Source organism: Streptomyces griseoluteus, from assembly GCF_004784465.1.
Lineage (GTDB): Bacteria > Actinomycetota > Actinomycetes > Streptomycetales > Streptomycetaceae > Streptomyces > Streptomyces griseoluteus.
On record NZ_SRRU01000006.1, the window covers coordinates 57672 to 288357 of the forward strand.

200 protein-coding genes, 4 pseudogenes and 1 riboswitch (2 of these 205 only partly in view) are annotated in these 230686 nt (G+C 70.8%); of the genes and pseudogenes, 145 read left to right on the plus strand and 59 right to left on the minus strand.

Annotation, left to right across the window (positions count from 1 at the left end):
• The 3 genes from E5082_RS17440 to E5082_RS17450 form a co-directional block, all read left to right on the plus strand.
• Window positions 1–1174, plus strand: partial view of an IucA/IucC family protein gene (locus E5082_RS17440; RefSeq protein ID WP_135792182.1) — the 3' portion only. 752 nt of this gene lie to the left of the window's left edge; 1174 of the gene's 1926 nt are visible here — the last part of the coding sequence; the start codon falls outside the window, past its left edge; the stop codon is at window positions 1172–1174.
• Window positions 1175–1196: 22 nt separating this feature from the next.
• A complete protein-coding gene (locus E5082_RS17445) occupies window positions 1197–1973 on the plus strand; it encodes a GNAT family N-acetyltransferase (RefSeq protein ID WP_135792183.1) in 777 nt (258 codons plus the stop codon).
• A gap of 161 nt (window positions 1974–2134) precedes the next feature.
• Window positions 2135–4111, plus strand: coding sequence for an ATP-dependent DNA helicase (locus E5082_RS17450; protein ID WP_135792184.1), 1977 nt, complete (start codon window positions 2135–2137; stop codon window positions 4109–4111).
• 135 nt (window positions 4112–4246) lie between these two features.
• Here E5082_RS17450 and lexA read toward each other — a convergent pair whose 3' ends face one another.
• Window positions 4247–5023 (minus strand): transcriptional repressor LexA, encoded by a 777-nt coding sequence (lexA, locus tag E5082_RS17455; RefSeq protein WP_130337366.1) that lies wholly within the window; start codon window positions 5021–5023, stop codon window positions 4247–4249.
• Window positions 5024–5604: 581 nt separating this feature from the next.
• Here lexA and nrdR point away from each other — a divergent pair.
• Together nrdR and E5082_RS17465 are read left to right on the plus strand one after the other, a co-directional pair.
• Window positions 5605–6165 (plus strand): transcriptional regulator NrdR, encoded by a 561-nt coding sequence (nrdR, locus tag E5082_RS17460; RefSeq protein WP_130337364.1) that lies wholly within the window; start codon window positions 5605–5607, stop codon window positions 6163–6165.
• Window positions 6166–6289: 124 nt separating this feature from the next.
• Window positions 6290–9190, plus strand: a complete 2901-nt coding sequence (locus E5082_RS17465; RefSeq protein ID WP_135792185.1) for a vitamin B12-dependent ribonucleotide reductase — start codon at window positions 6290–6292, stop codon at window positions 9188–9190.
• Between the two features lie 127 nt (window positions 9191–9317).
• Here E5082_RS17465 and E5082_RS17470 read toward each other — a convergent pair whose 3' ends face one another.
• Complete coding sequence (locus E5082_RS17470) at window positions 9318–9851, minus strand: TerD family protein (protein ID WP_135792186.1); 534 nt, start codon at window positions 9849–9851, stop codon at window positions 9318–9320.
• 150 nt (window positions 9852–10001) lie between these two features.
• Here E5082_RS17470 and E5082_RS17475 point away from each other — a divergent pair, with 150 nt between their 5' ends.
• The 5 genes from E5082_RS17475 to E5082_RS17495 all read left to right on the plus strand — a co-directional run bounded on the left by E5082_RS17475 (window position 10002) and on the right by E5082_RS17495 (window position 13760).
• Window positions 10002–10607 (plus strand): YdbC family protein, encoded by a 606-nt coding sequence (locus E5082_RS17475; RefSeq protein ID WP_086691818.1) that lies wholly within the window; start codon window positions 10002–10004, stop codon window positions 10605–10607.
• A gap of 81 nt (window positions 10608–10688) precedes the next feature.
• On the plus strand, window positions 10689–11348 hold the full coding sequence (locus E5082_RS17480) for a histidine phosphatase family protein (RefSeq protein WP_135792187.1): 660 nt from the start codon (window positions 10689–10691) through the stop codon (window positions 11346–11348).
• Window positions 11349–11360: 12 nt separating this feature from the next.
• A complete protein-coding gene (locus E5082_RS17485; protein ID WP_135792188.1) occupies window positions 11361–12272 on the plus strand; it encodes an ADP-ribosylglycohydrolase family protein in 912 nt (303 codons plus the stop codon).
• An 84-nt stretch (window positions 12273–12356) separates the two neighbouring features.
• Window positions 12357–13058 (plus strand): ribonuclease HII, encoded by a 702-nt coding sequence (locus E5082_RS17490; RefSeq protein ID WP_135792189.1) that lies wholly within the window; start codon window positions 12357–12359, stop codon window positions 13056–13058.
• 69 nt (window positions 13059–13127) lie between these two features.
• Window positions 13128–13760, plus strand: coding sequence for a hypothetical protein (locus E5082_RS17495; protein WP_135792190.1), 633 nt, complete (start codon window positions 13128–13130; stop codon window positions 13758–13760).
• 144 nt (window positions 13761–13904) lie between these two features.
• Here E5082_RS17495 and E5082_RS17500 read toward each other — a convergent pair whose 3' ends face one another.
• Window positions 13905–14525, minus strand: a complete 621-nt coding sequence (locus tag E5082_RS17500; protein WP_086694594.1) for a hypothetical protein — start codon at window positions 14523–14525, stop codon at window positions 13905–13907.
• A gap of 262 nt (window positions 14526–14787) precedes the next feature.
• Window positions 14788–15492, minus strand: a complete 705-nt coding sequence (locus E5082_RS17505) for a ScbR family autoregulator-binding transcription factor (protein WP_135792191.1) — start codon at window positions 15490–15492, stop codon at window positions 14788–14790.
• A 121-nt stretch (window positions 15493–15613) separates the two neighbouring features.
• Between E5082_RS17505 and E5082_RS17510 the strand changes: the two genes are divergently transcribed.
• The 10 genes from E5082_RS17510 (at window position 15614) to E5082_RS17555 (ending at window position 29622) form a co-directional block, all read left to right on the plus strand.
• Window positions 15614–16669 carry a ScbA/BarX family gamma-butyrolactone biosynthesis protein gene (locus E5082_RS17510; protein ID WP_229918871.1) on the plus strand — a complete coding sequence of 352 codons (1056 nt, stop codon included), beginning with the start codon at window positions 15614–15616 and terminating at the stop codon, window positions 16667–16669.
• On the plus strand, window positions 16666–17643 hold the full coding sequence (locus tag E5082_RS17515) for an NAD-dependent epimerase/dehydratase family protein (RefSeq protein ID WP_135792192.1): 978 nt from the start codon (window positions 16666–16668) through the stop codon (window positions 17641–17643). Before E5082_RS17510 ends, E5082_RS17515 begins: the two co-directional genes overlap by 4 nt.
• Before the next feature lie 106 nt (window positions 17644–17749).
• On the plus strand, window positions 17750–19024 hold the full coding sequence (locus tag E5082_RS17520) for an MFS transporter (protein ID WP_135792193.1): 1275 nt from the start codon (window positions 17750–17752) through the stop codon (window positions 19022–19024).
• Between the two features lie 42 nt (window positions 19025–19066).
• On the plus strand, window positions 19067–21229 hold the full coding sequence (locus E5082_RS17525; protein ID WP_135792194.1) for a RecQ family ATP-dependent DNA helicase: 2163 nt from the start codon (window positions 19067–19069) through the stop codon (window positions 21227–21229).
• A 129-nt stretch (window positions 21230–21358) separates the two neighbouring features.
• On the plus strand, window positions 21359–22834 hold the full coding sequence (locus E5082_RS17530) for a DUF4192 domain-containing protein (protein ID WP_135792195.1): 1476 nt from the start codon (window positions 21359–21361) through the stop codon (window positions 22832–22834).
• Between the two features lie 106 nt (window positions 22835–22940).
• The gene (locus E5082_RS17535; RefSeq protein ID WP_135792196.1) at window positions 22941–23699 is read left to right on the plus strand and encodes an NUDIX hydrolase; all 759 of its coding nucleotides are present in this window, start codon (window positions 22941–22943) and stop codon (window positions 23697–23699) included.
• A 161-nt stretch (window positions 23700–23860) separates the two neighbouring features.
• Window positions 23861–25636 (plus strand): ABC transporter ATP-binding protein, encoded by a 1776-nt coding sequence (locus tag E5082_RS17540; protein WP_135792197.1) that lies wholly within the window; start codon window positions 23861–23863, stop codon window positions 25634–25636.
• A gap of 162 nt (window positions 25637–25798) precedes the next feature.
• Window positions 25799–26686, plus strand: coding sequence for a FadR/GntR family transcriptional regulator (locus E5082_RS17545; protein ID WP_135792198.1), 888 nt, complete (start codon window positions 25799–25801; stop codon window positions 26684–26686).
• 432 nt (window positions 26687–27118) lie between these two features.
• Entirely contained in the window at window positions 27119–28639 is a 1521-nt protein-coding gene (locus tag E5082_RS17550) for an RNA polymerase sigma factor (protein WP_135792199.1), read from the plus strand.
• A 122-nt stretch (window positions 28640–28761) separates the two neighbouring features.
• The gene (locus E5082_RS17555; protein ID WP_135792200.1) at window positions 28762–29622 is read left to right on the plus strand and encodes a serine protease; all 861 of its coding nucleotides are present in this window, start codon (window positions 28762–28764) and stop codon (window positions 29620–29622) included.
• A 111-nt stretch (window positions 29623–29733) separates the two neighbouring features.
• On the opposite strand, the gene E5082_RS17560 is transcribed toward E5082_RS17555, so the two are convergent.
• Window positions 29734–29964, minus strand: a complete 231-nt coding sequence (locus E5082_RS17560; RefSeq protein WP_086691807.1) for a DUF7455 domain-containing protein — start codon at window positions 29962–29964, stop codon at window positions 29734–29736.
• Window positions 29965–30403: 439 nt separating this feature from the next.
• Between E5082_RS17560 and E5082_RS17565 the strand changes: the two genes are divergently transcribed.
• The 6 genes from E5082_RS17565 to E5082_RS17590 all read left to right on the plus strand — a co-directional run bounded on the left by E5082_RS17565 (window position 30404) and on the right by E5082_RS17590 (window position 37455).
• The gene (locus E5082_RS17565; protein WP_135792201.1) at window positions 30404–32527 is read left to right on the plus strand and encodes a DNA gyrase/topoisomerase IV subunit B; all 2124 of its coding nucleotides are present in this window, start codon (window positions 30404–30406) and stop codon (window positions 32525–32527) included.
• A gap of 329 nt (window positions 32528–32856) precedes the next feature.
• Window positions 32857–33405 (plus strand): DUF1453 domain-containing protein, encoded by a 549-nt coding sequence (locus E5082_RS17570; RefSeq protein WP_190045296.1) that lies wholly within the window; start codon window positions 32857–32859, stop codon window positions 33403–33405.
• Entirely contained in the window at window positions 33402–34553 is a 1152-nt protein-coding gene (locus E5082_RS17575) for a sensor histidine kinase (protein WP_167514087.1), read from the plus strand. The genes E5082_RS17570 and E5082_RS17575 overlap by 4 nt, the downstream gene beginning before the upstream one ends.
• Entirely contained in the window at window positions 34550–35239 is a 690-nt protein-coding gene (locus E5082_RS17580) for a response regulator transcription factor (RefSeq protein ID WP_135792202.1), read from the plus strand. The genes E5082_RS17575 and E5082_RS17580 overlap by 4 nt, the downstream gene beginning before the upstream one ends.
• Before the next feature lie 69 nt (window positions 35240–35308).
• A complete protein-coding gene (locus E5082_RS17585; RefSeq protein ID WP_190045295.1) occupies window positions 35309–35866 on the plus strand; it encodes a DUF485 domain-containing protein in 558 nt (185 codons plus the stop codon).
• On the plus strand, window positions 35863–37455 hold the full coding sequence (locus E5082_RS17590; RefSeq protein WP_135792203.1) for a solute symporter family protein: 1593 nt from the start codon (window positions 35863–35865) through the stop codon (window positions 37453–37455). Before E5082_RS17585 ends, E5082_RS17590 begins: the two co-directional genes overlap by 4 nt.
• A gap of 30 nt (window positions 37456–37485) precedes the next feature.
• Here the strand turns inward: E5082_RS17590 and E5082_RS17595 are convergent, their stop codons facing one another.
• The gene (locus tag E5082_RS17595) at window positions 37486–38178 is read right to left on the minus strand and encodes a response regulator (protein WP_135792204.1); all 693 of its coding nucleotides are present in this window, start codon (window positions 38176–38178) and stop codon (window positions 37486–37488) included.
• Window positions 38179–38355: 177 nt separating this feature from the next.
• Here E5082_RS17595 and E5082_RS17600 point away from each other — a divergent pair, with 177 nt between their 5' ends.
• From E5082_RS17600 to E5082_RS17610, 3 genes are read left to right on the plus strand one after another with little or no spacing between them, the layout of a single operon-like run.
• Window positions 38356–39171, plus strand: a complete 816-nt coding sequence (locus tag E5082_RS17600) for an ABC transporter ATP-binding protein (RefSeq protein WP_135792205.1) — start codon at window positions 38356–38358, stop codon at window positions 39169–39171.
• A complete protein-coding gene (locus E5082_RS17605; protein WP_135792206.1) occupies window positions 39161–40030 on the plus strand; it encodes an ABC transporter permease in 870 nt (289 codons plus the stop codon). Before E5082_RS17600 ends, E5082_RS17605 begins: the two co-directional genes overlap by 11 nt.
• Before the next feature lie 59 nt (window positions 40031–40089).
• Window positions 40090–41139, plus strand: a complete 1050-nt coding sequence (locus E5082_RS17610; protein WP_135792207.1) for an ABC transporter substrate-binding protein — start codon at window positions 40090–40092, stop codon at window positions 41137–41139.
• 4 nt (window positions 41140–41143) lie between these two features.
• Here the strand turns inward: E5082_RS17610 and E5082_RS17615 are convergent, their stop codons facing one another.
• A complete protein-coding gene (locus E5082_RS17615) occupies window positions 41144–42808 on the minus strand; it encodes a sensor histidine kinase (RefSeq protein WP_135792208.1) in 1665 nt (554 codons plus the stop codon).
• A gap of 49 nt (window positions 42809–42857) precedes the next feature.
• Window positions 42858–43799: a sucrase ferredoxin gene (locus E5082_RS17620; protein ID WP_135792209.1), complete on the minus strand. Its 942-nt coding sequence runs from the start codon at window positions 43797–43799 to the stop codon at window positions 42858–42860.
• Window positions 43800–44266: 467 nt separating this feature from the next.
• Between E5082_RS17620 and E5082_RS17630 the strand changes: the two genes are divergently transcribed.
• Window positions 44267–45334: a CobW family GTP-binding protein gene (locus E5082_RS17630; RefSeq protein WP_135792210.1), complete on the plus strand. Its 1068-nt coding sequence runs from the start codon at window positions 44267–44269 to the stop codon at window positions 45332–45334.
• A 55-nt stretch (window positions 45335–45389) separates the two neighbouring features.
• On the opposite strand, the gene E5082_RS17635 is transcribed toward E5082_RS17630, so the two are convergent.
• A complete protein-coding gene (locus E5082_RS17635; RefSeq protein ID WP_135792211.1) occupies window positions 45390–47843 on the minus strand; it encodes a DNA gyrase/topoisomerase IV subunit A in 2454 nt (817 codons plus the stop codon).
• A 311-nt stretch (window positions 47844–48154) separates the two neighbouring features.
• Here E5082_RS17635 and E5082_RS17640 point away from each other — a divergent pair, with 311 nt between their 5' ends.
• From E5082_RS17640 to E5082_RS17655, 4 genes are all read left to right on the plus strand, one after another.
• A complete protein-coding gene (locus E5082_RS17640; protein WP_135792212.1) occupies window positions 48155–49549 on the plus strand; it encodes a M16 family metallopeptidase in 1395 nt (464 codons plus the stop codon).
• Window positions 49546–50934, plus strand: a complete 1389-nt coding sequence (locus tag E5082_RS17645) for a M16 family metallopeptidase (RefSeq protein ID WP_135792213.1) — start codon at window positions 49546–49548, stop codon at window positions 50932–50934. Before E5082_RS17640 ends, E5082_RS17645 begins: the two co-directional genes overlap by 4 nt.
• A 223-nt stretch (window positions 50935–51157) precedes the next feature.
• Window positions 51158–51310: riboswitch (cyclic di-AMP (ydaO/yuaA leader) on the plus strand.
• Between the two features lie 12 nt (window positions 51311–51322).
• Window positions 51323–52066, plus strand: a complete 744-nt coding sequence (locus E5082_RS17650; protein WP_135792214.1) for a M23 family metallopeptidase — start codon at window positions 51323–51325, stop codon at window positions 52064–52066.
• 186 nt (window positions 52067–52252) lie between these two features.
• Window positions 52253–52936 (plus strand): GntR family transcriptional regulator, encoded by a 684-nt coding sequence (locus E5082_RS17655; protein WP_135792215.1) that lies wholly within the window; start codon window positions 52253–52255, stop codon window positions 52934–52936.
• A gap of 174 nt (window positions 52937–53110) precedes the next feature.
• On the opposite strand, the gene E5082_RS17660 is transcribed toward E5082_RS17655, so the two are convergent.
• Window positions 53111–53392 carry an HPr family phosphocarrier protein gene (locus tag E5082_RS17660; RefSeq protein ID WP_030803123.1) on the minus strand — a complete coding sequence of 94 codons (282 nt, stop codon included), beginning with the start codon at window positions 53390–53392 and terminating at the stop codon, window positions 53111–53113.
• A 187-nt stretch (window positions 53393–53579) separates the two neighbouring features.
• On the opposite strand from E5082_RS17660, the gene E5082_RS17670 reads away from it, so the two are divergent.
• Genes E5082_RS17670 through E5082_RS17690 form a run of 5 tightly spaced genes read left to right on the plus strand, consistent with a single transcriptional unit; the run spans window position 53580 to window position 59264 of the window.
• Window positions 53580–56381, plus strand: coding sequence for a bifunctional acetate--CoA ligase family protein/GNAT family N-acetyltransferase (locus E5082_RS17670; protein WP_190045294.1), 2802 nt, complete (start codon window positions 53580–53582; stop codon window positions 56379–56381).
• An 11-nt stretch (window positions 56382–56392) separates the two neighbouring features.
• A complete protein-coding gene (locus tag E5082_RS17675) occupies window positions 56393–56785 on the plus strand; it encodes a hypothetical protein (protein ID WP_135792216.1) in 393 nt (130 codons plus the stop codon).
• 1 nt (window position 56786) lies between these two features.
• Complete coding sequence (locus E5082_RS17680; protein WP_086693215.1) at window positions 56787–57383, plus strand: DUF5998 family protein; 597 nt, start codon at window positions 56787–56789, stop codon at window positions 57381–57383.
• Entirely contained in the window at window positions 57383–58573 is a 1191-nt protein-coding gene (locus E5082_RS17685; RefSeq protein ID WP_135792217.1) for an alkaline phosphatase family protein, read from the plus strand. The genes E5082_RS17680 and E5082_RS17685 overlap by 1 nt, the downstream gene beginning before the upstream one ends.
• A 40-nt stretch (window positions 58574–58613) precedes the next feature.
• Window positions 58614–59264: a thymidine kinase gene (locus tag E5082_RS17690; RefSeq protein ID WP_086693211.1), complete on the plus strand. Its 651-nt coding sequence runs from the start codon at window positions 58614–58616 to the stop codon at window positions 59262–59264.
• Between the two features lies 1 nt (window position 59265).
• Here the strand turns inward: E5082_RS17690 and E5082_RS17695 are convergent, their stop codons facing one another.
• A complete protein-coding gene (locus E5082_RS17695) occupies window positions 59266–60066 on the minus strand; it encodes a VOC family protein (protein ID WP_135792218.1) in 801 nt (266 codons plus the stop codon).
• Window positions 60067–60351: 285 nt separating this feature from the next.
• Here E5082_RS17695 and E5082_RS17705 point away from each other — a divergent pair, with 285 nt between their 5' ends.
• The gene (locus tag E5082_RS17705) at window positions 60352–61194 is read left to right on the plus strand and encodes a sulfurtransferase (protein WP_135792220.1); all 843 of its coding nucleotides are present in this window, start codon (window positions 60352–60354) and stop codon (window positions 61192–61194) included.
• Between the two features lie 57 nt (window positions 61195–61251).
• Here E5082_RS17705 and sepH read toward each other — a convergent pair whose 3' ends face one another.
• Complete coding sequence (sepH, locus tag E5082_RS17710) at window positions 61252–62292, minus strand: septation protein SepH (protein ID WP_135792221.1); 1041 nt, start codon at window positions 62290–62292, stop codon at window positions 61252–61254.
• A 481-nt stretch (window positions 62293–62773) separates the two neighbouring features.
• Here sepH and E5082_RS17715 point away from each other — a divergent pair, with 481 nt between their 5' ends.
• Complete coding sequence (locus E5082_RS17715) at window positions 62774–63541, plus strand: hypothetical protein (protein WP_135792222.1); 768 nt, start codon at window positions 62774–62776, stop codon at window positions 63539–63541.
• On the opposite strand, the gene E5082_RS17720 is transcribed toward E5082_RS17715, so the two are convergent.
• Both E5082_RS17720 and E5082_RS17725 read right to left on the minus strand, forming a co-directional pair.
• The gene (locus E5082_RS17720) at window positions 63468–64784 is read right to left on the minus strand and encodes a D-arabinono-1,4-lactone oxidase (RefSeq protein WP_135792223.1); all 1317 of its coding nucleotides are present in this window, start codon (window positions 64782–64784) and stop codon (window positions 63468–63470) included. The two genes, E5082_RS17715 and E5082_RS17720, sit on opposite strands and share 74 nt — an antisense overlap.
• The gene (locus E5082_RS17725; RefSeq protein WP_135792224.1) at window positions 64744–65982 is read right to left on the minus strand and encodes an MFS transporter; all 1239 of its coding nucleotides are present in this window, start codon (window positions 65980–65982) and stop codon (window positions 64744–64746) included. The genes E5082_RS17720 and E5082_RS17725 overlap by 41 nt, the downstream gene beginning before the upstream one ends.
• 175 nt (window positions 65983–66157) lie before the next feature.
• Here E5082_RS17725 and E5082_RS17730 point away from each other — a divergent pair, with 175 nt between their 5' ends.
• Together E5082_RS17730 and E5082_RS17735 are read left to right on the plus strand one after the other, a co-directional pair.
• A complete protein-coding gene (locus tag E5082_RS17730; protein ID WP_135792225.1) occupies window positions 66158–67285 on the plus strand; it encodes a ferrochelatase in 1128 nt (375 codons plus the stop codon).
• A gap of 8 nt (window positions 67286–67293) precedes the next feature.
• On the plus strand, window positions 67294–68109 hold the full coding sequence (locus E5082_RS17735) for an inositol monophosphatase family protein (RefSeq protein ID WP_135792226.1): 816 nt from the start codon (window positions 67294–67296) through the stop codon (window positions 68107–68109).
• A gap of 15 nt (window positions 68110–68124) precedes the next feature.
• Here the strand turns inward: E5082_RS17735 and E5082_RS32410 are convergent, their stop codons facing one another.
• Window positions 68125–68298, minus strand: a complete 174-nt coding sequence (locus tag E5082_RS32410; protein WP_167514088.1) for a hypothetical protein — start codon at window positions 68296–68298, stop codon at window positions 68125–68127.
• Between the two features lie 411 nt (window positions 68299–68709).
• On the opposite strand from E5082_RS32410, the gene E5082_RS17740 reads away from it, so the two are divergent.
• The 4 genes from E5082_RS17740 (at window position 68710) to E5082_RS17755 (ending at window position 72272) form a co-directional block, all read left to right on the plus strand.
• Entirely contained in the window at window positions 68710–69363 is a 654-nt protein-coding gene (locus tag E5082_RS17740; RefSeq protein WP_007387794.1) for a response regulator transcription factor, read from the plus strand.
• Window positions 69364–69369: 6 nt separating this feature from the next.
• On the plus strand, window positions 69370–70650 hold the full coding sequence (locus E5082_RS17745; RefSeq protein WP_135792227.1) for a sensor histidine kinase: 1281 nt from the start codon (window positions 69370–69372) through the stop codon (window positions 70648–70650).
• 406 nt (window positions 70651–71056) lie between these two features.
• Entirely contained in the window at window positions 71057–71353 is a 297-nt protein-coding gene (locus tag E5082_RS17750) for a DUF4193 domain-containing protein (RefSeq protein ID WP_005481602.1), read from the plus strand.
• A gap of 13 nt (window positions 71354–71366) precedes the next feature.
• Window positions 71367–72272, plus strand: a complete 906-nt coding sequence (locus tag E5082_RS17755) for a hypothetical protein (RefSeq protein WP_135792228.1) — start codon at window positions 71367–71369, stop codon at window positions 72270–72272.
• Window positions 72273–72285: 13 nt separating this feature from the next.
• Here E5082_RS17755 and E5082_RS17760 read toward each other — a convergent pair whose 3' ends face one another.
• Window positions 72286–72750 carry a DUF3093 domain-containing protein gene (locus E5082_RS17760; protein ID WP_135792229.1) on the minus strand — a complete coding sequence of 155 codons (465 nt, stop codon included), beginning with the start codon at window positions 72748–72750 and terminating at the stop codon, window positions 72286–72288.
• Window positions 72751–72840: 90 nt separating this feature from the next.
• Here E5082_RS17760 and E5082_RS17765 point away from each other — a divergent pair, with 90 nt between their 5' ends.
• From E5082_RS17765 to E5082_RS17795, 7 genes and pseudogenes are all read left to right on the plus strand, one after another.
• On the plus strand, window positions 72841–73419 hold the full coding sequence (locus tag E5082_RS17765; protein WP_135792230.1) for a PaaI family thioesterase: 579 nt from the start codon (window positions 72841–72843) through the stop codon (window positions 73417–73419).
• Window positions 73416–73963: pseudogene (gene dut / locus E5082_RS17770) on the plus strand (dUTP diphosphatase). The gene E5082_RS17765 and the pseudogene dut overlap by 4 nt, the downstream one beginning before the upstream one ends.
• 1 nt (window position 73964) lies before the next feature.
• Entirely contained in the window at window positions 73965–74717 is a 753-nt protein-coding gene (locus tag E5082_RS17775) for a DUF3710 domain-containing protein (protein ID WP_135792231.1), read from the plus strand.
• Window positions 74718–74916: 199 nt separating this feature from the next.
• On the plus strand, window positions 74917–77472 hold the full coding sequence (locus E5082_RS17780; RefSeq protein WP_135792232.1) for a sensor histidine kinase: 2556 nt from the start codon (window positions 74917–74919) through the stop codon (window positions 77470–77472).
• Entirely contained in the window at window positions 77469–78155 is a 687-nt protein-coding gene (locus E5082_RS17785) for a response regulator (protein WP_135792233.1), read from the plus strand. The genes E5082_RS17780 and E5082_RS17785 overlap by 4 nt, the downstream gene beginning before the upstream one ends.
• 65 nt (window positions 78156–78220) lie before the next feature.
• The gene (locus E5082_RS17790; protein WP_130337226.1) at window positions 78221–78619 is read left to right on the plus strand and encodes an OB-fold nucleic acid binding domain-containing protein; all 399 of its coding nucleotides are present in this window, start codon (window positions 78221–78223) and stop codon (window positions 78617–78619) included.
• Window positions 78620–78622: 3 nt separating this feature from the next.
• A complete protein-coding gene (locus tag E5082_RS17795; protein ID WP_135792234.1) occupies window positions 78623–79435 on the plus strand; it encodes a DUF3159 domain-containing protein in 813 nt (270 codons plus the stop codon).
• Between the two features lie 58 nt (window positions 79436–79493).
• On the opposite strand, the gene E5082_RS17800 is transcribed toward E5082_RS17795, so the two are convergent.
• From E5082_RS17800 to E5082_RS33445, 3 genes are all read right to left on the minus strand, one after another.
• Window positions 79494–80165, minus strand: a complete 672-nt coding sequence (locus tag E5082_RS17800; protein ID WP_086694605.1) for a potassium channel family protein — start codon at window positions 80163–80165, stop codon at window positions 79494–79496.
• Window positions 80165–80836 carry a potassium channel family protein gene (locus E5082_RS17805; RefSeq protein WP_030803045.1) on the minus strand — a complete coding sequence of 224 codons (672 nt, stop codon included), beginning with the start codon at window positions 80834–80836 and terminating at the stop codon, window positions 80165–80167. Before E5082_RS17805 ends, E5082_RS17800 begins: the two co-directional genes overlap by 1 nt.
• A 112-nt stretch (window positions 80837–80948) precedes the next feature.
• Complete coding sequence (locus tag E5082_RS33445) at window positions 80949–81083, minus strand: hypothetical protein (RefSeq protein WP_268255627.1); 135 nt, start codon at window positions 81081–81083, stop codon at window positions 80949–80951.
• Between the two features lie 160 nt (window positions 81084–81243).
• Here E5082_RS33445 and E5082_RS17810 point away from each other — a divergent pair, with 160 nt between their 5' ends.
• From E5082_RS17810 to E5082_RS17855, 11 genes are all read left to right on the plus strand, one after another.
• The gene (locus E5082_RS17810) at window positions 81244–83292 is read left to right on the plus strand and encodes an APC family permease (RefSeq protein ID WP_135792235.1); all 2049 of its coding nucleotides are present in this window, start codon (window positions 81244–81246) and stop codon (window positions 83290–83292) included.
• 101 nt (window positions 83293–83393) lie between these two features.
• Entirely contained in the window at window positions 83394–84722 is a 1329-nt protein-coding gene (locus E5082_RS17815; protein WP_135792236.1) for a class I SAM-dependent RNA methyltransferase, read from the plus strand.
• A 192-nt stretch (window positions 84723–84914) separates the two neighbouring features.
• Window positions 84915–85985, plus strand: a complete 1071-nt coding sequence (locus E5082_RS17820) for a DNA topoisomerase IB (RefSeq protein WP_135792237.1) — start codon at window positions 84915–84917, stop codon at window positions 85983–85985.
• Between the two features lie 257 nt (window positions 85986–86242).
• Entirely contained in the window at window positions 86243–86788 is a 546-nt protein-coding gene (locus E5082_RS17825) for a hypothetical protein (protein WP_373310057.1), read from the plus strand.
• Between the two features lie 75 nt (window positions 86789–86863).
• Window positions 86864–87034: a hypothetical protein gene (locus tag E5082_RS32415; protein WP_167514090.1), complete on the plus strand. Its 171-nt coding sequence runs from the start codon at window positions 86864–86866 to the stop codon at window positions 87032–87034.
• A 51-nt stretch (window positions 87035–87085) separates the two neighbouring features.
• The gene (locus E5082_RS17830) at window positions 87086–87403 is read left to right on the plus strand and encodes a DUF2795 domain-containing protein (protein ID WP_135792238.1); all 318 of its coding nucleotides are present in this window, start codon (window positions 87086–87088) and stop codon (window positions 87401–87403) included.
• Between the two features lie 158 nt (window positions 87404–87561).
• Window positions 87562–88632 carry an NADH:flavin oxidoreductase/NADH oxidase gene (locus E5082_RS17835; RefSeq protein ID WP_135792239.1) on the plus strand — a complete coding sequence of 357 codons (1071 nt, stop codon included), beginning with the start codon at window positions 87562–87564 and terminating at the stop codon, window positions 88630–88632.
• Between the two features lie 389 nt (window positions 88633–89021).
• On the plus strand, window positions 89022–89600 hold the full coding sequence (locus E5082_RS17840; RefSeq protein ID WP_229918870.1) for a fasciclin domain-containing protein: 579 nt from the start codon (window positions 89022–89024) through the stop codon (window positions 89598–89600).
• Between the two features lie 155 nt (window positions 89601–89755).
• Window positions 89756–90184 carry a hypothetical protein gene (locus E5082_RS17845; protein WP_135792240.1) on the plus strand — a complete coding sequence of 143 codons (429 nt, stop codon included), beginning with the start codon at window positions 89756–89758 and terminating at the stop codon, window positions 90182–90184.
• Window positions 90185–90204: 20 nt separating this feature from the next.
• Complete coding sequence (locus E5082_RS17850) at window positions 90205–92565, plus strand: hypothetical protein (RefSeq protein ID WP_135792241.1); 2361 nt, start codon at window positions 90205–90207, stop codon at window positions 92563–92565.
• 77 nt (window positions 92566–92642) lie between these two features.
• Window positions 92643–93287, plus strand: coding sequence for a hypothetical protein (locus tag E5082_RS17855; protein ID WP_229918869.1), 645 nt, complete (start codon window positions 92643–92645; stop codon window positions 93285–93287).
• A 17-nt stretch (window positions 93288–93304) separates the two neighbouring features.
• Here E5082_RS17855 and uvrB read toward each other — a convergent pair whose 3' ends face one another.
• A complete protein-coding gene (gene uvrB, locus E5082_RS17860; RefSeq protein ID WP_135792242.1) occupies window positions 93305–95227 on the minus strand; it encodes an excinuclease ABC subunit UvrB in 1923 nt (640 codons plus the stop codon).
• Window positions 95228–95484: 257 nt separating this feature from the next.
• Here uvrB and E5082_RS17865 point away from each other — a divergent pair, with 257 nt between their 5' ends.
• Together E5082_RS17865 and E5082_RS17870 are read left to right on the plus strand one after the other, a co-directional pair.
• On the plus strand, window positions 95485–95769 hold the full coding sequence (locus E5082_RS17865) for an MGMT family protein (RefSeq protein WP_135792504.1): 285 nt from the start codon (window positions 95485–95487) through the stop codon (window positions 95767–95769).
• Window positions 95770–95818: 49 nt separating this feature from the next.
• Window positions 95819–96853: a tetratricopeptide repeat protein gene (locus E5082_RS17870; RefSeq protein ID WP_135792243.1), complete on the plus strand. Its 1035-nt coding sequence runs from the start codon at window positions 95819–95821 to the stop codon at window positions 96851–96853.
• A 55-nt stretch (window positions 96854–96908) separates the two neighbouring features.
• On the opposite strand, the gene E5082_RS17875 is transcribed toward E5082_RS17870, so the two are convergent.
• The gene (locus E5082_RS17875) at window positions 96909–97466 is read right to left on the minus strand and encodes a PadR family transcriptional regulator (protein ID WP_135792244.1); all 558 of its coding nucleotides are present in this window, start codon (window positions 97464–97466) and stop codon (window positions 96909–96911) included.
• 55 nt (window positions 97467–97521) lie between these two features.
• Here E5082_RS17875 and E5082_RS17880 point away from each other — a divergent pair, with 55 nt between their 5' ends.
• Complete coding sequence (locus tag E5082_RS17880) at window positions 97522–97914, plus strand: nuclear transport factor 2 family protein (protein WP_135792245.1); 393 nt, start codon at window positions 97522–97524, stop codon at window positions 97912–97914.
• A 9-nt stretch (window positions 97915–97923) separates the two neighbouring features.
• Here E5082_RS17880 and E5082_RS17885 read toward each other — a convergent pair whose 3' ends face one another.
• Both E5082_RS17885 and E5082_RS17890 read right to left on the minus strand, forming a co-directional pair.
• Window positions 97924–98619: a type 1 glutamine amidotransferase domain-containing protein gene (locus tag E5082_RS17885; protein ID WP_135792246.1), complete on the minus strand. Its 696-nt coding sequence runs from the start codon at window positions 98617–98619 to the stop codon at window positions 97924–97926.
• Window positions 98620–98728: 109 nt separating this feature from the next.
• Entirely contained in the window at window positions 98729–99682 is a 954-nt protein-coding gene (locus E5082_RS17890) for a GlxA family transcriptional regulator (protein WP_135792505.1), read from the minus strand.
• 87 nt (window positions 99683–99769) lie between these two features.
• Here E5082_RS17890 and E5082_RS17895 point away from each other — a divergent pair, with 87 nt between their 5' ends.
• Window positions 99770–100705 (plus strand): NADP-dependent oxidoreductase, encoded by a 936-nt coding sequence (locus E5082_RS17895; protein WP_167514098.1) that lies wholly within the window; start codon window positions 99770–99772, stop codon window positions 100703–100705.
• 93 nt (window positions 100706–100798) lie between these two features.
• Here the strand turns inward: E5082_RS17895 and E5082_RS33710 are convergent.
• Window positions 100799–101179: pseudogene (locus tag E5082_RS33710) on the minus strand (DUF397 domain-containing protein); the annotation flags it as partial.
• Here E5082_RS33710 and E5082_RS17905 point away from each other — a divergent pair.
• Window positions 101178–102632 (plus strand): eCIS core domain-containing protein, encoded by a 1455-nt coding sequence (locus E5082_RS17905; protein WP_135792248.1) that lies wholly within the window; start codon window positions 101178–101180, stop codon window positions 102630–102632. The pseudogene E5082_RS33710 and the gene E5082_RS17905 overlap by 2 nt on opposite strands.
• 36 nt (window positions 102633–102668) lie before the next feature.
• Here E5082_RS17905 and E5082_RS17910 read toward each other — a convergent pair whose 3' ends face one another.
• Together E5082_RS17910 and E5082_RS17915 are read right to left on the minus strand one after the other, a co-directional pair.
• Complete coding sequence (locus tag E5082_RS17910) at window positions 102669–103904, minus strand: cytochrome P450 family protein (RefSeq protein ID WP_135792249.1); 1236 nt, start codon at window positions 103902–103904, stop codon at window positions 102669–102671.
• Between the two features lie 68 nt (window positions 103905–103972).
• Complete coding sequence (locus E5082_RS17915) at window positions 103973–104674, minus strand: SDR family NAD(P)-dependent oxidoreductase (protein WP_135792250.1); 702 nt, start codon at window positions 104672–104674, stop codon at window positions 103973–103975.
• A 102-nt stretch (window positions 104675–104776) separates the two neighbouring features.
• Between E5082_RS17915 and E5082_RS17920 the strand changes: the two genes are divergently transcribed.
• Complete coding sequence (locus E5082_RS17920; RefSeq protein WP_135792251.1) at window positions 104777–105616, plus strand: helix-turn-helix transcriptional regulator; 840 nt, start codon at window positions 104777–104779, stop codon at window positions 105614–105616.
• A 29-nt stretch (window positions 105617–105645) separates the two neighbouring features.
• Here the strand turns inward: E5082_RS17920 and E5082_RS17925 are convergent, their stop codons facing one another.
• The 5 genes from E5082_RS17925 to E5082_RS17945 form a co-directional block, all read right to left on the minus strand.
• Entirely contained in the window at window positions 105646–106122 is a 477-nt protein-coding gene (locus E5082_RS17925) for a nucleotide triphosphate diphosphatase NUDT15 (protein ID WP_279638110.1), read from the minus strand.
• A 32-nt stretch (window positions 106123–106154) separates the two neighbouring features.
• Window positions 106155–107081, minus strand: coding sequence for a DUF4232 domain-containing protein (locus E5082_RS17930; protein ID WP_229918868.1), 927 nt, complete (start codon window positions 107079–107081; stop codon window positions 106155–106157).
• Window positions 107082–107175: 94 nt separating this feature from the next.
• A complete protein-coding gene (gene meaB, locus E5082_RS17935; RefSeq protein WP_135792254.1) occupies window positions 107176–108171 on the minus strand; it encodes a methylmalonyl Co-A mutase-associated GTPase MeaB in 996 nt (331 codons plus the stop codon).
• Between the two features lie 7 nt (window positions 108172–108178).
• Window positions 108179–110353, minus strand: coding sequence for a methylmalonyl-CoA mutase (gene scpA / locus E5082_RS17940; protein ID WP_135792255.1), 2175 nt, complete (start codon window positions 110351–110353; stop codon window positions 108179–108181).
• Window positions 110353–112158, minus strand: a complete 1806-nt coding sequence (locus E5082_RS17945) for a methylmalonyl-CoA mutase family protein (RefSeq protein ID WP_135792256.1) — start codon at window positions 112156–112158, stop codon at window positions 110353–110355. The genes scpA and E5082_RS17945 overlap by 1 nt, the downstream gene beginning before the upstream one ends.
• 239 nt (window positions 112159–112397) lie before the next feature.
• Between E5082_RS17945 and E5082_RS17950 the strand changes: the two genes are divergently transcribed.
• From E5082_RS17950 to E5082_RS17990, 9 genes are all read left to right on the plus strand, one after another.
• Window positions 112398–112781: a cell division protein SepF gene (locus E5082_RS17950; protein WP_130337162.1), complete on the plus strand. Its 384-nt coding sequence runs from the start codon at window positions 112398–112400 to the stop codon at window positions 112779–112781.
• 148 nt (window positions 112782–112929) lie between these two features.
• Complete coding sequence (locus E5082_RS17955) at window positions 112930–114096, plus strand: AAA family ATPase (protein ID WP_135792257.1); 1167 nt, start codon at window positions 112930–112932, stop codon at window positions 114094–114096.
• Complete coding sequence (locus E5082_RS17960; RefSeq protein WP_135792258.1) at window positions 114093–114443, plus strand: nucleotide pyrophosphohydrolase; 351 nt, start codon at window positions 114093–114095, stop codon at window positions 114441–114443. Before E5082_RS17955 ends, E5082_RS17960 begins: the two co-directional genes overlap by 4 nt.
• Before the next feature lie 75 nt (window positions 114444–114518).
• Entirely contained in the window at window positions 114519–114959 is a 441-nt protein-coding gene (locus E5082_RS17965; protein WP_135792259.1) for a hypothetical protein, read from the plus strand.
• 55 nt (window positions 114960–115014) lie between these two features.
• Window positions 115015–117030 (plus strand): NACHT domain-containing protein, encoded by a 2016-nt coding sequence (locus E5082_RS17970; RefSeq protein ID WP_135792260.1) that lies wholly within the window; start codon window positions 115015–115017, stop codon window positions 117028–117030.
• A 174-nt stretch (window positions 117031–117204) separates the two neighbouring features.
• Window positions 117205–117675, plus strand: coding sequence for a DUF6099 family protein (locus E5082_RS17975; protein ID WP_167514091.1), 471 nt, complete (start codon window positions 117205–117207; stop codon window positions 117673–117675).
• A gap of 108 nt (window positions 117676–117783) precedes the next feature.
• Window positions 117784–118707: an LLM class F420-dependent oxidoreductase gene (locus tag E5082_RS17980; protein WP_135792261.1), complete on the plus strand. Its 924-nt coding sequence runs from the start codon at window positions 117784–117786 to the stop codon at window positions 118705–118707.
• Between the two features lie 94 nt (window positions 118708–118801).
• Entirely contained in the window at window positions 118802–120277 is a 1476-nt protein-coding gene (locus E5082_RS17985; RefSeq protein ID WP_135792262.1) for a 3' terminal RNA ribose 2'-O-methyltransferase Hen1, read from the plus strand.
• Entirely contained in the window at window positions 120274–122817 is a 2544-nt protein-coding gene (locus E5082_RS17990) for a polynucleotide kinase-phosphatase (protein WP_135792263.1), read from the plus strand. The genes E5082_RS17985 and E5082_RS17990 overlap by 4 nt, the downstream gene beginning before the upstream one ends.
• Before the next feature lie 14 nt (window positions 122818–122831).
• On the opposite strand, the gene E5082_RS17995 is transcribed toward E5082_RS17990, so the two are convergent.
• Window positions 122832–123722 carry an NAD(+)/NADH kinase gene (locus tag E5082_RS17995; protein ID WP_135792264.1) on the minus strand — a complete coding sequence of 297 codons (891 nt, stop codon included), beginning with the start codon at window positions 123720–123722 and terminating at the stop codon, window positions 122832–122834.
• Window positions 123719–124192: pseudogene (locus E5082_RS32665) on the minus strand (SPFH domain-containing protein); the annotation flags it as partial. The gene E5082_RS17995 and the pseudogene E5082_RS32665, both read right to left, overlap by 4 nt.
• A gap of 68 nt (window positions 124193–124260) precedes the next feature.
• Here E5082_RS32665 and E5082_RS18005 point away from each other — a divergent pair.
• From E5082_RS18005 to E5082_RS18015, 3 genes are all read left to right on the plus strand, one after another.
• Window positions 124261–125484: an arginine deiminase gene (locus E5082_RS18005; RefSeq protein WP_135792265.1), complete on the plus strand. Its 1224-nt coding sequence runs from the start codon at window positions 124261–124263 to the stop codon at window positions 125482–125484.
• A gap of 126 nt (window positions 125485–125610) precedes the next feature.
• Window positions 125611–126639, plus strand: a complete 1029-nt coding sequence (gene argF / locus E5082_RS18010) for an ornithine carbamoyltransferase (RefSeq protein ID WP_135792266.1) — start codon at window positions 125611–125613, stop codon at window positions 126637–126639.
• A 112-nt stretch (window positions 126640–126751) separates the two neighbouring features.
• A complete protein-coding gene (locus E5082_RS18015; RefSeq protein WP_135792267.1) occupies window positions 126752–128197 on the plus strand; it encodes an amino acid permease in 1446 nt (481 codons plus the stop codon).
• Here the strand turns inward: E5082_RS18015 and E5082_RS18020 are convergent.
• Both E5082_RS18020 and E5082_RS18025 read right to left on the minus strand, forming a co-directional pair.
• Window positions 128160–128609 (minus strand): ATP-binding protein, encoded by a 450-nt coding sequence (locus E5082_RS18020; RefSeq protein WP_135792268.1) that lies wholly within the window; start codon window positions 128607–128609, stop codon window positions 128160–128162. The two genes, E5082_RS18015 and E5082_RS18020, sit on opposite strands and share 38 nt — an antisense overlap.
• A 299-nt stretch (window positions 128610–128908) precedes the next feature.
• A complete protein-coding gene (locus tag E5082_RS18025) occupies window positions 128909–129721 on the minus strand; it encodes a PaaX family transcriptional regulator (protein ID WP_135792269.1) in 813 nt (270 codons plus the stop codon).
• On the opposite strand from E5082_RS18025, the gene E5082_RS33715 reads away from it, so the two are divergent.
• Both E5082_RS33715 and E5082_RS33720 read left to right on the plus strand, forming a co-directional pair.
• Window positions 129698–129940: a DUF6299 family protein gene (locus tag E5082_RS33715; protein ID WP_373310056.1), complete on the plus strand. Its 243-nt coding sequence runs from the start codon at window positions 129698–129700 to the stop codon at window positions 129938–129940. The genes E5082_RS18025 and E5082_RS33715 overlap by 24 nt on opposite strands.
• Before the next feature lie 67 nt (window positions 129941–130007).
• Entirely contained in the window at window positions 130008–130067 is a 60-nt protein-coding gene (locus E5082_RS33720; protein ID WP_425276873.1) for a hypothetical protein, read from the plus strand.
• 28 nt (window positions 130068–130095) lie between these two features.
• On the opposite strand, the gene E5082_RS18030 is transcribed toward E5082_RS33720, so the two are convergent.
• The 4 genes and pseudogenes from E5082_RS18030 to E5082_RS18040 form a co-directional block, all read right to left on the minus strand.
• Window positions 130096–130878, minus strand: a complete 783-nt coding sequence (locus tag E5082_RS18030; RefSeq protein WP_135792270.1) for a hypothetical protein — start codon at window positions 130876–130878, stop codon at window positions 130096–130098.
• Window positions 130879–130992: 114 nt separating this feature from the next.
• Window positions 130993–131964 carry an LLM class F420-dependent oxidoreductase gene (locus tag E5082_RS18035; protein WP_135792271.1) on the minus strand — a complete coding sequence of 324 codons (972 nt, stop codon included), beginning with the start codon at window positions 131962–131964 and terminating at the stop codon, window positions 130993–130995.
• A gap of 93 nt (window positions 131965–132057) precedes the next feature.
• Window positions 132058–132195 (minus strand): annotated as a pseudogene (locus E5082_RS33725) (hypothetical protein); the annotation flags it as partial.
• 31 nt (window positions 132196–132226) lie between these two features.
• Window positions 132227–134281, minus strand: coding sequence for a phosphocholine-specific phospholipase C (locus tag E5082_RS18040; RefSeq protein WP_135792272.1), 2055 nt, complete (start codon window positions 134279–134281; stop codon window positions 132227–132229).
• Between the two features lie 372 nt (window positions 134282–134653).
• Here E5082_RS18040 and E5082_RS18045 point away from each other — a divergent pair, with 372 nt between their 5' ends.
• Together E5082_RS18045 and E5082_RS18050 are read left to right on the plus strand one after the other, a co-directional pair.
• Window positions 134654–135514, plus strand: coding sequence for an NAD-dependent epimerase/dehydratase family protein (locus E5082_RS18045; protein ID WP_135792273.1), 861 nt, complete (start codon window positions 134654–134656; stop codon window positions 135512–135514).
• Between the two features lie 169 nt (window positions 135515–135683).
• Window positions 135684–136586, plus strand: coding sequence for a LysR family transcriptional regulator (locus E5082_RS18050; protein WP_135792274.1), 903 nt, complete (start codon window positions 135684–135686; stop codon window positions 136584–136586).
• 111 nt (window positions 136587–136697) lie between these two features.
• Here the strand turns inward: E5082_RS18050 and E5082_RS18055 are convergent, their stop codons facing one another.
• Together E5082_RS18055 and E5082_RS18060 are read right to left on the minus strand one after the other, a co-directional pair.
• Complete coding sequence (locus E5082_RS18055) at window positions 136698–137123, minus strand: SRPBCC family protein (protein WP_135792275.1); 426 nt, start codon at window positions 137121–137123, stop codon at window positions 136698–136700.
• A gap of 124 nt (window positions 137124–137247) precedes the next feature.
• The gene (locus E5082_RS18060; RefSeq protein ID WP_229918867.1) at window positions 137248–138015 is read right to left on the minus strand and encodes an SDR family oxidoreductase; all 768 of its coding nucleotides are present in this window, start codon (window positions 138013–138015) and stop codon (window positions 137248–137250) included.
• Window positions 138016–138477: 462 nt separating this feature from the next.
• On the opposite strand from E5082_RS18060, the gene E5082_RS18065 reads away from it, so the two are divergent.
• Complete coding sequence (locus E5082_RS18065) at window positions 138478–139173, plus strand: type 1 glutamine amidotransferase domain-containing protein (protein ID WP_135792277.1); 696 nt, start codon at window positions 138478–138480, stop codon at window positions 139171–139173.
• Window positions 139174–139289: 116 nt separating this feature from the next.
• Window positions 139290–140204 carry a DMT family transporter gene (locus tag E5082_RS18070; protein WP_135792278.1) on the plus strand — a complete coding sequence of 305 codons (915 nt, stop codon included), beginning with the start codon at window positions 139290–139292 and terminating at the stop codon, window positions 140202–140204.
• On the opposite strand, the gene E5082_RS18075 is transcribed toward E5082_RS18070, so the two are convergent.
• On the minus strand, window positions 140140–142578 hold the full coding sequence (locus E5082_RS18075; protein ID WP_135792279.1) for an FUSC family protein: 2439 nt from the start codon (window positions 142576–142578) through the stop codon (window positions 140140–140142). The two genes, E5082_RS18070 and E5082_RS18075, sit on opposite strands and share 65 nt — an antisense overlap.
• A 579-nt stretch (window positions 142579–143157) precedes the next feature.
• On the opposite strand from E5082_RS18075, the gene E5082_RS18080 reads away from it, so the two are divergent.
• Entirely contained in the window at window positions 143158–144228 is a 1071-nt protein-coding gene (locus E5082_RS18080; protein WP_229918866.1) for an NAD(P)-dependent alcohol dehydrogenase, read from the plus strand.
• Window positions 144229–144654: 426 nt separating this feature from the next.
• On the opposite strand, the gene E5082_RS18085 is transcribed toward E5082_RS18080, so the two are convergent.
• From E5082_RS18085 to E5082_RS18095, 3 genes are all read right to left on the minus strand, one after another.
• Complete coding sequence (locus E5082_RS18085) at window positions 144655–145332, minus strand: nucleotidyl transferase AbiEii/AbiGii toxin family protein (RefSeq protein WP_135792280.1); 678 nt, start codon at window positions 145330–145332, stop codon at window positions 144655–144657.
• Window positions 145329–145721 (minus strand): hypothetical protein, encoded by a 393-nt coding sequence (locus E5082_RS18090; RefSeq protein ID WP_135792281.1) that lies wholly within the window; start codon window positions 145719–145721, stop codon window positions 145329–145331. The genes E5082_RS18085 and E5082_RS18090 overlap by 4 nt, the downstream gene beginning before the upstream one ends.
• Window positions 145722–146103: 382 nt before the next feature.
• The gene (locus tag E5082_RS18095) at window positions 146104–146796 is read right to left on the minus strand and encodes a hypothetical protein (RefSeq protein ID WP_135792282.1); all 693 of its coding nucleotides are present in this window, start codon (window positions 146794–146796) and stop codon (window positions 146104–146106) included.
• 485 nt (window positions 146797–147281) lie between these two features.
• Here E5082_RS18095 and E5082_RS18100 point away from each other — a divergent pair, with 485 nt between their 5' ends.
• The 23 genes from E5082_RS18100 (at window position 147282) to E5082_RS18210 (ending at window position 169984) form a co-directional block, all read left to right on the plus strand.
• Window positions 147282–148766 (plus strand): FAD-dependent monooxygenase, encoded by a 1485-nt coding sequence (locus tag E5082_RS18100; protein ID WP_135792283.1) that lies wholly within the window; start codon window positions 147282–147284, stop codon window positions 148764–148766.
• Between the two features lie 83 nt (window positions 148767–148849).
• Complete coding sequence (locus E5082_RS18105) at window positions 148850–149179, plus strand: TcmI family type II polyketide cyclase (protein WP_135792284.1); 330 nt, start codon at window positions 148850–148852, stop codon at window positions 149177–149179.
• Between the two features lie 34 nt (window positions 149180–149213).
• Complete coding sequence (locus E5082_RS18110) at window positions 149214–150482, plus strand: beta-ketoacyl-[acyl-carrier-protein] synthase family protein (RefSeq protein ID WP_135792285.1); 1269 nt, start codon at window positions 149214–149216, stop codon at window positions 150480–150482.
• The gene (locus E5082_RS18115) at window positions 150479–151699 is read left to right on the plus strand and encodes a ketosynthase chain-length factor (RefSeq protein ID WP_135792286.1); all 1221 of its coding nucleotides are present in this window, start codon (window positions 150479–150481) and stop codon (window positions 151697–151699) included. The genes E5082_RS18110 and E5082_RS18115 overlap by 4 nt, the downstream gene beginning before the upstream one ends.
• 59 nt (window positions 151700–151758) lie before the next feature.
• Complete coding sequence (locus E5082_RS18120; protein ID WP_135792287.1) at window positions 151759–152028, plus strand: acyl carrier protein; 270 nt, start codon at window positions 151759–151761, stop codon at window positions 152026–152028.
• Between the two features lie 38 nt (window positions 152029–152066).
• Window positions 152067–152852, plus strand: a complete 786-nt coding sequence (gene fabG / locus E5082_RS18125; protein ID WP_135792288.1) for a 3-oxoacyl-ACP reductase FabG — start codon at window positions 152067–152069, stop codon at window positions 152850–152852.
• 46 nt (window positions 152853–152898) lie between these two features.
• Entirely contained in the window at window positions 152899–153855 is a 957-nt protein-coding gene (locus tag E5082_RS18130; protein ID WP_135792289.1) for an aromatase/cyclase, read from the plus strand.
• A gap of 2 nt (window positions 153856–153857) precedes the next feature.
• On the plus strand, window positions 153858–156092 hold the full coding sequence (locus E5082_RS18135; RefSeq protein ID WP_135792290.1) for an SDR family oxidoreductase: 2235 nt from the start codon (window positions 153858–153860) through the stop codon (window positions 156090–156092).
• Window positions 156093–156246: 154 nt separating this feature from the next.
• Window positions 156247–156828 (plus strand): NADPH-dependent FMN reductase, encoded by a 582-nt coding sequence (locus tag E5082_RS18140; RefSeq protein ID WP_135792291.1) that lies wholly within the window; start codon window positions 156247–156249, stop codon window positions 156826–156828.
• A gap of 2 nt (window positions 156829–156830) precedes the next feature.
• A complete protein-coding gene (locus E5082_RS18145) occupies window positions 156831–158405 on the plus strand; it encodes an acyl-CoA carboxylase subunit beta (RefSeq protein ID WP_135792292.1) in 1575 nt (524 codons plus the stop codon).
• Window positions 158402–158608 carry an acyl-CoA carboxylase subunit epsilon gene (locus E5082_RS18150; protein WP_135792293.1) on the plus strand — a complete coding sequence of 69 codons (207 nt, stop codon included), beginning with the start codon at window positions 158402–158404 and terminating at the stop codon, window positions 158606–158608. The genes E5082_RS18145 and E5082_RS18150 overlap by 4 nt, the downstream gene beginning before the upstream one ends.
• Before the next feature lie 67 nt (window positions 158609–158675).
• Entirely contained in the window at window positions 158676–159743 is a 1068-nt protein-coding gene (locus E5082_RS18155) for a glucose-1-phosphate thymidylyltransferase (RefSeq protein ID WP_135792294.1), read from the plus strand.
• Window positions 159740–160720: a dTDP-glucose 4,6-dehydratase gene (gene rfbB, locus E5082_RS18160; RefSeq protein WP_135792295.1), complete on the plus strand. Its 981-nt coding sequence runs from the start codon at window positions 159740–159742 to the stop codon at window positions 160718–160720. The genes E5082_RS18155 and rfbB overlap by 4 nt, the downstream gene beginning before the upstream one ends.
• Before the next feature lie 85 nt (window positions 160721–160805).
• Complete coding sequence (gene rfbH, locus E5082_RS18165; protein WP_135792296.1) at window positions 160806–162110, plus strand: lipopolysaccharide biosynthesis protein RfbH; 1305 nt, start codon at window positions 160806–160808, stop codon at window positions 162108–162110.
• Complete coding sequence (locus tag E5082_RS18170) at window positions 162107–162868, plus strand: NAD-dependent epimerase/dehydratase family protein (protein WP_167514093.1); 762 nt, start codon at window positions 162107–162109, stop codon at window positions 162866–162868. Before rfbH ends, E5082_RS18170 begins: the two co-directional genes overlap by 4 nt.
• A 36-nt stretch (window positions 162869–162904) precedes the next feature.
• Window positions 162905–164314: an NDP-hexose 2,3-dehydratase family protein gene (locus tag E5082_RS18175; protein ID WP_135792297.1), complete on the plus strand. Its 1410-nt coding sequence runs from the start codon at window positions 162905–162907 to the stop codon at window positions 164312–164314.
• On the plus strand, window positions 164311–165276 hold the full coding sequence (locus E5082_RS18180) for a Gfo/Idh/MocA family protein (protein ID WP_135792298.1): 966 nt from the start codon (window positions 164311–164313) through the stop codon (window positions 165274–165276). Before E5082_RS18175 ends, E5082_RS18180 begins: the two co-directional genes overlap by 4 nt.
• Window positions 165277–165335: 59 nt before the next feature.
• Window positions 165336–165791 carry a hypothetical protein gene (locus E5082_RS18185; RefSeq protein ID WP_135792299.1) on the plus strand — a complete coding sequence of 152 codons (456 nt, stop codon included), beginning with the start codon at window positions 165336–165338 and terminating at the stop codon, window positions 165789–165791.
• Window positions 165792–165920: 129 nt separating this feature from the next.
• Window positions 165921–166682, plus strand: a complete 762-nt coding sequence (locus E5082_RS18190; RefSeq protein WP_135792300.1) for an SDR family oxidoreductase — start codon at window positions 165921–165923, stop codon at window positions 166680–166682.
• 43 nt (window positions 166683–166725) lie between these two features.
• A complete protein-coding gene (locus E5082_RS18195) occupies window positions 166726–167046 on the plus strand; it encodes a VOC family protein (RefSeq protein WP_135792301.1) in 321 nt (106 codons plus the stop codon).
• 43 nt (window positions 167047–167089) lie between these two features.
• The gene (locus E5082_RS18200; protein WP_167514094.1) at window positions 167090–168211 is read left to right on the plus strand and encodes a nucleotide disphospho-sugar-binding domain-containing protein; all 1122 of its coding nucleotides are present in this window, start codon (window positions 167090–167092) and stop codon (window positions 168209–168211) included.
• A gap of 99 nt (window positions 168212–168310) precedes the next feature.
• Entirely contained in the window at window positions 168311–168727 is a 417-nt protein-coding gene (locus tag E5082_RS18205; protein WP_135792302.1) for a cobalamin B12-binding domain-containing protein, read from the plus strand.
• A gap of 96 nt (window positions 168728–168823) precedes the next feature.
• Window positions 168824–169984: a nucleotide disphospho-sugar-binding domain-containing protein gene (locus E5082_RS18210; RefSeq protein WP_229918865.1), complete on the plus strand. Its 1161-nt coding sequence runs from the start codon at window positions 168824–168826 to the stop codon at window positions 169982–169984.
• A 58-nt stretch (window positions 169985–170042) separates the two neighbouring features.
• Here E5082_RS18210 and E5082_RS18215 read toward each other — a convergent pair whose 3' ends face one another.
• Complete coding sequence (locus E5082_RS18215; protein WP_135792304.1) at window positions 170043–170621, minus strand: TetR/AcrR family transcriptional regulator; 579 nt, start codon at window positions 170619–170621, stop codon at window positions 170043–170045.
• A gap of 189 nt (window positions 170622–170810) precedes the next feature.
• Here E5082_RS18215 and E5082_RS18220 point away from each other — a divergent pair, with 189 nt between their 5' ends.
• The 10 genes from E5082_RS18220 to E5082_RS18265 all read left to right on the plus strand — a co-directional run bounded on the left by E5082_RS18220 (window position 170811) and on the right by E5082_RS18265 (window position 180880).
• Window positions 170811–172364, plus strand: a complete 1554-nt coding sequence (locus tag E5082_RS18220; protein WP_135792305.1) for an MDR family MFS transporter — start codon at window positions 170811–170813, stop codon at window positions 172362–172364.
• Window positions 172365–172428: 64 nt separating this feature from the next.
• Complete coding sequence (locus E5082_RS18225; protein WP_135792306.1) at window positions 172429–173004, plus strand: dTDP-4-dehydrorhamnose 3,5-epimerase family protein; 576 nt, start codon at window positions 172429–172431, stop codon at window positions 173002–173004.
• Between the two features lie 110 nt (window positions 173005–173114).
• Complete coding sequence (locus tag E5082_RS18230; protein WP_308437533.1) at window positions 173115–174317, plus strand: nucleotide disphospho-sugar-binding domain-containing protein; 1203 nt, start codon at window positions 173115–173117, stop codon at window positions 174315–174317.
• Between the two features lie 84 nt (window positions 174318–174401).
• Window positions 174402–175388: a sugar phosphate nucleotidyltransferase gene (locus E5082_RS18235; protein WP_135792307.1), complete on the plus strand. Its 987-nt coding sequence runs from the start codon at window positions 174402–174404 to the stop codon at window positions 175386–175388.
• A complete protein-coding gene (locus E5082_RS18240; RefSeq protein ID WP_135792308.1) occupies window positions 175385–176362 on the plus strand; it encodes an NAD-dependent epimerase/dehydratase family protein in 978 nt (325 codons plus the stop codon). The genes E5082_RS18235 and E5082_RS18240 overlap by 4 nt, the downstream gene beginning before the upstream one ends.
• A gap of 88 nt (window positions 176363–176450) precedes the next feature.
• Window positions 176451–177704 (plus strand): activator-dependent family glycosyltransferase, encoded by a 1254-nt coding sequence (locus E5082_RS18245; RefSeq protein WP_135792309.1) that lies wholly within the window; start codon window positions 176451–176453, stop codon window positions 177702–177704.
• A 41-nt stretch (window positions 177705–177745) separates the two neighbouring features.
• Window positions 177746–178348 carry an NADPH-dependent FMN reductase gene (locus E5082_RS18250; RefSeq protein ID WP_229918864.1) on the plus strand — a complete coding sequence of 201 codons (603 nt, stop codon included), beginning with the start codon at window positions 177746–177748 and terminating at the stop codon, window positions 178346–178348.
• On the plus strand, window positions 178345–179538 hold the full coding sequence (locus E5082_RS18255; RefSeq protein WP_135792310.1) for an acyl-CoA dehydrogenase family protein: 1194 nt from the start codon (window positions 178345–178347) through the stop codon (window positions 179536–179538). Before E5082_RS18250 ends, E5082_RS18255 begins: the two co-directional genes overlap by 4 nt.
• 47 nt (window positions 179539–179585) lie before the next feature.
• Complete coding sequence (locus E5082_RS18260; protein WP_244321607.1) at window positions 179586–180374, plus strand: 4'-phosphopantetheinyl transferase family protein; 789 nt, start codon at window positions 179586–179588, stop codon at window positions 180372–180374.
• An 86-nt stretch (window positions 180375–180460) separates the two neighbouring features.
• On the plus strand, window positions 180461–180880 hold the full coding sequence (locus tag E5082_RS18265; protein ID WP_135792311.1) for a DUF6069 family protein: 420 nt from the start codon (window positions 180461–180463) through the stop codon (window positions 180878–180880).
• A 224-nt stretch (window positions 180881–181104) separates the two neighbouring features.
• Here the strand turns inward: E5082_RS18265 and E5082_RS18270 are convergent, their stop codons facing one another.
• On the minus strand, window positions 181105–181890 hold the full coding sequence (locus tag E5082_RS18270; RefSeq protein WP_373310058.1) for a response regulator transcription factor: 786 nt from the start codon (window positions 181888–181890) through the stop codon (window positions 181105–181107).
• Window positions 181891–184148: 2258 nt separating this feature from the next.
• Between E5082_RS18270 and E5082_RS18275 the strand changes: the two genes are divergently transcribed.
• Window positions 184149–185636: a vanadium-dependent haloperoxidase gene (locus tag E5082_RS18275; protein ID WP_135792313.1), complete on the plus strand. Its 1488-nt coding sequence runs from the start codon at window positions 184149–184151 to the stop codon at window positions 185634–185636.
• A 461-nt stretch (window positions 185637–186097) separates the two neighbouring features.
• Window positions 186098–186655 (plus strand): DoxX family membrane protein, encoded by a 558-nt coding sequence (locus tag E5082_RS18280; RefSeq protein ID WP_135792314.1) that lies wholly within the window; start codon window positions 186098–186100, stop codon window positions 186653–186655.
• A gap of 673 nt (window positions 186656–187328) precedes the next feature.
• On the opposite strand, the gene E5082_RS18295 is transcribed toward E5082_RS18280, so the two are convergent.
• Both E5082_RS18295 and E5082_RS18300 read right to left on the minus strand, forming a co-directional pair.
• Entirely contained in the window at window positions 187329–188858 is a 1530-nt protein-coding gene (locus E5082_RS18295; protein WP_135792315.1) for a helix-turn-helix domain-containing protein, read from the minus strand.
• Window positions 188859–188942: 84 nt separating this feature from the next.
• Window positions 188943–189140 (minus strand): DUF4236 domain-containing protein, encoded by a 198-nt coding sequence (locus E5082_RS18300; RefSeq protein ID WP_135792316.1) that lies wholly within the window; start codon window positions 189138–189140, stop codon window positions 188943–188945.
• 197 nt (window positions 189141–189337) lie between these two features.
• Between E5082_RS18300 and E5082_RS18305 the strand changes: the two genes are divergently transcribed.
• From E5082_RS18305 to E5082_RS18315, 3 genes are read left to right on the plus strand one after another with little or no spacing between them, the layout of a single operon-like run.
• Window positions 189338–189784 carry a hypothetical protein gene (locus E5082_RS18305; protein ID WP_135792513.1) on the plus strand — a complete coding sequence of 149 codons (447 nt, stop codon included), beginning with the start codon at window positions 189338–189340 and terminating at the stop codon, window positions 189782–189784.
• Complete coding sequence (locus tag E5082_RS32990; protein WP_229918862.1) at window positions 189781–190290, plus strand: hypothetical protein; 510 nt, start codon at window positions 189781–189783, stop codon at window positions 190288–190290. Before E5082_RS18305 ends, E5082_RS32990 begins: the two co-directional genes overlap by 4 nt.
• Complete coding sequence (locus E5082_RS18315; protein ID WP_135792317.1) at window positions 190287–190883, plus strand: DUF4291 domain-containing protein; 597 nt, start codon at window positions 190287–190289, stop codon at window positions 190881–190883. Before E5082_RS32990 ends, E5082_RS18315 begins: the two co-directional genes overlap by 4 nt.
• A gap of 109 nt (window positions 190884–190992) precedes the next feature.
• Here E5082_RS18315 and E5082_RS18320 read toward each other — a convergent pair whose 3' ends face one another.
• A complete protein-coding gene (locus E5082_RS18320; protein ID WP_244321609.1) occupies window positions 190993–191475 on the minus strand; it encodes a hypothetical protein in 483 nt (160 codons plus the stop codon).
• A 161-nt stretch (window positions 191476–191636) separates the two neighbouring features.
• On the minus strand, window positions 191637–192038 hold the full coding sequence (locus E5082_RS18325) for a hypothetical protein (protein ID WP_190045292.1): 402 nt from the start codon (window positions 192036–192038) through the stop codon (window positions 191637–191639).
• 61 nt (window positions 192039–192099) lie between these two features.
• Between E5082_RS18325 and E5082_RS18330 the strand changes: the two genes are divergently transcribed.
• Window positions 192100–192723 (plus strand): TetR/AcrR family transcriptional regulator, encoded by a 624-nt coding sequence (locus E5082_RS18330; RefSeq protein ID WP_135792318.1) that lies wholly within the window; start codon window positions 192100–192102, stop codon window positions 192721–192723.
• A gap of 394 nt (window positions 192724–193117) precedes the next feature.
• On the opposite strand, the gene E5082_RS18335 is transcribed toward E5082_RS18330, so the two are convergent.
• Window positions 193118–194086, minus strand: a complete 969-nt coding sequence (locus tag E5082_RS18335) for an SDR family NAD(P)-dependent oxidoreductase (RefSeq protein WP_135792319.1) — start codon at window positions 194084–194086, stop codon at window positions 193118–193120.
• A 62-nt stretch (window positions 194087–194148) separates the two neighbouring features.
• Between E5082_RS18335 and E5082_RS18340 the strand changes: the two genes are divergently transcribed.
• From E5082_RS18340 to E5082_RS18360, 4 genes are all read left to right on the plus strand, one after another.
• A complete protein-coding gene (locus tag E5082_RS18340; RefSeq protein ID WP_135792320.1) occupies window positions 194149–194721 on the plus strand; it encodes a TetR/AcrR family transcriptional regulator in 573 nt (190 codons plus the stop codon).
• A 586-nt stretch (window positions 194722–195307) separates the two neighbouring features.
• Window positions 195308–198025: an aconitate hydratase AcnA gene (gene acnA, locus E5082_RS18350; RefSeq protein WP_135792321.1), complete on the plus strand. Its 2718-nt coding sequence runs from the start codon at window positions 195308–195310 to the stop codon at window positions 198023–198025.
• Window positions 198026–198375: 350 nt separating this feature from the next.
• A complete protein-coding gene (locus E5082_RS18355; RefSeq protein ID WP_135792322.1) occupies window positions 198376–201642 on the plus strand; it encodes a GH92 family glycosyl hydrolase in 3267 nt (1088 codons plus the stop codon).
• 90 nt (window positions 201643–201732) lie between these two features.
• On the plus strand, window positions 201733–202158 hold the full coding sequence (locus E5082_RS18360) for a DUF6003 family protein (protein WP_135792323.1): 426 nt from the start codon (window positions 201733–201735) through the stop codon (window positions 202156–202158).
• 6 nt (window positions 202159–202164) lie between these two features.
• Here E5082_RS18360 and E5082_RS18365 read toward each other — a convergent pair whose 3' ends face one another.
• The 4 genes from E5082_RS18365 to E5082_RS18380 form a co-directional block, all read right to left on the minus strand.
• Window positions 202165–202929: a phosphatase PAP2 family protein gene (locus E5082_RS18365; protein ID WP_135792324.1), complete on the minus strand. Its 765-nt coding sequence runs from the start codon at window positions 202927–202929 to the stop codon at window positions 202165–202167.
• Complete coding sequence (locus tag E5082_RS18370; protein ID WP_135792325.1) at window positions 202929–203882, minus strand: YihY/virulence factor BrkB family protein; 954 nt, start codon at window positions 203880–203882, stop codon at window positions 202929–202931. Before E5082_RS18370 ends, E5082_RS18365 begins: the two co-directional genes overlap by 1 nt.
• Window position 203883: 1 nt before the next feature.
• Window positions 203884–205599, minus strand: a complete 1716-nt coding sequence (locus E5082_RS18375; RefSeq protein ID WP_135792326.1) for a bifunctional phosphatase PAP2/diacylglycerol kinase family protein — start codon at window positions 205597–205599, stop codon at window positions 203884–203886.
• Between the two features lie 156 nt (window positions 205600–205755).
• A complete protein-coding gene (locus E5082_RS18380) occupies window positions 205756–209559 on the minus strand; it encodes a GH92 family glycosyl hydrolase (protein WP_229918861.1) in 3804 nt (1267 codons plus the stop codon).
• A 341-nt stretch (window positions 209560–209900) separates the two neighbouring features.
• Between E5082_RS18380 and ngcE the strand changes: the two genes are divergently transcribed.
• From ngcE to E5082_RS18425, 9 genes are all read left to right on the plus strand, one after another.
• Window positions 209901–211346, plus strand: coding sequence for an N-acetylglucosamine/diacetylchitobiose ABC transporter substrate-binding protein (gene ngcE, locus E5082_RS18385; protein WP_135792327.1), 1446 nt, complete (start codon window positions 209901–209903; stop codon window positions 211344–211346).
• Between the two features lie 61 nt (window positions 211347–211407).
• Window positions 211408–212334 carry a carbohydrate ABC transporter permease gene (locus E5082_RS18390; protein WP_135792328.1) on the plus strand — a complete coding sequence of 309 codons (927 nt, stop codon included), beginning with the start codon at window positions 211408–211410 and terminating at the stop codon, window positions 212332–212334.
• Window positions 212335–212339: 5 nt separating this feature from the next.
• Window positions 212340–213254 (plus strand): carbohydrate ABC transporter permease, encoded by a 915-nt coding sequence (locus E5082_RS18395; RefSeq protein ID WP_135792329.1) that lies wholly within the window; start codon window positions 212340–212342, stop codon window positions 213252–213254.
• A gap of 348 nt (window positions 213255–213602) precedes the next feature.
• A complete protein-coding gene (locus tag E5082_RS18400; RefSeq protein WP_030802751.1) occupies window positions 213603–214814 on the plus strand; it encodes an ROK family transcriptional regulator in 1212 nt (403 codons plus the stop codon).
• A 133-nt stretch (window positions 214815–214947) separates the two neighbouring features.
• Window positions 214948–216051 (plus strand): substrate-binding domain-containing protein, encoded by a 1104-nt coding sequence (locus E5082_RS18405; RefSeq protein WP_135792517.1) that lies wholly within the window; start codon window positions 214948–214950, stop codon window positions 216049–216051.
• A 178-nt stretch (window positions 216052–216229) separates the two neighbouring features.
• Complete coding sequence (locus E5082_RS18410) at window positions 216230–217021, plus strand: ATP-binding cassette domain-containing protein (protein WP_161149124.1); 792 nt, start codon at window positions 216230–216232, stop codon at window positions 217019–217021.
• Window positions 217018–218310, plus strand: coding sequence for a sugar ABC transporter permease (locus E5082_RS18415; RefSeq protein WP_086693256.1), 1293 nt, complete (start codon window positions 217018–217020; stop codon window positions 218308–218310). The genes E5082_RS18410 and E5082_RS18415 overlap by 4 nt, the downstream gene beginning before the upstream one ends.
• Window positions 218311–218521: 211 nt before the next feature.
• The gene (dxs, locus tag E5082_RS18420) at window positions 218522–220450 is read left to right on the plus strand and encodes a 1-deoxy-D-xylulose-5-phosphate synthase (protein ID WP_135792330.1); all 1929 of its coding nucleotides are present in this window, start codon (window positions 218522–218524) and stop codon (window positions 220448–220450) included.
• Between the two features lie 251 nt (window positions 220451–220701).
• Window positions 220702–222201, plus strand: coding sequence for an amino acid permease (locus E5082_RS18425; RefSeq protein ID WP_229918860.1), 1500 nt, complete (start codon window positions 220702–220704; stop codon window positions 222199–222201).
• Window positions 222202–222232: 31 nt separating this feature from the next.
• On the opposite strand, the gene E5082_RS18430 is transcribed toward E5082_RS18425, so the two are convergent.
• A complete protein-coding gene (locus E5082_RS18430) occupies window positions 222233–222625 on the minus strand; it encodes an NYN domain-containing protein (protein WP_135792332.1) in 393 nt (130 codons plus the stop codon).
• A gap of 72 nt (window positions 222626–222697) precedes the next feature.
• Here E5082_RS18430 and E5082_RS18435 point away from each other — a divergent pair, with 72 nt between their 5' ends.
• Window positions 222698–223717, plus strand: a complete 1020-nt coding sequence (locus E5082_RS18435; protein WP_135792333.1) for a PLL family lectin — start codon at window positions 222698–222700, stop codon at window positions 223715–223717.
• Window positions 223718–223745: 28 nt separating this feature from the next.
• Here the strand turns inward: E5082_RS18435 and E5082_RS18440 are convergent, their stop codons facing one another.
• Window positions 223746–224831 carry an LCP family protein gene (locus tag E5082_RS18440; RefSeq protein ID WP_135792334.1) on the minus strand — a complete coding sequence of 362 codons (1086 nt, stop codon included), beginning with the start codon at window positions 224829–224831 and terminating at the stop codon, window positions 223746–223748.
• Window positions 224832–225204: 373 nt separating this feature from the next.
• Here E5082_RS18440 and E5082_RS18445 point away from each other — a divergent pair, with 373 nt between their 5' ends.
• On the plus strand, window positions 225205–229041 hold the full coding sequence (locus tag E5082_RS18445) for a bifunctional glycosyltransferase/CDP-glycerol:glycerophosphate glycerophosphotransferase (RefSeq protein ID WP_135792335.1): 3837 nt from the start codon (window positions 225205–225207) through the stop codon (window positions 229039–229041).
• A gap of 64 nt (window positions 229042–229105) precedes the next feature.
• On the opposite strand, the gene E5082_RS18450 is transcribed toward E5082_RS18445, so the two are convergent.
• Entirely contained in the window at window positions 229106–229936 is an 831-nt protein-coding gene (locus tag E5082_RS18450; protein WP_229918859.1) for an endonuclease/exonuclease/phosphatase family protein, read from the minus strand.
• A 163-nt stretch (window positions 229937–230099) separates the two neighbouring features.
• On the opposite strand from E5082_RS18450, the gene E5082_RS18455 reads away from it, so the two are divergent.
• Window positions 230100–230686: the 5' end (the start) of a hypothetical protein gene (locus E5082_RS18455; protein ID WP_135792337.1), read on the plus strand. 796 nt of this gene lie beyond the right edge of the window; the window shows 587 of its 1383 coding nt (coding positions 1–587); it begins with the start codon at window positions 230100–230102; its stop codon lies off the right edge, out of view.

Below are 230686 nucleotides of genomic sequence, written 5' to 3' on the forward strand. Positions count from 1 at the left end.
CCGCCCCGTCCCCGCCGGCCAGCTACTCCGCCGGCTCGCCGGAACCGACCTGCCCCTGCCCGACGGCTACAGCGCCCTCCCCCTGCACCCCTGGCAGGCCCGCGACGTACGGCACCGCCCGCCGGTCGCCGCCCTGCTGAACTCCGGCCTCCTCCGCGACCTCGGCCCCTTCGGTTCGCTCTGGCACCCCACCTCCTCCGTACGGACCGTCCACCGCTCGGGCTCCCCGGCGATGCTCAAGCTGTCGCTCGGCCTGCGCATCACCAACTCCCGCCGGGAGAACCTCCGCAAGGAACTCCACCGGGGCGTCGAGGTGCACCGTCTGCTGCGTGCCGGGCTGGCGAAGCAGTGGCAGGCCGCCCACCCCGGTTTCGACATCGTCCGCGACCCCGCCTGGCTCGCCGTGGACACACCGGACGGACTGCCCGTGCCCGGCCTCGACGTGATGATCAGGCACAATCCCTTCGCTCCCACCGACGACATCGGCTGCGTCGCCGGACTCGTCTCCCCACGCCCGGACTTCGAGCCGAGTCCGACGACAGGTCCCCGGGGGCTCCGCTCCCGCCTGGCCCGGCTCGTCGCGCGGCTCGCCGCCCGCACCGGCCGTCCGGTGGGCGCGGTCGCCGCCGAGTGGTTCCTGCGCTACCTCGAACAGGTCGTCCGGCCCGTGCTCTGGCTCGACGGCGAGGCGGGGATCGCGCTGGAGGCGCACCAGCAGAACACCCTGCTCCGCCTCGACCAGGACGGCTGGCCGGCCGGCGGCCGCTACCGCGACAACCAGGGCTACTACTTCCGCGAGTCCCGCCGGGGTGAACTCGACGCCCGGCTGCCGGGCATCGGAGAGCGCAGCGACACCTTCGTCTCCGACGGGGTCACCGACGAACGCTTCGCCTACTACCTCGCCGTCAACAACGTGTTCGGCCTGATCGGTGCCTTCGGCTCCCAGCGCCTGGCCGACGAACACCTCCTCCTCGCCGCGTTCCGCCGCTTCCTCACCGCCGCCGCCTCCGGCCCCACCGCCCTGCGCAGCTCCCTGCCGGGCAACCTGCTCGACTCGCCCGTACTGCGCTGCAAGGCCAACCTGCTGACCCGGCTGCACGGCCTGGACGAACTCGTCGGACCCGTCGACACCCAGTCCGTCTACGTCACCATCGCCAACCCCCTTCATTCCTGATCCTCTTCATCCACCCGCCCCCATGAGAGGAGCGCATGTGTCCCTCACCGACACCGGCGCCGCCGAAGCCCTGCCCGTCCCGGTCGCCCCCGACTGCCCGGGCAGCGCCGACACCGGGGCGAGCGCGCTCCTATGGGACAGTGAAGAGACACTGGACCTGCGCCTGCCCGCCGAATTCACCGCGCTGCGCTCCACGTTGCCCGGCCAGGCGACCTCACCCCGCGACGGGGACCTGCTGGACGGCATCCACACCTGGGGTCCAATCCCCACTCCCGTGGGCACCTTTGAGCTGGCCCCCCTCCGCCTCGACCGCGATCTCCCCCTCATCCACGGGTGGATGAATGACCCGGCAGTCGCGGAGTTCTGGGAGCTGGCCGGACCCCAGGGCCGGACCGAGCGCCACCTCCGCGCGCAACTCGACGGCGACGGACGCAGCGTGCCCTGCCTGGGCACGCTCGACGGCACCGCCATGAGCTACTGGGAGATCTACCGGGCCGACCTCGACCCGCTGGCCCGCTTCTACCGGGCGCGCCCGCACGACACGGGTATCCACCTGCTCATCGGGGACGCCGCGCACCGGGGGCGAGGGCTCGGCTCCGCCCTGCTCACGGCCGTGGCCGAGCTGGTTATGGAACGCCGCCGCGCCTGCACACGCGTCGTCGCGGAACCTGACATTCGCAACACCCCCTCGGTGACCGCTTTCCGCAAGGCCGGGTTCCGGTGCCGGGCGGAGGTCGATCTGCCCGGCAAGCGGGCCGCCCTCATGATCCGGGACCGGGTCCGGCAGGAACCCTCGTAGCACCACGTGATCGGGTGCTCACCTGTTGTACGTGCGGCGGTTCCGACGAGTTCCCGCTTTCCCGGAAAAAAGTTCAGGAGTTCGAAGGTGTTCTCATCCCGCTCCGCCCGCCCCGGCGCGCGGGCACGATTGTCAGTGCGGGGCCGTAGGGTGGTCGGGCTATGACGAAGCCCTCACTCCCCGAACTCCTCCACGCCGCCGTCTCCGCCGTCGGCGGCACGGAGCGCCCCGGCCAGGTGACCATGGCCGAAGCGGTCGCCGAGGCGATCGACGACACCTCCCACCTGCTGGTCCAGGCGGGTACCGGCACCGGTAAGTCGCTCGGTTATCTCGTGCCCGCGCTCGCGCACGGGGAGCGGGTCGTCGTCGCCACCGCCACGCTCGCGCTCCAGCGCCAGCTCGTGGAGCGCGACCTGCCACGCACGGTCGACGCCTTGCATTCACTGCTACGGCGCCGGCCGGAGTTCGCCATGCTCAAGGGCCGCTCCAACTATCTGTGTCTGCACCGGCTGCACGAGGGCATGCCGCAGGACGAGGAGGACGGGCTCTTCGACCAGTTCGAGGCGGCCGCCCCCACCAGCAAGCTGGGCCAGGACCTGCTCCGCCTGCGTGACTGGTCCGACGAGACGGAGAACGGCGACCGGGACGACCTCACGCCGGGCGTCTCCGACCGGGCCTGGGCCCAGGTGTCGGTGTCGTCACGCGAGTGCCTCGGCGCCTCGAAGTGCGCGTACGGGGCCGAGTGCTTCGCGGAGATGGCCCGTGAGCGCGCCAAGCTCGCGGACGTCGTGGTGACCAACCACGCGCTGCTGGCGATCGACGCCATCGAGGGCGCCCCGGTGCTGCCGCAGCACGAGGTGCTGATCGTGGACGAGGCGCACGAACTCGTCTCCCGGGTGACCGGCGCCGCCACCGGCGAGCTCACCCCCGGCCAGGTCAACCGGGCGGTCCGCCGCTCGGCCAAGCTCGTCAACGAGAAGGCCGCCGACCAGCTCCAGACCGCCGCCGAGGGCTTCGAGCGGCTGATGGAGCTGGCCCTGCCGGGCCGCCTGGAGGAGATCCCGGAGGACCTCGGCTACGCCCTGGCCGCCCTGCGCGACGCGGCCCGCACGGTGATCACCGCGCTCGGCTCGACGCGCGACAAGTCCGTCCAGGACGAGGACGCCGTCCGCAAGCAGGCGGTGGCCTCCGTCGAGACGGTGTACGCCGTCGCCGAGCGGGTGCTGAACGGCTCGGAGTGGGACGTCGTCTGGTACGAGCGCCACGACCGCTTCGGCGCCTCCCTGCGGGTCGCCCCGATGTCGGTCTCCGGACTCCTCCGCGAGAAGCTCTTCACCGACCGCAGCGTCGTCCTCACCTCGGCGACCCTGAAGCTCGGTGGCGACTTCAACGGTGTCGGCGCCTCACTGGGCCTGGCTCCGGAGGGCACCGAGGGCGACGACCTGCCGCAGTGGAAGGGCATCGACGTCGGCTCGCCCTTCGACTACCGCAAGCAGGGCATCCTCTACATCGCCAGGCACCTGGCCCGCCCCGCCCGGGACGGCGACCGCGGTGACATGCTGGACGAGCTGACCGAGCTGATCCAGGCCGCCGGCGGCCGCACGCTCGGCCTGTTCTCCTCCATGCGGGCCGCCCAGCTCGCGGCGGAGGAACTGCGGGTGCGCATCCCCGAGTTCCCCATCCTCCTCCAGGGCGAGGAGACGCTCGGCGAGCTGATCAAGAACTTCGCGGCCGACCCCCGTACCTGCCTCTTCGGCACGCTGTCGCTGTGGCAGGGCGTGGATGTGCCGGGGCCCAGTTGTCAGCTCGTGGTCATGGACAAGATCCCGTTCCCCCGTCCCGACGATCCGCTGATGAGCGCCCGCCAGAAGGCGGTGGAGGACGCGGGGGGCAACGGGTTCATGGCGGTCGCGGCCACCCACGCCGCGCTGCTCATGGCCCAGGGCGCCGGCCGGCTCGTCCGGGCGTCCGGGGACCGTGGTGTGGTCGCGGTCCTGGACCAGCGGCTGGCGACCGCTCGCTACGGGTCGTACCTGAAGGCGTCTCTGCCCGACTTCTGGACCACGACCGACCGCAATCAGGTACGCAAGTCGCTCGCGGCGATCGACGCGATGGCCAAGCAGGCCGAGGAGGAGTGAGCCTGAGGCGGGGGCGCCCCGGTGTACGGGCCCGCTCCCGTCGTTGACGGCAATGGCAGGGCCCCGGAACCGGCGCAGGGGTTCCGGGGCCCGGTACAGGGGGACGAGCCGGGGGGGGCTTGTCCGGTGCGGGCGTCACACGCGGCGGAGCACCGCGACGACCTTGCCGAGGATGGTGGCGTCGTCGCCGGGGATGGGCTCATAGGCCGCGTTGTGCGGGAGGAGCCAGACATGGCCGTCCTCGCGCTTGAAGCGCTTGACCGTGGCCTCGCCGTCGAGCATGGCGGCCACGATGTCGCCGTTCTCCGCGACGGGCTGGCGGCGGACCGTGACCCAGTCGCCGTCGCAGATAGCGGCCTCGATCATGGAGTCACCGACGACCTTGAGGACGAACAGCTCACCGTCGCCGACGAGCTGCCGGGGGAGGGGGAAGACGTCCTCGACGGACTCCTCGGCGAGGATCGGGCCACCGGCCGCGATACGGCCGACCAACGGGACGTACGACGCGGCGGGCTTGCCGGCGGTGTCCGTGGGCTGCACGCTGACCGCCTGGTCGGAGCCGCGCACCTCGTACGCGCGGGGCCGGTGCGGGTCGCGGCGCAGGAAGCCCTTGCGCTCCAGAGCCATGAGCTGGTGCGCGACCGAGGAGGTGCTGGAGAGGCCGACGGCCTGGCCGATCTCCCGCATGGACGGCGGGTAGCCACGACGCTGCACGGAGTCGCGGATGACCTCGATCACCCGGCGCTGTCGGTCGGTGAGCCCCGAGCTGTCCGCGCGGATGCCTGGAGGTCGGCCCGGCAGGGAGCGCTTGTGGCCCTCGGGCGCGGCTTCGTTCATCGCGTGCACCGACTCCACCCGGCCCTGGGAGCGGTCCTGGGCGGTGATGGCGGCACTGTCTGCGGTCGTGGTCACGTCGGCCCCTCTCGATGGTCTCCCTGCTGCACAACGGTAGTGGCTTTCGAAAGGTTGCGCCAAACACACGTTCGAGTGAAAAAGTGCGATTCGCCTGACGCGATCAAGTGTCCGGGTGTATGGCTTGCGCGACGTCCGGCGGGCAAAAGTGCTCATTGTGTACTCTTCACCGCCGGGGCGAATGGCCTCGCGGTCGTCGCCAGTGTGCCATTCGAACGGTGACCGACCGGTGGCCGGGTCCATCCGCGGTGTGATCCCCGCCGTAATTCCCCGAGCGCTTCGCGCGGTGTTCACGGTATCCCCGTGGGTGCGCGCGGCTGTGTGGAACGCTCTTGCGTGTCGCCCCGGCGCCTCCTCGGACCGCTCCCGGCAGCTCTGTCCACAGCGACACGCGCATCCGCCGCGAAATCTGGGCCATCCCTACATCTAGTGGTGAGACGGCTACAGGCCCCCACAAGTTGTGGTTGATCTTCGACCCCGGGTCTTCCGGGCCTCTTCGATCGCCTATGCTTGGGGCTGCTTCGTGAGGCCCCTGAGGTCCGGCGAGGCCATCGAGTCTGCTGTGAGGAGGGTTGGAGATCATGCACTGCCCCTTCTGCAGGCACCCCGACAGCCGGGTGGTCGACAGTCGTACGACCGACGACGGTACGTCGATCCGCAGGCGCCGCCAGTGCCCCGACTGCTCCCGTCGTTTCACGACCGTGGAGACGTGTTCGCTCATGGTGGTGAAGCGGTCCGGCGTCACCGAGCCGTTCAGCCGCACCAAGGTGATCAACGGTGTGCGCAAAGCGTGCCAGGGACGTCCCGTCACCGAGGACGCGCTCGCCCAGCTCGGCCAGCGGGTCGAGGAGGCGGTGCGGGCCACCGGGAGTGCCGAGCTGACCACCCACGACGTGGGGCTGGCCATACTCGGCCCGCTGCAGGAGCTCGACCTCGTCGCCTATCTGCGGTTCGCCTCGGTCTACCGGGCGTTCAACTCGCTGGAGGACTTCGAGGCCGCCATCGCCGAACTGCGCGAAGCGACGCCGGACCCCGCCGCGGACGACGGACACGTCGAGGACGCGGCCTCGGGGAGCCAGGAAGACCAGAGCGGGACGGGACGGACCACCCAGGTCCCCGTGCCCGCACGCGCCGCCGACTGACCGGCCGGCGCACCGAAGACCTGTCGCGGGTCGTAGCTGAGGGTGCCCGCGACACCAGACAGACCACGTGCCCTGGGAACATCGGGGCATTTCAGGGCGTTTTCGCCCGTACATGGGAGGCGGCATGACAGAGACGGCGAGCGGTCCGGCACGAGGTTCCCGCACCAAGGGCACCAAGGCCGGCAAGGGGCTGCGCGTCGAGCGCATCCACACCACCCCCGGCGTGCACCCGTACGACGAGGTGGCGTGGGAGCCCCGTGACGTCGTCATGACCAACTGGCGCGACGGCTCGATCAACTTCGAGCAGCGTGGCGTCGAGTTCCCCGACTTCTGGTCGGTGAACGCGGTCAACATCGTCACCAGCAAGTACTTCCGGGGTGCCGTGGGCACCCCGCAGCGCGAGACCGGGCTCAAGCAGCTCATCGACCGCATCGTGAAGACGTACCGCAAGGCCGGCGAGGACCACTCCTACTTCGCCTCGCCCGCCGATGCCGAGATCTTCGAGCACGAGCTGGCCTACGCCCTGCTGCACCAGATCTTCAGCTTCAACAGCCCGGTCTGGTTCAACGTCGGCACGCCGCAGCCCCAGCAGGTCTCCGCCTGCTTCATCCTGTCCGTCGACGACTCCATGGAGTCGATCCTCGACTGGTACAAGGAAGAGGGCATGATCTTCAAGGGCGGTTCGGGCGCCGGTCTGAACCTGTCCCGCATCCGCTCCTCCAAGGAGCTGCTCTCCTCGGGCGGCAACGCCTCCGGTCCCGTCTCCTTCATGCGGGGCGCCGACGCCTCCGCCGGAACCATCAAGTCCGGTGGCGCCACCCGCCGCGCGGCCAAGATGGTCGTCCTCGACGTCGATCACCCCGACATCGAGGACTTCATCCAGACGAAGGTCAGCGAGGAGGAGAAGATCCGCGTCCTGCGCGACGCGGGCTTCGACATGGACCTGGGCGGCGACGACATCACGTCCGTCCAGTACCAGAACGCCAACAACTCGGTCCGCGTGAACGACGAGTTCATGCGCGCGGTCGAGAACGGCACCGACTTCGGCCTGCGGGCCCGTATGACCGGTGAGGTCATCGAGGAGGTCGACGCCAAGGCGCTCTTCCGCAAGATCGCCGAGGCGGCCTGGGCCTGTGCCGACCCGGGCATCCAGTACGACGACATGATCAACAACTGGCACACCTGCCCCGAGTCCGGCCGGATCACCGCGTCGAACCCGTGCAGCGAGTACATGCACCTGGACAACACGTCCTGCAACCTGGCCTCGCTGAACCTGATGAAGTTCCTGAAGGACGACGGCAAGGGCAACCAGTCCTTCGAGACCGAGCGCTTCCAGAAGGTCGTCGAGCTGGTCATCACCGCGATGGACATCTCGATCTGCTTCGCGGACTTCCCGACCCAGAAGATCGGCGAGAACACCCGCGCCTTCCGCCAGCTCGGCATCGGCTACGCCAACCTCGGCGCCCTGCTGATGGCGACCGGCCACGCGTACGACTCCGACGGCGGCCGCGCCCTCGCCGGTGCCATCACCTCCCTGATGACCGGCACCGCCTACCGCCGCTCCGCCGAACTGGCCGCGGTCGTCGGCCCGTACGACGGCTACGCCCGCAACGCCGACGCCCACAAGCGCGTCATGAAGCAGCACGCCGACGCCAACGCCGTGGCCGTCCACATGGACGACCTGGACAACCCCGTGTGGGCCGCCGCCACCGAGGCGTGGCAGGACGTGGTGCGCCTGGGCGAGAAGAACGGTTTCCGTAACTCGCAGGCGTCCGTGCTCGCCCCGACCGGCACCATCGGTCTGGCGATGTCCTGCGACACCACCGGTGTCGAGCCGGACCTCGCGCTGGTGAAGTTCAAGAAGCTCGTCGGCGGCGGCTCGATGCAGATCGTCAACGGCACCGTGCCGCAGGCCCTGCGCCGCCTGGGCTACCAGGAGGAGCAGATCGAGGCGATCGTCGCCCACATCGCCGAGAACGGCAATGTGATCGACGCCCCCGGTCTCAAGCCCGAGCACTACGAGGTGTTCGACTGCGCCATGGGCGAGCGGGCCATCTCCCCGATGGGCCACGTCCGCATGATGGCCGCGATCCAGCCCTGGATCTCCGGCGCCATCTCCAAGACGGTCAACATGCCGGAGACGGCGACCGTCGAGGAGGTCGAGGAGATCTACTTCGAGGCGTGGAAGCTGGGCGTCAAGGCGCTCGCCATCTACCGCGACAACTGCAAGGTCGGCCAGCCGCTCTCCGCCAAGAAGAAGGAGCAGGAGAAGGCCGAGGTCACCGAGAAGGCCGAGGCGACCATCCGCGAGGCCGTGGAGAAGGTCGTTGAGTACCGCCCCGTCCGCAAGCGTCTGCCCAAGGGCCGTCCCGGCATCACCACGTCCTTCACGGTCGGCGGCGCCGAGGGCTACATGACCGCCAACTCCTACCCGGACGACGGTCTCGGCGAGGTCTTCCTGAAGATGTCCAAGCAGGGCTCGACGCTCGCGGGCATGATGGACGCCTTCTCCATCGCCGTGTCGGTGGGCCTCCAGTACGGCGTGCCGCTGGAGACCTACGTCTCGAAGTTCACCAACATGCGCTTCGAGCCGGCCGGTATGACGGACGACCCGGACGTGCGGATGGCGCAGTCGATCGTCGACTACATCTTCCGTCGCCTGGCGCTGGACTTCCTCCCCTTCGAGACCCGCTCCGCGCTCGGCATCCACTCCGCCGAGGAGCGTCAGCGTCACCTGGAGACCGGTTCGTACGAGCCGTCCCTCGAGGAGGACGAGGTCGACGTCGAGGGTCTGGCCCAGTCCGCCCCGCGTCACACCGAGCTGACGGCCGTGGCCACTCCGAAGGCCGAGTCGGAGGCCGCCAAGCCGGCCCCCAGGCAGGCGCACACCAGCGCCGAGCTGGTCGAGATGCAGCTCGGCATCCAGGCCGACGCTCCGCTCTGCTTCTCCTGCGGCACCAAGATGCAGCGCGCCGGCTCCTGCTACATCTGCGAGGGCTGCGGCTCGACCAGCGGTTGCAGCTGATCAACGGCTGAGCCCGTGACACGGGCCCGGTGAAGGGGCGTCGGCCAGTGGGCCGGCGCCCCTTTCGCCGTCAGGGGTGCACGGGACGGCCGAGGGCGCGTACACGCCGGCCGGGGCGTCGAAATGCTCAAGTACGACGTTTGGAGCCCATCACCCGAGTAAACGTGGCCGGGTCCTCGTCGAAGCCGTGGACGCCCGGGTGGAAGGTCCATTCGCCCGAGGTGTCGCGGGTGAACTCGGCGACCACGGCAGCCGTGGCGTCCCGGGCAGCGGTGAAGTCGGCTTCGAAGAGGGTTGTGTAGCCCTCCGCGACGCGGACCGCGGGGTTGAGGACCGAGGCGAACGTGCTGCGGTTCGGACTCTGCTGGATGACGACTCCGACCACCACGCGCGCGTAGCGGGCGTCCAGGCGGCCGAGTTCGAGCTTCATGACCTCGTCCCAGCCGAACCCCTTGCCGTCGGGGCTGTCCCGGTTGAGGAAGATCGTGCCGTCCGGGGAGCGGCTGTCGAAGTGCACCAGATAGGCCGGTTCCCCGTACGCGTCCGCCGCCGTGAACGTCGCGGCGACGATGTCCAGGTCGGAGGGCGGACGCCCCGCCGGACTGGGGTCCCACTTGAGCGCGACCTCGACCTCGCGGATTCCCTTGCTGACCCCGGTCACCAGGCTTCCCCTTCCCCCTGAAGCGCCATCATCCCCAACTCCCTTGTCGCTGGGACTTCTTCCCATCGTGTCACGCATATGACACCGGTGCGCGGGCGAACTCCGCCAGAGCGTGACCGACGCCACGCCCGGTGGCCTTACGATGGCGCGGTGCTGGTCAAGTGGATTCGCTGCACCGTAGTGGACCGTCGCGGGTTCGAGCGCGGGCAGCGGAAATGGGCGGGGCTTCTGGGGGAGCCGGGGTTTCGGGGACAGGGCGGAGGCTGGAGCCGGCACCGGCCGGGAGTGGCGCACATCTTCGCCTTCTGGGAGAGCCGCGCCTTCTACGACTCCTTCATGGCCCGCTCGCACGACCGGCTGGCCGCGTCCCAGTCCGGCACGTTCAAGGACTCCCAGGCCAAGCTGTTCGAGTACCGCTTCGACGTGAAGACCGGCTTCGAGCCCCGGTTCACCGACGCCGACCTGGTCCGGGTCGCCCTGTGCCGGGTCCACGAGGAACGGGTCGAGCACTTCACGCTGATGCAGGAGAAGGTCTGGAACCCCGCGATGGCCGGCTCTCCCGGCATGATCCGGGGCATGTTCGGCGAGGCGGCCGAACACGACTTCCTGGTGCTGTCGATGTGGCGCGCGGCGGCCGAACACGGAAAGTACCGCACCGAACGCGTGGAGCGGCTGGCCCTGCGCGCCCAGACCGAGGCCGACATCGCCTCCCTCACCGGCGACATCGTGGAGCTGGAGCCCTCCTGGACGGTCTGAGCCGGGTGAGCGGTGTGACCTACACCGTATGAAGGCCGTACGAGTGCACGGCTCCGCCCCGCTCCCCGTAGGGTTTCCGACATGGCACGACCACGGCGCATCGTCCTTGTCCGGCACGGGGAGTCAGTGGGCAACGTCGATGACTCCGTGTACGAGCGCGAGCCCGACCACGCCCTCGCGCTCACCGACCGCGGCCGGGAGCAGGCGGAGGAGACCGGCAGGCACCTGCGGGAGATCTTCGGCGACGAGCGCGTGAGCGTCTACGTCTCCCCGTACCGTCGCACCCACGAGACGCTGGACGCCTTCCGGCTCGACCCGGACCTCATACGGGTGCGCGAGGAGCCCCGGCTGCGCGAGCAGGACTGGGGCAACTGGCAGGAACGCGACGACGTGAAGCTGCAGAAGGCGTACCGGGACGCGTACGGCCACTTCTTCTTCCGCTTCCCGCAGGGCGAGTCCGGCGCCGACGTCTACGACCGGGTCGGCGGCTTCCTGGAGAGCCTGTTCCGCAGCTTCGAGGAGCCCGACCACCCGCCGAACGTCCTCCTGGTGACGCACGGCCTGGCGATGCGGCTGTTCTGCATGCGGTGGTTCCACTGGACGGTGGCCGACTTCGAGTCACTGTCGAATCCGGGGAACGCCGAGGTGCGCATGCTCGTTCTCGGGGAGGACGGCAAGTACGCCCTGGACAAGCCCTTCGAGCGCTGGCGGGACCCGGTCCCGCACTGGATCGGCGGATAGGCTGGCGGGAAGATGATCCCTGAATCCTCCTCCCTCCCCTCCGGGCGCCTGGAGCGCGCCCTGGCCAGTCTGCGTGGCCTCTCGGTGGGCGACGCGCTCGGCTCCCAGTTCTTCGTCCCGGCCAACCACCCGCTGCTCAAGCGGCGCGAGCTGCCCGCCGGGCCCTGGCAGTGGACCGACGACACGGAGATGGCCTGCTCCGTCGTCTCGGTCCTGGCCGCGCACCAGATGGTCCACCAGGACGAACTGGCCCGGTCCTTCGCCGATCACCACGACTTCGACCGGGGCTACGGCCCCGCCGTGAACCGCCTCCTCCGGCTCGTCCGCGAAGGCGCCGACTGGCGTGAACTCGCCGCCCAGCTCTTCGACGGCCGGGGCTCCTGGGGCAACGGCGCCGCGATGCGCATCGCGCCCCTGGGCGCCTGGTACGCCGACGACCCCGAGCAGGCGACCCACCAGGCAGAGGTCTCCGCCTACATCACCCACCAGCACCGCGAGGCGGTGGCCGGCGCCATGGCCGTGGCCGCCGCCGCATCGCTGGCGGCCGCTGCGGGCGGCCCGCCGGCTCCCGAGGCCCTGCTGGACGGCGTGATCGCCCTGGTGCCCCGGAGCGCCGTGGGCGCCGGTCTGCGCCGCGCGCGGGACATGCTCGACTACGGGGACGCGGCCACCGTGGCGGCCGTCCTCGGCTGCGGGCGCCGGACCAGCGCGCACGACACCGTCCCCTTCGCCCTGTGGTCGGCCGCGCGGGCCCTCGGCGACTTCGAGCACGCCTTCTGGACGACCGCACAGGTCGGCGGGGACGTGGACACGACGTGCGCGATCGTCGGCGGCGTCCTGGCCGCTGGAGCGGCGGGAGCGCCGCCCGCTGAGTGGCTGGAACGGACCGAGGCGCTGCCGGAGTGGGTGCCGGGCCGCGCGTGACGCGCGGGTCGCCGCTCGGATGTTCCCGGCTAGGTGGGGCCGGGGTGTCGGGGCGGCGGCGGGGCGGCGTAGTCTGAGTCCGCCATGCCGTACGAACCACCCACTCATACCGTCGAGCGCTCCCTTCGCGCCACGACCGGGGCGAAGGTCATCGCCGGCGTCGACGAAGTGGGGCGGGGTGCCTGGGCCGGACCCGTCACCGTCTGCGCGGCGGTCACCGGACTGCGCCGCCCGCCCGAAGGGCTCACCGACTCCAAGCTCCTGACGGTCAAGCGCCGTACGGAGCTGGACGGGATACTGCGGTCCTGGGTGACGGCCTTCGCCCTCGGTCACGCCTCTGCGGAGGAGATCGACGACCTGGGCATGACCGCCGCCCTGCGGCTGGCCGCCGTCCGCGCCCTGGAAGCCCTGCCGGTCCGGCCCGAGGCCGTCATCCTCGACGGCAAGCACGACTACCTCGGTGCCCCCTGGCGGGTGCGCACGGTGATCAAGGGCGACCAGTCCTGTGTGGCCGTCGCGGCGGCCTCGGTGATCGCCAAGGTGTACCGCGACAAAATGATGGCCGAACTCGGTGCCGGCCATGCAGACTTCGGATTCGCGGACAACGCCGGGTATCCGTCGCCGGTGCACAAGGCCGCACTGGAGGAGCGGGGCCCCACCCCGTACCACCGCCTGTCGTGGGCGTATCTTGATGCGCTGCCCCGGTGGCGGCACCTCAAGAAGGTCCGCAGCCTCGTGGACGGCGGCGTCCCGGTGATCGAGGGCCAGCTCGGCTTCGATTTCTGACGCTTCCGCCCGCCGCCGATGTGCCACCCGGCCATCGGCGTCGTACCAACGTTTGATAAAAATCAGCTCATGCCTCTCCTTCCCGAGGAGCCTCAGATTCACGAGAGTGCCCAGGGTCCCGTCGCGACTCCGGCCAGCAGCCGCGTCGCACCGACCCCTCGTCCCGTACCCGGCCCCCGCCCCGCGGCTCCGGCCCGCCCCGGCCGGCCCGGCCCCCCGCGGCCCGCGCCGCCGGCGCAGCGCGCGCCGCGTGACGTGTCCCCGGCCAAGCCGGGCCCGTCGGGTCCGGCCGTTCCCGCCGCTCCCGCGGCCGGTCCCCAGATCCAGCTGATCCCGGCCTCGGCCGAGGGCGCGCTCGACGCCGCCGAGGAGGCGCTGGACCTGCTGCTCGACTCCGGCCGCGCCCCCGGCGAGGTGCTGGTGCTCACCACCGGTGCCCGGCACCCGTGGGCCGAGCACGAACTGTCCTTCGGCGAGGCGTCCTACTGGGCGCAGCACGACGCCGGTGACGACGTCTTCTACGCCGACGGCGCCATGGCCGCCCGTGCCGCCTCCCGGCCCGTGGTCATCGTCGCCGTCAACGGAGACGACGCCGCCGCTGCCGCCACCGCCCTGCCGGTCGCCCACACGCGGGCCGGAGCCCTGCTGATCGTCTGCGGCGACCCGCAGCAGATCAACGCGGTGCTGGGCGCCGGGGTCTGACCCCACCGCACGACCGACGGCGCCGCACGCGCCGGACAGCCGCTCCGCCGTGACAAGGCAGCGGGCGGCTGCTCGGCCCGCGCGGCGCCGCAGTGGTTTCCCGGCGCACGGTGCCGAAGTGCCCGGCGCCGGGCAGGAGTTCGCTCAGCGGGCCGCGGCCCGGCGCATGACCTCGGAGACGGGGCCGCCGGTGCGCGGCATCAGGGGCGGCGACTCGGACAGGGCGAAGGACTCCGGGGCGGAGTGCGCGTGGGGATGGCGTCCGCCGCGCCCCTCGCCGAGCACCTGCCAGCCGTCGTGCGTCAGCGTGATGTACGCGCCGCAGCGCAGCCCGTGCAGCGTGCAGGCGTCACGCAGCCCCCACATCCAGGCGCCGTCCTCCTCCGTCCAGCGCGCGTCGCCCTCGCGGCAGTACAGCAGCACGGCGGTGCGCACCGGGGTCCGGCGGCGCAGATCGTGCGGGATGACCCGGCGCAACTGGTCCAGCAGCGCGTTGCGGAACATCCAGCCGTCCGCCGGGGCGGAGCGCCGGGTGAACGAGGCGCTGGCCAGCAGCCGTTCGTCCGGATCGAGGACGGCCACGATCGCGGTGGACGGCCGCGGGCGATGGCGGACGTGCAGGCCGCTGACGACCTCGCGCGGGTTGCGCAGCAGGGGGATTCCGGCGGCGGCCCACTCCGCGGGTTCGAGCAGGCGGCTGACGGAAGCGGCGGACGCGGACGTCGACAACGAGGCCGCCGAGGACGAGGCGAATCCGAAGGTCACGTTCCTCCCTTCGGCTACGCGCCCACACTGCGGGCGAGGTCGGAATTCGGGGGAGCGCGCACCGCAGTGAAGCCCAGCCGGAACACGGGCGAGCCGTGCGGGGAGCGGACTTCAATTCTTCCTGTCGAACTTGATTGCGGCAACGAGCAATTGAGGCCGCCGACACTTATCTGATGGTCCGGGGCTTATATCCCTACCCACAGAGACCACGGACGACGCCTGTGACGGCACGAGGGCCGCTGACGGGCCGCCGGAGGGAGTTTCAGGCGCTGATGCGAGCAGAGGGTTCGCCCTCGTCCTCCTCGCCTTCCTCCGCCTCCGCGGGCCGCTGGGCCAGCAGGCGCTCGGCGCGGTCCGGAGCGAGGTCCAGGGTGGGCATGAGCTGGGGGAGAGTGATGCTGGGCAGCAGGTGTCTCAGCAGGACCGTCACCCGCTCGTCGAGGTCGGCGCGCTCGCACAGGATCTGCGACATCCACTGGATGCCGGTGAAGGAGCCGGCGAGCAATTCGGCGGTCTCCGCCGGGTCCACGTGCGGCAGCAGCTCGCCGCGCTCCCGCGCCTCCGCGAGCAACTGGGTCAGCCGGTTCGCCCAGGACTGGAACGGCGTGCCGTGGAACGGGTTGCTGCGCTCCGGCCCCTCTCCCCACTGGTCCATCGCCAGGCCCACGCTGGCCCGCGTCAACGGGTCGTGCCGTAGCTGGTGCGCGAACAGCAGCCCCTGGTCGATGAGTTCCTGCATCTTGGTGCGCTGCGGCGGCAACGGGCCCACTTCGAGCTGGGCCGCGATCACCCCGAGGGCCAGCTCCTCCTTGGAGGCGAAGTGGAAGTACAGGCCACCCTTCGTGACCCCGGCGCGCGCGAGGATCTCGGTGATCGTGGCGGCGCTGTAACCGCGTTCGTCGAAGACGGCGGCCGCTGCCAGCAGAATCGTCTTGCGGGTCTGGATCGCGCGTGCTTGGCGTGCCATGGGCTGTCGCCCCTGTTTCTATGTCAGAGCTTGGTCAGGTTCGCACACGAAGAGAACCGGACTGTCAGTATTTTGTCGAGGGGGAACGAGCCTTGATCACACCGGACTCAAAGGGCAATCCATGTCTGAAGGCATCAGCTTCATAGCCGACCGCGCCGTCATCGGTACCTCATCGGCCGTACGGACGGTCATGACGCAGGCACCGGACCCCGCCGCATCGCCCGAAGACCAGACCGACCCGCTGGTTCTTGTACCCGACTCCGGCGACACCGGTCAACCTCCCGTGCACGGCGGCCGGGCCACCGGAGAACTCGTGCACCGGCCGGACGCCGACGACGCCTTCCCCCAGCAATGGACCCGGCTGGCCGAACACCGCTATCTGGTCGTCGCCGACTGGCCCGCCGCCCACCGCTTCTTCGCTCCGCTCCCCGGCGGGGTCCAGGACCCGCTGCTGGTCGCGGAGACCATGCGGCAGACCGCGATGATGCTGGCCCACGCCGAGTACGGCGTCCCGGCCGCCCACCACTTCGTGATGTGGGACATGGAGTACGCCCTCGCCACGGCCGGCTTCGGCCTTTCGGACGCCTCGGGCCGCGTCGACGTCGTCGTGCAGTGCTCCGAGGTCCAGATGCGGGCCAGGAGCCTGGCCGGGATGAGGGTGCGGCTCACCTTCCAGCGTGGCGGGCGGCTCCTGGCCACGAGTACCGGCAGCCTGAGCTGCACGTCGGAGCGGGCCTACCGCAGGCTGCGCGGCGACAGGCTGGACGCCGCCGGCGATCCCGTGCCGCTGCTGGACGGCGTACCGCCCGAGCGGGTCGGACGGCGTGACCCCAGGGACGTGGTGCTCGCGCCCTCTGAGGAGGGGGCCGGGTGGCGGCTGCGGCTCGACACCGCGCATCCCACGCTCTTCGCGCGGGCCAACGACCACGTCCCCGGCATGGTGCTCCTGGAGGCCGCCCGGCAGGCCGCCGTCGCGCTGTCTCCCGAGGGGCGCTTCCTGCCCGCCTCGCTGGCGATCGCCTTCCACCGGTACGCCGAACTCGACGAGCCGTGTCTTGTCCGCGCCCGGCGCGAAACCTCCCCGGAGGGTGATGTCATCGTCCATGTCGAGGGCCTTCAGGGCGACGAGGCCGTCTTCACGGCCACCCTCGGCGACACCCCCGAGGTGGCCCGATGACCCGGCGCCTGCTCATCACCGGATCGAGCGGTTTCATCGGAGGACACGTACTGAGGGCCGCGGGCGCCGCCGAGGACGTACGGCTCCGGCTGCTCGTCCGCACTCCGCCGACCACACCCGACCCGGACGCCGAGTACGTGTACGGCGACCTCACCGACACCGCCTCGCTGCACGGCGTCTGCGCGGACGTGGACGGCGTCGTGCACTGTGCGGGGCTGATCGGCGGCGACGCGGAGCTGCTCCGCCAGGCCAACGACCTCGGCACCCGCGCCCTGGCGGACGAGGTGCGCCGGGCCGGAGTCACGCGGTTCGTGTACCTCAGCACGGCCGCCGTACACGGACGCGGGCCCTTCCGCGATGCCCGGCCCGGCGAAGTGCCCGTCGCTCCCGCCTCGGACACCAGTCGCACCCGCGCGGCCGCCGAGGAACACGTGCTCGGGGCGGGCGGAACGGTTCTGCGCCCCCACCTCGTTCATGGCCGGGGCGACCGCTGGGTGATCCCCGGCATCCTGGCCCTGCTGCGCACCCTGGGCGGCCTCCCGGACGGCTGGGCCGGGCTCCAGTCGATGATCGACGTCGAGACCCTGGGCCGGATCGCCGTCGCGGCGGCCACGACGGGCCCGGCGGACGGAGAGGGACGCGTCCACTACGTCACCCATCCCGATCCCGTGGCGGGGGAACTGCTGCTGTCCACCGTGGCGGAGACCTTCGGGATCTTCACCGAGGGCGCCCCGCGCATCTCGGCCGAGACCGCCCGGCAGCGGGTGCTCGGCCACCCCGCCGCCCGCCACCACCTCGGCATGCTCGCCGTCGACCACTGGTTCACCGACGAGTCGCTGTGGCGCGAGTTCGGCGTCGAACCGGGCGCCGGATTCGCCGGGCGCTTCCCGGAGTACGCCGACTGGTATCGCGCCCAGGCCGGGTTGCCGCCATTGGAAGCCGTGCGTCGCCCGGCGTTTGAAAGGACGCGGTGACTTAAGGCGGCGTTTCCCAGATCCCGGCCACGCGTGCGCAGCCGCGATCTGGGTCGCGCCCGGCGCGGCTCGGCCCACGAGCGAGCGCCGCTGGTAGGACCGGATCATGACGCGAGGAACCGGCCGCCCCCTGCTCGCCACCAGCCTGCGCTCCCTCAAGGTGCGCAACTTCCGGCTCTTCGCGGCGGGCCAGATCGCCTCCGCCACCGGCACCTGGATGATGGCCGTCGCCCAGGACTGGCTCGTACTGGAGCTGACCGGCGACTCCGGCGGGGCACTCGCCACCGTCACCGCCCTCCAGTTCACCCCGGTCCTCCTGCTGACCCTCTACGGCGGCCGGCTCGCCGACCGGTACGACAAACGCGCCCTCCTGACCGGCGCCAACATCGCGTCCGGCGTCTTCGCCCTCGCCCTCGGCCTGCTCGTGACCGCCGACGCCGCCCGGCTCTGGCACATCTACGTCGCGGCCGCCGCGCTCGGCGTGGCCAACGCCGTGGAGGTCCCGGCCCGGCTGTCCTTCATCACCGAACTCGTCGGCCCCGAACTGCTCCCCAACGCCTCCGCGCTGAGCGGCGCCTACTTCAACATCGCGCGCGTGCTGGGCCCTTCGCTGGCCGGGCTGCTCATCCAGTGGTCGGGCACGGGGACCGTGATGCTGCTCAACGCCGTCAGCTACACGGCCGCGGTCGCCGGGCTGCGCGCCATGCGCCCGGCGGAGCTGCACCGCGCGCCCCGCACCGACACGCCCGCGCGCGTCATCGAGGGCCTGGCCCATCTGCGGACCCGGCCCGACCTGCTCACGACACTCGCCCTGGTCGCGGCGGTCGCCCTCTTCGGCCTCAACCTGCCCCTGACACTGCCGCTCATGGCCCGCGTGGTGTTCCACACCGAGGCCGCGTCCTTCGGCCTCCTCACCGCCGCGCTCGCCGGCGGCTCCCTGCTGGCCGCGCTGGTCGGCACCCTGCGCCGGACCCGCCCCTCGGCGCGGCTGGTGGCCGCCTGGGGATGCGGGTTCGGGGCACTGGAGCTGATCACGGGGTGGGCGCCGAACCTGTCCGTCGCACTGGCGCTGCTGGTGCCGACCGGATTCGCCTCGCTCTACTTCGTCCAGGCGGCGAACCACCGCATCCAACTGGGCGGCGACCCGGCTCACCGGGGCCGGGTGATGGCCCTCTACACCGTGATCCTGCAGGGCAGCACCCCGCTCGGCGCCCTCTTCGTCGGCACCGCCACCCACACCCTCGGCGCCCGCTCGGGACTGTGGGCGGGCGGACTGTTCGCACTGCTCGCCGCCCTCATTGCCCTGGCCGGGGCACGCGCGGACGCGCCGGTCCCTGCGTCAGAGGAGGAGCGGGTCCGGCCGACGGGGAGCCGTCCGTAAGGCGAGTGGCCGGATGTCAGTGGGGTGCGGTTGCATGGGGGCATGAACGACCTGGAGCAGTTGCGTACCGAAGCCGACGCCGTCCTCGCCGAGCTGGTCGGCGCGCCGGAGGGTTCGGCGCGGCTGCGGGAGGACCAGTGGGAGGCGGTCAAGGCCCTGGTGGTGGACCGGCGCCGGGCCCTGGTCGTGCAGCGCACCGGCTGGGGCAAATCGGCCGTGTACTTCGTGGCCACCGCGCTGCTCCGCCGTCGCGGCTCGGGTCCCACGGTGATCGTCTCGCCGCTGCTGGCGCTGATGCGCAACCAGGTCGAGTCGGCCGCGCGGGCAGGCATCCAGGCCCGCACCATCAACTCGGCCAACCCCGAGGAGTGGGATGCCATCCACGAGGAGGTGGAGCGCGGCGAGGTCGACGTGCTGCTGGTGAGCCCGGAACGGCTCAACTCCGTCGACTTCCGCGACCGCATGCTGCCCAAGCTGGCGGCCACCACCGGCCTGCTGGTCGTGGACGAGGCGCACTGCATCTCCGACTGGGGCCACGACTTCCGCCCCGACTACCGCAGGCTTCGCACCATGCTCCAGGAACTGGCGCCCGGCGTGCCCGTGCTCGCCACGACCGCCACGGCCAACGCGCGCGTCACGGCGGACGTGGCCGAGCAACTGGGCACCGGCGCGGGCGAGGCGCTGGTGCTGCGGGGGCGGCTGGACCGGGAGAGCCTGCGGGTCGGCGTGGTGCGGCTGCCCGACGCGGCGCACCGGCTGGCGTGGCTGGCGGAGCACCTGAACGAGCTGCCGGGCTCCGGGATCATCTACACGCTGACCGTCTCGGCCGCCGAGGAGGTCACCGCCTACCTCCGCGCACGCGGCTTCGCCGTCGCCTCCTACACCGGCCGGACGGAGAACGCCGACCGCCAGCAGGCCGAGGCCGACCTGCTGGACAACCGTGTCAAAGCCCTGGTGGCGACCTCCGCGCTGGGCATGGGCTTCGACAAGCCCGACCTGGGCTTCGTCGTCCACCTCGGCTCGCCGTCCTCCCCGATCTCCTACTACCAGCAGGTGGGCCGCGCGGGCCGAGGCGTCGAACACGCCGATGTGCTGCTGCTGCCGGGCAAGGAGGACGAGGCGATCTGGCGGTACTTCGCCGAGGTCGCCTTCCCGCCCGAGTCCCAGGTCCGCCAGACCCTGGCCGCCCTCGCCGACGCGGGCCGCCCGCTGTCCGTGCCCGCGCTGGAATCGCTGGTGGACCTGCGGCGCACCCGGCTGGAACTCATGCTCAAGGTGCTGGACGTGGACGGCGCCGTGCACCGGGTGAAGGGCGGCTGGACGGCCACCGGCGCCGAATGGGTCTACGACGCCGAACGCTACGCCTGGGTCGCCCGCCAGCGCGCCGCCGAACAGCAGGCCATGCGGGACTACGTCGGCACGGACGAGTGCCGGATGGCCTTCCTGCGCCGCCAGCTCGACGACGTGGAGATCACTCCGTGCGGGCGCTGCGACAACTGCGCGGGTGCCTGGATCGACACGGCCGTCTCCGCCGAGGCGCTGACAGCCGCCGCCGGTGAACTGGACCGGCCCGGCGTGGAGATCGAGCCGCGCCGCATGTGGCCCACGGGGATGCCCGCGCTGGGCATCGACCTCAAGGGCCGCATCCCGGCGAAGGAGCAGTGCGCCACCGGGCGTGCCCTGGGCCGGCTCTCGGACATCGGCTGGGGCAACCGGCTCCGGCCGCTGCTGGCCGAGCAGACGCCTGACGGGCCGGTCCCGCAGGACGTGCTGAAGGCCGTGGTGGAGGTCCTCGCGGACTGGGCGCGCTCGGCCGGTGGGTGGGCGTCGAACACGCCGGACGCCATGGCCCGTCCGGTCGGTGTCGTCGCCATGCCCTCGGTGAGCCGACCGCAGCTTGTCGCCTCGCTCGCGGAGCGGGTGGCCGAGATCGGGCGGCTGCCGTATCTGGGTGCGCTCGCGTACAGCGGGGAGGCCGGGGCGCATCAGGCACATCGCAGCAACTCGGCTCAGCGGCTGCAGGCGCTGGCGTCGGCCTTCACGGTGCCGGGCGAACTGGCGGAGGCTCTGGCCGGTGCTCCGGGGCCGGTGCTGCTCGTGGACGACCGGACCGAGTCCGGGTGGAGTCTGGCGGTCGCGGCGCGGTTGTTGCGGCGGGCGGGGGCGGGGGAAGTTCTGCCGTTGGTGCTGGCTGCGGCGGGGTGAGGTCGGCTGTCGGGGGCAGGGCCCGTGGGGCGGGCGGGTGTTGCTTGTCGTGTCCCTGCTTCGACTTATCCACAGGACCCGTTATCCACAGGCCCAGCGGGATTTCCAGATTCGCGGGATCGTCGGCGCATGACGAATCACGGCGAAACGACCGAACCCTTCGAAAACGGTGACATCGCGGCGGGAGTGTCCTTCGACGGGCAGATCACGCCCGACACCCCGATCGCCCTGCGCACCCCGGCCGAGCTGGCCGACGCGCTGCCGTATCTGCTGGGGTACCGCCCGGAGGACAGCATGGTGCTGGTCAGCCTGCTCGACCGGGGCAACTTCGGCGGGCGTGCCCGCCTCGGCATTCCGGCCGGCGTCGAGGACTGGCAGGCGGCGGCGCGGCAGATCGCCAGAGGGCTGGTGATCGGCGCCCGGCGGCGGGGTTCCCGGCCCGACCGAATCGTGGCCTACGTCTGCCAGGAGCCACGGCCGGGGGAGACGGGGCGGGACGTGATGCTCCGGCTCGCTCCGCTCGCCCAGTTGCTCCGCACCGAGTGCGGCAGTCTCGACGTACCGGTGATCGAGGCGCTGTGCGTCTCGGACGCCCGCTTCTGGTCCTACGTCTGCCCGGTGGAGAGCTGCTGCCCGCCCGACGGCACGCCGATGGGCATGCCGGGCACCACGGCCATGGCGGCCGCGGCCACCTACGCCGGCATCCACGTACGGGGCTCGCTGCGGGAGCTGCGCGCGAGGATGCAGCCCTGGGAGACCTCGGCCGCGCTGGAGCAGGAGGTCGCGCTGGACGCCGCCGGCATGTCGCTGGTGCCCCGCATCCTGGACGACGCCAGCCGCGCCGAGGTGGCCGAGGAGACGCTGGACCTGGCCGGACGGATCATCCGCCGGTTCGCCGAGGCCGCGCCGGTGTCGGGCGTCCACCCGGCGGACGTCCGCGACGACGCGCTCCTCGGCCACGACGAGGCGGCCACCCTCATCCTCGGTCTGCAGGACCGCACGACCCGCGACCGGGCGGCTGCGTGGATGGAGGGTGACGATGGCGCGCCCGCCCTGCGGCTCTGGCGGGCACTGGCCCGCCGCTGCGTCGGCCCGTACCGCGAACACGCGGCGGCTCCACTGACCCTGGCCGGCTGGGTCGCCTGGTCGACCGGCGACGACATCGAGGCCCGAGAGGCCCTGGCCATGGCCCTCGGTGCCGACCCGCACTACCTCTTCGCCCAGCTCCTGCACCGGGCGTGCAACGAGGGCCTGGACCCGGAGTCGATCCGCAGGTGCCTCCGGCAGGAACGGGACGGGCGGACACCGGGGGAGGGATCACCCTCAACGGCGCCCAACATTCCGGAGCAGAAATCCGGCTCCCAGCTCCCTCCGGACGCCTCCCTCGCCGTGCAGGACACGACGGAGGCGGACCCGGCCACGCCACCGCGCCGAAAGCGCCGCCCCCGCTCCACCGGCCCGGGCGACACCGCCCCTGGCAAGACCGCTCCCCGTAACTCCGGCCCCTGTACTCAGCGCCCGCAAGCCCAGACCAGGCGCCCGACCCGCTCACGGTCCACCCCCTCCGGAGTCGGCAAGACCTGTCACGACGGGGAGGACGGCTGAGCAGGCGCCCCGGACTGCCTGATCACTCCGTCCGGGTCCCAGCGGATTCACCGATCCTCCCAGCGAACAGAGTGTTTATCGTCAGGAAGACGACTATGATCGCGGCATGCCCTACGACCCCTCAGCGTTCCCGCCCTTCGCCGTCACCGTGGACCTGGTCGTGCTGACCGTGCGCCGCCACGCCCTGTGTGCGCTGGCGGTACGCCGGGGCGAGTCGCCCTTCCAGGGGCGGTGGGCGCTCCCCGGCGGCTTCGTACGGGACGACGAGGACCTCGCCCAGGCGGCGGCGCGCGAGCTGGCAGAGGAGACGGGACTCCGGGCGCACGACCCGGCGACTCCGGCGCAGGACCACGGTGCCCACTTGGAGCAGCTCGCCACCTACGGCGACCCGAAGCGCGATCCGCGTATGCGCGTGGTGAGCGTCGCCCACCTCGCTCTCGCGCCCGACCTGCCCGCCCCGCGTGCGGGCGGCGACGCGAGCAACGCGCGCTGGGCACCGGTGGAGGAACTGCTCCAGCAGGGAGGCTACGGCCGTGACGGCGAACCGACGGCGCCCCTGGCCTTCGATCACGCCCTGATCCTCTCCGACGGAGTGGAGCGCGCCCGCTCCAAGATCGAGTACTCGTCGTTGGCCACCGCGTTCTGCCCGCCGGAGTTCACGGTCGGTGAGCTGCGACGGGTCTACGAGGCCGTCTGGGGCGTGGCGCTCGACCCCCGCAACTTCCATCGCAAGGTCACCGGCACGCCCGGCTTCCTCGTCCCCACGGGCGGCACCACCACACGCCAGGGTGGCCGGCCCGCACAGCTCTTCCGGGCGGGCGGCGCCACTCTGCTCAACCCCCCGATGCTCCGCCCGGAGGTCTGAGGCCGGACGCCTGACCATCACGGGCGTGGCAGTTGGGAAGCGGTCGCGCGCGGGACGCTCATCGGGCAAGTGAGCCATGCAGGTTGACCCTCCGCCGAACAACTGCCGGACAGAAGAGGCGATACCTGGAAAACAGGACATAGCGCGCTATCTTCCGTCAGGTGATCCAGGCTGTCGGACTGACCAGTGATTCCCTCAAAGACCAGCCGCCCGCCGTCGAGGACGTCTCCTTCGAAGCGCGCTCCGGCCAGGTGACCGCCCTGCTCGGAGCGGGGGGCGCGGGCAAGACGACGGTGCTCAGACTGATGCTCGAACTCCAGCGAGGGCGCGGCATCGCCTACTTCAGAGGGCGCCCATTGCACTGCATCGCCCACCCCTCACACGAAGTCGGCGTACTCCTCGGCGATGTACCGGGACACCCCTCCCGCACGGTCCGTAACCACCTGCGCATGCTCTGCGCTGCGGCCGGCGTCCCGGCCAGGCGGGCCGACGACGTGCTGGAGGAGGTCGGCCTCGTCAGCCTCCGCGAGGAACGGCTCGGCACGCTGTCCCTCGGGATGGACCGTCGACTCGGCCTGGCCTGCGCCCTGCTGCCCGACCCGCACACCCTTGTGCTGGACGAACCGGCCGCCGGACTCTCCGCACCGGAGTCACGTTGGCTGCACTCCACCCTGCGGGAGTATGCCGGCCACGGTGGCGCCGTACTTCTCACGACCGCCGACCCCAAGGAGGCCGCCCGGCACGCCGATCACATCGTCACCCTCGATGCGGGCCGGGTCGCCGCCGACCTGGAGGCGGTGGAGTTCGCCCGTACCCGGCTCCGGCCGCGGGTAGCCGTCCGCAGTCCCCACGCCTCACGCCTGGCCCACCTGCTCACCACGGAGGCCCGCACCGAACAGCGTTCCGTGGAGGTCGTCCGCGAGGAGGGCAACCGCCTCTCCGTGTACGGCAGCACGACGGCGGACGTCGGCGAGACCGCCTTCCGGAACGGCATCCTCATCCACCAACTCGCCGATGAGGTCGGTGACATGCGGATGGACCCGGTTGAGGTGGAACAGCCGGCGCCGGCCGAAGACGCTGCAGTGCCGGAGGGGGACGCGGAGCCGGAGCAAGCCGAGACCGCAGATGCCTCCGAGCCCCTGCCGCTCCCCGTCGCCGTCCGCTCCGTACGCAGCCCCCTCCGTCCCCTGCGCTACGAACTACGGCGCGCCACCGGAATCAGCACCGGATACGTCGTCTGTGGTGTCGCCCTCGTCGTGTCCGCGATCACCGCCGTGGTGCTGGCCCGTATCGGGCACACCCCGCAGGCACGCCTGTTCGCCGCCTGGCCGCGCGAACTGCCGCTGCCGCCGGTCGCACTCGCGGCGGGGCTGCTCGGTGCGCTCGCCTTCGGGGACGAGTTCCGGCATCCCGCGCTGGCGGCGGACCGGGGCACCGTTCCCCGACGGCTGGGGCTCCTCACCGCGAAGCTCTTCGTCTCCGGAATCACCGCGGGGACGCTTGCCTTTCTCGCCCTGGGCTGTGACGCCGAGCTTCTCTATCTCGTCTACGGCCGGGAATTGGTCCAGGTCCCCGGAGACTGGCTGCCGCTGTGTGCGAGTTGGCTGGCGCTCATGGTCGGCTGCGCGTGGGCCGGTGTGCTGGCGGCCGGGGTGTTCCGGTCCACGGCGGCGGGACTGGCGGCCGTACTCGCGGTGCCGGTGGCCGTCGTCCCGCTCGTGCACCGATTCTTCGAAGGCTCATATGTGCGAGTCGCGGCCGGGATTCACGTGCGGATGCGGGAGGTGCTTCTTCTCCAGTGGCCCTTCGGAGGGGAACGCTGTCTGCTGGGACTTGCGCGAGTGATCGCCCAACCCGTGGGTGGCGCAATGACGTTGTCGCTCGCCGCACTGCTGTGCGCGTACTTGATCACGACGCTGCGCGCCAGGGCGAGATGAGGCCCGGGGGTGCGGTTTCCGAGCCGCTGTGCACACAACTCCCCACAGAAAGCCCGTTTATTTCCGATAAGGCGTCAATTGCGACGGGGTGAGCGATCACCCTTTCGTGTGCTTTTCACCAAAGCCCTCAAGGCAGTTGGAGGCAACGCCGACAAAAGATGCGTGAGTACCCTTGCGCACACCATGATGACCGCCGCCCGCTCCGCCGACTCCGGCCTCGCCGGACCGGGCGAACTCGACCGCTACCCCTACGCCGAGGCCCCGATGGCCGACCGCGTGGCGGCGCCCGCCTGGGAGGGCGCCGATTCCGACCTGGGCCGCGTGGGCCGGCGCGCTGCGGGCAGTCGCGGGCGCGGACTGCACGGCCAGCTCGTCCAGCAGCTCGGTCAGATGATCGTCTCCGGCGACCTGGGTGCCGACCGCCCGCTGGTGCCGGAGGAGATCGGCCAGCGTTTCGAGGTCTCCCGCACCGTGGTGCGCGAGTCCCTCAGGGTCCTGGAGGCCAAGGGCCTCGTCAGCGCCCGGCCGAACGTGGGTACCCGCGTGCGTCCGGTGAGCGACTGGAACCTGCTCGACCCGGACATCATCGAATGGCGCGCCTTCGGCCCGCAGCGCGACGACCAGCGCCGTGAGCTGAACGAACTGCGCTGGACGATCGAGCCGCTCGCCGCCCGCCTCGCCGCCGGGCACGGCCGCGAGGACGTGCAGCAGCGCCTCGTCGACCTGGTGGAGATCATGAGCCACGCCCTCGCCCAGGGTGACGCGCTGACCTTCTCGCGGGCCGACGTCGAATTCCACGCGTTGCTCATCCAGGTCGCGGGCAACCGGATGCTGGACCACCTGTCCGGGATCGTCTCCGCCGCCCTCCAGGTCTCCGGCGGCCCCGCCACCGGCTGTGAGCGGCCGACCGAGGCGTCCGTCGCCCAGCACGCGCGGATCGTGGAGGGGCTCGGGAGCGGCGACGGCGCCGTGGCCGAGGGCGCGATGCGCCAGCTCCTCACCGTCCACCCCGAGGTGGAGCGCGTGGTCCCCGCCCCGCGCGAGCACTGACGGGAATGCGGACGGCGTGCCCGCCCGTGGCGCGCCCCAGTGATCGAGATGGCGGTACCGCGACCGGGTCCCGCCGTCGCCGGACTCGGCCGGACTCCCAGGAATCCGGCCGAGTCCGGCGGTACGACAGGCCACCCGGACCGGCGAAGTGATCAAGACGGAAATCGGCAGCGGACCGCTTCCTTCACATGTGATCGCATTTGGCTGTCGGGAGGGTGTGACTCGGGCCACGCGGATTGGGCGTAACGCTCCCGGAAACAGCGCGATGACCTAAGAGGTGAACAGCCGCGAAGGGAATACGGACGCCGTGCCAGGCGCTGTGTCTCTTCCCGGCCCCGCCCGCGCCGTCGGCCCATCCCCAGGCCGGTGGTCGGCTCCTGTCCATGACGGACGGTGCCGGAAGCCGCTTTCCAACGTTCCGAGAGGTTGTTCGTGTCGGCCAGCACATCCCGTACGCTCCCGCCGGAGATCGCCGAGTCCGTCTCTGTCATGGCGCTCATTGAGCGGGGAAAGGCTGAGGGGCAGATCGCCGGCGACGATGTGCGTCGGGCCTTCGAAGCTGACCAGATTCCGGCCACTCAGTGGAAGAACGTACTGCGCAGCCTCAACCAGATCCTTGAGGAAGAGGGTGTGACGCTGATGGTCAGTGCCGCAGAGCCCAAGCGCACCCGCAAGAGCGTCGCAGCGAAGACCCCGGCCAAGCGCACCGCCACCAAGACGGTCGCGGCGAAGACGGTGACCACCCGCAAGGCCACGGCCGCTCCGGCCGCCGCCACGGGTGAGGACGCCGACGACGCCGCCTCCGTCACGAAGGCCGCTGCCAAGAAGACCACCGCCAAGAAGACGGTCGCGAAGAAGACCACCGCCAAGAAGACGGCGGCCAAGAAGACCAGCGCCAAGAAGGACGACGCCGAGCTTCTCGAGGACGAGGTCGTCGAGGAGACCAAGACCGCCGACGAGCCCGAGGGCACCGAGGCCGCCGGCTTCGTGCTGTCCGACGAGGACGAGGACGACGCGCCCGCGCAGCAGGTCGCCGCGGCCGGCGCCACCGCCGACCCGGTCAAGGACTACCTGAAGCAGATCGGCAAGGTCCCCCTGCTCAACGCCGAGCAGGAAGTCGAGCTGGCCAAGCGCATCGAGGCGGGTCTGTTCGCCGAGGACAAGCTCGCCAACTCCGACAAGCTCGCGCCGAAGCTCAAGCGCGAGCTGGAGATCATCGCCGAGGACGGCCGCCGCGCCAAGAACCACCTCCTGGAGGCCAACCTCCGTCTGGTGGTCTCCCTGGCCAAGCGCTACACCGGCCGCGGCATGCTCTTCCTGGACCTCATTCAGGAGGGCAACCTCGGTCTGATCCGCGCGGTCGAGAAGTTCGACTACACCAAGGGCTACAAGTTCTCCACGTACGCCACCTGGTGGATTCGTCAGGCGATCACCCGCGCGATGGCCGACCAGGCCCGCACCATCCGTATCCCGGTGCACATGGTCGAGGTCATCAACAAGCTCGCGCGCGTGCAGCGTCAGATGCTCCAGGACCTGGGCCGCGAGCCCACCCCGGAGGAGCTGGCCAAGGAACTCGACATGACCCCCGAGAAGGTCATCGAGGTCCAGAAGTACGGCCGCGAGCCCATCTCCCTGCACACCCCGCTGGGCGAGGACGGCGACAGCGAGTTCGGTGACCTCATCGAGGACTCCGAGGCCGTCGTCCCCGCCGACGCCGTCAGCTTCACGCTCCTCCAGGAGCAGCTCCACTCGGTGCTCGACACCCTGTCGGAGCGCGAGGCCGGCGTCGTGTCGATGCGCTTCGGTCTCACCGACGGTCAGCCGAAGACCCTGGACGAGATCGGCAAGGTCTACGGCGTGACGCGTGAGCGCATCCGCCAGATCGAGTCGAAGACCATGTCGAAGCTGCGCCACCCGTCGCGTTCGCAGGTGCTGCGCGACTACCTCGACTAGGTCGAGTCCGCACGGACACCGAAGGCCCGGCTCCCCTCGTGGGGGCCGGGCCTTCGTGCTGCGGGCCGTCGTGCGCCGGATGACTCTGGGTGTTCCAGAAGCACCCTGAGTGAGGAGTCCGCATGCGCCGTACCGTTGTCCGGGCACTGATCCGGCCGCTCTCCCTGGCGGCCACGCTGACCTCGATACCCCTGATCGGCGCGGCTCCGGCCGCGGCCGACAGCATCGTGGTCGGCGGGTTTCCGATCGATGTCTCCCAGGCCCCGTGGACGGTGGCGCTCTCCAGCCGTGACCGGTTCGGGGGTAGCCGAGCGGGCCAGTTCTGCGGCGGGGTGGCGATCGAGCCGACTACCGTCCTCACCGCCGCCCACTGCGTCGCCGACGACATCGTGGGCACGCCCCCGAACCGGGTGCGCGACTTCAAGGTCATCGCGGGCCGCACCGACCTCCTCGCCACCGACGGCCAGGAGACGGCCGTACGGGACATCAAGGTGAACCCGGCGTACGACCCCGCCACCAATGCCGGCGACTACGCCGTCCTCACCCTCGCCGAGCCCGTGCCGCAGAGCGCCGTCGTGCCCATGGCGGCGGCCGGTGACCCGGCGTACGCGGCCGGCACCGAAGCCATGGTCTCGGGCTGGGGTGACACCAGCGGCGACGGTGCCTACACGAACCGGCTGCGCGCCGCGCGGGTGCATGTGCTGGCCGACGACCTGTGCACCCGTGCCTATCCGGGCGGCCGGAACGGCACCTACCGCGCCGCCTCCATGCTCTGCGCGGGAGAGACCGCCGGAGGGCCGGACGCCTGCCAGGGCGACAGCGGCGGCCCGCTGGTCGCCGGGGGACGGCTGATCGGGCTGGTGAGCTGGGGGAGCGGGTGCGGGCAAGCGGGCAGACCGGGTGTCTACACACGGGCGTCCCAGGCCGTGCGCACGCTGGAGCCGGCCGAGAGCGATGCCGAGAAGGCCCCCGAGCGCTCCTGAGAGCGCCTGGGATGCCCTTCCGGGTACCAGAACGGGCGGCCGCTCCCCTGGGGAAGCAGCCGCCCGTCAACCGGCCTGTGCCGGGGCTGGCTCGTCGGGTGGGTGCGAGATTCAGCGCTCTTCAGTGGCAGAGGTGCCGGGAACGGACGTGAGCCGCTCCGTCTCGTCCTGTATCTCAGCGGCGATCTTCTTGAGTTCCGGCTCGAACTTGCGCCCGTGGTGGGCGCAAAAGAGCAGTTCTCCGCCGCTCAGCAGGACGACGCGCAGGTATGCCTGGGCGCCGCAGCGGTCGCAGCGATCGGCGGCCGTCAGCGGGCTCGCGGGGGTCAGAACAGTAGTCACGTCGCCTCTTCTCTAGCTCGACGAGCTGTCGTACCAGGGTCAACATCCAACCAGGCCGATTTCGTTCCCGCTCGGGGCTTTCCGTCGAAAATTTCTTTCGGGACGGCTGGGTGTTGCCGGTTGGCGGCGAATGTGCCGTAGTGCGTGGTCTGGTGCGTACGGGTTCGCGCGGTCTTGGGGGTCGGTCCTCCCGGCTGGGTTGCCGGTTGTTGATGAGGACGTGCCCGGAGCCTAAATGGTTCATGCCTCGAAGGGAACGTGATGTGTGCTTCACTCCATCGAGGGATCGAACGTCCGTACGACCCTCGGCTAGTCTGAGTTCCCCGCCGAGGGTGGCGTTACACCGGCTCTACCAGGCATCGGTACCCTCTGAGCGGCGACCGAAGCCGGCCCCGTACCCACCAGGGGCCCATCTGAAATTCAGCGAGGAGCGAACCGCGTGACCGCCGATACGTCCGTGCCGTCCACAGCGCTGCTGGCAGGAGCAGACCGGGACGGCTCCAACTACACCGCGCGGCACCTCCTCGTCCTCGAGGGCCTGGAAGCCGTGCGCAAGCGTCCGGGCATGTACATCGGCTCGACCGACAGTCGCGGCCTGATGCACTGCCTCTGGGAGATCATCGACAACTCCGTGGACGAGGCCCTCGGCGGTTACTGCGACCACATCGAGGTGATCCTCCACGACGACGGCTCCGTCGAGGTCCGGGACAACGGTCGCGGCATCCCCGTGGACGTCGAGCCCAAGACCGGTCTGTCCGGCGTCGAGGTCGTCATGACCAAGCTGCACGCCGGCGGCAAGTTCGGCGGCGGCTCCTATGCGGCCTCCGGCGGTCTGCACGGCGTCGGCGCCTCCGTGGTGAACGCGCTCTCCGCCCGCCTCGACGTCGAGGTGGACCGGGGTGGCAGCACCCACGCCATCAGCTTCCGCCGCGGTGTTCCGGGCGCCTTCGCCCGAGGGGGCGCGGAGGCCAAGTTCGAGGCCGGGACCGGCCTCACCAAGACCAAGAAGATCCCGAAGAACCGCACCGGCACCCGCGTGCGCTACTGGGCCGACCGGCAGATCTTCCTCAAGGACGCCAAGCTCTCCCTGGACAACCTGCACCAGCGCGCCCGCCAGACCGCCTTCCTGGTGCCGGGCCTCACCATCGTCGTGCGCGACGAGATGGGCCTCGGTGAGGGCGGCAGCAAGGGCGAGGAATCCTTCCGCTTCGACGGCGGCATCAGCGAGTTCTGCGAGTACCTGGCCACCGACAAGCCGGTCTGCGACACGCTCCGCTTCTCGGGCCAGGGCACCTTCAAGGAGACCGTCCCGGTCCTCGACGACCACGGCCAGATGACGCCCACCGAGGTCACCCGCGAACTGGGTGTCGACGTGGCGCTGCGCTGGGGCACGGGCTACGACACCAACCTGAAGTCCTTCGTCAACATCATCGCCACCCCCAAGGGCGGCACGCACGTGGCCGGCTTCGAGCAGGCGGTCACCAGGACGATGAACGAGGTGCTGCGCGCCAAGAAGATGCTGCGCGTCGCAGAGGACGACGTGGTCAAGGACGACGCCCTGGAGGGTCTGACGGCGGTCGTCACCGCGCGGCTGGCCGAGCCGCAGTTCGAGGGCCAGACCAAGGAGGTGCTCGGCACCTCGGCGGCCCGCCGCATCGTCTCCACCGTGATCGCCCGGGAACTCAAGGCCTTCCTCACCTCCACCAAGCGGGACGATGCCGCGCAGGCCCGCACGGTCATGGAGAAGGTGGTCGCCGCCGCCCGCACCCGGGTGGCGGCCCGCCAGCACAAGGACGCCCAGCGCCGCAAGACCGCCCTGGAGTCCTCGTCCCTGCCCGCCAAGCTCGCCGACTGCCGCAGCGACGACGTCGACCGCAGCGAGCTGTTCATCGTCGAGGGCGACTCCGCGCTCGGTACGGCCAAGCTGGCGCGCAACTCCGAGTTCCAGGCGCTGCTGCCCATCCGGGGCAAGATCCTCAACGTGCAGCGCTCGTCCGTGACCGACATGCTCAAGAACGCCGAGTGCGGCGCGATCATCCAGGTCATAGGAGCGGGCTCGGGCCGCACCTTCGACATCGACGCCGCCCGCTACGGCAAGATCATCATGATGACGGACGCCGATGTGGACGGCTCCCACATCCGCTGCCTGCTGCTCACGCTCTTCCAGCGCTACATGCGGCCCATGGTCGAGGCGGGCCGGGTCTTCGCCGCCGTGCCCCCACTGCACCGCATCGAGCTGGTCCAGCCGAAGAAGGGGCAGGACAAGTACGTCTACACGTACTCCGACCGCGAGCTGCGGGACACGCTCCTGGAGTTCCAGCGCAAGGGCGTCCGGTACAAGGACTCCATCCAGCGCTACAAGGGCCTCGGTGAGATGGACGCCGACCAGCTGGCCGAGACCACGATGGATCCGCGCCACCGCACCCTGCGCCGCATCAACCTCGCGGACCTGGACGCCGCCGAGCAGGTCTTCGATCTGCTGATGGGCAACGACGTGGCGCCGCGCAAGGAGTTCATCTCCAGCTCGGCGGCGACGCTGGACCGGTCGCGGATCGACGCGTAGCCGTGTGCACTCGGCCTCGACCGAGTGCGGGCGGGACGACGGGAGTACTGGCTTTGGCCGGTGCTCCCGTTTTCGTTGCCGTGCCGTGCCGTGCCGGGCTTGTGGCGCTTTGTACTCCGGGTCAGGTGGGTCCGGGAGGTTCGGGGTGGCCGGGAGGTGCGGCTCAGGGTTCGCCCTGAGATCGCTCCACCCGTGGGTGGAGAAGCCCGCCCTGTGGAGATCCACCCGTGATCCACCCCCGCTCCGATCCCGTGGCCTGCGGATTTCCGTAGTTTCGAGGTGTCGGGAGCGACCGCCTCCGACGCCCCCTCTCGTACACGGAGGCTCGGATGTCCGGGTTCGTCGACGCGTTGGTGATCGTGACCGTCGCCGTGCTGGTGATCGCCAGGCAGTTCCGCAGCCATGCCATCGACGCCGAGCGGCGCTGGTGGCTGGCGCCCGCGATTCTCGCGGTCATGGCGCTGCGAGGGCCCGGCATAGTGGACTCCCACCACCGCGTCGAGTCGCTCGGACTGCTCGTCGCGGAAGTGGCCGTCGGGGTCGCCACCGGAGCCGGCTGGGCCTGGACCACCCGGATCTGGAGAGCGCCGGACGGGGTCGTGTGGAGTCGCAGCACCAAGGCCGCCGCCGCCGTGTGGGCCGGCGGGACAGCCCTGCGCGGCGGTCTCTTCGGCCTCGGATACGCCCTCGGGGTCCGGCAGGACAGCGCCGCCCTGATGCTGGGCCTCGCCGCGACCCTGCTGGTCCGCGGTGGCCTCACCGCCCGGCGGGCGTCGCTGCTGACCTCCTCGCCCACCCCGGCACCGACGTACGGTGACGGAACGCCGTCGGCATCGGCGGCCCCGGTGGCACGGCCGACGTGGAAGGAGCGGGTGTGAGCGAGAACGCCTGGACCCGCTGGCCCTCACGCGAGGCGCTCAGCAAGGAGGGCGTGAGCCGCCCCCGGCGTCTGCTGGCCCAGGCCATCAGGGTGGTGCTGCTCGGGCTGCTGCTGTGGGCGGCCCTCAGGCAGGACGACATCCCTCCGTGGGGGGAGGCCGCCGCCGTGGCAGGCGTGCTGCTGGCTTCCGGTGCGGCGTGGGGCTACTTCCGCGCCACCTACGCACACCGGCTGCTGCCCTCCCTGGCGCTCGTCGCCGTGCTCCTGGCCCTGGCGGTCGCCGCCCAGGTGACAGGTTTCGGGGGCCCCGCCCTGGTGCTCTGGTGCGGCTGCGGCATCCTCGCGCTGGAGCGGTTGCCCCTCGCGGCGGCGGTACCGGTGACCTCGGTCGCCCTGGCCTCCTTCGCGGTCTTCAACAAGGACGTGTGGCTCACCACCGCGTCCACCGTGGCCGGGCTGGCGCTGGCCGGCTACGTCGCGCGGCTGGACTCGGAGGCACGGGGCAACGCCCAGCGGCTGCTCGCCCAGGAGCGGGCCGCGCGGGAGGCGGAGGCGGAGTCCGCCGCGCTGAGCGAGCGGGCGCGGATAGCGCGGGAGATCCACGACGTGCTGGCCCACAGCCTCTCGGCGCAGATGGTGCACCTGGAGGCGGCCCGGCTGCTGCTGGAGCGCGACGCGAGCCGTGAGCAGGTGCTGGAGCGGGTGGTGGCCGCGCGGGGCATGGCCCGTGACGGGCTGGCCGAGACCCGTCAGGCGCTGTCGGCGCTCAGGGGTGAACTGAGCCCGCTGGAGGAGTTCCTGACGGACCTCGTCAGCGTGACGGACGGGGGCGAGGTCACCGTCACGGGTGAGCGCAGGCCGCTGCCGGCCGAGGCATCGCAGGCGGTGCGCCGGGTGGCGCAGGAGGCGATGACGAACGTCCGCAAGCACGCCCAGGGCGCGAAGGTGCGGGTCCGGCTCGACTACAGCGAGCATCAAGTGACCCTCGATGTGCGGGACAAGGGCGGGCGTCCGGGCGAACTGGCCGCCTCCGGCGGCGGGTACGGTCTGCTGGGCATGCGGGAGCGCGCCGAACTGCTGGGCGGCTCGCTGGACGCGGGGCCGGACGAGGAGGGGTTCGTGGTGACGTTGAAGGTGCCGCTGTGACGGCGCCGGAGGGGGAGCGGAAGCCCGCGCGGGTGGTGGTCGCCGACGACCAGACCGTGGTGCGGGAAGGCATCGTGATGCTGCTGGGACTGTTGCCCGGCCTCGAGGTGGTCGGCGCGGCCGGGGACGGCGAGGAGGCGGTGCGCCTGGTAGGCGAACTGGCCCCGGACGTGGTGCTGATGGACCTGCGGATGCCCCGGTGCGACGGGGTGGAGGCCACCCGGCGCATCCGGAGCGAGTACCCGGGCACCCAGGTGGTGGTGCTGACCACGTTCGCGGACGACGAGTCGCTGTTCGCCGCACTGCGCGCTGGGGCGCGGGGGTATCTGACCAAGGACGCGGGCGGGGAGGAGATCGTGCGCGCGGTCCAGAGCGTGCTGTCGGGGGAGGCCGGGCTGGCGCCGGGCATCCAGCTCCGGCTGCTGGAGAAGCTGTCGCAGGCCGAGGTGCGGACGACAGCGGCAGCGCCCGAGCCGCCCGACGGGCTGACCGCCCGCGAGAGCGAAGTGCTGGTGCTGATCGGCGAGGGGCTCAGCAACCAGGAGATCGCCCGGAAGCTGCACGTCTCCACGGCGACCGTGAAGACGCACATCAACAACCTCTTCGCCAAGACGGGCCTCAAGGACCGTGCGCAGGCGGTGCGTTACGCGTATGCGAAGGGCATGGTGCGGCCGAGGGCGGAGTGACTCACCTGATGGGGTGAAGTGATACGGGAAGATGTGTCGCGGATCTTCCCGATCTGTCCATCCTTGGGCATGCAGTCAAGCAATGGTCGACACTTCGGTACCGGGAACGGTCCCGGAAGTTCGGCCGACAACCAGGAAGAGCAGAGCGTGACTTCCCGCGACGTGCGGCAAGAGGACCCCTGGCACGACACGCTGACCGCCGGCTGGGGCTGGCCGAACGGGGCGGGGATGCCCGCACCGGCGGCCGTACCGCGGCCGCGCGGTGAGGCCGAGCGGGAGATCGTGGAGGCTCGTGCACGCGACGTGTATCTCGCGGTGCAGCAGAGCGAGGCGTTCCAGGAGGTGCGCAGCCGGTACCGGAGGTTCGTGGTGCCGGGAGCCGCCGCCTTCCTCGTCTGGTACGTGGGGTACGTGGTCACCGCGACGGCAGCGCCCGGTCTGATGGCGCGGCCCGTCATAGGGGCGGTGAACGTGGGGATGCTCGCCGGGCTGGGGCAGTTCGCCAGCACCTTCCTGCTCACCTGGGCCTACGCACGGCACGCGCGGCTGCGGCGCGACCGGCCCGCGCTGGAACTGCGCTGGGACACCCAGGAGCTGACCCGTGGCGTCCAGGGAGGCACCTCGTGACCAGCCACCACCAGATGCTGGCGCTGGTCCTGTTCAGCGCGTTCGTGGCCGTGACCCTGGGCATCACCACCTGGGTCAGCCGACGCAGACATGGGTCGGCGGAGGAGTTCTACGCCGGTGGGCGGCTCTTCACCCCGCTGGAGAACGGGTTCGCCATCTCCGGCGACTATCTCTCGGCGGCCTCCTTCCTCGGCGTGACAGGGCTCATCGCGCTGTACGGCTACGACGGGCTGCTGTACGGCGTCGGGTTCCTCGTGGCCTGGCTGGTCGTGTTGTTCGTCGCGGCCGAACTGGTGCGGAACTGCGGCCGGTTCACTCTGGCCGACGTGGTCGCCGCGCGGATGGCCGAGCGGCCGGTGCGGATCGCCACCGGCTCCGCCTCGGTCACCGTCTCCGTCATGTACCTGGTCGCCCAGATGGTGGGCGCCGGAAGCCTGGTGGCGCTGCTGCTCGGCGGCTCCGGCGGGGCCGCGCAGGCGTGGACGGTCATCGGGGTAGGCGCGCTCATGGTGATCTATGTGTCACTGGGCGGGATGCGGGCGACCACCTGGATTCAGATCGTGAAGGCCGTCCTGATGCTGACCGGGACGATCGTGATGACCGTGCTGGTCCTGGTGCGGTTCCACGGGGACATCAACCAGTTGCTGCTGACGGCGGCCGAGCGCAGCGGGCACGGGGCGTCGTTCCTGGCGCCGGGGCTCAAGTACGGCGGTGACTGGACCGCGAGGATGGACTTCATCAGCCTCGGCCTGGCGCTGGTGCTGGGCACCGCGGGCCTGCCGCACATCCTGTCCCGCTTCTACACGGTGCCGACCGCTCGGGCCGCCCGGCGTTCCACGGTGTGGTCGATCGGGCTCATCGGCAGCTTCTACCTGATGACGATCGTCCTCGGCTTCGGGGCGACCGCCGTGGTGGGCGCCGACGCGCTGCGCCGGTCCAACGCGGCCGGGAACACCGCGATCCCGCTGCTGGCGCTCGACCTGGGCGGCGGTGCCTCCTCCACCGGGGGCACCGTGCTGTTCGCGGTCGTGGCCGCCGTCGCCTTCGCAACCATCCTCGCGGTGGTCGCTGGGATCACCCTGGCCTCCTCGGCGTCGGTCGCCCACGACCTGTACGCGTCGCTGCGGCGCAGGCCCACCACCCCGCGCGGCGAGGTGGCCGTGGCGCGGATCGCGGCGGCCGCCATCGGTGTCGTGGCGATCGCGCTGGGGCTGCTGGCGCGGAACCTCAACGTGGCGTTCCTGGTCGGCCTGGCCTTCGCGGTGGCCGCCTCGGCGAATCTGCCGACGCTGCTGTACTCGCTGTTCTGGCGGAACTTCACCACGCGCGGCGCGGTCTGGGCCGTGTACGGAGGGTTGATCCCGGCGGTGATCCTGGTGCTGCTGTCGCCCGTGGTGTCGGGGAGCCCCGGCTCGCTTTTCCCCGGCGTCGACTTCCAGTACTTCCCCCTCCAGAATCCGGGCATCGTCTCCATCCCGCTCGGCTTCCTCGCGGGCTGGCTGGGCACGGTCACCTCGGACGAGATGCCGGACGAGGCCAAGTTCGCGGAGACCGAGGTGCGTTCGCTGACCGGAGCCGGAGCCGTGTAAGGGCACCGGGCCTTGGGTGACGTCACCGCGTCACGGCGTCACCCAGGCGTACCGGTGCTCGGGCCGCCCGGTGTCCCCGTATCTGAGGGACAGCCGTAGGCGGCCCGCCTGCTCCAGGTGACGGAGATAGCGCTGGGCGGTGGAGCGGCTCAGCCCCGTGCGGGAGGCCACCTCGTGCGCCGACAGCGGCTGCTCCGCGCCGTGCAGGACACCGCAGATCAGGTCCGAGGTCGGCTCCGTGTGACCGCTCGGGAGCCCCGGGGCCGAGGGAGCCGGGGCCGTGCGCAGGGCGCCGAAGATGCGGTCGACCTGTTCCTGGCCGGTCACCCCGCGTCCGCCCACCCGGTCGACGGTGCGGCGCAGGGCGGCGTAGGAGTCGAGGCGGCCGCGCAGTGCGTTGAAGGTGAAGGGCTTGACCAGGTAGTGCAGGGCGCCGAGGCGCATCGCCTGCTGCACGGTCGTCACATCGCTGGCCGCCGTGATCATGATGACGTCGGTGCCGTGGCCGTGCTGGCGCATCAGGTGGACGAGTTCGAGGCCGGTGCGGTCCGGCAGATAGTGGTCGAGCAGCACCAGGTCGACGCCACCGCGTTCGACGGCGGCCAGCGCCTGGGCGGCACTGTGGGCGCGGGCGGCCACCCGGAAGCCGGGAACCTTGCCCACATACCTGGCGTTGATCTCGGCGACACGGAAATCGTCGTCCACGACCAGCACGTCAATCATCGGGCCTCTCCTTTAAGGCCGGCGAGCTTCAGGACCTGTCTTCCGGCCTCAAGCCCGTGTTTCAGCTCCGCAGTTGTAGCGTGAGCAAAACGAGCACAACAGGTTCTTGCGAGCAAAAGAAGGGGTTGCGCGCACAAGACTGCTGTCGGAACGGAGCCGCCCCTACCGTCCCGGTGCATGAGCGCAGACACCAGCCCCGCCATCGAGCTGAGGGGCGCGAGCAAGATCTTCAGAACCCCTTCCGGTGATCCGCACACCGCGGTGCGCGGCCTGGACCTCACCGTGGAGCGCGGCGAGTTCGTCGCCGTCGTCGGCCCGACCGGCTGTGGGAAGTCCACCACGCTGACGCTGGTCAGCGGGCTGGAGGAGCCCTCCGAGGGCGAGGTGCTGGTGGCCGGGCAGCCGGTCGGCGGCGTCGGCGACCGGGTCGGCTTCGTCTTCCAGCAGGACGCCACCTTCCCCTGGCGCACGGTGCTGTCCAACGTGATGGCCGGCCCCCGTTTCCGCGGCGTGCCCAAGGCGGAGGCGAAGCAGAAGGCCCGCGAGTGGCTGGCCCGGGTGGGGCTCGCCGCGTTCGAGGACCGGTACCCGCACCAGCTCTCCGGCGGCCAGCGCAAACGCGTCGCCCTCGCCGCGACCTTCGTCAACGACCCCGAGATCCTGCTGATGGACGAGCCGTTCTCCGCGCTCGACGTGCAGACGCGCGCCCTGATGTCGGACGAGCTGCTGGAACTGTGGGAGGGCACCGGCGCCTCCGTCGTCTTCGTCACCCACGACCTGGAGGAGTCGATCGCGCTGGCCGACAAGGTCGTCGTGATGACCGCCGGGCCCGCGACGGTCAAGCAGGTCTTCACCATCGACCTGCCCCGGCCGCGCAAGGTCGAGTCGATCCGGCTGGAGCCCAAGTTCATCGAGATCTACCGCGAGATCTGGGAGTCCCTCGGTGAAGAGGTCCGCATCACCCGTGAGCGAGGTGCCGCCGATGTCGCCTGAGACCGTGACCCCGCCGCTCGCCGACCCCGTCAAGCCGCAGGCCCCGGCCCCGTCACGTTCGCGGGCGCAGGCCGCCCGCAGGCGCCGGGTGATCGTGGTGGTGGCCCGCGTACTGCTGCTGGTCGGCGTGCTCGGCCTGTGGGAGGCGCTGTCCCGCGCCCAGGTCATCGACCCGTTCAACTTCTCGATGCCGTCGGAGATCTGGGACCAGATCACCTCCTGGGTGCTGCACGGCACGGCGCTCGGCTCCCTGGGCGAACAGATCTGGTACACGCTGTACGAAGCGCTGCTGGGCTGGGTCATCGGCGTCGTGGCCGGTGTCGTCCTCGGTATCGCGCTCGGCCGGGTCGCCTTCCTCGCCGACCTGTTCGGCCCCTACATCAAGGTGCTGAACTCCATCCCGAGGATCGTGCTCGCCCCGATCTTCCTGATCTGGTTCGGCCTCGGCCCGGCCTCCAAGGTCGCCTCGGCCGTGGTCCTCGTGTTCTTCCCGGTGTTCTTCAACGCCTTCCAGGGCGCACGGGAGGTCAACCGCGACCTGGTCGCCAACGCCCGCATCCTGGGCGCCACCGACCGGCAGGTCACGCTCCAGGTGGTCATCCCCTCGGCCACCTCCTGGATCTTCACCAGCCTGCACGTCAGCTTCGGCTTCGCGCTCATCGGCGCCATCGTGGGCGAGTACATCGGTGCCACCCGGGGCATCGGCCTGCTCGTCGCCCAGTCGCAGGGCACCCTCAACTCCGCCGGCGTCTACGCCGCGATGGTGATCCTCGCGGTCGTGGCGCTCCTCGCCGAGGGGCTGCTGACCTTCGCCGAGCGCCGCGTCTTCCGCTGGAAGTCCTCCAGCTCCGGGCACTGAACCGCCGTTCCGCGCGCCGAACTCCCCGTACCCGCACAGTCCCAAGGACGTGACTCGTCATGCGTAAGCGCACCAGAATCGCCTCGCTCACCACCGCCTGTCTGTTCTCCCTCGCCTCCCTCACCGCCTGCGCCAACGAGGTGGCCAGCCACGGCGGTTCCGGGGGCGGCGGCAAGGGCACCAAGGTCAAGATCATGGTCGGCGGCCTCGACAAGGTCATCTACATGCCCGCCATGCTGACCCAGCGGCTCGGCTACTTCGACGCCGAGGGTCTGAACGTGGAGCTGCTGACGGAGCCCGCCGGGGCCCAGGCGGAGACCGCGCTCGTCTCCGGCCAGGTCCAGGGCGCCGTCGGCTTCTACGACCACACCCTCGACCTCCAGGTGAAGGGCAAGTCGGTCGAGTCCGTCGTGCAGTTCTCGCACGCGCCGGGCGAGGTGGAGGTGGTGTCCGCGAAGAAGACCGGTGACATCCACTCGCCGGGTGACTTCAAGGGCCGCAAGCTCGGTGTCACCGGGCTCGGTTCGTCGACCGACTTCCTCACCAAGTACCTGGCGGTGAAGCACGGCGTCCAGGTGAACGAGTTCAGTCCGGTCGCGGTGGGAGCGGGGCCGACGTTCATCGCGGCTCTGCAGAAGGGCTCCATCGACGCGGGCATGACCACCGACCCGACCGTCGCCACGATCCTGGCCAAGAAGGCCGGGCGCGTGCTCATCGACATGCGCACCCCTGAGGGCTCGCAGGAGGCGCTCGGCGGGCCGTACCCCTCGTCGAGCCTGTACATGAACACGGACTGGGTCAACGATCACAAGGACACCGTCCAGAAGCTCGTCAACGCGTTCGTGAAGACGCTCAACTGGATGTCCACCCACAGTGCCGAGCAGATCGCGGCCAAGATGCCGTCCGACTACTCCCAGGGCGACGAGAAGCTCTACGCGGCCGCCATCAAGAGCACCCTGCCGATGTTCACCAAGGACGGCATCATGCCGGCGCGGGGACCGCAGACCGTCGAGAAGGTGCTCAAGGCGTTCAGTCCCAACATCAAGAACGCCGACGTCGACCTCGACAAGACGTACACCACCGAGTTCGCGGAGAAGGCCGCCAAGTAGCCGCTCAAAGGGCGCGGGGTGCCTGGTGCCCCCGCGCCTCCTCCGTGCCCGGGGGCACCGGGTCGCCCAGCGCGTCCGGCAGCACCACCGTGAACTCCGCGCCGCCGCCCGTCGCCGCGCCCACCGAGGCCGAGCCGCCCTGGCGTTCGGCCAGACGCCGTACCAGCGACAGGCCGATGCCGCGCTTGCCGTGCGCGGGCGGCTCCTTGGTGGACCAGCCCTCCGTGAACACCGACTCCCGCTGCGCCTCGGGCACGCCCGGACCGGTGTCCCGTACCCGGAGCACCACGGTGCGGCCCTCGGTGCGCAACTCGGCCTCCACGCGGGCGTGCGCAGTGCCCGCGACCGCGTCGAGCGCGTTGTCCACCAGGTTGCCCAGCACCGTGACCAGACCGCGCGGGTCGATGAGCCGGTCCGGCAGCCAAGTCTCCTCCGACAGCCTGAGCGCCACCCCGCGTTCGGCGGCGACGGTCGCCTTGCCCACCAGCAGCGCGGCCAGCAGCGGGTCCTCGATCCGTTCCGTGACCTGCTCGGCCGTCGCCCGGTGCTCACCGACCAGCTCGCCGATGAACTCCGCCGCGTCGTCGTACATCTCCAGCTCCAGCAGCCCGAGCAGGGTGTGCATGCGGTTGGCGTGCTCGTGGTCCTGGGCGCGCAGGGCGTCGATCAGACCGTGCGTGGAGTCGAGTTCGCGGCCGAGGCGCTCCAGTTCCGTGCGGTCGCGCAGGGTGGCCACCGCGCCGCCGTCCTCGGTGGGCATCCGGTTGGCGACCAGGACGCGCCGGCCGCGCACGGTGAGCAGATCGGTGCCGGTCACCCGGCCGGCCAGCACGTCCGTCGTGCGTCCCGCGCCGAGCGCCTCGTCCGGCGAGCGTCCGACCGCCTCGTCGCCGATGCCGAGCAACCGCCCTGCCTCGTCGTTGAGCAGCCGTATCCGGCCGCTGCGGTCGAGTGCGACCACGCCCTCCCGGATGCCGTGCAGCATCGCCTCGCGTTCCGCGAGCAGCGCCGAGATGTCGGAGAAAGCCAGGTCACGGGTCTGCCGGTGCACCCGGCGGGAGATCAGCCAGGCGGCGAGCGCGCCCACCGCCAGCGCGCCCCCGGCGTACGCCAGCAGGCCGGGGATGGCGCCGAGCAGCCCGGCGCGCACGCTGTCGTACGCGATGCCCACCGAGACCGCGCCGACGATCCGGTGCCCGGTGTCGTACAGCGGTACCTTGCCGCGCGCGGAGCGGCCCAGGGTGCCCCGGTCGATCTCCATCACCTGGCGTCCGGCCAGGGCGCGGCTGGGGTCGGTGGAGACGCGGCGGCCGATCTCCCTGGTGGTCGGGTGGGACCAACGCGTCCCCCGCGCGTCCATCACCACGATGTACTCGGCGTGCGTGGCCCGTCTGATCCGCTCGGCCTCCCGCTGCACCGGCCCGTCGGGGCTGGGCCTGGTGTGCAGGACACCCTCGGCGATCGCCGGGTCCTGTGCGGTGGTCTGCGCGATGACCAGCGCCCGGCGCATCGCCTCCTGGTCCAGCTGTCCGCTGAGCGGCGCCAGGAAGAGCCCGGTCGCCAGGACCGCGACCCCGGCCGCGATCGTCACCTGGGTGAGCAGCACCTGGGCGAACGCCCGCCGGGGCAGACCGAGGCGGGGACGGCGGGCCGGGGGAGTGGGAGACATGCGGAGACGGTACGCGGGATCGCGCACGCCTCCCAGGGCGGGCGCGTTGTCAGCCCGCCAGGGCCGCCGTACGCAGCGCCTCGATACCGACGACGTCCATCCGCGCGGGGGCGCCCAGGACGTCCACCCCGCAGCTCTCCGGGCGCGGCGGCAGCGCGGCGGTCCGGGCCACGGTCACCCGCCAGCCCCGGCCGTCCGTGTGGCCGACGGTGACTTCCCAGCGGGGCGCATCGCCCTCGGTGCGGACGACGTGCAGCGCGTCCGCCGTGTACTCGGCCGTCGCCGCCCGTACGGCCAGTTCGGCGGCCTGGCCGGGTCGGTCCCAGGCGGAGCGGCCGCGGCAGTCCTCCAGCAGCACCTGCCCGTCCTGGGCGCGGTGCAGGGCCTCCTTGACCGTGTGCGCCTCGGCACGGGCGTAGGCGTAGCCGTACGGCAGCACGAGCACGGTGGGGGCGAAGCGATGACCACCCAGATGAGTGACCTCCCAGACGCCGGGCACGTCGGAGGCGGTCAGTTCGGCGGCCAGCGGACGGCCCAGCAGGGCGCAGCACCGGTCGCGCTTGCCGTTGGTGCACACCAGCGCGAGCGGGTCACCGGTCTGTGGGCGCCCGCCGAGCACCGACGCGAAGGAGCGGGGGTCGCCCGCGCCCAGGGCGGCGAAGTCCAGGCCGAGGAGGTGGCGCGGGTCGCGGGTGGTGGTGCCGTACAGCCACACGTTTCCCGGGACTGTGTGGGCCACATAGACCTGCCGCACGGGCGGTGTACCGGGGTCGGCGTGCCGGCCGGGGCGTCTGATCAGCGCCACCCGTACGCCGGTGTCCTTGGCGGCGGCCTCCAGGGCGCGGCCCAGCGCGGGGTCCAGATGGCTCGCGGTCAGCGCTTTCGCGCCCCAGGGGCCCGGCTGTTCCAGCAGCAGCCACGTCGTCGCCGTGGCCGCCGTACCGGAAACGGGCTCGTCGAGGTTCCGGGAGACGGTCGCACACCTACTCACACAGGTGAGCCTAACCTGACTTGCAGGTGAATACGACTCACTGTCGGGCAAGGGTCGCGGGGGGTCGCGGGCCGGCGTACTGGCCGCCCGGGCGCGTGCGCAGCGGGCGTCCGCCGTACTCCTCCGGGGCGTGCGCGATCACGGTGCCCGCGGTGCCCTGGTCGGGCACTTCGAGCAGCAGCCGGTGGACCAGCGGCCGGCCGCACCGTGCAGCGGGTCCTCCGGGGCGCCCGGCCCGGCCGAGACCGCCGCGTACGCGTGCGCGCGGGCCGAGGCGGCGACCCCGCTGCCCGCCACGTCGGACCCGAGGCGCCCGTGCCCGCCAGTGTCTGAGGCCCCCTCGCTGAGGCCATCCGTCGTGCCGCCGCAGGCCGCCGCACCCTTCGTATCCTGGTCGGACAGTCCGTCCTCCGGGCGCCCCACGCCGGTGCGGCGCCCGGCGAGAAGCGTGGGAAGGGTGCCACCCGTTGGCGAACAGCCGTAGTGCGCAGATTCCGGTCGTCGTGCTCGCCGGGTTCCTGGGGTCCGGGAAGACGACGTTGCTCAACCACCTGCTGCACCGCAGTGGAGGCAGCCGGATCGGGGCCGTCGTCAATGACTTCGGGTCGATCGAGATCGACGCGATGGCCGTCGCCGGGGCGCTCGGGGACTCCACCGTGTCGCTCGGCAACGGCTGCCTGTGCTGCGCGGTCGACGCGAGCGAGCTGGACACCTACCTGGCCCGGCTCGCCGCCCCCGCCGCCGGGATCGACGTGATCGTCATCGAGGCCAGCGGGCTCGCCGAGCCGCAGGAGCTGGTGCGGATGGTGCTGGCCAGCGAGCAGCCGGAGATCATGTACGGCGGGCTCGTCGAGGTGGTGGACGCCGCCGAGTTCGACGACACCCGCGCCCGGCACCCCGAGGTCGACCGGCACCTCGCCCTCGCCGACCTCGTCGTGGTCAACAAGCTCGACCGGGCACCCGACGCCGACCGCGTCCTCGGCCTGGTCCGCGAACTCACCGAGGGCGCCGTACTCCCCGCCACCTACGGCCGGATCGACCCGGAGTTCCTCTTCGACTGCCGCCCCAGCGAGGAGCGCGTAGGCCAGCTCTCCTTCGACGACCTGCACAGCCACGACGGCCACGAGCAAGACGGCGAACCCGACGCCCACCCCGCCCACCTGCACTCCGCCTACGACACCCTGTCCTTCACCTCGGACACCCCCATGGACCCCCGCGCCCTGATGCGCTTCCTGGACAGCCGCCCGGAGGGCCTGTACCGGATCAAGGGATACGTCGACTTCGGCGCCCACGACCCCGCCAACCGCTACGCCGTACACGCCGTCGGCCGCTTCCTGCGGTTCCTGCCCGAGCCCTGGCCGCCCGGCGCGGACCGCCTCACCCAGGTCGTCCTGATCGGCGCCGGCATCGACGCCGACGCCCTCGGCAAGGAGCTGGACGCCTCCCGAGGCGCCGCCGACGAGACCGACGAGCAGGCCATGTGGGGCGTGCTCCGCTACGTGCCGGGCTCCGAGGACGAGCCCGGCACACCGTGAAGCCGGCACACCGCGGCGCCCGGCACCGCAGCGCCGGGCTCACCCCGAGCCCCGGCTAGACCACCGGCCCGGCCACCACCGACACGGTCTTCGCCAGCGACGTCCCCGACCCGTCGCGGCGCGGGTCCGGCTCCGGCAGCTCCACCGGCAGCCCGTTCTTCTGCGCCGCCCGCGCCGGGGCGGGACCCGCCCAGGCCAGCGCGAGGCAGTCCTCGCCCTTGAGGAAGCGCTGGCAGCGCACACCGCCGGTCGCCCGGCCCTTGCGCGGGAACTGGTCGAACGGGGTCAGCTTGGCCGTCGTCTGCACCGAGTCGTCCAGCGTGCCCCGCGAGCCCGCCACCGTGAACACCACCGCGTCGACGGCCGGGTCGACCGCCGTGAACGAGATCACCTTCGCGCCCTCGGTGAGCTTGATGCCCGCCACACCGCCCGCCGGACGGCCCTGCTGGCGCACCTGGGCCGCCTGATAGCGCAGAAGTTGCGCGTCGTCGGAGATGAACACCAGGTCCTCCTCGCCGGTGCGCAGCTCCACCGCGCCGACGATCCGGTCGCCCTCCCGGAGGGTGATGACCTCCAACTCGTCCTTGTTGGACGGATAGTCGGGCAACACCCGCTTCACGACGCCCTGTTCGGTGCCGATCGCGAGGCCCGGCGAGGTCTCGTCCAGCGTGGTCAGGCAGACCACGGTCTCGTCGCCCTCCAGGGGCACGAACTCGGCCAGCGGCGCCCCTCCGGAGAGGTTCGGCGCGCTCGCGGTGTCCGGCAACTGGGGCAGGTCGACCACGTTGATCCGCAGCAGGCGCCCGCTCGACGTCACCGCCCCGATCTCACCCCGCGCGGTCGCCGGCACCGAGGAGACGATCACATCGTGCTTGGCCCGGCCGCCCTCCTGCGGAACCGGATCGGCGCCGGTCGTACGGGCCAGCAGCGCGGTCGAGGACAGCAGTACCCGGCACGGGTCGTCGGCCACCTGGAGCGGCACCGTGGCCACCTGGGAGGCCGCCGACTCCAGCAGGACCGTACGCCGGTCGGAGCCGAACTTCTTGGCCACGGCAGCCAGTTCCCCCGAGACCAGCTTGCGCAGCTCCGCGTCCGACTCCAGGATGCGGGTCAGCTCCTCGATCTCCTGGTTGAGCCGGTCCTTCTCCGCCTCCAGCTCGATCCGGTCGTACTTGGTGAGGCGGCGCAGCGGCGTGTCGAGGATGTACTGGGTCTGGATGTCGCTCAGGCCGTAGCGCTCCATCAGGCGCTCCTTGGCCTGCGCGGAGTTCTCGCTGGACCGGATGACCCGGATGACCTCGTCGATGTCGACGAGCGCGGTCAGCAGGCCCTCGACCAGGTGCAGCCGGTCGCGGCGCTTGGTGCGGCGGAACTCGCTGCGCCGGCGCACGACCTCGAAGCGGTGGTCGAGATAGACCTCCAGCAGCTCCTTGAGGCCCAGCGTGAGCGGCTGGCCGTCCACCAGCGCCACATTGTTGATGCCGAAGGACTCCTCCATGGGGGTCAGCTTGTAGAGCTGCTCCAGGATCGCCTCCGGCACGAAGCCGTTCTTGATCTCGATGACCAGGCGCAGGCCGTGCTCGCGGTCGGTGAGATCCTTGACGTCCGCGATGCCCTGGACCTTCTTCGCGTTGACCAGGTCCTTGATCTTCGCGATGACCTTCTCCGGGCCGACCGCGAAGGGCAGCTCGGTGACGACCAGGCCCTTGCGGCGGGCGGTCACCGCCTCGATGGCGACCGTCGCCCGCATCTTGAAGGAACCGCGGCCGTTCGCGTACGCGTCCCGGATGCCGTCCAGGCCGACGATCCGGCCGCCGGTGGGCAGGTCGGGGCCGGGGACGTGGCGCATCAGGGCGTCCAGGTCCGCGTTCGGGTGCTTGATCAGGTGGCGGGCGGCCGCGATGACCTCGCGCAGGTTGTGCGGCGGCATGTTCGTCGCCATGCCGACCGCGATGCCGGAGGAGCCGTTGACCAGCAGGTTCGGGAAGGCGGCGGGGAGAGCGACCGGCTCCTGCTCCTGGCCGTCGTAGTTCGGCGCGAAGTCGACCGTGTCCTCGTCGATCGACTCCGTCATCAGGCTCGCCGCGGCGGCCATCCGGCACTCGGTGTACCGCATGGCGGCCGGCGGGTCGTCGTTGCCCAGGGAGCCGAAGTTGCCGTGTCCGTCGACCAGCGGGACGCGCATCGAGAAGGGCTGCGCCATGCGCACCAGCGCGTCGTAGATCGACGCGTCGCCGTGCGGGTGCAGCTTGCCCATGACCTCGCCGACCACGCGCGCGCACTTCACGTAGGCGCGCTCGGGGCGCAGGCCCATCTCGTTCATCTGGTAGACGATGCGGCGGTGCACCGGCTTCAGACCGTCACGGGCGTCCGGCAGAGCACGGGAGTAGATGACCGAGTACGCGTATTCCAGGTAGGAGCCGCGCATCTCGTCCACGACGTCGATGTCGAGGATCTTCTCCTCGTACGAGTCGTCGGGCGGCGGGGTCTTGGTGCTGCGGCGGGCCATCGCTGCCGGCTCCTTGCTGAAGGCGTGGGACGGATCGGACGCGGACCATTGTGGACCGGGGCACTGACAACGCGGGCCGCGACCCGGTCCGCACGGGTCCGCCCCCGGTGCTCGGCGGCCCGGCGCTCCACCGCCGTACGCCGGCCGGGAGCGCGCTCGCCATGAGCACGCCTGACGCAGGCTAGTCGATCCGCTGTGGGCGTACGTCGGGCGGGAACTCCGCCGGGCCCCCGCACGCTTTGCATACAGTGGCAGGAACGGCAGGAAAACCGCGGTTTTACTCGACCGCGACCGCTTGCGAAGGGACGTACATGCCCATGGGTCACACGACCACAGCCCAGGCAGGCTCCGGGGGCCTGACAGCGACCGAGCACCGCCTGGCCAACGGTCTGCGCGTGGTGCTCTCCGAGGACCACCTGACCCCGGTCGCGGCGGTCTGCCTCTGGTACGACGTCGGCTCCCGCCACGAGGTCGCGGGCCGCACGGGCCTGGCGCACCTCTTCGAGCACCTGATGTTCCAGGGTTCCGGCCAGGTCAAGGGCAACGGCCACTTCGAGCTGGTCCAGGGCGCCGGCGGCTCGCTCAACGGCACGACGAGCTTCGAACGCACCAACTACTTCGAGACGATGCCCGCCCACCAGCTCGAACTCGCCCTGTGGCTGGAGGCCGACCGGATGGGCTCCTTGCTGGCCGCGCTGGACGACGAGTCGATGGAGAACCAGCGCGACGTCGTCAAGAACGAGCGCCGTCAGCGGTACGACAACGTCCCCTACGGCACCGCCTTCGAGAAGCTGACCGCCATGGTCTACCCCGAGGGCCACCCCTACCACCACACGCCGATCGGCTCCATGGCCGACCTGGACGCGGCCACGCTGGAGGACGCCCGCGCGTTCTTCCGCACCTATTACGCGCCCAACAACGCGGTGATCTCCGTGGTCGGCGACATCGACCCCGAGCAGACGCTGGCCTGGATCGAGAAGTACTTCGGCTCCATCCCCGGCCACGACGGCAAGCCCGCCCCGCGTGACGGCTCGCTGCCCGAGGTCATCGGGGACGAGCTGCGCGAGGTCGTCGTCGAGGAGGTCCCGGCGCGCGCCCTGATGGCCGCCTACCGGCTCCCGGAGGACGGCACGCGCGCGTCCGACGCGGCCGACCTCGCCCTCACCGTCCTCGGTGGCGGCGAGTCCTCGCGCCTCTACAACCGGCTGGTGCGCCGCGACCGTACGGCCGTGGCCGCCGGGTTCGGGCTGCTCCGGCTGGCCGGCGCGCCCTCGCTGGGCTGGCTGGACGTGAAGACCTCCGGCGACGTCGAGGTCCCGGTCATCGAGGCCGCGATCGACGAGGAGCTGGCCCGCTTCGCCGAGGAGGGCCCGACCCCGGAGGAGATGGAGCGCGCCCAGGCCCAGTTGGAGCGCGAGTGGCTGGACCGGCTCGGCACCGTCGCGGGCCGCGCCGACGAACTGTGCCGGTACACCGTCCTGTTCGGCGACCCTCAGCTTGCCCTGACGGCCGTGCAGCGTGTCCTCGAGGTGACCCCGGAGGAGGTCCGCGAGGTCGCCAAGGCCCGCCTGCGCCCGGACAACCGCGCCGTGCTCGTCTACGAGCCGAAGTCCCCGGAGGCGGTCGAGGACATCGACCTGCCCGACGACCCGGAGCGCGAGGCCACCGTAGAGGCCCGCAACGACGACGAGGAGACGGCCAAGTGACCGAGCTCGCCCCCATGGAGTTCCACCCCCAGCCGCAGGCCGGCGAGGCCAAGCCGTGGGCGTTCCCGGCCCCCGAGCGCTCCACGCTGGACAACGGCCTGACCGTGCTGCGCTGCCACCGCCCCGGCCAGCAGGTCGTCGCCGTGGAGGTGCTCCTCGACGCCCCCCTGGACGCCGAGCCGGCCGGCCTCGACGGTGTCGCCACGATCATGGCCCGCGCCTTCTCCGAGGGCACCGACAAGGACTCCGCCGAGGAGTTCGCCGCCGAGCTGGAGCGGGCCGGCGCCACGCTGGACGCGCATGCCGACCACCCCGGCGTCCGGCTCAGCCTGGAGGTGCCCGCCTCCCGCCTGGAGAAGGGCCTCACCCTGCTCGCGGACGCCCTGCGTGCTCCCGCCTTCGCGGAGAGCGAGGTCGAGCGCCTGGTCCGCAACCGCCTGGACGAGATCCCGCACGAGCTGGCCAGCCCGGCCCGCCGCGCGGCGAAGGAACTGTCCAAGGAGCTGTTCCCGGCCGCCGTGCGCATGTCCCGGCCGCGCCAGGGCACCGAGGAGACCGTCGAGAAGATCGACGCGGACGCCGTCCGCGCCTTCTACGACCGCCACGTCCGCCCTGCCACCGCCACCGCGGTGGTCGTCGGCGACCTCGACGGCATCGACCTCGACGCGCTGCTCGGCGACACCCTGGGCGCCTGGTCCGGCACGCCCGGCCAGGCCCGGCCGGTGCCGCCGGTGACCGGCGACGACACCGGCCGCGTGGTCATCGTGGACCGGCCCGGCGCCGTGCAGACGCAGCTCCTCATCGGCCGCATCGGCTCCGACCGGCACGACCGCGTGTGGCCCGCCCAGGTGCTCGGCACCTACTGCCTCGGCGGCACCCTGACCTCCCGCCTGGACCGGGTCCTGCGCGAGGAGAAGGGCTACACCTACGGGGTGCGCGCCTTCGGCCAGGTACTGCGCTCCGCCCCGGACGGCACCGGCGCCTCGCTGCTCGCCATCAGCGGCTCCGTGGACACCCCGAACACCGGCCCGGCGCTCGCGGACCTGTGGACGGTGCTGCACACGCTGGCCGCCGAGGGCCTGACCGACGCCGAGCGGGACGTGGCCGTGCAGAACCTCGTCGGCGTGGCCCCGCTGAAGTACGAGACGGCCGCCGCCGTCGCCGGCACCCTCGCGGACCAGGTCGAGCAGCACCTCCCCGACGACTTCCAGGCGGAGCTGTACCGCACGCTCGCGGCCACCGGCACCGTGGAGGCCACGGCCGCCGTGGTGAACGCCTTCCCGGCCGACCGGCTGGTCACGGTCCTGGTCGGCGACGCCGCCCAGATCAAGGAGCCCGTCGAGGCGCTCGGCATCGGCGAGGTCAAGGTGGTCTCGGCAGAGTAGCCGCACCCGAGTGGGTCCTGACGGCGCACAAGTCGTCAGGGCCCACACCTGTGTTCGGGAGCGCCTTCGAACAACGGTCACCAAATGTCCGGATTGGGGCGGAGGTTACCCCTCTGGCGTGTGGGATGCACTACAAAAGCCCGGACGCGTTTGAAGATCCGCTCCCGTCCCCTTTAGCTTCTTCCGGGCTGTTCGTCAGGCAGTGCGCCGCACCCGCGGCACCGGACAGCCATCGCCGAGTCCCCCGCAGGGGGAGCCGGGGACCCACGCAGTCCCTGGGGTGAATCGGGCGCCCGCGCGCGAGCGAGGGCGGCCGTAGGAGACCTTCCTGCTCCGAACCCGTCAGCTAACCCGGTAGGCGAGAGGGAAGGAAAGGAACAGCCTGCTCATGGCGTTCATGTGCGCCACCGGGAAGCACCGCAAGCCCGGCCGGGTCAAGCGCACCACCGCAACGGCGGCCGGTGTGGCGGCTCTCACCACCGGTGTCGTCGGCACCCTCGCGGCCTCCCCGGCGCTCGCCGCGGACAACTCCGTCGAGAACACCGGCCTCACCCCCGTCATCGCCGTCAGCGACACCCTCGCCGACGAGATCGCCGCGCAGGCCACCGCCCAGAAGGCGACCGCCGAGCGCAAGGCCGCCGAGGAGGCCGCCGAGCGCGCCGCCGCCGAGCGGGCCCGCGAGGCCAAGGAGCGCGCCGCCCGCAAGGCCGAGCGCGAGCGCCTCAACTCCTTCGTCATGCCGATCACCGGCTCCTACGTCTCCACCGCCTACCAGTCCTCCAGCTCCCTGTGGTCCTCCGGTTCGCACACCGGTATCGACTTCCACGCCGCCAGCGGCACCGCGGTCCACGCGGCCGGCGCCGGCACCGTGGTCTCCACCGGCTGGGGCGGCGCGTACGGCAACGAGATCGTGATCAGGATGGCCGACGGGATGTACACCCAGTACGGCCACCTGTCGTCCATCGACGTCAGCGTGGGCCAGCGCGTCGTACCGGGCCAGCAGATCGCCCTGTCCGGCGCCACCGGCAACGTCACCGGGCCGCATCTGCACTTCGAGGCCCGTACCGGCCCCGACTACGGGTCCGACGTCGACCCCGTCGCCTACCTCCGCAAGCACGGCGTGAACGTCTGACCCTCCGCTTCCGTGAAAGCCCCGGCCCACCCGGCCGGGGCTTTTCGCTGCGCGCTTTCCTCCGGGCGCTGTCCAAAAAATAGCCATGGATTCCGGTAGGCCATCGGAAATCCTCGCGCATTGCCATAGAGTCACGGGACAAGCGCTGTCGTCGGCGTTTCACGGGCATTAAGGCGGAGGTGGGTCATGCGTATTCCGGCGCACTCGGTGTGCACGGCGATCCGGGACGACATCGTCGCCGGAATCCACGAGCGCGGCGGCCGGCTCACCGAGGAGGTCCTCGCCCGCCGCTACGGCGTCTCCCGCGTCCCCGTCCGCGAGGCGCTGCGCACGCTGGAGGCGGAGGGCTTCGTGGTGACCCGGCGCCACGCGGGCGCCTGCGTGGCCGAGCCCACCGAGCAGGAGGCCGCCGACCTGCTGGAGATGCGCCTGCTGCTGGAGCCGCTCGGCGCCGCGCGGGCCGCCCAGCGGCGCACCGAGGCCCATCTGAAGGTGCTCCGTGGCCTGGTCAGACTGGGTCAGGAGCGGGCCAGGCTCGGCAACAGCGACGACCTGCGCGCGCTGGACGGCTGGTTCCACGAGACGCTCGCCCAGGCATGCGGCAGCCACGCGCTGACCTCGGCGCTCACTCAGCTCCGGCACAAGATCGCATGGATGTACAGCGTGGATGGTCCGGTCAGCCCGCCGGAGACCTGGGCCGAGCACGGCGCGATCGTGGACGCGGTGGCGCGCGGCGACAGCGACCGCGCGCGGGCGGTCACGGCGCTGCACACCGAGCGCGCGGCCCTCGCCCACCGGCTGCGCACCCCCGCCGGCGACCGCGCCCGGCACACGCAACATCCTGTAAACACAGCGGGACTCCGGAATTAACACGGGCGCTGTATACAAAGAGGGATATTCGCGTGCCGGGCATTTGTGCTGCCCATTTCCGGCGTGCCGTCAATTGCTGACGGCGCGCTATTGGGCGCACCTGAATTCGGCGTACGGAAACACAGAAGCCGCGCCACCCCCGAAGGGGCGACGCGGCTTCCGCCGGGAATGGGGTCAGACCGTCTCGGGCAGTTCGTCCAGGCCCTCGGCAACCAGCTTGGCCAGCCGGTCCAGCGCGGCGTCCGCGCCGTCGGCGTCGGAGGCGAGGACGATCTCCTCGCCACCCTGGGCGCCCAGGCCCAGGACGGCCAGCATCGAGCCCGCGTTGACCGGGGTGCCGCCGGACTTGGCGATCGTGACCGGGACGCCTGTGGCCGTGGCGGCTCGGACGAAGATGGAAGCGGGGCGGGCGTGGAGGCCCTCGGCCCAGCCGACGTTGACGCGGCGCTCAGCCATGTGATGCTGCCCTTCAGTCTCTCAGGTTGTCTAGACCAGTTTCCCATACGGGGAACCGTGCGCGGAGCGGCACTTCACCGCTCCGGAACCTCTCCGTACCGGCCGTCGGACCGCGGCCTCGGCCCGACTTCCGTGTCCCACACACTGCCTCGCGCCGTACGCCCGCGCGAGCCGTACGCTGGGGCCCATGCAGACCCCGGCGGACCGGCAGGACCGGCACGAGTACCCCGCCCACTGGGAGGCGGACGTGGTGCTGCGCGACGGCGGTACCGCGCGCATCCGGCCCATCACCGCGGACGACGCCGACCGTCTCGTCAGCTTCTACGAGCAGGTGTCCGACGAGTCGAAGTACTACCGCTTCTTCGCGCCGTACCCGCGGCTCTCCGCCAAGGACGTGCACCGCTTCACGCACCACGACTTCGTGGACCGGGTGGGGCTCGCCGCCACCGTCGGCGGCGAGTTCATCGCCACCGTACGCTACGACCGGATCGGCGCCGACGGCATGGCCGCCTCCGCCCCGGCCGACGAGGCCGAGGTCGCCTTCCTGGTGCAGGACGCCCATCAGGGCCGGGGTGTCGCCTCCGCGCTGCTGGAGCACATCGCGGCCGTCGCGCGCGAGCGCGGCATCCGGCGCTTCGCCGCCGAGGTGCTGCCGGCCAACACCAAGATGATCAAGGTGTTCACCGACGCCGGATACACCCAGAAGCGCAGCTTCGAGGACGGCGTGGTCCGGCTGGAGTTCGGGCTCGAACCCACCGACCGCTCGATGGCCGTGCAGCTCGCGCGGGAGCAGCGCGCCGAGGCCCACTCGGTGCGCAGGCTGCTCGCGCCCGGCTCCGTGGCCGTCATCGGAGTCGGCCGCGCGTCCGGCGGAGTCGGGCGCAGCGTGCTCGGCAACATCCGGGACGCGGGGTACGCGGGCCCGCTGTACGCCGTCAACAACGCCTTCCCGGACGGCTGTCACGAGGTCGACGGGGTGCCCGCGTACCGCTCGGTCCGGGAGATCGAGGGCCCGGTGGACGTGGCCGTGGTCGCCGTACCGGCCGACGTGGTGCCCGCGGTGGTCACCGAGTGCGGTGAACACGGGGTGCAGGGGCTCGTCGTGCTGTCCGCCGGGTACGCCGAGAGCGGACCCGAGGGGCGGGAGCGGCAGCGGGCGCTGGTCCGGCAGGCGCGGGCCTACGGCATGCGGATCATCGGCCCCAACGCCTTCGGCGTCATCAACACCGTCGAGGAGGTACGGCTCAACGCCTCCCTCGCCCCCGAGATGCCCCGGCCGGGCCGGATCGGGATGTTCGCCCAGTCCGGCGCCATCGGCATAGCCCTCCTCTCCCGGCTGCACCGCCGCGGGGGAGGGGTCACCGGGGTCACGGGCGTCTCCACCTTCGTCTCCTCGGGCAACCGCGCCGACGTCTCCGGCAACGACCTCCTCCAGTACTGGTTCGACGACCCCGACACCGATGTCGTCCTCATGTACCTGGAGTCCATCGGCAACCCCCGCAAGTTCACCCGGCTCGCCCGGCGCACCGCCGCAGCCAAGCCGCTCGTCGTGGTGCAGGGCGCGGGCTCCGCCCCGCCGGGGCACGCCGTACGGGCCACCCGGCTCCCGCACGCCACCGTGTCCGCGCTGCTGCGGCAGGCCGGGGTCATCCGGGTCGACACCATCACCGAACTGGTCGACGCCGGACTGCTGCTGGCCCGCCAGCCGCTGCCCGCCGGGCCGCGCGTCACCATTCTCGGCAACTCCGAGTCCCTCGGCGTCCTCACCTACGACCGCTGTCTCGCGGAGGGGCTGCGGCCGTCCCGCCCCCTGGACCTGACCACCGGCGCCACCGCCGCCGACTTCCACCGGACGCTGGCCCACGCCCTCGCGCACGACACCTGCGACGCCGTCGTGGTCACCGCCATCCCCGCCATCGGGGAGGGCTCGCCGGACGACGCCGAGCTGGCGGAGGCGCTGCGCTCGGCGGCCGCCGCGGTGCCGGGCAAGCCGGTGCTGGTCGTGCACGTCGAGCTGGGCGGGCTGGCCGAGGCGCTGTCCGCCGCCGCCAGCACCGCCCCGAAGACGGGCGCGCCCGTGCTGCCGCCCGTACCGCTGCCGGACGGCGCCGCCGGGGAGGACGGCCCCCGGCTGATCCCGGCCTACCCCGCCGCCGAACGGGCGGTGCGCGCGCTGGCCGAGGCCGTCCGGTACGGACAGTGGCGCCGGGAGGCCGCCGATCCCGGCAAGGTGCCGGAGTACGAGGACATCGACGAGCGCAAGGCCGCCGAGATCATCGCCGGGCTGCTGGAACGCGGCGAGGGCTTCGCCGTCGGCCCGGAGGACACCCGCGAGCTGCTCGCCACCTACGGCATCCACGTCCGGCCCGCGCTGCCCGCGCCCACCCCGGACGCCGCCGCGTCCGCCGCCCGCTGTCTCGGCTACCCGGTCGTCCTCAAGGCCACCGCGCCCCACCTGCGGCACCGCGCCGACCTTGGCGGGGTCCGGCTCGACCTTGCGGACGAGGAGCAACTGCGGCGCGCGTACGGCGAGTTGACCGAGCTGTTCGGGCCGCCGGAGCAACTGCGGCCGGTGGTGCAGGCCATGGCACCCCGAGGTGTGGACACCGTCGTACGGGCGGTCATCGACCCGGCGGCCGGTGCCGTGCTGTCCTTCGGGCTGGCCGGGGCCGCGTCCCAGCTCCTGGACGACATGGCCCACCGGCTCGTCCCCGTCACCGACCGGGACGCCACCTCCCTGATCCGCTCCATCCGCACCGCCCCCCTCCTCTTCGGCTGGCGCGGCTCAACCCCCGTCGACACCCCCGCCCTGGAGGAACTCCTCCTCAGGGTCTCCCGCCTGGTGGACGACCACCCGGAGGTAGTGGCCATCACCCTGGAACCCGTGGTCGTGGCCCAGGACGGCATCACTGTCCTGGACGCCACCATCCGCCTGGCCCCCCCACCGGCCCGCACCGACCTGGGTCCCCGCACCCTGCCGACGTACTGAGGGGGAGCCCGATGCGGATCGCCGGCCGGGCGCTGCCCGACGGGAGCTGGTGGGACTGGGAGGTGCTCGGCTGGGACGCCGGGCGGTTCCGGCTCGCCGCCGGGTACGACCTCACCCACCATCACGGCCTGGAGGTGCACTTCCTCTCCCCGGCCCTGGTCTCCTGCCCGTTCGCCTTCCAGGACCCCGTCTTCCGGCCGCCCACGGCCGAGGAGCGGGCCCGGCTGGCGCGGTCGCTCGGCGAGGAGCCGCCGCTGATCGTGGCCTTCGAGGCCGACGGCGGCGGCGGCGAACCGGTCTCCTGCCTCATCGCCGCCGAGGGCGTCGAGATACGGCCGGGACTGGTCCGGCGGGAGGTGCCGGGTCGTCCCGACTGGCCCGGAGTGCACCTGGTCACGGATTAGGATGGACGCCATGGCCAAGACCAGTACGACGACCCAGGGGCTTCGCACGGCGATCGAGCGCAGCGGCTACTACCCGGCCCTCGTGGCCGAGGCGGTGGAGGCCGCTGTCGGCGGCGAGGCAGTTCGGTCGTACCTGGTCCACCAGGAGACCACGTTCGACCAGAACGAGGTCCGCCGGCATGTCACCGTCCTCGTCCTGACCGCCAACCGCTTCATCGTCAGCCACACCGACGAGCAGGCCGCCGACGGCACTTCCCCGACCCCGTACGCCACCACGTCCACCGAGTCCGTGAAGATCGGCCGGATCTCCTCCGTCGTGGTCAGCCGGGTCGTCGCCAACCCCGAGCAGTACACGCCGGGCACCCTGCCCCGCGAGGTCGTCCTCACCATCGGCTGGGGCGCGGTCAGCCGCCTCGACCTGGAGCCCGCCGCGTGCGGCGACCCGAACTGCGAGGCCGACCACGGCTACACCGGCAGCTCCACCGCCGACGACCTCAGCCTGCGGGTGAGCGAGGCCGGGGACGGCCCGGAGACCGTGCGCCAGGCGCTCGCCTTCGCGCAGTCCATCTCCGAGGCGACCGCGGACGTCACCCGCTGATGTCCCAGCCCTCTCCCTGGGACGCCCTGGAACCCCTCGCCCTGTCCTCCGCCCCGCTGCCCGAGTACGGCCACGGCTCCCTCGCCGACCTGCTGCCCACCCTCGCCGCCGGCCTGGGCGTCCCCGGCATGACCCCCGCCATCACCGAGCTGACCCCCGCCGACCGGGTCTGCGTCTTCCTCGTCGACGGCCTCGGCTGGGAGCAGCTGCGCGCCCACCCCGACGAGGCGCCGTTCCTTAACTCCCTGCTCGGCAGTTCGCGCGGCGGCACCGGCCGCCCCCTCACCGCCGGTTACCCGGCGACCACCGCGACCTCGCTGGGCTCCGTCGGCACCGGTCTGCCGCCCGGCGCGCACGGCCTGCCCGGCTACACCGTGCGCGACCCGGACACCGGCGGGCTGATGAACCAGCTCCGTTGGCAGCCCTGGACCCCGCCGCACGCCTGGCAGCCGTACCCGACCGTGTTCGAGCTGGCCGACCGCGCCGGGGTGCACGCCGCCCAGGTGTCCTCGCCGCACTTCCAGAACACCCCGCTCACCAAGGTCGCGCTCAGCGGCGGCACCTTCGTCGGCAGCCTCGCCGGCGAGGAGCGCATGGACCTCGCGGCCCAGCAGCTCGCCGCCGGTGACCGCTCCCTGGTCTACACGTACTACGCCGAACTCGACGGCGCCGGCCACCGCTACGGCATCGGCTCCGACACCTGGCGCGGCCAGCTCATGTACGTCGACCGGCTCGCCCAGCGCCTGGCCGAGCAGCTCCCCCCGCGCAGCGCGCTCTACGTCACCGCCGACCACGGCATGGTCGACATCCCCTTCGACGAGGAGCACCGCATCGACTTCGACGAGGACTGGGAGCTGCGCGCCGGTGTCTCCCTCCTCGGCGGCGAGGGCCGCGCCCGGCACGTGTACGCGGTGCCCGGCGCGGCGAACGACGTGCTGACCTGCTGGCGAGAGGTCCTCGGCGACCGCTTCTGGATCGCCTCCCGCGACGAGGCCGTGCAGGCCGGCTGGTTCGGGCCGCACGTCGACGAGCGCGTGTACCCGAGGATCGGTGACGTGGTCGCCGCCGCCTACGACGACGTGCTGATCACCGCCTCCGAGCGCGAGCCCAAGGAGTCGCTGATGGTCGGCAACCACGGCTCGATGACCCCCGCCGAGCAGCTCGTCCCCCTCCTCGAAGTCCGTTCCTGAACTTTCCACCCTCCTCTCGCCGAAAGGTGCTCAACCCCTCATGTCCGAGCTGGTGTTCTTCTCCGGAACGATGGACTGCGGGAAGTCGACCCTGGCTCTGCAGATCGAGCACAACCGCTCGGCGCGAGGACTCCAGGGCCTGATCTTCACGCGGGACGACCGCGCCGGCGAGGGCAAGCTGTCCTCCCGCCTCGGCCTGGTCACGGACGCGGTCGAGGCGATGCCGGGCATGGACCTGTACGGCCATGTCGTCGCCCTGATGTCGCGCGGCGGCAAGGTCGACTACGTGATCGTGGACGAGGCCCAGTTCCTCGGCCCCGAGCAGATCGACCAGCTCGCCCGCGTGGTGGACGACCTGGACCTCGACGTCTTCGCCTTCGGTATCACCACCGACTTCCGCACCAAGCTCTTCCCCGGCTCCCAGCGCCTGATCGAGCTCGCGGACCGGATAGAGACGCTCCAGGTCGAGGCGATGTGCTGGTGCGGCGCCCGCGCCACGCACAACGCCCGTACGGTCGGCGGCGAGATGGTGGTGGAGGGCGAGCAGGTGGTGGTCGGCGACGTCAATCGCCCCGCCACTGCCGTCGGCTACGAGGTCCTGTGCCGCCGCCACCACCGCCGCCGGATGACCGCCTCCTCCACCCAGGCCGGCGCCCTCTCCCCGGACGTCCTGCCGGTGACCTCCGCCTGATCTACCCGCGCGGCCTGGGCACCGTCCCCACCCTGCGCGCCACGCCGAACCGGGCCCCCTGCGGGTCCGCCACCGTGGCGACTCTGCCGTACGGGCCGTCGTGCGCCGGTTCCAGCAGCCGGCCGCCGAGGTCCAGCACCTGGCGGACCGTGGCATCGGTGTCCGCCACCTCGAAGTGCGGCAGCCAGTGCGCGCCCAGGGCGCGGGGGAGACCGTGCCCCATCCCGCGCAGGGCCACCACCGGACGGCCCCCGCTGCGCAGGGTGATGTGGTCCGGGGCCGACGGCGGTTCGGCCTCGTAGCCGAACACCCGCGCGTAGAACGTCGTCACGCGCACCGCCGACACCGTCCGCAGCTCGGTCCACGCGGGCAGGCCCGGTCCGCGGGCGCCCTTGGGGGCGGGGTGGGCCCAGGCGGTGCAGAAGCCGAAGACCGCGCCGGAGGGGTCGGCGGCGATGGCGACCCGGCCGCTCTCACCCGCGTCCAGCGGGCCGACCGCCACCGTGCCCCCCGACAGCCGCACCCGCTCGGCGGTGAGGTCCACGTCGTCCGAGGCGAGATAGGGCGTCCAGGCGGCCGAAAGCCCCGCGTCCGCGGGGAGTTGGTGGATGACGGCCACCTCCCGGCCGCCCACCGACGCCCGCACCGGGCGGCCGGGCGGGCCGGCCCGGAACTCCCAGCCGAACACGGCCCCGTAGAACTCCTCGGCGGCGTCCGCCGCCCGCGTCATCAGGCTCACCCAGCACGGCGTGCCGGGCGCGTGCGGCGCTCGTGGGCCGGCCGACTCCGGTGCCTCGGTCATCGCTCACTCTCTCTCCGGTCCCTCATGGGGGCCGCGTCGCATCCGCTCCCCGCGGGCCGGGCCGGTAGCCCGCGCCCGCGTGCCCGGGCCGCCCCCGGTACGGGGTGGCACGCGGACCGGCGGAAGGTCCGGTCGGCCGCCGTCCGCCCTCCGGGCGATGACCGGCGAGCGCCGCCGAACGCACACTGTGTGCCCGATACCGTACGCCGTGTGACCGGGGCTGTCCGGCCGAGCAGAGTAGTGGCAGCCGGGCGTGGCGGCCACCCCGTGCGCGAGGATGGCGTTATGACAGTCATCATCACCGCCGCCGAACTGGCCCGGGACCTGGCCGGACCGACCCCGCCGACGCTGCTGGACGTGCGCTGGCAACTGAGCGCGCCGGACGCCCCCGCCTTCGACGCCCGCGCCGCCTACGAGGCCGGCCACCTGCCCGGCGCGGTCTTCGTCGACCTGGACCGGGAGCTGGCCGCGCCCCCCGGCCCGCGCGGCCGCCATCCCCTGCCGGACCTCGCGGTGTTCGGCGCCGCGATGCGCCGCGCGGGCGTCTGTGCCGGCACCCCGGTCGTCGTGTACGACGGCGGCCAGGGCTGGGCGGCCGCCCGCGCCTGGTGGCTGCTACGGGCGACGGGTCACCCGAACGTGAGGGTGCTCGACGGCGGGTTGACGGCATGGGAGGGCCCGCGGTCCACGGAGGTACCGGCCCCGGCCCAGGGCGACTTCGAGCCCCTGCCGGAGCCGGCCGGAGTCCTCGACGCGGACGGCGCGGCCCGACTCGCGGGCTCCGGCGTGCTGCTCGACGCCCGCGCGGGGGAGCGGTACCGGGGCGAGGTGGAGCCCATCGACCGGGTCGGCGGCCACATTCCGGGCGCGTTGTCGGCCCCGACCACGGAGAACGTCGGCCCCGACGGCCACTTCCTCCCCGCCGCCGACCTCCGCGACCGCTTCAAGGCCCTCGGCGTCTCCGGCGACGCCCCGGTCGGCGTCTACTGCGGCTCCGGCGTCTCCGCCGCCCACGAGGCGCTGGCCCTGGCGATCGCGGGCATCCCGGCCGCCCTGTACGTGGGCTCGTGGTCGGAGTGGTCCAACGACCCGTCCCGCCCGGTCGCGGTGGGGCCGGACCCGCGCTGAGAAAGCGTGAGGGGTGGAGCGCACCCACGCTCCACCCCTACGGTCCTGCTACTCCTGCTATTCCTGCTTCTTGCGCCGGGTGCCGAACACGATCTCGTCCCAGCTCGGTACGGCGGCCCGGCGGCCGGGGCGCACCCCGTCGGCCTCGGCCTGACGGTCCGTCGCGCCGGTCAGCCGGTCGCGGTGGCTGGAGACGGCACGGGGCATCAGTACGTCCGCGTAGGCGGAACCGGCCGACGCGGCGGACGCCGGAGGCTCCTCCTCCATGACCTCCTCGGCCGGCTCCTCCGGAGGCTCCGGCGGCCGCTCGGGCACCACCAGGTCACCCCGGAAGCTCGGCACGGCCTCCAACAGGCTGGTCAGGGAGTCGCGTTCACCCGTGGACTCCTCGACGGGCTCGGACGGCTGCGCGGGCAGACTGAGCCGCTCGCGGTCGCCCCGGTCCAGCGCGCGGTCCATGCCGCGGTCACGCGGCAGCCGTGCGATACGCGGGACGAACGGGAAGCTGGGCTCCGGCACCGCGAGGTCGTCGGACTCGCCGATCAGCGAGCGCGCCTCGTCGTCGACGGCCTGGACGAGCCGCCGGGGCGGGTCGTACGTCCAGCTCGCCGAGTGCGGTTCGCCCGCGACCAGGTAGACGAGCAGGACCTCCCACGTGCCGTCGTCGCGGCGCCAGGAGTCCCACTGGACGGTGTCCTTCTCCGCGCCCCGCAGCAACAGCCGCTCCTGCACGGCCTCGCCGAGCAGCGGGCCGGAGTTCTCGCCGGGGCGGCGGACGGGGGTCTTGCGGGCGCGCTCGGCCATGAAGGCGCGCTCGGCGAGCACCGGCCCCTCGAAGCGGCGGACCCGGTCGACGGGGATGCCGGCGAGCTGGGCGACCTCTTCCGCGGTGGCACCGGCTCGTATCCGCGCCTGGATGTCACGGGGGCGGAGGTGGCTCTCCACCTCGATCTCGATCTGGCCGAGGCGGGGGCGGTCACCGCGCACGGCGGCGCGCAGCCGCTCGTCGATCGGAAGGGTGTACTCCGTCGCGTCGGCAGCCTTGAGCACCAGCCGTGTGCCGTCATTCGAGACGGCCACGACACGCAGTTCGGGCATGGGGACCTCCCGGATGGTGCCTGCCGACGTCACGTGCGTCGCTGCTTCCGCTAGTCGAGTGTGGCCTGCCCGAGCGCAACCTGCCACAACCTTGCCGAGTTGCCCGGCGTGTCGGGCGCGAGCCGGGCACCGCCGTTATGGCACGGTTACCTGTTCGCAACGCTGAGTGACGAACTTCATCACCCTGTGCAACTTTCCCCCTCCTGGCGGCCCTGCGGGGCTCCGGACATCCCGATGGGACACCGGTGCCCAGGGCTCGCAACAGTACTCCATTCGGGCCATGCGCGTCGTTCGGCGCGCCCGTCAACTTCTTCCGGGGGGTGCGACTTGGCCGCTCGTGGGTGGGTTCCGGACGTCACCAACGTGGCGAAGTTCACGCAATCCGGCGAAACGGAACTAATGGTTTCGTTCGCACGTCCCTCACTCGTCACATGTCGGCAGCGGCCGGCACCGAGCGAGGGAAAGGCAGCGGGTTCCGGGTATGCGTGAAACGCCCGATGCGGGTCGTAAGCGATTCGACCTGAACGTCCCCCAGGTCGCGGGCAGCGCGCTCGCGGCGGTCGTGGCGGCCAAGATGGCTTCCTACTTCGGGGTGTACGGCACGATCCTGGGCGCCGGAGTGGTCAGCATCGTCGCCACCTGCGGCGGCTCGGTCTTCCAGCAGTTCTTCCGGCGTACGGGCGAGCAACTCCGCGAGGCCCGGGACCCCGCCCGGTCCCGCACGCCGGCCGTCGCCGGTCAGCCGGCGGCGCAGCGGGAGCCGGGGCCGGGAGAGTTCACCGAGGGCACCGTGTACCGGGCGAAGGTCAAGAGCTGGAAGCGCCCGCTGCTCGCGGCCGCCCTGGTCTTCGGGGTCACCATGGGCGGCATCACCGTCTTCGAGGCGGCGTCCGGCAACAGCTTCAGCGGCGGCTCGGGCACCACGGTGAGCGACGCGGTCGGCGGCCACAACTCCTCCCACCGCCGCGGGGGCGACGACCCCGCGCCCGCCACCACGCCTTCCGGCAGCACGGGCCCCACCGGGGAGACCCCGGCCGGGGGCGGCTCCGCCACCACCCGGCCGACGACGCCCGAGACGCCCCGAACCCCGAGTGACGGGCCGAGCGGCGTGCCCGGCGGGGACGCGACCAGCCCGGCCCCCGCGCCGAGCGAGGGCGCGACCGACCCGGCACCCACTACCCCAGAACCCTCCGCAAGTAGTCGTTCTGGAACAGCCGTTCCGGGTCCAGCCGGTTCCGCAATGCCGTGAACTCGGTGAAGCGCGGATACACCCCTTCGAGGTACCCGGCGTCCCGCGTGTGCACCTTCCCCCAGTGCGGCCGCCCCTCGTGCGCGGTGAACACGCGCTCCGCCGCGCTGAAGTACGCCTGGTACGGGGTGCCCCGGAACATGTGGACCGCGATGTAGGCGCTGTCCCGGCCCGAGGCGGTGGACAGGGCGATGTCGTCGGCCGGGGCGGTACGCACCTCGACCGGGAAGCTGACCCGCAGTCCGGACCGCTCGATCACCGCGCGCAGCTCCCGCAGCGTCTCGGCCACGGCCGCGCGCGGCACCGCGTACTCCATCTCCACGAACCGCACCCGGCGCGGCGAGGTGAACACCCGGTACGGGATGTCGGTGTACGACCGCGCGGACAGGGCCCGGCTGGAGACCCGGGCGATGGCCGGTACGGAGACGGGGGCGGCGCGCCCCACCCACTGGACCGCCTGGAAGACGCCGTTGGACAGGAACTCGTCCTCGAACCAGCCGGCCACCCGGCCCACCGGCTGCGCGGGGCCCTCGCTGCGGTTGTTGCGCTTGGTGTTGGTGCTGCCGGTGTGCGGGAACCAGTAGAACTCGAAGTGCTCGTTTTCCGCCCAGAGTTGGTCGAACTCCGCCAGCACCCGGTCGAGCGGCATCGGCTCCTCGCGCGCGGTGAGCAGGAACAGCGGCTCGACGGCGAGGGTCAGCGCGGTGACGACGCCGAGCGCGCCGAGGCCGATCCGGGCGGCCGCGAAGATCTCGGGGTTCTGCCCGGCGGAGCAGGTGAGCACCGAGCCGTCGGCGGTGACGAGTTCGAGCCCGGTGATCTGGGCGGCTATGGAGCCGGACTCCCGGCCGGTGCCGTGGGTGCCGGTGCTGGTGGCCCCGGCGAGGGTCTGCTCCATGATGTCGCCCATGTTGGTGAGCGACAGACCCTCGCGCGCCAGCGCCGCGTTGAGCCGCTTCAGCGGGGTGCCCGCCTCGACCGTGACGGTCATGGCGGCGCGGTCGATGGCGCGGATGCCGGTCAGCAGATCGGGGCGGATCAGCACCCCGTCCGTGGCGGCGACGGAGGTGAAGGAGTGCCCGGTGCCCACCGCCTTCACCCGCTGCCCGCGTTCGGCGGCCGCGCGCACCTCGGCGGCCAGCTCCTCGACCGAGGCCGGTGTCACCTGCCGGGCGGGCCGGGCGGTGACATTGCCGCCCCAGTTACGCCACGTTCCGTGCTTCCCGTTCGCCGTGCTGCCCAACGGTGCCTCCCCGCCCCGTGACCGGCCTGCGCAGCCGGCGGTACCCGAGGAAACCGACCACGACCGCGGCGGCCCCGGCGGCCACCGGGACCCCGTACCCGGCGCGCGCGCCGGCCGCGTCGATCACCCAGCCCGCCATGGCGGAGCCGAGCGCGACCCCGACCGCCAGACCGGTACTCACCCAGGTCATGCCCTCGGTGAGGTTCGCGCGAGGTACGTGCTTTTCGATGAGGGACATCGTCGTGATCATCGTCGGTGCGATGGACAGCCCCGCAACGAACAGTGCCGCGGCCAGAAGTGCCAGGTTTCCGACCAGTAGGAGTGGGATCATACTCATGGCCATCGCGCCCACGCCCAGGAGCCACCGGCGCTGCGCCGGACCGGAGAAGCGCAGCAGCCCGAAGACCAGGCCCGCGACGCACGAACCGGCCGCGTAGAGCGCGAGGACCACGCTGGCCGCGCCCTTGTGGCCGCGCTCGTCGGCGAAGGCGACGGTGACCACGTCGATCGCGCCGAAGATCGCGCCCGTGGCCACGAAGGTCGCCACCAGCACCTGGAGTCCGGGGGAGCGCAGCGCACTTCCGGTGCTGTGGTCCTCTCGCGGATGCGGCACCGGCTCGGTGCCGCGCTGGGCGGTCAGCCAGAAGACGCCGACGGCCAGGAAGCAGGCCGCGAGCAGCGGTCCGGCCTCCGGGAACCAGGCGGTGGAGAGGCCGATGGACAGGATGGGCCCGAAGATGAAGCAGACCTCGTCGACGACCGACTCGAACGAGTAGGCGGTGTGCAGCCTCGGGTCGCCGGCGTACAGGGCGGCCCAGCGGGAGCGGATCATCGCGCCGAGGCTGGGCACCGCGCCGACCCCGGCCGCGAAGGCGAACAGCGTCCAGTCCGGCCAGCCGAAGTGCGCGGCGAGCAGCAGTCCGGCGCCGGCCGCGAGCGCCACCAGGGTCGCGGGGCGCAGCACCCGGCGCTGTCCGTGCCGGTCCACCAGGCGGGAGATCTGCGGTCCGAGCACGGCGGCGGAGAGCGCCAGGGTGGCCGAGAGGGCTCCCGCGAGGCCGTAGCGGCCGGTGAGCTGGGAAATCATCGTGACCACGCCGATGCCCATCATCGACAGCGGCATCCGGCCGACGAGACCCGCGGCGGAGAAGCGCTTGGTGCCCGGTTCGGTGAACAGGGCGCGGTAGGGGCTGGGCACGGGGGGCTCCGTCTGGACTGCTCAGTAAGGCGCGAAGTAGGTGGATACAGCTTACAAATCAGGTGACCCTAACGCAGCCGGTTTCCGGTCGGGACGAACTGGTGTGAAGACCTGCTTTCCTGGCGCGGCCCCGTGCCGTTTCCGCCCCGTCAGTGGCGGGTGGCAGGATCGAGTCATGCCAGACGCGCTCGATGTCACCCCCTATGACGCCCTGCTCCTGCTCTCCTTCGGCGGTCCCGAGGGCCCGGACGACGTGGTCCCGTTCCTGGAGAACGTCACGCGCGGCCGCGGCATCCCCAAGGAACGCCTCAAGGAGGTCGGGCAGCACTACTTCCTGTTCGGCGGGGTCAGCCCGATCAACGAGCAGAACCGCGAACTGCTGGACGCCCTGCGCAAGGACTTCGCCGACCACGGGCTGGACCTGCCGGTCTACTGGGGCAACCGCAACTGGCAGCCGTACCTCACCGACACCCTGCGCGAGATGACCGCCGACGGCCGCCGCCGCGTGCTGGTCCTCGCCACCAGCGCCTACGCCTCCTACTCGGGCTGCCGCCAGTACCGGGAGAACCTGGCCGACGCGCTCGCCACGCTGGAGGCGGAGGGGCTGACGCCGCCCGAGGTCGACAAGCTCCGGCACTACTTCAACCACCCCGGCTTCGTCGAGCCCATGGTCGACGGGGTACTGCGCTCGCTGGCCGACCTCCCCGACGAGGTGCGCGACGGCGCCCACATCGCCTTCACCACCCACTCCATCCCGCTCGCCGCCGCCGACACCTCCGGCCCCGTCGAGGGCCACGGCGACGGTGGCGCCTATGTCGCCCAGCACCTGGACGTGGCCCAGCTGATCGCCGACGCCGTCCGCGAGCGCACCGGTGTCGACCACCCCTGGCAGCTCGTCTACCAGTCCCGCTCCGGTGCCCCGCGCATCCCCTGGCTGGAGCCGGACATCTGCGACCACCTGGAGGAGCGGCACGCCGCCGGGGTCCCGGCCGTGGTCATGGCCCCCATCGGCTTCGTCTCCGACCACATGGAGGTCCTCTACGACCTCGACACCGAGGCCACCGCCAAGGCGGCGGAACTGGGCCTGCCGGTACGCCGCTCGGCCACCGTGGGCGCCGACCCCCGCTTCGCGGCCGCCGTCCGCGACCTGGTCGTGGAGCGGTCGGGCACCGAGCGCGGCCGCGAGATCACCCCGTGCGCCCTGGGGGCGCTCGGCGCGAGCCACAACGTCTGCCCGGTCGGCTGCTGCCCGGCCCGCGCCCCACGCCCCGCCGCAGCGGGCGCCGACAGCCCCTACGCGTAAGGAGACCCGTGACCGACCCCCTCCACTCCGAACTGCTCCAGCTCGCCCGGAATGCCGCCAGGCAGGCGGGTGCGCTGCTCCGGGACGGGCGGCCGGCCGACCTCGCGGTGGCGGCGACCAAGTCCAGCCCGGTCGATGTCGTGACCGAGATGGACCTGGCCGCCGAGAAGCTGATCGTGGACCTGATCTCCGGGCGCCGTCCCGACGACGGGTTCCTCGGTGAGGAGGGCGCCAGCACCGAGGGCACCAGCGGGGTCCGCTGGGTCATCGACCCGCTCGACGGCACCGTCAACTACCTGTACGGGCTGCCGACCTGGGCCGTGTCCATCGCGGCCCAGGTGGACGGGGAGACCGTGGCCGGAGTGGTCGCGGCCCCCATGCGCGGCGAGACCTACCAGGCCGTGCTCGGCGGGGGTGCCCGGGCCACCGGCGCATGGGAGGGCGAGCGCCCGCTGGCCTGCCGCCCGCCGGCCCCGCTCGACCAGGCGCTGGTCTCCACCGGCTTCAACTACGTCGCCGAGGTCCGCGCCCGGCAGGCGGAGATCGCGGCCCGGCTGATCCCGCTGGTCCGCGACATCCGGCGCGGCGGTTCGGCGGCGATCGACCTGTGCGACCTGGCCTGCGGCCGGCTCGACGGGTACTACGAGCGCGGCCTGCATCCGTGGGACGTGGCGGCGGGGGACCTCATCGCGCGGGAAGCGGGCGCCGTGACCGGCGGGCGGCCCGGAGAGCGCCCCTCGGCCGAGCTGACGCTCGCCGGTACCCCCGCCGTCTTCGAGCCCCTCCAGCGACTGCTGGGGGACTTCGGCGCCTGGCAGGACTGAACCGCGCGGGGCGGGTCAGGCGGGGGTGACCCCGACCTCGACCCCGTGCTCGGCGGCGAGACGGCGCAGGTCGTCCAGCTCACCCTGCTCCACGTCGACGAGGAAGTCGTCCCCCTCGTCACGCGCCCGCGTCAGATCGGACTCGGTCGCCTTTATGCGCTGCAGAAGTCCCGTGGTGAAAGCGTCCATGCTGCGCCCCCTCGTCCTGGGTCGTGGGTCGGTGGCACGGGATGTGCCGGGTCAAGGAAGGGGCGATCATCGCCGCGGGTGCCCAGCGCTGCCCTGCTGGGCGGCGACGATGCCGGACACCCGCGCCCGCTCCGCCGAGTGATCGTGGAGTACCGCATGGTGCTGCGGCACATGCAGAGCGTGATCGCGGGGTGTAAAGCCGTCCTCCCCTTCCGCTTCAGCGCGGAAACCTCGCCGGCGGGAGAAATTCCGGCATTCTCGTCCCGCCTCCTCCGTCCCAGCGGCCCCCGCCCCGGCTTACAGCCGACTTATGGCCGAAAAGGGCAGGATGGAGGCCCATCCCACGGCCGTCTCCGCCCGTCCGCGCCCCGAGCGCGGCTACGCGGGTGGACTTCAGGAAGGACTAGCGACGTGCGTGTACTCGTCGTCGAGGACGAGCAGTTGCTCGCCGATGCGGTGGCCACCGGACTGCGCCGGGAGGCCATGGCCGTCGACGTCGTGTACGACGGTGCGGCCGCCCTGGAGCGCATCGGCGTCAACGACTACGACGTGGTCGTCCTCGACCGCGACCTCCCGCTCGTGCACGGCGACGACGTCTGCCGGCGCATCGTGGAGCTGGGGATGCCCACGCGCGTGCTGATGCTCACCGCGTCCGGTGACGTCAGCGACCGCGTGGAGGGCCTGGAGATCGGCGCCGACGACTACCTGCCCAAGCCGTTCGCCTTCAGTGAGCTGATCGCACGCGTGCGGGCGCTGGGCCGCCGCACCAGCGTGCCTCTGCCCCCCGTCCTGGAGCGGGCCGGCATCAAGCTCGACCCCAACCGCCGCGAGGTCTTCCGCGACGGCAAGGAGGTCCAGCTCGCGCCGAAGGAGTTCGCGGTGCTGGAGGTCCTGATGCGCAGCGAGGGCGCGGTCGTCTCGGCCGAGCAACTGCTGGAGAAGGCGTGGGACGAGAACACCGACCCCTTCACCAACGTGGTGCGGGTGACGGTGATGACGCTGCGCCGCAAACTCGGCGAGCCGCCGGTGATCGTGACGGTCCCCGGCTCCGGCTACCGGATCTGATCCGCCGTGGCCGCCTCGCCCGCGCCGCCCCAGGCGCCCCCGAAGCCCACCTGGGACCCCCGCCCCCAGCCGCCCTTCCCCTGGCTGCGCCCGACCATCCGGATACGGCTCACCCTGCTCTACGGCGGCATGTTCCTGATCGCCGGCATCCTGCTGCTGTCGATCATCTATCTGCTGGCCGCGCAGGCGATCAGCACCGGCAACCAGCCGCTGTTCAAGATCGTCGGCTACCAGGACCTCCGGGTCTCCAGCGGCAACTGCCCGGCGATCAACAACACCACCAGCCTGTCGCTCCAGGACTTCAACACCGCGATCAGCCAGTGCGTCGACCACCAGCGCCAGGTGGCCCTGGACAACCTGCTCAGCCGCTCGCTGCTGGCCCTGCTGGGTCTCGCGGTGATCGCCTTCGCGTTCGGCTACGCGATGGCCGGCCGGGTGCTCTCCCCGCTCGGCCGGATCACCCGCACCGCCCGCCAGGTGGCCGGGTCGGACCTGTCCCGCCGGATCGAGCTGGACGGCCCGGACGACGAGCTGAAGGAGCTTGCCGACACCTTCGACGACATGCTGGAGCGGCTCCAGCGGGCCTTCACCGCCCAGCAGCGCTTCGTCGGCAACGCCTCCCACGAGCTGCGCACCCCGCTCGCGATCAACCGCACCCTGCTTGAGGTCCACCTCTCGGACCCGAACGCCCCGGTGGAGCTGCAGCAGCTCGGCAAGACCCTGCTGGCCACCAACGAGCGCAGCGAGCAACTGGTGGAGGGCCTGCTGCTGCTCGCCCGCAGCGACAACCAGATCGTCGAGCGGGGTCCGGTGGACCTCGCGGAGGTGGCCGGGCAGGCCATCGACCAGGTGCGCGGCGAGGCCGAGGCCCGGAGCGTGGAGATCCGCAGCGAGCTGGAGCCCGCCGTGGTGCGCGGCAACGGCGTGTTGCTGGAACGCATCGCGCTCAACCTCGTCCAGAACGCGGTGCGCTACAACGTGGCTCCGGACGAGACGCAGCGCGAGGGCGGGGCGGCGGAGAGCGGCTGGGTGGAGGTGAGTACGGCGGTCGAGCACGGCCGCGCGGTGCTGACCGTGGCCAACACCGGTCCCGTGGTGCCCGCCTACGAGATCGACAACCTCTTCGAGCCCTTCCGGCGGCTGCGCACGGAGCGTACGGGCAGCGACAAGGGGGTCGGGCTCGGGCTGTCCATCGTGCGGTCCGTGGCGCGGGCGCACGGCGGCCACATCGCGGCCGTTCCGCGTGAGGGCGGCGGTCTGGTGATGCGGGTGACGCTGCCGTTGTGACCGCCCTTGTCACAGATCCCGACACTCGCGCAGGATGTTCGCTTCGCGCGGAATTTTCCGAGCACCGAAAGAGGTTTTTCCTGTGTGATCAATCACATGGGCGGTTTTCCGGCCATGCACTGTCTGTGATCATGAAGGGGGCCGGAAAGCCGGGAAAATCCGGGTTTTCAGGGCTCCTGATCACGGGAAGTACACGATGAGGCGCCTTTGAGGTGCGGCATTCGAACCGTGTACGGTCCTCACCGCCATCCAAGCCGATCACTCACGAGGAACCGGGTTGGGTGTCGATTGAGTAACAGACCTTGATGTGAGGCAAAATCTCCGCCTCAGGTCGGGCACAAGTCCGGCCTCTCACGCGTTACGTGCGCTGAAGACACCGCAGACACCCAGAGGGGGAGAGCGACCCATGGCAACCGACTACGACACTCCACGCAAGACCGACGACGACGTCGACTCGGACAGTCTCGAAGAGCTGAAGGCCCGCCGGAACGACAAGTCCACCTCCGCGGTGGACGTCGACGAGTTCGAGGCCGCTGAGGGCCTCGAGCTGCCGGGCGCCGACCTCTCCAACGAGGAGCTGGCCGTCCGCGTGCTGCCCAAGCAGCAGGACGAGTTCACCTGCATGAGCTGCTTCCTGGTCCACCACCGCAGCCAGTTGGCCCGTGAGAAGAACGGCCAGCCGATCTGCCGCGACTGCGACTAGGGACGGGTCGGCCGTGACTGGCTCGACCCCTCCGCGGAAGCGCCGCTTCCACCTTCCGGGAGCGGACAAAGGGCTCTTCAAGGGCTCGCACGGCACACGTGACGAACACGAGCGGGGCCCCGCCGGACCGGGGGCCTCGCTCGAACCCGCGTTTGTAACCGACGCGGCCAGGACGGGGGAGTCCCCCGGCCGCGCGGCGGCGATGCGGGCCCGCGCCCGCCTGCTGGCCCGCGAAGGCGCCCGCAGGGGCGGCACGCACGCCCGCGCGGGACTGGCCTACGTCGCCGACCGGGTCATCGACCTGGCCCCACGCGTCCCCGTACGCGACCTCGCGACCCTGCGCCGGCAGTTCCCGGGCCTCGGGCCCGAGCAGCTCGCCGACAAACTGGTGGCCGGAGCGGCCGCCGGCACCTCCACGGTCGGCGCCGGGATCGGCGCCGCCGCCATGCTCCCCGTACCGCCCGCCATGCCCACCGAGCTGGCCGCCGAGATCACCGGGGTCGCCGCGATCGAGCTGAAGCTCATCGCCGAACTCCACGAGGTCTACGGCCTGCGCCCGCCGGGCGGCCTCCGCGTCCGCAGCATCGCGTATCTGTCCTCCTGGTCGGGGGAGCGCGGCATCGACGTGATGAAGCCGGCGTCCATCGACGCCGCCCTCAGCGGCCGGATGAAGCGCGAACTGCGCCAGCAGGTCATGAAGCGCATGGTCCGCAACCTGCCCAACCTCATGCCGTTCATGGTCGGCGCCGCCGTCGGCGCGGTCATGAACCGCCGGGACACCCGCAAGCTCGCCGCACGCGTGCGGGCCGACCTGCGCAAGAGCCAGGTCCCCTGGGACAGGCTGGCCGACCTGCCGCCGCTGGAGGAGCCCGAGGACCCGCTGAGGATCACCGGATACCCGGAGGGCACCGGCAGCTGACGCCCCGCGAGGCTCAGGCGGCCGGGGTCTTCGCGCCCGCGATCGCCGCCGCCAGCCTCTCCGGCTCCCGCGTCGACAGGTACAGGTACGGCGTCGGGTCCTCGGGGTCGGTCACCTCGACCCGCAGCGCCGTCGGGATGTAGGCCCGCAGCAGCAGGAACGCGCGGACATCGGCCTTGTGGGTGCGCCAGGCGCGGGCCTCCTCCGCGTCCAGCACCTCGGCCGCGCCGAGCGCCGACACCGGAATCCGCGCATCGCCCGCGATCAGCGCGTCGCCCACCACACGGATGCGCGGGGAGCCGTACGCGCTGGCCATCACGGCCGCGACGGCCGTGCCGCCGACCAGGCCGCCGAGCAGCGGCAGGGTGCCGAAGGGCAGCAGGATCAGAGCGAAGGAGACGCCCACGAGCACGCTGATCAGCCACCACGAGCGCGGGGCGGTCAGGCGTTCTTCGTAGGGGGCGGCGGAGAGCTGCATGGGCCAAGCTTGGCACGGTGGACGGACATCCCGGACGCCGGGGCGGCGGCGTGGTGGCGGCCACAGGGCGGAGCGGTAAGGTCTGCGCCTGTGAGTTCAGCCAGTCTCCAGCCCCCCGCCGACGCGCAGCCCCCCGTCCGGCACCCCGACGCCCCCGCGCCCGGTGAGCCGCTCGGTGCCCACTACGAACACTGTTTCGGCTGCGGCCCCGGCCAGCCGCACGGGCTGCACCTGGAGGCACGCGCGGGCGACGGCGTCTCGCTGACCGCCGAGTTCACCGTCCAGCCCGCCCACCAGGGCGCCCCCGGCCTCGCACACGGCGGGGTGCTCGCCACCGCCCTGGACGAGACCCTCGGCTCGCTGAACTGGCTGCTGCGCACCATCGCCGTCACCGGACGGCTGGAGACCGACTTCGTGGCTCCGGTGCCCGTCGGCACCGTGCTGCATCTGCAGGCCGAGGTCACCGCGGTCGCCGGACGCAAGATCTACTCGCGCGCGACCGGCCGCATAGGCGGCCCCGAGGGGCCCGTCGCCGTCCGCGCGGAGGCGCTGTTCATCGAGGTGAAGGTCGACCACTTCACCGAACACGGCCGCGAGCAGGAGATCAGGGCCGCCATGAGCGACCCGGACCAGATCCGGCGCTCCCGTGCCTTCGAGGTGAACCCGTGAGCGCCCCGCTGGACGTCCGGCTCCGCCGCATCGACCCCGACGTACCGCTTCCGGCGTACGAGCACCCCGGTGACGCCGGGGCCGATCTGCGCACCACCGAGGCATGCGAACTGAAGCCCGGTGAGCGGGCCGTGCTGCCCACGGGCGTGGCCATCGCGTTGCCCGAGGGGTACGCGGCCTTCGTGCACCCCCGCTCGGGGCTGGCGGCCCGCTGCGGAGTGGCGCTTGTGAACGCCCCAGGGACGGTTGATGCCGGGTACCGTGGAGAGATCAAGGTGATCGTGGTGAATCTCGATCCGCGCGACAGTGTGCGGTTCGAACGCTTCGACCGGATTGCCCAACTGGTCGTCCAGCAGGTCGAGAGGGTCCGCTTCCAGGAGGTCGCGGAACTTCCCGGTTCGGTGAGGGCCGAGGGGGGCTTCGGGTCCACCGGAGGCCACGCCTCGGTGGACGGCTAGCGCGGCACGACGGTCCGGCCGCCACAGGTGGCCGGGCGGGTGGGAATCGATACGCTTCGGTCGTATCCGACCGGGAAGGACAGTGACGTGTTCGGACGTCGCAACAAGAAGGGTGCCGCCGAGGACGCGGCCGGCGAGGCCGAGCAGGTCGTCGACAGCGTCGACACCGAGGCGGAAGAGCAGACGCGGGTACGGCTCGAGCCCGAGCCGCGCCCCGACGGACCCTGGGACTCCACCGAGGTGCGCGACCCGGCCGAGGGCCGCGTCGACCTGGGCGGTCTGTTCGTGCCCGGGGTCGACGGCATGGAACTGCGGGTCGAGGTCGCCGGTGACGCGATCGTCGCCGCGACCGTCGTACTGCGCGACAGCGCCGTCCAGCTCCAGGCGTTCGCCGCCCCCAAGCGCGAGGGCATCTGGGGCGAGGTCCGCGAGGAGATCGCGAGCGGCATCACCCAGCAGGGCGGCATCGTCGACGAGGTCGAGGGCCCCCTCGGCTGGGAGCTGCGGGCCCAGGTGCCGGTGCAGCTCCCCGACGGAACCAGCGGCTTCCAGGTCGTGCGGTTCATCGGCGTGGACGGCCCGCGCTGGTTCCTGCGCGGTGTGATCTCCGGCCAGGGCGCGGTGCAGCCGCAGGCGGCCGGGCTGCTGGAGCAGATCTTCCGGGACACGGTCGTGGTGCGCGGCGAGGGCCCGATGGCGCCCCGCGACCCGATCGTCCTCAAGCTGCCCAACGACGCCCAGATGGTCCCCGAGGGCGTCCAGCAGCAGGAGGAGGGCTCCCGCTTCTCCGGCGGCATGGGACAGCTCCAGCGCGGCCCGGAGATCACCGAGGTCCGCTGAGCCCGCAGACACAGCAGGGCTGAGCCTGAGACACAGCGGAAGGGCCGTACCCCCGCGGGGGTGCGGCCCTTCGCGCGTGCCCGACGCGTCAGGGTTGCGTCAAAGCGTCCCGTCGCGCGGCCCGACGCCCGCTTTGTCCGCACCGGCCGCCGTAAGGTCGACGCGGCGTAGGCGGCAGTCACCGGAAGACAATGAGGCCATGGCACGCGGCAAGCTTCGGATCTACCTCGGTGCGGCACCGGGCGTGGGCAAGACCTACGCCATGCTCGCGGAGGCCCACCGCCGCCTGGGGCGGGGCACCGACTGCGTGGTGGCGTACGTCGAGCACCACGGCCGCCCCCGTACCGAGACGCTGCTGCACGGCCTGGAGCAGGTGCCGCGCCGCCGGCTGGAGCACCGGGGCGCCTCCTTCGAGGAGATGGACGTCGACGCCGTACTGCGCCGAGCGCCCGCCGTCGCCCTGGTGGACGAACTCGCGCACACCAATGTGCCCGGCTCCCGCAACACCAAGCGCTGGCAGGACGTGGAGGAACTCCTCGCCGCCGGGACCGACGTCGTCTCCACCGTCAACATCCAGCACCTGGAGTCCCTCGGCGACGTGGTCGAGTCCATCACCGGGGTCCGCCAGCGCGAGACGGTGCCCGACGAGGTGGTCCGCAGGGCCGACCAGATCGAGCTGGTCGACATGTCCCCGCAGGCGCTGCGCCGCCGTATGGCGCACGGCAACGTCTACCAGCCCGACAAGGTCGACGCGGCCCTGTCCAACTACTTCCGCCCCGGCAACCTCACCGCCCTGCGCGAACTGGCCCTGCTGTGGGTGGCCGACCGGGTCGACGAGCATTTGAACGCCTACCGCAGCGAGCACCGGGTCTCCCGGATCTGGGGCTCCCGCGAGCGCATCGTGGTCGGCCTGACCGGCGGACCCGAGGGGCGCACTCTGATCCGCCGCGCCGCCCGGCTCGCCGAGAAGGGCGCTGGCGGCGAGGTGCTGGCGGTCTACATAGCCCGCAGCGACGGCCTCACCGCCGCCTCCCCGAAGGAACTCGCCCTCCAGCGCACCCTGGTGGAGGACCTCGGCGGCACCTTCCACCACGTGGTCGGCGACGACATACCCGCCTCCCTGCTGGCCTTCGCGCGCGGCGTCAACGCCACCCAGATCGTGCTCGGCTCCTCCCGCCGCAAGGCGTGGCAGTACGTCTTCGGACCCGGCGTCGGGGCCACCGTCGCACGGGAGTCCGGACCCGACCTCGACGTGCACATCGTCACCCACGAGGAGGTCGCCAAGGGCCGCGGACTGCCCGTGGCGCGCGGCTCGCGGCTCGGCCGGGGCCGGATCGTCGCGGGCTGGGCGACCGCGCTGGCGGGCCCGGCGCTGCTGGCGCTGCTGCTCAACGCCGTCGACCTCGGCCTCGCCAACGACATGCTGCTGTTCCTGGCCGTCACGGTCGCCGCCGCCCTGCTCGGCGGACTGCTGCCCGCGCTCGCCTCGGCCGCGCTGGGCTCCCTGCTGCTGAACTTCTTCTACACCCCGCCCCTGCACCGGCTGACCGTCTCCGACCCGCGCAACATCGTCGCCATCGCGATCTTCTTCGGCGTCGGCATGGCGGTCGCCTCCGTGGTCGACCTCGCCGCCCGCCGCACCCACCAGGCGTCCCGGCTACGGGCCGAGTCGGAGATCCTCTCCTTCCTCGCCGGCAACGTCCTGCGCGGCGAGACGAGCCTGGAGGCGCTGCTGGAGCGGGTCCGGGAGACCTTCGCCATGGAGTCCGCCGCCCTGCTGGAACGGGCGGGCGACCTGGAGCCCTGGACCTGCGCGGGCCGCGCCGGACTCGGACCCCCGCTGGAGCGGCCCGAGGACGCCGACGTGGACATGCCGGTCGGCGACCACATGGCGCTCGCCCTCACCGGCCGGGTGCTGCCCGCCGAGGACCGCCGGGTCCTGGCCGCCTTCGCCGCGCAGGCCGCCGTCGTGCTCGACCGGCGCCGCCTGCAGGCCGAGGCCGACCGGGCGGGCGCGCTCGCCGAGGGCAACCGCATCCGCACCGCCCTGCTCGCCGCCGTCAGCCACGACCTGCGCACTCCGCTCGCCGGGATCAAGGCCGCCGTCTCCTCCCTGCGCTCGGACGACGTGGCGTGGTCCGAGGAGGACCGGGCCGAACTGCTGGAGGGCATCGAGGAGGGAGCCGACCGGCTCGACCACCTGGTGGGCAACCTGCTCGACATGTCCCGCCTGCAGACCGGCACCGTCACCCCGCTGATCCGCGAGATCGACGTGGACGAGGTGGTGCCCATGGCGCTGGTCGGCGTGCCCGAGGACAGCGTCGGCCTGGACGTGCCGGAGACGCTGCCCATGGTCGCCGTCGACCCCGGCCTGCTGGAGCGCTCGGTCGCCAACCTGGTGGAGAACGCCGTCAAGTACAGCCCGCCCGGCCGGCGCGTCACCGTCTCCGCCAGCGCCCTGGTCGACCGGGTCGAGGTGCGGGTCGTGGACCGGGGGCCCGGCGTGCCGGACGAGGCGAAGGACCGTATCTTCGAGCCGTTCCAGCGGTACGGCGACGCCCCGCGCGGCGCCGGGGTCGGACTCGGCCTGGCGGTGGCCCGCGGCTTCGCCGAGGCCATGGACGGCACCCTCACCGCCGAGGACACCCCCGGGGGCGGACTCACCATGGTGCTCAGCCTCCGCGCCGCCCGGCCCGCCCCCGAGCCGTCGCGCGCCGGGGAGGACACCGCAGAACAGGAAAGGCAGCCGCAATGACCAGGGTGCTGGTGGTCGACGACGAACCGCAGATCGTGCGGGCCCTCGTGATCAACCTCAGGGCGCGCTCGTACGACGTCGACTCGGCCCCCGACGGGCGCACCGCGCTCCAGCTCGCCGCCTCCCGCCACCCCGACGTGATCGTCCTGGACCTGGGCCTGCCCGACATGGACGGCGTCGAGGTGATCCGGGGCCTGCGCGGCTGGACGCGGGTGCCCATCCTGGTGCTGTCCGCCCGCCACTCCTCCGACGAGAAGGTCGAGGCGCTGGACGCGGGCGCCGACGACTACGTCACCAAGCCCTTCGGCATGGACGAACTGCTGGCCCGGCTGCGGGCCGCCGTGCGCCGGGCCGAACCGGTCGGGCCGGGCGAGGACGAGGTGACCACCGTGGAGACGGACGGCTTCACCGTCGACCTGGCCGCCAAGAAGGTCGACCGGGGTGGCAGAGACGTACGGCTCACCCCGACCGAGTGGCATCTGCTGGAGGTGCTGGTCCGCAACACCGGCCGGCTGGTCGGCCAGAAGCAGCTGCTGCGGGAGGTCTGGGGGCCCTCCTACGGCACCGAGACCAACTACCTGCGGGTCTACATGGCCCAGCTCCGCCGCAAGCTGGAGGCCGACCCGGCCCACCCCCGGCACTTCATCACCGAACCCGGCATGGGCTACCGCTTCGAGAAGTGAACCGGTGTCCGGGCCGGGGCCCTCTGGAGTACGGCCTCGGGGGCACACCCCGGTACGCTTCAGATATGAGTGGCGTTCCTCGATCCGAAAAGTCGGCAGGCCGGTTCCGCCGCATGCTGGACCGGCTCTCCACCTCCCAGGAGGACCTGGAGTCGGAGGAGCTGCGGGAGGACACCGAGACCGCGGGCTGCACCCGGATCGGCGACTGCCACGACCGGCAGATCGTCACCGTAACTGGTACCTTGCGCACGGTCACCCTGCGACCGCGGGCGGGAGTCCCGGCGCTGGAGGCGGAGTTGTTCGACGGCACCGCCGCGCTGGACGTGGTGTGGCTCGGCAGGCGCTCCATCACGGGCATAGAACCGGGACGCAAGCTGATCGCATCGGGCCGGATCTCGATGAGCCGGGGCCGCCGCGTGCTGTTCAACCCGAAATACGAACTGCGACCCCTCGGACGGGAGTAGCCGGTGACGTCCCTCGACAAGCCGACCCAAGACGCCGGACAGAGCCCGCCGGGCGGCGGCCGCGAGAACGACGGCCAGGTCCACGACTCCCGGGCGGTCACCGAGGCCGCGCTGTTCGAGGCGTTCGGCGGCATCCGCGGCATGGTCGAGACGGTGCTGCCCGGCCTGATCTTCGTCACGATCTTCACGATCAACAAGGACCTGCACTTCTCCGCGATCGCCGCGCTGGCGGTCTCGGTGGTCATGCTGGTGGTCCGGCTGCTGCGCAAGGACACCGTCAAGCACGCCTTCAGCGGTGTCTTCGGGGTCGCCTTCGGTGTCGTGTTCGCGATGTTCACGGGCAACGCCAAGGACTTTTACCTGCCCGGCATGCTCTACACCCTGGGCCTGGCGCTGGCGTACATCATCACCACCCTCGCCGGGGTGCCGCTGATCGGGCTGATGCTGGGGCCGGTGTTCAAGGAGAACCTCTCCTGGCGCACCCGCAACCCCGGCCGCAAGAAGGCGTACACCAAGGCCAGCTGGGCCTGGGGCCTGATCCTGCTCGCCAAGTGCGCGATCCTCTTCCCGCTCTACTGGTGGGCCGACACCACCCAGCTCGGCTGGGTCCTGGTCATCCTGAAGATCCCGCCCTTCCTGCTGGCGGTCTGGCTCACCTGGGTCTTCCTCGCCAAGGCGCCGCCGCCGATCGACGTGTTCGCCGAGATGGAGGCCGCCGAGAAGGCCGAGGAGGCCGAGAAGGCGGCGAAGGCCGAGCGCGAGGGCGCCGCCGCCGAGAACGGCGAGCCCGCGGCGGGACGGCACCGCAGGGGCTGAGCGCACACGAGGAGGGCGCCCCCGGATCTCTCCGGGGGCGCCCTCCTCGTGTGCGGCCTCAGACGTTGTCGCGGCGGACCGACAGCAGGTCCTCCAGCTGTTCCTCGCGGGCCTGCGCGGCCACGAAGAGGAGTTCGTCGCCCGCCTCCAGGGAGTCCTCCTTGGACGGCGTCAGCACGCGGGTGCCGCGGATGATGGTGACGAGGCTGGTGTCCTCGGGCCACTCCACGTCCCCGACCTGGGTGCCGGCCAGCGCGGACTCCTCCGGCAGGGTCAGCTCCACCAGGTTGGCGTCGCCGTGGCTGAAGCGCAGCAGCCGGACCAGGTCGCCCACGCTCACCGCCTCCTCGACCAGGGCGGACATCAGACGCGGCGTGGAGACGGCCACGTCGACCCCCCAGGACTCGTTGAAGAGCCACTCGTTCTTGGGGTTGTTCACCCGGGCGACGACGCGCGGGACGCCGTACTCCGTCTTGGCGAGCAGCGAGACGACCAGGTTGACCTTGTCGTCGCCGGTCGCGGCGATCACGACGTTGCAGCGCTGGAGCGCGGCCTCGTCCAGGGCCGTGATCTCACAGGCATCGGCCAGCAGCCACTCCGCCTGCGGCACCCGCTCCACCGAGATGGCGGTCGGCGCCTTGTCGATCAGCAGGACCTCGTGGCCGTTCTCCAGCAGTTCCGCCGCGATCGAGCGGCCGACCGCCCCGGCTCCGGCAATGGCGACCCTCATCAGTGACCGCCCTCCTCTTCGGGGCCGTCGGCGAACGCGGCCTCGACCTTCTGGACCTCGTCCGTCCGCATCATCACGTGCACCAGGTCGCCCTCCTGGAGGACCGTCTGCGAGGTGGGCAACACGGCCTCGCCCAGCCGGGTCAGGAACGCCACGCGGACGCCCGTCTCCTCCTGGAGCTTGCTGATCTTGTGGCCGACCCACTTGGCGGAGGCGTGCACCTCGGCGAGCTGGACCCCGCCGGTGGGATCGCGCCACAGCGGCTCCGCGCCCGAGGGCAGCAGCCGGCGCAGCATCTGGTCGGCGGTCCAGCGGACCGTGGCGACGGTCGGGATGCCCAGACGCTGGTACACCTCGGCACGGCGCGGGTCGTAGATCCGGGCGGCCACGTTCTCCACGCCGAACATCTCACGGGCCACCCGGGCGGAGATGATGTTGGAGTTGTCACCGCTGGAGACGGCGGCGAAGGCCCCCGCCTCCTCGATGCCCGCCTCGCGCAGGGTGTCCTGGTCGAAGCCGACACCGGTGACCCGGCGGCCGCCGAATCCCGGCCCCAGCCTGCGGAAGGCGGTGGGGTCCCGGTCGATCACGGCAACCGTGTGTCCCTGTTGCTCCAGGGTCTGGGCGAGAGCGGAACCCACTCTGCCGCAGCCCATGATGACGATGTGCACGACCGTCCTTCCGGTGTCCAAAAGTTGCTGCTCGGCATCAGGGTCTCAGACCGGGGCCCAAAGCTGCACACGCGTGCGCGTCCTGGCCGCCGTCAACCCGCCGTGACGGCGTTCATCTGCGCTGTTCGGTGATCGCGGTCACCCCCGGTGCCCGGCGCCGAGTGATGCTGCGCACGCTGCACCCGGTCAGGACGGCGAGACCGGCCAGGGCGAGTACGGCCCCGAGCAGCTCAGCGGCGGCGGGCATGGGACCTCCGAAGTGCGACGACGGGCCGGAGCAGTCATCTAGGCACGGGGGCGCGCGCACTGGGCACACCCCACTTCCGGGCGCCCCCGATTTCACTCGTGAGGCAGAACGCGCCCACCGGTTGCGCGCCCGCCAGTTCGAAGCCTTACGATCCTCTCTCGTGTCCAAACTGACCGACGTGCCCAAACGGATTCTGATCGGGCGCGCACTGCGCAGTGATCGGCTGGGCGAGACGCTCCTGCCGAAGCGCATCGCCCTCCCCGTCTTCGCCTCCGACCCGCTGTCCTCCGTCGCCTACGCGCCGGGGGAGGTTCTGCTGGTCCTGTCCATCGCGGGCGTGTCGGCGTATCACTTCAGCCCCTGGATCGCCGTCGCGGTCGTCGTGCTCATGTTCACGGTGGTCGCCTCCTACCGGCAGAACGTGCACGCCTACCCCAGCGGTGGCGGCGACTACGAGGTGGCGACCACCAACCTCGGCCCCCGCGCCGGGCTGACCGTCGCCAGCGCCCTGCTGGTCGACTACGTCCTCACCGTGGCCGTGTCCATCGCCTCCGGCATCGAGAACCTCGGCTCGGCCGTTCCCTTCGTGGTCCAGCACAAGGTGCTGTGCGCCTGTGCCGTGATCGTCCTGCTGACGCTGATGAACCTGCGCGGGGTGAAGGAGTCGGGCAAGCTTTTCGCCATCCCCACCTATGTGTTCGTCGGCGGCGTCTTCATCATGATCGCGTGGGGCGCCTTCCGCGGGCTGGTCCTCGGGGACACGATGCGCGCGCCCACGGCCGGCTTCCACATCCGGGCCGAGCACCAGGGCCTCGCGGGCTTCGCGCTGGTCTTCCTGCTGCTGCGGGCCTTCTCCTCCGGCTGTGCCGCGCTCACCGGCGTGGAGGCCATCTCCAACGGCGTCCCCGCCTTCCGCAAGCCCAAGTCGAAGAACGCGGCGACCACGCTCGCCATGATGGGCCTGCTGGCCGTCACCATGTTCTGCGGCATCATCGCGCTCGCCATGACCACCAAGGTCCGCATGGCCGAGTACCCGGCGACCGACCTGCTGCGCAACGGCGTGCCCATCGGCTCCGGCTACGTCCAGAACCCGGTGATCTCCCAGGTCGCCGAGGCGGTGTTCGGCAAGGGCAGCTTCCTGTTCATCGTCCTCGCCGCCGCGACCGCGCTGGTCCTCTTCCTCGCGGCGAACACGGCGTACAACGGCTTCCCGCTGCTCGGCTCGATCCTGGCGCAGGACCGCTATCTGCCGCGGCAGCTGCACACCCGCGGCGACCGCCTGGCGTTCTCCAACGGCATCGTGCTGCTCTCCGGCACGGCGATGCTGCTGGTGGTGATCTACGGCGCCGACTCGACGCGGCTGATCCAGCTCTACATCGTCGGTGTGTTCGTGTCCTTCACGCTCAGCCAGACCGGCATGGTCCGGCACTGGAACCGGCACCTCGCCGCCGAGAAGGACCCGCTCAAACGCCGTCACATGGTCCGCTCCCGCGCGATCAACGCCTTCGGCGCCTTCTTCACCGGCCTGGTGCTGGTCGTCGTGCTGGTCACCAAGTTCACCCACGGTGCCTGGGTCGCCCTGCTGGGGATGTGCATCTTCTACGTGACGATGACCGCGATCCGTAAGCACTACGACCGGGTCGCGGACGAGATCGCCGCCGTGGACGGCCCCACCGACGACAGCGTGCGCCCCTCACGGGTGCACTCCCTGGTGCTGGTCTCCAAGATCCACCGCCCCACGCTGCGCGCCCTGGCCTACGCCAAGCTGATGCGCTCCGACACCCTGGAGGCGCTCACCGTCAACGTCGACCCGGCGGAGACCAAAGCGCTGCGCGAGGAGTGGGAGCGGCGCGGGATCGCCGTACCGCTGAAGGTGCTGGACTCGCCGTACCGCGAGATCACGCGGCCGATCATCGAGTACGTCAAGAATCTCCGCAAGGAGTCCCCGCGCGACGCGGTGTCGGTGATCATCCCGGAGTACGTGGTGGGTCACTGGTACGAGCATCTGCTGCACAACCAGAGCGCGCTGCGGCTCAAGGGCCGGCTGCTGTTCACGCCCGGCGTGATGGTGACCTCGGTGCCCTACCAGCTCGAGTCCTCCCAGGTGGCCCGCGACCGGGCCCGCCGCAGGCAGGAGTGGAACGCGCCGGGCGCGGTGCGGCGGGGCCCGGCCGAGCGGCCGAAGGACGGGGCCGGGACGAAGGAGTGACCGTGGGGGTCATCGGGACCCCGTAGACTGGTCGGCTGTTGTCCGCGCGGGCCCTTGTTCGTCCGCCGCCCCTCCCTCCCCGATCTTGGAGTCACCCCACCATGCAGGCAGAACAGAAGAAGTCTCTGGTGGGCGAGGAGTACGAGGTCGAGGTCGGCCCGGTCGCCCACGGCGGTCACTGCATCGCCCGTACCGCCGAGGGCCAGGTGCTGTTCGTCCGGCACACGCTGCCGGGGGAGCGGGTCGTGGCGCGGGTGACCGAGGGCGAGGAGGGCGCGCGCTTCCTGCGGGCCGACGCGGTGGAGATCCTGGACGCGTCCAAGGACCGCGTCGAGGCGCCGTGCCCGTTCGCCGGCCCCGGCAAGTGCGGCGGCTGCGACTGGCAGCACGCGAAGCCGGGCGCGCAGCGGCGCCTGAAGGGCGAGGTCATCGCGGAGCAGCTCCAGCGGCTCGCGGGCCTCACCCCGGAGGAGGCCGGCTGGGACGGCACGGTCATGCCGGCTGAGGGCGACAAGCTGCCCGCGGGCCAGGTGCCGCAGTGGCGCACCCGCATGCAGTACGCGGTCGACGCGGACGGCAACGCCGGCCTGCGCCGGCACCGTTCCCACGAGGTCGAGCCCATCGACCACTGCATGATCGCCGCGCCCGGTGTCAGCGAACTCGGCATCGAGGACCGGGACTGGTCGGGCATGGCCTCCGTCGACGCGATCGCCGCGACGGGGTCGCAGGACCGCATGGTCATCCTGGAGCCCCGCCCCGGTGCCCGGCTGCCGCTCGTCGAGCTCGACCGGCCCGCGTCCGTGATGCGCGTCGACGAGAAGGACGGCGGCGTCCACCGGGTCCACGGCCGCGCGTTCGTCCGGGAGCGCGCCGACGGCCGCACGTACCGCGTCGGCAGCGGCGGTTTCTGGCAGGTCCACCCGAAGGCGGCGGACACGCTGGTGACGGCCGTCATGCAGGGCCTCCTGCCCCGCAAGGGCGAGATGGCGCTGGACCTCTACTGCGGCGCCGGCCTGTTCGCCGGCGCCCTCGCCGACCGCCTCGGCGAGACCGGCGCGGTCCTCGGCATCGAGTCCGGCAAGCGGGCGGTGGAGGACGCGCGGCACAACCTGGCGGGCTTCCCCCGGGTACGGATCGAGCAGGGCAAGGTGGAGTCGGTCCTGCCCCGGACGGGGATCACGGAGGTCGACCTCGTCGTCCTGGACCCGCCCCGGGCGGGGGCCGGCCGCAAGACGGTGGAGCACCTGGCCGGTCTCGGTGCTCGGCGGATCGCCTATGTGGCCTGCGACCCGGCCGCGCTGGCCCGGGACTTGGGGTACTTCCGCGAGGGCGGGTACCGGGTGCGGACGCTGCGGGCGTTCGATCTGTTCCCGATGACGCATCACGTGGAGTGCGTGGCGATTTTGGAGCCGGTCGAAAAGGGTCGCTGACCTGCGGTTCTCCGATCGCTGCCGGTCCGTCGGTCGCTCGTCACGGCGGAGCCCGGCCGTGCGGCTGCGGTTTGTCCGGCGTGCGGGGGATTTGGGTGGGTACCAGAGCGACAGAGCTTCGATCCGGATTCCAACGGGGGACACGGGACGGTCGGAACCACCCATCCGGTAGTGCGCCATCAGGAGGTCGGGATGCGTCTTTGTCACTGCCGTCCCACCGACCCCGGGTTCCGCCGCCTGCGCCAGGGACGCGGCTTTCGTTACCTGGACGCTCACGGGGAGCCGCTGCGCGATCCGGCCGAGCTGGCCCGGATCCGGGAACTGGTCATACCGCCGGCCTGGCGGGACGTGTGGATCTGCACCAGGGCCAATGGGCATCTGCAGGCCGTCGGTACCGATGCCGCTGGCCGCCGCCAATACCTGTACCACCCCCAATTCCGTGCGGAGCAGGAGCAGGCCAAGCACGAGCACGTTCTCGACGTCGCCGATGCCTTGCCCGTGATGCGGCAGGCTGTCGAGGGGCATCTGTACGACCGCGGGCTGACCCGGCACCGGGTCCTGGCCACGGGCGTGCGTCTGCTCGACCTCGGTTTCTTCCGCATCGGCAGCGACCGTTACACCGAACTGAACAACAGCTACGGCCTCACCACGCTGCTCCGCGAGCACTCCCGCTGCCACGGGGGTGCGGTCCTGTTCACCTACACCGGTAAGCACGGCAAGGAGATCGTCCAGACCGTCGCCGATCCTGCCGCCTGCCGCTGTCTCACCGCGCTGTTGCGGCGCCGAGGCGGTGGTGACCGGCTCCTGGCCTACTGGGAACAGCGCTCCTGGCACACGGTGAACGGCGAGGACGTCAACGCGTACCTCAAGGAACTGGCCGGTCTGGAGGTCACCGCCAAGGACTTCCGTACCTGGCACGCCACCGTCATGGCCGCCGTGGCACTGGCCGTCTCCCACCCCGTCGCACGGAGCGAGAGCGCCCGGCGCCGGGCCATCGCCCGGGCGACGCGCGAGGTGGCCGGGTATCTCGGCAACACGCCCGCGGTCTGCCGTGCCTCCTACATCAGCCCACGGGTGATCGAGTTGTACGAGGAGGGCGTCACGGTCGCCGCCGCTCTGGCTCATCTGGGCGACGAAGGCGCGTACGGCGTCCCCGCCACACACGGAGCCGTGGAGCGGGCAGTGCTGCGCATGCTCCGCGACGGGGACCCGTCCGAGGGGTTTGAGCGGGATTCCGCCTCCGCGTTGACGCCGTGCGGGTAGCCGGCTCGTTCACGCGCTGATCGGGGCAACACGCTGTGGTCTCGATCTTGTCTGTGTCGCCGGGTTGCGCATCGCCGCCCACGGGTCGACGTGGGTGGCCTTGCCTCCGCCCAGGGTGTAGCCGCGGGGCCAGTCGGCTGTCCGGTAAATCGGCCATCTTTCGAAAACCCGTGCCGGATGTGTCGTACGGGCCGGGCGGGGCGGGTACCCGAGGCTTCGGCCAATCCGGGGGGCTCGGTCCCGACGAGGAGGCTGCGGTGAGTGCGAGTAACGTCCCGCGTGCCGGCACGACCGGTACGCGGCAGGGCGGCCGGCTCCGGCTGGACCTGCTCGGCATCTATCTCAACGACCATCTGGCGGGGTCCACCGTCGGCACCAACCGGGCCCGTTACCTGGCCCGCGCGACCCGTGGCACCCCGACCGGCGAGGTCCTGGAACCGATCGCGCGTGAGATCGCGCAGGACCGGCGGAGCCTGCTGGACATCATGGCCAGGCTGGGTGTCCAGGCGCGCCAGTACAAGGTCTTGGCGGGACGCACGGCCGAGTTGGCCGGGCGGCTCAAGAGCAACGGCCGCCTGGTCCGCCGGTCCCCGCTCACCACGGTGGTCGAGCTCGAGTTCCTGCGGCTCGGCGTCGAGGGCAAAGCGGCCGGCTGGCGGACGCTGCGCCCGCTCGCCGAGACGGACGAGCGCCTCGACCCGCGGCAGCTCGACCAACTGCTCGAACGGGCCGACCGGCAGCTGCGCACGCTCGAGGAGCTCCGCTTCCGGCGGTCGCAGGAGGTGTTCCGGGGCCCTGGGTGACCGACCTGTTCCTCGGCGGGGCTCAGGCACCCGCCCTTTCGCAGGAGATACAAGGCGCACCAGAGGAGTGCCGTCATGACTGTTCCCGAAGAGAACCGACCGAAGACCCACACCACCGACGAGGTGGTCATGGAACCGTCGCAGGACCGGGACGCGGAGGGTCGGACCGGCGGAGCGAAGAGCCGCGACCTGCGTGAGGCGATGGACGAGGCGGGGATCGAACCGGACGACTTCGAGGACCGGTAGGCGTGGCCACTCGCCGCGCCGACGAGCTCGGACAAGCAAGGAGGATCCCTCATGGCACACACCAGCGTGCCGGAGGTGCTGGACGCGATCAAGGACGTCGACTTCCCGGCCGACAGGGATGAGCTGGTCGAGGCGGCGCGGTCGGCGGGCGCCTCGGAGGAGGTGATCAAGGCACTGCGCGGTATGCCGCCGGAGCAGTACGCGAACCGCGAGGAAGTGGCCAGGTCCGTCCGCGTGGACCCGGCCTCGGACCTCGGACTCACCGCAGCGCAGCGCGCGGAGCAGGCCCGTGCGGGCGGCAAGCCCGGACTGTCCCAGCACCTGCGGGAGGAGCCGAAGACCCCGATCGAGGAGGAACTCGACCGCTGACCGTTCCTCGCAGGCACGCCCGGCCGGCGGTGTGGGCCACGAGCGGCCGGGGTACTCGGGTGCACCCACCGTGCGGGGCGCCCCGCAGGATTGCAGGCCGTCACGGCTCGACGGCTGCGAGGCACCCGGCGTCTCACATCCCTCCTGCGAGGCTTCCTATGAGCCGTCTCTTCTCCCCACTCACCCTCCGCGGCACGACGTTCCGGAACCGGGCCTGGGTGGCCCCCATGTGCCAGTACAGCTCGGTAGACGGCTATCCCCAGGACTGGCATCTGGTCCATCTCGGCTCCCTGGCGCGTGGCGGGTCCGGCCTGGTCATGCAGGAGGCCACGGCAGTGGAACCCGAGGGCCGGATCACCCCCTCCGACGCCGGTATCTGGGAGGACGGGCAGGCCGCCGCGTACAAGCGGATCACCGACTTCGTCCACGAGCAGGGGGCCGTTGCCGGCATCCAGATATCCCATGCCGGCCGCAAGGCGTCGACGGCGCCGCCCTGGGAGGGTGACGCGTACGTCGAACCGGAGGCCGGAGGATGGCAGACGGTCGCACCGTCACCGCTGCCGTTCGACGACTGGCCGGCCCCGCGGGAGCTCAGCGCGAACGACATCCGCGCCCTGGTCCGGGCCTTCGGCGAAGCCACCGCGCGGGCGCTGTCCGCCGGCTTCGAGGTCCTGGAGATCCACGCCGCGCACGGCTATCTGCTGCACCAGTTCCTGTCACCGCTGTCCAACCACCGCAGTGACGAGTACGGAGGCGATCTCGACGGACGCAGCCGTTTCCTCGTCCAGGTCACCGACGCCGTACGGGCGCAGTGGCCGGAGGACCGTCCGCTGTTCGTACGCTTCTCGGCCACGGACTGGGCCGACGGCGGCTGGACCCCGGAGGAGACGGTCGAGCTGTCGCGGCACCTGGTGGCCCACGGCGTCGATCTGGTGGACATCACCAGCGGCGGGCTCGTCCACAACGCCCGTATCGAGGTGGAGCCCGGCTACCAGGTGCCCTTCGCGCGAACCGTCCGCGAGGGCGCGGCCCTGCCCGTCTCCGCGGTCGGACTGATCACCGCACCGGAGCAGGCCGACCAGATCCTCGTGGACCGCTCGGCCGACGCGATCATGCTCGCTCGCGAACTGCTGCGCAACCCGACCTGGCCGCTCCGCGCGGCCTACGTGCTCGGTGACGACGTCCCGTGGCCGAAGCAGTACCAGCGCGGCCGCCTGCGTCATCGCTGAGACAGTGGGTGCAAGTCGAGGCCGCGCGCTCCGCACCGTACGGGGGGAATACGCTGACGACGCCCGCCCGATGGCGGAACCCGGACAGTCAGACCGTCACGACCGTTCAGGACCACGCGACTTGGCTGTCTCCGCCGCGGAATGGACACTGAAGGCGCGCCGGGGCCGACGCGCCCCCACCGGAGGCGGGCGGTCAAGTCATCACGCGGGGTGCGGAGAGGTCCGGCAGGAGTCGAGATGCGGTCTTTGATCCGTGCTGGATATCCTTGCGGAGGATCGGGCGGAGCCGCCCGGGGCGTGGCCGTGCAGGCCCCCGTCCCGCCCAGCGAAGAGGGCGTATCCCGCAAGCCGCCTTCGCGGCGCTCACACCTCCATGGGAGGGAGTTGCGATGAGGCTCACCCACATGCACACGGTCAGGTTCGCCGGAGCGGCTCTGGCCGCCATCCCGCTCGCGCTCGGTGCTCTCACATCCCAGAGCAGCGCTCAGGACGCGTCTCCCAGCCCCTCGGGAACCTTCGGGCCGGGCTGCTCGGCGCTCTCCCAGAAGGCCGATACGGCCAAGGACAAGGTGGTGGACGCCGCCGCCGCGTACCCGCAGCTCAGCCAGCTCGTCTCGGCGGCCGTCCGGGCACACCTCACCGACACCCTGAACGACAAGTCCGCGGTCACCGTCTTCGCGCCCAACAACGACGCCTTCCAGAAGGTGACCGCGTCCCAGCTCTCCTCACTGCTCAGCAACGAGGGGCAGCTCAAGAAGGTGCTGACCTACCACGTCGTGGACAAGGAGATCACGCCTGATCAGCTGTCCAACGGTTCCTTCACCACGGTGGAGGGCGGCAAACTGACCACGTCCGGGTCGGGCACCGACTTCAAGGTGAACGACAAGGCGAACATCGTCTGCGGCAACATCAAGGCGGCGAACGCCACCATCTACGTCGTGGACTCGGTCCTCCAGCCTCCGTCCTGACCCGCCCTCCGGTTCTCCGCCTCACTTGACGAGGCACGGCGTCGCACCCCTGCGCGGCCGCCGTGCCTCGTCCCGTCACCGTACGAGGGACTTGATCGGGCCGACGGCACCCTGGATATGGTGGTCGCCGGGCCCGGAGGGACTTGGGGGAAGCGGTGGCGTTCGAGCAGGAGTGGGCAGAGGTGCGCGCGGCGGCGTCCAAGCGGACTGCCGTGCAGCTCAACAGTGTTCCGGCCGAGGGCGGCGGGGGCGGTGGCGGGTATGACCTCGTGGTCAACCGGGACGATCTCGGCGCCATCGGCAGTGACGCGTACGACCTGTTGGGCCGGATGGGCAAAGAGGGCGACATCGCCCGCGCGTCCACATTCGACGCCGCGACGGCGTTGACCAACGGGAACTTCGTCAGCGGTTCGGCCGTGCTGAAGGTGCACGACTTCTGGCAGACGCACCTCAAGACGCTGCTGGACGCCTGTGCGCAGATCTCCAACCACCTCGATTACAGCAAGGCGCGGCACGCCAAGGACGAAGTGAAGATCGTTGGGGATCTGGCGCAGATCTCCGCGCTCACGGACTACATGAAATAGGGCTCGGGGGAGCGCGCTACATGCTGAAGTACGAGGACATCATCGACGCCCCGCTGGGGAAGCTGAAGGCCGCCGCCGACGACTGGTCGGAGATGGCGGGGAAGCTGGACAAGCTCGCCGCGGACGCCGCCGACGGGATGAAGGCGAAGGCGGACAAGGCCGACTGGGAGGGCGTCAACGCGGGCGTCACCAAGGCGTTCATCGGGAAGACGGTCAAGGAGTTCGCGGACGCCGCGGCGGAGGCCAAGGGCGTGAAGCTGGTCCTCGAAGACGGTTACACGGCCATCAAGCAGGCCCATGACGAGCTGGTCGGCATCCGGGATCACGAGGGGCCCGCGGCCGGCATCCGCGTGGACGACAAGGGCAAGGTCACGGCGCGGAAGCCGTTGTCCGAACTTCACATGGCGCGGCACGATCCCGACTACATCGACCTCATCGGGCAGGAGAGAAAGAACATCGAGTCGTGGCAGAAGAGGATCGACCTCATCGTCGACAACTGCAACGACACCGACGTCGCCCTCAAGAACGCCCTCGAGGCCAACGTCACCGACCGCAAGGACTTCAGCGCTCCCACCTACACCAAGCTGGACCAGGAGGAGGCCGCCCGCGCCGCCGCTCTGGCCGCCAAGGGCCGGGACCTCACCCACGCCGAACTCCAGCAGCTCAACGAGCTGTTGAAGGACAACAGCCAGTCGCGGGAGTTCGCCAAGGACTTCTACGGGAAGCTCGGCCCCGAGAAGTCGCTCGCGTTCTTCGGGCAGCTCTCCAAGGACACGTACGACTACAGCAAGGTCGACCCGGAGCGCCTCAAGGACGTCCAGGAGCTTCAGAGGAACCTCGGCCTGAACCTGGCCACCGCCTCCCACGACAAGGACTTCACCGACAAGTGGGGCCCTGAGCTGCGCAAGTTGGGTACGGAGCGCATCCCGCTGGCCAAGCACGACTACGACGGCCCGTTCGGCTACCAGCTCCTCGGCGGGATCATGCGGAACGGGAACTACGACGCCAAGTTCCTCAACCCCATCGCCGAACACGTGGCGCAGCTGCATGCCAAGGCCCCGTTCATGTTCGCCGATAACAAGGAAGTGAACGGCTGGCTCAAGAACCCGTACAACCCCTCCGGCGTGAACGGAGCCGGTTACGACCCGGCCACCGCCATGCTCGAAGCCCTCGGCAACAGCCCTGACGCGGCGAAGCACTTCTTCGCCGACCCGCCGACCGCGTACCACCAGGACGGCACGGTCGACCACGGTGCCACGGCCGCCCTCGGGAAGGACAAGGACGGCCATGCGATCGACAACTACCTGGACTTCTTCAGCAACGAGAAGTGGGAGTCCTTCCCCGACGTCAACTCGATCGACCCGGACGAGCACAAGGCGTCGCTCAACCAGATGCCCGACGCCCTCGGCCACGCCTTGGAGGCGGCGACCCTCGGCTACCCGGCCGGGCATCCTGACGCCCACGTGGTGCGGGACGCGGACAACGCCGCGATCATGCAGAAAGTGATGGAGAAGTACGCTTCCGACCCCGAGCTGCTGAAGAAGCATCACGAGGCCATGGCCGACAGCCTGGGCACCATGGGCGCCGGCTACATCGACGACATCAACTGGGCGCTGGACAAGAACGATCCGCAGAGCGTGTTCGCGCCGGGCAGGAATCCCGAGGGGCATGTCGACTTCCGGGACACTGTGGACGGGAACGGGCGGAGTGTCGTCCGGGGCTTCCTCAGCACCCTGGGTCAGCATCCGGACGCGTACGCGACGCTCTCGACCGCCGAGCAGGTCTACACCCGCAGCGCACTGGAAGGGGCGGTGGGCCCGGACGGAAAGATCACCGACGAGGTCGCCGCCCAGGCCAGGGCGACCGTGCGCACCGGCGCCGAGGTGCAGGGCATGCTCGACCAGTCGCGGGCCGACCAGGTCGAGGCCACCAACCTCAAGACCCACGAGGACTACGAGAAGGCGGTCGCCAAGCGGGCGGGCTGGGTCGAGTTCGGGGCCACGGCGGGCATCGCGGCGGGCGTCGCCTTCCTCCCCGCGACCGCGGCGGTAGGGGCCGCGGCGGTGCTGATTCCCTTGGCGACGGATACCGCGAGTGGGGCGGCGGAGCAGTTCATCGGGCAGATGGTCGGAGATGTCGCGGACGGCTCCGTGGATGAGCACAAGGAGAAGCTGGAGGATCTCACCGACGACCAGAAGGACGCGATCTACTCCGCCGGTGAAGGCATGGCCGAGGCTCCGATGAAGGACTTCCTTTCCCGCTACGTCACGGAGCCTAAGAAGGACCAGTTCGCCCAGGACCTGCGCGAATCGATGCTGCTCGGCTACGGGGTCGGAAACGACCGCGAGAACCAGCAGGGCAATGACCCGGAGACCGGCTGATGCCTGTGGGCGGCCGAGGACACGTGAGGATGCGGACAGTGATCAGTCGTAGGTCAATACGCGGGGGACTGCCTTCCGTGGCCGTGGCCGGTTCATTGCTTCTCGCGGCGAGTGGGTGTGGAGGGGGCGAGGGCAAGGACGGTCTCCCGAAGGACTACAAGGTCGTCGCGGGGACACAGCTCTGCGGCGGCAACGCCATCTCCGCCGACGCGTCCAAGGCACTGAAAGTGATCACGGGGGCGTCGCGCTTCGAGGCGTCGTCGAAGGATTACACCGTTGCGCAGTCCGCTTCGGCCCTCGCCTTGGCGTACCCGACCTCCTCTACTGAGGATACGAACGCCTGTCGCATCTTCACGCCCATCGGCACGCCGCATTTCAAGCTCGTGATCACCTGGGGGCTGGCCGAGAACGCTCCTTCGGATAAACCAGCGGCCTCGAAATTCACCGTGCTGAAGATGGGAGAGGAGACCCTCGCAGGGACTGAGCAGGCTTACGTCTTTTTCGCTTGTCAGAGCGACAGGCTGGTCGGGGCGTCGGGAGAGGCTCACATCGTAATCGGCGTGGAGCGCGGCGGCATGCCGAGGGATCCCCAGGACAACGTGAAGGCGTTGAAAAATGCCTACGCCACCGTCGCCCACTCCTACGCCCTCGCCATGGCCAAGGAACTCCGCTGTGACAAGAACGGCGGCCTCCCCCCGAAGCCCGTGCTGGACCCCGCGTAGCGGCCCGCTGCCGCGGTCTACGCCGCCATCTTCTGGTTGTACGACGTGCCGGTCGTCGGGTGCTGGGACTCGGGGTACTGCGCGGACACCGTGTGCCGGATCTTCTTGCGCAGAGCGGTCGGGCGTATGCCGTGGGTCTCGTTGTGGGCCGTCTGCAGGGCGCGGCGGCGGTTGGTCTCGTCGATGGCGCGGGCCATCGAGGGGGTCAGCCGGTTGGCGTACATGTGCACCTCGCCGCTGACGTTGCGCGCCGCGCGGCCGATCATCTGGATCAGCGCCGTGTCGTTGCGGAAGATCCCGTCCTGGTCGGCGTCGAGGATCGCGACCAGCGAGACCTCCGGCAGGTCGAGTCCCTCGCGCAGGAGGTTGATGCCCACGAGGACGTCGTACTCGCCCCGGCGCAGGTCGGCCAGGAGCTCGACCCGGCGCAGGGTGGTCACGCCGGAGTGCAGGTAGCGGACGCGGACTCCCTGGCTGTCGAGGTAGTCGGTCAGCTCCTCCGACATCCGCTTGGTCAGCGTCGTCACCAGGGTCCGCTCGCCCCGGGCGGACCGTTCGCGGATCTCCGCGAGCAGGTCCTCCATCTGGCCGGCGGTCGGCTTGACCGTCACCTCCGGATCGAGCAGCCCGGTCGGCCGGATGATCTGCTCCACAACGGCGCCCCGCGCCGCGGTCAGCTCGAAGCGGCCCGGCGTCGCGGACAGGTAGACCCGCTGCGGGCAGCGCGCGGCGAACTCCGACCACGTCAGGGGACGGTTGTCCATTGCGGACGGCAGCCGGAAACCGTGCTCGACCAGGGTGTTCTTGCGCGCGGCGTCGCCGTGGCTCATGCCGGAGAGCTGCGGCACCGTGACGTGCGACTCGTCGATCACGACGAGCAGGTCCTCGGGGAAGTAGTCCAGCAGCGTGGACGGCGGTGCGCCGGGGGCGCGGCCGTCCAGGTGCCGGGAGTAGTTCTCCATCCCGGAGGCGACCTGCGTGTGCCGGATCAGCTCGATGTCGTACTCCGTACGCGTCTGCAGACGGTCGGCCTCGAGCAGCTTGCCGGCTCGGGTCAGCTCCGCGACGCGCTCGGCCAGCTCGGCCTGGATGGAGTCGGCCGCCGTGCGCATCCGCTCGGGGCCCGCGAAGTAGTGGGTGGCGGGGAAGACGCGGGTGCGGTCGATGACCTCGCGCACCTCACCGGTCTCCGGGTCGGCGACGGTCAGCCGTTCGACGGTGTCGCCGAACATCTCCACCCGCAGCATCGTCTTCTCGTACGCGGGGTGGATGTCGATGGTGTCGCCGCGCACGCGGAACCGGCCCGCGGCCGGCTCGCCGTCGGTACGGGTGTACTGGATGTCGACCAGCGCCGCGAGCAGCTCCTCCCGGTCGACGGTGTCGCCCACCGCCAGCTGGAACGAACGGTCGAGGTAGGACTGGGGCGTGCCGAGGCCGTAGATGCAGGACACGGACGCCACGACGATCACGTCACGGCGGCTGAGCAGCGACCAGGTCGCCGAGTGCCGCAGCCGGTCGACCTCCTTGTTGGAGACCGACTCCTTCGCGAAGTAGGTGTCGGTGCTCGGCGCGTACGACTCGGGGCGGTAGTGGTCGTAGAAGGAGACGAAGTACTCGACCGCGTTGTGCGGGAACAGTTCGCGCAGCTCGTTGGCGAGCTGGCCGGCGAGGGTCTTGTTCGGCGCGAGCACGAGGGTGGGGCGCTGGAGCTTCTCGATCAGCCAGGCGGTCGTCGCGGACTTGCCGGTGCCCGTGGCACCCAGCAGCACCACGTCGCTCTCCCCGGCGCGGAGGTGCTTCTCCAGCCCGGCGATCGCCTGCGGCTGGTCTCCGGACGGGGTGTGGGGGGAGACCACCTGGAACGGCCGGCCGGTGCGTATGACCTGGTCGGCGGTGTGCTCGGCCAGGGTGATGCGCCGGTTCTCGGACGGGAATGCCATGGGTTCGCTCCTGAACTAGAGGCAACCGCACAGAAGCGGACAAAAGATACTTAGACTCCGTCCATTTTGCGTGTAGCATCCAATCTTGTCAATGTCTAATAGCTTTACGGTCGAGTTGTGTGCTACGGCACTCGTTGTCCGAGGTGCAGGGCGTCATCATCAAGAAGCACACCCACGACGTGGGCTACAAGGGCTACACCCGCCACTCCACCGAATCACGTGGCCATCCACAAGGGACGCGCGCCGGCGAAGGTCGCGTGAACACCGTCGACGCGGTCCGCGAGGTCGTCGCCACGGTCCCGCGCGGCCGTGTCGTCTCCTACGGCGACGTCGGCAAGCGGATCGGTGTGGGGCCCCGGCAGGTCGGGCGGGTGATGGGCCTGCTCGGTGACGGGGTGCCGTGGTGGCGGGTGGTCCGCGCCGACGGGACGCCCGCGACCTGTCACGAGGGGCGGGCGCCGGCGCTGTTGCGGGGGGAAGGGGTGCCGATGGTGGGCGCGCGGGTGGACATGGGGCGCGGCCGGCACCGGTGGGCTCACTGAGGGCGGGGTAGCGGCGAGAAGTCGTTCGCCGGTTCGAGAAGATGTCCCCATGACAGAAAGCAACCTGGCCGCCGAGGCCGCGCAGCGCCTCGTGGCCGGTGACCGTGCGGCCGCCCTCTCCCTCTATCTGCGGGCCTGGAACCGTCCGGACGATGAGGTGGCGGAGAGGATCTTCGACCTCGTCTCCGAGTGGGGCGACATCGACGCCGCGCTGAAGACCGTCGAGGCCGAGGCGCAGGGTGGCAATCCGGCCGCCTACGAGGCGCTCGCCGAGCTGCTGGTCGAACTCGAGCGGCCCAAGGAGGCGTTGGCGGCACTCCGGTCGGCGGCCGATGGCGGCCGGGACGTCACCCTGATGATCGCCTCCGTCCTGGCCGACGAGCTGGGGGACCGCCGGCAGGCGGAGGAGTACTACCGGCAGGCGCTCGTCGACGACAACCCCCGCGCCCTCAACGACTACGGCGCCTTCCTCAGCGAGGACGACGAACGGCTGGACGAGGCCGTCGACTTGCTGCGCCGGGCCATCGAGCGCGGCGACACCATGGCGGCCGGCAACCTCGGCCGGCTGCTCGCGGACGAGGAGAAGTACGAGGAGGCGCTGCCCTGGCTGAAGCAGGCGCTGGACGCCGGGCACCGCTCCGTACTGGCCGTACTCGGCGAGACCGAACACGCCCTCGGGGACCTGGAGCCGGCCCGCACCCACCTCCGCGAGGCCCTCGCCGAGGAGGTCACCGGCGCCCACTTCGCCTACGCCCTCCACCTGGCCGACACCGGCGCCCCCGAGGAGGCCGTACGCCACTACGAGGCCGCCGCCAAGGAGGACGGCGAGACCAACGCGTATCTCAACCTCGCCCTGCTCCATGAGGAGTTGGAGGAGTGGTCCCGCGCCGACCATCACTACCGCGAGGCCCTCGCCCACCAGGACGAGACCGCGTACGTCTACTACGCGCAGTTCCTCGCGGATCGGAACCGGGGGGACGAGATCGGCGCGTTGCTGAAGTCGGCGGAGCAACTCGACTTGGACGAGGAGGACTTGGCCGAGCTGCGGACGCTCGCCGAGGAGAGCCGCTCCGGCAGGTCCTGACCCTTCCGGGGTGAACCTGCCGGGGTCCCTCAAGGGGCCCCGGCAGGGCGGGAGTTCACGACGAGCGTGCCGCCAGCACCCGCAGTGCCAGCTCCCCCCACCGCAGGTTCTCCTCCTCGAAGGCGATGCCCCGCAACAGGGTGAGGTACGGGCCCACGCGGTCGGCGCCCGCCAGGAACTCGTCCTCCGTGCGGCCCGCCAGCAGCCGTTCCCGCAGGCGCTCGTAGCGCGCCAGCTTGTCGCGTGACCAGTCCATGTGGGCGGTGATGTCGGCCTGGACGGGGGTCGGGTCGGCGATGTCGGCGCACTGGACCTTGACCAGGAGGCCGTCGCGGATGGCGGTGGGGCGGGTGATGGGGGCGGCGAGGTGGGCGCGGAGGGCGTCGTGGCCGGCGTCGGTGAGGGAGAAGAGGCGTTTGTCGGGGCGGCGGTCCTGGCGGACCACGCGCGCGGTGACGAGGCCCTCGCGCTCCATCCGGTCCAGTTCGCGGTAGAGCTGCTGGGGCGTCGCCGTCCAGAAGTTGGCCACCGAGGCGTTGAAGCCCTTGGCCAGGTCGTAGCCGGATGCCTCGCCCTCCAGGAGGGTGGCCATCACCGCATTGCGCAGGGTCACGCTCTCACCCTACTCTCCAACACACCTATTCAACTTGTTGAGTAAGGAGCACCCCGTGCATCCCTTCCGTGCCGCCGTGGAGAACCGCGACGCCGACGCCATCGAGGCACTCCTCGCGGAGGACGTCGTCTTCACCAGCCCCGTCGCCTTCAAGCCGTACGCGGGCAAGGCGATCACCGCCGCGATCCTGCGCGGCGTGCTGCGGGTGTTCGAGGACTTCCGGTACGTCCGGGAGATCGCCAACCCGGACGGGCGGGACCACGCCTTCGTCTTCACGGCCACCGTCGGCGGCCGGGAGATCCAGGGCTGCGACTTCCTGCACTTCGACGAGGAGGGGCGGATCGACGACTTCACCGTCATGGTCCGCCCCCTCTCGGCGGCTCAGGCGCTGTCCGAGGCCATGGGTGCGCAGTTCGAGCGCATCAGCCGTGAGGCGGCCGGCGCCTGAGCGGGCTCCTCAGCCGAGCCGCTTCAGGACCTCCTCCGCCAGCGGTGCGGAGGAGGCGGGGTTCTGCCCCGTGACCAGGTTCCGGTCGACCACGACCTTGGGCGCCCAGGGCTCTCCGACCTGCACGTCGACGCCCGCCTCGCGGAGCCGCGTCTCCAGCAGCCACTTGGCCTTGTCGGCGAAACCGGCCTGCGCCTCCTCGGCGTTGGAGAAGCCGGTGACCTGGTAGCCCGCGAAGGCGTTCGTGCCGTCCGGCCGGGTCGCCGCGAGCATGGCGGCCGGGGCGTGGCAGACGATCGCGAGCGGCTTGCCGGAGTCGAGGGCGTCGACCAGCAGCCGGCCGGAGGTGGCGTCCACGGCCAGGTCCTCCATGGGGCCGTGTCCGCCGGGGTAGAAGACGGCGTCGTAGTCGTCGAGGTTCACGTCCTCCAGCGGGACAGGGCGCTTGAACTCGGGCGCGGCCTCCAGCGCGGCGGCGATCCGGTCGGCGCCCTCCTGGCCGCCGTTGACCTCCGGCGCGAGGCTGCCCTTGTCCACGGTCGGGACCACCCCGCCCGGCGTGGCCACCACCACCTCGTCACCGGCCTTCTTGAACGCCTCGTAGGGCGCGACGGCCTCCTCTGCCCAGAAGCCGGTCGGGTGCTGGGTGCCGTCGGCGAGCGTCCAGTGGTCGGCGCCGGTCACCACGAAAAGGATCTTCGACATGAGGTCTCTCCAAGCACTCTGGGATCAGGGGAGCACCGGCTCCCCGTTCGACCGTAGACGGATGCCCGGAGCGGCGCCCATGAAGCCGAGGCCTGATCTGCGGCGACGTCTACTCCACCCCCACTCCCCGGAACGTCCGCCGGTATGCCAGCGGGGTCACCCCGATCGCCGCGTGCAGATGCTCGCGGAGCGAGGTCCCGGTGGCGAAGCCGACCTGTGCGGCGAGGTCGTCCACGGCGAGGTCGGTGGTCTCCAGCAGGTGCCGCGCACGGGCGACGCGCTGCTGGATGATCCAGCGCCCCGGACTCGTACCGACCTCCTCGTTGAACCGCCGCGCGAAGGTGCGCAGGCTCATCCGGGCGTGCCCGGCCAACTCGGCCAGCGACAGCGGCTCGTGCAGGCGCTCCAGCGCCCACTGACGGGTGGCCGAGGTGCCGTTGGCCTGCTCCTCGGGCACCGGGTGCTGGATGTACTGCGCCTGCCCGCCGTCGCGCCACGGCGGTACGACGCAGGCGCGCGCCACGTCGTTGGCGACGGCCGCGCCGTGGTCCTGGCGCACGACATGCAGGCACACGTCGACCCCCGAGGCCGCGCCAGCCGAGGTGAGGAGGTCGCCGTCGTCCACGAACAGCACGTCCGGGTCGAGGTGCACCGCGGGGAACCAGGCGCGGAAGGTGTCGGCGAGGGCCCAGTGGGTCGTGGCGCGGCGGCCGTCGAGCCGTCCGGCGGCGGCCAGGACGAAGGCGCCGGTGCAGATGGAGACGATCCGGGTGCCGGGCGGTACGGCCGCGAGCGCCGCCTCCAGCTTCGGGGGCAGGCCGCGGCGGACCAGGGAGACGTCGAACGGCGGGAGCACGACGGTGTCCGCCGTCGCCAGCACCTCGGGACCGTGCGCGACGGCGACCGAGAAGTCGGCGCTGGTGGCGACGGGGCCGCCGTCGGCCGAGCAGGTCAGCACCTCGTAGCGGCTCCGGGCCGTGCCGAAGACCCGGTTGGGGATGCCCAGTTCGAAGGGGTAGACCCCGTCCAGGGCGAGGACGACGACGCGGTGCGGAGTGGTCATGGCATGATCCCGTTGAAAGATGGCATTCATGCCATGGTACGTCGGCCCGGCTCGGGTGAATCTGGACCCATGACGAACCACGCCACCATGCACGCCATCAGCCAGGACGAGTACGGCACCCCCGACGTCCTCAAGGAGACCGAGCTGCCCCGCCCCAAGCCGGGCCTCAGCGAGATCCTGGTCTCCGTCCGCGCCTCCGGACTCAACCCGACCGACTGGAAGCACCGCACCGGGGGCATGTTCCTCGACCGGCTCCCGCTCGTCCTGGGCTGGGACGTCTCCGGCGTCGTCGAGGAGGTCGGCTACGGCGTGACCCTCTTCAAGCCCGGCGACGAGGTCTTCGGCATGCTGCCCTACCCGTACGGCGTCGGCGCCCACGCGGAGTACGTGAAGGGCCCGGCCCGCGCCTTCGCCCACAAGCCGGACTCGATCGACCACGTCCAGGCGGGCGCCCTGCCGCTGGCCGCGCTCACGGCGTACCAGGCGCTGGTGGACACGGCGCAAGTCCAGCCCGGTCAGCGGGTGCTGGTGCATGCCGCCGCCGGAGGCGTCGGCCACCTCGCGGTGCAGATCGCCAAGTCCCTGGGGGCGTACGTCATCGGGACCGCGAGCGAGCCCAAGCACGAGTTCCTGCGGTCGCTCGGGGCGGACGAGGTGATCGACTATCGGTCCGTCGACTTCCGGGACGTCGTGGGGGACGTGGACGTGGTGCTGGACACCATCTCCGGTGAGACGCGGGTGCGTTCGCTGGAGGTGCTGCGGCCGGGAGGCGTGCTGGTGTCGCTGCTGCCCGGTACCGACCCGGAGGAGTCGGCCAAGGCGGAGGCCCGGGGGGTGCGGGTCGAGACGTTGCTCGTGGAGGCGGATCAGGCGGGGATGAAGGCGGTTGCCGAGTTGGCTTCCTCCGGTGCGCTGCGAGCGCATGTCGACGGGGTGTTTCCGCTTGCCGAGGCGGCCAAGGCGCATGCGGTGGGGGAGACGGGACGGGTCACGGGGAAGCTGGTACTGACCGTCGGGTCCTGAGCGGATGCGGATGAGCCCTGCCGCTCCGCTTGCGGGGAGGGGCAGGGCTCTTCGCGCGTACAGATGTCTGATGTGGCGCTCGGCGGTGAGGAAGTTGGCCCGTGCGGTGGGGGAGAGGTGGAGGGTGGGGCCGGCCGGCGCCTTGGAGTCGCGGACATGAACGGCGTCGGGGCACGCGGCGACGTCTACGCAGTTGCCGCCCTCGGGCCCGCTGCAGCTGCTCTTGAGTCGCTGCGGGCACGGTCCTGATCTCGCCGTTCCGATTCTGCCGGTCCCGGCCGGTCCGAGAGGCCTCAAGTCGTGGTGGATCTTCCGGCACGGAGGGCAACGAGTGGTGGCCGACCCGGTGGACCGCGTCCGGGTCCCAGGGCAACGCGGAGGGACCTGGGTCCGCCCGCGCGTACATGGCGGGAAGCCCAGGCCACGCGGTACACCGGGAAGGCACGCACACCGACGCCGGGAAGGGACCACCATGTACGACCACGCCAACAGCCGGGCGGCGAAGGGGCGGCAGGCCCCGGCGGCCGCCCGCGCGTCCGGGTCACGGACGGTGGCGGCGCCGGCCGCGGCACTGCTCGCCCTCCAGCGCTCCGCCGGAAACGCGGCTGTGGTGCATATGATGCGCCGGGCCAAGGAGGCTGCGGCGCAGGACGCGCACCGGCACGGCCCCGGCTGCGGCCACGCCGAGGACGCGCAGCCGGTGCAGCGTTCCGCCGTGCACGCCGTCCTGCGCAGCGGCGGGCGGCCGCTCGACGAGCGGAGCCGCACCGACATGGAGGCCCGTTTCGGCGCCGACTTCTCCGACGTGCGCGTGCACACCGACGCCGCAGCCCGGGCCTCCGCGGCCCAGCTCGGCGCGGCGGCGTACACCTCGGGCAGCCATATCGTCGCCGGCCCCTCCGGCATCGACTCGCACACCCTGGCCCATGAGTTGACCCACGTCCTCCAGCAGCGCTCGGGTCCGGTGGCCGGGACCGACCGGGGGGACGGGCTGCGGGTCAGCGACCCCTCGGACCGCTTCGAGCGGGAGGCGGAGACCACCGCTCGGCGCGTGATGAGCGGCCCCGCGAAGGCATCCGCCCCGGCAGCGGCCTCACCCGCCGCAGGCCCCTCGGCGGGCGGGGGTGCCGTGCAGCGGATGCACCACCCTGGCAAGATCGACGGCGAGGTGGCGCGGCTCGTCGCTCAGGCGGAGCCGAGCATCGACGCCTACATCGCCGGCTACGCCCAGTGGCAGACGAACCGGACGAACTTCAAGTGGGTGATGAACAACGCCGACCTCAACGACTCCTACGAGGTGATCGAGGCGCAGGTCGGCGACCCGCAGGGGCGCAGCAGGGCGGACCTGCTGCAGGCGCTGGACAGCACCATCCGCGCCGATCTGACCACCACCGCCTCGGAGACGGTCGCGAACACCAGGGCGGCGGCAGCCATCGCCAAGTACAAGCTGATCCTGGGCCGCACCACCGACACCACCCAGTGGGCCGAACACCAGAAGAACAAGGCCCAGGCACCCGGCGAACTCCCCCTGGATGCCCGGATGGGCCGTCGGCTGAACACCACCAAGTGGTCCGTCCCGGTCAACTACGCCTTCATGGACGGCGGTATCGAGGAGCGCGCTGTCTTCAAGATCGTCACCAGTCTGGGGCCGCGGATCGAGAACATGCTCACCTCCGGGCAGCTCACCTCGGCCAACTTCTGGACGGCGATCGAGCAGTTGGGGGACAGCGCCCTCTGGGACACCACGAAGGCCCCGGAGGACGGCGGGCCGCAGGCGATGCTGGGCCACGAGATCCTCCAGCTCATCGAGTCCGGCTACCGCTTCTACGACCGGGCCAGCGCCTTCGCCCAAGGCAGCCGGCTGGTCGCCGTCCACCCCGACAAGCAGTCGGCCGACCCGAGCGACAAGCAGATCCCGCTCACCTGACCGCCCGCAGGGGCGCAGGGCAGGGTGCCCGAAGGCTCACCCTCTGCCCCGCCCCAGCCGCACCGGCACCTCCCTGTGCCCATTGCTGATCAGCGACGGCACCGGCCGCAACTCCGCTACCGGGACCGCGAGTTCCAGCTCCGGGAACCGTTCGAACAACTCCCGCAACACCGTCGCCACCTCAAGCCTGGCCAGCGGAGCGCCCAGGCAGAAGTGGATTCCGTGGCCGAAGGCCAAGTGGTCCTTCACCGGGCGGGTGGCGTCGAAGGTGTCGGCGGAGTCGCCGTGCCAGGACGGGTGGCGGTTGGCGGCCGCGTAGGAGGCGAGGATCGGGGCGCCCTTGGGGATGATCCGGCCGTCCGGGAGGCGGATGTCGCGGACCGCGTAGCGGAGCGGGAGGTGCTTCACCGCGGGCTCGTGGCGGAGGGTCTCCTCGACCACGTCGGCCCAGCTCGCGCGGCCCTCGCGGACGTGGCCCAATTGAGCGGGGTCGGTCAGGAGGGTGGTGATCGCCTGGTCGATGACGTTCACCGTCGTCTCGTACCCCGCGCTGATCACCAGGAGAAGGGTGTCGCGCAGCTCCTCGTGGGTCAGCGCGTCGCCGGCGCCCTCCTCGTCGCGGGCCATGATGAGGGCGGAGGTCAGGTCGTCGGCCGGTGTCACCCGCTTCGCCTCGATCAGGGCGTCCAGCCACTTGTACAGCGCCCTCGTGTTCTGGGTCGCCTGCTCCACGGTGAGCGTCGTGTCGAAGACGCCGTCCACGGCCGCGCGGAACTCCGGCGTGTGCACCTCCGGTACGCCCATCAGCCTACTGATCACCGTGATGGGCACGGGGTACGCCAGGTGTTCGCGCAGGTCGACCACCTCGTCATCCGGGCGCTCCGCCAGGGCATCCAGCAGGTCCGCCACGATCGACCCGATCACCGGCTGGAGCGCCGCGATCCGGCGGGCGCTGAACGCCGGGGCGACCATGCGGCGCAACCTGCGGTGATCGGCGCCGTAGGCCGTGAACATGTTGGTCACCGCCACCCAGAGCGCCAACGGCCACGTCGGAGCCGCCTCGGCGAAGGCCGGCCAGTGGGCGCGGGGGTCCTTGGAGACGTCCGGGCTGGTCAGGAGGGATTTCAGCAGGGCCGGGTCGCTCACCGACCAGGCTGTGACCCCGAGGACGTCCACCCGCGTGGCCAGCCCTCGGGCGTGCAGCGCCCGGTGTTCGGCGTGGTGATCTGCGCCGGTGGGATCGAGGACCAGGGGTGGCGGCTGCTCGGGCACGGGGGCTCCTCGGCGAGGGGACGGCGTGTTCAACGGTAGGAGCGGCACTCGCGGTTGAACAGGCCGCCTCACCAGGGCAGTACCCCCGCCCCCTCCTGGAACGTCCCGCTCACCTCCTTCTCGCACGCCAGCCGCACGATCACCTCCGCCCCTTCCGCCACGCTCTGCGTCCCCGTGTTGTGGTTGAGGTCCGTCGCCGTGAAACCGGGGTCCGCCGCGTTGATGCGCAGGTTCGGGAACGCCTTCGCGTACTGCACGGTCAGCATGTTCAGGGCGGCCTTGGAGGCGGGGTAGGAGAGGTCGGGGTAGAAGTGCTCCGGGGCGGAGGGGTCGGCGAGGGCGCGGGTGAGGGCCAGGCCGCTGCTGACGTTGACCACGACCGGGGCGGGGGAGCGGAGGAGGAGGGGGAGGAAGGCCTGCAGGACGCGGACCGGGCCGAAGACGTTCGTCTCGAAGACCTCCCGGACGTCGTCCGCCGTGACCGCCGCCGGGTCGACGAAGCCGCCGTCGGGGCGGCGCGGCTCGATCCCGGCGTTGTTGACCAGGACGTCAAGGCCGCCCGCCGCCTCCAGCGTGCGGACCGCCGCCAGGACGGACGCGTCGTCGGTCACGTCGAGCCGGACGAAGGCCGCGCCCAGTTCCTCGGCCGCCCGCCTGCCCCGCTCCTCGTCGCGGGCGCCCACGTACACGGTGTGGCCCTCGGCCAGCAGGCGGCGGGCGGTCTCGAAGCCGAGGCCCTTGTTCGCTCCGGTGATCAGTGTGTTCGTCATGGTTCCAGCCTCCGCCGGACGCCCGCCGGCAGCCAGAGGACCGGTTTTCCTGGGACTGGCGGTACCAGGCGGGCGTACGCCCCGCGCGGCACACTGGACCGTATGGCGAGCGCGGAACTCGGGACGGCGATCCACCGCTGGCGGGACAGGCTCCCGCCCGGCGAGGCGGGGCTGCCCCCGGGCGGCCGCAGGCGGGCGTCCGGGCTGCGGCGGGAGGAGCTGGCCCAGCTCGCCGGGATTTCCGTCGACTATGTGACCCGGCTGGAGCAGGGCCGCGCCACCAACCCCTCCTCCCAGGTCGTGGAGGCGCTCACCCGGGCGCTGCGCCTGTCGGCGGCCGAGCGGGACCACCTGTACCGGCTCGCCGGACTCGCCCCACCCGCCCCCACGAGTGTGCCCATCTTCATCCCGCCCAGCGTGCACCGGCTGCTTGATCGACTCGGCCGCACCCCGGTCGCCGTCTACGACGCCACCTGGACCCTGCTCACCGCCAACCCGCCCTACGCGGCCCTCATGGGCGACTCCACCCGCTGGAAGGGGCGGCAACTCAACGGTGTCTGGCGGCACTTCGCCGGACCCGGCGCCGGCGTACGGCACACCCCCGAGTCACTGGCCGCCTTCGAGTCCGCCCTCGTCGCCGACCTCCGCGCGGCCGCCGGACGGTACCCCCACGACCGCGCCCTCGCCGGGCTGATCGCCGAACTGCGCGCCCACAGCCCCCGGTTCGCCGAACTGTGGGACAGCGGCACCGTCGGCGTCCACGAGGCGGCGCGCAAGACCATCGACCACCCGGTGGTGGGCCCGCTGACCCTCGACTGCGACATCCTCTCCGTCGCGGGCAGCGATCTGCGAGTCATGGTCTACACCGCCGAACCCGGCACCGAGGACGCCGAACGCCTTGCTCTGCTCATGGTGCTGGGGACCCAGGAGGTGGCCGTCTGAAGCCGGGGTGACGCCCTGTCCGCACGGCCCTAGAAGTCCGCCACCGGATACCGGTGCACCGGCGGCAGCCCCGTCAGCAGACCCGGCCACACCGTGTCGATGACATGCGCGCTCGGGGTGAACAGCGGCCGGGGCAGCACCGCCGGGTCGTGCCACTCCCAGCGGTCGATCAACTCCGGCTCACGCACGCTCGGTTCACCCTTGAACGCGCTCACCCGCACCGCGGCCGTGACACGCGGGACACCGTGCACGGAGTCCATCAGCAGCGCCAGCAGCCGCGCGTCCTCCGCATCGGCCCGCAGGCCCGTCTCCTCGGCCAGCTCCCGGACGGCGGCCTCCGCGAAGCCCTCCCCGGCGTCGTTCTTGCCGCCCGGCAGCTCCCACACCCCGCGCTTCTTCGACCAGCCCAGCAGTACCCGGCCCGCCGCGTCGGTCACGGCGACCCCGGCGCCGGTGAGCGCGTGCGGCGAGGGCCGTCCCTTGTCGGCGTAGGCGATGTCCTCCACCACTTCCCCTTCCGATCGGGCGGAAGGACGTCTCACTCCTGCTTCCGCCATGCCTGGACCCCCAGTCTGCCCGTCGTCCCGAGGTCCAGTTCCGGCGTCACCGTCACCGGCGCGGCGCCCGCCCTGGCGCGGACGCGGAGGTAGGGGGCGTTCACGGCGCCGCCGACCGCCTCCACCGTGTTGCGCCAGACGATGCCGGACAGGGCGCGCTCGCCGGGCCGCAGGGTCAGGGGGCGGGCCACGTCGGGCGGGCCGCCGAGCTGGGCGACCTCGGCGGAGGGCAGTATCTTCACCCCATCGACGCGCTCGTGCTCGGCGTCGATGATCTCCAACTCCGGCCGCCCGTCGACCGCGTACGGCTCCTTTCCGCAGTTCTCCAGGTGCAGGCCCACCACGCGCAGCCCCATCGCCGCGTCCCCCTCGTCGGCGTACACCCGCACCCCGGACGCGGGGCACGGACCGCCGGGAGCCGGAGCCTCGGCGCTCGGGATGCTACGCACGGACATGAGCGACACGCTGGTGCCGCCCGCGGCGTCCCCATAGCTCCGGCTCATCGCCACCCGCCCGTGCACGGTCTTGCCCGGTCCGACCGGGCCCACGGCCCGGCTCGCCCCCGTGTACCCCTTGGCGTCGAAGACGACCGTGTACGTCATGTCGTGCGCGGCCGGGTTGGTCACCTCGAACTCCGCCGTCAGGGAACTCGGGCGGCAGACACCCTCCTCGTCGATCGCACCGGCGTACAGCCGGGTGATCCGTACCCCGTCCCGGGCGGTCCCGGTGCTGGACGGCACCGGGGTGGGCGTGCCCGGCGGGCGCGGGGCGTCGGCGGTGGCCGTGGGACGGTCGCGGGGGACCTCGCCGTAGCGCGGGGCCTTCGAGGGACACAGGGCCTCCGCGCGCGCCCCGCCCGCGCCGGGCTCGGCGGTGCCGCACCCGGCGAGGGCCAGAAGGGCGAGCACTCCCACACCTGCGAATGATCTGCGCATCCGGTGAGTCGATCAGGAGCGGCGCCCGCCGGCTGTGGTGGAAGCCACTCCTCCGGTCACAGGGCTGTCACAGCGCCCCGTCCCGCTTCCCGAAGGCCCGCAGAATCCGGTCCGCCGCCAGGGTCGCCGTCAACGACCCCTGTCTGACCTCCTGTTCGAGGTCCGGGGCGAGTCTCCTGACCTCGGGGTCGGCGTGCAGCCGGCCGAGCAGCTCGTCGCGCACCATCGCCCAGGTCCAACGCACTTGCTGGTCACGTCTCTTGGCGGTCAAGCGGCCGGCGGAGTCCAGGAGGGTGCGGTGCTGCTCCAGCCGCTCCCACACCGTGTCCAGACCGCTCGTCTCGCGGGCACTGCAGTGCAGCACGGGCGGGGTCCAGAACGCGTCCTTGCCGTGCATCAGCCGTAGTGCGCCCGCGAGTTCACGGGCCGCGGCCCGCGCGTCCTTCTCGTGCGGGCCGTCCGCCTTGTTGACGGCGATCACGTCGGCCAGCTCCAGCACGCCCTTCTTGATGCCCTGGAGCTGGTCGCCGGTGCGGGCCAGGGTGAGAAGCAGGAAGGAGTCCACCATGTCGGCGACCGCGGTCTCCGACTGGCCGACCCCGACCGTCTCCACCAGGACCACGTCGTACCCGGCCGCCTCCATCACCACCATGGACTCGCGGGTCGCCTTCGCCACCCCGCCCAGCGTGCCTGCGCTCGGGGAGGGGCGGACGAACGCGTGCGGGTCCACCGCGAGGCGCTCCATCCGGGTCTTGTCGCCCAGGATGGAGCCGCCGGTACGCGTCGAGGACGGGTCCACGGCGAGCACGGCCACCCGGTGACCCTGCTCGGTCAGCATGGTGCCGAACGCGTCGATGAACGTGGACTTCCCGACGCCCGGCACCCCGCTCACCCCGATCCGCCGCGCCCGCCCGCTGTGCGGCAGCAGCTCGGTCAGCAACTCCTGCGCCAGCGCGCGGTGCTGGGGGCGGGTGGACTCGACCAGGGTGATCGCGCGGGCCACCAGGGCGCGCTTGCCGTCCAGCACGCCCTTCACATAGGTGTCGAGATCGATCGCGGCCATGCCGGGCTCAGAGATCGTGGCCGAGGTCGGCGGCGAGCCGCTGCACCAGGTCGTGCGCCGCGTCCGGGATGACCGTGCCGGGCGGGAACACCGCCGTGGCGCCCATCTCCAGCAGCGTCGGCACGTCCTGCGGCGGGATCACCCCGCCCACCACGACCATGATGTCCTCGCGCCCCTCCTCGGCCAGCTTCTCGCGCAGCGCCGGGACCAGCGTGAGGTGCCCGGCGGCCAGCGAGGACACCCCGACCACGTGCACGTCCGCCTCGACCGCCTGCCGGGCGACCTCCTCCGGCGTCTGGAACAGCGGGCCGACGTCGACGTCGAAGCCCAGGTCGGCGAAGGCGGTGGCGATCACCTTCTGGCCCCGGTCGTGCCCGTCCTGGCCCATCTTGGCGACCAGGATGCGCGGCCGGCGCCCCTCGGCCTCCTCGAAGGCGTCCACCAGGGCGCGGGTGCGGTCCACCGACGGGGACTCGCCTGCTTCGTTGCGGTACACCCCGGAGATGGTACGGATCTGGCTCGCGTGCCGGCCGTACACCTTCTCCAGCGCGTCCGAGATCTCGCCCACCGTCGCCTTGGCGCGGGCCGCGTTCACCGCCAGCTCCAGCAGGTTGCCGTCGCCGTCCGCCGCGCGGGTCAGCGCGTCCAGCGCGTCCCGGCACGCCGTGTCGTCCCGTTCCGCGCGCAGCCGTCGCAGCTTCTCGATCTGCTGAGCGCGGACCGAGGAGTTGTCGACCTTGAGCACCTCGATCTGCTCGTCGGTGTCCACGCGGTACTTGTTGACGCCGATCACCGGCTGCCGCCCGGAGTCGATACGGGCCTGGGTGCGCGCCGCCGCCTCCTCCACCCGGAGCTTCGGGATGCCCGCGTCGATGGCCTGCGCCATGCCGCCCGCCGCCTCGACCTCCTGGATGTGCTGCCACGCCTTGCGCGCGAGGTCGTACGTCAGCCGCTCCACGTACGCGCTGCCGCCCCACGGGTCGATGACCCGCGTGGTGCCCGACTCCTGCTGGATCAGCAACTGGGTGTTGCGGGCGATGCGCGCCGAGAAGTCGGTGGGCAACGCCAGTGCCTCGTCCAGGGCGTTGGTGTGCAGCGACTGGGTGTGGCCCTGGGTCGCGGCCATCGCCTCCACGCAGGTGCGCGTGACGTTGTTGAACACGTCCTGCGCGGTCAGGGACCAGCCGGACGTCTGCGAATGGGTGCGCAGCGACAGGGACTTGGCGTTCTGCGGGTCGAACTGCTTGACCAGCTTGGCCCAGAGCAGCCGGGCCGCCCTGAGTTTGGCGACCTCCATGAAGAAGTTCATCCCGATCGCCCAGAAGAACGACAGCCGGGGCGCGAACGCGTCCACGTCCAGCCCCGCCTCCCGGCCCGCGCGGATGTACTCCACGCCGTCCGCGAGGGTGTACGCCAGCTCCAGGTCGGCCGTCGCGCCCGCCTCTTGGATGTGGTAGCCAGAGATGGAGATCGAGTTGTAGCGCGGCATCCGCTGCGAGGTGTACGCGAAGATGTCGGAGATGATCCGCATCGACGGCTTCGGCGGATAGATGTAGGTGTTGCGGACCATGAACTCCTTGAGGATGTCGTTCTGAATGGTCCCGGCCAGCTTCTCGGGCGGTACGCCCTGCTCCTCCGCCGCCACGATGTAGAGCGCCAGCACCGGCAGCACGGCGCCGTTCATCGTCATCGACACGGTCATCCTGTCCAGCGGGATGCCGTCGAAGAGCTGCCGCATGTCGAGGATCGAGTCGATGGCCACGCCCGCCATGCCGACGTCGCCCATCACCCGCGGGTGGTCACTGTCGTAACCCCGGTGTGTGGGCAGGTCGAAGGCGACCGACAGGCCCTTCTGGCCGGCGGCCAGATTGCGCCGGTAGAACGCGTTGGACTCCTCGGCCGTGGAGAAGCCCGCGTACTGCCGGATCGTCCAGGGCTGGTTGACGTACATCGTCGGGTACGGCCCGCGCAGATACGGTGCCATGCCCGGATACGTGTCCAGGAAGTCCAGGCCCTCCAGGTCACGGCCGGTGTAGAGCCCCTTGACCTCGATGCCCTCGGGTGTCTCCCACAGCGGCTCACCGCCCCCGGTGTCCCGCTTGACAGCGGCACGCCACTCCTCGGCGCCGACGTCGACGGTGGGGGTGCCCAGCTCGATGCCGGAGAAGTCGGGGATTCCCATCAGGACGCTCCGATGCGGTCGAGAGTCGCGGACAGGACGGCGACCGCGTCGCAGCCCGCGAAGACGTAATGGTCGACGCCCGTGTACTCGGCGGGGCGGCCTGCCAGGTGGATCTGCCGGGCGCCCGCCGCGCGCAGGGCCTCGGCGGCCTGTTCGGCCTCCTCGGTGTAGCGGGTGTCGCTGGAGCAGAGGACCGCCTCGGTGGCGCCGCTCTCCTCGAAGTTCCCGCCGGTGACCGGCTCGATGCCGCCCGCCTGGAAGAGGTTGGCGGCGAAGGAGGTGCGGGCGGTGTGCTCGGCGGCCGGGCCGAGCGTGGCGAGGAAGATCCGGGGGCGGGCGCCGGTCGCGGCCAGATGGGCGTCGGAGCGGGCGCGCAGCGCCTCGTACGCCTCGTCCCGGCGCACGCGCGGCAGACCGCCCGACGGGGGCTCGGGAGCGGGCTCGCGGTGCACCGGCTTCTCGTCCAGGAAGGGGAACTCGCTGACCCCGGTGATGGGTTCGCGCCGCTTGGCGAGCTTGGCGGACCGCTCCGCCCAGGTGCGCGCGAGGTCGTCCCGGAGCCGGCCGGAGCGCAGCACGGCCGCCTGGCCGCCGTCCTGCTCGATGGACCGGAAGAACTCCCAGGCAGCGTGCGCCAGTTCGTCGGTCAGCCGCTCCACGTACCAGGAACCGCCCGCCGGGTCGACGACCCGCGCCAGGTGCGACTCCTCGACCAGGATGGTAGAGGTGTTGCGGGCGATACGGCGGGCGAACGCGTCGGGCAGGCCCAGCGCGTGGTCGAACGGCAGCACCGTCACGGAGTCGGCGCCGCCCACCCCGGCGGCCAGGGTGGCGACCGTCGTGCGCAGCATGTTCACCCACGGGTCGCGCCGGGACATCATCACCGGCGAGGTCACCGCGTGCTGTACCTGCGCGCCCGCTCCCGGCGCCCCGCACACCTCGGCGACCCGCGCCCAGAGACGGCGCGCCGCGCGGAGCTTGGCGATGGTGAGGAACTGATCGGCGGTCGCCGCGTACCGGAACTCGAGCTGGGCGGCGGCCTGTTCGGCGCTCAGCCCGGCCTCGGTCAGCTCCCGGAGGTACGCCACGGCGGTGGCCAGGGAGGCGCCCAGTTCCTGCGCGGCCGAGCCGCCCGCCTCGTGGTACGGCAGCGCGTCCACCGTCAGCGTGCGCAGCCCCGGATACGCGGCGGCACGGGCCGCGAGCGCGGCGACGGGGGCGAAGTCCAGCGGGGTGCCGGTGCGGGCCTCGTACCCCAGCGGGTCGGCGCCGAGGCTGCCGCGTACGTCCTCGGCGGCGACGCCCCGCTCCTCGTACAGCTTCAGCAGCGCGTCCGCGGCCGCCTCCGTGTCGGCGCCCGCGTCCAGGGCCACGGGGGCGAGGTCCAGGTAGACGCCGTCGAGGGCCCGGCCGAGGTCCGCCACGGGGATGCCGCCCTCGCCGAGCACCAGCCAGAGGGAGGTGACGCCGTTCTCCAGGTCGGCCAGCACCGAGCCGTCGGTGAGCGCCGCGTGCCGCTGCCGTACGTCCCAGCCTCCGGGGGTGTTGCCCACCGGGCGGCCGCCGCGGGTGAACGGCGCGAAGCCGGGCAGGCCGGGGTCGGGCGCGGCGTCGCGCGGGGTGTACAGCGGCCGGGTGCGCAGCCCGTCCTCCAGCGTCGTGGACAGGGCGTCCTCGACTGCCGCGCCGGAGACTTCCTTGCCGGACTTGCGCAGGACACCCTCGACCAGGCGTTGCCACTGCTCATGCGTCGCGTCAGGGAACTCGGCGGCCAGTGAGAGCCCGTCGTCAGGCAGGACCGTCATGCTCGGATGTTAGGACAGGGTGCTCAGGTGACAGCAGAATGATGGCCTGTGACGTTCCCCTCGTTGCGGTTGTGATCCGAGCCTCCCGAGGGGCCTGCCGGCGCCGTGTGCACGGCAGATGGGCCGGACGCCGGATCAGGGCTGTGTCGCACAGTGTGTCGTTGTTGGGCTGAACGGGTGACTTGGCGTAAGAATTGGCTGGTGCAGGCATCGAAAGCGAGTCAGGTCAGGGGGAGCCGGTGAGCCGTTACGACGTCACCGATGAACAGTGGGAAGGGCTCGCCCAGGTCGTGCCGCTGCGGGGCCGGGACGCATGGCCGTCCGCGGTCAGCCACCGGACGCTTCCCGACGCGGACACCGAGACCCGCCGCCGGTTCGTCGTCCTGCGGGTCAACATCTTCGCGGACGCCCGCGACGTCGCCGAGACCCTGATGGCGGGGGTGCCGGTGCTGCTGGACCTGTCCGGCGCGGAGGGCGATGTCGCCAAGCGGGTGCTGGACTTCAGCACCGGCGTGGTGTTCGGGCTGGCCAGCGGGATGCACCGGGTGGACCGCAACGTCTTCCTGCTGACGCCGCCGGGGACCGAGGTCAGCGGGCTGATGGGCATGGAGGCGTCGGGCTGAGGGCCGCGTTCCGGGCGGTGCCGCTCGTAGGTTCTTAGGACGGTTCGGCCGAGCGGGTGGCGCGCCGGGGGCCGGTGCGGTCGCCCGATCGTAGGAAGGTCCGCGGAGAAAACGGTTCGCCCGGCGAGGGCGGTCCTACGGTCCGCACATGTCGGTCACCTCCCTCCCCACACCCCCTCCGGCCCCCTTCCCCGACGGGTACGACGTGCGCGCCCGGGTCACCGAGCTGCGGCTGTCCGCGTTCGCCGGGCACCGCCGGGCGGCGTTCCCGCTGGGCGCCGTCACCCTGTTCGCCGGGCCCAGCGGCTCCGGCAAGTCCACCGCGCTGGCCGCTTACGAGGCGCTCGCGCGGCTGGGCGGCGGGGCCGCGCTGGCGGAGGTGTTCCCCGATCCGTCGGCCTGGGTGCCGGACCGGGCCCGGCCGGACGCCGAGGGGCGGCGCGGGTTCCGGATCGGCTGCACGGCCGACGGAGCCGGGGGCCCGGTCCAGCTCGATGTGGCCGTGCAGGCCGAGCCCCGGCTGCGCGTCGTGGGCGAGCGGCTCAGTGCGGGCGGGGTGGTCCTGCTGGAGACCGCGCTGCGCGATCCTGGACGCCGTACGGTGCAGGCCGCCTGGCACACCGCGGGCGCCGCACCGGTGACCCGCGCGCCGCTCCCGGACGACGTGCTGGGCACGACGCTGCTGCCGCTGCGGGTGGCCGGGAAGACGGACGGACAGCGCCGGGTGCTGGCCGCCGCCGAGCAGATGGTCGTCGCGCTGCGCTCGGTCTTCCCCTGCGACCCCGCGCCGGCCCGCATGCGCGTCCCGGTGCCGGCCGGCTCGGGCCGGCTGCTGCCGGGCTGCGACAACCTGGCCGACGTGCTGAGCCGTACCCGTACCGAATGCGGGCGCAGACACGCCCAGTTGGTCGAGGTGGTGCGCGCCGGGTGCGCGGGCCCGGTGACCGACCTGGCCGCCGAGCGGCTGCGGAACGGCACGGTGCGGGCGCTGCTCGACCGGGGCGACGGCCACCGCACCGAGCTGTCCCGGCTGGGCGACGGCGAGCTGCGGTACGTCGCGCTGGCCCTGGTCCTGCTGACCGGGCCGGGGGTGCTGGAGGTGGACGCGCCGGGGGAGGTGCCGGACGCACTGCGCACCCTCACGGTGCTGGCCGACGGCTTCGACCGCTGCCTCGACCCCGGCCAGCGGACCCAACTCCTCGCCACGGCGTCCCGGATGGGTGAGCGGGGACACATCCGCTGCGTGGGCGCGATCAGCGATCCGGGCTGGGCCGCGGGGACACCGGGCGTCACGGTGGTACACCTGAGGCCGTGACCGAGCACCCCGATCTGGCCGGACTCCAGCGCAGGCTCACCGAGTTCGCCGCAGCCCGCAACTGGCAGCCCTACCACACCCCCAAGAACCTGGCCTCCGCCCTCAGTGTGGAGGCGGCCGAACTGGTCGAGATCTTCCAGTGGCTGACCCCTGACGAGTCCGCCGCCGTCATGTCCGACCCGTCCACCGCGCACCGGGTCACGGACGAGGTCGCGGACGTCCTCGCGTACCTCCTCCAGTTCTGCGAGGCCCTGGGCATCGACCCCTTGGCCGCCCTCGCGGCGAAGATCGAGCGGAACGAGGGGCGGTTCCCGGTGCCGGGAAGTGGGAAGCACCCTGAAGCATGAGGCCGAGGCCCTGGGCCGGGAGGATGCCCTTCCGGCACCGGTGCCCGGCAGGGGACTCGTCATCGGGGGGTAGACGTGGAGCAGTTTGCGCTGGCGGCGGCCGCACTCATGGTCAAGGCCATCGTTGAGGGACTGGTCGAGGGGGCCGGCCGGGAACTCGTCGACCTGTTCCGTAACCGGGGCAGCCGCAACGGCCCCGTACTGGCGGCCGCTCTCGACCAGTTGGTCCACGACCCCCGGTCCGTGGACCAGAGCGTGCTGGCCGCCCTGATCGACCGGGAGGCCCAGAGCGACGCGGCCCTCGCGGCAGTGGTGCGCGACCTGGTCGCCGACTCGCAGAAGGAGACGGCCCGGCCGGGCACCGTACGGGAGACGGGCACGGCCAGGGCGCAGCAGCGCGGCATGTTCTCCTTCCGCACGGTCTTCGGCTCCAACCGGAACTCGACCAGCGCCACGGCGGGCGACGCGGCCGGGGACGAGGGCGAGGGGCGGCGATTTCACCGGCGCCGCGACTGAGGCGGGCCGGCCGAGGGCAGAAGCGTCGCTGACGGGCACAGTCAGTCAGCGGACGGTGTTCGGCTCGAACATCGTCCGTGTCACCGGGGTGAACATGGCGCTGTATCAGGACCGGGGAGTCGAGCGGGCGGACCTCGCCAGGCCACGCGTACGCCGATACACCCGGCGCGTGTGGGTCGACGGAGGACTGCACCACCGTCTCGACGGGACGGTCAGCCTGGCCACCCCGCTGCGCGAGCGCCCACACGCCGTGGACCGGGGCTGGCTCTCGGACGGAGACCGGCGCGGTGCCGGACCCGAGGAGACCGGGCGTCCACCGCGCGGCATAGCGGAGTGGGCCGAGATGTCCGGCGGCAGGCTCCTGATCCTCGGTGAGCCGGGAGCCGGCAAGAGCACGCAACTCCTGCACCTGGCGGAGGCCCTGCTGGACAGCGAGGACCCCGAGGACACGGCGCGCTGCCCCGTCGTCCTGCTGCTGTCCACCTGGCAGCCGCGCACGGGCTCCTTCGACCAGTGGCTCGTCGCCGAACTCCGCGAGCACTACCAGGTCTCCGCCGCGCTCACCGAGCGCTGGCTGCACGACGGCACGCTCACCCTGCTCCTCGACGGGCTGGACGAGGTGCCCGAGGAGGGGCGCTCCCAATGCCTCGAAACCCTCAACACCTTCCTCCGGGACCCTGCCTACGCCGACGTCCGGATCGCCCTGACCTGCCGCTCGACCGAGTACGACCGGCTGCCGACCCGGCTCGCCCTCGACGGCGCGGTCTCCTTGGCTCCCGTCGAGGTGGCGGAGGCGCAGCGGGCCTTCCGGGCGGCCGGTGAGGCGCTGGCCCCGCTGCTGCGGCTGACCGAGCGCAACGCCGAGGTGGCGGCCGTCTTCCGGACCCCGCTGATGGTGGTGCTGGCGGTTCTCGCCTACCGCGATGGCACCACGTCGTTGCCGCTGCCCGACGGCGACGCCGCGCAGGTGCGTCAGGAGATCCTGCGGCTCTACGTCGTGAGCATGCTCTACCGGCACCGCGTCCTCGCCCGCGCGGAACCGGGCTCTCCCGCGATCGGCCAGCGGGGGTTCTCGCCCTCCGAGACCTACCGTTATCTGGCCTACCTGGCCCGGCTGATGACGCGGCGCGGGAGCCGTCTGCGCACGCTGCTCTACGTGGACGAGCTGACCCCCGAGTGGCTTCCCCGCAAGGGCGAGGAGCGCTATCTGCCGCAGGGCAGGCCCACCGGATGGTTCGGCCGGTTCACCGGGCGCGTGGGCCTGGACCACGCCAGCACCGGGTCGATGGGCGGCGTCCTCGCCACCTGCTTCTTCGCCGTCTTCGTGGCGCCCCTGTCCGTCTATGCCTGGGGGCCGCTGCCGGGGCTGCTGAGCGCGGTCCCGCTGAGCCTGGCGGTCGGCCTGCTGGTGTTCACGCTGTTCGGCGTGACTCGGATGAAGCCCTTCGGCCGGGAGGTCACGTTCTTCCTCGACGACGAGGGGAATGTTCCGCGAGCGGCCACCCGGTGGACCTGGGTGGCCGCCCGTGCCGGCCGCTGGGTCGTCCCGGCGGCCACGGGAGCGGCGACCTGCGGGGCCGTGATCGGAGTGAGCACGACGGCCGTCGCCGGGCTCGTGGTCGCGCTCACCATCCTCGTGGGCGGGCTGCTGGGTCTCGGACTCGTCCCCGACTACCGCCGTGAACCGGACTATCCGGGTGAGGCGCTCTCTGTCTCCGGCCGCGTGCTGCGGACGCTGCTGCTGGCCGCCGTGGCGCTCGGCGGAGCGGAGAGTGCCGCCTACGCGCTCGTGGGCTGGCCCTGGCAGGCGTGTCTGGCCGCGGTGCCGATGTCCACCTGCCTCTTCATGATCACGGGCCCCGGCCGGGCCTGGCTGCGGACCCGAGCCCTCGCCTTCGGCGGCAGCAGGTCGGGGCTTTTGCCGAGCCGGCTCGGCCCCTTCCTGGAACACGCCACGGAGCGCGCCTTGTTGCGCCGGGCGGGCGGTGGATACGCCTACGCGCACGACGCGTTGCAGGAGTTCTTCGAGCGTGCCGACCCGCGCACGGTGCCCGAGGAGCCCTCCCGCTGATCGGCCGTCGGAAGAGAACGCTCCGCTATCACTCTATGGAGTCAATTTCCCTGCCGATTCCGAATTGTTGTCCACAGATTTCCGTCTTCCTCTGGCTTTTCGCACCAAGTGGCGTCACTCTGGGTAGTGAAGACATGTGTGCGGTCGAACGGACGGACGGGGACGGGGCGGCGGATGGACGCGTTACGGCTCATCGAGGTCAGCAGAGAGGCGTTGGTGGCGGGTGCCGACGCGGCGGGGACTCTGAGGGAGGTGTGGCAGGCGCAGGCACTGTCACAGGCGATCGGCAGCAGGCTGGCGGTGTCCGGGCCGCCGGAGCTGCGGGGGGAGGCGCTGGGGCTGATGGAGCTGGCGGGGCGGGGGTGCGGGGTGCTGGACCCGCCCGAGCTGGACTCCGGCGACCTGCTCGCCGCCCGGCTCACCGAGCTGGCCGACGCCCGCCGGACCCTGCTGGGGCTGTGCGGGCTGCTCGGTGAGGTCGGCATGACCCTGGTCGCCATAGCCAGCGGGGCCTCCGACGAGGCGGTGTACTGGCAGTGCATGGAGGCCATCGACGCGGCGGACGAGTCCCGCGACCGGGTGCTGGAGATGCTCCGCAAGCTGGCGGCAAGGGAGGAACTGCTGCCGGAGGGGGAGCGGGGATGAGCGGTCCGGGGCCGGGGCGGGGCACACGCGGTGGTGCCGGGGCCTTTGGCCAGGTCCGTCGTGGGGCCGATGCGGCTCGGCGGGCCGATGGCGGGCAGGATGGAGGTCATGGACCTTCGTATCTTCACCGAGCCCCAGCAGGGGGCGACCTACGACACCTTGCTCACCGTGGCGAAGGCCACCGAGGACCTCGGGTTCGACGCCTTCTTCCGCTCGGACCACTACCTGCGCATGGGCAGCGCCAGCGGCCTGCCCGGACCGACCGACGCCTGGATCACGCTCGCCGGACTCGCCCGTGAGACCAGCCGCATCCGGCTCGGCACCCTGATGACCGCCGGTACGTTCCGGCTGCCCGGCGTGCTCGCCATCCAGGTCGCGCAGGTCGACCAGATGTCCGGCGGCCGGGTCGAACTCGGCCTCGGCGCGGGCTGGTTCGAGGAGGAGCACAAGGCGTACGGCATCCCCTTCCCCAAGGAGAAGTTCGCCCGCCTGGAGGAGCAGCTCGAGGTCGTCACCGGTCTGTGGGCCACCGAGGCCGGCAAGACCTACGACTTCCACGGCGCCTACTACGACCTCACCGAGTCCCCCGCCCTCCCCAAGCCCACGCAGCCCAGGATCCCGGTGCTCATCGGCGGCCACGGCGCCAAGCGCACCCCGCGCCTCGCGGCCCGCTACGCCGACGAGTTCAACATCCCCTTCGCGTCCCTGGAGGACACCGAGCGCCAGTTCGGCCGGGTCCGTGCCGCCGTCGAGGAGGCCGGCCGCGCGCCCGACTCGCTCGTCTACTCCAACGCCCTGGTCGCCTGTGTGGGCCGGGACGACGCCGAGGTGGCCCGCCGCGCCGCCGTCATCGGCCGCGAGGTCGACGAGCTGAAGGCCAACGGCCTGGCCGGCACCCCGGCCGAGGTGGTCGAGAAGATCGGCCGGTTCCAGGAGGCCGGCTCCCAGCGCGTCTACCTCCAGATGCTCGACCTGGACGACCTTGACCAGCTCGAGCTGATCTCCGCCGAGGTCATGCCCCAGCTCTCCTGACCCCCGCCGCCGGGGCCCGTCAGCCAGGAAGAGGCGGACCCCGGCGCCGGAAAACCTGTGGTCAACGCACCCCGCGACCGCGAGACTCGGACATGTGTTCCTGACGATCTCCACACGCGGCACCGCCGCCACCCCCGCCACCGACCTCGGGTTCCTGCTGCACAAGAACCCGGGCAACGCGCAGACGTTCAGCACGTCCCACGGGACCGCGCACGTCTTCTACCCCGAGGCGGAGGTCGGGCGCTGCACGGCCGCGCTGCTCCTGGAGGTCGATCCCATCGCGCTGATCCGGCGCGGCAAGGGCAAGGGCCGGGGCGGCGCGCCCGACGCGGCCCTCGGCCAGTACGTCAACGACCGCCCGTACGCGGCCTCTTCACTCCTCGCCGTCGCGCTCAGCACCGTCTTCTCCACCGCCCTGCGCGGGGTGTGCAAGGCGCGCCCGGAGCGCGCCGCCGCTTCGCTGCCGCTGCGCATCGAGGTGCCCGCCGTGGCCGCGAAGGGCGGCCCGGACCTGGTGCGCGCCCTGTTCGCCCCGCTGGGCTGGGACGTCACCGCCGAACCGGTCGCGCTGGACCCGCAGTTCCCCGGCTGGGGCGACTCCCGCTACGTCCGCCTGGTGCTGGAGTCGGAGCGGCTCACCCTCGCCGAGGCGCTGCGCCACCTCTACGTCCTGCTCCCGGTGCTGGACGACGCCAAGCACTACTGGGTCTCCCCGGACGAGGTCGACAAGCTGCTGCGCGCGGGTGAGGGCTGGCTGCCCGGCCACCCCGAGCACCGGCTGATCACAAACCGCTACCTCTCCCGCCGCTGGTCGCTGACCCGGCAGGCGATAGAGCGGCTGGAGCTGGTGCGCCTGGCCGAGACCGACGACAGCGAGGTCGAGGACATCGACAACGCCGTCGAGGCGGAGACCGAGGCCGAGCCCCGGCCCACCCCGCTCGCGGTCCAGCGCCGGGAGGCCATCCTCGCCGGGCTGCGCGAGACGGGCGCCGCCCGCGTGCTCGACCTCGGCTGCGGCGAGGGCCACCTCGTACGGGAGCTGCTGCGCGACGCCCGGTTCACCGAGATCACCGCCGTCGACGTGTCCGCACGCGCCCTCGCCATCGCCGCCCGCCGCCTCAAGCTGGACCGCATGGGCGAACGGCAGGCGTCCCGCGTGCGGCTGCTCCAGGGCTCGCTCACCTACACCGACAAGCGGCTCACCGGCTACGACGCGGCCGTCCTCAGCGAGGTGATCGAGCACCTGGACCTGCCCCGGCTGCCCGCGCTGGAGTACGCCGTGTTCGGCGCGGCCCGCCCGCGCAGGGTTCTGGTGACCACGCCGAACGTCGAGTACAACGTCCGCTGGGAGACCCTGCCCGCGGGGCACGTCCGGCACGGCGACCACCGCTTCGAGTGGACCCGCGCGGAGTTCGCCGTCTGGGCGGCCGCAGTCGCCGAACGGTACGGCTACACCGTCGAGTTCCGCCCGGTCGGCCCCGACGACCCGGAGGTCGGGCCGCCCACCCAGATGGCCGTCTTCCACCGCGACACCACCGAGCAGGACAAGAAGGAGGCGAAGGCCGCATGAGCGGGACCCCCACGGGACGGTCGCTGCCCGTCACCGACCTCTCCCTCGTCGTCCTCGTCGGCGCCACCGGCTCAGGCAAGTCGACCTTCGCCCGCAAGCACTTCGCGCCCACCGAGGTGATCTCCTCCGACTTCTGCCGGGGCCTGGTCGCCGACGACGAGAACGACCAGAGCGCGACCGGCGACGCCTTCGACGTCCTGCACTACATCGCGGGCAAGCGGCTCGCGGCGGGCCGCCGTACCGTCGTCGACGCCACCAGCGTCCAGCCGGACGCCCGGCGGCAGCTGATCGAGCTGGCCAAGAAGTACGACGTGCTGCCGATCGCCATCGTGCTGGACGTGCCCGAGGAGGTGTGCGCCGAGCGCAACGCGGCCCGGCCCGACCGCGCGGGCATGCCCCGCCGGGTCATCCAGCGGCACACGCGTGAACTACGGCGCTCGCTCAAGCACTTGGAGCGCGAGGGCTTCCGCAAGGTGCATGTGCTGCGCGGGGTCGCCGAGGTCGAGGGCGCCACGATCGTCACCGAGAAGCGGTACAACGACCTCACCCACCTCACCGGCCCCTTCGACATCATCGGCGACATCCACGGCTGCTCCGCCGAACTTGAGTCGCTGCTCGCCAAGTTGGGCTACCACGACGGAGTCCACGCCGAGGGCCGTACCGCCGTGTTCGTCGGTGACCTGGTCGACCGGGGGCCCGACAGCCCCGCCGTGCTGCGGCGCGTGATGGGCATGGTCGCGGCAGGGACCGCGCTGTGCGTGCCGGGCAACCACGAGAACAAGTTCGGCCGTTACCTCAAGGGCCGTACCGTCCAGTACACCCACGGTCTCGCCGAGACCGTGGCCCAGATGGAGGGCGAGAGCGAGGAGTTCAAGGACGAGGTGCGCCGCTTCGTCGACGGCCTGGTCAGCCACTACGTCCTCGACGGCGGCCGGCTCGTGGTCTGCCACGCCGGTCTGCCGGAGAAGTACCACGGCCGCACCTCCGGCCGGGTCCGCTCGCACGCCCTGTACGGCGAGACCACCGGCGAGACCGACGAGTTCGGGCTGCCCGTGCGCTACCCGTGGGCCGAGGACTACCGGGGCCGCGCGGCTGTGGTGTACGGCCACACCCCGGTACCGGAGGCCACCTGGCTCAACAACACGATCTGCCTCGACACCGGCGCCGTGTTCGGCGGCAAGCTGACCGCGCTGCGCTGGCCGGAACGCGAGATCGTGGACGTCCCCGCCGAGCGGACCTGGTACGAGCCGGTCCGGCCGCTGCGCGTCGACGCGCCCGGCGGCCAGGACGGACGGCCGCTGGACCTGGCCGACGTCACCGGCCGGGGCGGGGTCGAGACCCGGTACCTGGGCCGGGTCGCGGTGCGCGAGGAGAACGCGGCCGCCGCCCTGGAGGTGATGAGCCGCTTCGCCGTGGACCCCCGCCTGCTGCCGTACCTCCCGCCCACCATGGCGCCGACGCCCACCTCCCGGGAGGAGGGGTACCTGGAGCACCCGGCCGAGGCGTTCGCGCAGTACGCGCGGGACGGGGTCGGGCGGGTCGTGTGCGAGGAGAAGCACATGGGCTCGCGCGCCGTGGCCCTCGTCTGCCGGGACGCGGCGACCACCGCCAAGCGGTTCGGCGTGGGGGAGGGGCCCACGGGCGCGCTCTACACCCGTACCGGGCGGCCGTTCTTCGACGACGGCGCGGTGACCGAGGAGATCCTCGAACGGCTCCGCGCGGCGGTCACCGAGGCGGACCTGTGGGAGCGGCTCGACACCGACTGGCTGCTGCTGGACGCCGAGTTGATGCCGTGGTCGCTGAAGTCGCAGGGCCTGCTGCGCCGCCAGTACGCCGCCGTGGGCGCCGCCTCCGGCGCCGTGTTCCCGCCCGCGCTCGCCGCGCTGGAGGCGGCCGGGGCCCGGGGCGCCGACGTGTCCGCGCTGCTGGCCCGGCAGCGCGAACGAGCCGCCGACGCGGCCGCGTTCACCGACGCCTACCGCCGCTACTGCTGGACCACCGACGGTCTCGAAGGCGTCCGCCTCGCCCCCTTCCAGGTGCTGGCGGTACGCGGCCGCAGCCTCGCCGCGCTTCCCCACGACGAGCAGCTCGCCCTGCTGGACCGGCTGGTGGAGCACGACACCTCAGGCCTGCTCCAGACCACCCGGCGCCTGTACGTGGACACCGGTGACCCGGAGTCGGTCAGGTCGGGCATCGACTGGTGGCTGGAGATGACCGGCCGGGGCGGCGAGGGCATGGTCGTCAAGCCGCTCGGGGCGCTGGTCCGCGACGGACAGGGCCGGCCGGTGCAGCCTGGCATCAAGTGCCGGGGCCGCGAGTACCTGCGGATCATCTACGGTCCCGAGTACACGCGCCCCGACAACCTGGCCAGGCTCCGGGGGCGGTTCCTCAACCACAAGCGGTCGCTGGCGCTCCGCGAGTACGCCCTCGGTCTGGAGGCCCTGGACCGTCTCGCCGACGGTGAGCCGCTGTGGCGGGTGCACGAGGCGGTGTTCGGCGTCCTCGCGCTGGAGTCGGAGCCGGTGGACCCGCGGCTGTAGGCGGGGCGGGGGCTTCAGCCCACCAGCCGCAGCCGCCGCCCGCACACGCCCACCCGCACCGTCTGCCCCCAGGTGAGCTGGAGCGCGTCGGACTCGATGCCGTCGCCGAAGGCGATCAGGCGGTCGGACTCCACGGTGAGCGTCAGGGCCGCCGAGGCGGTGAGGCCGCCCCCGACCAGGCTCGTCCCGGTGGCGGGGGACGGCCACGCCTCACGGACGAACCACAGCAGCCGGTCCTCGGTCGGCGCCGGCAGGGGCAGGGTGCCGCCCCGCTCCTGCCACACCGACCGGAGCCAGCCGGTGGCCCCGGTCCCGGTGCCCACCAGGACCCCGGAGGAAGCCTGGGCCTCGACGACACCCCTGTCGCCGTCGAGACCCAGGCGGTACCGGGCGGTCTGGTGGCCCGGCGCGCCGAGGTAGATCTCGTTCAGCGCCACCAGCCGCTGCGTGTCGTCGGTGACCGCCTCGACCATGGTCAGTTCGTCCGCCGCGCCCCCGGCCGAGGCCAGCAGGGCGGCGGCGTCACGCGGCCGGTGCCGTACCAGCACACCGGGGTTGCGTCCCGGATCGGTGTCGATGCCGATCACCGGCTGGCCGTCCAGGTACTTGGCGGCGTTCGCCACCAGCCCGTCCTGGCCCACGACGACGATCACGTCCTCGGGGGCGAACAGGAAGCGGTCCAGGTCGGCCCGCTCCAGCAGCGCCCGGCGCCAGTTCAGCGGCACGGCGGCGGTCACCTCGGCCAGGGCGCGGCGCGCGCGGCGGTGGCGTTCCGCGACCTCCTCGATGTCCCGGCCCCGCGAGGAGAGGAAGAACGCGGCCTGCCCGTGCGTACCGTGCCGGGCCACCAGTTCCTCGTACTCCGTGGTGCGGTGGACCAGCACGGCGCGCGGGGCGAGGCTCACCGCGTGCCGTCCGGCGTCTCGCCGGTCAGCCGGGCGAGCAGCCCGGTCAGTACGTCGGGGGAGAGGGTCACGCTGTCGATGCGCGGCAGGTTCTCCGCGAGCCGGGCCGTGGTGAGCGCCCGCAGCGCCTCGGCGCCGCCGACACCGGCCTCGGTGTGGACCCGCAGCCACGCCGCCCGTTCCTGGGCCCGTGCCTCGCCGGTCTCGCGGGCGGCCTCGGCCTGCGCGCGGGCGAGCCGCACCGTCCGCTCGGCCTCCGCCTCGGCCAGCCGGGCCGTCCGCGTGGCCTCGGCCTCGGCCAGCTCCACCGACCGGGCCGCCTCCGCCCGGGCGCGCACCGCGTCGGCCGCGGCCTCCTCCTCCGCCTCGCGGCGGGCGTTGGTGCCCCGCTGCTCCACCAGCCGTTCCTCCCGGCGGGCGAGCTCCTCACTTCTCGTCACCAGGACGATAAATGCCACGGCCGGTTCTCGTCAACCGGACGAAAAGAGGGAGTGCCGAGAGAAGAGTGAACGCGCCCCCCGGCGGCCAGGATGAAGGCATGGCATTCCACGTCGACTCCGAGGCCGGGCGGCTGCGCCGGGTGATCCTGCACAGACCGGACCTCGAACTCAAGCGCCTCACCCCCAGCAACAAGGACGCCCTGCTCTTCGACGACGTGCTGTGGGTGCGCCGGGCGCGCGCCGAGCACGACGGCTTCGCCGACGTCCTGCGCGACCGCGGAGTCGAGGTGCACCTCTTCGGCGACCTGCTCACCGAGACCCTCGCCGTTCCGGAGGCCCGCGCGCTCGTGCTGGACCGCGTCTTCGACGAGAAGGAGTACGGCCCCCTCGCCACCGACCATCTGCGCACCGCCTTCGACGCGATGGCCCCCGGCGAGCTGGCCGAGGCGCTGGTCGGCGGCATGACCAAGCGGGAGTTCCTGGCCGGCCACCCCGAGCCGGCCTCCGTCCGCTTCCACGTCATGGAGCTGGACGACTTCCTGCTCGGTCCGCTGCCCAACCACCTCTTCACCCGCGACACCTCGGCGTGGATCTACGACGGCGTCTCCATCAACGCCATGCGCTGGCCCGCCCGGCAGCGCGAGACCGTGCACTTCGAGGCGATCTACCGGCACCACCCCCTCTTCAAGAAGGAGGGCTTCAACATCTGGTCGCGCGGCCAGGCCGACTACCCCTCCACCATCGAGGGCGGCGACGTGCTGGTGATCGGCAACGGCGCCGTGCTGATCGGGATGAGCGAGCGCACCACCCCGCAGGCGGTCGAGATGCTCGCGCACAAGCTGTTCGCGGCGGGCTCCGCGCAGACCATCGTGGCGCTGGACATGCCCAAGCGGCGCGCCTTCATGCACCTCGACACCGTGATGACCATGGTCGACGGCGACACCTTCACCCAGTACGCCGGGCTCGGCATGCTGCGCTCGTACACCATCGAGCCCGGTGTCGGCGAGCGCGAGCTGAAGGTCACCGACCATCCCCCGGAGCACATGCACCGGGCCATCGCCGCCGCCCTGGGCCTCGGTGAGATCCGGGTGCTCACCGCCACCCAGGACGTGCACGCCGCCGAGCGCGAGCAGTGGGACGACGGCTGCAACGTCCTCGCCGTCGAGCCGGGAGTCGTCGTCGCCTATGAGCGGAACTCCACCACCAACACCCATCTGCGCAAGCAGGGCATCGAAGTCATAGAGATCCCGGGCAGCGAGCTGGGGCGGGGGAGGGGCGGACCGCGCTGCATGAGCTGCCCGGTCGAGCGGGATCCGGTCTGAGATAAGCCGCCTCACGAGCCGGGTGCCGTGTGAATCTGCGCATAATCATGCCGCAGCCTGAATAGAAATGCCGAGGCTCGTATAGAATTACCGGAGTCAGTGCACCGCGTACCCCTGGAGCGCCCCATGGCGACAGTCCCGACCGCCCTCAACGGCCGCCACTTCCTCAAGGAGCTGGACTTCACGGCCGAGGAGTTCCGCGGGCTGCTCGCGCTGGCCGCCGAGCTGAAGGCGGCCAAGCGGGCCAAGGCCGAGACGCGGTACCTGACCGGCCGCAACATCGCCCTGATCTTCGAGAAGACCTCGACCCGCACCCGCTGCGCCTTCGAGGTCGCCGCCGCCGACCAGGGCGCCCACACCACCTACCTCGACCCGGCCGGCTCCCAGATCGGGCACAAGGAGTCCGTCAAGGACACCGCCCGCGTGCTGGGCCGGATGTACGACGCCATCGAGTACCGGGGGCACGGCCAGGGCGTCGTCGAGGAACTGGCCGCGTACGCGGGCGTCCCCGTCTACAACGGGCTCACCGACGAGTGGCACCCCACCCAGATGCTCGCCGACCTGCTCACCATGACCGAGCACAGCGACAAGCCGCTGGAGAGCGTCGCCTTCGCCTACCTCGGCGACGCCCGGTACAACATGGGCAACTCCTACCTGGTCACCGGAGCCCTGCTCGGCATGGACGTCCGCGTCGTCGCCCCCCGGCTGCTCTGGCCCGACGAGACCATCGTCGCGCTGGCCCGGCGGCTCGCCGACGCCTCCGGCGCCCGCGTCACCCTCACCGAGGACGTGAAGGAGGGCGTGCGCGGCGCCGATTTCATCGCCACCGACGTCTGGGTGTCCATGGGCGAGCCCCAGCAGGTCTGGGACGAGCGCATCGGCCTGCTCGGCCCGTACGCGGTGACCATGGACGTGCTGCGCGCCACCGGTAACCCGGACGTGCGCTTCCTGCACTGCCTGCCCGCCTTCCACGACCTCGGCACCAAGGTCGGCCGCGAGATCCATGAACGCTACGGACTGACCGAGCTGGAAGTCAGCGACGAGGTCTTCGAGTCCGAGCACTCGGTGGTCTTCGACGAGGCGGAGAACCGGATGCACACGATCAAGGCCGTGCTCGTCGCCACCCTCGGGGATACGTCACAAACCCTTGCGTGACCCACCTCACCTGGCCTTATCCTGACCGACGGCCTGGCCGCCACCCCTCGTGCCGCGCCGACGCAGCGGCCTGACCGGGCCGTCCGCACCACCAGAAACGAGCACCACCCGCATGCCCGCTCCCCGCATCAAGTCCCCGCATCTGCTCGTCGCCGAATCCGGCGCCGACCGCGAGGGCCACGGTCTGAAGCGCACCATGGGCCTCTTCCAGCTCATCTGCTTCGGTGTCGGCGCCATCGTCGGTACCGGCATCTTCGTCGGCCTCTCCGACTCCGTCGCGCAGGCCGGACCCGCCGTGGTCGTCTCCTTCATCCTCGCGGCGATCACCTGTGTGTTCACCGCCTTCTCCTTCGCGGAGCTGGGCGGCGCGATACCGGTCTCCGGCTCCTCGTACTCCTTCGCCTACGCCGGTCTCGGCGAGTCCACCGCCTTCCTGGTCGGCTGGTGCCTGCTGCTGGAGTACGGCATCTCCATCTCGGCCGTCGCGGTCGGCTGGAGTCAGTACGTCAACGAACTCCTGCACAGCCTCACCGGCTGGCAGCTCCCCGACGCGCTGTCCGCCGGACCCGGCGACGGCGGCGTGGTGAACCTGCCCGCCGTGATCGTCATCGCCATGGCCGCCGTGCTGCTGGTGCGCGGTGTGCGCGAGAGCGCGCGGGCCACCGCCGCGATGGCCGCCGTGAAGCTCGTCATCCTGCTCGCGTTCTGTGCCATCGGCTACAGCGCGTTCAAGGACGGCAACCTCACCCCGTTCTCCCCGGCGGGCCTGGGCGGCATCGGCGCGGGCACCACCGCGGCCTTCTTCTCGTACATCGGCTTCGACGCGATCACCACGGCCGGCGAGGAGGCGAAGAACCCGCGCCGGGACATCCCGGTGGCGATCCTCGTCTGCATGGGCCTGGTCACCCTGCTGTACTGCGCCGTCGCGGTCGCCGCGATCGGTGCCATCGGCGCCCACCAGGTCGGCGGCCGCCCCGCCGCGCTGTCGTACGTGGTCAACATGGTCACCGGCTCCACCATCGGCGGCGGTGTCATCGCCTTCGGCGCGGTGGTCGCCATCGCCTCGGTCGTGCTCGCCGTGATGTACGGCCAGACCCGCATCCTGCTGTCGATGTCCCGCGACGGACTGATCCCGCGCGTCTTCGAGAAGGTGTCCCCGAAGACCTCCACGCCGGTGGCGGGCACGCTCATCGTCGCGGTCGTCTTCGCCGTCCCCGCGGCCTTCGCCTCGCTCGACTCCGTGGTGAACCTCTGCACCATCGGCACACTGGCCATCATGGCGGTCGTCAACATCGCGGTGATGGCCCTGCGCCGCCGCGAGCCGGGCCTGGGGCGCAGCTTCCGGGTGCCGCTGTACCCCGCCGCCCCGCTGCTCGGCGTCGCCTTCTGCCTCTACCTGATGTACGAGACGGGCTGGCAGACCTGGGTGCAGTTCGCGGTCTTCCTCGCGGTGGGCCTCGGCGTGTACTACGCCTACGGCCGCCGGCACTCCACGCTGGGCCGCGCCGAGGCGGCCGGGGTCACGCCGAACGCTGAGCGGGAACGACAGGCAGTCTGAACCACACCGCCTTGCCCGACGAGGTCGGGCGGTGACCACAGGACGAACTGAGGGCGCGGATCAGCAACAGGCCGCGCCCTCCCTCCTGCCAGGGGTCGGGCTCCTCGATCACCGGGCGGGTGAGATGGCCGGGCGGCTCCGGGTCGGGGTCGTGCACCTCGACCTGGCAGCCGGTCGGCCGCAGCTCCACCACCAGCTCGATCGGACCGCTGCCCGCGGTGTGCTCCACCGCGTTGGCCACCAGCTCGGCGGTCAGCAGCTCCGCCGTGTCGCAGTCGGCCATGTGCCCCACCTCGGCCAGGGCCGACCGCACCAGGGCACGCGCCACCGGCACCGCCGCGGCGGTGTGCGGCAGCGCAATGCGCCAGGAGGCCGATTCGGTGGGGCGTTCGTGCACGGCGAGTCCGTTCATGGAGCAGGCTGTCCTGCCTTCGACTGTAGGAAATGGTACGGGTCCGGCCATCGAAACCTTCGGCGGGCGGTGGCCGGAACCATAGGGCCCGATACCCGTCCCCGCGCCGCGCCGAACGCCCCACCACCCCCTCCCGTAGCTGCTGTTACGTCCCTGTCGATCACCGGTGACACCGGTGACGGGACGGTCGCGCGCGCCGGGCCGTCATCACCGCCGAGTGACCACAGTCACAGCCCGAGGGCGTCCGTTTCAGCCGTGCCGGTGCCACGGAGCGAGCGGCCGGTCACCGGCCGCCGTGCTCACACCCCGACGAAGGCCGCGCCCGCGTCCCGCAGTCGCTCGTGCAGTGCCCGGAACACCCCCGCCGAGCGCGCCCCCGGCCAGTCGGCGGGCAGCAGCCGGGCCGGCAGGCCGGGGTCCGCGCCGGGCAGCCGGCGCCAGGAGTCCAGAGCCAGCAGATAGTCCCGGTAGGCGTCCTCGGCCGGGGTGTCCGGCCGGTCCTCCCAGGCGCGCAGCACCGGCGCGTGCGCCGCGAGGAACCGCTCGTGCTCCGCGGCGATGGCCGGCAGGTCCCACCAGCGGCGGACCGCCTCGACGGTCGGGGCGAACCCCAGATGATCGCCCCGGAAGAGATCCACATAGGCGTCCAGACCCAGCCGGCCCAGCGTGTGCCGGGCCTCCTCGTGCAGCCGGGCCGGGGCTATCCACACCCCCGGCGCGGCCGCGCCGAAGCCCAGCGCGGCCAGCCGGGAACGCAGCACATGCCGCTTCTGCCGCTCCGACTCGGGCACCGAGAACACCGCGAGGACCCACCCGGCGTCCTCGGCGGGCCCGACGGCGTGGATACGGCGGTCGTCGGCGCTCAGTAACCGGTGCGCCTCCGCCGACAGCTCGTACCCCGCCGCGCCCCCGGCGGTGCGGGCCGGCAGCAGCAGGCCGCGCCGCTTGAGCCGGGACACCGAGGAGCGCACCGAGGGCGCGTCCACCCCGACCGCGGCCAGCAGCCGGATCAGCTCGGCGACGGGCACCGGGCCCGGTACGGAGCGCCCGTAGGCGCCGTACAGCGTGACGATGAGGGACCTGGGGGCGTGCTGCTCGGACACGTTGATCATTTTAGGTCGTCGGCATACCTGCTGGTCACCATCGGTGCACGGACCCGGAGAGGGGAATACGGGGGGACGACCGCGCCCGGCCGCGTCGCGGCCGACGGCACCGTCACGCTCTCCGGTACCTACCGCTGCCTGCCCGGCACCGGGCCGGTTTTGTCCGCTCCTCCGCCGGCCAGGAGCACTGGTGGCAGAACTCCGGGAAGGTCTCCTCGGAGACGCTGAAGGCGGGCGCCGCGCATGTCCAGGCCAACGTGGTGCCAACGTGGTGGAGCTGCGTCCGAGCGGGCTGGTGCCGCTGCCCGTGTTCCACGCCACCCAGGACCGGGACATCACCCTCGTCCGGAGCTGACTCCCCCCTGGGGCCGGCGGCGGTACCCCTAGGGGGGAGGCATCCGCCCGGTGTGCCGCCGCCACTCCAGCCGGGCCGTCTCCAGCTCGGCGCGGGCCTCGGCCAGGCGGGGATTGTCCTTGTGGCGGGCCTGGATCTCGGCATGCCGTCTGCGCGCCCGGTCCACCGCCTCGGTGTCCTGCTCCAGCAGCTCGCGGTCGTGCTGGGCCTGCTTCAACTGCTCCGGCAGGGTGGCGCGGAAGGTGTTCTCCCTGGCCACCGCGCGCTGCACCGCGTCGGCGAAGTCCCGCACCCGGTCCTCGGTGAACCCCTTCGCCTCCTCGCCCTCGCCGGTGCGGCGCGGGTAGTTGGTCCGCTCGGGGGTGCCGTCGGCCTCCAGGACGTAGAGGTAGTAGGCGCTGTCGCCGGACTCGAACCTGACCCGGAGCCCGGCCAGTTGCAGGGTGCGGACGGCTCCGGCCGGCGGCTGTTTCACCAACGTGTGCTCGTACAGGGTCAGTTCGCCCAGAGCGCCGAGCCGCTTGCCGCGGCCGGGCTTCTCCAGCCCGGCGATCCGTTGCTCGGCGGCGCGCAGGTCCCGCTCCCGGTTCTGCTCGGCCAGCGCCAACGCGGCCCGTGCGGCGGACTCCTCCGAGCGCGCGATCTCCTCCAGGCTGCGCACGTTCGCCCGCGCCTGGGCCAGCGGGCGCCGGTCCTCGGCATGCCTCGGCAGGACCGCCAGGGCGAGGCTGCCCGGGAACTTCCGGGCCCGCACGTGCACCGCCCAGCCGGCCAGCGCCGCCGCGCACATCACTGCGATCACGTACGCCATGCGCCCCCCAAAGGCTGCCGCCACCGTCCGCCGTCTGTTACTGCTCAGCGGACGATGACTGCAAACTGCTCTGTGGCGCCCATGGGTTGTGCGCCGTACGGATCGAGCCGCCGCTCAGCCGAAGGCGTCGCGCAGCGCGGGCAGCAGCGTCTTCTCCGACCAGTCGATGAAGGCCGGCTGGCTCGGGCCGCCGATCTGGACCAGGGCCACCTCGGCGAACCCGGCGTCCACATAGGGCCGCACGGCTTCCACGAAGGCTTCCGGGTCGTTACCGCACGGGATGGCGGAGGCCACGTCGTCCTCGGTGACGAACTGGGTCGCCGAGTCGAAGGAATCCGGGTGCGGCAGCTCGGAGTTGACCTTCCAGCCCAGACCGAACCAGCGGAACTGGTCGTGCGCGCGCCGGATCGCCGCGTCCCGGTCGGGGTCGAAGCTGACCGGGAGCTGCCCCACGCTGGGCCTGCCGGTGCCGCCGTGCCGCTCGAACGACTCCAGCAGATCCTTCTTCGGCTCGGTGGCGATGACCAGGTCCGCGAAATGCCCGGCCAGCGCGCAGGACTGCTCGCCCGAGACGGCGATGCCGATGGGCGGCGGCGGCTCGGGCACGTCCCACAACTTGGCCGACTCCACGTCGTAGTGCTTGCCGTGGTAGGTGACGTGACCGCCCTCGAACAGGGCGTGGATGATCTCCACCGCCTCTTCCAGCATCTCGTGCCGCACGTCCACCGCGGGCCAGCCCTGGCCCACCACATGCTCGTTGAGATTCTCCCCGGAGCCCAGCCCGAGCCGGAAGCGGCCCTCGGACAGCAGTTGCATGGTCGCCGCCTTCTGCGCCACCACCGCCGGGTGGTAGCGGAAGGTCGGACAGGTCACGTAGGTCATCAGCGGTATCCGCGACGTGGCCTGCGCGGCCGCGCCGAGGACGCTCCACGCGTACGGGGCATGGCCCTGCGAGCGCAGCCAGGGGAAGTAGTGGTCCGACGTCACGGAGAAGTCGAACCCCGCCTCCTCGGCACGCACGACATGCTCGACCAGCTCACGCGGCCCGGCCTGCTCGGTCATCATCGTGTATCCGATTCGCACCATGAGCCACGAGTCCCCCCTCTGACGAGGCGAAAACAGCCGGGCCCGTCCCCGGCGGTTTTCGCCTCGCGCTCGCCCCGCCGGCGGGAACCGGTCCCAGACCCGGTGCTCGGTCAGCAGCGTGGTCAGCTCGTCCAGGATCTCCGCGCCGCTGCCCCCGGTCACCACGCCGGGCGCGACCACCGGGATGCCCGCCGTCCGCAGCGCCTCCTCCGCGCCCGGCCACGCGCCCAGCGCGGACGCGGGTCGACAGCCCCTGCCGCGGTCACACCGTGGCGGTCGCCGGGTCGCTCGTGCTGGGCGCGCCCGTCTCGACGTGCCCGGCGAAGCGCCGTACGAAGGCGGAGTCGCCGCTCGCGGTGACCGTGACGTCGTACCAGCGGTTCCCCGCGGCCACCCCCCAGCCCTTGACGACGCGGGAGGCGCCGGGCTGCACGGTGTACGTGTAGTGCTGGGCCGGAGCGTAGGCGTCGGTGGCCGTGAAGGTCACGGCGCCGCTGCCCGCGTTGGTGAAGGTCAGGGCGACCTGCCCGGCGGAGTTGTCGTGCCGGGCGGTGACCTCGGGGCCGACGGCGGAGTTGGTGCCGGCCTGACGGCGCAGGAAGCCGTTGGGGCCGTACACGGAGAAGTCGTAACGGCTGCCCGGCAGCGCCCAGCTGTCGGTCAGGCTCTTGCCCGGCTCCACGGTGTACGGCCACGGACCGTCGGTGCGGGTGGCCGAGGTGACATGGAAGGCGGCCCCGGCGGCACCGAGCGCGGCGAAGGTGAACTGCATCCGCCCGCCGACCGCCTTGGTGTCCACGGCCAGGTCGTACGGCAGCGCCCGCGCGCTCCGCGTACCGCGTTCCTGCTTGGGCAGCGTGCCGGCCGCCGGGGGCTTGGGCACGTAGTTGCCGGGGTTGGAGTGGTCCGGCGGCCGGTACCCGTTGGTGTCGGGCAGGCCGGGCGCGGCGGTGTTGCCGCGGGAGAAGTCGAAGGCCGAGGTGAGGTCCCCGCACACCGCGCGCCGCCACGGCGAGACATTGGGGTTGCGCACCCCGAACCGCTTCTCGATGAACTGCACGATCGAGGTGTGGTCGAAGGTCTGCGAACAGACCCAACCGCCGGTGCTCCAGGGCGAGATGACAAGCATGGGCACGCGCGGACCGAGCCCGTAGGGTCCGGCCGCGTACCCGGCCGAGCCGCCGTACAGCTCCTTCGTCACATCGGCGGTGGACAGCCCGCGCGCGGCGGAGGCGGGCGGGAAGGGCGGTACGACGTGGTCGAAGAAGCCGTCGTTCTCGTCGTAGGTCAGCAGCAGGACGGTGCGGCTCCAGACGTCCGGGTTGGAGGTGAGCGCGTCCAGGACCTGCGAGATGTACCAGGCGCCGTAATTGGCGGGCCAGTTGGGGTGCTCGCTGAAGGCCTCGGGGGCGGCGATCCAGGAGACCTGGGGGAGGGTCCCGGCGGTCACGTCGGCGCGCAGACGGTCGAAGTAACCGTCGCCGCCGGCCGCCCTGGTGCCGGTGCGGGCCCGGTCGTAGAGGGGGTCACCGGGCTTGGCGTCGCGGTACTGGTTGAAGAACAGCAGGGAGTTGTCCCCGTAGTTGCCGATGAACGCGTCACCGGTCCACCCCCATCCACCGGCCGCGTCCAGCCCGGTGCCGGTGTCCTGGTACACCTTCCAGGAGACGCCCGCCTGCTGGAGGATCTCCGGAAACGTGGTCCAGGAATACCCGGCCTCCTCATTCCCGAGCACCGGCCCTCCTCCCTTGCCGTCGTTCCCGGAATAGCCGGTGTACATGTAGTAACGGTTCGGATCGGTGGAACTCAGCATCGAGCAGTGGTATGCGTCGCAGACGGTGAACGCGTCCGCGAGCGCGTAATGGTACGGAATGTCCGCGCGTGTCAGATAAGCCATCGTCGTCGTGGACTTGGCGGGAATCCACTTGTCGTAGAGCCCCCCATTGAACGCCGCGTGCGTCCCCGCCCAGCTGTGGTCCAGATCCTGGATGAACTGCATCCCGAGCCGATCGGCATCCGGCCGGAACGGCAACGTCTCCCGCCCCGCCCCGTCGACCTGGTGAAACACACTCTTCCCCGACGGCAGCGCGACCGGCCGCGCGTCCCCGAACCCCCGCACCCCCCTCAACGTGCCGAAGTAATGGTCGAACGACCGGTTCTCCTGCATCAGCACGACGACATGCTCCACATCGGCGAGTGTCCCCGTCCCCGCCACCGGCGCGATGGCCGCGGCCCGCGCGATCCCCTCGGACAACTGCGTGGCAGCCGCGCTGCCCGCGGCAATCTGCAAAAACCTACGACGACTGACATCGGGCACGGAATATTCTCCTCGAATTCATGCACCGTTCTCGGGCGGAGCATTTCGGCGAATTGCCGCGAGAGCTGAACAGTGCAGCGCAGCCCGTCTTGCATTGTCAATAGGTGCGCCGGAATTCACGGAGCGGGAGGCGAGATGATGAAGCCGGCGTCCGCGCTGCTCGTCGTCGGCCAGCCAGGTGCGCGGCGGCAGTTACCAGTACCTGGGCAGCTACGTCGGCGAGGCTCAGCGGGGGCACATCAGGGCCGCGCGACTCGGCTGCTGATGCCGAACAGGTATCAGGGACGCCGGAAAGGGTCTTGGACGAGCGGGTGAGCTGGGGCGCAGGCTGGTGACCGAAGCATTCGAGCTGCGGAAATCGGAGCCATATCCATGAAGGTTTTTCTCACCGGAGGATCCGGATACATCGGAAAGGCCACGATCAGCGCCCTGGTCGCACACGGACACACCGTGGAGGCACTGGCCCGCGGTGACCGCGCCGCCGAGGCTGTCAGCTCCTTCGGGGCGACACCGGTGCGCGGCGGGCTCGGGGACCTCGGTGTGCTCAACGCCGCCGCCGCCCGTGCCGAGGCGGTCGTCCACCTGGCCCAGGCGGAGACCGGTGCCGAGGACCTCGCCGCGGCCACCGCCATGCAGGACGGCATCGGCACCGGCACCTACGTGCACACCGGGGGAGCCTGGGTCTACGGCGACACCGACGGCATCGCGGACGAAACGGCGCCTTGGAACCCGCCCGGGCTGGTCGCCTGGCGCAAGCCGGTCGAGGACGCGGTGCTGCAGCGCGCCCAGCAGGGCGGCCGCCCCGTGGTGGTGCAGCCGGGTCTGCTGTACGGCGGCGAGAACCGTCTGATCGACGTCTTTTACACCGTTCCCGGCAAGGAGGCGGGCTTCATCCCCTTCATCGGCGACGGGTCGAACCGCTGGGCACTGGTGCACGTGGAGGACGTCGCCGCACTGTATGTCGCCGCGCTGAAGGCCCGGGCCGGGTCCGTGTACGTCGGCGTGGGCGGCGTGAACCCGACTGCCAGGGACGTCTCCCTCGCTGTCGCCGCATCCGTCGGTCTGAAGGGAAAGGTCGCCTCCATCACGCTGGAGCAGGCCCGCAGGCAGATGGGTCCGGTCGCGGACGCGTTCGCCCTGGACCAGCAGCTCACTGCGGCGCGCGCCGAGACGGAGCTCGGCTGGAAACCGAGGTTCACCGACCCGCTCGGCGTCCTCTCCAGGGGCGAGTGACAGGGCCCTGGACACAGCGGTGGGCCTCGGCCGCCCACCGTGTCCGGACGGTAGATTCGGAGAATCTCCCTCCCCGGCCGTCGCGGCGAACACGACCAGGTGAGTCGATCCAAGAGCGGCCCGGCTGGGAGAGCGGCCGACTACCTCGGAAAGCGAGCGGTGCGTCCAGGTGGACCCTGACCTGAGGAAGCTGCGGTATTTCGTGGCCGTGGCCGAAGAACTCCACTTCGGACGCGCGGCCGAACGACTGCACATCGCGCAGCCGGTGCTGTCCCGGCAGATCCGCAGCCTGGAGGAGGACCTGGGTGCCGAGCTCTTCGACCGCGACCGGCGTGGCACCCTGCTGACACCGGCCGGGGAGCAGTTGCTGGAGGACACGGTGCCGCTGCTCGCCTCGGCACAGGCACTGGTCCGGCGGGTGAAGAGGGCCGCGCAGGGCATCCCCACGCTGACCATCGGCTTCATGCCGGGCATCACGCTCACTCCGGCGACGGTGCTCTTCACCGGTCGCCACCCCACCGTGCAGGTGCGCCTGCTGCGGACGAGTTGGGACGACCAGGTGGCGGTACTGCTGGACGGCCGAGCAGACGTCGGCATCGTACGGCGGCCCTTCGACCAGCGGGGCCTCCAGGTGCGGCCGCTCTTCCGGGAGCCCCGGGTCGTCGTGCTGCCGGTGCGGCACCGCCTGGCGGACAGGTCGGTGGTGACCGTGGCCGACCTCGCCTTTGAGCATCTGCTCCAGGACCCCGACGCCGTCCCCGAATGGCGCGATGTCGCCGTGGAGTTGCGTGCCGGACGACGCGCCGACATTCCGGTGATCCACCAGGTGGAGGAGAAGCTGGAACTCGTGGCCTCCGGAGCCGGCATCTGCGTGCTCCCGCTGTCCACCGCCAGCTTCTACACCCGCCCGGACGTCACTGCGCTTCGCGTGGACGGTCTCGGCCCGAATGAGGTGGCTCTGGCATGGGCGGCGTCCCGCCGCTCCCCTCTCGTCCGCGCCTTCGCCGAGGCCGCGGCGGAGACGCTGGGCCGGCCCGGCACCGCAGATCCGGGTGCGGGCGCGGAGCCGTAGACGAAGAGCAGGTTCGCGCAGCAGCTCCCGTGCCCGGTGCCGTTCTCCCTACGTCGTCGGGACCGTCGGAGCCGCCGCGTCCCGGAGTGCTCCAGCACGCCCCCTGTCCGTTCAAGGCTGCCGTTCGAGGACCTCGTGCAGGGCGTCGAGGCCCTCGCGGTAGATGTCCGTGAAGAGCGCCACGACTTCGTCGTCGCCGGCTCCCGCGGGGACGAAGCGTCCGGACCACTGGACCTCGGCGACCTCACCGTCACCGGTCACCGCATGCACCCGCAGCGTCGACAGGTAGTCGACGACGGGGAACGGTGCCTGCACGATGGTGTAGCTGTAGAACCTCTCGGTGTCGTCGAAATTCACCAGGCGCTCGACGATGACGTCACCGTCCGGGTTCTTCAGCCGCCGCACCCGGCCGCCCTCGGCGAAGGTGCTCTCGGGGATGGAGGGCAGCCAGTCGGGAAGGGACCCGAATCCGCCGATCAGCCGCCACACGCGGTCGGGGGAGGCCGGCATCAGCCGGCTCACTGACGTCGATGCCACGGGGTTCCTCCAGATCGTGCCGTGCGGACCGCCGGAAATGGACTCGGACGCCCTGGAGCGACGGGCGGTCGCGGACGGGCCACCGGTTGCGACGCATGAGCCCTGCGGGCCGCGTACGGGTGGTTCAGCTCGGCTGCGCGGTGGGCATGATGGTGACCTGCTGAAGGTTCACGCGCGAGGGAAGAGCGGCCAGGTAGCCGACGACATCGGCGATGTCCTCCGGGGTGAGCCACGCCATGCCGCTCTCCTTGGAGTCGGCGAGCCACTGCAGCGTGCCTTCGTCGGTGACGTGGTCCTGCAGTTCGGTGCCGACGATCCCGGGTTCCAGAGCGGACACGCGTACGTTCTTGGGTCCGAGCTCGACACGCAGATGCCGGGACAGGTGGGTGACGAACGCCTTGGTGCCCGAGTACACCGCGAAGTTCGGGAAGATGTTCTGGGCGGCGATCGAGGACATGTTGACCAGATCGGCGACGCCGCGCTCCTGGGCAGCTTTGACGAGCTGAGGCGTGAAGGCGCCGATGACGTTCAACAGCCCGCTGATATTGAGATCGACCTGCTGCTGCCACTGGTCGGTCGCACGCTCCTCGATGGGGGCGGGAAGCATGACGCCCGCGTTGTTGACGAGCAGGTCGGCGTCGCCGAAATCGTCGGCCACGCGGTCGGCGGCCGACTGGACGGCGGCGGCGTCGGTCACGTCCACCGCGATCGCCTGAGCGTGCCCGCCCTTCTTTCCGATGCGCTCGACGAGACTGTCGAGCCGCTCGGCACGGCGGGCGAGGACCGCGACGTGAGCGCCCATTGCCGCCAGACGTTCGGCAGTGGCCTCGCCGATTCCGCTGGAAGCTCCGGTGACGACGGCGACCCGGCCGCTCAAGGACTGGTCGGGCATGGCGGGAGTATTCATGGGACCCCTTCCGGCATGCAGGAGAGATTCAGCGGCTCTGGCACCTGGGCGCGTCTTTCCGGCGCCGCCTCAAAGATACTTCAGAAGCGGATTCCGCACCTGCGGACAGGCGAGGGGCCAAATCCGTTTCCCTGCGGGTGAGTTGGCGGCCGCCGAGCAAGCCTGTTCATGGGGTCACGGCCGGTGACGCCCTGTCCTGTGCTTTCCGGCATCCGGGGCGGGAAATCGGCGCCCCCCCCCCGTGAATACCGCTCGATCTCGCCGCCACATTTCATTTGGACGAGCGCGCCGGATTATTGGACGGCAGTGCCTAGTTCGCCGCACCAGATGGCGGCCTCATTGTGCGAGTTGCTGCCGTTATCCTGCCGCGTTAGCTTGAGTGGGACTGCCTGAAGCCGTCATCTGACGATTCGTCACTCATATCTTCAAATAAAGAGAGGAAGATTCGTGGCTGAAATTCTTTTCGTGCTGACTGGTGCGAGCTACTGGACACTCCGGGACGGTCACCGCCACCCGACCGGTTATTGGGCCGAGGAGTTCGTGGCCCCTTACACCGCGTTCACGAGGGCCGGACACAAGGTCACTGTCGCGACGCCGGGAGGAGTCGTCCCCGTCGTGGACACGATGAGCCTGCGACCGAGCATGACCGGCGGCGAGGAGAACTCCCTGGAGCTGGAATCCGCCATCGAGGCGGCCGAGGAGCTGCGTCATCCACTGCGCCTCGACCAGGTCGGCATCGACGACTTCGACGCGGTGTACTACCCCGGTGGACACGGGCCGATGGAAGATCTCTCCTCCGACGCGGACTCCGCCCGGCTGCTGCGCGAGACCCTGGCGTCGGGCAAACCTCTGGGCATCGTCTGCCACGCTCCGGCCGCGCTCCTCGCCACACGTGACGAGAACGGGACCACGCCCTTCGCCGGTTACCGTGTGGCCGGGTTCAGCAACGAGGAGGAAGCCGGTGTCGGTTTCGCCGACAGGGCCAAGTGGCTGCTCGAGGACGAGCTGAAGAAGCTGCCGACGGAGTACTCGCGGGGCCCGGTGTGGGCGCCGTACACGGTGGTGGACCGCACTCTCCACACGGGTCAGAATCCCGCGTCGTCCGGGCCGCTGGCCGAGGAAATGCTCAAGGTGCTCACCTGAGGGTTCCGCCGGGTCCGGAGTTCTGGCGGGAACTCCGCGGACCCCGCCTCGTCAGCCCACTGGCACCCCTGCCCGGCGGCGTCTGAAGTCCCGAACGTGGAGGCGGTGCGACCGTAATGATCCTCGGGGTCGTCTTCGCCGTCCTGGCTGCTGCCAGCAATGCCCTGGGCACCGTGCTGCAACGGCGAGCAGTGGTCCACGTGCCCGATTCCCGGGGGCGGGGACTGGGTCTCGTCGGCGACCTGCTGCACAACCCGGCCTGGTTCGTGGGGATTCTGGGCACCGTTCTCGCCGCGCTGTTCCAGGCCCTGGCCCTCCTCTCGGGGTCGCTGGCCACCGTCCAGCCGATCTTCGTCCTGGAGCTGCCACTGGCTCTCGTCTTCGGCAGCGTGGTGTTCCGGGTGGGGGTCTCGCGGAAGGCGTGGGGATGCGTGATCTGCATCTTCGCCGGCCTGGCCGTCGCTCTGTTCTCGGCCGCTCCCTCAGGGGGACGGCCCCAGGTGCCGGGCATGGCGTGGGTGCCGACGCTCCTCGTCCTCGGCGGACTCGGCGCGGCGTTCGTCGTCGTCGGACTGCGGCGCCCGCAAGGTGCCGCCCGGGCCGCCTACTTGGCGCTCGCGGCGGCGATCGGCAACGCGCTCACGGCAGCCTTGGTGAAGTCCGCGATGTATGTCCTGTCCCAGGAGGGAGCGGCGGGCTTCTTCCTGGCCTGGCAGACCTACGCGTTCGCGATCGCCGGGTCGGTGTCCGTCCTCCTGCTCGGTTACGCGATGCAGGGAGGCCCCCTCATCGGCTCCCAGCCCGCGCTGACGCTCGGTGACACCTCGGTCAGCTTCTTCCTCGGGGTGACGCTCTCCGCGGAGTCGCCCCGCGGCGGTTGGTGGCTCGTCCCGGCGCTGGCGGGAGCGGCCCTGGTGGTCTACGGGGTGTTCGCGCTCTCCCGCACCCGCTGCCTCACCAAGTGTGTCAACCCCGGGGAGGAGAACCGGGACGAGCCCCGGCACGGGCGGCCGGCGGCCGAGGCCATGTGACGCCCGCCCGGAGCCTGCGCCCTCGTGCGCGCTGTCGCCGCGTGGACGCCGCGGCGGCACCGACGGGGCCGTCGATCTCCGCCTGGAGGCGGCGCATCGTGTCGAGGTGGTCTGCCATCCAGACCATCCTCACGGCCGTGGCCGTGCCCTGTTCCGTGCCCGCCCGCAGATCGCGGCTCACGCTTTCACGCAGGGCCGCGTCCACGACCGGACGGCTCAGCGGGCGGCCGGGCGCGGCCCCGCCCCCGGCCAATGCCCGGCCGGCCGACTCGAACCACGAGGTGACGGACACGCACGAGTCGAGGATCTCGTGACCGGCCGCGGCCCGCCCGTTCTCGGGGGCGTGCTCCGCACGTGACCAGAGATCGGTGACGGCGTCGGCGGTCAGCCGGAGGATGGCGACCGCGTCCACCAGCGCGGTCACGTCGGCCAGCGGGAGGTGCTTGGTGCCGCGTTCTGCCAGGTACTCGCGGAACGCGTCGTCGAGCCGGCGGGCGGAGGCCAGCGCCCGCCGCCGGTCGTCGTCGCCGGAAGCCGAGCCCGCGGCCCCTGCCCTGTCGCAGAGCGCCAGCCCTGTCACGACGGCACTGCGCAGATACCGCGCGCCGTCACCGAGGGCGTCGCACAGCACCCGGCCCAGTGCGGCCGCGGCGCCCAGCGGCCAGAGCAGCAGGCCGACCACCAGGCTGACGGCGCATCCGAGGGCCACGTCCTCGATCCTGACCAGTCCGAGCTGCCAGCCCTCGGGATGGATGATGCTGAACAGGACCAGCAGCACGACGGTGAATCCGGCCTGTCCGGCGGTGAACGCGGTTACCGCGGCCTCCATCCCCACCAGGAGGATCGCCAGGGGCAGCAGCAGCCACAGAAGGACGGGATGTGCGCCCAGCGCCAGAATGAGGGGCACGCCCACGACGAATCCGAGTACCGTGCCGAGCAGGGCCCGTTGGACCGTCTGGCCCGTGCCCACGGCGTTGGAACGCAGGACGGCGAGCGTGCCGGAGGCCACCCAGAAGGCGTGACCCAGACCGGTCAGGTGGGCGATCACCACTGCCAGACTCAGCGCCGCCGCCCCGCGCAGGCTGTTGTGGAGCCAGACGGAGTTGCGGCTCAGGTGTGCCGCGAAGCGTTCCCGCGCCGAGGACAGGGCGGAGTCGCTTCCCGGGGGACGACGACCGAGCAGCCGGTCCCGCCGGCTCCGCTGCCGCGCGGTCACGGCGAGCTGGATGTTGCCCCCGATCGCGTTCACGACGAAGCTCATGCTCTGAGCCCGGAAACTCGGCCCGAGGCAACCGATCAAGGCGTCGCTCGGCCCGGGGGCGGCGGCTGGCACGCTTCCCCGGTCGGCGCGGGCCACCGGGACGGCGGACCGCCGGGGCAGGAGCCCGATCATGGACTCTTCGAGGCTCGCCCGAGCCTGCTCCAGCCGCGAGACACGGGGATCGATGCCGTGCGGCACCGAGACATCGGCCCGCAGCAGGGCCGCACTGTGCTCCAGGAGATCCGCCGTCGCCATTTTGGTCTCGCACACCAGGAGCTCGCTCAGCGGGTCCCTGCTCCTCGGGGGGGCCTGGTGCAGTACGGAGCCGAGCCAGATCACCTGGTCCACCAGCCGGACCACGGCCCGGGACGACAGCGACAGTCCGGTGGGCCGGTACGGCGTGCCGTAGAAGGTCTTCCTCAAGTCGGACACGCCCTCCTCCGCCTGTCGGACCGCCGTTTCGAGGGCCTGACCGTGCGCGGTCGGGTCGGGGGCACAGTCGACCTCGGCGCGCAGTCTGCCGGCGAGCAGGGCACAGGCCCGGGCGCCGGCCGCGCGCAGCGGCTCGCTGGCGGGGACCGGCCACATGAGGGTGACGGCGATCATCGAGGCCACCCCGCCCAGCGCCCACCCGATCACGTGCTCCGGGATCTCGTCGAGGGGCCCGCCCAGCGTCACCGGCAGGATGTAGGCGAACAGCAGTGATGTGGTCGCGCCGGCCAAGGCGGAGCTGACGATCCCGGAGAACAGGACGCAGAACGCGAGGACGAAGGTCACCGCTCCCGTCAGCCAGAGCGTCTGGCCGGCCAAGGTGCCCAGGCAGGTCATGACCGCGGTGGCCAGGATCAGCGCCGCCTGGCCGGCGATCCGCTCGCGCATCGGGCCGCCGAAGTCCACGAACAGCGTCAGCACCAGCGAGCCGAAGGCCGCGAAGACCGCGATGTCCGGCCGTCCAAGACTGAAGTACGTCACGGCGAGGACGGAGGGTGTCAGGATCGCCGCCCGAAGCGCCCGCCGCAGGGCCGCCAGACCCGGATCGCGGCCGCGCAGCCACGTGAGCGCGCCGCCCGGAGCCCGGCCGATGCGCCCACCGTCACGTCCCCCTCTCGTCACCCGCCCACCCAGCCGGTCCTGGCGTTCATGAACTCGCGCATGCCGAATCTTTCGACGACCTCACCGGTAGCCGGATTCGTTGATGCGACAGTCATGCCGATAAGGGTACGAGCGGCATCTGGCGTCGGCAACTTATGGAATTACCTCACGAGCGCGGCTCCGGAAACAGCCCTTTACTCAATCGGGACGCACTGGGCGGGGCGCTCGAATTCCGCGAAAAGGCATTGATGCTCTACTCGGAATTCTCGCTCCCGCTGCCCTCGGCCCGCATCCCGCCCCTCGCGGAAGGCGCACCGGCGATGCAACTGTAGCTGCGGCGGCCGTCATTCAACGCTATGAGCAGTGTTTCGGGTCGGCAATCCCGATCTCGGCCGTCCCGCGGGAGTCCCCGCCCCCGGAACCGCACGACAACCGAGTGGCCAAATGCCAATATCAATGCGCCGGGGCCCGGGTTGCGTGGCGAGGGAGCCGTGCAGGACTCTGGATTCAATGGAATCGGTTGCAGTGATATCGGCGTGAGCTCCGGCGACCGCTCCGCGACATCGTTCACCCCGGGAGGAAGGCGGCTACTCCATGAAGATGCGCGCAGCCCGAATGCACGGGTACAACGAACCGCTCCGGATCGAAGAGGTCCCCGTACCCGAACCCGGGCCGGACGAGATCCTGATCAAGGTGGCCGCGGTCGGTATGTGCCGCAGCGACTACCAACTCCTTGACGGCTACTTCAAGGGCCCCTTCCCCGTGGACTTTCCCTACATCCCGGGTCATGAGGTGGCGGGCCGCGTGGTCAGGCTCGGCAGTGAGGTCCCGGACACCGTCGACTACGCGGTGGGTGACATGGTCGTGGTCAATCCGAGCTGGGGCGACGGCACATGCCGCCAGTGCCGGGAGGGCAACGAACAGCTCTGCAGCGGTGACGGCCGGTGGGTCGGCTTCGGCCCGCAGGGCGGGTTCGCCGAGTACATGCCGGTGCAGTGCAACCACGCCATCCCGGTCTCCGAGGAAGCCGCCAAGCGGCCCGAACTGCTCGCTCCCATGACCGACGCCGGCCTCACCCCCTTCCGGGCGATGAAGAAGCTCCGCGACACCGGAAAGATCGGCCCCGACCGGGTGGTCGGCGTCACCGGCATCGGCGGCCTCGGCAGCTACGGCATCCAGTACGCGAAGCTGCTCGGCGGCGGCGCGACAGTCGTCGCTCTGGCCCGGTCCGACAACAAGCTCGACGTGGCGAAGAAGAACGGCGCCGACTACGGGATCAATGTCAGGGACAAGTCCACCGAGGCCATCCAGAGCGAACTGGAGGACCTCACCGGCAGCGCGACTCTCGACGCCGTCCTGGACTGCGTCGGCAGCGAGCAGTCCATCCCGATGGCGTTCGACCTGCTCGGCCCGGAGGGAGTGGTGGCGAGCGTCGGCCTGATGAGCGATCACGTCGGCATCGCCCAGTTCCCCTTCGTGGGCACCGAGCGCACTTACCTCGGTTCCTTCTGGGGCAATCACGCGAATCTGGTCGAGGTGCTCTCGCTCGCCGAGAAGGGCCTCGTCGAACACGATGTCACCAAGGTCAAGCTCGAGGACGTCAATGAGAACCTCGAAGCTCTCGGCCGAGGGGACGTCGTCGGCCGCCTGGTCATCGTCTTCGACGACTAGACGACCCGCGGCCGACGACCGTACGACACGACACCGCGCCGCTCAGATGTCCCGGAAGAGACCAGCCAGCGCATCTCGTCGAGGGCTTCGCCGCTGATCGCCGGATCATGCAGGTGGCCTGGGGCGAGCGCGAGGTAGCCGTCGACTGGCACTCTGTTCCTTCCTGGGTACGCGCGGCGCAGCGGCAGCCACGCGAACGTGTGGCGTCACATCCGGCTGCTCGGGGCGGATCAGGGCAGCGCCGGGAACTAACGGGCTGTACGCCGCCAGAGCGCCTGGCTGGGCGGCGGCTTCCGGCAGATGCACACCGAGGGCCTGCCCGGCGGGCTTATCGTCGGACAAGCCCGTGACCGACTGCTTTCCCGCGTACTCATACTTTGCGCTTTTGCTCTGACCGCTGGTAGATGGGGTCTCGTTCGGAGGTGATCAGTCGATGTCCGGATCATCGGCCTCTTCGAGGAGACGGGCCGCCAGGTCGTCGGCCCACTCCACGGCCAAGGCGCGGAGAGCAGTGATGGCAGCGTCATCGAGCCCATAGGCGGCGAAGGCTTCATCGTCGGTCCACTCGGCGCCCGTGAGGTTCGCTTGCAGGTCCTCGCGCTCGAAGCGGCCGCGGGCGTGGCGGCGGCCGAACTCCTCGAGCTCGGTATTGGTCCAGCGGTGGGAGGCTGCGAACACGTCGATCAGGTCGCGGGGCGCTCCGTGGTCGGCGAGGGCGCGGACCTTGGTCCCGATCACGTCCTCCTCCGCGAGGACGGGCCCGTACGGGCTCTGGGCGACCGGCCGCCAGAAGATCTCCTTGAGGATGTCGACTTCGCATTCCTGCCCGGTGGCCGGGTCGGACACGGTGAAGCGGGCGGACAGCGGAGCGGTCTCCAGCGCGTGCACCTTCCAGCCGCGGGCTTCCAAGCCGGCGCGGAGCGTGGCGGCGATGTCGGCCATGGGCGCCGGGTTCTCGGTGGCGACGTCGAGGTCTTGACTGGGGCGGTCCACGAGGCGGTGGGTTCGCACGGCGTAGCCGCCGGTGAGAACCAGTGGATACGGGGAACCGAGCGCGATCACATCCGCCAGGAGCCGCGTGTGCAGCTCCGGCATCTCCGTCATGCAGCCGCCCGGGTGCGGGAGGCGAGCTGGGGGAAGGCGTCTTCCCACACGGTCCGCACGGTACGACCGACGAGGGTGCGCAGCACTGGCCACACGTCGAGGAGCAGATCCCGGTTGAGGTAGCCGGGCAGATCGTCGTGCAGGCCCTCGTGCAGAACGGTGCGGTACAGGCCCATACGCTGGCGCGGCTTGTCCAAGTCGTATGAGGTCATCCCGGACCAGGCCATGTGCAGCGGAAGTTCCACGACACCGTTGGCCGGCCCGTGCAGCTCGTCCAGCGACTCCGGTAGACGGCGGCGGAACTTCTCCCGGTACCGCGCGAGGTCCTCGGCGTCCGCGCCCGAGACGTTCCTGGGGGCGGGTGCGGGGTGCTGTGGGCTGGAGGGCATGACTCGATTATGGCGGCCGGAGACGTTGCGAGGGTCATGATCCGCGAGCTGGCGTCCGGAGCGGATGAGGGCGGATCCCCGGGCGAGCTGGTTGCCGCAATCTGCTCAGACCTGAGCAGGACGGACTCTCGGCCTTGATGTTCGTGCGACGCTCTGCGCGTCTGCACGAGGGACGATAAGCCGAGAAACCGGTCTGACCAGGGATTTTCTGGGAGCCGTTCAGGTCGGCATCCTTTCGATGACGGATCACGTGACGTGCATGTCACTCAGAGACTCCGCGCCCGGCCAGAAGTCCCAGAAAAGTCCCAGAGATACCCGTCAACCGACTGCCTGCGGTCCGGCCTCCATGGATGCGGCCAGGCCACAGGCAGTGGTGCTTCCGTCAGGCGCGCTGAGCGGGCTGGTCGAGCGTCCCCCGCACGTCGCCGTCGTGGTAGAACGTGCGGCCCGACCGGCTTCGCCGGCGCCAGCTCCGCTCGCTGGCGTGGCGGTAGACGCTGCCGGGCGCGATGCCCCACAGGCGGGCGATGTCGGCAGCGCTCAGCCAGCGCGTCTCCTCTTGGGCGAGGCGACGGCTCAACCGCAGCCACTCGTGGCCGGGCCATCGGTGGGCCGGGTCGGCGGAGCAGACGATCTCCGCGGGGCGGTGCGCCTGCCGGGGGCGGACCATGGCGGTCAACTCGCCGGAGCATGCGGTCTCGACGCAGGCGCCGATCGCCACACGGCTCAGTGGTTCGGGGTCGATCACCCGGCGGGTCCTGCGCACCAGGCCGGCGACCTCCTCGCACACGTCGGCCGCCGCCGCGTGCGCCGCCAGCCACTCCACGTGCCGGGAGAGGAAAGCGGCGAGCACTGGCACTCTGTCCCGGGCGGTGCCAGAGCGCCGTGCGTCGACGACCACACCCGCCCAGGAGCGCAGCACGCCGAGGATCTCCGAACGCGCTTCGGAGGCAGCCGTGTTGAAAGGCATGCCGGGGAGCGGACCCCCGGACGTGCGTTCGCGCGGCTGGTCGGTGCCGCTCAGCCGGCGGCCGCACTCCTCGTACAGCGCCGGCAACTGCCTCAGTTCCCCCATCAGGCGGTCCCGGCACACCGGGCACAGCCGCGATCCGCGTGCCGCGGTCCGCCGAGGCCGGTTGTCGGCCGCCCTGGCGCGGCAGGTGCTCCCCACGCAGCCGGCGGCCACCGGTGCCGTGCGTGTGTCGTCCTGTCCCACGTGCATCCCCCTCGCCTCTTCGCTTCTTTGAGCACGGAGAAGCTATTTCCGGGCTTCGGAGCCGGGCAAGGCGGGAGGCGTCATTTGTAACTCTCCTGACGGTGCGATGTCGTCGTTCTGTCGCTGCGCACGACGGCTGACGTAAGTTGACGGAAGTCTGGACAGCAGAAGGTTGACTCTGCTCTGCCCGGCGAAGAAGCTATTCGTTAGCTTCCGCCGAACTGTGTTGAATTCCAGTCGGCTTGAAGGAAACGTCGCCGCTGGGCGCTACGGTGCTTCACCGTCGGATTCGCATGACACATGGAATTCCCGATATTTCCCCCAGCCTATTCAAGGAGCGGAAAATGGACGCTGCGGTGATCATCGCGGGTGCCGGTCCCGCCGGACTCATGCTTGCCGGTGAGCTCCGGCTCGCGGGGGTCGACGTCATCGTGCTGGAGCGCCTCGCGGAGCGGACCGGCGAATCCCGCGGTCTCGGATTCACCGCCCGCACCATGGAGGTATTCGATCAGCGGGGCCTGCTGGCGCGGTTCGGTGACGTCGAGACCGGCGCGCTGGGGCACTTCGGGGGAATCCCCCTGGACTTCGGGCTGCTCGAAGGCGCCTGGAAGGCCGCCAAGACCGTGCCGCAGAGTGTGACGGAGACCAGGCTGGAGGAGTGGGCGGCCGAGCTGGGTGCGGACATCCGGCGCGGCCACGAACTGCTCTCCCTGAGGGAGCATGGCGGCGCGGTCGAGGTCGAGGTCCGCGGTCCCGAAGGCCTCCGGACCCTGCGCGCCGCCTACCTCGTGGGCTGCGACGGCGGTCGCAGCACGGTCCGCAAGGCCGCGGGATTCGGCTTCCCCGGCACCGCGGCCACCCTGGAGATGTTCCTCGCCGACGTGAAGGGGCTCGACCTGGAGCCGCGCATGATCGGCGAGAAGCTGCCCGGCGGCATGGTGATGGTCGCCAAGCTGCCCGGTGGCATCACCCGCATCATCGCGGGGGAGTACGGGACCTCGCCGCGGCGGCGTGCGACACCGCCGGCGTACGAGGAGATCGCGGCCGTCTGGAAGCGACTGACCGGCGGGGACATCACGCACGGCGAACCGGTGTGGCTCAGCGCCTTCGGCGACGCCGCGCGTCAGGCGTCCGAATACCGCCGGGGTCGCGTGTTGCTGGCCGGCGACTCCGCGCACATCCATCTGCCGGCCGGCGGCCAGGGGATGAACACCAGCATCCAGGACTCGGTGAACCTCGGCTGGAAGCTGGCCGCCGTCGTCAACGGCTGGGCGGGACCCGGCCTGCTGGACAGCTACCACAGTGAACGGCACCCGGTCGGCGAGCGGCTCCTGATGAACACCCGCGCGCAGGGGCTGCTCCTGCTCGGGGGCCCGGAGGTGCAGCCGCTGCGCGAGGTGCTCGCCGAGCTGGTCGGCTTCGAGGAGGTCGAACGCCACCTCGCCGGCATGGTGAGCGGCCTGGAGATCACGTACGACGTGGGTCCCGGAACCAACCCGCTGCTCGGCAAGCGCATGCCGCACCTCGAACTGGTCGGCGAGCACACCAAGTCCAGCAGTACGGAGCTGCTGCATAACGGCCGTGGCGTGCTTCTCGACCTGGCGGACAACGCAAGGCTGCGGGAGCGCGCCGCGCCCTGGTCGGCGCGCGTGGAGGTCGTCACGGCAGAGCCGCACGGGGTGTCCGGGGACAGCGTGCTGCACGGCACGTCCGCCGTGCTGATCCGGCCCGACGGCCACGTCGCCTGGGCAGCCCCGGGCAGCTGTCTCGACCTGCCCATGGCCCTGACGCGCTGGTTCGGTACACCACGGGTCGGGCGCGCCTTCTGAAGCCGTGCCGCAGCCTCCCCTGCCCGGGTGGTGGCGCGACCTCGGTTCCACTCGATTTCTGTCGTTCTGAGGAGAGAACTGAAATGCACAGCACTCTGATCGTGGCGAAGATGGACCCCGCGTCGAGTATCGACGTGGCCAAGCTCTTCGGTGATTTCGACCGCACTGAAATGCCCCATCGTATGGGCACGAGGCGCCGACAGCTCTTCTCGTACCGAGGCCTGTACTTCCATCTGCAGGACTTCGACGAGAACAACGGCGGTGAACTCATAGAAGAAGCGAAGACCGATCCGCGATTCGTTGCCATCAGCCAGGACCTGAAGCCTTTCATCCAGGCGTACGACCCGGAGACCTGGCGCTCCCCGGCCGACGCCATGGCCACCCGCTTCTACGACTGGACGGCTTCCTCGTGACCACGTCGACCGACAAGAAGGGAGGTGACCTCGGATGGGACGTCGTGTAGTCGTCACCGGAATCGGAGTCCTCGCACCGGGCGGCATCGGGGCCGAGAACTTCTGGAGTCTGCTCAGCGAGGGCCGCACGGCGACGCGGGGGATCACCTTCTTCGATCCCTCCTCGTTCCGTTCGCAGATCGCCGCCGAGGCGGACTTCGACGCCGAGCGGAGCGGGCTGAGCCCTCAGGAGATACGGCGGATGGACCGTGCCGCGCAGTTCGGAGTGGTCACCGCGCGCGAGGCGCTGGCGGACAGCGGACTGGACCAGGCAGGCCTGGACCCCTACCGCACCGGAGTCACCATCGGAAGCGCGGTCGGCGCCACCAGGGGCCTCGACGAGGAGTACCGGGTAGTCAGCGACGGCGGCCGACTCGACCTCGTCGACCACCGGTACACCCCGCAGCACCTGTACAACCACTTCGTGCCGAGCTCCTTCTCGGCCGAGGTGGCGTGGGCCGTGGGGGCCGAGGGACCCAACACCGTGGTCTCCACCGGCTGCACCTCAGGCATCGACTCGGTCGGCCATGCCGTCGAGCTGATCCGCGAGGGCAGCGTCGACGTGATGATCGCCGGTGCGACGGACGCCCCCATCTCGCCGATCACCATGGCGTGCTTCGACGCGATCAAGGCGACCACGCCCCGCAACGACGAGCCCGAGCATGCCTCGCGGCCCTTCGACGGAACCCGCAACGGCTTCGTGCTCGGCGAGGGTTCGGCGGTGTTTGTCCTGGAGGAGCTGACCGCCGCCCGCGCCCGTGGCGCGCACATCTACGCGGAGATCGCCGGCTACGCCTCGCGGTGCAACGCCTTCCACATGACCGGGCTGCGCCCCGACGGACGTGAGATGGGGGAGGCGATCCGGGTCGCGCTGGACGAGGCCCGGATCAACCCCGAGGCCATCGACTACATCAACGCGCACGGCTCGGGCACCAAGCAGAACGACCGGCACGAGACGGCCGCGTTCAAGCTCAGCCTGGGCGAGCACGCCTACCGGACCCCGATCAGCTCCATCAAGTCGATGGTGGGTCACTCACTGGGCGCCATCGGCTCGATCGAGATCGCGGCGTCCCTGCTCGCCATGGAGAACCACGTGGTGCCGCCCACCGCGAACCTGCACACGCCGGATCCGGAGTGCGACCTCGACTACGTCCCGCTCGTCGCCCGTGAGCACACCACGGACACGGTCCTGACGGTCGGCAGCGGATTCGGTGGATTCCAGAGCGCGATGGTGCTGGCCCGCCCGGAGAGGAGCGCGGCATGACCGCCAGAGTCGTCATCACCGGTATCGGCATTGCCACACCCAACGGGTTCGGCGTGGAGGACTACTGGGCCGCGACCCGCGTCGGCAAGAGCGCCATCGGCCGCATCACCCGCTTCGACCCCACGCAGTACCCGGCCAGGCTGGCCGGTGAGATCCGGGGCTTCGACGCCCGGGACCACCTGCCGGGCCGACTGATTCCGCAGACCGACCGGATGACCCAACTTGCCCTGGTCGCCACCGACTCGGCGTTCGAGGACGCCGGCGTCAAGCCCGGTGACATTCCCGAGTACGAGATGGGTGTCGTCACCGCCAGCACGGCCGGTGGCTTCGAGTTCGGCCAGAACGAGCTGCAGGCGCTGTGGAGCAGGGGCAGTCAGCACGTGAGCGCGTACCAGTCGTTCGCCTGGTTCTACGCGGTCAACAGCGGCCAGATCTCCATCCGCAACGGCATGCGCGGGCACAGCGCCGTGGTCGTCAGCGACCAGGCGGGCGGCCTCGACGCGATCGCCCAGGCGCGCCGGCAGATCCGCAAGGGCAGCAAGCTGATCTGCTCCGGCGGCGTCGACGCCTCGATCTGCCCGTGGGGATGGGTGGCACAGCTCGCCAACGGGCGCGTCAGCACCAGCGAAAACACCGAGCGGGCCTATCTGCCCTTCGACGCCGATGCTTCTGGCTACGTGCCGGGCGAGGGCGGCGCGCTGCTCATCCTGGAGGACGCCGAAGCCGCACGGCAGCGCGGCGCGGAGAACGTCTACGGAGAGATCGCCGGGTACGGCTCGACCTTCGACCCCAGGCCCGGCAGCGGACGGGAACCCGGACTGCGGCGCGCGATCGAGCTCGCCCTCGCCGACGCCGACGCCGAACCCTCCGACATCGGCGTGGTGTTCGCGGACGCCGCGGGTACCCCCGAGCTCGACCGCGTCGAGGCCGAGGCGCTCATCGAGGTCTTCGGGGCAGCCGGGGTGCCCGTCACCGCGCCCAAGACGATGACCGGGCGGCTGTACTCCGGAGCCGCTCCGGTGGACGTCGTCACGGCGGTCCTCGCCATGCGGGAGGGCCTGATCCCGCCCACCGTGAACGTCTCGCTCTCTCCGGAGTACGACATCGACCTGGTCACCGCCCAGCCGCGCACGGCGCACGTGCGCAACGCTCTCGTCGTCGCCCGCGGTTACGGCGGTTTCAACTCGGCGATGGTCGTGCGCGGCACGGACCGATGACGCCACCCGCTTCCGCCGAGAACCACCCATCTCTGTCGACCACCACGAAAGGCACGTTCATGTCTCAGCCCGAGTTCACCGTCGAGGACCTCAAGCGCATCCTGGTGGAGGGCGCGGGCGCCGACGAGGGCGTCGACCTCGACAGCGACATCCTTGACACCGGCTTCGAGAGCCTCGGTTACGAGTCGCTGGCCCTCCTGGAGACCGCCGGGCGCATCGAGCGCGAGTTCGGCATCACCCTCGACGACGAGGTCTTCATCGACAACCCCACGCCGCGTGAGCTGGTGGCGGCCGTCAACGCGAAGCTGCCCGGCTCCGTCGCCGCCTGACCCCCCTTCGTCCGGAGAAGACTGGAGAAGAGATACAGATGTCGCAGCAGGACCAGCGTGTCGCCCTCGTCACCGGAGCCACCAGCGGGATCGGCCTCGCAGCCGCCCGGCTGCTCGCCACCCAGGGGCACCGGGTGTACATCGGCGCGCGCAATGCGGAGAACGTGGCGGAGACCGTCAAGCAGCTGCAGGACGAGGGCCTCGACGTCGACGGCACCGCTCTCGACGTGCGCTCCGCGGACGGGGTGCGGGCCTTCGTGCAGTCGGCGGTGGACCGGTTCGGTACGGTCGACGTGCTGGTGAACAACGCGGGCCGGTCCGGTGGAGGGGTGACCGCAGACATCGGGGACGAGCTGTGGGACGACGTGATCGCCACCAACCTCACCAGCGTCTTCCGGATGACGCGAGAGGTGCTCAACACCGGCGGGATGCGCGGGAAGTCCCGTGGCCGCATCATCAACATCGCCTCCACGGCGGGTAAGCAGGGCGTGGTCCTCGGCGCCCCGTACTCGGCGTCCAAGCACGGCGTCGTCGGCTTCACCAAGGCGCTGGGCAACGAGCTCGCGCCCACCGGCGTCACCGTCAACGCGGTCTGCCCCGGCTACGTCGAGACGCCGATGGCCCAGCGCGTCCGCCAGGGATACGCGGCCGCCTACAACGCGACCGAGGACGCGATCCTGGAGAAGTTCCAGGCGAAGATCCCGCTCGGCCGCTACTCCACGCCCGAGGAGGTCGCCGGCCTGGTCGGCTACCTGGCCTCGGACACCGCCGCCTCCATCACCTCGCAGGCGCTCAACGTCTGCGGCGGACTCGGCAACTTCTGAATCCCGCCCCCAACCCGTACATCCGCAGCTGTGAATGGAGTTCACCATGACGGTCCGTGAGGTCGAGCACATGATCACCGTGCAGGCCCCCGCCGCCGAGGTCTACCGCTTGATCGCCGAGGTGGAGAACTGGCCGCGCGTCTTCCCGCCGACCATCTACGTCGACCAGGTCGAGCGCGGCGCTCCCGGCGAGACCGGCGTGAGCGAGGAGCGCATCCGCATCTGGGCCACCGCCAACGGCACGGCCAAGAACTGGGCCTCGCGCCGCACTCTCGATCCGCAGGCCCTGCGCATCACCTTCCGCCAGGAGGTGTCCGCGCCGCCGGTGGCGGCGATGGGCGGCACCTGGATCATCGAACCGCTCGCCGCGGACGAGTCCAGGATCCGGCTGCTCCACGACTATCGGGCCATCGACGACGATCCCGGCTCCCTGGAGTGGATCGACGAGGCCGTCGACCGCAACTCCCGCTCGGAGCTCGCCGCACTGAAGACCAATGTCGAACTCGCCCACGCCACCGAGGAGGTGACGTTCTCTTTCGAGGACACCGTGCGGATCAACGGCTCCGCGAAGGACGTGTACGACTTCATCAACGAGGCTGACAAGTGGGAGGAGCGGTTGCCGCACGTGGCGTCCGTGCGGCTCGAGGAGCTCTCCCCGGGCCTGCAGATCCTTGAGATGGACACCCGTACCAAGGACGGGCACACGCACACCACCAAGTCCTACCGCGTGTGCTTCTCGCACCAGAAGATCGCGTACAAACAGGTCACCCTGCCCGCCCTGATGACCCTGCACACCGGCTACTGGACGTTCACGGAGAACGAGGACGGCGTCGCCGCCTCCTCGCAGCACACCGTCGTGCTGAACACGGAGAACATCACCAGGTACCTCGGCCCGGACGCCGGGATCGCCGAGGCCAGGGAACACGTGCAGACGGCCCTGAGCGCCAACAGCCGGGCCACCCTGGGTCTCGCCAAGGACTACGCCGAGCAGCAGCAGCGCTGACCATGGCCGCGAAGCACACCGACACCCAGGTGATCGTGGTCGGGGCGGGGCCGGTCGGGCTGATGCTCGCCGGCGAGCTGCGGCTCGGCGGGGCGGACGTGGTGGTCGTCGAGCAACTGTCCACCCCCACCACGGAATCCCGGGCGTCCACCCTGCACGCCCGCACCATGGAGATCCTCGACAGCAGGGGCCTGCTCGACGAGCTGGTCCCCGTTCCGAACGACGTCATGGGCCACTTCGGCGGGATCCCACTCGACCTCACCCTTCCATCGGCCTACCCCGGCCAGTGGAAGGTCCCGCAGACCCGTGTCGAGGAGCTGCTCCAGGGCTGGGCGACCGGCCTCGGCGCCGTCGTCCTGTGCGGCCACGAGCTGCGCGGTCTCACGGTCGGCCAGGGCCACGTGGCCCTGGACGTCCTCGGCCCGGACGGTCCGGTGCGGATGCGGGGACGGTACGTCGTCGGCTGCGACGGCGAGCAGAGCGCGGTGCGCCGCCTCAGCGGCATCGCCTTCCCCGGCGAAGACGCCTCCCGCGAGCTCATCCGCGCGGACGTGGCCGGCATCGACATCCCACCGCGCCGCTTCCAGCGCCTCGAAAGCGGACTCGCCATCGCCGCGCGCCGTCCCGACGGGGTGACACGCGTGATGGTGCACGAGTTCGGCCGCAAGGCCGAGCCCCGTTCGGAGGAACCGGAGTTCAGCGAGGTCGCCGAGGTCTGGAAGCGTGTCACCGGCGAGGACATCAGCGGCGGCGAGCCGCTCTGGGTCAACGCCTTCGGCAACGCGTCACGACTGGCGGAGCGGTACCGGGACGGCAGGATTCTGCTGGCGGGCGATGCCGCCCACCAGCAGATGCCGGTCGGCGGCCAGGCACTCAACCTGGGCCTGCAGGACGCGGTGAACCTCGGCTGGAAACTGGCCGCGCAGGTCACCGGCCGGCAGTCGGACGGGCTCCTGGACAGCTACCAAGCCGAACGGCACGCGGTCGGACGGCGCACGCTGAGCAACATCAGGGCACAGTCCCTGCTGCTGCTCCGGGGCGGCGAAGTGGAGGGCATCCGGGAAGTGTTCGCCGAGATCACGGCCATGGAGGACGTGCGCGCCCGCCTGGCCGGAATGATCTCCGGCCTGGAATCCCGCTACGAGGTGGGACCGGGCCACCATCCGCTGCTCGGTGCCCGCCTCCCCCACGTGGAACTGGCGGGTGAGCAAGGTACGGTCACCACCACCGCCCTGCTCAGGCCGGGCGGCGCGGTGCTGATCGGCCTGTCCGGCGATCCGCTCCGTGGGGCGCGGCTGCGCGCCGTGGCCGCCCCGTGGTACCCGAGGGTCACCGTGACCCTGGCCGAACCGGTCGACCACTCGGCCACGTTGGCGGACGTCGACGCGGTTCTCGCACGACCGGACGGTCATGTCGTATGGACCGGCAGTGCGGGAGAGGCGGAACTTCCCGCTGTGCTGCGCCGTTGGTTCGGCGAACCGGAGCCCGCCGGAACGGCCGGGACCACCCGGTTCCGGGCCCACGGTTCGTCCGCCCGTGCGGGCGGACTCGCCGGCAGGACCGCCCTGGTGACCCACGCGGGCGGGGGAGCGGGCCGTGCGGCCGCCATGCGCCTCGCGGCCGCGGGAGCCCTCGTCGCCCTGCACCACACAGGGGATGAGCAGGCGGCCGACGATGCCGTCCGGGCGATCGGGAAGGACGGCGGATGTGCCTTCGCGCTCGGCGCGGAACTCGGCGGGTACGGGAGCGTTCAGCGCCTCTTTGCCGATCTGGAAGCGGAGTTGGCGGACCGTACGGGTAGGGCCGATCTGGACATCCTGGTCAACAGTGCCGATGACGTCGACGGCGTCGCTCCCGAGCACGCGACGCCGGAGGAGTTCGACCGGCTGGTCGCGGCCGGCGCCAAGGCGCCGTACTTCGTCATCCAGCGGGCGCTGAGGAGCCTCGCCGACGGGGGCCGCGTCATCAACATCTCGCGCGGTGCGGTCGAGCCGGTGGAGCCGAAGGCGGTCGCGTACGCGATGGCCAAGGGCGCCGTCGAGACGCTCGCCCGGCACTACGCCGTGGCGTTGGCACCACGCGGCATCACCGTCAACAGCGTGGCGCCCGGCACCACGGACGACGGTGAACGCGTCGGCACGGTGGTGGCCTTCCTCGCAGGTGACGACGCGGGCGGGATCACCGGCGCCGTGTTCGACGCCGACGGCAGCCCGGTGCACGGGCGGCCGGCCGGCTGACGGGGACCGGCGCACGATGAGGCCGCCGCCCCCGCTGCCCCTCCAAGACGTCGGCGTACACCCCCGGTGCGTCGGCCCCGTCGGCCGCGGAGCCCAGGAGCTCCGCGGCCGACGCTTCTCATGACCCTTGCAACACCTCGTCGAAAGGACACTCATGCTGCAGGAACCCCTCCGCCTCGCCTTGATCATCGGCAGCAACCGCGAAGCCCGCTTCGGAGAGGTCGTCGGCGACTGGTTCGCCGGCGTGGCGAAGGGACGCGGGGATCTCACGGTCGACGTGATCGACCTCGCGGACCACGAGCTGCCCACCGTGCTGTCGCAGAACCCTTCGCCCCGGGTCGCCGCCGAGCTGGAAAAGGTCTCGCCGCGTCTCGCCGAAGCGGATGCCTCCGTGGTGGTGACGCCGGAGTACAACCACAGCTACCCGGCCGCGCTGAAGAACCTCATCGACTGGCACCACACCCAGTGGCAGGCCAAGCCGGTCGGCTTCGTCTCCTACGGCGGCCTGTCGGGCGGCCTTCGCTCCGTCGAGCACCTGCGGCCGGTCTTCGCCGAGCTGCACGCGGTGACCGTCCGTGACGTGGTCAGCCTCCACATGGCGTGGGAGCGGTTCGGTCCGGACGGCGCCCCCAAGGACGAGGGCCCCGTCCAGGCCGCGAAGGTGCTGCTCGACCAGCTCGTCTGGTGGGGCAACGCACTGCGCGAGGCTCGTGCCAAGACCCCGTACGGAATGTGAACGTGACCTCCGTCGAAGAGAGCGTCCCAGACATTCAGGACAGGCTCGACGAGTTACGGGACCTCAAGAAGCAGGCCCGCGAAGGCCTGGACCCGTCCGCCACCGAACGCCAGCACGCCAAGGGCAAGCTCACCGCGTACGAGCGCATCGAACTGCTCCTGGACAAAGACTCGTTCAACGAGGTGGAGCCCCTGCGCCGGCACCGGGCGACCGGCTTCGGCCTGGAGGCGAAGAAGCCGTACACCGACGGTGTGATCACCGGCTGGGGCACGGTGGAGGGCCGTACGGTCTTCGTCTACGCGCACGACTTCCGGATCTTCGGCGGCGCGCTCGGCGAGGCCCACGCCACCAAGATCCACAAGATCATGGACATGGCCATCGCGGCCGGTGCCCCGCTGGTCTCGCTGAACGACGGCGCGGGCGCCCGTATCCAGGAGGGCGTCACCGCGCTCGCCGGCTACGGCGGCATCTTCCAGCGCAACACCAAGGCCTCTGGTGTCATCCCGCAGATCAGCGTCATGCTCGGCCCGTGCGCCGGCGGCGCGGCCTACAGCCCCGCCCTCACCGACTTCGTCTTCATGGTCCGCGAGACCTCGCAGATGTTCATCACCGGCCCGGACGTCGTCAAGGCGGTCACCGGCGAGGAGATCACCCAGAACGGCCTCGGCGGCGCCGACGTCCACGCGGGCACATCCGGCGTCGCGCACTTCGCGTACGACGACGAGGAGAGCTGCCTGGAGGAGGTGCGCTTCCTGCTGTCGCTGCTGCCCGCGAACAACCGCGAACTCGCACCCGTGGAGGACTCCGGTGACCCGGCCGAGCGGCTCACCGAGGCACTGCTCACCCTGGTCCCCGCGGACTCGGGACGGTCGTACGACATCCGCGCGGTGATCGAGGAAATCGTCGACGGCGGAGAGCACTTCGAGGTGCACCCCGCCTGGGGTGCCAACCTCGTGTGTTCGTTGGCCCGGCTGGACGGGCACGTCGTCGGCATCGTCGCCAACCAGCCCACCGTGATGGCCGGTGTCCTGGACATCGAGTCGTCCGAGAAGGGCGCGCGGTTCGTGCAGTTCTGCGACGCGTTCAACATCCCCCTCGTGACCCTGGTGGACGTACCCGGCTTCCTGCCGGGCGTCGACCAGGAGCACAGCGGCATCATCCGGCGCGGCGCCAAGCTGCTGTACGCCTACTGCAACGCGACCGTGCCCCGCATCTCGCTCGTGCTGCGCAAGGCGTACGGCGGCGCCTACATCGTCATGGACTCCCGTTCCATCGGCGCCGACCTGGCCCTGGCCTGGCCCACCAACGAGATCGCGGTGATGGGCGCGGAGGGCGCGGCCAACGTCATCTTCCGCCGCGAGATCAATGCCTCCGACGACCCCGAGTCCGTACGCCGCCAGCGGATCAAGGAGTACAGGACCGAGCTCATGCACCCCTATTACGGGGCGGAGCGCGGACTCATCGACGACGTCATCGACCCCCGGGACACCCGCAGAGTGCTCATCCGGTCGCTCGCCATGCTGCGCGCCAAGCACGCGGAACTCCCCTCGCGCAAGCACGGGAACCCCCCGCAGTGAGCGGCCGGGAGACCACCTCCGCGGCCATCATCCGCGTGGAGAAGGGCGCTCCGGACGCCCTGGAGCTCGCCGCCCTCACCGCGGTGCTCCTCGGCCGGCGCGCCGCGCCCCGGAAGTCCGCGGACCGGGAGCGGACCCTCGTCCCCTGGCGCCGAACCGAGAATCCGGCGGCGCCCCCGACTCCCCGCAGCTGGCGCTCATGAACGCGGAACGTCGGCCGCGCACCCTCGACCGCTCTCCTCGTCAGCACACATCAGCAAAGGAAACGACATGAAGGCTCTGGTCCTGTCGGGCGGGTCGGGAACCCGGCTGCGCCCCTTCAGCCACTCGATGCCGAAACAGCTCATACCGATCGCCAACAAGCCGGTCCTGGAGCACGTCCTCCGGAACGTCAGGGACCTCGGCGTGACGGAGATCGGCGTCATCGTCGGCGACCGCGCCGAGCAGATCCAGGCGGTCATCGGCGACGGCTCCGCGCTCGGCGTGGAGATCACCTACATCCCGCAGGAGGCGCCGCTCGGTCTCGCCCACTGCGTGGAGCTCGCCCGGCCCTTCCTCGGCGACGACGACTTCGTGATGTACCTCGGCGACAACATGCTGCCCGAAGGCGTCGAGCGGATCGCCGACGAGTTCACGGCCGCCCGTCCGGCGGCACAGGTCGTGGTCCACAAGGTGCCGGACCCGCGTGCCTTCGGAGTCGCCGAGCTGGCCGCGGACGGCAGGGTCGAGCGCCTGGTGGAGAAGCCGCAGGAGCCCAGGAGCGATCTCGCGCTCATCGGCGTCTACTTCTTCACCCCGGCGATCCACAAGGCCGTCGCCGCCATCGAGCCGAGCGCTCGCGGCGAACTGGAGATCACCGACGCCATCCAGTGGCTCGTCGCCAACGGCGACGAGGTCAAGGCCAGCGAGTACAAGGGCTACTGGAAGGACACCGGACGCATCGAGGACGTCCTGGAGTGCAACCGGAAGCTCCTGGACGACCTGAAGCCGGCCACCGAGGGCGAGGTCGACGCGGCCAGCACGCTCATCGGCACGGTCGTGGTGGAGGCGGGTGCCAAGGTGATCGGCTCCCGCATCGAGGGCCCCGTCGTGATCGGCGCCGGATCGGTGGTGAAGGACAGCCACATCGGCCCGCACACCTCCATCGGCAGGGACGTCCGGCTGACCGGCACGAGCATCGAGTACTCGATCGCACTGGACGACGCCACCATCTCCCACGTCCGCGACCTGCACAGTTCCGTCATCGGGCGCTCCGCCTCGGTCGGTCCCTCCGACCGGAGCACCCGCCATCACCGGCTCGTCGTCGGTGACCACACCCGAGTCGAGGTAGCGGCATGAAGAAGATCCTGATCACCGGTGGCGCGGGCTTCATCGGTTCGCACTACGTGCGCACCCTCCTGAACGACGGCTACGATGACTGGAAGGGTGCCCACGTCACCGTCCTCGACAAGCTCACCTACGCCGGCAACCGCGACAACCTGCCCGGGGCGCACCCGCGCCTGACCTTCGTCCAGGGCGACATCTGCGACTTCGAGCTGCTGCTCGAAATGCTGCCGGGACACGACGCGGTCGTCCACTTCGCCGCCGAGTCGCATGTGGACCGCTCTCTGGAGTCCGCCGAGGAGTTCGTCCACACCAACGTCACCGGCACCCAGCGACTGCTCGACGCGGTGCTCGCCACCCGAGTCAAGCGCGTCGTCCACGTCTCCACCGACGAGGTCTACGGCTCCATCGACGAGGGATCCTGGACCGAGGAGTGGCCGCTGGCGCCCAACTCCCCGTACTCCGCCTCCAAGGCCGCGTCCGACCTGCTCGCACGCTCGTACTGGCGCACCCACGGCCTCGACCTCTCCATCACCCGGTGCTCCAACAACTACGGCCCGTACCAGCACCCGGAAAAGCTCATTCCGCTGTTCGTCACCAACCTGCTGGAGGGCGAGCAGGTGCCGCTCTACGGCGACGGCAGCAACATCCGCGAGTGGCTGCACGTCGACGACCACTGCCGTGCGATCGACCTCGTCCTCGACAAGGGCCGGGCCGGGGAGATCTACAACATCGGCGGCGGCAACGAGCAGACGAACCGGGCCATCACCGAGCGGCTCATCGCTCTGACGGGACAGGACTGGTCCAAGGTCCGTCACGTCCCCGACCGCAAGGCGCACGACCTGCGCTACTCCCTCGACGAGTCCAAGATCCGCGAAGAGCTCGGCTACGCCCCGCTCATGACCTTCGAGCAGGGCCTCGCCGACACCGTCGCCTGGTACCACGACAACCCCGGCTGGTGGAAGGGGACCAAGCACAACAAGCAGGGATGAAAGCCACTCGCCCCATGTCGCCGGTCGCCGACCGTGCGGCACGGAGCGGGACGGCCCCCCACCATCGGCTACCACGGAGGAATCCATGAGCGTGCACAAGAAACTTGTGCTCGACGAGGTCCGCAAGTACCACCAGGACACCCAGGGCGACGGCGTGTTCGTCCCCGGCACCACGGAGATCTGGCCGTCCGGAGCGGTGCTCGACGAGGATGACCGGATCGCGCTCGTCGAGGCAGCCCTGGAGATGCGCATCGCGGCCGGCCGCAGCTCCCGCAAGTTCGAGTCGTCCTTCGCCCGCAAGATGAAACGGCGCAAGGCCCACCTCACCAACTCCGGCTCCTCGGCGAACCTGCTCGCGACGACGGCTCTGACCTCACACCTCCTGGAGGACCGCAGGCTGCGGCCCGGCGACGAGGTCATCACCGTGGCGGCGGGGTTCCCCACCACGGTCAACCCGATCCTGCAGAACGGCCTCATTCCGGTTTTCGTCGACGTCGAACTCGGCACCTACAACACGACAGCGGACCGCGTCGCCCAGGCCATCGGTCCCAAGACCCGGGCGATCATCATCGCGCACGCGCTCGGCAACCCCTTCGCAGTCGCCGAGATCGCCCAACTCGCGGTCGACCACGACCTGTTCCTCATCGAGGACAACTGCGACGCGGTCGGTTCGACGTACGACGGCAAACTCACCGGCACCTTCGGCGAGCTGACCACCGTCAGCTTCTACCCGGCCCACCACCTCACGATGGGCGAGGGCGGCTGCGTCCTGACGGCTGACCTGGCACTCGCCCGGATCGTCGAGTCCCTGCGCGACTGGGGTCGCGACTGCTGGTGCGAGCCCGGTGAGAGCGACAAGTGCCTCAAGCGGTTCAAGTACCAGATGGGCACACTGCCGGCCGGCTACGACCACAAGTACATCTTCTCGCACGTCGGTTACAACCTGAAGGCCACCGATCTGCAGGCGGCGCTCGGCCTCACCCAGCTCGCCAAGCTCGACGACTTCGTCGAGGCGCGCAAGCGCAACTGGCGGCGGCTGCGCGACGGCCTGGACGGCGTCCCGCACCTCCTGCTGCCCGAGGCGACACCGCGCAGCGACCCGAGTTGGTTCGGATTCGTGCTCACCGTCAGTCCGGACGCCCCCTTCAAGCGCGCGGAGCTGGTGGACTTCCTGGAAGGCCGCAAGATCGGCACCCGGCGTCTCTTCGCCGGCAACCTCACCCGGCACCCCGCCTACATCGACCAGCCCCACCGGGTCGTCGGCAACCTCGACAACAGCGACGTCATCACCGAGCAGACCTTCTGGGTCGGCGTCTACCCGGGCCTGACCGAGGAGATGCTCGATTACATCATCTCCTCGGTGAAGGAATTCGTGGAGGCCCGCGGATGACCATGGAGATCGTGGGCAACGGCTTCCTCGCCAGGAACCTGCGCCCGTACGCGGACCGTCACCCGGACACCGTCGCGGTGGCGGCCGGCGTCTCCTGGGCGAGCGGCACCTCCGACGCCGACTTCGCCCGCGAGGCCGCGTTGCTCGCCGACGTCGCCGTCCGGTGCCGTGCCACCGGACGGCGTCTGCTCTTCTTCTCCACCGCGGCCACCGGCATGTACGGCGCCATGGACGGGCCGGGGCGGGAGGACAGCCACATCGTGCCCTGCACCCCTTATGGCGCCCACAAGCTCGCCCTGGAGCAGCAGCTGCGGGCCAGCGGCGCCGACTACCTGATTCTGCGTCTCGGTCATCTCGTCGGCCCCGGTCAGCCCGCGCACCAGCTGATTCCTGCCCTGATCCGGCAGATGCGCGAAGGGGATGTGCGCGTGCAGCGCGACGCGGCCCGCGACCTGATCGACGTACGCGACGTCGTCACGGTCATCGACCGGCTGCTCGCCCAGGGCCTGCGCGGCGAGATCGTCAACGTCGCATCCGGCGTGGCGGTCCCCGTGGGACACATCGTCGACCACCTGGAGGAACGGCTCGGCCTGCGAGTGAACAGGGCGTACCAGGACGCCGGCGCCCAGCACGACATCTCCATCGAAAAACTGCGCTCCCTCGTCCCGGAGACCGCAGCGATGGGCTTCGGCCCCTTCTACCACCGTCAGGTCCTCGACGCGTTCCTCGCGTCGGAGGGCGCATCGTCCGGGGCCTGATTCCCAGGAACCCCTCCGACCAGAGGAGTTACCCACGTGCTTTCCTCCCTTGTCAGGACTGGATCCGGGACCGGCCGGCTGCGGCCGCGCCACGACCCCTCGGTCGCCGAGCGCATCGCCGCGTCGGCCGCCACCGTCACGGGCGCGAGCCTGCGCACCGAGGACTTCCCGCAGTGGCTCGAAGGGCGCCGAAGGGCCCATCGGTTCACCGTGGACCGGATCCCCTTCCATGCGCTCGACGGCTGGTCCTTCGACGACACCACCGGCAACCTCGTGCACCGCAGCGGCCGGTTCTTCTCCGTCGAGGGACTGCACGTCACCCGGGACGAAGGGCCGCACGGCGAGTGGTACCAGCCCATCATCAAGCAGCCCGAGGTCGGGATCCTCGGCATTCTCGTCAAGGAGTTCGACGGGGTTCTGCACTTCCTCATGCAGGCCAAGATGGAGCCCGGCAACCGCAACCTGCTGCAGCTCTCGCCGACCGTGCAGGCCACCCGGAGCAACTACACCAAGGTCCACAAGGGCGCCGATGTGAAGTACATCGAGTACTTCACCCAGCCCGGCCGCGGCCGGGTCATCGCCGATGTGCTGCAGTCCGAGCACGGATCGTGGTTCTTCCACAAGAGCAACCGCAACATGATCGTCGAGGCCGTCGGCGACGTGCCGCTCGACGACGACTTCTGCTGGCTCACCCTCGGCCAGGTCGGCCAGCTCCTGCACCGCGACAATGTCGTGAACATGGACTCGCGTACGGTCCTCGCCTGCGCTCCGTTCCCCGACGACGGGGCGGACGCCCTGCTCTCGGACACCGAACTCGTCTCGTGGTTCACCGCCGAGCGCTCCCGGCACGACATACGCGCCGAGCGCGTCCCGCTCCACGAACTCCCCGGCTGGGTCCGCGGCACGTCGACCATCGATCACGAGCTGGGCCGGTACTTCCGCGTCGTCGCCGTCTCCGTGGAGGCGGGCAGCCGCGAGGTCACCGGCTGGACCCAGCCCCTGTTCGAGCCCCTTGGCCTCGGCGTCACCGCCTTCCTGACCCGGCGGATCGGCGGCGTGCCGCACGTCCTGGTGCACGCGCGCGTGGAGGGCGGCTTCCTCGACACCGTCGAGCTCGGCCCCACCGTCCAGTACACGCCGGACAACTACGGGCACCTGACCGGCGAGGATCGGCCGCCCTTCCTCGACCTGGTCCTCGACGCCGACCCGGCCCGCATCCAGTACGAGGCCGTCCACTCGGAGGAAGGCGGCCGCTTCCTCAACGCGGAGAGCCGATACCTTCTGATCGAGGCCGACGAGGAGCAGGCCCCGTTGGACCCGCCCGCCGGTTTCCAGTGGGTCACCCCCGCCCAGCTCACTTCCCTCGTACGGCACGGCCACTACGTGAACGTCCAGGCCCGGACCCTGCTCGCCTGCCTCAACGCGACGGCGGTGCTCTCCGGATGAAGACCGTGCGGATCGGGGTCCTCGGCTGCGCGGACATCGCACGCCGCCGCATGCTGCCCGCCATGGCGGCGGAGCCCGGCATCACCATCGCCGCCGTCGCCAGCCGCGACAGCGCGAGGGCGCGCGAGCTGGCAGGGCGGTTCGGCACCCGGCCCGTGACCGGGTACGCCGAGCTCCTGGAGCGGGACGACATCGACGCGGTGTACGTCCCGCTGCCCGCCGCCCTGCACGCGCGGTGGACCGAGGCGGCCCTGCGGGCGGGTAAGCATGTCCTCGCCGAGAAGCCGCTCACCACGTCCCTGGCCGAGAGTCGTCGGCTGATCGCCCTGGCACAGGAGTCGGGTCTCGCCCTGATGGAGAACGTCATGTTCATCCATCACTCCCAGCACGACGCCGTACGGAAACTCGTGTGGGACGGCGCGATCGGCGAGCCGCGCGCCTTCCACGCCGCGTTCGCGATTCCCAGGCTGCCCGACGACGACATCCGGTACATCCCGGAGCTCGGCGGCGGGGCACTGTGGGACACCGGCGTCTATCCGGTGCGTGCCGCCCTGCACTTTCTGGGCGAGAACCTCCAGGTGCTCGGCGCCATGCTCACCCAGGAACCCGGCCGGCGGGTGGACACCGCGGGCTCGGCGCTGCTGCGCACACCCGAAGGCGTCGGCGTCCAGCTGACGTTCGGGCTCGACCACGGCTACCGATCCGCCTACGAGATCTGGGGCAGCCAGGGGCGGATCACGGTGGAGCGGGCCTTCACACCACCCGCCGACCACCGTCCCCTGATCCGGGTTGAGCGCCGCGGTGTCGAGGAGATCTCGCTGAGCCCCGACGACCAGGTGGCCGCCACCCTCCGGGCGTTCACCGCGGCGGTTCGCGACGGTGCGGCGCGGGATTCGGTGTGCGTGCGCCAGGCGGAGCTGCTGCACGAGCTGCGCGAGCGCGCGCTGCCGAGCCGACCGTGACGGTCCCCCCGCTACCGAGGAGGGGCGGCCGCGCGGCCGGCGCGCCGGGAGTGGACTCCATGTCGGTCCCGGCTACGGGCGGTCCGCCGCGAGTCTGCCCCTGGGGGCAGGCCCTGGCCGAGCAGGCCACGACCTTGCACCGGGGCAGGCCGCCTTCGCCGCGAACCCCCACGACCGGCGCCGGCTACTTCGTGGTCGCCCACTCCAACGGCGGCAAGCCGGCCCTGGTGGCGGCTCCGGGGCCTGGCGGCGACGCGTTCATGGGCTTCGACATCTCGGGGCACGGCCGTCGCTTCGCCGTAGGGCTGCCCCAACTGCCGGGCGTGCATGGCCGCGCCGACGAGGCCACGGCGGACCTGACGATCCGGCTGTGGGCGGCGCCCCGCACCTACCACCTCAGCACGCTGGCATTTCTCGAAGAGTGCCTGCTGACGCGCGACGCCGCCGTCCAGGCTTCCGATGCGCGCTCCGGGACCCCGGTCACGGAACTCGCATGTCAGAGTGCGGTTCGCTGAAAGTCAATTCCCGGTGAACGGCATTGCCCTGTCGTTCGCTGCCGAAGAAGCTGGTCACCAGTCTCCACCGAACTCACTTTCTTGCCGGGGTCATCCGGACACCTTCCCTCACCGACAGGAGAGACAAGCATGGGCAATCTCACCGGAAAAACGGCACTGGTCACGGGGGCGAGCCGGGGAATCGGCCGGGCCATCGCCGAAAAGCTCGGATACGCGGGCGCCCTCGTGGCCGTGCACTACGCGACCGGGGCCGACGCCGCTGCGGAGGTCGTCGAATCCATCGAGAAGGACGGCGGCCGCGCCTTTAGCGTGAAGGCGGAACTCGGCGTCCCCGGCGATGTCGACGTGCTTTTCGAAGGTCTTGAGTACGGCCTGAAGGAGCGCACCGGCGCGACCGATCTGGACATCCTGGTGAACAACGCCGGCGTCATGGCGATGGGAGCACCCGAAGAGGTCACGCCCGAGATGTTCGACCGCATGATGGCGGTCAACGCCAAGGCGCCCTTCTTCATCGTGCAGCGCGCCCTGTCCGTCATGCCCGACGGCGGCCGCATCATCAACGTCTCGTCCGGCCTCACCCGGGTCGCGAGCCCGGACCAGGTGACGTACGGAATGACCAAGGGCGCCCTTGAACAGATAGCGCTGCATTTCTCCCGCCATCTGGGAAACCGGCGGATCACCGTCAACAGCGTGGCGCCCGGCAGCACGGACAACGGCAGCGCACTGTTCCAGATTCCCGAGGTCCGCGAGACGCTGTCGCAGCTCAGCACCTTCGGTGAGGTCGCGGAACCGGCGGCCATCGCCGATGTGGTGGCCTTCCTGGCGTCCGAGGACGCCCGCTGGATCACCGGGGCCTTCATCGACGCCAGCGGCGGCACGCTGCTCGGCTGAGCGCCGGATGCAGCCGAATTCCGAAGAGAGAGAAACCACCGTCATGTTCGGATCGCTGTCCGCTGTTCTGATCAAGTGTGACAACTTCGAGGAAATGAAAGCCTTCTACCGGGACCGTCTGGACATGGCGACGGTGAAGGAAGGCGATGGGTGGATCGTCCTGGACACCGGCTCCGGCGGCGAACTCGTCCTGGGCGGTGACACCGGTGGCGACACCATGGCCATCGCCTTCACCGGGGCCGAACTGGGCCCCGCCAGGGAAGGCCTGAGGGACTCCGGTCCCACGGAGATCGAGAAGCACTCCGACATGCATCGGTTCTTCGTGAAAGACCCGGACGGCAACACCGTCCTGATCATCGACTGAATCCGGCCGCCACCTCATCATCCAGACGCAGCAGGGAGTATCCGTGAAGATCCTCTTCGTCGCGAGCGGGAGTCCCGCGACGGTGTTCGCCCTCGCACCGCTCGCCACCGCAGCGCGCAATGCGGGACACGACGTGTTCATGGGCGCCGTGGAGGACATGGTTCCTTACATCGCGTCGGCGGGAATTCCGGCGCTCTCCATCGCGCCGTCCTCGATCCGGCGATACGCCACCATGGACCGCGAGGGCAATCCGGTCAGGATGCCCGAGACCCCGGAGGAGGAGCTGGACTTCGCCGGGCACTGGTTCGGGCGGATGGCGGCAGGGAGCATGGACGCGCTCCGGGAGGTCACCGCGAACTGGCGCCCCGACCTGGTGGTCGGCGGTTCGATGTCCTTCGCGGCCGCGCTGATCGCCGCCGAACTCGGCGTTCCTTACGTACGACAGGCCTGGGACACCGGCGACGCCTGGCGCACGGACCCCGCCGCGAGCGACGAACTTCGCCCGGAGCTACGGGCATTGGGGCTCGACCGGCTGCCTGATCCGGCCCTCTTCGTCGACATCTGCCCGCCGAGCCTGCGGCCGACGGACGCGCCGCCCGCCCAGATGATGCGCTGGGTCCCGGCCAACGGGCAGCGGCGGCTCGAACCGTGGATGTACACCAAGGGCAACCGGCCGCGCATCCTCGTCACCTCGGGCAGCCGTTTGGTGTTCGCGAAGAAGACCGGGTTCCTGCGAGGACTGGTCGCCGACATGGCCGCGCTCGACGCGGAAGTGGTCATCGCGACGCTGGACGAGGTCGCGGAGGAGCTGAGGACCGAACTGCCCGGCGTACGGGCCGGCTGGGTGCCGCTCGACGTGGTGGTGCCGACCTGCGACGTGGTCGTGCACCACGCGGGCGGCGTCACCGCCCTGACGGCGATGAATGCCGGTGTGCCGCAGCTGATCGTGCCGCAGGGCGGCAACTTCGTGGAGGCGGGGCTGCGTATCTCCGACTTCGGAGCCGCCATCACCCTCGGCGAGAACACCCCGGAGGCCGTCGAGAAGGCCTGCGGGGAGCTGATCGGCAACCCCTCCTATGCCGAGCGGGCGCGGGAGCTCTCCGCGGAGATCGCGGCGCTGCCGCTGCCCGCCGAAGTGGTGGGAGCACTGGAGTGTCTGGTCTGACGCTTCGCGTCGAGAACAGGCCGATGACGTCCGGCGGGCCGACGGCAGACGGCCGGTCGAAGGCACAGAACGATCAGAACGAGAAATGGAGAGCACGGCATGAGTGAGTCACGTCCGATCCGCGTGGTGATGGCCAAGCCCGAGGCGGGAGGCAAGGGATCGGCCGCACCGCCGGTCCTCGTCGACGCCTTCACCAAGGCAGGCATCGAGGTCGTCCACGCCGGCGACGACCAGAGCCCGGCGGGCCTGGTCGCCACTGTCGTCCGTGAGGGCGCCCAGATCATCTGCATCTCAAGCCTGCTGGGCGAGCACCAGGCGCTCTTCGGTGGAGTCCTCGACCTCCTCTCCGAGCAGGGCGTCGGGCAGGTGACCGTGATCGGCGGCGGCATCATCCCGACGGCCGACATCGCGGTGCTCAAGGAACGCGGCGTCACGGAGATCTTCTCCTCCGGCACGCCGCCGTGGGCCGCGGCGGAGTGGGTGCGCGACCACGTCCGTGATTCGTCCGGCGTCTGACACCGCCGTTTCCCGCGACGGGCACCGGTGCCCGTCGCGGGAGACAGAGCACCTCCCTCACCTTCATCTCGGCAGGAGACGATGATGCGCGTCCTCATGATCAACACACCCGTTTCGACTCATCTCACCCCGCTGGTCCCGCTCGCGTGGGCGCTGCGCGCCGCAGGGCACGAGGTGCTGGTGCTCGGGCGCGAGGACGTCCTCGGCGCGGCCGCGTCGGCGGGCCTGAACGCCGTGAGCATCGGCGACTGGCTCAAGCTGGACGACATACTGGTCGAGCGGCTCGGCGGCAAGCGGCCTCTGCAGTCCTGGGGCAGGCCGGCCCTGGACCAGCTCTCCAACGTCGGCTCCCTGTGGATGCCCCAGACACTGGAGGTACTGCCCGCGTACCTGGACCTGGCCCGCGACTTCGGACCCGACCTGGTTCTCTCCGACCCGATCGAGTTCATCTCGCTGATCGTGGGGGAGGATCTCGGCGTCCCCGTGGTGCAGCAGCGCTGGGGTGTCGACCCCATCTCGGACCAGGTCCGCGGCGCGGGCGAGACCTGGTTCAAGGACATCCTCGCGGAGCGGGGCCTGACCGGCCTGCCGCGCCCGGCCGTCCTGCTCGACCCGTGTCCGCCCAGCCTCCAGCTGGCCGGCGTGACTCCCGGCACCCCCATGCGCTATGTGCCCTTCAACGGCAACGGCCGGCTGCCCGAGTGGCTCCGGCGCGATGCCCGGGAGCGTGGAACGGCCCGGCGCGTCGCCGTCTCTCTGGGCGGGCGCACTCTCGCGTACAACGGTGTCCCCCTCATGCGGAACATCCTGGACGCGCTCGGCTCGCTGCCGGACATCGAAGTGCTGGCGACCGTGGAGGAGGAGTACCGCGAGGCGCTCGGTGAGGTCCCCGGCAACGTACGCGTCATCGATCCCGTCCCGCTACACCTGCTGCTCGGCTCCTGCCACGCCATCGTCCACCACGGCGGCTCGGGCACGGCCATGACCGCGAGCGCCTTCGGCCTGCCGCAGCTCGTCCTGCCCCAACTGGCGGACCAGTTCTGGCACGGCGACGCTCTGGCTCGGGTGGGCGCGGCCATCACCATCGACAGTGTCGAGCGCCAGGACGAGCCGGAGCCGGTGCGCGAGGCAGCGGCCGCGCTGCTCGGCGACCCGGCCTACGAGAAGGCGGCGGGGGAACTGCGCGCGGAAATCGCCGCGATGCCGGCCCCCTCTCGGGTCGTGACCGACCTGGAGAAGCTGGTCGCGGCCCGCTGAGACCATGGTGACCGGCCGCGTGACGTCACGAGTCGCAACCCGACCCCCGGCCATGGACTCACAGGTCTTCCTCGGCCGACGAGTCCAGGGTCTCCAGCGCGGATTCAAGCAGCGCCTTCCGCTTCTCCTCCGGGTCGCCCTCGATCGCCGACAGGAAGAAGGCGCCGAAGTGCACGCTGGCCAGGGCATCGGAGATGCGGACCTGGCTGCGGACGGACGCGCCGTCCTGGTACATCAGCTCACCGATGGCGGCGATCCGGTCGTTGAGGGTCTGGCCGATCCCGAGGGTACGGAGTGCCGCCCCGCTCTCCTGCATGATGCGGAAGAGCGGGGCGGCGCCCATGAGCGCCTCGCTGTAGCGGCGCAGCACTTCCCGCTTGGTCTCCAGGTTCCGTGGCTGCGTCCGTGCCCAGGCGACCAGCTCGTCGACGGGTCCGCCGAGGCCCTGGGAGATCGCCACGAGGATCTCTTCCTTGGCCTTGAAGTGGTAGTAGAGCGCCGCCTTGGTGATGCCGAGCCCTTCGGCGATCTCGCGCATCGATGTCTTCTCGTAGCCGCGCTCGATGAAGAGCTCGAGGGCGACGGACTGGATCTTGTCGCGGGTGTTGGCCCCGCGCACGTGCGGTGTGCCGCCCATGGGTTTCTCCTGTGTGCCGCATCGACCGCCTGGGGCCGATTCTACTTGACGGTCGGTAAGTGAGTGCCTTAGCTTCTCCATTGTATTCACTTACCGTGCGGTTGGTAAGTACGGTCGCCAGGCCGCCCCGCCGCACTTCCGGCCCATGTCACCGGGTCGGCTCGCCAGACCTGATCAAGGGAGCAGACCATGTCGCACGACCCGACCGCGGGAAGGGCGGCCGTCGTGGCGCCGCCGAATCACCGTTTGTTCGCCGTGATGACGGCGGCCGTGGTGGCGATGCTGCTCGCGGCGCTGGACAGCCTCATCCTGGGCACCGCCATGCCGACCATCGTCGGCGAGCTGGGCGGCCTCGAACACCTCTCATGGGTGGCCTCGGCGTACATGCTCGCGACCGCCGCCACGACGCCGATCTGGGGCAAGCTCGGCGACATGTACGGCCGCAAGGGGGTCTTTCTGGCGTCGATCGCCCTCTTCCTCGCGGGCTCCGTCGTGTCGGGCCTTGCCCAGTCCATGGGCCAGCTCATCGGCTTCCGGGTGCTGCAGGGCCTCGGCTCCGGAGGCCTGATGGTCGGCGCGCTCTCCCTCATCGGCGAGCTGGTCACTCCGCGGGAGCGCGGCAAGTTCCAGGCCATGTCGTCGGCCGTCATGGGCGTGGCGATGGTCGGCGGCCCGCTGGCCGGCGGCTTCCTCACCGATCACCTGGGCTGGCGCTACTGCTTCTACGTCAACGTGCCGTTCGGCCTCGCCGCCTTCGTGACGATTGCGGTCGCGCTGAAGCTGCCGAAGCGGCGCTCCCAGGCTCCCATCGACTATCCGGGTGCCGCCCTGCTCGCCGCGGTGATCACCTCGCTGGTGCTGGTCACCACCTGGGGCGGCACGCGGTACGACTGGTCCTCGCCGGTGATCATCGGCCTGATCGCGATCGCGGTGGCCGGGGCCTTCGCCCTGCTGGCCGTGGAACGCCGTGCCGTCGCGCCGGTGCTGCCGCTGACCGTCTTCCGCAGCGCCAACTTCAGCTGGGCCAACGTCGTCTCCTTCCTCTTCGGCTTCGTGATGGTCGCCGCGATGACCTTCCTGCCGATCTATCAGCAGACCGTGCAGGGCGCCTCGGCCTCCAGCGCGGGACTGCTGATGCTCCCGCTTCTGCTCGGCATGGTCGGCACGAACGCGTTCGGTGGCCAACTCATGGCCAAGCAGGGCAACTTCAAGCTGTACGCGATCGCCGGCGGCGTCCTCCTCCTCGTCGGCATCCTCCTGCTCTCTCTGATGGACACCAAGACCGGACGCCTTGAGACCGGCACCTACATGGTGGTCTTCGGGGTCGGCCTCGGGCTGCTGATGCAGGTGACTCTGTCCGTGGCGATGGAGAGCGTCGAGATGAAGGACCTGGGCGTGGCCTCCTCCATGGTCACGCTCACCCGAACGATCGGCGGCGCCTTCGGTGTCTCGCTCGCCGGCATCATCTTCAACGAGCGGGTCACCGCGGGCATGGGCGTCGAGCGCGGCGCCACGGGTGGTGACATCAACAGGCTGAGCGCGGAGAGCCTGCTGAAGCTGCCGGAGCCGGTGCGCGAGGTCTACGAGAAGGCAGTCGCCGACGGCACGCACTGGGCCTTCCTGACCGTCTCGGTGGTCGCTGCGGCCGCACTCGCCGCCTCGTGGTTCATCAAGGCCAGGCCCAAGCCCGCGGCTCCGCCGCTCGCGACCGCCCCCACCGACCAGGTCGGCGCTGCCGGCTGAGCGACCGCACGCCACCAGGTCGGACCAACCCACACGACAACGACGCGAGAACGGGGGCTGCACCGTGCAGGCAGTCGAGGTGAAAGTGCCGGGTGTCCACGTCCTGACGCCGAGGCAGATCAAGGACGAGCGCGGTGTCTTCTTCGAGTCGCTGCGCACCGACCTGCTCCAGGAGGTCGTGGGGCACCCCTTCGAAGTGAAGCAGATCAACTACTCGGTGTCCCGCCGCAACACCCTGCGGGGGGTCCACAGCGTCACCAGCCCGCCGGGGCAGGCCAAGTACGTCTCCTGTGTCCGCGGCGCGTTCCGTGACTTCGTCGTCGACCTGCGGGTGGGCTCGCCGACCTTCGGACAGTACGACTTCAACCTCCTCGATGCCGCATCGGGCCGCGCCGTCTACATCCCGGAGGGCGTGGGGCACGGCTTCCTCACGCTCACCGAGGACGCCTGCATCTGCTACGTCCTGTCGAGCACGTACGTCCCCGGCACCCAGATCGACATCGACCCCCTCGACCCGGATCTCGCCCTGCCGTGGGGCTTCACCGAGCCGCCGCTGATCTCCGAGAAGGACAGGACGGCGCGTTCGCTCGCCGCCACCCTGGAGGCCGGACTCCTCTCGGAGTGGCCCGGCGGCAGCTGACCGCGGGCCCCTTCCCCGGCCTCCCCGGACCCACGCACCCTGCTCGCATCGCGGACCACCCCCCCCGTTGGGCGGTGCGGGCGGGATGCGTGCCTTCTCTCCCAAGGAACATGATGCGTGTCCTCTTCGTCGTCACGCCCGTCGCAGGCCATCTCTCCCCCCTGGCGCCGCTGGCCTGGGCGCTCCGAGACGCGGGGCACGAGGTGCTGGTGGCGGGACAGCCCGACATCCTCGCCACGGCCCGTGCGGCGGGCCTGCACACCGCGACCGTCGGTGAGCCCTTCCGCATGGACGAGATGCTGCTCGGCCGGCTCCCCGCAGGGCAGCGGCTGCTCCAGTCCTGGGGGCGCTTCCCCGACCTGGCGCAGGCTGCCGACTTCGCTCGTTCCTGGGCGGACCACAACAGGACCGTGCTGCCCGGCTACCTGGACCTCGCCCGCGCCTTCGGCCCGGACCTGCTGGTCAGCGATGTACTGGAGTACAGCGCGCTGATCGTGGGCGGCGTTCTCGGGGTCCCCGTGGTGCAGCACCGCTGGGGCGTCGACCCCCTGTCGGAGCCCACCCGGGTCCAGGCCCGCGAGACCCACGCGGACCTCTGCGCGGCGCTGGGCCTGCCTGGTCTGCCCGACCCGGAGATCGTGCTCGACCCGTGCCCGCCTACCCTCCAACTGCCCGACGTGACACCGGGAACGCCGATCCGGCACGTCCACTCGCACGGCAACGGCAACCTGCCGGACTGGCTGCGGGCCGAGTGGACGGCCGCGGCGTCGGACCCCGCGGCCGACCGGCCCCGGCGCGTGATCGTCTCCCTGGGCCGCAGCACCCTCGCACTCAACGGCGTGCCCCTCTTCCGGAGCATCCTGCGGGCGTTCGTGGATCTGCCCGGAGTCGAGGCCGTGGCGACGGTGGACCGGGAGTACCGGGCGGAACTGGGCGAGCCGCCCGCCGGGGTACGGTTGGTCGACCCCGTCCCGCTGCACATGCTGTTCCGCACCGCCGACGCGGTCGTCCACCACGGGGGAGCCGGGACCACGATGAGCGCCGGCTACGCGGGGCTGCCGCAGCTCGTCCTGCCGCAGTTCGCCGACACGTTCGCGAGCGCCGGACAGCTCGTCCGCGCCGGAGCCGGCATCGCCCTGGAGACCGCGGCCGAGCAGGACGATCCCGCGCGGATCAGCGCCGCCCTGGCCGAACTCCTCGCCGAGCCCCGGTACACGAAGGTCGCGGCGTCGCTCGGCCGGGAGATGGCCGACATGCCCGCGCCGTCCCGCGTCGTCGAGGGCCTGGAGAGGCTGGTCGGACATGCGGGTTGACCCCCCTCGCCCGCACCGGACCGCCCTGGTCCGTTCCCACGCGCTGTTCCGCGCCACCCCCTGTTCACGAGAAGAGGCAATTCGATGAAGGCACTGGTGCTGTCGGGTGGCACAGGCACCCGTTTACGGCCCCTCACCCACTCTCTGCCCAAGCAACTGATCCCGCTGGCGGGCAGGCCGGTCGCGGCCCACGTCCTCGACAGTGTCCGGGACCTGGGCGTGCGCGAGACCGGGATCGTCGTCACGGACGGTGGTGAGCAGATCGAGCAGGTGCTCGGCGACGGCTCCGGGTCGGGCCTCTCCCTCACGTACTTCCGACAGGACGCTCCCCGCGGCTTCGGCCACGCCCTCTCGCTCGCGCGCGACTTCCTCGGGGACGACGACTTCGTCGTGTACCGCGGCGACACCCTCGTCACCGAGAGCATCGCCGACCGGGTCGCCGCCTTCGCCGCGGAGCGACCCGCCGCGGGCGTCGTCGTCCCGGAGGCCGCCCCGGACGTCGAGATCGTCCACTTCTTCACCCCCGCCGTCCATGAGGCGGTGGCCGCCCTCGCGGCGGACCGCCCCGGCGACGCGGTGACGCCGGCCGGTGCCGCCCAGTGGCTCCGCGCGCACGGCGGCGACGTACGGACGGGAACGTACACGGGGTACTGGCGGCGGATCGCGTCCGCCGACGACGTGCTGGCGGCCCACCGCACCCTGCTCGACGGGCTGGCCCCGGCGATGGACGGCGACGTCGACGCGCAGAGCCGGATCACCGGCCACGTGGTCATCGAGCCCGGCGCCAAGGTCGTACGGTCCTGGATCGAGGGCCCCGCGGTCGTCGCCGCGGGCGCGCTGGTGGAGGAGTCCCACATCGGCCCGCACGCCACGATCGGCAGGGACTGCTCGGTACACGGCACGCACGTCGACGACTCACTCCTCCTCGAAGGCGCCACGGTGTGGCCCGTCGGCCGTCTCCACGGCTCCCTGATCGGCCGGTTCGCGCAGGTCAGCGCGGCCGACCGGGACGGAGCGCCGCGCCGGAGCCTCGTCGTGGGCGACCACGCCCGGGTCGAGGTGGCGGAGTGACCGGGACGGGCGAGCAGCGCCGCGTGATGGTGCTAGGCGGCACCGGATTCCTCGGCGGGCACCTACGGACCGCGTTCCGGTCCGAAGGCGCCCAAGTGGTCTGTGTCTCCAGGACGTCACCCGGACCGTCGGCCCGCACCGGTGCGCCGGGCGAACGCTTTGTCGCGCTCGACCTGCTCACCGCGAGCCCCCGGGAGCTGCGCGCCCTGTTCGCCGACACCGCCCCGGACGCCGTGGTCAACGCCGCGGGCGCCGTGTGGAAGGTGACGCCGCAGCAAATGCACCGGACCAACACCGAGTTGACGACCACCGTGATAGCCGCGCTGTGCGAGATGTCCCCTGGCCCGCGGCTGATCCAGCTGGGCAGCGTGCACGAGTACGGCGCGGGCACCCGCGACAGTGGGCTGACCGAGGGCAGCACGGAGGCCCCCGTCACCCCCTACGGACGCTCGAAACTGGCCGCGTCGCGGAGCGTCCTCGACGCGGCAGCTGCCGGCGCGCTCGACGGTGTCGTCCTGCGCATGGCCAACATCGTCGGCCCCGGCGTCCCGGCCGGCAGCCTTCTCGGCGACATCGCGGCCCACCTGGAGCGGTACGCCGAGGACCCCGGGGCCACCGATGCCGAGTTGCTCTTCCCCCCGCTGCGCGCGGAGCGGGACTTCGTCGACGTACGCGATGTCGTCGACGCCGTGCTCGCCGCCGCCCGTGCGCCCCGTGCCGAGGTCTCGGGCCGCGTCATCAACATCGGCAGCGGACGCGCGGTCCGGACCGGCGAGGTGGTCGAGCGGCTGCTCGCGCTGAGCGGGCTGCCGGTCCGACTCGTGGAACGGGCGGCCGACGGGGCCGCCCCGGGCGCCGCCGCGGACTGCCAGAAGCTGGACGTCTCCCGCGCCCGGCGGCTCCTCGGCTGGGAGCCGCGCCGGGGCCTGGACGCCTCGCTGTCGGGGCTGTTGTCCAGCCTCTCCCTCGCGTGACGCCGCCCGCGCGAGTGACGTCCCCCCCGAACGAACGAAGCCGAGCCCGCCGTCGGCGCTACCGCCGGAATCCACAACGGAGAACCTGATGCGTGTCCTCTTCGCAGTCTTTCCCGCCGCCGCCCATGTGCATCCGATCGTTCCGCTCGCCTGGGCCCTGCAGAACGCGGGTCACGACGTCCGGGTCGCCATCCACCCCGACGCCGTCGGCCTCGTCACGGAGGCGGGTCTCGCGGCCGTGCCGCTCGGGGCCCGCCACAAGCTCGCCGGAGTCGTCGAGTTCAACTCCAACCTCGACCTGCTCGACTCGCTCGATGACACCCTCTCGCTGGACACCGAGGACGACAGCGCCCGCTGGGAGACCCAGTGGGAGGTGATACGCAACGTCCTCCTGGTCTACCAACCGGTCCTGCCCGACCTGGTGGACTTCGTCCAGGACTGGAAGCCCGACCTGGTCGTCTGGGACCCGTTCTGCGTCCCCGCCGGCGTGGCCGCCCGGGTCGGCGGCGCCGCGCAGGCCCGCTTCCTGTGGGGGCGCGACAACATCGGCTGGCTGCGCGCCAAGTCCCTGGAGCAGCTCGCGGCCCGCGGCGCGGGGCCGGCCGACGACCCGCTGATGCCCCTCATGAGCAACATGCTGGTGCCCTACGGCCTGGAGTACGAGGAGGAGTTCCTCACCGGCCAGTGGACCATCGATCCGATGCCGCAGGGCATGCGGCTTCCCATCGACCTGCCGTACACCGGCGTGCGGCGCTTGCCCTACAACGGAGCCGCCGCCCTGCCCGCCTGGGTCCACCAGCAGCCCGAACGCCCCCGGGTGGTCCTGACGCTCGGCATCGGCGGCCGCGGGCGGCAGCTCTTCCGGCAGAGCGGCGTCTCCTTCCCCGAGGTGGTCGAGGCGGTGGCCGGGCTCGACGTGGAGCTGGTCGCCACGGTCGGCGCCGCGGAGCGGGAGGCCGTCGGCACGACACCGGACAACGTCCGGCTGATCGAGTACATGCCCCTCAACCACCTGCTGCCGACCTGCTCGGCGATCATCCACCACGGTGGCGGCGGCACCTTCGCGGCAGCCGTGGCGCACCAGGTGCCGCAGCTCGTCACGCCGATGCCCTTCTGGGGCGAGGCCGCCACCGCCCAGTACGTCGCAGACAGCGGCGCGGGACTGGTCATCGACAGCTCCCAGTTCACCCCGGACGCACTGCGCAAGTCCCTCACCCGGCTCCTGGACGACCGTTCCTTCCGGGACGGCGCGGCCGCGCTGTACCAGGAGATGCAGGCAGCGCCCAGCCCCAGCGACCTGGTGCCCGTTCTGCAGGAACTGACCGCGCGTCACCGCCGCTGAGCCGCCGAGGCTTTCCACCCGTCAGGAAAGGAAGGACCGCCGTGTCAGCAAGGGCCGTCGTGCCGGCATCGTCACCTCGCCTCGCGCTGCTCGTGGGCAGCACCCGCTCGGGCGGTGCCGGCCGCACAGTGGCGCGGTGGTTCCTCGCCCGTGCCGAGGAACACGGCTTCAGGGACGTCGACGTGATCGACCTGGCCGCGATCGAGCTGCCGGTGGTGACGGGCGCCGTCACCGGGGAAGGACCACCGCCGGTCGTGGCGGACCTGGCCCGGCGGATCGACGCCGCGGAGGCCTTCGTGGTGGTGACGCCGGAGTACAACCACAGTTTCCCCGCCCCGCTGAAGAACGCCATCGACTGGTTCAGGCAGGAGTGGTATGCCAAGCCGGTCTCCTTCGTCTCCTACGGCGGCATCTCCGGCGGACTGCGTGCGGTGGAGCAACTCCGCCTTGTGTTCGGGGAGTTGCACGCCGTGCCGATCCGGGACTCGGTCAGCTTCCACCGCACCCGGGAGCAGTTCGACGAGGGCGGCGCGCCGAAGGACCCGGTGGGCTGCGGCACGGCCGCGAAGATCATGCTCGACCAGCTCTCCTGGTGGGCGCGGTCGCTGACCGAGGCCCGGGCGAAACGGCCCTACACAGCATGAGAACGAACAACGACATCGGGACAGTGGAGGAAACAGTGACGTCACCACAGAAGGCAGGAACCCTGCTCAGCGCGGCCGAGGACGTCGCTGCCCTGGCAGGTGACCAGGCGGCCCGCGCGGACGAGACGCGCCGCCTCGACCCGGATGTCATGAAGGCCGTGCTCGGCGCCGGCTTCGCCCGGCACTTCGTCCCCGTCGAACACGGTGGTGCGGCGGGCACGTTCGCCGAGCTCACCGAGGCCCTGGTCACGGTGGGAACGGCCTGTGCCGCCTCGTCCTGGAGCGCCTCGATCGTCGCGGGCCTCGGCCGGATGGCGGGCTTCCTGCCCGCCGAGGGGCGTGCGGAGGTATGGAAGGACGGCCCGGACGCCGTGGTGGTCGGCTCGCTCGCGCCGCTGGGCAGGGCTAAGGCGGTGCCGGGCGGCTGGCGGCTCTCCGGCACATGGCCCTCCATCAGCGTTGTCGACTTCTCCGACTGGGCGCTGGTGCGTGCGGTGGTTGCGGACAGCGAGGGCCAGGCGCTACGCGTCTTCGTGGTCCCGCGGTCCGGCTACGAGATTCAGGACACCTGGTCCAACGTCGGCATGCGTGCGACCGGCAGCAACACACTCGTCGTCGACGACGTCTTCGTCCCCGACGCGCGGACCTTGGAAGGTGACGACCTCTTCCAAGGGCGTCCCCGCACCTCGTCCGCTGCCTGCCACAGCGTCCCGCTGCAGGCCGTCAACGGTCTCTCCTTTGCGGCGCCGGCCCTGGGTGCCGCACGCGGGGCACTCGCAGTCTGGTCGGATTACGCCACGGCGAAGTTCCGCAGTGCACCGAGGGAGCCTGGCGGCCCGGGAATCAGTCGCGGCTTCTACGCGACCACGCTGGCACGTGCGGCCGGGGAAATCGATACGGCGTACCTGCTGCTCGACAGGGCCGGCAGGGTCGCCGACCGGGGTGCAGGGGTGACACCGCTGGAAGCGGCCCGCAACACGCGTGACTGCGCCCTGGCCGTCGAGACCTCGGTGACCGCGGTGAACCGGATATTCGGTGCCGCAGGTACCAGCGGTCACTCCACCGCAAGCTCGCTCCAGCGCTTCTGGCGGGATGCCAACGCCGCGGCCACCCATGTCGGCCTGCAGTTCGAGCCCGCCGCGATGGCCTACGCGTCGGCGGTCTCGGCACACCTGCCCGACACGAAGTAGCGCATTCAGGGCATGGGCCGGCCGGTGCGCGAATCGAGGCGCGCGCCGTGTGGCACGACAGAGAGCGGGATGGAGTGCTCGGCAGCGTTCTGCCATCAGCGGTGGTCTGGGAGGAGGAGTTCGGTGACTCCGCGTCCGTCGAACTGTTCCCGGAGGAGGCGGTGTTGGTGCGCGATGCCGTACCGCGACGCGTCAACGAGTTCGGGACGGTCCGTGAGTGTGCGAGGCGGTCCCTGGCAAGGCTTGGAGTGGCGCCCGTACCCATCCTGCCCGGAACGAGGGGGGAGCCCCGATGGCCTCCAGGCATCGTCGGCAGCATGACGCACTGCGAGGGATTTCGTGGGGCTGCTGTGGCATGGAGTCGGGACATCGCTTCCTTCGGAATCGACGCCGAGCCGCATGAACCTCTTCCTCCAGGCCTTCTGACGAAGGTCGCGCGCCCCGAGGAGATTCCAAGGATCGCGCAGTTGGGGAGGCGTGACCCCACCGTGCAGTGGGGCCGTCTGACCTTCAGCGCCAAAGAAGCCGTTTACAAAGCGTGGTTTCCGCTGGCACGGCGTCGCTTGGGGTTCCATGACATCGCCATCACATTCGACCCACTGGTACGGCACTTCCGGGCCCGGCTGTACGCGGCCGGGCTTGTTCTCCATGGACAGTCCGTAACGACTGTTTCCGGCAACTGGACAGATGAATGCGGCTTGATCTGTACGGCAGTTGTGGTCGAGCGTAACCACTCGTGCGATATGCTCGCAAAGCCGGTCCCGATGGCAGAAATTGAAAGGCCGGCCGTGTCGGCCGGGAGACTCAGCGGCGATTGCGTCCGCGGGCACGGCTGAAATGCCGACTCTTTCGCGCGATCTCGGTTCGACGGGCGGCGCACACCACTTGACCGGACCATCCCGTATTCAATTGGAGTTCCTTCATGACCGCAGACAATCGCTCCGCAGGCCGAGTCCCCGCAGGCACCCGGGTTCGGAACCGGCTCATCGCCTTGGCCGTGGCTGAGGCGGTAGCCGCAGCAACATGGTTGATCGGCAATGCGGCCGGTGCCGAGCTCACCGTGAACCAGAACGGGGTAACGGAGATCACTCTTGCGGGAGCTCTCGTCACCACTCTCTTTGCCGGCCTCGTCGGCTGGGGCCTGCTTGCCGTTCTCGAACGATTCACGCAACGGGCCCGAACGGCATGGACGTACGTCGCCGGTGCAGTCCTTTTGCTGTCCTTGTTCCCCACGATCCTGGCTGATGCCACCACCGGCACACGTCTGACGCTGACTGTGATGCACCTGATGGTGGGCGCGGTTCTCATCCCGTCCTTCCGTCGATCCGCGCGCGGGACCTGAGAACGTTTGGCAGGATCGGGGCATGGCAACGGGACCTGTTTCCGGTGTGAGAACGTCCACGTCCGCAACACCGAAAATCCAGGTCCCGTGGGGATGTGTCTCCGGCCTGATCACCTGGCACTGGTGAGCGCGCCGAAAGGCCCTACGATCTCAGCATGGTGAGCCGTGGTAACGGCTCACCGACAGCACGAACATGAGATCGCACGACACGGCTACGCCGTGCCTCACTGGTTGCCGAGCCGGAATCCGACGCCGCGTACGGTGACGATCCAGCTACTGGAACCGAGCTTGCTGCGCAGGCTGCTGACATGCGTGTCTATGGTCCGCCCGCGCAGCGGCACGGAGTCACCCCACACCTGAGCTGTCAGCTGCTGGCGGGGAATAACCGTGTCAGGCCAGGAAGCGAGGAGGTGGAGGAGGTCGAATTCCTTACGGGTCACCTCGATCAACCTTCCATCGAGGCGTACCTCCCGTGAGTTCACGTCGATCCGAAGGGGCCAGTGTTCGATCACCTGCTCCAGGGGCCACTGCGGCTGTATCCTGCGCATGATGGCGTCCATACGGGCCATCAGCTCACGGATGCCGTACGGTTTGGTCATGCAGTCGTCAGCGCCGGCCTGCAGGACCAGCACGCGGTCGAGTTCGGACTCCCGCGCCGTGACGGCGATGACCGGAGTCTGACTGGAGGCCCGGATGCTGCGGCAGACCTCGAGTCCGTCCAGGTCGGGCAGGTCCAGGTCGAGCAGGACAAGGTCAGCGTTTCGGTGGACTTGGAGCGCTTTGGTCCCGGTGGCAGCGCCCTCCACCCGGTAGCCGTGTCGTCGCAGCCCCTGTGCGAGCTCACTCATTCCGCTCTCCTCGCTTCCGACTGCGAGGATCGCCAGAACTCCCTGGCCCTGCTGCTCCGTCAGCTGTGGAACAACAGGGTGGAGGGGCCGCCGCGTTGGTAAGTTCGCGTGCAGACGTTTTGGCTTCCCGTGCCGTATCGTGCCCGTCGAAAACTGACCCACTTGCTCCCCCTTGGTGTGAAAAATTCCCTCTTCGCGCGATTGGTCATCGTAGAAGAAGTGATCCGTGACATGCCTGGTACGGCGCATCGGCTCGTGGCGGTTCCGGCACAGGGTCGAAAAATTCCTCCACGGATATGGTCTGGAGGATGTCTTCGTTCGTGATCACGTTTGTGGTTTGAGCGTAACAATCGAATTCCGTGCGGGCAAGCGAGATTTTTTGTGTGTGAGGTGTGACGAACGGCACCAGGTGTATCGAGGCGCACGGGAATAGCCCGCAGCACCTTGGTGGAGTGTCGTCCGTCGACCCGGACGTTTTGAATTCTCACTCGTTGACGACGTGTGAGTGAGTTGGTGATTGGGGGGACCTGGCCGGCGGACGCCCATGAGGCCGGGCGGCTACCGCCAGGATTCAGGTCGCCGAAAGGCCGGTACCGATAGGGGTTCGCTGCCCTGTTCAAGGTGTGCGCCAAAGCCGAGGGCAAGTGGTGGGGGGTGGGGGTCGGCTGACGGGGAGTGTGGGAGTGCCCCGCTCGGTCAGCGTGGGACGCGGGGGATGGGGCCAAGATGTTCCTCAAGCCTCACAGGTTTCGTTGAAAAGTGACCTTTCGGCATCCGGGTGAGCCGACGGTCCGGCGGGAGCTGGAGACGGTCCGTGTCTCGCGCGCAGAAACCTGACAGGCTTCCTGGGCGAGGCTGAAGGTGGGGAAAGCGGAATTCCACCTTGGTGGAGCGAGCGGGGACCGACCGGGCCAGGTCGCTGGTCGTATCCGGGGCACCGATGGTGCGACTCTCATCGTGCATCGGGCGGAGAGCTGGTTCTCCGTGTACACGATGTCCGCGACCGATATCCGCGCCCGAATATGTCTTATTCTCTTCACGGGGACGTCAGGTGAGCTGGTCGACGCCGACCTCAAGCCGGTCTGTCCCAGCCAGCCGGGCACGAAACCACACCGAAAACGCCACCGAGACCTACTTGTGCTGCCGTAGGCTTGGACGTCTTTCCGTTCCCCCGTCTACGGGAAACCAAGCCTCTGTGGTGCACCATTTCAGCCCCCCGTCCCGGTCGTACATGACCAGGATCGATCCAACACGAAACCAGGGTGCTTGCCAACCCTGCTTCCCGCCAGCGTTCGTACCCTCGCGCCCAGGCCTTTGCCCCCGGTCGGGATCCTTACCGAGCGGACGTATCCGGCAGTCGCCCCCCCGGGCACGCGACCCTGTCCGTCTCACCTCCGCGCGACGCGCCCTGGGCGGTGCCCCTGTGGGCACGTCGAGGAGCCCGAGCCGCTGGTCGCTGGGGCAAGTCCGGCGCAGGCGGCGAGGTGCGGAGGGGAAGCCGGATCCGTCGCCGACGACGATGAGGATCGCGGTCGTCGATCACGCTCGTCCTCCGGTCGTACTCCCTGCCCGGCCTTTCCTCGGCACCGCCGACCCCGGAGGCCGGACGCCCCGTTGCGGGGCCACCAACAAGGTAATGGGGCCCGTGAGCCCGACGCCGGGCACGACATCGGTCACCCCACCCGGCGGCGGCACGGGGCGTGGCGAAGCCGGGTGTCCTGCAGAAACGCATCAGAGATACAGAGGACGGTGCGCTCAGGGTCAACTCTCGGTGAACTGCTTGCCCCACGTCGCGCGGCCGAAGAAGCTGTAAAGCAGTCTCCGCCGAAGTGGCCTTCCCCGGGCACCGATTGACCACCGACGGGGGAGACGTGGAAGGGCGCACGGCCGAAACCGCACGCAGCGCGGGGCCGAGTCGGAGGACCGACCGGGCCGTTGCCGAGCGCTTCGGGTGTGTGACGGCGCACTCGTCGCCGTGCACTGCTCGACCGAGCCCGGGTCCGTGGCGGACGTCGTAAACCGGTGTATGAGGTCGACGCCGCCCAGCTGCTGATCCAGCGGTGGCGACCAGGGCGTCGGGGTGACGCACCTGGAGGCGGCCCGCAAGGCGCGACTGTCACCGTCGACCGTCGAACCACTCTGTCACCGGTCCGCGCCGGCGACGCTGACGCAAGATGACCGCTGCGACGCACACGGGCTCCCGTTCGAACCTGCGAGATGCGCGTGACCGACGCGGCGACCGCGTAGGCCCGGGCGGGAACGGCCCGGCCATCCCCTTGCTTCGCAGGCGACGCCCAGGTCCCGGACCTCGCGGTCGTCGCCCGCGCCGTTCCACGAATCACTTCACCGACCAGGAACCACCGGGCCGCCCGGTCCCGCCGGTTCTCACGTGTTCCATTTTCCAGTAGGGAGCAGTTCACATGCGTCCATCCAGGACACCGATCAACCACCGCCGGCGTGCCGGTACCTCCGCCGCCGTAGTGGCGATGCTGCTGGGCACCGCCCTCGGTGCCGGAGGCGGCACCGCCACCGCGGCGGCGGAGAGCGGGGAGGCCACGCGGGGCGAGGACAACGTCGTCCTGCAGTGGAACCAGGCGGCGTACGACGCCATGGTGAAGAAGGCCGCGGAGACCAACGGCCTGAAGCGCCCGCCGCTCGGCAGCCGTGTGCTCGCCATCGTCCACACCTGCATATACGACGCGTGGGTCGCGTACGACGCGCGGGCGGTCGGGACCCAGCTGGGCGACGACCTGCGGCAGCCGTCCTACAAGCGCACGCTCGCCAACCGGAAGACCGCGGTCGACTACGCGGCGTACGACGCTCTGAACTACCTCTTCCCTGCCTACAAGAGCGACTTCGACGCCAAGCTGCGAGCCCTCGGCCAGGACCCGGCCAACACGTCGCGGGACACCAGGACCGCCGCCGGGGTGGCGCACACGGCCTGCGACGCGGTGATCGCCGACCGCCGGACGGACGGCTCCAACCAGGAGAACGAGTACGCCGACACCACGGGCTACACCCCTCTCAATCCGCCCCAGGACATGTCCGTGCTGGACAAGTCGACCGTCGTGGACCCGGTGCGCTGGACGCCGCTCAGCATCAATGGGGTCGTCCCGCCGTTCGCCACCCCGCAGTGGGGCAACGTCAAGCCGTTCGCGATCAAGGATCCGGCGGCCTTCCTGCCGCCCCCGCCGCCCGCCTACAGGAGCGAGAAGCTCAAGGCGGACATCAAGACGATGATGGACTACAACGCCAACCTGACCGATCGCCAGAAGGTGATCGCGGAGTACTGGCTCGAGAACCGCGAGACGCCCGCCGGCCACCAGAACAAGTGGGCCCAGTACATCTCTCGCCGCGACCACCACACGCTCAGTGAGGACGTGAAGATGTTCTTCACGCTCAACCTGGCCATGGCCGACGCCGGCATCGTGGCCTGGAAGAGCAAGGTGCACTACGACTACGCCCGTCCGATGACGGTGATCCGCTACAACCAGTCGGGCCAGCAGGTGCGCGGTTACGCCGGTCGCGGCAAGGGCACGCAGACGATTGCCGGCGAGACCTGGTCGCCGTACGTCACGACGCCTCCGTTCGCCTCGTACGTCTCCGGGCACGCGGTGTGGGGCGCTACGGCGGCCGAGTCGCTGAAGCTGTGGACCGGCAGTGACAAGTTCGGTGACTCCTACACCGCCAAGGCCGGTTCGTCCACCTACGAGCCGGGCGTGACCCCCGCCTCGGACGTGACCCTCAAGTGGGACACCTTGAGCGAGGCCGCGAGGGAGGACGGCCTCTCCCGCGTCTACGGCGGCGGTCACTGGACGTTCGACATCGACGAGGGCCAGAAGGTCGGCCGGAACGTCGCCAAGGCCACCTTCGCGGTGGCCATGAAGTACATCAACGGCACCGCCTGACGCCAGGCGTTCCGCTGACCTCCTCGAACGAGGGGACCACTCGCACAGGCGCTCCTGTCGGGTGGTCCCGCGGTGGCCGGGCGACGGCCGTGGGCTTGTGGCCGGCACGTCGTGCGGCGCTGATCCGGGGACCCCTGCGGCCGTCCTGCGGTGGCCTGTGCCCATGGTGGGGACCGCGTCGCTGTCCCGGGTCACCAACCACTTCGGCACTCCGACGGCTGCCAGACCCAGACCGCCGAAGCTGCCGGCGCCGCAGTTTCCTCGGTACCGACATCGCACACTGCGGCAACTGGAGCGGCGACGCGTTCGTCGACTTCATCGCCCCGCAGAACGACACCACCCGCCGACTGGCACAGGCATGGGATCAGCAGGCGGCGTGGGGCCTTGTTGGCCACCGGGTTTCGGACCTTCGACCACGGCCGAACTCCCCGTACCCACCGTCAGACAGGAGGACCACCCCCATGTCCCGCAGCGCAGGATTCAGCAGACGACTGCACACCGTGTGGACGTCGTTCGCCGCCGGCTACCACCGTCGAAGCGCGGCCGTCCTCAGGGTCAGCGTCGGAATCCTCTTCCTCTGGTTCGGCGGGCTGAAGTTCACACCCGCCATGAGCCCGGCCGAGGACATCGCCGTCCACGCGATGAGCGTGATGACCTTTCACGCCGTGCCGCCGGACGTTTCGCGACCTCTGCTGGCGACCATGGAGGTGGCCATCGGTCTCGGGCTCGTCACCGGGGTCCTGCTGCGTCTCGCGCTCGTAGTCTTCTTCGTGCACATGCTCGGCGTGTTCTCGACCCTGGTTCTCCTCCCCGGCGACGCGTGGTCGACCGTGCCGCTCGTTCCCACGATGGAGGGTCAGTACATCATCAAGAACATCGTCCTCATCGCCGCCTGCCTCGCCGTCGCGACCACCTCTGCGGCGTCGGCAGTCGGACCGGTGCCGACCATCACGCCCGCGCGCACGCAGCAGCCCGGCACGGAGGAAGCGCCGCTCACAGCCGGAACCGCTGCCCGTTAGCCGGTCCTGTGCGGTGCCACCACCGTGCCGGTCCAGTCCGAGCCGCGGGTCGCATGCCAGAGCGGGGTCGGCCGGGACCAGCAGGTGCTGGGCACCTGCTCGCTTTCCGACCTGCCCTACGACTTCGCCGCACTGCGACGAACACGGCGCCGGCTGACCGTGGCGCAGGCCGGGGCGCCGACGCGTTGTCGACGGCCTCGGCGGGGACGGCCGGGCACCAGCCCAGAGGGCAGCATGCCGTGGGGCGCCGCGGCGGCGCAGCACGGCGACCAGCAGGCCGGCCACGGCTGGGGCAAGGAACGCGGCGCCGGTTGGGAGCGGCTCGTGGCGGGCGTCGCCCGGCGCGACGGCGTGGACCAGAAGGCCCCAGCCCTCGGCGACGGACGGATAGATCGTGTGCACGGCCGACCTCGCCGGCACGCTGGCCGGGGCACTCCGATCCAGGGTTCACGCCGCGGAAGTACTCCCACTTCCTGCCGCGAGTGGGCGCGCGGGGCAGCGCCACCATCGGCGCAGTCTTCGCGGAGCAATGACCGGACGCCGGTGCCCAGGGAGCGCGGCCCGTGGGAGCCCGCCGCAGGCGCAAAGTCCCGGAGAAGTCCCACGGATGCCGCCGCACCGCTTCCTGCTCCGCTTCACCGCAAGTCAGACAGGGTGCGACGGCATCCGTTCATCAGATGTCCCGGAAGATCTCGATCTGCGCACCGATCGAATTCAACCGCTCCGCCAGATCCTCGTACCCCCGGTTGATGACGTACACGTTGCGCAGCACCGACGTGCCCTCGGCGGCCATCATGGCCAACAGCACGACGACCGCGGGGCGGAGGGCGGGCGGGCACATCATCTCCGCGGCGCGCCAGCGGGTCGGGCCCTCGACCAGGACGCGGTGGGGGTCCAGCAACTGCAGCCGGCCGCCGAGGCGGTTGAGGTCGGTGAGGTAGATTGCTCGGTTGTCGTAGACCCAGTCGTGGATGAGGGTCTGGCCCTGGGCGACGGCTGCGATGGCGGCGAAGAAGGGGACGTTGTCGATGTTGAGGCCGGGGAACGGCATGGGGTGGATCTTGTCGATCGGCGCCTCCAGCTTGGAGGGGCGGACCGTGAGGTCGACCAGGCGGGTGCGGCCGTTGTCCGCGAAGTACTCGCGGCTGCGGTCGTGGTCGAGCCCCATCTCCTCCAGGACCGCCAGCTCGATCTCCAGGAACTCGATCGGCACCCGGCGCACCGTCAGCTCCGACTCCGTCACCACGGCCGCCGCGACCAGGCTCATCGCCTCGACCGGGTCCTCGGAGGGGGAGTAGTCGACATCGATGTCGATGTTGGGCACGCCGTGCACGGTGAGGGTCGTGGTGCCGATGCCCTCGACCCGTACGCCAAGGGCCTCCAGGAAGAAGCAGAGGTCCTGCACCATGTAGTTCGAGGACGCGTTGCGGATGACGGTCACGCCGTCGTGGCGGGCCGCCGCCAGCAGCGCGTTCTCCGTCACGGTGTCGCCGCGCTCGGTCAGCACGATCGGGCGGTCCGGGCGGACCGTGCGGTCCACCACGGCGTGGTACTGGCCCTCGGTCGCCGCGATGTCCAGGCCGAACCGGCGCAGCGCGATCATGTGCGGCTCGATCGTGCGGGTGCCCAGGTCGCAGCCGCCCGCGTACGGCAGCATGAAGCGGTCCATGCGGTGCAGCAGCGGGCCGAAGAACATGATGATCGAACGGGTGCGGACGGCCGCCTCCGCGTCGATCGCGTCCATCTCCAGCTCGGCCGGCGGGACCAGCTCCAGGTCGACGCCGTCGTTGATCCAGCGGGTGCGCACGCCGATGGAGTTCAGGACCTCCAGCAGGCGGTACACCTCCTCGATCCGCGCCACCCGGCGCAGCACCGTACGGCCCTTGTTCAGCAGGGACGCGCACAGCAGCGCCACACACGCGTTCTTGCTCGTCTTGACGTCGATGGCGCCGGACAGCCGGCGGCCGCCGACGACCCGCAGGTGCATCGGACCCGCGTAGCCCAGCGACACGATCTCGCTGTCCAGGGCTTCACCGATCCGGGCGATCATCTCAAGGCTGATGTTCTGGTTGCCGCGCTCGATGCGGTTGACCGCGCTCTGGCTGGTGCCGAGCGCGTCCGCGAGCTGCGCCTGAGTCCAGCCACGGTGCTGCCGGGCGTCACGGATGAGCTTGCCGATGCGTACGAGGTAGTCGTCTGACATGAGGTTGAGGTTATCTCAGATATGAGATCGCGCCTCCTGGGGGGTCCGTTCGGGTGACGTGGGGTCAACGGCCGCCGGTGGCGGTCAGCCCTTCTTGGTCGTGGTCTTGCGCCAGCCGAACGGACCCGGCAGGTCCATCGAGGTCGTACGACGTCCGGTGCTGCTGTGGGTGTGACGGGGACCGTGCTTGCCACCGCCGGTCGTGATGGACCAGGAGTGGCGGTTGATGTTCAGCTTCACGCCGGGAAGGATGCGGAAGCTCTTGCGGAACGTCAGGCCCATGGCTGTCTCCTCCGATTGTCGGCGCTCCTGAGTGGCGCACAACCCGGATACCCCCATTCGGGGAACTGATGGCCGACGACCGGCGCGGGGCCGACCCGGGGCCGCATCCGGTGGGCACCGGTCGTGTCCTGTGACATGGGTGTGACGGGTATGAACTTGTTCGCTCTCGTCGCAGTCGTGATGATGGCGGCATGTCTATGAACGGGGACCGGATAGCGAGTTCGGGCATTGGGCTCGCGCAGGCGGCTGAAGTGGCGGCGCGGAGACGGGAGTTCGCCGGGCTGTTGGGGGAGTTCCGCCGTACTCCCGTTCTCGTGCCGCTGGGCGGTGATCCGGGCGGCGAACAGGCGCTGCTGACCGCCGACTTCAACGGCATCCGCTTCATCCTGGCCTTCTCCGACGAGCAGGCGCTCGCCCGGTACGCCACAGCGCGGGGGGAGTCGGCACGGGAGTGGACGTATCAACGCGTCCTGGGAGCACGCCTGTTGGTCGTGGCCGTGCCCGCGGCGGGTGTGCCGTGCGGGGTGGCGCTGGACTGCGCGGACGGTTCGGACGGGGTGGTGTTCCCGCCGGTGGCGGGGATCGTGCCGGACGGCGCGGCGGTGGACCTGGACGACGAGGCGCGGCACGGGGGTGTGATATGAGCGGCGAGGGCGGGATGGATCTCCAGGCGCAGGGCCTGGAGGAGATCGCCAAGGGCCTGACGGAGGCGCTGGGCGAACTGGGCGAGCTGGGCATGGCCGGCCAGGCCGGCGCGGGCCGGGGCTTCTCCGGAATCGCCCTGTCGGGACTGGAGTTGGGCCACGAGGGCCTCACCGGCGAGCTGAAGACGTTCTGCGAACGCTGGGAATGGGGCGTACGCGCCCAGATCGCGGAGGGCAACGCCGAGAGGACCGGTGTCGATCCCTGGGAGATCCAGGACTGGCTTTTCCGCTTCGACCCGGAACTGGAGGCGCGCGGCTGGGAGTTCTGGGACCTCACCCGCGCGGCCGACGGTAGTGGGCGGCTGAACCTCTGGCTCGATACGTGGGGTGAGCCGATGTTCTCGTGGGAGGAGCCGTGCTGGCTCCTCTACGCCTGTGGGGCGCAGGCGGTAACCGACCCGGTGGTGGTCGGGTCCGGCTCCTGGGCCGCGGAGGCAACCGTATGAGCAGCGAGCCCCCCGAGCGCCAGGTTCGCGCGGCCTTCGACAAGGGTGCCGTCACCGTCTATCAGGCTTACGGCGAGCAGATCGCGGAACCGGCGTTGCGTGCCGGCACGTTCGTCGACCCCTTCAGGATGACGCGGATGACGTGGATCAAGCCGTCCTTCCTGTGGATGATGTACCGCTGCGGCTGGGGGACCAAGCCGGACCAGGAGCGCGTTCTGGCGCTCGACATCACCCGCGAGGGCTTCGAGTGGGCGCTCGCGAACGCCTGCCTGAGCCACTTCGACCGCGTCCGGTTCGCCACCGAGGCGGACTGGCGCGAGGCGCTGCGGGTGAGCCCCGTCCGGGTCCAGTGGGATCCAGAACGGGATCTGCGGTTCAACCCGTTGCCTCACCGGGCCATCCAGATCGGGTTGTCGGGGAGTGCGGTGGCCCGGTACGTGGGTGACTGGATCGTCTCGGTGAGGGACGTGACACCGCTCGCCCACGAGGTGCACGCAGCTGTTCGCGCGGGGGACGACGAAGCGGCTCGCGCACTGCTTCCCGTCGAGCGGCCGTATCCGCTGCCGGACGAGCTGACGGCGCGCATCGGCTGAAGAGAGGCGTCCGGAGCGCTCCGAGCCCTCCGGACGGGCCGGGCATTCGGTGAGGTCGTACGGCGTCGGGTGCTGCTGTGGGTGCGACGGGGTCCGGGCTTGCCGCCGCTCATCCCTTCCCCCGGCGCTCCTTCCGGCGCAGCGCCCGGCGCTGCTTACCGGGGAGGGTTTGCGCCAGTTCGCCCACCTCGCACAGCTCGTGGCCCTCGCCGATCCGGCACCACCACACCGCCCGCTCGTCCGCCCCGGTGTCCGCGTGCACCCCGGTGCGGTGCTCGGGGCACACCGGCCACACCTGCCACAGCACCGCCTGGACCGTCTCCTGCGCCGCCTCGGCGATCCCGGGCGCGGCGGGGTGCGTCACGCCGTCGTGCCAGCGGCCGTCGGGCAGGGCCGCGTGGAACTGGTCCGGGATGTCCTCGTCGTCCGACGGCGTGCACATCAGCCGCATCGGCCCGGCCTCCGGCAGGGTCGCCGCCAGGTCGCGGTTGACCGCCTCCAAGGCGGCCTCCAGGTCCGGGCAGTTGGCGAGGTCGACCGGGCGGGGGTCAGGCATGAAGTCTCCGGCCGGGCGGTACGAGAAGTGGCTCACCCGGTGATCGTCCCAGCCGCCCGCCCCTGTGCGCCTCTCCGTTCCGGGCGTGACGGACCCGTCACACCCGCCGTGCCCGGTCTCCCTCAAGGTGAGGCAGCGTGAGTGCCTGACCTGGGGTGCCTCGGATGGATCGAGACGGGGCGGGTTGGTTGTCCCGCTCAGTCCGAGGCAGTCCGGGCCGGCTTGGCGGCGATCAGCAGTGCGGCGAACGCTATAGGGGCGGCCGTCTGGTACCCGATCCACACCTCACCGCCGGCGCTGCTGCCCTGCCATGCCATCAGGGCGCCGACAAGCGCCGTCAGTACCCAGCCGCTGTCGTAGGCGACCATGAGCCGGGTGTAGGTGCACATCGACCGGCTGCGCGTATATCCGATCTCGATGCCACCGCCGATCAGCAGGGTCACGCCTGAGACAACCATCAGCCAGGCCGGCGTGCCGAGTAACCGGCCGAGTGGGGCAACGCCGACGATGTAGACAGCGGCGAGCAACACCTTGAAGGCGCCATCGGCGATGGCCCCCACCTTCTTGCGGGTCACCTGCGGTGCCGCGACCTGAGCCATGAGCAGCCCTCTCTCCCAACTGGTTCCGTAACGAGATTACGGTAATAATCAAACTATGAGAATGACGAGGGCGGAGGCCAAGGAACGCAACCGCCGTGCCCTGCTGGACGCTGCGTTCCAGGTCGTTTCCCGGGACGGATACCGGGCCAAGCTTGATGAGATCGCCGAACGCGCCGACCTGACCACCGGCGCCATCTACTCACTGTTCGGGAGTAAGAACGGCCTGGTGGTCGCCCTCGTCGCCGATCACCTGCGGCCGTACTACGAAGAGATCGAACAGGCGGTTCCAGCTGAACTGGATCTGCTCGAGGCGGTCGACGCCTTCGCCCGGCACCACCGGCGTAGCTGCGACGCCCCCGACGCCCGGTCTGCCCTGTCGCTCCAGATCACCTTGCTGGATATGGCCCTGCACGACCCCGACCTGGGGGACCAGCTCGCGGCGTCCGTCCAGTCGCAGGAGAACCACCTGATCGACCTGTTCACCGGAAGATCGCACAACGGGAGCGTTGTGACGTCGCATCAGGCACAACGCCTGACCACCGCGCTCAGGGCACTGTTCGTCGGCCTCGGCCAGGGCGTCCCCCTCGGTCTTGCCCCTGGCGCCGACGAACAGTACTTCGCCGACGCTGCCCGCGCTCTGGCATCCGGGATGTCCCTCATCGATCACTACGCGGACGCTTCGTGACAGGCAGTCAAGGCGAGGCGTCTTCCGCCGGCCGACGACTGGAGCCGCCGCCGGCGAGGGCGTCGGTCTCCTCGCTGATGTCGTAGGTGACCTCGTCGCCGACGACACCCGGCGGCGCGGGCGTCTCGACGCGCTGACCAGCCGTAACGACCACAGAAGGCGCAGGCGGCCCGTGCCTCGGATTGACCGAGGCGCCTCACCAGATGCCCGGGATCGAGCAAGATGTGGCCGTTGTGAACGCGTCTCCAAGGTCGAGCATCTCGTCATCGTCGCCACGAGACCGGACTGTGGTTGTCGTCGAGCCCGGTCCGGCCGGTGTTCTGCCGCTGGCAGAACACCGAGCGTGCCGCTCTGAGACACGGGGGTCGAGCCATCAGGGCTTCAATTCGAAAGATCAGGCGCGAACCAGGTCGGTCGAGACAGTCCAGAGGCGCTTGGCGATGGCGGGATCGAGCGCCCATTCCTTGACACCGTGCGGGTGCTGCGCGAGGCCGACGTCGTCCGGCACGGTGTAGGCCTCTTGTGCGTCGTCGAGGTAGTGGCCTCCGGAGTGGGCGAACTCGGGGGCGACGGCCGCGACGATACTGGTTGCGGCCCCCTGCTCGACCGTCTTATAGGTGAAGACTCCGGCGGCCTCGGCTGCGGCGAGCGATTCCTTCTGTTCTGTTGTGAAGTTCCGCTGCAGTCCTGTCGCGACACCGCCGGGGTTCACCGCGTTGGCGACGATGCCGTCGGCCGCCCAGAGACGGGTCGCCTCGACGGCGAAGAGAGAGTTCGCCGTCTTCGACTGGGCGTAGGCAATCTGCGGGTCGTAGCTGCGACGCTCGAAGTGGAGGTCGTCGAAGTCGATGCCGGAACGCATGTGCGCCGTCGAACTGACCGAGACGATCCGTGCTCCATCGCGGTCGGCCGCTCCCAGGGCCAGGGCGTCATGCAGGCCGCCGGCCAGGGCGAAGTGGCCAAGATGGTTTGTCGCGAATTGCAGTTCCCAGCCTTCATGCGTCCGTTCGAGGCCACCGGTGACCACGCCAGCATTGTTGACCAGCAGGTGAAGCGGGCCGCGCCACGCGTCGACGAATCGTGTGACGGACCTCCTGTCGGCAAGGTCGAGCCGGACGACGCGGGGACGGATCCCTTCGGTGGACTTCTCGATCGTCTCAGCGACGGCGTCACCCGCAGTCGTGTTCCGGACAGCGAGCGTCACCTCCGCCCCGGCAGCGGCCAGCACGCGAGCAGTCTCGATCCCGAGTCCGGAAGAAGCTCCCGTCACGATCGCGCGGACGCCGGCGAGATCGACGCCTCTCAGTACCTCGTCCGCGGTGCTGGAGGCAGTGAAGGGCGTGGAGATGAGTGCGTACGCCATGGCATCGACTATACGTACTAGACTTGATTTGTATAGTTCGGTCTCGCTCGTATGCTCGTTCCATGAGCAGTCCCGATATCGGCCGCCCGCCGTCGACAGTCGCCGATGCCGATCGCCGGACCCGGGTGCTGGACTCCGCGATGGTCACCTTCGCGCGATTCGGTTACCGGAAGACCTCGATGGAGGAAGTGGCGCGGGCGGCGGAGATCTCCCGGCCCGGGCTCTACTTTCTCTTCTCCTCGAAGGAGACTCTGTTCCGTGCCGCGGTCACCCAGGCCCTGGAGCGGGACATCGCAGCGGTCGAACACGTCCTGGCCGAGACCGAACGCCCCCTTTCGGAGCGCCTCGTAGAAGCGTTCGACCAGTGGGCAGGCCGCTACATCGGCCCGCTGACGCGCGACGTCGCGGCGGTCATCGAGGGCAACCCCGACCTCCTCGGAGAGATCGTCGAAACCGCACCGCGACGCTTCGAGGGATTGATCACAGACGCAATCGCCGTCGAGTCAGGACCAGACGCGGCCCGCTTGGTCGCGCAGACGATGATCAGCACATCGATCGGCCTCAAGCATCAAGCCGCGTCACGGGAGTTCTACGTCGACCGGCTGAAGGTCGCCATCGATCTCCTGGTGCGCTAAAAGCGCTCCCGGCCTCCTGCAGGACCGGCGGTCTTGGGCGGCGACGGGCCGGCCGCCCGTCGAGGCCGCGCTTGGCGGCGCACGCAAGGCCTCGTGGAAGCGGTCGTTCGGTGTGTGCGGTCCTTGGTTGTGTGACCGCACGATCACCGGCCCCGCCAGGCGTCGGGCGCGACCGTAGTGAGTGGTGCCCCCGGGCAGAGGCTGCTCCTCACCGCTCGAATTCGGCTTTGGGTCGCCTGCTCTCCGAACGGCTGAGCAGCCACGCCGAGTACCTCGGGATCGAAATCCAGCCCCAGGAGGTGATCACGCTCCAGCCAGGACTCCTGCGGCACATGGCCGGACGCGGCCATCGATGCCACAGGAAGACCGGGACTGCCCCAGGTCGCCGAGACGGGACAACCGCCATCCGGGCATGACCATCCAGCCCCCATGTACTAGAGTTATCTCGACATCGAGATATCTGCCGAGGCGCACCGCGGCAGTCACCCCGGTAAGGGTTACCTAACTTAGCCTTACCTTAGCGGAATGCTGGACCGGCGTGGCGGCAGGATGCGGTGGAACGCGCACATCAAAGAAGGAGACTGTCGTGTCGGCGAACAGCTTCGACGCCCGCAGCACGCTGCAGGTGGGCGACGAGTCGTACGAGATCTTCCGGCTGGACAAGGTCGAGGGCTCGGCCCGCCTGCCGTACAGCCTGAAGGTCCTGCTGGAGAACCTGCTCCGCACGGAGGACGGCGCGAACATCACCGCCGACCACATCCGCGCCCTCGGCGGCTGGGACTCGCAGGCCCAGCCCAGCCAGGAGATCCAGTTCACGCCGGCCCGCGTGATCATGCAGGACTTCACCGGCGTCCCCTGTGTCGTGGACCTCGCGACCATGCGTGAGGCCGTCGCGGCGCTCGGCGGCGACCCGGCGAAGATCAACCCGCTCTCCCCGGCCGAGATGGTCATCGACCACTCCGTCATCGCCGACAAGTTCGGCACCAACGACGCGTTCAAGCAGAACGTCGACCTGGAGTACGGCCGCAACAAGGAGCGCTACCAGTTCCTGCGCTGGGGCCAGACCGCCTTCGACGACTTCAAGGTCGTCCCGCCGGGCACCGGCATCGTCCACCAGGTGAACATCGAGCACCTGGCCCGCGTCGTCATGGTCCGTGACGGCAAGGCGTACCCCGACACCCTGGTCGGCACCGACTCGCACACCACCATGGTCAACGGCCTCGGTGTGCTCGGCTGGGGCGTCGGCGGCATCGAGGCCGAGGCCGCCATGCTCGGTCAGCCGGTCTCCATGCTGATCCCGCGCGTCGTCGGCTTCAAGCTCACCGGTGAGCTGCAGCCCGGCACCACCGCCACCGACCTGGTGCTCACCATCACCGAGATGCTGCGCCAGCACGGTGTGGTCGGCAAGTTCGTCGAGTTCTACGGCGAGGGCGTGGCCGCCACCTCCCTGGCCAACCGCGCCACCATCGGCAACATGTCGCCGGAGTTCGGCTCCACCGCCGCGATCTTCCCGATCGACGACGAGACCCTGAACTACCTGCGTCTGACCGGCCGCAGCGACCAGCAGGTCGCGCTCGTCGAGGCGTACGCCAAGGAGCAGGGCCTCTGGCTGGACCCGAAGGCCGAGCCCGACTTCTCCGAGAAGCTGGAGCTGGACCTCTCCACGGTCGTCCCCTCCATCGCCGGCCCGAAGCGCCCGCAGGACCGCATCGTCCTCGCGAACGCCGCCGAGCAGTTCAAGTCGGACGTCCTCAACTACGTCGACGTCGTGGACGAGGCGGGCAAGGAGTCCTTCCCGGCCTCCGACTCCCCGGCCATCGCCCCCAACGGCACCCCGTCCAACCCGGTCCCCGTGACCGCCCCCGACGGCACCACCTACGAGCTGGACCACGGTGCGGTGACGGTCGCGGCCATCACCTCCTGCACCAACACCTCCAACCCGTACGTCATGGTCGCCGCGGCGCTCGTCGCCAAGAAGGCCGTGGAGAAGGGCCTGACCCGCAAGCCGTGGGTCAAGACCACCCTCGCCCCGGGCTCCAAGGTCGTCACCGACTACTTCGAGAAGGCGGGCCTGACCCCCTACCTCGACAAGGTCGGCTTCAACCTGGTCGGTTACGGCTGCACCACCTGCATCGGCAACTCCGGCCCGCTGCCGGAGGAGGTCTCCAAGGCCATCAACGACCACGACCTCGCGGTCACGTCGGTCCTCTCGGGCAACCGCAACTTCGAGGGCCGGATCAACCCCGACGTCAAGATGAACTACCTGGCCTCCCCGCCGCTGGTGGTCGCGTACGCCCTCGCGGGCTCCATGAAGGTGGACATCACCAAGGACGCCCTGGGCATCGACCAGGACGGCAACCCGGTCCACCTCGAGGACATCTGGCCCTCCGAGGCCGAGGTCAACGAGGTCGTGGCGAACGCCATCGGCGAGGACATGTTCGCCAAGTCCTACGAGGACGTCTTCGCGGGCGACGCCCAGTGGCAGGCCCTGCCGATCCCGACCGGCAACACCTTCGAGTGGGACGCCGAGTCCACCTACGTCCGCAAGCCCCCCTACTTCGAGGGCATGCAGACGGAGCCCTCCCCGGTCACCGACATCACCGGTGCCCGTGTGCTGGCCAAGCTGGGCGACTCGGTCACCACCGACCACATCTCCCCGGCCGGCGCCATCAAGGCCGACACCCCGGCGGGCAAGTACCTCACCGAGCACGGTGTGGAGCGTCGTGACTTCAACTCCTACGGCTCGCGCCGTGGCAACCACGAGGTCATGATCCGCGGCACCTTCGCCAACATCCGCCTGCGCAACCAGATCGCGCCGGGTACCGAGGGCGGCTACACCCGCGACTTCACCGTCGAGGGCGCGCCGGTCTCCTTCATCTACGACGCCTCGCGCAACTACATCGACCAGGGCATCCCGCTGGTCGTGCTGGCGGGCAAGGAGTACGGCTCCGGCTCGTCCCGCGACTGGGCCGCCAAGGGCACCGCGCTCCTCGGCGTCAAGGCCGTCATCGCCGAGTCCTACGAGCGCATCCACCGCTCGAACCTCATCGGCATGGGCGTGCTGCCGCTCCAGTTCCCGGAGGGCGCCACCGCGGCCTCCCTCGGCCTGACCGGCGAGGAGACCTTCTCCTTCACCGGCGTCGAGGAGCTGAACAACGGCACCACCCCGCGCACGGTCAAGGTCACCACCGACACCGGCGTGGAGTTCGACGCGGTCGTCCGCATCGACACCCCCGGCGAGGCGGACTACTACCGCAACGGCGGCATCATGCAGTACGTGCTGCGCAGCCTGATCCGCAAGTAAGGTCTGGCGCAACGCAGTAGAGGGCCGCACTCCCGGTGACGGGGGTGCGGCCCTTTGCCGTGCTCGGGGAGGTGAGCGCGAGGGTGCTCCGGGCGGGGCCGGGGGGACGGGGTGCCCGCCCGGAGCGGACAGGGGTGGTGCGCGGTGCGGGTGGCTTGGCCTGCGGTGGGGCGCGACAACGTTGTCTAGTGGGTCCGTTCCTGACTCTACCGGTCCAACGGACAACGATGTCAAGGTACTTGGGCCAACACGGCGGCCCTCTTCCGTGGGGCCGTGGGCACGCGTTACTGTCCCTGCGGCTTGTGCGACCCGTGGTGCGCGACCCGTCCGCAAGGAGGAAGGGCCGCGTGATGCGTTTCCGTCCCATGTCCCTGCTGCTGGCCGCCGCGCTCGCGGTCGGCGGCGCCACCCCCGCCCTCGCGGCGGGCACCGCACCACCCGGCCTGGTCGACGACCCGACGCCGTACGTCGATCCGCTGATCGGCAGCAGCAACGGCGGCGACACCTACCCCGGCGCCGTGGTGCCCTTCGGCATGCTCTCCTGGAGCCCGGAGACCACCAGAGGCGACGCCACCCGCACCACCGCGCCCGGCGGCTACCACTACGACGCCACCCGTGTGCGGGGCTTCAGCCTGACGCACATGTCCGGCACCGGCTGCGCGGGCGGCAGCGGGGACATCCCCTTCTTCCCGTACGCCGGTGACGTCACCTCCTCCCCGGCGAGCGACACCAAGGACGCCGTCTACGCCTCCGACTTCAAGCACACCGACGAGACCGCCGAGCCCGGCCACTACAAGGTGGGCCTCGCCTCCGGTGTCACCGCCGACCTGACCGCGACCGCCCGTACCGGCTCCGCCCGTTTCACGTACCCGGCCGGCAAGCCCGCCTCGCTGCTGGTGCGCACCGCCAACTCCGAGGTCGGGTCGGAGGATTCGACGGTCAGCATCGACCCCGGTAGCCACACCGTCTCGGGGTCCGTCACCTCCGGCAACTTCTGCGGCTACCTCGACCCCGAGGGACAGCGCTCGTACTACACCCTGTACTTCACGGCCCACTTCGACCGTGCCTTCAAGACCACCGGCACCTGGCAGGACGACAAGCTGAACCCCGGCTCCACCAGAGCCTCCGGCGGCACCGGCGGCTTCTCCCACGGCGGCCGGCCCGTCGCGGGCAAGGGCGCGGGCGGCTATGTCGAGTTCGCGCCCGGCGAGGGCCCGGTGAACGTCAAGGTCGGCATCTCCTACGTCAGTCAGGACGCCGCCGAGGCCAACCTCCGCGCGGAGAACGGCCCGCACCGCTCCTTCGACGCGGTACGGGACGCGGCCCGCGCCGCCTGGCGGGAGCGCCTCGGCGCCGTCCGGGTCGGCGGCGGCACCGACGCCGAGCGCATCACCTTCTACACCGCGCTCTACCACGCCCTGTTCCACCCCAACGTGATCAGCGACGCCGACGGCCGCTACCGGGGCAGCGTCGGCAAGGTGCACCGCGTGGGTCACGGCCAACGCGCCCAGTACGGCACCTTCTCCGGCTGGGACGTCTACCGCGACCAGGTCCAGTTGCTCACCCTGCTCGACCCGCGCACCGGCTCGGACATCGCCCAGTCGCTCTACGAGCTGGCCGGCCAGAACGGCGGGGTCTGGGACCGCTGGCTGCACAACGCGGGCGGCACCCATGTCATGAACGGCGACCCCTCGCCCAGCGCGCTCGCCGGAATCCACGCCTTCGGCGGCACCGGGTTCGACCTCAAGGGCGCCCTGAAGTCCCTGGTGAAGGCGGCGACCGTGCCCACTGAGCAGGACCTCTCCGCGGCCGGGAAGCCGGTGCTGTCCGTCGGCCAGCGCCCCTCGCTCGACAAGTACCTGAAGCTGCACTACATGCCCAGCGTCTCCAACGCCTGGGGCGGCGCCGCCGAGACGCTGGAGATGTCCGCCGCCGACTTCTCCCTCTCCCAGCTTGCCGCGGCGGCGGGGGAGAAGCGGACCGAGAAGCAGTTCGCCGAGCGCGCCCAGTGGTGGCAGAACAACTTCAACATCGCGGCCGACGCGACCGGCGGCTACATCGCCAACCGAAAGGCGGACGGCAGCTGGGTCACCGGCTTCACCCCGGACACCGGCAACGGGTTCGTGGAGGGCAGTGCCGCCCAGTACACCTGGATGGTCCAGCACAACCCGGCCGGGCTGTTCGCCGCGCTGGGCGGCACCGACCAGGCGCTGGCCCGGCTGGACTCCTTCTTCCACACCGCCGACGGCAAGTGGGCCTTCACCGGCCAGGGTGGCGCCAAGTCCGAGATGGACAACGAGCCCTCGATCAACGTGCCGTACCTGTACGCCTACGCGGGCGCCCCCTACAAGACGCAGGAGACGGTCCGCGCGGCGATGAGGCAGCTCTGGTCCACCGGGCCGGGCGGCATCCCCGGCAACGACGACCTGGGCGCGATGTCGGCCTGGTACGTCTTCTCCGCCATGGGCATGTACCCGCAGGTGCCCTCACGGGCCGAACTCGTGCTGGCCTCACCGCTGTTCGAGCGAGTGGAGATCGACCGGCCGCAGGGCGACGACATCTCCATCCGGGCCGAGGGCGCGGCCGCCGACGCACCCTACGTGCGGTCCCTGAAGGTCAACGGCCGCTCCAGTGACCGCGCCTGGCTGCCCGCGTCCTTCGTGCGGGACGGCGGCCGGCTCGACTACCGGCTGGGCACCACCCCGAACCGCACGTGGGGCGCCAAGACCCCGCCGCCCTCCTTCCGGCAGGGTGAGCAGCCGTACCAGATCGGTGTCGGCCCGACCACCGCTACCCTCGCCCCCGGGGACAGCACCGCGATCGACGTACGGGCCCTGTCCCTGAACGGCGGCACCGGGCCCGAGGTCCGCTTCAAGGTCGAGGCGCCCGCCGGAGTCACGGCCATCCCCGCCGAGGGCACGGTCACCGGTGGTGCCCGGCGGATCACCCTGACCGCGGCCGACGACGCCACTCAGGGCTTCTACACCGCCAAGGTCACGGTGACCTCCGGTGACACCTCCTACGAGCAGCCCGTCTCCCTGACCGTCGCCGCCCCCGGCACCCTGCTGGCCGCCTACGACAACACCGGCGTCTCCGACGACACCGGCGACCACGACGAGGCGGACTACGACGGCGGCGGCTGGAGCTACTCCAAGCAGGCCCTCGCCGCGGCCGGCCTCACTCCGGGCAAGCAGGCCACCACCGGCGGCCTCGCCTTCACCTGGCCCGACTCGCCCGCCGGCCGCCCGGACAACGCCTCCGCCCACGGCCAGACCGTCGAACTGAAGGACCCGGCGACCGCGTTGGCCTTCATCGGCAGCGCCGTCAACGGCAACCAGTCCGCCAAGGCGACCGTCACCTACACCGACGGCAGCACCGCAGCGGCCGACCTCTCCTTCACCGACTGGACCGTCGGCGGCGGGGGCGGCACCGTGCAGTACGGCAACGAGGTCGTCGCCAAGGCCGCGTACCGCAATGTCGCGGGCGCCGACAAGGACCCGGTGGCCACCTATGTGTTCGCCACCAAGCCGTTCGCCGCGCCGGACGGGAAGGAGATCAGGAGCGTGACGCTGCCGGACGACGGCGACCTGCACGTCTTCGCGCTCGCCGGCAAGTGAACCGGGGCGGTTCCGTCTCCTCGGCGGGGTGCGGCGGCAGTAGCATCGTTCTCCCCACCCAAACCGACACCGACAAGGCGGGACCGCCCGATGGCCGACGAGGCTTACCTCTTCCTGCTCCCCGAACGTCACCCGAGCCTCGGCGCGGCCATGGCCGCCGTCGCCCCGCTGGAATGCGACCAGACCCCGGCCGTGCGGGGCTGGATCTCGGCCCACGATGTCGCTCCGTCCTCCGAGCAGTTGCGGATTCTGCCCGCCGGGTCGGAGGTCCTCATCCCCGAGGAGGCCGAGCGGCTGCCGATCCCGCTGACCGCGGAGGAGGAGGTCCGGGTCCAGCAGGAGTGCGCGCCCCAGTCGGTCACCGACATGGAGCGGGAGCTGCTGGAGTTCCGGGACACCAGCCAGGGCTGGGAGACCCTGGTGCACCGGGCGCTGACCGCCGGGGTCCCGGCCCCGCGCATCGCCCGGCTGACCGGGCTCGACCCGCAGGAGATCGGCCGGCTGACCGGCGTGTGACGCGGCTCAGCGGGAGGTGCTGTCCGGCTCGGGACTCGGGCCGGTCAGCTCGGGCTCCAGCCCCTCCGTGACGTGCGTGGGCCGTCGGCCGGTGTCCGACCGCCACGCCTCGAAGGCACGGCTGGTCAGGACGACGACGGCCAGCCCGAGCAGCCACCCGCCCAGCACGTCGCTGAACCAGTGCACGCCGAGTGCGACGCGGGTGAAGCCGACCCCCACCACGGACACCACCGCCACCACCCAGCACGCGATCCGGGCCCGGCGCGGCACCAGGGGGAGCAGGACCAGCAGGAACACCGCGAACGAGGTGGTGGCGGTCATCGCGTGCCCGGAGGGGAACGAGTAGCCCGGCGCGTGCGCCACCGGGTCCACCAGGACCGGCCGTGCCCGTTCGACCAGCGTCTTCACGCCGAGCCCGATCAGGCCCCCGGCCACCGCCGTCGCCGCCGCCCACGCGGCCAGTCGCCGGGCACCGCGCCACAGCAGCCAGCCGGTCAGCAGTGCCACGCCCACCCGCAGGGTGAGCGGGTCCCAGACGTAGTTGGACAGCACGCGCAGGGTGGCCGTCCACGCCGGATGGTCCACGGCGACCTCGTGCAGACCGTTCGCGGCGTCGCGGTCGAGGTCGCGCAGCGGCCGCCAGTGGCCCTCCACCAGGACCAGCAGCAGAGCGAACGGCACGGCGGCGGCCGCGGCGCCCCCGGCCGCCGCCAGCAGCCGGATGCCGAACCGCCGGTCGGTGGCCCGCAGGGTCGTGGTTTTCGTCGGCATCAGACCCCCGGATCGGGTTGGATCGGTTCGGGCCGCCGCCCGCGCGCCGCCTCCAGCTGGGCCGCGAAGGACAGCCCGAGGAACAGGGCGAGCGAGGTCAGGTAGGCCCACAGCAGCAGGGACATGAAGGCGCTCAGCGGACCGTAGACGGTGTCAAAGGAGCCGCTCAGGTCCAGGTACAGGGTGAGTACCCAGGTCAGCGTCATCCACAGCACCAGATACACGGCCGCGCCGAAGGCCAGCCAGGTGTAGCCCGGCTGTTTGCGGCGCGGTGAGCGCCGGAAGATCGCACTGGCGGAGATCAGGGCGAGCAGCAGCCCGAAGGGCCAGCGCACGATGTTCCACACCATCTGTGCGTTCGAGCCGAGCCCGTAGACCGCCCCCGCGGCGGATGCCAGGTCGTCGCCGGCGACCATGACGACGAAGCCCAGGCCGAGCGGGAACCCCGCGCACAGCGCCATGACCAGCCCGCGCGAGTACTTGAGGTGGAAGGGCCGGTCGCGTTCGTTGCCGTAGATGCGGTTGGCGCCGCGCTCTATCTGGCACATCGCCGTGGTGACGTTCACGATCGAGAAGATCGCGCCGAACCAGAGGGCGACCTCGGCGCCGTCGCCCGCCTTGCGGCGGCTGCGGTCGAGCGCGTCGTCGACCACCTCGGCGCTGGGTCCCTCGGCGATGCGGTGGATGGTCAGCTCCGCCATCCGGCCGATGTCCTCGGTGTGCAGGCTGGTGGAGAGGCCGACGAAGGCCAGGGCCAGCGGGATCACCGAGAGCACGGTCTGCAGCGCGAGCGCGCGGGAGTGGCTGAAGCCGTCGGCGTACCGGAAGCGGAGGAACGCGTCGCGCAGCAGGGACCAGCCGCCATAGCGGCGCAGGGTCACCCACGCCTCGTCGGCGGAGAGTTCGTCCCCGCTCATGTCCCGCGTCTCCGGGACCTTGGTGGCGCTGCCCATGTCAGCCCTCCCGGTTGGGGACCAGCACGGTCAGCGCGCCCGGCACGACCTCCACGGAGAGCCGGAGCCCGGTGCCGACCGGGTCGCCGTCGATCTCGCGGGGCTCCGGGGCGTCGAAGGTGAACTCGGCCCGCCGGAAGGTACGGAACTCCGGCTGCCCCTCTTCCTCCTCGCCGTCCCGCTTCCGGTGCAGCAGCAGCGCGCTCACCGTGCGCAGCCAGCCGCCGGGGCCCCGCGGGTCGAGGATCAGCAGGTCCAGCACCCCGTCGTCGGGACGGGCGTCCGGGATCAGCCGCAGACCGCCCTGGAGGGCGCCGGTGTTGCCGACGAGCACCATGCGGGCGGTACGGCGCAGCGGCTGGCCGCCGTCCAGGCGGACGCTCAGGCCCATCCGGGGCCCGCGCATCGCCTTCGGGGCGGCCAGGACGTACGCGGGCCAGCCCAGCAGCGCCTTGGCGCGGTCGTGCTCCTCCGCGTACTTCATCATCGCGGCGTCCAGGCCGACGCCGGACATCACGGCGAAGTGGGTGGCGGGGAGGCCGTCGCCCTCGATCCGGGCGAGGTCGATGACGCGGGGCGCACCGCCGAGGGCCGCGTCGAGCGCCTCGGCCGGGGTGAGCGGGAGGCCGAGGTTGCGGGCGAGCAGATTGCCGGTGCCGAAGGGCACGACGGCGAGCGGGACCCCGCTGCCGGCCAGCTGGTCGGCGGCCGCGCGTACCGTGCCGTCGCCGCCGCAGACCACGACCAGCGCGGCACCCTCGTCCAGCGCCCGGGCGGTCTGGCCGCCGCCGGGGTCGGCGGCCGTCGTCTCGATGAACACCGGTTCCCGGTGGCCGTGCTGGGCGAGGACCCGGCGCAGCTCGTCCCGCGCGCTCTCGTCGACCGTGGTGGGGTTGACGACCACCGCGACCCGGCCCGGCAGCCGCTCGGCGCGGGCGGCCTCCGGGACCTCGGGCAGCGCGGCGGGCGCCGACACGCGGCCGTCGCGGAGCAGGGCGTGCCCGACGATCAGCAGGGACAGCGCGCCGTTGATCATGCCGCCCGCCACGTCGGTCGGGTGGTGCATGCCCCGGTACAGACGGCAGACGCCCACCACGACCGGCAGCAGGAACAGCAGCGCGGCCAGCACGCGCCGCCAGGGGCTCCGCACGCGGGACAGCACCAGGACCGCGAGACCGCCGTAGATCGCGGTGGCCGCACCGGTGTGGCCGGAGGTGTAGCTGGAGGTCGGCAGGGAGCCGTCGAGCCGGTGCACATGGGGGCGCTGGCGGTCCACCGCGATGGTGATGACCAGGAACACCAGCGACTGGAGCGCGACCCCGAGCGCCAGGAACGACACCTGACGCCACATCGGCAGCCTGGGTATGAAGATCATCGCCAGGCAGGCCGCCAGCGTCACCCCGATCACGGTGCCCGTGTTGCCCAGCTCGGACCCGATCGAGGAGAGCGTGGTCAGGGTGGAGGTACGCAGCCGCTCCAGGCCCCGGTTGACGCCGTCCTCGGCCGTCATCGGCCACACGTGCCGGGCGGGGCCGGTGATCAGGAAGCCGATGCCGATCATCAGGACGGCCTGGCACACCGCCAGCGCCCCGATGGAGGCCGCCGCCCGCGTCGTACCGCGCGGCAGCTCGCGGGGGCGTCCGGTGGGGGCCGTCCTGGTGGAGCGGGGCGCGTCCCCGGGCAGGCCCGTTGATCTCTCCGGTACGGCGGTCGGCATCGGTGCAACTCCTCGGCTCGGTCGGCTGGTCGGGCCGGACCGCGCGGGCCCGACCAACGGGCTAATGCCCCCTCAACGGCCGAGCAGACGGCACGGGCCAAGAGGAAGGGGCGGCCCCCGCGCGGGACCGCCCCTCCACTTCTCGATCCGGAGCCGTCAGGCCAGCAGTTCCACCTCCGCCAGCGTCGACTCCCCGTCCAGCACCAGCCGGTACTTGGTGTACGAGCCCGGCGCACTCACGCTGAACGCCCGTGTCTGGCGGTCCCAGGCGAAGGATTCACCGGAGCGCTTGTCCAGCGTCCGCCAGGTCGTGCCGTCCGTGGAGCCCTGCAGCGTCCAGCCGGTGGGCGCCCTCGTACGGTCCGCCGACGAGGTCAGCGTGTACTGGACCGCCCTGGTCGCGTCACCCGTCGGCAGGTCCACCGAGGTGACCGCCGCGCTCGTGGCCGAGGTGTTGTCGAACAGCGCGCCGTCGCCCTTCAGCACGTCCGCGCGCGGGGTCGGCACCTTGTCGTCCTCGGTGACCGACACCGGGGCGGCGTCCTTGCCCGAACCCCACGACGAGGGCCGCGGCCCCATCGAGAAGTCCAGCACCCCGCCCTTGGACAGCAGCGAGTGGGGGAGCGAAGTGGAGTTCCAGGAGCGGCCGTTGAAGCGGACACCCTGGATGTACACATTGCGGTCGCTGTTGTCCGGGGCCTTGATCACCAGGTCCCGGCCGTTCTCCAGGTGGACGGTGGCCTTCTTGAACTGCGGTGAGCCGATGGCGTACTCCCCGCTGCCCATGACCAGCGGGTAGAAGCCGAGCGAGGAGAAGAGGTACCAGGCCGACTGCTCGCCGTTGTCCTCGTCGCCGTGGTAGCCCTGTCCGATCTCGCTGCCCGTGTACAGGCGGGAGAGCACCTCGCGCACGTTCTTCTGCGCCTTCCAGGGCTCGCCGGCCGCGTCGTACATGTAGTTGACGTGGTGGGCGACCTGGTTGGAGTGGCCGTACTGGCCCATCCGGACGTCCCGCGCCTCGGTCATCTCGTGGATGACACCGCCGTAGGAGCCGGTGAACTCCGGGGAGGCGGTCTCCGGGGTGGCGAAGTATTCGTCCAGCTTGTCGCCGAGGGCCTTGCGGCCGCCGTACAGGTTCGCCAGGCCTCGGCTGTCCTGCGGGGCGGTGAAGGCGTAGCCCCAGCCGTCGGTCTCCGTGTAGTCGTAACCCCACACGCGCGGGTCGTACTTGGCGGAGTCCACGCGCCAGTCGCCCTTGGCCGTCCGGCCCTGGAAGAAGCCGGCCTTCGCGTCGAAGAGGTTCACATAGTCGCGGGCCCGGTTGAGGAAGTACGCCGACTCCTCCTTGTACCGCTTCTCGCCGGTCTTCTTATAGAGGGCCTCGCCCATCTTGGCGATGCCGTAGTCGTTGACATAGCCCTCCATGGCCCAGGAGAAGCCCTCGTGGGTGTCGGTGCTGGTGTACCCGAGGAAGGGCGAGGTGGCCATGCCCTTGCGGCCGACGCCCGAACTCGGCGGCACCACCGTCGCGTTCTTCACCGCCGCGTCGTACGCCGCCTTCGCGTCGAACTTCACGCCCTTGACGTAGGCGTCCGCGAACGCGACGTCCGAGGAGGTGCCGGTCATCAGGTCGGCGTAGCCGGGGGAGGACCAGCGGGAGGTCCAGCCGCCGTCCTTGTACTGCTGCACGAACCCGTCGACCATCTCGCCCGCCTGGGAGGGCGTCAGGAACGAGTAGGCGGGCCAGGTGGTGCGGTACGTGTCCCAGAAGCCGTTGTTGACGTACACCTTGCCGTCCACGATCTTGGCGCCGGTGTGCGTCGGGGTGTCCGGGCCGGGCATCGCGGAGAACGGCGAGGCGTACTGGTCCTTCCCGCCGACCTTCTCGAAGCCCGAGTTCGGGTAGAGGTACAGCCGGTACATGCTGGAGTAGAGCGTGGTGAGCTGCTCCGGGGTGGCGCCCTCCACCTCGACCCTGCCGAGGATCTCGTCCCAGGCCCGCTGGGCGCGCGTCTTGACGGTGTCGAAGGAGGTGCCGTCCGGGATCTCCTGGCGCAGGTTGTCCTTCGCCTGGTCCAGGCTGATCAGCGAGGTCGCCAGGCGCAGGGTCACCGTACGGTCGGCGCCCGCGGCGAACCGCAGATAGCCCTTGACCCCACTGGAGGAGCCCTCGGTGACCGGCTTGTCGAAGGTGCCGTAGACGAACAGCCGGGTCGCACCCGTGGACAGCCCCGACTTCACGTCGGAGTAGCCGGTGACGATCCCGTGCTCCTTGTCCAGCGTCAGCCCCGCCTGCTCGGTGACGTTGTCGAACAGCACGCTCGCGTCGTCGCCGGGGTAGCTGAAGCGCAGCACGGCCGCGTGGTCGGTCGGGGTCATCTCGGCCTTGAGACCGTTCTCGAACCTGACCCCGTAGTAGTACGGCCGGGCCGTCTCGTTCTCGTGCCGGAAGGCCAGCTCACGGGCCTCGCGGCCGGTGTCCGGGGTGCCCTTCGCGGCCGACGGCATCAACTGGAAGGTCTGCCGGTCACCCATCCACGGGCTCGGCTCATGGCTGGCGCTGAACGCCTGGACGGTCGGCAGGTTGTCCTCGTTGTTGGCCCGCGCGTACTCGTACAGCCAGCTCAGCGAGGACGCGTTGGTCACCGGGGTCCAGAAGTTGAACCCGTGCGGCATCGCGGCGGCCGGGAAGTTGTTGCCGCGCGAGAAGCTGCCGCTGGAGTTGGTGCCGCGCGTGGTCAGCGCGTAGTCCGACAGATGCGCCTTGGGCCGCTCGGGGGCCACCCGCCTCAGCGCCACGTCGTCGACCCAGCCCCGGAACTTCGCCGGGCCCTTGGGGGAGTCGTACGCCACCAGGACGCGGTCGACGGTCTTGCCCCCGGCCACCGCGCCGATCCGGGACGCCACGTCGTTCCACTGGTTGACGTACAGCACCTTGGCGTCGCCCTGGCCGCGCGGGGTCAGCGGGAACCCGTGCTGGTCCCTCGCGCCGAGCTGGCTGAGGTAGGTGCCGTCGGTGAAGGCCAGGTCCACGCTGACGTTGGTGGCGTCGTAGTCCCGGTCGCCGTCGGCCATCGACGGGAAGAGGCGGTACGACAGCCGGGTGTCGCTGGCCACCTTCACATCGACGTCGAAGACCTTGTTGTACGAGTAGCCCCGGCCGTCGGCGGTGTGGCGTCCCGCGTAGCGCAGGGCGTGGGTGCCGGTGAAGCCCGCCCGCGCCTTGGCGGTGGGGGAGCCGCTGGGGCCCTTGTCGACGAGGCTCAGCATGTCCTGCGGCGCGGGACCGTCACCGCCGCCGGTGGAGAACTGCACGTCGGCCAACTGGAGTGCGTCCGACGCACCGTTGTTCCTCGTCACCTCCAGCCGGAAGTGCTGGTACTCGGCCGGTGTGGTGAGCTGGTAGGACTTGGTCCCGAACCGGTCCGGGAAGGTCTCGCCGGTACGGGTGTCGAGGGTCTTCCAGTCCTTGCCGTCAGCCGAGCCCTGCAGCCGCCAGTCCTTCGGGTCGCGCTCGTCGTGGTCGTTGGCCGCGGTGAGCGCGTAGGCGGCGAGCTCGACCGGCTGGTCCAGGTCGAACTCCACCCAGCCGGTGGGTGCGAACGTCAGCCATTTGCTACCGGGATCGACGTCGGTGAGGTTCTCCTTCACCTCGCCCGCGCCGGTGTTCTCCCCGCTCGCCCGCAGATCGGTGACGTGGTCGGTGACATTGCCCGGAATGCCGGTGGTGTAACCGCCGTCCACGCCCGAGGAGCGCTTGGCGCCGCCCGGACCGGTCTCGACGGTGTTCAGCCAGTCCGGTGCCGGGTCGCCGGATTCGAACGAGGACGCGAACTCCGTGGCGGCGGCGGGGGCCCTGGCCGGCACGGCGACCGCCGCCCCCTGGGCGCCGACGCCCATGACAAAGGCGGTCGTGAGGACGACCGCCGGAGTCCATCTGTGCCGAGATCTCCGCTGCATCTACGGATTCCCCTCCCGCGCTTACTTCGGACAACGTTGTCAGCTTGCTGCGCAGGAACCAGTAGGTGGTCAAGTGGCCGATGATGTCAAGGGTGTTGGCTGCGGCATTCAGGGGGCTATATCGGTAATTCATCCGGCAGGGTGTGCGGAGCCCGGCGATATTTCCACCAGGTCTCAACTCGGAAAAGACCGACGGCCGACCTTGCATTCGATCTTGCCCCATTGGCGGGAAGTGGACTATACCTGTCGGCGTTTCCTGCACGAGCCAGCACAACCCGACCGCGGTGCCGGGGGGAGATCCGGTTCACCGCCTGAGTCCTGGAGAAGGCGAGGACTTGAGCATGGGTTCCACCGGACAGCATGGCAGCGAGGGCGTCGGCCGTCGTGATCTGATCAAGCGCACCGCGGCGCTCGGCCTGGTGGCCGCCCCCGGAATGGGGCTGCTGTCGGCCTGCGCGAGCAGTGGCGGCGACGGGCAGGACAAGGCGAAGGCGGGCAAGAAGACCGAGAAGAACCCGCTGGGCGTCAACGACACGGCCAAGCTGGACTTCGTCCTCTTCGACGGCGGCTTCGGCAAGGAGTACGCCGAGGACGCGGTGAAGCTGTACGAGAAGGCCTTCCCCAAGGCCCAGGTGAAGTTCTCCGCCACCCAGAAGATCCAGTCCACCCTCCAGCCCCGCTTCAACCAGGGCAACCCGCCGGACCTGATCGACAACTCCGGCGCCGAGCAGATGGACATGGGCGTCCTGGTCGGCAAGAAGCAGCTCGCCGACCTCACCCCGCTGCTGGACGCGCCGTCCTACGACGACCCGTCCAAGAAGGTCCGCGACACCCTGCGCCCGGGCATCGTGGAGATGGGCCAGTTCGACGGCGACCCGGTGTGGATCCTGAACTACGCCTACACCGTGTACGGCGTCTGGTACTCGCAGAAGGCGCTGGACGGGCTGGACGAGAAGTACCCAGAGACCTGGGACGACATGCTCAAGGTCTGCGCCAAGGCCAAGAAGAAGGGCATCGCCGGCTGGACCTACGCGGGCAAGTACCCGTACTACCTGCCCTTCTCGCTCTACCCGATGATCGCCAAGGTCGGCGGCCGCGAGGTGCTGGACGCGATCGACAACCTGGAGCCCAACGCCTGGAAGCACCCGGCCGTCAAGGCGTGTTTCGAGGCGTACTACGAGCTGTTCCAGAAGGGCTACATCCTGCGCGGCACGCCAGGGCTGGACCACATCCAGTCGCAGACCGCCTGGGCCAAGGGCAAGGCGCTGTTCATACCGAACGGCTCCTGGGTGGAGAACGAGTCGGCCAACGTCATCCCGGCCGACTTCGACCTGGCCGTCTCGGCCCCCTCCGGGCTGGACGGCTCCGACAAGCTGCCCTTCGGCACCATCTGGGCCTCCGGCGGCGAACCCTTCGTCGTCCCGGCCAAGGCGGCCAACCCCGAGGGCGGCATGGAGCAACTGCGCGTCATGCTCTCCGAGGCGTCCTCGCGGAACTTCACCTCCAAGGTGAAGTCGCTCTCCGCGCTCAACGGCGGCATCGACGGCATCGAGCTGACCCCCGGTCTGAAGGCGGGCGTGGCGGCGCTGGACAAGGCCGGGGACAACGTGGTGAACCCCCGCATCCCGGACTGGTACGTCCAGTTGGAGAAGGAGAAGATCGGGGTCGGTGGTCTGGGCGAGATGATGGCCGGCCGGCTCACCCCGGCCGAGACGGTCAAGAAGATCCAGGGCTTCGCCGACGAGGCCGCCAAGGACACCTCCATCAAGCACTACAAGCACAGGTAACACCCCCTCACGGGTTCGTCACCAGCGGCAGCACGTGTCCCAGGAACGGGGTCGTCCGGCAATGCAGCACGGCAAGTACGGGTTCATCACGGGGTTCCTCGCGGCCCCGCTCGGGCTCTACGCACTCTTTGTGATCTGGCCGTTCATCCAGTCCATCTACTACTCGTTCACGGACTGGACCGGCCTGAGCCCCGAATTCAGCATGGTCGGTGTCGACAACTACACCCGGATGCTGCACGACGACATCTTCTGGAAGTCGTTGACGCACAGCCTGATCTTCGCCCTGCTGCTGCCGCTGGTGACGCTCGGCATGGCCCTGTTCTTCGCTTTCATGATCAATGTGGGCGGCCGGCACCGAAAGGGCGGTCCGGTGGTCACCGGAGTGCGCGGTTCCGGCTTCTACAAGATCGTCTATTTCTTTCCGCAGGTGCTCTCGATCGCCATCGTGGCCCTGCTGTTCGCCTTCGCCTACAACCCGGACAGCGGCGCGATCAACTCGTTCCTGCGCGGTATCGGCCTGGACTCCCTCCAGCCGCTCTGGCTCGGTGATCCGGACCTCGCGCTGTGGTGCGTGATGGCGGTGCTCGTCTGGTCCACCACCGGCTTCTTCGTGGTGCTGTTCAGCGCCGGCATGGCCTCCATCCCGGCCGAGCTGTACGAGGCGGCGCTGCTGGACGGGGCCGGCCGTGCGACCACGTTCTTCCGGGTCACCCTGCCGCTGCTGTGGGACACCGTGCAGTCCGGCTGGGTCTACATGGGCATCCTCGCGCTCGGCGCCGAGTCGTTCGCGGTCGTGCAGATCATGACGACCGGTCCGGGCGGCCCCGACTACTCGACCACGGTGCTGGTCCTGTACGTGTACCAGAAGGCGTTCCGGGACGGTCAGGCCGCCTACGCCACCACCATCGGCGTCGCCCTGCTGGTCGTCACCCTCGCGTTCGCCGCGATCGTGATGCGGCTGGGCCGCCGCGAGCGGCTGGAGTACTGAGCCCCATGACAACCACCGACGCTCCCGTCCCGCCTCCCGCGCCCGTCGTGAAGACGGACGCGGTCCCGCCCCGCCCCGGCGCCCGCCGACGCTCCGAGGGCTCCGTCCTCAACGTCTTCTCGCACGGCGTGCTGGTGATCTGGGCGGTCATGGTCGTCCTGCCGCTGCTGTGGGCGGTGATGACCTCGTTCAAGGACGACAGCTCCATCTTCGGTTCGCCCTGGGCACTGCCGGACAAGCTGCACTTCGACAACTGGTCCCGCGCCTGGACCCAGGCCAACATGAGCGACTACTTCCTCAACACCGTTCTGGTGGTGGGGGGTTCGCTGATCGGCACCCTGGTGCTCGGTTCGATGGCGGCCTATGTCCTGGCCCGCTTCGACTTCCCGGGCAACCGCTTCATCTACTACCTGTTCGTCGGCGGCATGAGCTTCCCGATCATGCTCGCACTGGTCCCGTTGTTCTACGTCGTGAACAACATGGGGCTGCTGAACACGATCCATGGACTGATCCTGGTCTACATCGCCTACTCACTGCCGTTCACGGTCTTCTTCCTGACCGCTTTCTTCCGCACCCTGCCCACTTCGGTGGCCGAAGCGGCCTTCGTGGACGGTGCCTCGCACAGCCGGACCTTCTTCCAGATCATGCTGCCCATGGCCAGGCCCGGCCTGATCAGCGTGGGCATCTTCAACTTCCTCGGCCAGTGGAACCAGTACATGCTGCCCACGGTGCTGAACACCGACCCGGACAAGAAGGTGCTCACCCAGGGACTCGTCCAACTCGCCGTCAGCCAGGGCTACAAGGGCGACTGGTCCGGCCTCTTCGCGGGGCTGGTGATGGCGATGCTGCCGGTGCTGGCGGCGTACATCATCTTCCAGCGGCAGGTGGTCGCGGGGCTGACGGCGGGAGCGCTGAAGTAACCGCGCCCCTCCCGCACGGCCCCGACCGGCCCCGGTGCGCCCCACCGGGGCCGGCGCACGTCCGGACATCGGCGGTCACTTTGCGATCGTTACCGGTCACCCCGCGCGACCCTCACCGTCAGCGCATGAAGCCACTCCTGGTCACAGCCTCGTCACGCGGTGAAACTCACTCGGAGGAAGGACGCCGGATCACGGCGGGAGGCGGCGATTTCCGTCAAGGACTTGACTGCGGTTACCCCTTCAGCGGAGCTTGGAGTTCATAACTTGTAAGTGGCCCGGTTCCGCAGATGTGACCTGGGCCACGGGCGGCGATGGGGCCGCCCGCCGATGTCGGGAGTGGATGGGTCGATGGAGACTCCGGGGTCGCAGTCGTCGCTGCACCGAGCCAACCTGGAACGAGTCGTACGGGCGGTGCGGCTGGCCGGGTCGCTCACGCAGGCGGAGATCGCCCGTACGACCGGCCTGTCCGCCGCGACGGTCTCCAATATCGTGCGCGAGCTGAAGGACGGCGGGACCGTCGAGGTCACGCCCACCTCGGCGGGCGGCCGCCGGGCCCGCAGCGTCTCGCTCAGCGGGGACGCCGGGATAGTGGTCGGCGTCGACTTCGGCCACACCCACCTGCGCGTGGCCATCGGCAATCTGGCCCACCAGGTGCTCGCCGAGGAGTCCGAGCCGCTGGACGTGGACGCCTCCTCCACGCAGGGCTTCGACCGCGCCGAGGAGCTGATCGACCGGCTGATCGCCGCCACCGGCGTGGACCGGGGCAAGGTGGCCGGGGTCGGCCTCGGCGTACCGGGACCCATCGACGTGGAGTCGGGCACCCTGGGCTCCACCTCGATCCTGCCCGGCTGGGGCGGCACCCGGCCCGCCGAGGAGCTGCGCGAACGGCTCGGCGTGCCCGTGCACGTGGACAACGACGCCAACCTGGGCGCCCTCGGCGAGCTGGTCTGGGGCAGCGGCAAGGGCGTCCGCGACCTCGCCTACATCAAGGTGGCCAGCGGGGTCGGGGCCGGCCTGGTGATCAACGGGCAGATCTACCGGGGGCCCGGCGGGACGGCCGGGGAGATCGGGCACATCACCCTCGACGAGGGGGGCCCGGTGTGCCGCTGCGGCAACCGCGGCTGCCTGGAGACCTTCACCGCCGCGCGCTACGTCCTGCCGCTGCTCCAGCCGAGCCACGGCAGCGCCCTGACCATGGAGGGCGTGGTCCGGCTGGCCCGGGACGGGGACCCCGGCTGCCGTCGCGTCATCGCCGACGTGGGCCGGCACATCGGCAGCGGTGTGGCCAACCTGTGCAACCTGCTGAACCCCAGCCGGGTGGTCCTGGGCGGCGATCTCGCCGAGGCGGGGGAGCTGGTGCTGGCCCCCATCCGGGAGTCCGTGGGACGCTATGCGATCCCCAGCGCGGGACGTCAACTGTCCGTGCTTCCAGGGGCACTTGGGGGCCGCGCCGAGGTGCTCGGGGCGCTCGCCCTGGCGCTGAGTGAAATGGGCGATTCGACCCTGCTCGACGGTTCTGCCACGGCCTCGCTGCCCGTGGTCGCTCCTGCCTTCACTTAGATAACGGATGGCACCGTTGCCATCTCGTTAAGGATTTACTTCTTGACGCCGAACGCGTGGCCGAGTTGACTTCCAGCCACCTCGGCCGCAACGACGCGGCCTCGTCAGGGAGGTTTCTGAAGTGAACACGCGTATGCGTCGTGCGGCCTTCGCCGTTGCTGCTGGTGCCATGGCCGTCTCGCTGGCCGCCTGCGGCAGTGCCAAGGAGTCCGGTGGCGGTGCCAGCAAGTCCACGGACAGCAAGAAGAAGGGCGACGCGATCACGGTCGGCCTGCTCCTGCCGGAGAACCAGACCGCGCGTTACGAGAAGTTCGACCGTCCGCTCATCGAGAAGAAGGTCTCGGAGCTGACGAACGGCAAGGGCAAGGTCGTCTACGCCAACGCCAAGCAGGACGCGACCCAGCAGAACCAGCAGGTCGACACCATGATCACCAACAAGGTGGACGTCCTGATCATCGACGCGGTGGACGCCGCTGCGATCAAGAACTCGGTGCAGAAGGCCAAGGACGCCGGTATCCCCGTCGTCGCCTACGACCGCCTGGCGCAGGGCCCGATCGACGCCTACACCTCGTTCGACAACGAGACCGTCGGCAAGACGCAGGGCGAGGCCCTCCTGAAGGCCCTGGGCTCCAAGGCCAAGTCCGGCAAGATCGTCATGATGAACGGCTCCTCCACGGACCCGAACGCCGCTCAGTTCCGCAAGGGCGCGCACGACGTCCTCGACGGCAAGGTGAACGTCGGCAAGGAGTACGACACCAAGGAGTGGAAGCCGGAGAACGCCAACTCCAACATGGAGGGCGCCATTTCGGCCCTGGGCAAGAAGAACATCATTGGCGTCTACTCCGCCAACGACGGCATGGCCGGCGGTATCATCACCGCCCTCAAGTCCGCGGGCATCGCCGACATCCCGGTCACCGGCCAGGACGCCGAGCTCGCCGGTGTGCAGCGCATCGTCTCCGGTGCCCAGTACATGAGCGTCTACAAGCCGTACGCCCCGGAGGCCGCCGCCGCCGCGGAGATGGCTGTCAACCTGGCGCAGGGCAAGTCGCTGGACTCCGTCGCCAAGGACAAGGTCGACAGCCCCACCACGAAGGCCGTCCCGTCGATCCTGGTCGCCGTCACCTCGCTGACCAAGGACAACATCAAGGACACCGTCATCAAGGACGGCGTCTACACGGTGGCCGACATCTGCACCGCCCAGTACAAGGCCGCCTGCGCCAAGGCCGGCCTGAAGTAACCGACGGGTCCCTTCTTCCCCCCGCCGGCCGGATTCCGGCCGGCGGGACGGTGAGGCCCGCTCAAGGCTCCTCCGGCGCCCCGCGCATACACACAGCCCCGCAAGCTCGGCGCGGGGCGCCGGACGGAATTCCCCCAAACTTCTGCACAACCTCCCGCCGGGTCAGGCGGCGAAGGAGATGGTTCACGTGTCCGCTACGCCCGTGCTGGCGTTGCGCGGAGTCTCCAAGCGATTCGGTGCCGTCCAGGCGCTCACCGATGTCACGCTGGAGGTCCACGCCGGTGAGGTGGTCGCCCTGGTGGGCGACAACGGTGCCGGAAAGTCCACGCTGGTCAAGACGATCGCCGGCGTGCACCCCATCGATGAGGGTGTCATCGAATGGGACGGCAAGACCGTCCAGGTCAACAAGCCGCACGACGCTCAGAACCTGGGCATCGCGACGGTGTACCAGGACCTCGCGCTGTGCGACAACATCGATGTCGTCGGCAACCTCTACCTGGGCCGGGAGATCCGCCGCGCGGGCGTCCTGGACGAGGTCGAGATGGAGCGGCGCTCGCGTGAGCTGCTGGACCAGCTCTCGATCCGCATCCCCAGCGTCCGTATCCCGATCGCCTCGCTCTCCGGCGGCCAGCGCCAGGTCGTGGCCATCGCCCGGTCCATGCTCGGCGAGCCCAAGCTGGTGATCCTCGACGAGCCGACCGCCGCGCTCGGTGTCGAGCAGACCGCCCAGGTCCTCGACCTGGTCGAGCGGCTGCGGGAGCGCGGCCACGCCGTGATCCTCATCAGCCACAACATGGCCGACGTCAAGGCGGTCGCCGACAAGGTGGCCGTGCTGCGCCTGGGCCGCAACAACGGCGTCTTCGAGGTCAAGTCGACCTCGCAGGAAGAGATCATCTCCGCCATCACCGGCGCCTCGGACAATGCCGTCACCCGTCGTGCGGCGCGCACCAATGGGGAGATCAAGAAGTGAGCATCGAGAAGACCTCCACCCCCGCGGGTGACGCCGCCGCGGTGAACCCGGAGGCCGCCCCCGGCGCCGGTGTCGCCGTCGACCCGCGGCTGCTGGTGCGCGAGCAGGGACTCGCGGGCTACGTGGGCGAGTTCAAGCGCAAGATGAAGGCCGGCGACCTGGGCTCGATGCCCGTCGTGGTCGGACTCATCGTCATCTGGATCATCTTCCAGAGCCTGAACTCCAACTTCCTCACCGCGGGCAACCTCTCCGACATCTCCGTCGCCATGGTCGGCACGGGCATGATCGCCGTCGGTATCGTGTTCGTCCTGCTGCTCGGCGAGATCGACCTCTCGGTCGGCTCCCTCTCCGGTGTCGCGGGTGCGACCTTCGCGGTCCTGAACATCACCAACGGCATGAACGAGGTGCTGGCCTTCGTGCTGGCGATCCTCACGGGCACCGTCGCCGGCGCCATCCAGGGCTTCTTCTTCGCCAAGATCGGTGTGCCGGCCTTCGCCGTCACCCTGGCGGGACTGCTGTTCTGGAACGGCCTGATGCTCAAGATCCTGGGCGACAACGGCACGATCAACCTGAACAGCGACGGTCTGGTCGCCAACCTGACCAGCTACTACTTCTCCGACGTGGCCGCCGCCTACGGCCTGGCCGCCGTGGTGACGGTGCTGTTCTTCGTCAGCTCCTTCCTCGGCAACAAGCGCCGTGACGCCGCCGGGGTGCCGTCGAAGCCGCTGAGCGAGATCGTCCTGCGCACCGTGCTGCTGGGCCTGGTCTCCTTCGCCGTGGCGATCGTCTTCAACCAGTACAAGGGTCTGCCGCTGGCGGTCGTGATCTTCGTCGCGGTCCTCTTCGTCACCGACTTCGTGCTGCGCCGCACGGCCTACGGCCGCAAGGTGTTCGCGCTCGGCGGCAGCGTCGAGGCGTCCCGCCGCGCCGGTATCAACGTGGACCTGGTCCGCATCTCGGTGTTCGCCATCTCCGGCACCTTCGCGGCGCTGGGCGGTCTGTTCATCGCCTCCAAGATCGCCTCCGCCAACCAGGGCGCGGGCGGCGGTGACCTGCTGATGAACGCCATCGCGGCGGCCGTGATCGGCGGCACCTCCCTCTTCGGCGGCCGCGGCCGCACCTGGAACGCGCTCCTCGGTGTGCTGGTCATCGTCTCGATCCAGTACGGCCTGGCCCTCCAGGGCATCCCCTCCCCGGTGCAGTACATGATCACCGGTGGCGTCCTGCTGGCGACCGTCGTCATCGACGCGGTGACCCGCAAGACCCAGAAGTCGGCCGGCCGCGCGTAAGCTCGGCAGGCTTGGCAGGAGCCCGGCGCGATGGAGCGCCGGGCTCCTGTGTTTTCCCTGGTCGCATCCCCGCTCGTGGGGGGTGCGACCGTTCGTATGACCCGTGGGGGGACCCAGGGGGCACCGCCCGGCCATCGGCCGCCGGGGCGGAACATTAGACTCATCAAGCCCGGCAACAGCTCGATCAGCTCATACTTGCAAGGAGGCACGGGTGCCGCTGCTGACCCGCATCACGGGACCGCGCGATCTGGACCGGCTCAGCCTGGAGGAGCTGAACCAGCTTGCTGAGGAGATCCGGACCTTCCTCGTGGAGGCCGTGTCCAAGACAGGCGGTCACCTCGGCCCCAACCTCGGTGTGGTGGAGCTGACCATCGCCCTGCACCGGGTCTTCCACTCGCCCGCCGACAAGGTGCTGTGGGACACCGGCCACCAGTCCTACGTCCACAAGCTCCTCACCGGGCGTCAGGACTTCTCCCGCCTGAAGATGAAGGGCGGCCTCTCCGGCTACCCGGCGCAGAGCGAGTCCGAGCACGACGTCATCGAGAACAGCCACGCCTCCACGGTGCTGGGCTGGGCCGACGGCATCGCCAAGGCCAACGAGCTGAAGAAGTCCGACAACCGCGTGGTCGCGGTCATCGGCGACGGCGCGCTGACCGGCGGCATGGCCTGGGAGGCGCTCAACAACATCGCCGAGGCCAAGGACCGCCCGCTCGTCATCGTCGTCAACGACAACGAGCGCTCCTACGCGCCCACCATCGGCGGCATGGCCAACCACCTGGCCACCCTGCGCACCAGCGACGGCTACGAGCGCTTCCTCGCCCGGACCAAGGACCTGCTGGACCGCACCCCGGTCGTCGGCCGCCCGCTCTACGACACCCTGCACGGCGCCAAGAAGGGCCTGAAGGACTTCATCGCCCCGCAGGGCATGTTCGAGGACCTCGGCCTGAAGTACGTCGGCCCGATCGACGGCCACGACATCGAGGCGCTGGAGTCGGCGCTGGCGCGCGCCAAGCGGTTCGGCGGCCCGGTCATCGTGCACTGCCTCACCGAGAAGGGCCGCGGCTACCAGCCCGCCCTCCAGGACGAGGCCGACCGCTTCCACGCGGTGGGCAAGATCCACCCCGACACCGGCCTGCCCATCGCCTCCTCCGGTGCCGACTGGACCTCCGTCTTCGGCGAGGAGATGGTGAAGCTCGGCGAGGAGCGCGAGGACATCGTCGCGATCACCGCGGCCATGCTCCAGCCGGTCGGCCTGGACAAGTTCGCCAAGCGCTTCCCCGAGCGGGTCTACGACGTCGGCATCGCCGAGCAGCACGGTGCCGTCTCCGCGGCCGGCCTCGCGCACGGCGGGGTGCACCCGGTCTTCGCGGTGTACGCCACCTTCCTCAACCGCGCCTTCGACCAGGTCCTGATGGACGTAGCCCTCCACAAGTGCGGCGTGACCTTCGTCCTGGACCGGGCCGGTGTCACCGGTACCGACGGCGCCTCCCACAACGGCATGTGGGACATGTCGATCCTCCAGGTCGTGCCCGGCCTCAGGCTCGCCGCCCCGCGCGACGCCGACCAGGTCCGCGCCCAGCTGCGCGAGGCCGTCGCCGTCGAGGACGCGCCGACCGTGGTCCGCTTCTCCAAGGGCGCCGTCGGCCCCGCCGTACCGGCCCTGCGCCGGGTGGGCGGCATGGACGTGCTGCGCGAGCCGGGCACCGAGCGCCCGGACGTGCTGCTGGTGTCCGTGGGCGCGCTCGCCCCGATGTGCCTGGAGATCGCCACGCTGCTCGACAAGCAGGGCATCTCCACCACCGTGGTCGACCCCCGCTGGGTCAAGCCGGTGGACGAGGCGATGGCCCCGCTCGCCGAGCGGCACCGGGTCGTCGTCACCGTCGAGGACAACAGCCGCGTCGGGGGTGTCGGCTCCGCGATCGCCCAGGCGCTGCGCGACGCGGGCGTGGACGTGCCGCTGCGCGACTTCGGCATCCCGCCCCGCTTCCTCGACCACGCCTCGCGCGCCGAGGTCATGGCCGAGATCGGACTGACCGCCCCGGACATCGCCCGCCAGGTCACCGGTCTGGTCGCCAAGATCGACGGCCGCTTCGGCCAGGAAACGGACGCCATGGACTCGGTGGAGTCCGCGCGGGAGTAGGGCCTGTCTTCCGGGTCTGGCCGGCTCGGGCCGGCGGTGCCTTTCTGGCCGAGCCGTGCGTGCCAGGGCCCACGACCCCGGCAAGATCCGGAAGACAGGCCCTGACCACCCGAACGCCACATCTCCGGGCCGGTTCTGCTGCCTCCTCAGGTGGCGGAACCGGCCCGGTTGCGTGAACCTGCCATTGCCGGGGCACCCGCACCCCGTCCCTCTCGATCATGTCGAGGACGACAAGCGTGGGAGGTAGGTACGTGAGCACGCTCTTCCGTACGAAGAACGTCGAGCAGTCCATCCGGGACACCGAGGAACCGGAGCACTCGCTCAAGAAGTCCCTCTCCGCCCTCGACCTGACCGTGTTCGGTGTCGGTGTCATCATCGGCACCGGCATCTTCGTGCTGACCGGCCAGGTGGCGAAGAACAACGCGGGTCCGGCGGTGGCCATCTCCTTCGCCGTCGCCGGTGTGGTCTGCGGCCTGGCCGCCCTCTGCTACGCCGAGTTCGCCTCGACGGTTCCGGTGGCGGGGTCGGCGTACACGTTCTCGTACGCCTCGCTCGGTGAACTGCCCGCCTGGACCATCGGATGGGACCTGGTGCTGGAGTTCGCGCTCGGCACGGCGGTGGTGGCGGTCGGCTGGTCCGGGTACATCCGGTCGCTGTTCGACAGCTGGGGCTGGCACCTGCCGGCGTACCTGTCCGGACGGGACGGCGCGAGCGGGTTCGGTTTCGACATCCTGGCGGCGGCCCTGGTGCTGCTGCTCACCTGCGTGCTCGTGGTCGGCATGAAGCTGTCCGCACGGATCACCTCGGCCGTCGTCGCCATCAAGGTGGTCGTCGTCCTCATCGTGATCGTGGCGGGCGCCTTCTTCGTGAACGGCGACAACTACAAGCCGTTCATCCCGCCGGCCCAGCCGCAGGAGGCGGGCGCCAGCCTCAAGGCACCGCTGATCCAGCTCATGTTCGGCTGGGCCCCGGCCAACTTCGGCGTGATGGGCATCTTCACCGCCGCCTCGGTGGTGTTCTTCGCGTTCATCGGCTTCGACATCGTCGCCACGGCCGCCGAGGAGACCCGCAACCCGCAGCGGGACATGCCGCGCGGCATCCTCGGCTCGCTGTTCATCTGCACGGTGCTGTACGTGGCGGTGTCCCTGGTCGTCACCGGTATGCAGAAGTACACCGAGCTGTCGGTGGAGGCGCCGCTCGCGGACGCCTTCAAGGCGCTCGGGCATCCCTGGTTCGCGGGCATCATCAGCTTCGGCGCGGCCGTCGGCCTGACCACGGTGTGCATGATCCTGCTGCTCGGTCAGACGCGGGTGTTCTTCGCCATGAGCCGCGACGGCCTGCTGCCCCGCTTCTTCTCCCGCGTCCACCCGCGCTTCCGCACCCCGCACCGGCCGACCATCCTGCTGGGCGTGCTCATCGCGATCATCGCGGGCTTCACCAGCCTGAGCGAACTGGCCGAACTGGTCAACATCGGCACCCTGTTCGCGTTCATCGTGGTGGCGATCAGCGTGATCATCCTGCGCAAGACCCGCCCCGACCTGCCCCGCGCCTTCCGCACCCCGCTGGTCCCGGTGCTGCCGATCGTCTCGGTGTGCGCCTCGCTGTGGCTGATGCTGAACCTGCCCGCCGAGACCTGGCTGCGGTTCGCCATCTGGATGGCGATCGGCTTCGTCGTCTACTTCCTCTACGGCCGCACGCACAGCCGCCTGGCCCGCGAGGAGCAGCCCGAGGAGACCCCGAAGTCGACCTGAGCCGGACGCCGGTCCGCGCTACGGGGGAACCTCAGCCGAGGGCCGTACGCGGACCGGCGACCTCGGCGCCCAGCGCGCCCACCCGGCGCCGCAGCTCGCGGTCGGCGGTCACCACCAGGCGGTCCCGGTCGGCGGACCCGGCGACCAGCTCCACGATCCAGTCGTCCCCGCTGCCCGGCGCGGACTCCACCCGCACCCCCGGCACCGACTCGACCCCGCGCGCCGCGCCCTCCACCACCAGCACGATCTCCGCCGGGTCGGTCCGCCCCGGCAGCCCGTCACTGGCCAGCCGGTCCCGCAGCCGCTCGGCGGCCCCCTTGCGGTCCTTCCACCAGCCGTCCGGCCGCGAGCCCATCACATTGGCACCGTCCACGATCGCCAGCAGGGGATCGTCCTGACCCGGAACACCCTGTACGTCGCCCATAGGACCAGGGTCCCACGGGAGCCGCGCGGGGGCGCGGTCCGGAGCCCGGAGCAGGCAGCTTATGGTGATGCGGTGAACGGCGACTGGCTCATACGCGGCCGCGACGGCCGGCTCGGTGTCTACAGCCCCACGGACGACGGCGTCCTGTCGCGGGCGGAACACCGGCCGGGCGGCGGCTGGACCGCCCCGCGCAGGGTGGGCGGCGAACAGAAACTGCGCCCCGGCCTCGGAGTGGGCCAGGGCGCCGACGGTTATGCCCACCTCGTCTCCTGGCACCCGGCGGCCGGCGGCGAGGCGGTCCTGACGCACTCCACGCACTACCGGCCCGACCTCACCGCCATGGACTGGACCCCGCTCGGGCACCCCAACGGCAAGGGACCCGTCACATCGGACCCGGCGGTCGCGGTGGACCACCAGGGCCGGGCCCATGTCTTCGTGGTCAACGGCGGCCAGGGCCTGAGCATGGTCGCCCAGCGGGAGAAGGGCGGCTGGGCCCCCTGGCGCGACCTGAACGGCTCACGGGTCCAGAACGGCCTGGCCGCGGTGACCGGGGAGACCGGCCTGGTCGCGGTCTACGGGGCGGTGCCCGGCGGCATCGTGCACTGGACCCAGGAGAAGCCGGGCAAGCAGGTCGCCGTCGCCGAGTCGCTGTTGGCGCGGGTCCGGCCCGGCACCCTGGCCGCTCTCGCCACCTCGGAGCGGAGCACGACCGTGTTCTACACCGACACCGAGGGCATGTTGTGCGCCTGGCGTCCGGGCTGGGCGCCCGTGGCGCTGCTGCCCGCGGCGGGTCCCGGCCCGGTGAGCGCGGCGCGCTGCCTGCTCGACGGCCACGACTGCACCGTGCTGGCCCAGCGCGCGGCGAGCGGCCGGGTGGCCGTCGCCGCGTATCCCACGGAGGCGGAGTCGGCGGGCGCCTGGTGGGCCGAGTCGGGCCCGGTGCTGCCGGAGGACGCGCGGGTCTTCCTCGCCGGCGACGCGGACCTCGGCAGGCTGACCGCGGCCGCGCTGTCCCCGTCGACCGGACGGCTCGTCCTCACCCACCGCAAGGACGAGCCGGGTCTCGCGCTGGAGCCCTGGCGGGAGGTCTGACCCCCGCCTTCCCGTGACGGCGCCGCCCCTACGGGGTGGCGCCGCCGCGCGCGGGCGACTTCTTGGCCGACTCGGGGATGGTCCCGTCGGAGCGCAGGGCGCTCCAGAGCTGCTTGGCCTGAGGCTCGGCGGCCACGACCCGGTTGGGGTCCTGGGTGTCGTACCGGACCGGCAGCATGATCGTCTCCATGGTGGAGGTGTCGACGCCGTTCATGCTGCGGCTGAACTCGGCCAGCTTGGTGAGGGAGGCGAGCCCGGAGTCGGTGGTGAGCGCGGTGGTGAGGTCGTCGGCCACGGCGTACGCCTTGGTGGGGCTGCCCATCAGGTCCTGCTTCTTGATCTCGGCGAGCAGGGCCATCAGGAACTTCTGCTGCATCCCGATCCGGCCCAGGTCGCTGCCGTCGCCGATGCCGTGCCGGGTGCGGACGAACTGGAGCGCCTCGGTGCCGTTGAGGCGGTGGGTGCCGGCGGCGAGGTCCAGCCCGCTGGAGGAGTCGTGGATGTCGCGGTCGACGGTGACGGGCACACCGCCTATCGCGTCGACCAGGCCCTTGAACCCGGCGAAGTCGATCTCCACGAAGTGGTCGAGCCGTACGCCCGACATCTTCTCGACCGTCTTGACCACACAGGCCGGACCGGCCGAGGAGTAGACCGAGTTGAACATGACGCGGTTCGCCGAGGGCAGCTTCGTCCCGTCGTCCTTGACGCACTCGGGGCGGCTGACGAGGGTGTCGCGCGGGATGCTGACGGCGACGGCCTGCTTGCGGCCCTCGGGTATGTGGATCACCAGCGCCGTGTCGGAGCGGGCTCCGGCGACATGCCCGGTGCCGAGCCCGGCGTTGGCCCCGGCGCGCGAGTCGGAGCCGAGGACCAGTACGTTCTGCCCGGAGGTGGGCAGTTTGGCGGGGCGGTCGTCCCCGAGGGACTTGTCGAGGTCGACGCCCTTGATGTTGCGGTTCAGGCCGCTGTAGAGCCAGTAGCCGGTGCCGCCCGCGGCAATCAGCAGGACCAGCAGCGTGAGCAGCACGATGCGTCCGCCGCGCTTCTTGGGGCGGGGTGAGGTGCCGTCACCCGGCGGCGCCTCGGCAGGGCGGGGCTCGGTGGCATGCGTCATGGGCGTGTCGGTTCCTCTCCGGAACAGGCTCCGCGAAGGCGGAGTCGCAGGGCCCGGTGGGGGGAGGCCGGCCCGTTGATCTTTGTGAAGCGTCAGGGGAGAACTATAAGCAACTCTTGTCGGTCATCTGGGGGTAGAAGAGCGTGCGCGACCGGGCACGGACGGGGCAGAGCTCCTCTTGACCTTGGTTAAGTTTCACATAAGATGTGCTGAAACTGTGAGCATCGATGGCCGAAAAATTCGCTTCATGTTCGCGGATCCGTGTGACGCCCAAAAGAGTTGGGGTTGTCCGGGCGTGCCGATCGACGGGGTGGACGTCCAACGTGGCGGGGCACGCCCTTCGTTGGACGGCATATGCGGGTAGGAGCATGAGTTGGCGGATCGTCCGCGTCTGAGCATCGTGGTTCCCTTCCAGGACGTGGAGGTCTACCTCACCGAATGTCTGGAGTCGATCGCGCGCCAGTCCTTCCGTGACTTCGAGGTCATCCTCGTCGACGACGGGTCCACCGACCGCTCGGCGTGGATCGCCGCCGGCTTCTGTGCGGCCGACCCCCGCTTCCGTCTGGTCCGCCAGCACTCGCACGGCCCGGGGCACGCCCGCAACACCGGCCTGCGCTCGATGCATCCGCGCGGGGAGTTCCTGGCCTTCGTAGACGGCGACGACGTGATACCCGAGTACGCCTACGAACTGCTGGTGCGCACCCTGGAGGAGTCCGGTTCGGACTTCGTGTCGGGCAACGTGCAGATGATGAACTCCACCAAGAAGTGGCAGTCCCCGCTGCACCGCACTCCCATGCAGAAGTCCCGGCGCGGCACCCACATCACGAAGTTCGACGCGCTCATCTACGACCGCACCGTGTGGAACAAGGTGTTCCGCCGCAGCTTCTGGGACGACCAGAGCATCACGTTCCCCGAGGGTGTGATGTACGAGGACTCCTGGGTCAACATGTACGCGCACTTCCGTGCTGCCAAGGTGGACGTCCTCAGCGACATCGTCTACTTCTGGCGCCGCCGCGACGGCGGGGCGGCGCCGTCCATCACCCAGCGGTACACCGAACTCTCCAACCTGCACGACCGCGTTACCGCCGTGATGGCGGTCAGCCGCTTCCTCACCGACGAACGGTCGATGGCCGGCAAGGACAGCAAGCGCAAGTACGACACGGCCTGTCTCAAGTCCGACCTGATGCTGCACCTGAAGATGCTCCCGGACGCCGACGAGGAGTATCAGCAGGCGTTCATGACGTGGGCCAATTGGTTCCTCGACCAGGCCGACCCGACCATCATCGACGAACTGCCCGCCGAGGCGCGGGTCAAGTGGCTCCTGGTCCGCGACTGGCGGCTGCCCGAACTGCTGGAGGTGGTCCAGTTCGAGCGCACGGGCGGACCGCTCCCCGTCCAGCGCCGCTTCCGCCGCTATCTGAAGTACCCCTTCCTCGGGGACCGGGAAGTCGGTCTCGACAAGAAGGCGTACCGCCTGGACCAGGAGTTCTCCCTCGCCGGAACACTGAGCGCGGCCCAGTGGAGCCCCGACGGCAACGAGTTGAACCTCACCGGCACCGCCTACGTCCGCTTCCTCAACATCCACAAGAAGCACATGTCGGTCAAGGCCATCGCGCTGCGCAACAAGAAGCAGGGCCGCATGGTCGTCGCCCCAGCCCGTACGACGTACGCCCCGCAGGCCACCGAACATTCCAAGCAGAATCGTTACTGCTACGACTGGGCGGGTTTCGAGACCCGTATCGACACCTCCCGGCTGAAGAGCAAGGGGGAGTGGGTGGAAGGCACCTGGGACGTGGCCGCCGGTGTGCTCAGCCGGGGTCTCTTCCGCTACCGGGGCATCAGCCGCGGGAGCGTGGGAACGGGCGCCAATCCGCCCCACCGGTACGTCGACAAGAACACCCGGGTGCTGCCCGTCTTCCTCCAGGGCAAGCTCAAGCTGCGCGTGGAAGTCGTGCGCTGCCGCATCACCAACCACCGGATAGCGGGGGACCAGCTCGAACTGCGCGGCGTCTATCTCGGCCCGACGGTGCCGGAGTGGGGAAAGCTCCGGGTCGCCAGCATGAACGGCGCCGGGCGCCACGACGCGTGGGCCCACTTCACCCCGGGCGGTGAAGGCTGGAGCAGCTTTACCGTCCGCCTGCCGCTGCGGGTGCTGGTACCCGGTTCCCGCGCCGACGTGGCGGCCGGTCAGGAAGCGCCCCAGTCCTGGAACATGGGCAGCAACGGCTGGAAGACCACCTTCCACGTCGAGGGCCGCAAGATGACCATCTATCCGGTGATGGCCGACGACACCCCTGACGGCCACTACCGCATGCCCGCCACGCTCCAGACTCCGGAGGGCGACCGGGAAATCGTCGTCCACCGCAACGGCTCCGGCTACCTCGTCCTCTTCGAGCGCGCCACGCTGCCCACCGTCACCCACGCCGCCTGGCGCCCCGACGGCGCGCTGGAGATCAGCGGCCGGTACGGCGCCGCCGACCAGCTCTCGGCCCAGGAGTACCGTGACGCCCATCTGGTGGTGCGCTCCCGCGCCCACGGGGCCGAACGCGCCGTCCCGCTGACCTGGGACGGCAAGCGCTTCAGCTCCGTTCTCACCCCCGCCGCGATGCGGACTCTGGCCGGCGACATCCCCCTCGCCGCCGGGCGCTGGGACTTCTTCCTGCGCCGTCAGGACCTGTCAACGGTGGCTCGCGAGGACCGCCTCGAAGACCTGATGTGCAAGATCGAGCAGGACCTCATCGGCGACTTCCCGCAGGACCGCGAGGAGAACGAGCGCCGTTACGAGCTCCAGGCCGAGGCGTACGACCGTCTCTCCCTGCTGGTGCACTCCGCGATGCCCGACCACGCCCGCGGTCCCTACCGGCAGAAGCTGCTGCGTACCAAGGCGTACCCCGCGGCCCGCCGGAACCCGGTGCGTCCCGCGATCCTCTACGACGCGTTCAAGGGCACCCAGTACTCCGACAGCCCGCGCGCCCTGCACGAGGAACTGGTGCGCCGCCACTGCGACTTGGAGCATCTCTTCGTCGTCCGGGACGATCAGGTACAGGTACCGCCCACGGCGACACCGGTCCGCATGTGGTCGCCGGAGTGGTACGAGGCCCTGGCCACCAGCCGGTACGTCGTGGCCAACAACCACCTCCCCGACTGGTTCCAGAAGCGGGACGGCCAGGTCGTCGTACAGACCTGGCACGGCACGCCGCTGAAGAAGATCGGCCACGACATCGAGGCCATCCACTTCGCCGACCAGAGCTATCTGGAGCGCGTGGCGAAGGAGGTGCTGAACTGGGACATGCTGGTCTCGCCCAACAGCTTCTCCACCCCGATCCTCCAGCGCGCCTTCGGCTTCGAGGGCGAGATGGTGGAGTGCGGCTACCCGCGCAACGACGTGCTGCGCCGGTCCGGCACCGAGGGCCGGCAGGAGGAGATCCGCCGCAGGATCGGCCTGCCCGAGGGCAAGCGCGTCGTCATGTACGCCCCGACCTGGCGCGACGACCAGTTCTACGCGCCGGGCAAGTACAAGCTCGACTTCCGCATCGACCTTGCCGATGCCCGCGCCCGGCTAGGTGATGACCACGTGCTCCTGGTGCGCCGCCACCCCAACGTGGTTGACCCGGTGCCGGGTGCCGGGGACGGCTTCGTCTTCGACGTCTCCGACTACCCGGACATGGCCGACCTGTCGCTGATCACCGATGTGATGATCACTGACTACTCGTCCCTGATGTTCGACTACGTCAACACCGGCCGCCCGATCCTCTTCTTCACCTACGACCTGGACCACTACCGCGACACCCTGCGCGGGTTCTACTTCGACTTCGAGCAGAGCGCCCCCGGCCCCCTGCTGCGTTCTTCGGAGGACCTGGTGGACGCAGTCCGGGACATCGACCGGATCCAGGAGCGCTACGCCGGCCAGTACCGCCGTTTCCAGCAGGATTTCTGCGATCTGGACGACGGTCACGCCTCGGCCCGGCTCGCCGACCGCATGCTGATCGCGGGCGGCGACCTGGCGCCCGAGCAGGCATGGGCGCCGGCCGTGGGCACGGTGGCCGCACGCCCCACCGGACGCCCCCTCGCATCCTTCGGGGCCGGGCAGGTGACCGAGAACCTGATGAACGCGATCCCGGCCCCGGCTCCCGCAGTATTCGGCGGCCCCGCCGACGCGTCGACGGTGATTCCGGGGCAGAGCCGAGTGACCGAGGACGTGGGTGTGTGAGTGCGTCCCCGCGGCCCACAGCCGCATGAGCGCGCCCTCGCCGAGTCCGTCCGGCGCAGGCCCCTCAGCCGGTGCGCACGCGCATCAGCAGCGCGGAATGGTCCGAGGCGTCCAGGTCCCGGACCGTGCACCGCGTCCGCTCCAGCCCGGTGAACAGGTAGTCCAGCTTGTGCCCCGAGGCGTGGGTGGGCCGCCCGGCCCGCGAGGTGGCCGACGTCTGGGCGCACTCCCGCTGGCGGATGTACGGTCCGGCCGGCCAGACCCAGGAAGCGGGATTGCGGGGACCCGGCGGAGACACGTTCAGGTCACCGCCGTACACCGTGCGCCGCGAGGGCACCGTCGCGGCCAGCGCCTTCAACTGGTCGTCCCGGAAGTCCCACCCGGGGTGTGCCGCATCGCTGTGCGCCGGGCTGAGATGGGCGTCGCACACCCGTATGCCGGGTGCCTCCACCGTGGCGCAGAGGATGCCACGCGTCACGCCTACTGTGGGCTGCTGCGCGGGCACCGAGGTGAGGGAGGCCAGCGGATACCCGGCCAGGATCGCGTAACCGGCCTCGCCCTGTGCCGCCTCGGCGCAGTGCACGGGTGTGGCGCGGCCGGTGGCGTCGCGAGCGAGGTACGGCCGGAACGCCGTGTGCCAGGAAGTGCCCAGGGACCGGCGGACAGCGGCCACGTCGCCCGCGCATGCCTCCTGGAGCAGGACCAGGCGGGCCCCGGAGTTTGTGACCAGTCCGGTCAGCGCTCGCCGTTTCCGTTCCGGGCTTCCGGTGCCGGCACAGTGCCACTGCCGGACACCGCACATGTTCCAGGTCGCCACGGTGAGCGTCCGGGGAGCGGGGGAACGCGGCGGATGCAGCGTCAGGGCCGCCGTCACCCCGGCAGCGACACCGGCCACGGTTGCCGTCAGGATCAGGCGACGCCGTCCGCCGTGCCGTTGCCGAGGGAGTCGTGGCCGGGCCGGGAGTGAGAACACCCCGGCATCATCACCGCCCGACCCGCCGGACACCAAAAGCTGTGCCCGCGCACAGTCAGTCATCCGATCGAAGTGGAAGCGCACCATGTCTGAAGCCCCGGCCAAGCGCCGTCAGGTGATCAAGGGGATCGACGCGTCGGGCCCGTACCCGGTCGAGTACCGGTTCGCGCACGCCCCGAACGCCGAGCGGCATCTCGTGATCGTCCTCGCCGGTCTGGACGACCCGGACGGTTACGGCTGGGCGACCGGAGAGATGGACGACCTTCCGGCGAACATCCTGTGGATCCGGGACCGGTTCGACGGCGGCAGCGCCTCATACCTGTGCCGGGACATGGACTTCGGCGTCGAGAAGTCCGTGGCCGAGGTCGTCGCGCGGGTGACGGAATTGCTCGGGCTGCACCGGGCCGAGGTCACGCTGTGGGGCAGTGGTCGTGGCGGCAGCGCGGCCCTCCACCTCGGGCTGAAGCACGGTTACGGCAACATCGTCGCCGTCGGTCCGGAGTTCGCGCTCGGCTCGCCTCTGCGGGAGCGACGCCCGGCCGCGGCCCGGCATTTGCTGGGTGAGCCGATGGCTGACGAGGACGCCCGTGCCCTCGATGCCCTCCTGCCCGACCTGCTCGCCTCCAGCGTGCATCCGCAGACGCACCTCTACGTCTTCCCCCCGGCGGACGA

Coding starts and splice junctions, on each gene's coding strand:
- E5082_RS17445 (WP_135792183.1), top strand. CDS start 1,197: ATGAGAGGAGCGCATGTGTCCCTCACCGACACCGGCGCCGCCGAAGCC.
- E5082_RS17450 (WP_135792184.1), top strand. CDS start 2,135: ATGACGAAGCCCTCACTCCCCGAACTCCTCCACGCCGCCGTCTCCGCC.
- nrdR (WP_130337364.1), top strand. CDS start 5,605: ATGCACTGCCCCTTCTGCAGGCACCCCGACAGCCGGGTGGTCGACAGT.
- E5082_RS17465 (WP_135792185.1), top strand. CDS start 6,290: ATGACAGAGACGGCGAGCGGTCCGGCACGAGGTTCCCGCACCAAGGGC.
- E5082_RS17480 (WP_135792187.1), top strand. CDS start 10,689: ATGGCACGACCACGGCGCATCGTCCTTGTCCGGCACGGGGAGTCAGTG.
- E5082_RS17485 (WP_135792188.1), top strand. CDS start 11,361: ATGATCCCTGAATCCTCCTCCCTCCCCTCCGGGCGCCTGGAGCGCGCC.
- E5082_RS17490 (WP_135792189.1), top strand. CDS start 12,357: ATGCCGTACGAACCACCCACTCATACCGTCGAGCGCTCCCTTCGCGCC.
- E5082_RS17495 (WP_135792190.1), top strand. CDS start 13,128: ATGCCTCTCCTTCCCGAGGAGCCTCAGATTCACGAGAGTGCCCAGGGT.
- E5082_RS17505 (WP_135792191.1), bottom strand. CDS start 15,492: ATGGCACGCCAAGCACGCGCGATCCAGACCCGCAAGACGATTCTGCTG.
- E5082_RS17510 (WP_229918871.1), top strand. CDS start 15,614: ATGTCTGAAGGCATCAGCTTCATAGCCGACCGCGCCGTCATCGGTACC.
- E5082_RS17515 (WP_135792192.1), top strand. CDS start 16,666: ATGACCCGGCGCCTGCTCATCACCGGATCGAGCGGTTTCATCGGAGGA.
- E5082_RS17520 (WP_135792193.1), top strand. CDS start 17,750: ATGACGCGAGGAACCGGCCGCCCCCTGCTCGCCACCAGCCTGCGCTCC.
- E5082_RS17525 (WP_135792194.1), top strand. CDS start 19,067: ATGAACGACCTGGAGCAGTTGCGTACCGAAGCCGACGCCGTCCTCGCC.
- E5082_RS17530 (WP_135792195.1), top strand. CDS start 21,359: ATGACGAATCACGGCGAAACGACCGAACCCTTCGAAAACGGTGACATC.
- E5082_RS17535 (WP_135792196.1), top strand. CDS start 22,941: ATGCCCTACGACCCCTCAGCGTTCCCGCCCTTCGCCGTCACCGTGGAC.
- E5082_RS17555 (WP_135792200.1), top strand. CDS start 28,762: ATGCGCCGTACCGTTGTCCGGGCACTGATCCGGCCGCTCTCCCTGGCG.
- E5082_RS17570 (WP_190045296.1), top strand. CDS start 32,857: ATGTCCGGGTTCGTCGACGCGTTGGTGATCGTGACCGTCGCCGTGCTG.
- E5082_RS17585 (WP_190045295.1), top strand. CDS start 35,309: ATGCAGTCAAGCAATGGTCGACACTTCGGTACCGGGAACGGTCCCGGA.
- E5082_RS17595 (WP_135792204.1), bottom strand. CDS start 38,178: ATGATTGACGTGCTGGTCGTGGACGACGATTTCCGTGTCGCCGAGATC.
- E5082_RS17600 (WP_135792205.1), top strand. CDS start 38,356: ATGAGCGCAGACACCAGCCCCGCCATCGAGCTGAGGGGCGCGAGCAAG.
- E5082_RS17605 (WP_135792206.1), top strand. CDS start 39,161: ATGTCGCCTGAGACCGTGACCCCGCCGCTCGCCGACCCCGTCAAGCCG.
- E5082_RS17610 (WP_135792207.1), top strand. CDS start 40,090: ATGCGTAAGCGCACCAGAATCGCCTCGCTCACCACCGCCTGTCTGTTC.
- E5082_RS17615 (WP_135792208.1), bottom strand. CDS start 42,808: ATGTCTCCCACTCCCCCGGCCCGCCGTCCCCGCCTCGGTCTGCCCCGG.
- E5082_RS17635 (WP_135792211.1), bottom strand. CDS start 47,843: ATGGCCCGCCGCAGCACCAAGACCCCGCCGCCCGACGACTCGTACGAG.
- E5082_RS17640 (WP_135792212.1), top strand. CDS start 48,155: ATGCCCATGGGTCACACGACCACAGCCCAGGCAGGCTCCGGGGGCCTG.
- E5082_RS17650 (WP_135792214.1), top strand. CDS start 51,323: ATGGCGTTCATGTGCGCCACCGGGAAGCACCGCAAGCCCGGCCGGGTC.
- E5082_RS17655 (WP_135792215.1), top strand. CDS start 52,253: ATGCGTATTCCGGCGCACTCGGTGTGCACGGCGATCCGGGACGACATC.
- E5082_RS17660 (WP_030803123.1), bottom strand. CDS start 53,392: ATGGCTGAGCGCCGCGTCAACGTCGGCTGGGCCGAGGGCCTCCACGCC.
- E5082_RS17670 (WP_190045294.1), top strand. CDS start 53,580: ATGCAGACCCCGGCGGACCGGCAGGACCGGCACGAGTACCCCGCCCAC.
- E5082_RS17675 (WP_135792216.1), top strand. CDS start 56,393: ATGCGGATCGCCGGCCGGGCGCTGCCCGACGGGAGCTGGTGGGACTGG.
- E5082_RS17680 (WP_086693215.1), top strand. CDS start 56,787: ATGGACGCCATGGCCAAGACCAGTACGACGACCCAGGGGCTTCGCACG.
- E5082_RS17685 (WP_135792217.1), top strand. CDS start 57,383: ATGTCCCAGCCCTCTCCCTGGGACGCCCTGGAACCCCTCGCCCTGTCC.
- E5082_RS17690 (WP_086693211.1), top strand. CDS start 58,614: ATGTCCGAGCTGGTGTTCTTCTCCGGAACGATGGACTGCGGGAAGTCG.
- E5082_RS17695 (WP_135792218.1), bottom strand. CDS start 60,066: ATGACCGAGGCACCGGAGTCGGCCGGCCCACGAGCGCCGCACGCGCCC.
- E5082_RS17705 (WP_135792220.1), top strand. CDS start 60,352: ATGACAGTCATCATCACCGCCGCCGAACTGGCCCGGGACCTGGCCGGA.
- sepH (WP_135792221.1), bottom strand. CDS start 62,292: ATGCCCGAACTGCGTGTCGTGGCCGTCTCGAATGACGGCACACGGCTG.
- E5082_RS17715 (WP_135792222.1), top strand. CDS start 62,774: ATGCGTGAAACGCCCGATGCGGGTCGTAAGCGATTCGACCTGAACGTC.
- E5082_RS17730 (WP_135792225.1), top strand. CDS start 66,158: ATGCCAGACGCGCTCGATGTCACCCCCTATGACGCCCTGCTCCTGCTC.
- E5082_RS32410 (WP_167514088.1), bottom strand. CDS start 68,298: ATGGACGCTTTCACCACGGGACTTCTGCAGCGCATAAAGGCGACCGAG.
- E5082_RS17750 (WP_005481602.1), top strand. CDS start 71,057: ATGGCAACCGACTACGACACTCCACGCAAGACCGACGACGACGTCGAC.
- E5082_RS17760 (WP_135792229.1), bottom strand. CDS start 72,750: ATGCAGCTCTCCGCCGCCCCCTACGAAGAACGCCTGACCGCCCCGCGC.
- E5082_RS17780 (WP_135792232.1), top strand. CDS start 74,917: ATGGCACGCGGCAAGCTTCGGATCTACCTCGGTGCGGCACCGGGCGTG.
- E5082_RS17785 (WP_135792233.1), top strand. CDS start 77,469: ATGACCAGGGTGCTGGTGGTCGACGACGAACCGCAGATCGTGCGGGCC.
- E5082_RS17790 (WP_130337226.1), top strand. CDS start 78,221: ATGAGTGGCGTTCCTCGATCCGAAAAGTCGGCAGGCCGGTTCCGCCGC.
- E5082_RS17800 (WP_086694605.1), bottom strand. CDS start 80,165: ATGAGGGTCGCCATTGCCGGAGCCGGGGCGGTCGGCCGCTCGATCGCG.
- E5082_RS33445 (WP_268255627.1), bottom strand. CDS start 81,083: ATGCCCGCCGCCGCTGAGCTGCTCGGGGCCGTACTCGCCCTGGCCGGT.
- E5082_RS17815 (WP_135792236.1), top strand. CDS start 83,394: ATGCAGGCAGAACAGAAGAAGTCTCTGGTGGGCGAGGAGTACGAGGTC.
- E5082_RS17820 (WP_135792237.1), top strand. CDS start 84,915: ATGCGTCTTTGTCACTGCCGTCCCACCGACCCCGGGTTCCGCCGCCTG.
- E5082_RS32415 (WP_167514090.1), top strand. CDS start 86,864: ATGACTGTTCCCGAAGAGAACCGACCGAAGACCCACACCACCGACGAG.
- E5082_RS17830 (WP_135792238.1), top strand. CDS start 87,086: ATGGCACACACCAGCGTGCCGGAGGTGCTGGACGCGATCAAGGACGTC.
- E5082_RS17835 (WP_135792239.1), top strand. CDS start 87,562: ATGAGCCGTCTCTTCTCCCCACTCACCCTCCGCGGCACGACGTTCCGG.
- E5082_RS17840 (WP_229918870.1), top strand. CDS start 89,022: ATGAGGCTCACCCACATGCACACGGTCAGGTTCGCCGGAGCGGCTCTG.
- E5082_RS17850 (WP_135792241.1), top strand. CDS start 90,205: ATGCTGAAGTACGAGGACATCATCGACGCCCCGCTGGGGAAGCTGAAG.
- uvrB (WP_135792242.1), bottom strand. CDS start 95,227: ATGGCATTCCCGTCCGAGAACCGGCGCATCACCCTGGCCGAGCACACC.
- E5082_RS17870 (WP_135792243.1), top strand. CDS start 95,819: ATGACAGAAAGCAACCTGGCCGCCGAGGCCGCGCAGCGCCTCGTGGCC.
- E5082_RS17885 (WP_135792246.1), bottom strand. CDS start 98,619: ATGTCGAAGATCCTTTTCGTGGTGACCGGCGCCGACCACTGGACGCTC.
- E5082_RS17890 (WP_135792505.1), bottom strand. CDS start 99,682: ATGACCACTCCGCACCGCGTCGTCGTCCTCGCCCTGGACGGGGTCTAC.
- E5082_RS17895 (WP_167514098.1), top strand. CDS start 99,770: ATGCACGCCATCAGCCAGGACGAGTACGGCACCCCCGACGTCCTCAAG.
- E5082_RS17905 (WP_135792248.1), top strand. CDS start 101,178: ATGTACGACCACGCCAACAGCCGGGCGGCGAAGGGGCGGCAGGCCCCG.
- E5082_RS17915 (WP_135792250.1), bottom strand. CDS start 104,674: ATGACGAACACACTGATCACCGGAGCGAACAAGGGCCTCGGCTTCGAG.
- E5082_RS17920 (WP_135792251.1), top strand. CDS start 104,777: ATGGCGAGCGCGGAACTCGGGACGGCGATCCACCGCTGGCGGGACAGG.
- meaB (WP_135792254.1), bottom strand. CDS start 108,171: ATGGCCGCGATCGATCTCGACACCTATGTGAAGGGCGTGCTGGACGGC.
- scpA (WP_135792255.1), bottom strand. CDS start 110,353: ATGGGAATCCCCGACTTCTCCGGCATCGAGCTGGGCACCCCCACCGTC.
- E5082_RS17945 (WP_135792256.1), bottom strand. CDS start 112,158: ATGACGGTCCTGCCTGACGACGGGCTCTCACTGGCCGCCGAGTTCCCT.
- E5082_RS17955 (WP_135792257.1), top strand. CDS start 112,930: ATGTCGGTCACCTCCCTCCCCACACCCCCTCCGGCCCCCTTCCCCGAC.
- E5082_RS17975 (WP_167514091.1), top strand. CDS start 117,205: ATGGACGCGTTACGGCTCATCGAGGTCAGCAGAGAGGCGTTGGTGGCG.
- E5082_RS17980 (WP_135792261.1), top strand. CDS start 117,784: ATGGACCTTCGTATCTTCACCGAGCCCCAGCAGGGGGCGACCTACGAC.
- E5082_RS17990 (WP_135792263.1), top strand. CDS start 120,274: ATGAGCGGGACCCCCACGGGACGGTCGCTGCCCGTCACCGACCTCTCC.
- E5082_RS18005 (WP_135792265.1), top strand. CDS start 124,261: ATGGCATTCCACGTCGACTCCGAGGCCGGGCGGCTGCGCCGGGTGATC.
- argF (WP_135792266.1), top strand. CDS start 125,611: ATGGCGACAGTCCCGACCGCCCTCAACGGCCGCCACTTCCTCAAGGAG.
- E5082_RS18015 (WP_135792267.1), top strand. CDS start 126,752: ATGCCCGCTCCCCGCATCAAGTCCCCGCATCTGCTCGTCGCCGAATCC.
- E5082_RS18020 (WP_135792268.1), bottom strand. CDS start 128,609: ATGAACGGACTCGCCGTGCACGAACGCCCCACCGAATCGGCCTCCTGG.
- E5082_RS18025 (WP_135792269.1), bottom strand. CDS start 129,721: ATGATCAACGTGTCCGAGCAGCACGCCCCCAGGTCCCTCATCGTCACG.
- E5082_RS18030 (WP_135792270.1), bottom strand. CDS start 130,878: ATGGCGTACGTGATCGCAGTGATGTGCGCGGCGGCGCTGGCCGGCTGG.
- E5082_RS18035 (WP_135792271.1), bottom strand. CDS start 131,964: ATGGTGCGAATCGGATACACGATGATGACCGAGCAGGCCGGGCCGCGT.
- E5082_RS18045 (WP_135792273.1), top strand. CDS start 134,654: ATGAAGGTTTTTCTCACCGGAGGATCCGGATACATCGGAAAGGCCACG.
- E5082_RS18060 (WP_229918867.1), bottom strand. CDS start 138,015: ATGCCCGACCAGTCCTTGAGCGGCCGGGTCGCCGTCGTCACCGGAGCT.
- E5082_RS18070 (WP_135792278.1), top strand. CDS start 139,290: ATGATCCTCGGGGTCGTCTTCGCCGTCCTGGCTGCTGCCAGCAATGCC.
- E5082_RS18080 (WP_229918866.1), top strand. CDS start 143,158: ATGCGCGCAGCCCGAATGCACGGGTACAACGAACCGCTCCGGATCGAA.
- E5082_RS18085 (WP_135792280.1), bottom strand. CDS start 145,332: ATGACGGAGATGCCGGAGCTGCACACGCGGCTCCTGGCGGATGTGATC.
- E5082_RS18090 (WP_135792281.1), bottom strand. CDS start 145,721: ATGCCCTCCAGCCCACAGCACCCCGCACCCGCCCCCAGGAACGTCTCG.
- E5082_RS18095 (WP_135792282.1), bottom strand. CDS start 146,796: ATGGGGGAACTGAGGCAGTTGCCGGCGCTGTACGAGGAGTGCGGCCGC.
- E5082_RS18100 (WP_135792283.1), top strand. CDS start 147,282: ATGGACGCTGCGGTGATCATCGCGGGTGCCGGTCCCGCCGGACTCATG.
- E5082_RS18105 (WP_135792284.1), top strand. CDS start 148,850: ATGCACAGCACTCTGATCGTGGCGAAGATGGACCCCGCGTCGAGTATC.
- E5082_RS18110 (WP_135792285.1), top strand. CDS start 149,214: ATGGGACGTCGTGTAGTCGTCACCGGAATCGGAGTCCTCGCACCGGGC.
- E5082_RS18115 (WP_135792286.1), top strand. CDS start 150,479: ATGACCGCCAGAGTCGTCATCACCGGTATCGGCATTGCCACACCCAAC.
- E5082_RS18120 (WP_135792287.1), top strand. CDS start 151,759: ATGTCTCAGCCCGAGTTCACCGTCGAGGACCTCAAGCGCATCCTGGTG.
- fabG (WP_135792288.1), top strand. CDS start 152,067: ATGTCGCAGCAGGACCAGCGTGTCGCCCTCGTCACCGGAGCCACCAGC.
- E5082_RS18130 (WP_135792289.1), top strand. CDS start 152,899: ATGACGGTCCGTGAGGTCGAGCACATGATCACCGTGCAGGCCCCCGCC.
- E5082_RS18135 (WP_135792290.1), top strand. CDS start 153,858: ATGGCCGCGAAGCACACCGACACCCAGGTGATCGTGGTCGGGGCGGGG.
- E5082_RS18140 (WP_135792291.1), top strand. CDS start 156,247: ATGCTGCAGGAACCCCTCCGCCTCGCCTTGATCATCGGCAGCAACCGC.
- E5082_RS18155 (WP_135792294.1), top strand. CDS start 158,676: ATGAAGGCTCTGGTCCTGTCGGGCGGGTCGGGAACCCGGCTGCGCCCC.
- rfbB (WP_135792295.1), top strand. CDS start 159,740: ATGAAGAAGATCCTGATCACCGGTGGCGCGGGCTTCATCGGTTCGCAC.
- rfbH (WP_135792296.1), top strand. CDS start 160,806: ATGAGCGTGCACAAGAAACTTGTGCTCGACGAGGTCCGCAAGTACCAC.
- E5082_RS18170 (WP_167514093.1), top strand. CDS start 162,107: ATGACCATGGAGATCGTGGGCAACGGCTTCCTCGCCAGGAACCTGCGC.
- E5082_RS18180 (WP_135792298.1), top strand. CDS start 164,311: ATGAAGACCGTGCGGATCGGGGTCCTCGGCTGCGCGGACATCGCACGC.
- E5082_RS18185 (WP_135792299.1), top strand. CDS start 165,336: ATGTCGGTCCCGGCTACGGGCGGTCCGCCGCGAGTCTGCCCCTGGGGG.
- E5082_RS18190 (WP_135792300.1), top strand. CDS start 165,921: ATGGGCAATCTCACCGGAAAAACGGCACTGGTCACGGGGGCGAGCCGG.
- E5082_RS18195 (WP_135792301.1), top strand. CDS start 166,726: ATGTTCGGATCGCTGTCCGCTGTTCTGATCAAGTGTGACAACTTCGAG.
- E5082_RS18205 (WP_135792302.1), top strand. CDS start 168,311: ATGAGTGAGTCACGTCCGATCCGCGTGGTGATGGCCAAGCCCGAGGCG.
- E5082_RS18210 (WP_229918865.1), top strand. CDS start 168,824: ATGATCAACACACCCGTTTCGACTCATCTCACCCCGCTGGTCCCGCTC.
- E5082_RS18215 (WP_135792304.1), bottom strand. CDS start 170,621: ATGGGCGGCACACCGCACGTGCGCGGGGCCAACACCCGCGACAAGATC.
- E5082_RS18220 (WP_135792305.1), top strand. CDS start 170,811: ATGTCGCACGACCCGACCGCGGGAAGGGCGGCCGTCGTGGCGCCGCCG.
- E5082_RS18230 (WP_308437533.1), top strand. CDS start 173,115: ATGATGCGTGTCCTCTTCGTCGTCACGCCCGTCGCAGGCCATCTCTCC.
- E5082_RS18235 (WP_135792307.1), top strand. CDS start 174,402: ATGAAGGCACTGGTGCTGTCGGGTGGCACAGGCACCCGTTTACGGCCC.
- E5082_RS18245 (WP_135792309.1), top strand. CDS start 176,451: ATGCGTGTCCTCTTCGCAGTCTTTCCCGCCGCCGCCCATGTGCATCCG.
- E5082_RS18255 (WP_135792310.1), top strand. CDS start 178,345: ATGAGAACGAACAACGACATCGGGACAGTGGAGGAAACAGTGACGTCA.
- E5082_RS18265 (WP_135792311.1), top strand. CDS start 180,461: ATGACCGCAGACAATCGCTCCGCAGGCCGAGTCCCCGCAGGCACCCGG.
- E5082_RS18275 (WP_135792313.1), top strand. CDS start 184,149: ATGCGTCCATCCAGGACACCGATCAACCACCGCCGGCGTGCCGGTACC.
- E5082_RS18280 (WP_135792314.1), top strand. CDS start 186,098: ATGTCCCGCAGCGCAGGATTCAGCAGACGACTGCACACCGTGTGGACG.
- E5082_RS18295 (WP_135792315.1), bottom strand. CDS start 188,858: ATGTCAGACGACTACCTCGTACGCATCGGCAAGCTCATCCGTGACGCC.
- E5082_RS18300 (WP_135792316.1), bottom strand. CDS start 189,140: ATGGGCCTGACGTTCCGCAAGAGCTTCCGCATCCTTCCCGGCGTGAAG.
- E5082_RS18305 (WP_135792513.1), top strand. CDS start 189,338: ATGAACGGGGACCGGATAGCGAGTTCGGGCATTGGGCTCGCGCAGGCG.
- E5082_RS32990 (WP_229918862.1), top strand. CDS start 189,781: ATGAGCGGCGAGGGCGGGATGGATCTCCAGGCGCAGGGCCTGGAGGAG.
- E5082_RS18315 (WP_135792317.1), top strand. CDS start 190,287: ATGAGCAGCGAGCCCCCCGAGCGCCAGGTTCGCGCGGCCTTCGACAAG.
- E5082_RS18325 (WP_190045292.1), bottom strand. CDS start 192,038: ATGGCTCAGGTCGCGGCACCGCAGGTGACCCGCAAGAAGGTGGGGGCC.
- E5082_RS18330 (WP_135792318.1), top strand. CDS start 192,100: ATGACGAGGGCGGAGGCCAAGGAACGCAACCGCCGTGCCCTGCTGGAC.
- E5082_RS18335 (WP_135792319.1), bottom strand. CDS start 194,086: ATGGCGTACGCACTCATCTCCACGCCCTTCACTGCCTCCAGCACCGCG.
- E5082_RS18340 (WP_135792320.1), top strand. CDS start 194,149: ATGAGCAGTCCCGATATCGGCCGCCCGCCGTCGACAGTCGCCGATGCC.
- E5082_RS18355 (WP_135792322.1), top strand. CDS start 198,376: ATGCGTTTCCGTCCCATGTCCCTGCTGCTGGCCGCCGCGCTCGCGGTC.
- E5082_RS18360 (WP_135792323.1), top strand. CDS start 201,733: ATGGCCGACGAGGCTTACCTCTTCCTGCTCCCCGAACGTCACCCGAGC.
- E5082_RS18365 (WP_135792324.1), bottom strand. CDS start 202,929: ATGCCGACGAAAACCACGACCCTGCGGGCCACCGACCGGCGGTTCGGC.
- E5082_RS18370 (WP_135792325.1), bottom strand. CDS start 203,882: ATGGGCAGCGCCACCAAGGTCCCGGAGACGCGGGACATGAGCGGGGAC.
- E5082_RS18375 (WP_135792326.1), bottom strand. CDS start 205,599: ATGCCGACCGCCGTACCGGAGAGATCAACGGGCCTGCCCGGGGACGCG.
- E5082_RS18380 (WP_229918861.1), bottom strand. CDS start 209,559: ATGCAGCGGAGATCTCGGCACAGATGGACTCCGGCGGTCGTCCTCACG.
- ngcE (WP_135792327.1), top strand. CDS start 209,901: ATGGGTTCCACCGGACAGCATGGCAGCGAGGGCGTCGGCCGTCGTGAT.
- E5082_RS18390 (WP_135792328.1), top strand. CDS start 211,408: ATGCAGCACGGCAAGTACGGGTTCATCACGGGGTTCCTCGCGGCCCCG.
- E5082_RS18395 (WP_135792329.1), top strand. CDS start 212,340: ATGACAACCACCGACGCTCCCGTCCCGCCTCCCGCGCCCGTCGTGAAG.
- E5082_RS18400 (WP_030802751.1), top strand. CDS start 213,603: ATGGAGACTCCGGGGTCGCAGTCGTCGCTGCACCGAGCCAACCTGGAA.
- E5082_RS18405 (WP_135792517.1), top strand. CDS start 214,948: ATGCGTCGTGCGGCCTTCGCCGTTGCTGCTGGTGCCATGGCCGTCTCG.
- E5082_RS18410 (WP_161149124.1), top strand. CDS start 216,230: ATGGTTCACGTGTCCGCTACGCCCGTGCTGGCGTTGCGCGGAGTCTCC.
- E5082_RS18430 (WP_135792332.1), bottom strand. CDS start 222,625: ATGGGCGACGTACAGGGTGTTCCGGGTCAGGACGATCCCCTGCTGGCG.
- E5082_RS18440 (WP_135792334.1), bottom strand. CDS start 224,831: ATGACGCATGCCACCGAGCCCCGCCCTGCCGAGGCGCCGCCGGGTGAC.